Below are 228,515 nucleotides of genomic sequence, written 5' to 3'. Positions count from 1 at the left end.
GCCGCTCGACGCCGCGATGCGCGTAGCCGAGCCGTTCCTCGAGCCGCAGCACCTTCTCGCCGACGACCGAGAAACGGAAATGACCGGGCTCGATCACGCCCGCGTGAATCGGCCCGACCGCGATCTCGTGCACGCCTTCGCCCGCGACCGGCACGAACGGATAGTCGACCGTCGCGCTATCGAAGCGCTCCCGGCCCGTCACGTTCCTGCGCAGCGGATGGTAATCGCGCGGCCATGCCCCGTGATCGAGCCACGGCCGCGTATCGCCCGCGCCGCGCGCGCGCAGCCCGACGAGGTCGTGGACCGCACGCTGCATCCGCGTCGCGCTCGCGAAAAGCGTCGACAGATCCGGGTAGTCTCCCGCTTCGTCCGCCGCCGGCTCGACCGGCAGCCGCAGCCACAGCAGGCCGTCGTCCAGCTCGTACGCGGCGCACATCTCGAAGCGGCCCGCGACGGGCTCGCCGCCCCATAGCGTGACGAGCCGCCCGCCCGCTTCGCGGATCGTCTCGGCGGCGCGCGTCCACGCGTCGGCGTCGATCGACGCGAACACGACGTGCGGCTGCCCCGCCGCGCTCGCCAAGCGCGTCTGCCCAGGAATGTGGAACGATTCGATCCGCATCGCCTACCCCGCAATCATCGCCGCCGCCTGCCGATACCAGGTCGCGAGATACGGCGGCACGTAGAGCCCGAGCATCAAGCCGAGGCCGAGATGAACGAATACCGGCAACAGCGCCGGCGGATGCTCGAGCGCCGCGACGTTCGATTCGCCGAACACCATGCCCTGCACGCGCATGAAGATCGCCGCGAACGCCGCCGCGAGCGCGGCGAGCAGGAGCGGCGCGCTCCACGGCAGCTTCGCGATCGCCGTCGTCAGGATCAGGAATTCGCTCGCGAACACGCCGAACGGCGGCATGCCGAGGATCGCGAGCGCGCCCAACATCATCCCCCAGCCCACCGTCGGACTCACCTTCAAAAGCCCTTGTATGCCGTCGATCGCCTGCGTGCGCGCCTTCTGCGCCGCGTGCCCGACCGTGAAGAAGATCGCCGACTTCACGAGCGAATGAACCGTCATGTGCAGCAGCCCGGCGAACGTCGCGACCGGGCCGCCCAGGCCGAACGCGAACGTCATCAGCCCCATGTGCTCGATCGACGAATACGAAAACAGCCGCTTCACGTCCTTCTGCCTGAACAGCGAGAACGATGCGACGAGCACCGACACGAGCCCGAAGCCGACGAGCAGATGGCCGGGCAGGCCGTTGCCGAGCGCGCCGTCGGCAAGCACCTTGCAGCGCAGCACCGCATACAGCGCGACGTTCAGCAGCAGCCCGGACAGCACCGCCGAGATCGGCGTCGGGCCCTCGGCGTGCGCGTCGGGCAGCCAGCTGTGCATCGGCACGAGCCCGACCTTGGTCCCGTAGCCGACGAGCAGGAACACGAATGCGATCGACATGATCGTCGGATCGAGCTGCGCCTTGACGGCGTTCAGGCTCGTCCACAACAGCGCGTCGCCGTCGGCGAGCCGCCGGCCCGCCGCGAGATACAGGAGGATCGTGCCGAACAGCGCCTGCGCGATGCCGACGCCGCACAGGATGAAGTACTTCCACGCGGCTTCGAGGCTCGCCGCGGTCCGGTAGACGCTGACGAGCAGCACCGTCGCGAGCGTCGCCGCCTCCATCGCGACCCACAGCACGCCGACGTTGTTCGTCAGCAGTGCGAGCAGCATCGCGAAGATGAACAGCTGATACATGCAGTGATAGAGCCGCATCCGCCCGTCGCTCATCTTGCCGCGGTCCTGCTCGATGCGCATGTACGGATTCGAGAACAGCGACGTCGTCCAGCCGACGAACGCCGTCAGCGCGACGAGGAACACGTTGAACGGATCGACGAAGAACAGCCCGTCCAGCGCGAACATCGGCCCGTGCGCGACCGTGCGGGCGGCGAGCAGCAGCGCCGCCGCGCAGGTGAGGAAACTGAAGCCGACGTTCAGCGTGCGCGCGACGAGCTGCCGCCGCACGAACGCAAGGCAGCCGCCCGCGACGAGCGGAATGCCGAGCGACGCCAGCAGGACGTAGACGTCAATCATCTTTCAGTTTCTCGAGATGGTGGATGTCGAGGCTGTCGAACTGCTCGCGGATCTGGAACATGAACACGCCGAGGATCAGGATGCCGACGAGCACGTCGAGCCCGATCCCGAGCTCGACGATCATCGGCATTCCGTTCGTCGCCGCCGCGGCCGCGAAGAACAGACCGTTTTCCATCGACAGGAAGCCGATCACCTGCGGAATCGCCTTCGCGCGCGTGATCATCATCATGAACGACAGCAGCACGCACGCGAGCGCGATGCCGAGCGTGCCGCGCGCGGCCGATTCGGCGAGCCGGCTGATCGGCGCCGCGACGTTGAACGCGACGATCACGAGCGCGATGCCGGCGACGAGCGTCGTCGGGATGTTGAGAAGCGGCTCGACGTCGGCCTTCACGTTCAGCCGCTGCACGAGCCGGTACAGGATCCACGGGATCAGTCCGACCTTCAGCAGCAGCGTGAGCGCGGCGGACACGTACAGGTGCGTGTCCGCGGTCACGAAGCCCAGGATCAGGTTCGCCGACACGAGCGCGACGCCCTGCAGCGTATAGAGGTGGATCAGCGACAGGATCCGCCGCTGGCTCAGCATCGCGAACGACAGCAACAGCAGGATCGCCGCGAGGAAATTGATGAGCTGGGTCGCGTAGCCGTGCATCTACGCCCCCAGCAGGAAATGGACGAGCATGCCGATCACCGCGAGCAGGAACGCGGTCGCGAGGAATTCGGGCACGCGAAAAAGGCGCATCTTCGCGTTCGTCGTCTCGACGACGGCGAGCGCCGCGCCGCCGACCAGCAGCTTGACGAAGAGCGCCGGCAGCGCGAGCAGCAGCGCGAGCGGATTGCCCGCCTCGGCGATCCCCCACGGCATGAAGAGCGCGAGACCGATGCACGAATACGCGAAGAGCTTGAGGCTCGCCGCCCATTCCATCAGCGCGAGATGGCGGCCCGAATATTCGAGGATCAGCGCCTCGTGGATCATCGTCAGCTCGAGGTGCGTCGCCGGGTTGTCGACCGGCAGCCGCGCGTTCTCCGCGAGCGATACGAGCGTGAACGCGATCCCGGCGAACGCGAGGCTCGGATAGATCACGAGCTCGCGATGGCCGAGCGTCGCGACGATGCTCGTCAGAAGCGTCGATTGCGTGATCAGCGACGCCGAGAACAGCACCATCAGCAGCGCCGGCTCCGCGAGAAAGCCGATCAGCATCTCGCGGCGCGCGCCGAGCGTGCCGAACGCGGTGCCGATATCCATCGCCGCGAGCGACAGCGCGACGCGCGCGAGCGCGAACAGGCCGACGAGCGCGATCGCGTCGGCGGCGGGCGAGAACGGCAGTTCGGTCGATAGCGTCGGCACGATCGCGCACGCGAGCGTCATCGCCGCCCACACGACGTAAGGCGCGCCGCGAAACAGCGGGCTCGCGTGCTCCACGACGACCGATTCCTTGTTGAACAGCTTGTGCAGCATCCGGTACGGCTGCCAGATGCTCGGCGCGCGGCGGTTCTGCAGCCACGCGCGGCACTGGTTGACCCAGCCCGTCAACAGCGGCGCGGCCGCGAGCGCGACGAGAATCTCGAGCGTCTGCGACAGGATGCCGGATGCGGTCACCATCGTCTCACCACCGTCAGGAGAACGATCAGCACGACGAAGCTGTACGTCAGATAGATCGCGATGCGGCCCGTCTGCAGCAGCCCGACGAGCGCCGCGACACGGTTCACGAGCGCGGCGATCGGCTCGTAGAGCAGATGCCACGTGCGGTCCGCGACGCTCATCCGGTATTCCGGGCGCCCGTCGTACGGCGACGGCAGCCGCCGCTCGATCCGGAAGAACGGCGTGAAGATCTCGCGGATCGGCTGGCCGAAGCCTTCGGCCGTATCCTGCATCCGCGCGGTCACGAACGGATGGCCGCACGACCATGGCGCCGAGCGCCGCAGACGCCCGTGGTAGAAGCGTCGCACGAGCAGCCACGCGAGCGCGCAGCACGCGAGGAAGAACAGCATGAAGAGCGCCGGCATGTAGCTCGCGCGCGCGGTGGACACGGGCGCGAACAGCAGCCAGCCGTGGTTGACGCCGGCGATGCCCGCGCCGATCAGCGAGCGCGTCACCGCGTCGAGCACCTTCACGTACTGGACGGGCGCGAGGCCGAGCAGCACGCTCGCCGCCGCGAACCAGCAGAACGCGACGCGCTCCCACGGGCTCGCGTCGCGCGCGCGCTCGAGCTTCGCCTCGCGCGGCTGGCCGAGGAAGACGATGCCGAAGAACTTGACCATCGTGTAGCCCGCGAGCGCCGCGGTCAGCGCGACGAGCGCGGCGACGAGCGGCACTGTCATCCCGAGCACGGAATCGGGCAGGCCCGGCGTGAAGAGGAAGCTCTGCACGAGCAGCCACTCCGACACGAAGCCGCTCGACGGCGGCAGCCCCGCGCTCGCGGCGACGGCGGCGAGCATCGCCCAGGCGGTCCACGGCATGAAACGGATCAGGCCGCCGAGCCGCCCGAGATTGCGCTCGCCCGTCGCGTGCAGCACCGCGCCCGTACCGAGGAACAGCAGGCTCTTGAAGCACGCGTGCGCGACGATCTGATACAGCAGCGCCGTCAGCGACAGCGCGGCGAGCGCGGGCAGACGGTAGCCGAGGAACAGGATCGTGAGGCCGAGGCTCACGCACATCAGGCCGATGTTGTCGATCGACGAGTACGCGAGCAGCCGCTTCATGTCGGTCTGGATCGTGCTGAACACGACGCCGAGCAGCGCGCTGAAGAGGCCGAGCGCGAGCATCAGCACGCCCCACCATGCAACCTGCACGTGCAGCAGATCGAGGACCGTCCGCAGGATCCCGTACAGGCCGACCTTCAGCACGAAGCCGCTCAGCAGCGCGGACACGGGCGACGGCGCGGCCGGATGCGCGTCCGGCAGCCACACGTGCAGCGGGAAGATGCCCGCCTTCGCGCCAAAGCCGACGAGCGCGAGCACGAACGCGGCCGATGCGGCGAGCCCGTCGAGATGCTGGACGCGCATGTTCGCGAACGTATAGTCGCCCGTGCCCGCCTGCAGCAGCCCGAAGCACAGCAGGAGCGCGAGCGCGCCGACGTGCGAGATCAGGAAATACAGGAACGCGGCGCGGCGGATCTCGGCGATCCGGTGGTTCGTCATCACGAGGAAGGTTGCCGACAGCGTCAGCGTCTCCCACGCGACCATGAAGCAATAGGCGTCGTCCGCGACGAGCAAGAGCACCATGCTCGCAACGCAGACGTGGTATTCGAAGCAGATGAGGCCGGGCGCCGTGCCCTCGCCCTTGCGGAAATAGCCGGACGAGAATGCGCCGACGCCCGCCGTCACCACGCCGAGCACGAACAGGAAATAGGAAGACAGCGCGTCGACGCGCAGATGGAACGGCAGATCGGGCAGGCCGAGCGGCAGCACGACGGTGGCCGGCGCGGCGAACACGCCGGCGAAGCCGACGCCCGCCAGCGCGAGCCCGGCGAGCGCGCCGAGCGGAAAGAGCCCGTGTGCGATCACGCCGGTGCGGCGCAAGTTCGCGAGTCCGGCGCAGCCGAGCACGAGCCACGCGAGGGCGACGAGCAGCACGCATCGGAGAAGCAGGCCCTGTTCCATGTTGTCTGACTCGCGGATCGCCTAGCGTCGCGCCAACGGACGTTCGAACGAGTATGGCGAAGCGCCGCACGCCGTGCAAGCGGCGAAAAGCCGCGCGCATGCGGCGCCGCAGCGTGGACGACGCGCGCTCGGGCAGCGCGTCTTCTCTTTCTCCTCTTCGATTCGGTGCGTCGAGCCGGGCGTCATCTCAGGACCATTTCGTTACAAGAGTATGATAATGGCGTTATCATCCTAGCACCATTGCCGATCTGTCACCATACGCGTCGATACGCATCGCTCGCTCCCCGGTACGCGTCGCGTCGCGACTACTCGGCGCTCGAACACGCGGGTCCCCGGACATGCGAGCAGGACGCGCAGGACCATCCGCCGCCACGCCATGCCAGTCGCCTACTTTCGCAGTCTCGCCGGAAAGGATCGCAATCTCGACGCCAACCGGCACCTCGGCTTTTCCCTCGCGTTCGTCGCGGGCGCCGCGAACGCCGGCGGCTTCCTTGCCGTCAAGCAGTACACGTCGCACATGAGCGGGATCGTGTCGGCGATCGCCGATCAGGCGGCGCTCGGCAACATCGTGCTCGTGTTCGCCGGGGTCGCGTCGCTCGCGTCGTTCCTGCTCGGCGCCGCCTCGTCGGCCGTGCTCGTCAACTGGGGGCGGCGCAAGCGGCTGCACAGCCGCTACGCGTTCCCGCTGCTGCTCGAGGCGTTCCTGCTGCTGTGCTTCGGCCTGCTCGGCAGCCATCTCGCGCTCTGGCGGGCGTTCTTCGTGCCCGTCACCGTCGTCCTGCTGTGCTTCATCATGGGCCTGCAGAACGCGATCATCACGAAGCTCTCGAACGCCGAGATCCGTACGACGCACATGACAGGCATCGTCACCGATCTCGGCATCGAGCTCGGCAAGCTGTTCTACTGGAATTCGACGCAAGCCGGGCCCGGCGAGCCCGATGTGTACGCGAACCGGCAGAAGCTGCGCGTGCTCGGCGCGATGCTGGCGATGTTCTTCGCCGGCGGCCTCGCGGGCGCGCTCGGCTTCAAGCATGTCGGCTACTCGGTGACGATCCCGCTCGCCGGCCTCCTCGTCGTGCTGGCCGGCGTGCCGATGCTCGACGATCTGCGCGAATGGGCGAGCCGGCCGGGCGACGGGCGCGCGCATTGATGGCGCGCGGGCGCGCGGCGGCGCCCGCCGGCGTCGAATCGCACGCTCAGATGGGCGGCGGCTGCCGGCGCGGGCTCGGGCGGGGGCTGCCTGCCTGGCTCGGCGCTGCGCTGCGCGATCACCGCACGCCGCCTTGCACGCCCCGCCCGAACGACAGGTTCGCGATCCGGGTCCGGCGTCCCGGGCCCGAGAGCGAAAGCAATTTCAGGTTCCGAATACCGGCGCTCGCCGCCACCCGGCCGGCCATGAGCCAAAGCCGGCAACCGTGTCGCGCAAGCCGCGACGGCCAGTTGCACATTTATTCCGAAAGCCGTTCGTCAGGCGCCGGAGTGCGCGCCGCCCCCCCTTCTCGCACCTCGGCCGGCCTCGTTCGATGCACGCGCCCACTTTTCGAACATGCACATACCATGTTAATGTTATGTGCATATACATCCCTTGGCACGAAAATGATCGATCGCGCGCCGGCCCCGTTCGGCGATTGGCTCAACTGCACGCGCCGTCCGATGCGCGGCCCGTCCCGGAGGCACGCATGTTCGACATGCATGTAGCGCTCCTGGCGCACGACTACGCGCGTCGCGAGCCGCGGGACGTGATGGGCGCGCAGGGGCTCGTGATCGTCGGCGTCGGCCGGAGCGGCGAGCGCGGCTTCCAGATGCTGTACCGCTTCGCGGACGCCTGCGAGCGCCTCGAAGCGCTCGGCACGAACGTCATCTTCGTCTACCCGAAGGAATCGGCACGCCACGTGCTGGACCGCATCTCGGTCTCGAGCGCGCGGATCCGGCAGCGCCCGTGCCTCTTCCTCGACGACGACGGGCACTTCTTCCGCCGGCCGTGCCCGCCCCGGTCGCTCTTCCTCATGCATTTGAACCGCGACATGAAGCCGCTCGACACGGCGAAGATCGTCCTGCAGGATGACGCATGGGACGGCGAATTGCTCGCGTTCCTCGCCCGTGCGCAGGCCCGCTCCATGCACTGAGCAGGCACGCGCGAAAGCCGGACGGAACGGCCGGCGCGCGATGAATTACTTGAAGGAATCCTGGTGGCACAAGCATTGATCGAGATCGGCCCGAAATGGGGGCGCTACGACGCCGCGCTCGCCGGTCAAACGCTCGCCGGCGCGGCCGGCCGCTTTCAGAGCGACATCGTCGTCGTCGCGAACGGCCGGCGCGCGAACGCGAAGGACGTGATGTCCGTCGTCGCGCTGCGCGCGAAGTGCGGCACGCAGATGCAGATCCTGTCGAGCGGCCCCGACGAGGACGACGCGCTCGATTCGCTGGCTTCGTTGCTGACCGCGAGCCGATGAGCGGGAATCGGCCGATGCGACCACGCTTTCCCGGCATGTCCGCGAACGCGTCCGAGCCGCTGTCCGCCCCGCACCGCTGCGGGCGCGCAAACTCGCCGGTCGTGATCGAAACGCCGCACCTCGTGTCGCTGTGCTTCGACGACCGCGGCATGCAAAGCTGCATGTACGCCGACAGCCCCGACCTGCTCGCGCTCGGCTACACGCGCACGGTGATGGGCTTTCTGCTGCTGCGTCCCGAGCCGCGCCGGATCGCGATGATCGGCTTGGGCGGCGGCTCGCTCGCGAAGTATTGCCACCGGCATCTGCCCGATACGCAGATCACGTCGGTCGAAATCAATCCGGACGTGATCGCGCTGCGCGACCGGTTCCGGATTCCGCCCGACGACGCGCGCTTCGCGGTTCTGTGCGCCGACGGCGCCCGTTACGTCGCGTCGGGCGATGCGTGCGCCGACGTGCTGATCGTCGACGGCTTCGACGCCGCCGGCCTGCCGTACGAGCTCGGCAACCGGCAGTTCTATGCCGACTGCCATCGTCATCTCGCCGAAGGCGGCGTGCTCGTCGTGAATCTGCTGACCGACGATCCGCGCGTCGCCGACTGCCTCGCCGCGCTGCGCGACGTGTTCGGCGCGTCGGCGACGCTCGCGCCCGCCGAGGACAGCGCGCTCAATCTGATCGGCTTCGCGTGGAAAGGCGACGCGCCGCTGCCGTCGCTCGAGACGATGATCGAGCGCGCGAATGCGATTGCGGATCGGCACAGCGTCGATCTCGTCGAGGCGGCGGTGCGCATCGAACTGGGCGTGAGCTACGACTGGAGCCGGTTCGGCGAACCGGTCGAGGCTTGATCCACCGCGCGCGAAGCGGCGCCGGAAATGAGGGAACGGACGAAAAATCGTCCGGGAATCGGCATGTATTATAATCTGATTAACATACTCGCCACTGTGTCCCGCCATGGAAACGAAAAGCGCCCGTCTGACCGTCCTGATCGACCCCTTCAAGAAGAAGGCGTTCGAGCAGTTGTGCGCCGCGCAGGATCTGACGCCGTCGCAAGTCGTGCGTCAGATGATTCGCGACTATCTCGAGCAGCACGGCGTGAGCTACAAGACGCGCAGTCCGGTCGCCGTCCGCGGCGCCGCGAAACCGCAGCCGCGCCGCAAGACCGTCGCCTGATTCATGGGCGCGTGCGCGCCCGCGTCGTACGAAAGCAGCAATGATACCTTGCGATGTCTGTCAGCCGCTCCTCGCCGAGCGGCATCCCGCGAGCGGCGCGCCGCTCGTCGCCGTCGGCAAGCCGACCAGGCTGCGGCCGCTGCTGCGCAAGCCGGTCGAGATCGGCAAATACCGGTGCAGCGCCTGCGGCGCGAACTGGATTCGCGAAACCGACGCGTCCGCGCCCGGCCAGGTCCACTGGCTCTTCCTCGGCAACGCGTCGAGCATTCTCGAGCCGACCGCGCGCAAGCGGTGGTCGTCGAACGGCGAGCGTGCGCCGGCAGGCGAACCGCAAGCGCAGCCGGCCGACGCCGAGCGCGTGGCCTGATCGTTCAGCGCTTGACGCCGCCCGGAACCGGCACGCGCCGGATCTCGGACAGATAGAGGATGGTCAGCGACACCCAGACGATCCCGTACAGGAACATGAAGCACGTCGAGCGCACGCAGCACCGAGCCCGGCAGCGAGAACCCCGCCGCGGCGACGAGCGACATCCCGTAGCCACTCTTCGAATATTGCGGAATCCACAGCGACAGCGCGGTGAAGCCACCGAACGTGATCGAATCGTACTGGCGAAGCTTCCACACGCGCGGATCGCATCGCGGGCCCGTCCGGTGCGGCGTGCTTGGCCGTCGGCAGCGCGATCGGCCGGACGCCCCGGCTTCGACAACCGACATTCGACATTCGGCACCTCATGCGCCGCCGCTGCGCGGCGGGGATCCGCCGAACCGGCATCGAAGAAACGGTCATGAAAAGAACCGTGCGCAGTCGAATACGGCTAAAGGCATGGAAAACGCCAATGGAATGCGTCGCCGAATATCGGCGAATCGGACGGCGCACTTGTGACAACGGATGAAAAAGCGCAGTGCCGAGTGCTGCGCATTGACAGTTCGGCGCGCCGATGCCGCATCGCACGATGCGCCCCGCAGCGGGCATCCCTACGCCGCCGACGAGGCGCGAACATTGGCGCGGACGGCCGCGCCGGGCTCGAACGGATTGCCTGGCGGCGTAATATTTGAAAGAATCAGCCCCACAGCACCTCGGCGATGTCGCATTGCCGAAGATGGCAGGAATCACGCAAAATAACGGCATTCCAATTCCCGCCGCGCATCGAGCCCATCCGCTCGACGTTCCCCAACCAGCAACACCGGCATAACGAAGCATAGGTATGAATTCATGACCGCCAGCGGGATCAGCCCTGGCGCATCGAGCGATGCGTCCCGTACCGACCGGCGCGGCGCGCTCGTCGCCGTGATTGTCTCCGCGCTGGGATTCGCCGCATCGTACGGCGTCGCGCGGCTCGTGCTGCAGCAGGAGCGCGACGCCGCGCAAGCCCGCTTCGAGCGGCGCGCCGGGCACGTGACGACCACGCTGCGGCAAGAGCTGCTGACAGCCGCGACGGTGCTGCGCGGCGCGCGCGGCATGCTCGGCTCGAACGTTTCGCCCGCCGCCGTCGGCTGGCCGAACTATCAGGCGCAGCTCGATCTCGACCGCGCGCGCTCGCCGATCCGCTCGCTCGGCTTCGTCGACGCGAAGATCGTCATCGGCGCCACGCAGACGAACGTCGATCCGCAGACTCGCGACGCGCTGCTGCGCGCGGCGGATTCCGGCCTGGCCACGCTCGACGCGCACGCGACGCCGTCCGACCGCGCGTACGCGCCGGACAGCGGCGTCGGCGCGCTCTCGCTCTATCTGCCCGTCTACACGGAGAACGAAGCGCTGCTCGCCGCCGAGCGCCGCCGCGCCAGCACGTCGGGCTTCGTCGTCGCGACGCTCGATGCGCGGCGCCTCGTCGAGCTGTCGACCGCGAACGACCGCGACATCGACTTGCGCCTGACGGCGGGCGAGCCCGGCACGCTCGTCTACGCGACCGATCGCGAATACAACGGCGCCGACATGTCGCATCCGCCGCTCGCCCGCACCGAGCAGCTCAATTTCGGCGGCGCGCCGCTCACGCTCGCGTACACGACCGAGAACCGCTGGGCGGCGATCCGCTCGAACGCCGTCGCGACCACGGTGCTCGTCGCCGGCGCGGCGACGTCCGCGCTGCTCGCGGCGCTCGCGTATTTGCTCGTCAGCCGCCTCGGCGCGCGCGCCGCGAACGCCGACGACAGCCCGATCAACGAAGCGCGGATGATGGGCATCATCCGCTCGTCGATGGAAGCGATCATCACGATCGACGAGACGCAGACCGTCGTGATCTTCAATCCGGCCGCCGAGCGCGTGTTCGGCGTGTCCGCGATGGACGCGATCGGCTCGCCGCTCGCGCGCTTCATTCCCGAGCGCTTTCGCGCGGCGCACACGAGGCACGTCGAGCAGTTCGGCGTGACGGGCGTGTCCGACCGGCAGATGGGCAGCCAGCGCGTGCTGTTCGGGCTGCGCGAAAACGGCGAGGAGTTTCCGATCGAAGCGTCGATCTCGCAGATCCGCGACGGCTCCGGCAAGCTGTACACGGTGATGCTGCGCGACGTGACCGAGCGCGTGCGCGCCGAGACCGCGCTGCGGCAATCGCGCGAAGAGCTGCGCGAGCTGTCCGCGAATCTTCAGAACGTGCGCGAGGAAGAGAAGACGCGGATCGCGCGCGAGCTGCACGACGACCTCGGCCAGCAGCTCACCGCGCTCAAGATGGACGTATCGGCGATCGCGATCGCGCTCGCCCGCTATCGCGACGAGCAGCCCGACGCGCAGCCGGTCGTGGCCGTCGAGCAGCAATTGCACGGGATGCGCCGCCTGATCGATTCGACGGTTGCGTCGGTGCGGCGCATCGCGGCCGACCTGCGGCCCGTGATGCTCGACGATCTCGGCCTCGTGCCCGCGATCGAATGGCTCGCGAACGATTTCACGAACCGCTACGGGATCGACGTCGAGCGCCGGCTCGACACGGCCGACACGAGCTTCTCGAACGCCGGCGCGACGACGCTGTTCCGAATCGTCCAGGAGGCGCTGACGAACGTCGCGCGCCACGCGGACGCGACCCGCGTGACGCTGATGCTCGCGATCGACCAGGACCTCTGCGTGCTGCAGATCAAGGACGACGGCCGCGGCGTGCAGCCCGACGAGCGTCGCGACGCGCACGGCGACAAGTCGTTCGGCCTCATCGGCATCCGCGAACGCGCGCACATGCTGAGCGGCACCGTCACGACCGATTCCGCGCCCGGCCACGGCTTCTCGATCAAGGTCGCGCTGCCGCTCGCGGCGATCCGGCAACAGGACGCGTTTTCATGATCAAGGTCCTGATCGCGGACGATCACGCGCTCGTGCGCGACGGGCTGCGCCACATCCTCAGCAGCACGCCGGGCTTCGAAGTTGCCGGCGAGGCATGCGACGGCATCTCGACGATCGAGCTGATGCGCTCGGCCGACGCGCAGGTGCTCGTGCTCGACCTGTCGATGCCGGGCCGCAACGGCATCGATCTCATCAAGCAGATCAAGGAGGAGAAGCCGACGCTGCGGATCCTCGTGCTGACGATGCACGCGGAGCAGCAATACGCGTCGCGTGCGTTCCGCGCGGGCGCGTCCGGCTACATGACGAAGGAAAGCGCGAGCGCGGAGCTCGTCGGCGCGCTGACGAAGATCGCGGCGGGCGGCGTGTACGTGAGCCTCGCGATGGCCGAGCGGCTCGCGCAGAGCCTGAACGAGCCCACCGAATCGCTGCCGCACCAGCGCCTGTCGGACCGCGAGTTCGACGTGTTCCGCCGGATCGCCGCCGGCGAGACGATCACCGAGATCGCGCAGGCGCTCAACGTCAGCGCGAAGACGGTCAGCACCTACAAGGCGCGCATCCTCGAGAAGATGCAGATGCCGCACGACGCGGCGCTCGTCCGCTACGCGATGCGGCACAAGCTGTTCGACGACAGCGACGAGGTCTGATCGAGGTCCGGGCGGCGGCGCACCGGTGCCGAGCCGCCGCTGCGCGCACCGCACATTCCACCGCCCCGCCCCCGCCCAGGTTCGCCCGCGATCGGCCCGCCCATTTCTCCCCTCGACACTGCCCGCCAGCCCGCTCTTCCCACGTCTGTCCCTGACGTCGCACCGCCGCCGCCTCGCCATTTGTCCGCATCCGCTCAAACCCTCGTAGGGATATCCCTACAGCAACTGCGTCATCGCCTACCCCATTTTCACCCGGCGCTGATTTCGCGCCGCGATTAGGCAGACCATACTGCCGGTCATGGATGCACGCGAGTCAACTCCTCCGCTGAGAGTCTTTCTCGTCGACTACGCGGCCCCGGTCAGAGCGCGCCTTGCGTCGCTGCTCAAGACGATCCTCGGGGTCGAGGTGGTCGGCGAGGCCGAGGACGTCCCGGCTGCGATGACGGGCATTCTCGAATCAGGCGCCGACGTCGCCGTCATCGAGCTGAGATTGACGGGCGGCAGCGGACTGGAGTTGATTTCGGCGCTGACGCGCGCCGCGCCGCAGGTGGTCAAGATCGTGCTGACCAACCTGTCCGGAGCGGCATTTCGCGCGGCATGCAACGACGCAGGGGCGGATTTCTTCTTCGACAAGACCGCCGACGTGGACGCCGCATGCCGCGCCGTGAGAACCCTGGCCAGCGCGCGCCGAGCGAGCGCGGCCGAATGACAGGAGCAGATCATGTTGCAAGCGCAAACGCAGAACGCCTTCACGACCGCCGCCCGGCAGCGCGCGACGATGCCGCTGCGCGCGGTCGCGCGCGACGACGCGGCGAAGCGTCCGGCCACGCGCTGCTCGAGCTGCGCGATGCGCAGCGTCTGCATGCCCGCCGGCCTGACCGTCAACGAATTCGCCAAACTCGACGCGCTGATCTGCTCGACGCGCCAGATCAAGCGCGGCGACACGCTGTTTCGCACGCACGACACGTTCCAGAGCATCTATGCGGTGCGCACCGGCTCGTTCAAGACGGTCGTCATGCATCGCGACGGCCAGGAGCACGTGACGGGTTTTCAGATCGTCGGTGAAACGATGGGTCTCGACGGCGTGTGCAGCGGCCACCACAACAGCGACGCGATCGCGCTCGAGGACAGCACCGTCTGCATCATCCCGTTCGCGCAGCTCGAAGCGGTGTGCCGCGAAGTGAAGCCGATGCAGCACCACGTCCATCGGCTGATGAGCGGCGAAATCGTCCGAGAATCGAGCCAGATGATGCTGCTCGGCACGATGACGGCCGAGCAGCGCGTCGCCGCGTTCCTGCTCAACATGTCGGATCGCTTCCAGAAGCGCGGCTATTCGGCGGCCGAATTCAATCTGCGGATGACGCGCGAGGAGATCGGCGGCTATCTCGGGATGAAGCTCGAGACCGTCAGCCGGATGCTGTCGAAGTTCCAGCGTGACAAGCTGATCGCGCCGCGCGGCAAGCAGATTCGCATCATCGATCCGGTCGGGCTCGCGCGCGTGTGACGCGAGCGGGCCGCGCGGATCGCAGAACAATCGCTACGGGGAAAGAAAAAAGCTACGGGGATAGAAGAAGACCGGCAGGCCGAACACGACGGGGAAAAAGCTCGGCAAACCGGGCTGCGACGGGGCCGAACAATACGGGGAGCATACTGGCTGGCTGCTACGAGGAAAACGAGATCGAAGATCGACGAATTGTCACCCTGCCTCGAAAGAGGCGCTTCGGGACGGCGTAGCGATACGGCCGTCCATTTTTTTGCGACGCCCGGCCGCTTGCGCCGGGCGTCACGAGCGCACCGGCAGGACGAGCGTCGCCTGCCCGTTCGGATCGAACTGGAACGTCACACCGAATCGCTCGCCCGAATTGGCGGGCGGCTGATACGAAGGCGCGGTCAGCGGCCCGTTATCGCCGGGCTCTCGCGCGACACCGGCTGACTGAGCCATTCGACGCGCGCTCAAGGCAGGCGAGACGCGTGGCCAACCGCCCGATATGGCGGACGTCATCGTTTACCACGCGACGGGATTTTTGCGAGCCGAGCCGGAAAGCCCGTCCGGCACGCGGAATTTCGTTTGAAATCGACATACGCGCGCCCGCGAAGCAACCCCAGAAACGGATGGTCCTGTCGCAATAAGGATGATTGGGCGAGCAAAGGCAATATGATAAGCAATGGCCATCAGATCGAAAAAATAAGAAAAAAACCAAGACCCACAAAAACCAAACCTGACGCGTAGGCGCCATATTTCTCAGACAGCCGACCTGACAATGAAATCTTAGTAGCCAAATAAAGCACCGTCAAATCGGTAGAAATTTGCAGCGCCACAAAAATCAATCCCATAATCAATAACTGAACATAACTCGCATATCCGTTTGGCGTTACGAATTGAGGTAGAAGAGAAATAAAAAATAGCACCGCCTTGGGATTTAATATCTCCACCCAAAAACCTTGCAGAAAAGGTCCGCCTGACGATAATTCGGAATGACCTCCCCCATCCAAATCCTTCTTCTTGATATAATATGTTCGCCACAGCAATCTCAATCCAATCCAAAAAAAATACATCACACCGGTTATTTTTAAAAAAACCAATATTACGGGGAATCCCTTTATTAAAGTGGCCACCCCGAACGCCGTGAGAGTCGCTATTATTATTCCGCCGAATCCCATTCCAAGTATGTTCCAGGCCGCATCCATAATGCTCTGCTGCCGGGAAACAGCTATCACATATAAGAACGATGGCCCCGGAATTGCAAGAACCAGAACCGATGCCACAACAAATCCAATAAGTGACTCTAAATTCATAGCTTCGTCGCGTATGAGTTGACGATAGATTTCAACTTAGCTAGTGCGCCAGACACATGCCCTTCCAGATATGATAACGGCAATCTCACAAAAGGCTGTCGCTGATCGCGGTAGTTGCTTGAAGTGCAGAGGGTCAGCTCCCCACCATTCATCGAATAATCCGCAAACCTTTCCATATCGCATTAACCCGAATGACTCGATGACGTTTGTCGCCCCCACAAAGACAGAGAACCGTACCTCTAGGTTTCTTTTCAGCAATATCCTCAGACAACAAGGAGAGCATGCATGCCCCGGCCGCAATCATTACATTATCTCGAACGAAGGAGACATCATACTTCACCCACTTACCAGATATGATTGCGCCGGCCAATGAAAATAATCACATCCTCAAATCTTCCTCATCAAGAGATAACCAATCTCCAAAGCCGTTGAATCCACATGCGGTGATGTCGTTTCCTTTGCAAGAACCGAAAGACCCGCCTCATCAAAAATTTCGAGCCAAACCTCGTCCGAGACAAGGTGCTGCTCGGTAAAATAATGCAGCAAATAATATGGATTATAGTAAGCCAATGATAATCCGTGTTGCATTATTTTCTGCTCCTCTATTCGGTCTTCGACTTCGATGACTATAATTTTTACGCAAGGGAATCGATCAATAATTGCCCTCAAAAATCCGACCACCCCGGACCGCCCCGATTGACCAAGTATTTCGTGCAAGACGAACCCAAGAACCGTAAAATCCGGATTAAAATCGAAACCACTATTAATAAACTCAATGGCCCCCATATTAATTAATGACACCCTACTCTCAAGTTCATTTTTTTTAATAATAGCAAGTCCGGCCTCGTAGCCGCCGCGATCCGGCTCGACACCCAAGGCGTAAATTTCCGGTATCGCCCGGCAAAACTCTGCAAGGTACATGGCATTGCCACAGCCGAGATCCAGGAAATTTTTCTTGTTTCCTGGCGCCTTTGCCACAAGCGATCGAGTCAGGGGAATGGCATCGTAGTGACTGATTCCGCAACTTCCGATCCCCACCTTTGCCGCGTCTCGTGCTGCCCAATCCGCATCGACGGGCAGGCAACTGCCCATCTGCAAAAATGTTTTCCCGTACCCACCAATAAGCATCGTGTACCAACCACGAAACTTGTTGATCTCGATAGCGCGTTTTGAAACGAGATACTCCTTGTCTTTGCGAACCATCAAATCTTCGTTAACCAAATAGTCGAGAAACCCTTTTAGTTTCCTTTTATTCATTTTCATATCTTCTGCAATCGCATCCACCCGCGCCCATCCACTCCTCAACAGATAGTCGAAAACTTCGCTTTCGAAAAAATGAAAAATCATCGTGGCCTTAACGAAGCCTCGGATGGGATCAATTGCCGAGACCAACTCCTTCTCCACATTTGATTCAAAATCTGTTTTCATATATCTTCACCTGACCTCATGAAATTTAGTTGATTTATCCGGACAAGCGACGGCAAAATAACTATTAAAGGCGATAGCATTTAGCCACAAGGCATTCGGTCACCATGGCGAAATAGCGTGCCGCCCTGTGATCTGTCACTAGAGAAGCGGGCAGTGGAAGCACTGCTCACTGCAGCAAGCCCTATCTAGCGCCGGCTTGCATCAAGCGAAGCCGGATTTACGAAGAATGAAATTAAACTCTTATGCTTTTGTGAAATTAGCACAGTGACGGTTACCGTCAACCTGTCAACATAGACAGGTTTATAGCTTATCGATGATAATATCGCAGCACTCAAATATTATCTGACACCTGCTTATTTTAGCTAGCTGCGATGTATTCGTTTCACAAGAAATGCGGTTATCGGTTGCGCTCACGGAGCAAGGCGCAGATCTCGCGCATCAAGCAAGGCATCGGGCTGCGTCTGCTGACGCGTAAATCCAAATCGCAGGAACTCGAAGGCGTGGTCATCACCAATCTCGCGAACCTGTGGAACAGTTTCGGCAGCCCCATTTCCGTCAGGATTATATAGTTGCGTCCGCAACCAGATTGCGAGCCTATCCCTCCGAATACAGCTTGCCAGAATGACGATTTCATCGCTCATTCGGGTAGCCATACCATGGATTTCCAGATCAGCCGCCAAGATCGTCGCGACCTCGCCGGCCAGATTTGTCTGGCAACGGCGCGCGGCTGCCGTCGCCGCGCAAGCTCGCGCGCCAACTCGGCGTGTCGCGCAAGACGACGCTCGATGTGTTCGAGCGCCTGTCGAGCAAAGGGTATCTGCCGACGCGCACGGGCGTCGGCACGTTCGTCGCGTACGGCCCTGACGCGCGTTCCCAACGGACGTGATCAAGCGCGTCGCGACAACGGCATTCATACCGACGATTCCGTCGGCGACGCTGACAACGCGCTCGCCCGCGCGAACGAACGCGGGTCCGATATGCCGCCCGGGATGTCGATGCTGCCGTCGCGCGCGCCGGGCGTCACGAGCGCACCGGCAGGACGAGCGTCGCCTGCCTGTTCGGATCGAACTGGAACGTCACGCCGAATCGCTCGCCCGGATTGACGGGCGGCTGATAAAGGCTGTCGTACGTGTCGAGCACGATGCCGATGTGGTGGCCCGCCGGCACGTCGTACGCGGTCGCCGAGAACTCGATCGGAAAATCGACCGTCGCGCCCGGCGTCGCCCAGTGCACGGTCCGCGCGCCGTGCGTGATCAGCTTGCCGAAGCCGAGCGCGTCGACGTCGTACAGATATGCGACGACCTGCGCGCGCGCCTGCGACGGCGTCGCACGCAGGTTCAGCCTCGCGATTCCGCGCAAATGCAGCGGCGACGCGAGCGGCGCGCCTTCGTAGCGGACGCCCGTCGCGAGATTGACGGTCGCGAGCTGATTGACGACGGGCGCGCCGAGGCTCTCGCCGAACGTCGACAGCACCGGAATCGGGCCGCTCGTCGCGGTCGTGTCCGAGAAGTTCTGGATCAGATCGGCGCCCGCGGCGCGGTTCGGCGCGCTCTGCAGCGTGCCCGAGACGCCCTTCGTGCACAGGCACGACAGGTCCCAGCGCAGCGCGCCGCGGGGCCCGACGTACAGCGTCCGTGCCTGCACGTTGCTCGCGGGCCACGTGTCGAACGACTCGCGCGTGTTCGTGAACTTGATCTGCATCGACACCTTCGGCTCGGTATCGACGCCGTTCCGCACGCCCTTCAGCCAGCGGTCGAACCAGCGGTGCGCCTGGTCGTACGGGTCGTTCGGCGCGCCCAAGAGCGCGCCCGGAATCTCGGCCTGCGCGTGGATGCCCGGATTCAGCAGCAGCTTCTTCGGCACCGTCAGCTGCGAGAACAGCTTCATCGACGAGTTCGGCGTGAACATGTCGTCTTCGAAGTTCTTGCTGATGAAGACGGGCGCGCCGCGGCGGTTCAGCGCGTCGAGGTAGGTCGACGGCGAGCGCACCTGCGCCCACGCGACGATCTCGTCGACCTTCGCCTGCGTCGTGTTCGGATCGAGGAGCGCCTTCACGTACTGGCCGACGATCGGATCGAGCCGCCCCGTCACCTTGCCGGACAGGAACAGCACCGCGCTCCACGTCGCGTTCGGCGACTGCTCGCCGTACAGCTGATCGACGAGGTCGCCCCAGCCGGAGAGCGCCGCCGCCGTCTTCAGCCGCTTGTCCTGCGCGAGCGCGAGGAGCGACAGCCCCGCGCCGTACGAGATCCCGCTCACCGCGAGCTTGTCGGGATCGGCAGGCGTGTTCGCGGACACCCAGTCGACCGCCGACGACACGTCCTTCACGTCCTGCGGACTCGCGACCTCGACCTGCCCGCCCGACAGGTAGAAGCCGCGCGCGGTATACGCGAGCACGATGTAGCCGTCCTGCGCGAGCTTGCGCTGCTGGCCGAGATATTCGAAGAAGTCGGACGCGGCCCAGCTCGAGATCATCACGATCGCCGGAAATTTCTGGTCGGGGCTCGTGATCTTCGGCAGGAACACGTTCGCGGTGAGCCGCGTGCCGTCCGTCGCCGTCACGGTCTGGTTGGCGACCCAGCAGGTGCCGTCCTTCGGCGACGTCACGCCGGGAAACTGGAACGGCGTCGTGTAGACGGCCGCTTCGGCGGGCGTTGCGGGCCGGCAGGACACGCCCGCGTGGGCAAGCGACGCCGCGAGCGCGACGCCCGCGCCCGCGATGAAACGCGCAAGCTTCATGTATCTCCTCCAATTTTTCTTGGATCTTGTTTAGTCGAACGCGCCGTAAGCGACCCGCCATCGGCGGTTTTTTTGCGCGACGCTGGCTGATTGAGCCATTCGTCGTGCGCAGGGTCAAGGCAGGCAGGACTCGGCGACGGCCGCCCGACGCGGCGGGCGTCGGCGTTCAGCGTTTGAGCCACAAGGCGAAAGCCTTGCGACGCGAGCCGGCCGACTCACCCGGCGGGCCGGGGATCGTTTGAAACCCGCTTGTAGCGCGTTCGTAAAGTAAACCCTCGAAACAGCGCGAGCAGGATGAATCGAGCGAAGGAGCGCGCCGAAACGAACCGGTTGCGCGTGCGCCGCTCGCCGCGCACGGAGCCGGACGGCATGCATCGCCGGATGCGCGTCGCCGATGCCCGAACGAGCGTACGACGCGCTCGGCAAAAACCGCGGCCGCACTTCGCGGCGGCGGCGGCGGCTGTGGCGGCGGCCACGGCAGCGGTCCGCGCCGGCGCCGCGCTCGCGCGCGCGCTGCCGCACCTGCAGGAAACCGCGCTCGCGATGATGAACGTGCTGTGACGCGGGGCGCGCGCCGTCGGCCTTGCGCCGGATGCCGGCCCGCCGATCGGGCTCGCGGCGCGCGCTGCTTGCTGCGGCCGAGACGCGGCGGCGGCGTCTCGCCGCGGTTCGCATGCGTATCACATCGCGTCGCGCAACGCGAGCAATGCCGAACCCGTGCAGATCGTCGTGTTCGCGGCGATCGGCGCGCATCGCGCGCGGAAGACGCCGCTGCCGCGCTGATGCCTCTCCGCTTGCTCGCGGCGTCAACGAATCGCAGCAGGCCGCCGGCTCGGGCCGGCGCGCCGCTGTTGGTCTGGCGATGCGCGCCCGGTCTTGCGATGATCGTCGCGATTGCGTTGCGCGGCATCGCGCTGCCAACGCATGACTTTTGCTGCGGCAAATTCCGCCCTGTTGTCCGACCGAATGAGCGCGAGCTCGCCATACAGCCGCCTGAGCCGCGACCGCGTCACGATCACGTCCTGCGAGCGCGGGCCGACACCCACTTCGATCGCCACGCATTCGCGGGGTATGCGTCGATCACGCACGGCATCTTCAGCCCCCGACCATCGGTCAATTGGTCATGCGCGAAGTCGTCGCTGCAAACCGAATGGGGCTGCGTCGCGCGAGGTAGGCGAAAATCATTGCCTCGGCGATGTCGGCAAGGTCGCCGTCCGGAATGCAATTCGGTAATCGGCAAGAAGTTCTCATTCGAACTGCCACACCGTGTCGTATAAGACCACATCTCCTGTTTTCCGTATTTCCTGACGCCTACTTTTTTCTATTTTTGCCTCATATTGTTCTAGAAAGCTCACGAGAAAATCACCATTAGGCGACCGACGGACGTCATCGACATGCCGGGATAATTAATGGGATCGGACCGATAGCAAAATCGACGTTATGACGCCATGTCAGCATGCCATGTGCTTCAATGTGAGAAAAACGCAAAGCGTCAAATTTTTCAGTTATATCTCCGCGCATAATCGCCACATAAATAAAATAACCGTGCCTTAACTTCTCAAAATCAGATTCATTAAATTTACATTGCATTCCCTTTTTTAATAATGCACATGCATCACTAAATTTCATATTTGATCGCTTCCGGCCGTGCAGAAATATTATCCCTTCCGGCTTTCAGTTCTGGAGCATCGGCGTTCAATGATATTGCCATTTCAAAAGTGATATAGACTCCCGAGTTAGTCGGTTGCCGATGAAGCTGGCAGCCTGAGATACGGTTTGTTGCAGTTCATTTGAATTTGTGCACCATTTTTTCGAATTCCGATATATTGATAGACGCCGCCCCACTTCCCGATACGATTAATTAATCAAAATAATGAGAAAGATATAGCTGAAGTAATGGATGCACAGTTCCGCTGCCATTCCGGCCGGCACTCCAATTCCTTCTATTAACGTCCAATGGCCAAGTACGACGAGGTCGCATTTCTAGATGTGGCTCAGGTTTCCGCACAGTTGCGGCTGCGCCGCATTTCCCCGGTCGAGTTGACCCACACGATGCTCGCGCGCATCAAGGCGCTCGACCCCATCCTGAACGCCTATATCTGTGTAACCGAAGCCACGGCACTGGAAGAGGCGAATCGAGCCGAACGCGAGCTCGCAGACGGGAAGGATCGGGGGCCGTTGCATGGGGTCCCCATTGCCGTGAAGGACATATTCGACATGAAAGGCGTCCCGACGACGGCAGGCATGAGCATCCGCGGAGACACCATCGCGACGGAAGACGCCACGGTCATCCGCCGCCTGCGGGATGCCGGTGCGGTCATTCTTGGCAAGCTCGCGATGACCGAAGGCGCGTACGCCGAGCACCGTGCTCCGTTTCCCACGCCTCGCAATTCCTGGCACGCCGCGTATTGGCCGGGCGCTTCGTCGAGCGGCAGTGGCGTCGCGGTGTCCGCCGGTCTCTGCTATGCGGCGCTCGCGTCGGAGACTGGCGGATCCATTCGTCTTCCCGCCGCAGCCAACGGAGTGACGGCCATCAAGCCCACGTGGGGGCGGGTGTCCCGAAATCGGACATTCGAACTCGCCGCGACGCTGGACCACGTCGGCGTAATCGCGCGTTCGGCAGCCGACGCCGCGACTGTCCTGCAGATCATCGCCGGCCCGGACCCCGCCGATCCGACCACGTCGCCGCGCGCCGCTCCTCACGTCGCCACGGAATTGCGTTCCAACCTCAAGGGAGTCCGGCTTGGCGTTGACGAATCGTGGCTCGGGGCACACCTTGACGACGCAACCACGCGAGCGATGTCGGACGCCATCGCGGCATTGCGTGACCCCGGCGCACAAATCGTTGAAGTGGCGCTGCCCGATGTCAATGAGATGATCTGGGATTGGTTCCCTGTCTGTGCGGTTCAAACCGCGCTCGCGCACGAAGCCACCTATCCCTCCCGCAAGAACGAATACGGCCAGAGTCTCGCCATGTTGATTGAGCAAGGGCGCGCGCTGTCCGGCACCGAGTACCATCGGCTGCTGCAGCGTCGGCAAGCATTTCGGAGGGAAGTCCTGTCGGTGTTTGATTGCGTCAATTTCGTGGCACTGCCGGTGCTTCCCGCGGGCGTGCCGACGATCGAACGCATGTCGAAAATCGACGACGACCTGATTGCCGATATCCACCGCTTCACGTGTCCGTTCAATATGGCGAGCGTGCCGTCGGTGCTCTTGCCGTGCGGCGCTTCGGCAAACGGGCTTCCATTGGTTTTCCAACTGATCGGCGCCCCCTTCGACGAAGCCGCGCTCGTGAACGCTGCCGATGCATACCAACATGTGACCACATGGCACGCGAGACATCCGTTCCTGTCGAACACCGCAGAAAGCCGTTGAGCAAGCGCGATTGCATGCTTGACACGTCTGCGATGCGCCCTCCAGATACCGACGACCGCGTCGAGCATACGAGTGCAACTTCCGGAGAAGGTCAGCCCAGAGAGCGGATGCACATTCCCAATCGGTCGTATCCGCGGGATTTCAGCAAAGCCGTCATTTCGTTCCGGTTCGATGTCGACGCCCTGGAAATAAGGCCGAAACGCTCCTTCTGCATTGGTTTTCATCCGAACTGCAACGATGCCGCGGGTGTTGGTTTCGAGTCATACATCGGCATCCAGGTACGCGTGCATATCCAGGCCATTCTGGCCAGGTGAATTGTCCGGAATGCCCGTCAGCCTACCCGCCATCAACCGATGCCTGCGCTGGTCGGTTCCTCGTCCAAGCTCGTCGTGAGGTCAGCCCAAACCCGCGCGAGCGCCCGAAACGACGCGGGCCCGGCATCTCGCCGGGCCCGCCCACGCCGCCGTTCTCACGGCGGCCATCCCTTCGACAGGGAACTGCCTCGCTTACTTCGCCTTCTCGGCCGTGTCCGAGATCGCCTGGCCGCCCTTCGAAATGTCCTGGCCGACGCCGGCGATCGTGTTGCAGCCGGCAAGCGCGGCGGTCAGGATCAGCAGGGCAGCAGCAATCGCGCGATTCATTCTCACTCTCCTTGTCAATGCGGGCTCTTTGCGAGCGACCGACGTATCGGAATCCCTCCGCGCGCAGCGGCGCGGGGACCGATCCCGATTATACGGACGCGCCCATCGCACGGGACAAAGCAATTGTTAAACGTGGTTGGGCTCATGCGACGCTTTTTCATGCGCCGCCGCGCCATCCGTCAACCTGCCCGCATTTTCTGCTTGACTTCGGCCGCCGGCGATCTACCATACGCATCGCGTATATTTCAGAGAGCCCAGCCAACCGATGTCCGTTCCTCAGCAAGCGTTCCTGCGCGACGCGATGCGCCGCCTCAACATGACCCGCGAAGCATTCGCGAACCGCATCGGCGTCAGCCGACGCGCGCTCGACACGTGGCTTTTGCCCGACGATTCGCAAGAATCGCGCGGGATGCCTGAAATCGTCGAGCGCTTCGTCTCCGAGATCGTCACGCGTCCGGAGCCCGTCGAAGGATATACGCAACGCGTAGATTCGCCACCCCCGCTCGCAAACCAGTTCCTGTTCGAAGGCCGGCCGCAGCTGCTGTCGGTCGACCAGTTCTCGCGCGACTCGGTCGAGGCGCTCTTTCGCGTCGCCGACGTGATGCAGCCGATCGCGCGCCGCCGCAAGATCTCGCGCGTGCTCGAAGGCGCGGTGCTCGGCAATCTGTTCTTCGAGGCGAGCACGCGCACGCGCGTGTCGTTCGGCGCGGCGTTCTGCCGGCTCGGCGGCTCGGTGTGCGACACGACGGGCTTCACGTTCTCGTCGATGGCGAAGGGCGAATCCATCTACGACACGAGCCGCGTGATGGCGGGCTACGTCGACGCGCTCGTGATCCGCCACCCCGAGCAAGGCTCGGTCGCCGAGTTCGCGCGCGCGACGAACCTGCCCGTGATCAACGGCGGCGACGGCCCCGGCGAGCATCCGAGCCAGGCGCTTCTCGACCTCTACACGATCCAGCGCGAGTTCTCGCGGCTCGGCAAGATCGTCGACGGCGCGCATATCGCGCTCGTCGGCGACCTGAAGTACGGCCGCACCGTCCACTCGCTCGTCAAGCTGCTCGCGCTGTATCGCGGGCTGAAGTTCACGCTCGTGTCGCCGCCGACGCTCGAAATGCCGACGTACATCGTCGAGCAGATCTCGAAGAACGGCCACGTGGTCGAGGAAACGCACGACCTCGCGGCGGGCCTGAAAGGCGCGGACGTCGTCTACGCGACGCGGATCCAGAAGGAGCGCTTCACCGACGAGTCGTTTGAAGGCTACACGCCGGATTTCCAGATCAACCAGGCGCTCGTCGATACGGCGTGCGGCCGCGACACGCTGATCATGCACCCGCTGCCGCGCGACAGCCGGCCGGGCGCGAACGATTTGTCGACCGACCTGAACCGCGACCCGCGCCTCGCGATCTTCCGCCAGACGGACAACGGGATTCCGGTGCGGATGGCGATCTTCGCGGTACTGCTCGGCGTCGAGCATCTGGTGCAGCACTCGATGCGCGACGCGACATGGCGTCCGCCCGCGTATCTCGGGCCGGAGGATGCGGTGTTTCACGGGATCGACTGATTCCGGCGGAAACGCGGCGGACATGGCGGGCGGCGGGCCGGGCGTCCATCGCCCGTCCGCTCGACGCCCGGACGACGTTCGTTCCGAGCACCTTGCCTGCGGGCGTCGGCCGCATCGACGGCCGCCCGGCCTTCCTCGGACTTTTCCCGCGCGCCCTTTCCCCGCCCGCTCGATTCCCGCTTTCCCGCTTTCCCGCGATCCGACGTCTCGCACGTTCCATGCGCGCCGTCGGCCGCCCGCCGCATCGCCTCCGCCGTCGCGCTCGCGCGGATCGCCTCGGCGTCTGCCTCCGGGCGCACGCCGGTGGCCGTTGCCACGACACAAGACGCCGGCGACGTCGCTCGCGACCTCCCGATGAACCAGCCGCCCGCAGGCCGACGCCCACCGTTTTCCTCTTTCCATTCAAAGAGATAGCCCGATCCATCGCTCATTGTTCGAGAAAACGTAACAAGAACGCTTCTCATTTATAAACTTATTCACTAAAATGGCGTCCGAAAACAATTTGTAATATTCGGGCGGGATGGCGTCGCGCATGCGGTTGTCTCGCCCGATCGAGTCACACCTGGCGAGGAAATACCACCGATGAAGTCGCGCTCCGACGAGTTGAAGCTCGGAAAATTCACCACCCTTTGCAGCGTGCTCGCCGCGAGCCCGGCGTTCGCGCAGGACGCCGCGCCGCCCGCCGCGACCACCGATCACGACAAGGAGCTCGCACCGATCCAGATCAAGGGCGCCGCGGAGCACGGCTACAAGGCCGACTTCTCGTCGTCGGTGAAATTCACCGCCCCGCTCGTCGACACGCCGAAATCCGTCACCGTGATTCCGCAGGAGCTGATCCACAACAGCGGCGCGGCCACGCTCACCGAAGCGCTGCGCACCGTGCCCGGCATCACGTTCGGCGCGGGCGAAGGCGGCAACCCGCTCGGCGATCGCCCGTTCATCCGCGGCTACGACACGCAGGGCAGCATGTTCGTCGACGGGATGCGCGACACGGGCGCCACCACGCGCGAAATCTTCAACACCGAGCGCATCGAGATCACGAAGGGCTCGGACGGCGCGTACGGCGGCCGCGGCGGCGCGGGCGGCAGCATCAATCTCGTCACGAAGGCGCCGCATCTCGGCACGACGGCCGAAGCAAGCGCGGGGCTCGGCACCGACCGCTACCGCCGCTTCACCGCCGACGGCAACTGGCAGTTCGCCGATCACGCCGCATTCCGCCTGAACCTGATGAGCCACAACAACGACGTCGCCGGCCGCGACGCGGTGAACAACGAGCGCTGGGGCGTCGCGCCGTCGATCGCGTTCGGCCTCGGCACGGCGACGCGCGTGACCGCGAGCTACTATCACCTGTCGACCGACGATCTGCCCGACGGCGGCATTCCGTACTTCTACACGACGTCGAACAAGCCCGCGAACGTCGACACGATCTATCCGGCGAACGTCGACCGGCACAACTTCTATGGCCTCGTCAACCGCGACTTCCGCAAGACGACGTCGGACATCGGCACGATCCGCATCGAGCACGACATCACGCCGGGGCTGACGGTGCGCAACACCACGCGCTACACGGAGTCGTCGCAGGACTACATCTGGACGCAGCCCGACGACAGCCAGGGCAACGTGATCAACGGCCGCGTCTGGCGCCGCAACAACAACCGCTACAGCACGGTCAACAGCCTCGCGAACCAGACCGAGCTGTTCGGCGAATTCCGCACGGGCCCGTTCAAGCACAGCTTCACGACGGGCATCGAGCTGTCGCGCGAATGGGGCAAGCGCGACTCGTACGCAGTCGACACCGGCACCGGCAAGATCTGCCAGCAGGGAATCGGCGCGGCGTCGGGCTACAACTGCACGAGCCTCTGGTCGCCGAATCCGAACGATCCGTGGGCCGGCTCGATCTCGCGCAACAACGACTACGCGCGTGCGCGCACCATCACGAAGTCGATCTACGGCTTCGACACGATCGAGCTGACGCCGCGCTGGCAGGTCAATGCGGGGCTGCGTCTCGACGACTACTCCACACGCTTCACCGATACGGCCGCGAACGGCGGCAAGACCTACACGCGCGACGACACGCTGTTCAACTGGCAGTTCGGCCTCGTGTTCAAGCCCGCGCAGAACGGCAGCATCTATGCGTCGTACGCGACGTCGTCGACGCCTGCGGGCGCGCTGCTTGGCGAAGGCTCCGAGTCGCAGTCGCTGACGCCCGGCCGCGGCGGCGTCGGCTCGAACGCGGACCAGCTCGCGCCGGAGAAGAACCGCAGCATCGAGGTCGGCACGAAGTGGAACGTGCTGAACGACAAGCTCTCGCTCACCGCCGCGCTGTTCCAGATCGACACGACGAACGCGCGCGTCACGCTGCCGAACAACCAGTATGCGATGGTCGGCAGCAAGCGCGTGCAGGGCGTCGAACTCGGCGTCGCGGGCCAGATCACGAAGCAGTGGCAGGTGTTCGGCGGCTATACGTACATGAAGAGCGCGCTGCGCGACAACGGCAAGAACACCGCCGACAACGGCCACCAGTTCCCGAACACGCCGAAGCACAGCTTCACGCTGTGGTCGAACTACGACGTGACGCCGAAGTTCACGGTCGGCGGCGGCGCGTTCTACATGTCGAAGGTGTTCGGCGACACCGCGAACCTGCGCGCCGTGCCGTCGTACTGGCGTTTCGACGCGATGGCGCAGTACCGGATCAACAAGAAGCTCGACCTGCAACTGAACGTGAACAACCTGTTCAACCGCACGTACTTCGATCAGGCATATCCGGCGCACTACGCGTCGATCGCACCGGGCCGCTCGGCGTTCGTCACGCTGAACGCGCGCTACTGACGCGATGCGGCCGGTATCGTTGAAGGCGCTCTCGTCGGTGTCGCGCGAGGATCTCGACGAGATCCTCGCCGGCCCGCCCGAGCGCGCGGCCGCGTGGGTCGCGGCGGCCGCGGAGAACGGGATCGTCGAGGCGCAGGCCGTCTACGGGCAATGCCTGCTCGACGGCCGGGGCGTCGCGCGCGATCCCGCCGCCGCGCTCGAATGGTTCAAGCATGCGGCGCGCGCCGATCATCCGATGGCGATGAACATGGTCGGCCGCTGCTACGAGTTCGGCTGGGGAACGGCCGCGAGCGCGACCGTCGCCGCGTACTGGTATCGCGAAGCCGCGCGTGCGGGGCTCGACTGGGGCATGTACAACTACGCGACAATGCTCGCGCTCGGCAAAGGCATCGACGAGGACCGCGCGGCCGCGCTCGAGTGGTTCGAGAAGGCGGCCGCGCTCGGCCACGCGAAGTCGATCAACCTGATCGGCGGCTTCCACGAAGACGGCTGGATCGTCGCGGCCGACCGCGACGCGGCCTTCGATTGCTACCGGCGCGCCGCCGCCGCGGGCGACTTCCGCGGCCAGTTCAACTATGCGCGCCTGCTCGCCGAGCGCGGCCGCGTCGCGGAAGCGCTCGAGTGGCTCGCGCGCGTGCCGCGCACCGCGACGCCCGCGTTCGTCGCGAAGATGCGCGCCTATCTCGTGGCGTCGCCGATCGACGCGTTTCGCGCGATCGCGGCGCGACAGGAGTTCGCTGCATGATGCTTCACATTCCCGGCGTGCTGACGAAGGAGCAGGTCGCGCAATGCCGCGACGCGCTCGACCACGCCGACTGGACCGACGGCAACGCGACGTCCGGCGCGCAGTCGGCGCTCGCGAAGCGCAACCAGCAACTGCCGGAGAACTCGCCCGCCGCGCGCGCGGTCGGCGACGCGATCCAGGACGCGCTCGCGCGCAACGCGCTGTTCTTCTCGGCGGCGCTGCCGCTCAAGGTGTTTCCTCCGCTCTTCAATCGCTACGCGGGCGGCGATGCGTTCGGCACGCACGTCGACAACGCGATCCGCCTGTTGCGCGGCACCGATTTTCGGGTCCGCAGCGATCTGTCGGCGACGCTCTTTCTCGAGGAACCCGATGCGTACGACGGCGGCGAGCTGTGCGTCGAGGACACGTTCGGCGTCCATCGCGCGAAGCTGCCGGCGGGCGACATGGTGCTGTATCCGGCATCGAGCCTGCATCACGTGACGCCGGTGACGCGCGGCGCGCGGGTCGCGTCGTTCTTCTGGATCCAGAGCATGGTGCGCGACGATGCGGACCGCACGCTGCTGTTCCAGCTCGATACGCAGATCCAGCAGTTGACCGCGGAAAAAAGCGGGCGCGACGCGAGCGTGATCGCGCTCACCGGGATTTATCACAATCTGTTGCGGCGATGGGCGGATGCTTGAGCGGGCGTGATTTCGGGATGGACTCTGTGCAAAATATCTACTGATTGCCCGTTCGCGCGTTGATTTTTAGCCCTGGGAGATTTCGACGGGACATGCGTTCGAATCGAACCGAACCAATCGCTGTGCGGTACCCAACCGACGCGTCAAAATGAAGGGCTCGCCGGCGCCCTCGCCATTCCGTGGTTCGGTTGCGGCGTGGCGAACCGTCGGTCACGTCGACAACGACACGACGCCGGCGCAACCGAGAAATTCCGATGCAGGCCGCTCGCGGTGCCGCCCCCGATCCTGTCCCGAAAGACGCCGATGAAGATCAGTGCTCGCGCATCGCCAGCGCGACGATATCTGCAACAACCAGGATGCGCGCGTAATCCATCGCGAGATTGCTGAGCGACAGCGCGTGAACGTCCTCGGCGGACCAAAGCCGCCCCGTGAGATCGCGCTGGTCGAACGTGAAGCACGCATCGCCCGCGACGATCGTTTCGAACCCGAGATTTCCCGCCGAGCGCGCGGTCGACTCGACCGAATTGTTCGTGATCACGCCCGCGATCACGAGTTGCGCGATCGACCGCTCGTGCAGCCAGCGCGCGAGCCCGGTCGCCGCGAACGCATCGGGGACGTTCTCCTCGACCACGTGCTCGTGCGCGAACGGCGCGAACGCGTCCTGAAATTCCGCGCCGGGCCGCCCCGGCCAGAACACCGAATCCGGCGACCGGGAAATGTGCCGGACGTGCACGATCGGACGCCCGGTTCGCCGCCAGCAATCGAGCAGTTGCCCGGCGCGCATCTCCGCGTCCGGATGGTTGCGGCGGCCGAGCTTCGGATCGTGGATGCCTTTTTGCAGGTCGACGAGCACCAGCGCGGCGTGCGCGGATAGCGATGTGGAAGCGTTCATGTGGAAAGCGAATCCGTCGCGAATACGAAGCGGCGATTGTAACGACCGCGCAGCGGATCGGGATCGACGAAGTGTCGCGAGCCTTCGCAGGCTCGTTCAAAGGAAAGGGCTTCCCCGAACTTGCGCGCCGCGCACGCCGCACCGCACAATCGCAGCACCTTCGCCACCGGTTACCGCCATGACTCATGCGTCGCTCGCCACCGGCGTGCTGCTGGCCGCGGGCCTCGGTACCCGCTTCGACCCCGACGGCGTGCACAGCAAGCTGCTCGCGAAGCTGCCCGACGGCACGCCCGTCGCCGTCGCGGCCGCGCAACGGCTCGCCGCCGTGCTCCCCGACGTGATCGCGGTCGTACGTCCCGGCGCGGAAAAGCTCGCGCACCTGCTCAACGACGCCGGCTGCCGGGTCGTGTTCGCGCCCGACGCCGAGCGCGGGATGGGCGCGAGCCTCGCGGCCGGCGTCCGGGCGTGCGCGGACAGCCCCGGCTGGATCGTCGCGCTCGCGGACATGCCGTGGATCGCGCCGGCGACGATCGAGGCCGTCGCGCGCGCGCTCGACGCCGGGCTCGCGTCGACCGTTGCCCCCGTCTATCGCGGGCAGCGCGGCCATCCGGTCGGTTTCGCGAGCCGCCATTACGACGCGCTCGCCGCGCTCGACGGCGACACGGGCGCCCGCGCGCTGCTGGCGGCCGCCCCGCCCGCGCTCGTCGAGGTCGACGATTCCGCCGTGCTGCGCGACGTCGACACGCGCGCCGACCTGCTCGCCCCGCCGCCGCGCGGCTGACGCCGCGTCGTCCGGCAAACGCGCGTCCGATTGCCTATAACGGAAGACGAGACCCGGCGTGTGCCGCGCCGGTCCCTGCGTTTACCGAGAATTGCCGACTCCCATGACCGATCACACGACGCCGCTGCCGGAACCGCCCGCCGACCCCACCCGCGACCCTGAAGAAGACGCGCTCGCGCCGCCGTCGCCCGGCCACCACCATCACGAGAATCCGCAGAAGCCGGAAGAGCCGCCGAGCAAGGACCCGGTGTGACGCGCGAGCGGTAGGCCGATGCCGCGTGCGCGCCGCTTGCGTGCGCGCGAATGCCGTCGAAGCCCGTGCATCCGAATTCGTTCGGCTTCCGGGCGCGCCGCCCGGGAGTCGGCTGGGCTGCGCCTGACGATCCCGCGGGCCGAGATACGCGCGTTTCGCCCCGCTCCGTCGATTCGTCCGGGCCACCCTCCGCCACGGGTCAACTCCACCGTCAAGCCGCGCGTGTCGGCCGTGCTGCGGCCGATGCCGGCCTATTTATTCCTTTCGGCGGCGACACGCGCTGCCGACCGCCGCACCGTCGATCGTGCCGATTGCATCGTCCATTCGGCCGACGAATCGCCATCTGTCGCACGATCGCCGAACTGCCGCCGCGTTCCGTCGATGCGCGCGGCCATGCACCGCCCGACATCCGTCAAATTCCCCGCCGGACTTGCCCATCCTCGGCCCTCACCTAGGGAATACCCGCCTGCGCCCCTTTCCCGACACGCCGATAAACAGGCATCGCCCCCATGCATCAGCCTCCCTACGACTAAAGACCATGCGCTCTCTTTCCCTGAACCATAAGCTCACGTCGATGATCGTCATCCTCTGGGTCGGCCTGCTGTTGATCGGCGCGACCGGTGCATGGCAGAACCGCACGTCGATGGTCTCGGACCGGCGCGAGCAGCTCGCGAACCTGACCGCGCAGGCCTACAGCGTGAGCGAGCATTTCTACAAGCTGTCGCAGCAGAACGCGATGCCCGAAGCCGACGCGAAGCGCGCCGCGCTCGAAGCGATCGCCGCGATGCGTTACGGCACGGACGGCTATCTGTCGATCAACGACTCGAAGCCCGTCGTCGTGATGCACCCGATCAAGCCGGCGCTGAACGGCAAGGACGTGTCGGGCTTCACCGATCCGGGCGGCAAGCACCTGTTCGTCGAGATCGTGAAGGCGGGCAACGCGGAAGGCGGTCTCGGCTTCGTCGAATACATGTGGCCGAAGCCGGGCGCCGACAAGCCGATCGACAAGACGAGCGCCGTCCGCCATTTCGCGCCGTGGGACTGGTACATCGTGACCGGCATGTACATGGACGACCTGCAGGCCGCCGTGCTCGCGAGCACCGGCCGCTGGCTCGCGATGACGGCCGTGCTCGGCATCGCCGCGACGATCCTGATGGTGTTCGTGCTGCGCAGCGTGCGCGGCAGCCTCGGCGGCGATCTCGAGGCGGCCGTCGCGACCGCGCAGCGGATCGCGCAGGGCGACCTGACCGCGCACGTCGACATTCGCCGCGGCGATCGCGCCAGCCTCCTGCACGCGCTGCACTCGATGCAGGCGGCGCTCATCGACATGGTGTCGCGCGTGCGGCTCGGCACCGAGAACATCAACGTCGGCGCGTCGGAGATCGCGGCCGGCAACACCGATCTGTCGCAGCGCACCGAGCAGCAGGCGGCCGCCCTCGTGCAGACTGCGTCGAGCATGGACGAGATGACGTCGAACGTGAAGCACAACGCGGACAGCGCGTCGCAGGCGGCCGATCTCGCCGACCAGGCCGCGCAGGTCGCGACGCGCGGCAGCGCGGTCGTCGACGACGTCGTGCGGACGATGGACGAGATCACCGACGCATCGCGCAAGATCGGCGACATCATCGGCGTGATCGACGGCATCGCGTTCCAGACCAACATCCTCGCGCTCAACGCGGCGGTCGAGGCGGCGCGCGCGGGCGAACAGGGGCGCGGCTTCGCGGTGGTCGCGGGCGAGGTGCGCACGCTCGCGCAGCGCTCGGCGACGGCGGCGAAGGAGATCAAGTCGCTGATCGAGACGTCGAACACGACAGTCGAGCACGGCGCGTCGCTCGTCACGCGCGCGGGCGCGACGATGACGGAGATCGTGCAATCGGTGAAGCGCGTCAACGAGATCCTCGAGGAAATCAGCCACGCGTCGCGCGAACAGAGCGCGGGCATCGACCAGGTGAACCGCGCGGTCGGCGAGATGGACCAGGTCACGCAGCAGAACGCGGCGCTCGTCGAGCAGGCCGCGGCCGCCGCGCATTCGCTGAAGGATCAGGCGGACGCGCTGCGCTCGGCGGTCGCGCAGTTCGCGCTGCCGGCCTGATCCGGATGCGATGCGGCGACGACGGGGCGGCGCGGCCGCCCCGGATTCTCCCGTTCCGTTCGTCGCCCGGCCGCTTCGCGCTCGCTCCGTCGCTGTCCGCTTCCTGCCGTCGTTCGCACGCGTTCGTCGGCGTCTCGCCGATTTCCTCTCGCGATCCGCGCGTCGCCCGCCCGGCCGAGCGCCGCCTGCCCCTTTCCCGCTGACCGCCTCCCGCTTGCCGATGCCGGCGCGCCGCGCTCGGCGCTTCCGCGCCGCCTCGACCGCCGCGCTTCGTGCGCGCCTCGAGCATCCTTCGCCGCCTCCGCCCCATCCGCGCGCTTCTTGAATATTTGTCAGACTTTTCAACGATTTGGCGGCCGAAGCAGACGAAATCATTACTCATTCATTACAATTCAGCTTTCGGGACGCGATCCGCGATCCCGCCCAGCGATAGCCAGCCCATGCGCCTCAAGAAAAAACCGAAGTCGTCCGATCCTTACGTCGCCGTCGCGAAAAGTCCGATGCTGTCGTCGAACCTGCCGATGTGGCGCTCGAAGTTCATCGTGATCCTCGTGTTCATCGCGTTCGGCACGCTGATCGCCCGCGCATTCTGGGTGCAGGTCGCGAATCAGGATTTCTACGTGGGCCAGGGCCAGAAGCGCTATCAGCGCACGATAGAGCTCGGCGCGATGCGCGGCAGCATCGTCGACCGCAACGGCGCGCTCCTCGCCGTCAGCCTGACGACCTATGAAATCTGGGCGAATCCGAAACAGGTCGACGAAGTCGCGTACGCGCCGCTCGCGAAGCTGCTCGACATGCCGCTCGCCGAAGTGCGGCGGCGCCTGACGAGCGACCGCTCGTTCGTGCTGCTCAAGCGCCAGGTCGATCCCGAAACGGCCGCCCGCATCGAGAAGCTCGACGTCGACGGCATCACGCAGGTCGCCGATTCGAAGCGCTTCTATCCGGAAGGCGAATCGGCCGCGCACGTCGTCGGCTTCACGAACGTCGAGGACCAGGGGCAGGAAGGCGTCGAGCTCGCCGCGAACGGGCGGCTGTCCGGCACCGCGGGCCAGCGCCAGGTGATCCGCGACCGGCTCGGCCGGATCATCTCCGACACCAGCCCGCTCGTGCCCGCGCAGCACGGCGCGACGATCGAGCTGACGATCGATCGCCGGATCCAGCAGCTCGCGTACGCGCAGTTGAAGTCCGCGATCGTCGCGAACAACGCGCAGGCGGGCAGCGTCGTCGTGCTCGATGCGCAGAACGGCGAGATCCTCGCGCTCGCGAACTACCCGACGTTCGATCCGAACGACCGCACGCGCCTGACCGGCCAGCAATTGCGCAACCGCGCGGTGATCGACACGTTCGAGCCCGGCTCGACGATCAAGCCGCTCGTCGTCGCGCTGTCGATCGACGCGGGCAAGGTGCGGCCGCAGACGATCATCGACACGTCGCCGGGCTCGTACAGGATCGGCCCGAACGTGATCCACGACACGTCGAACCACGGCGCGATCACGGTCGCGCAGGCGCTGCAGATGTCGAGCAACATCGCGCTCGCGAAGCTCGCGCTCAACCTGCCCGCCGAGACGATCTGGAACAAGTACCAGGAATACGGCATCGGCCGCGCGCCGGATCTGACGTTCCCCGGCGTCGCGTCCGGGCGGCTGCGCCCGTACAAGCGCTGGCGGCCGATCGAGCAGGCGACGATGGCCTACGGCTATGGCCTCTCTGCGTCGCTGCTGCAGATCGCGCAGGTCTATACCGCCTACGCGGGCGACGGCACGCTGCATCCGGTGTCGCTGCTGAGGACGCACACCGATCCGCCCTCCGTCGACGCGCACCGCGGCCATCGCGTGACGACGCCCGCCACGGCGGCCGCGATCCGCTCGATGCTGGAAATGGCGGTCGGCCAGGGCGGCACCGGGCGCGCCGCGCGCGTCGACGGCTACCGGATCGGCGGCAAGACGGGCACCGCGCGCAAGCAGGTCGGCGCGTCGTACGCGAAGGGCAAGTACCGCGCGCTCTTCTCCGGGATGGCGCCGATGAGCAATCCGCGCCTCATCGTCGCCGTGATGATCGACGAGCCGGGTGCGAGAAGCTACTACGGCGGCACGGTCGCGGGGCCGGTGTTCTCGTCGGTGATGAGCGGCTCGCTGCAGTTGCTCGGCGTGCCGCCCGACGCACCCGTCACCGCCGAGAAGCCGGCGGGCGGCGCGAAGGCGCCGGTGCCGGCGAAAACGAAGGCGTAAGCAGCGCCGCCGCCACCGCGAGACGGGCGGCGCTTGCGCGCCCGTCGTGGTCCGTCCGGCGTCGCGATTGCCGCGGCTTCCGGCGTCGCCCGCTGTTCGTCGCCCGCTGTTCGTCGCCGCCCGCTCCCGTCCGCACGCCCGCCGCATTCTGATCCGCATCCGCACCGGTCCCATTCTTTAGGATCACCTCGCATTATTTGGAAGCCCGCTTACCCGCCGCCTACAATTTCCCGCACGACATGCATGCCGTCCGCGGCTCGCAAGGCCGCATCCATCAAAACGGAGCACGAAGGAGACGCTTATGGGATTGCGCTGGCCCCAAGCCGCCCTCGTCTGCGCGAGCGTCGCCGCCAGCCTGTCGGCGGCGGCTCCCGCGCATGCGGAAGGCACGGCCCCGGTAAAGATCGGCTTCGTCGTCAAGCAGCCCGACGACCCGTGGTTTCAGGACGAATGGCGCTTCGCCGAGCAGGCGGCGAAAGACAAGCACTTCACGCTCGTGAAGATCGCCGCGCCGAGCGGCGAGAAAGTGTCGACCGCGCTCGACAGCCTCGCCGCGCAAAAGGCGCAAGGCGTGATCATCTGCGCGCCCGACGTGAAGCTCGGCCCCGGCATCGCCGCGAAGGCCAAGCGCTACGGAATGAAGCTGATGTCGGTCGACGACCAGCTCGTCGACGGCCGTGGCGCGCCGCTTCCGAACGTGCCGCACATGGGCATCTCCGCGTACAAGATCGGCCGGCAGGTCGGCGAGGCGATCGCCGCCGAGGCAAAGCGGCGCGGCTGGAATCCGGCCGAGGTCGGCGTGCTGCGGCTCGCGTACGACCAGTTGCCGACCGCGCGCGAGCGCACGACGGGCGCCGTCGACGCGCTGAAGGAAGCCGGCTTCCCGGTCGCGAACGTCGTCGACGCGCCTGAAATGACGGCCGACACCGAAGGCGCGTTCAACGCGGCCAACATCGCGTTCACCAAGCATCGGAACTTCAAGCGCTGGGTCGCGTTCGGATCGAACGACGACACGACGGTCGGCGCGGTGCGCGCGGGCGAAGGTCGCGGAATCGGCGCCGACGACATGATCGCGGTCGGCATCAACGGCAGCCAGGTCGCGATGAACGAATTCGCGAAACCGAAGCCGACGGGCTTTTACGGCTCGATCCTGCTGAACCCGCGGCAGCACGGCTACGACACATCGGTCAACATGGCCGAGTGGATCACGCAGAACCGGACGCCGCCGCCGCTCGTGCTGACGTCCGGCACGCTGATCACGCGCGCGAACGAGAAGACGGCGCGCGCGCAGCTCGGGCTGTGAGCGGCGCCGCTCGGCGGGCGGCGGACGGCGCGGCATCGACAACCCGTTTCGAACCGAAGGAGAACGCATGACGACACGCACCACGCTGATCACGGGCGCCGCGGGCGGCATCGGACAGGCGCTCGTGCGCCGCTTTCTCGCCGCGGGCGACCGCGTGCTCGCGCTCGACCGCGACCGTGCGGCGCTCGCCGCATTCGCCGATACGCTCGGCGACGCGGCCGTCGCGCCCGTCGTCGACGATCTGACCGACGCCGAGCGCCTCGCGGCCGCGCTCGCGAACGAGCCCGTCGACGTGCTCGTCGCGAATGCGGGCACCGCCGCGTCGGCGACGCTGCGCACGACGACGAGCGCATCGTGGCGCGCGGATCTCGACGCGAACCTGACCGCGACCTACGTGAGCGTCGAGGCGGTGCTCGCCGGCATGCGCGCGCGCCGCCGCGGCGCGATCACGATCATAGGCTCGGTCAACGGCGTCGCCGCGCTCGGCCATCCGGCGTACAGCGCGGCGAAGGCGGGCCTCGTCAGCTATGCGAAATCGCTCGCGATCGAATACGGGCGCGACGCCGTGCGCGCGAACATCGTCTGCCCCGGCACCGTGAAGACGCCCGCGTGGGAAGCGCGCGTGCGGCAGAACCCGCAGGTGTTCGAGCAACTGAAGAAGTGGTATCCGCTCGAAGACTTCGCGACGCCCGACGACGTCGCGAACGCCGCGCTGTTCCTGTCGTCGGACGCGGCGCGCGCGATCACGGGCGTCATGCTCCCCGTCGACGGCGGGCTGCTCGCCGGCAATCGCGTGATGGCGCAGGAGCTGACGCTCGAGCCGTTCCATTGACCGTACGAAACACGTGATGCGCGCGATGCGACGGACCCCGCGCCGCACGACGCCGATTGGAATCCGCGCGTCGACGATCGGGACGCGGCGCGGCGCGTCTTCGATACATCGAGTTGACGATTCCGCCGCGATTGCGCCGGTCGGGCGATCCGGTTGAGCGATGCGCGCGCCGGAGCGAGACGTTCATGCCGCGAATGCCGCGAGCAAAACGCCGCGCCCGCCATCGCGCTTGCGCCAAACGCAAGCGCCCGCCTCCCGCCCCGGCCGCGTCTAGTGCGCAGCCGCCGAGCGCGCCCGCCCCGCATCCGCGCCCATGCGCGCGAGCACATGCTCGGTCATCCCGCGCGCGAGTTCTGTCTCGCCGACGAACACGTCGCCCATCCCTTCGTTCGCGAGCAGCGCCGCCTCGTCGTCGCTGTTCGTGCAGAGTGCAATCTCGATCGCCGGATTCAGCGTGCGCGCGATGTCGACGATCTGCCGCACGTCGAACACGTCGGGCAGCGTGACGACCAGCATCCCCGCGCGCGCGATATGCGCCTGCACGAGCACGATCGGCTCGATCGCGTCGCCGGATACCGCCGCGACGCCCTCCGCGCGCAGCTTCTCGACCGTCTCGCGATTCTGCTCGACGACGACGTACGCGATCCCGCGCGCGTCGAGCGCCTGCGCGATCCGCGTGCCGACGCGTCCGTAGCCGACGATCACGACCTGCCCCGTCAGATGCGTCTGCGGCGTCGACATCGGCAGCGCGGCGAGCGGATCGTCGCGCGACTCGAGCCGGCGCGCGAACGCCGAGTGCTTGCGGATCCACGCGAGCGCCGGATCGATCGCCGCGAACAGCAGCGTGTTGAGCGCGATCGACAGCAGCGCGACCGCGAGGATCAGGCTCTGCCCTTCGGCCGACAACAGCCCGAGCCCGCGCCCGAGGCTCGCGAGGATGAACGAGAACTCGCCGATCTGCGCGAGGCCCGCGCCGACCGTGAGCGCGGTGTTGAGCGGATAGCGGAACGCGAGCACGAGCGCGACGGCCGCGAGCGTCTTGCCGACGACGACGATCGCCGCGACTTCGAGCACGTGCAGCGGCTCGTCGATCAGCACGCGCGGGTCGAACAGCATGCCGACCGAGATGAAGAAAAGGACCGAGAACGCGTCGCGCAGCGGCAGCGTCTCGTCGGCCGCGCGGCGGCTGAACTCCGACTCGCGCATCATCATCCCGGCGAAGAACGCGCCGAGCGCGAACGACACGTCGAACAGCTTCGCCGCGCCGAACGCGACGCCGACCGCCGCCGCGATCATGCACAGCGTGAACAGCTCGCGCGAGCCGGTGCGCGCGACGAGCCACAGGATGCGCGGAAACACGCGCTTGCCGACGATGAGCATCAGCGCGATGAACGCGGCGACCTTCAGCAGCGTCACGCCGAGCGCGCTCCAGAGGCTGCCGCCCGCTTGCGCGGCGGCCGCGTCGCCGTGCGCGGGCGCGCCGCCGCCGAGGAGCCCGGCGAGCGGCGGCAGCAGCACGAGCACGAGCACCATCACGAGATCCTCGACGACGAGCCAGCCGACCGCGATCCGTCCGTTGACCGATTCGATGAGCCCGCGCCCTTCGAGCGCGCGCAGCAGCACGACCGTGCTCGCGACCGACAGCGCGAGGCCGAACACGAGCGCGCCGCCGACGTTCCAGCCCCATAGCAGTGCGAGCCCGCCGCCGAGCGCCGTCGCGACGGCGATCTGGACGATCGCGCCGGGCAGCGCGATCTTGCGCACCGCGAGCAGATCGCCGAGCGAGAAATGCAGGCCGACGCCGAACATCAGCAGCATCACGCCGATCTCGGCGAGCTGCTGCGCGAGCGCGAGATCGCCGACGAAGCCGGGCGTACCCGGCCCGATCACGATGCCGGCGAGCAGATAGCCGACGAGCGGCGGCATTTTCAGCAGCGACGCGAGGTAACCGAGGATCATCGCGAGACCGAAACCGGCCGCGAGCAGTGCAATCAGGCTGACGTCATGAGGCATCCGCACTCCATTTGATGGCTTGATGTAACGTTTTCGTAAACATTGAAGGATAAGGGATCGCGGCGACAAATGTGCGAACTGTCCAAAATTTGCCGGAGGGCGATCGCGTGAAAACGGCGGGGGATTCGCCGCGATCGGCCGAACCGGGCGATCGGCCGGACGGCGATGCGCTCGCCGATCGCTCGGCGAAACGCGCGCCTGCGGATCCAGGCACAAGTGTGCATGGCGTCAGGCACGCCGGCCGGATGTCCGGTCGCGCGTCGCTTTACCGCGCGGCGACGCGTGATTGCCGGCGCGCGGCCGGATCGACGCCGCCGCCCGCGACCGGCAAGGGGCGAACGCCGCGAGCGCCGCCGCGCGCGACAGGCAGGCGGGCAACGGTGCATCACTTCGTGGAAATCCCGCGGCGGATGACCGAACGGCGGAAACCGTGTCGCGCGAAAGGAGTGCCCGGCGGCAAGCGGCATGGACCGTCGCGGACGTTCGATCCGCCGTTCCGTCGAAACGCCGACTTTCGCTTGATTCCGGCCGGGTTCGCTCGATCGGGTCCATCGAGATCGAAACGGCGGCCGACGTCGGTGCGGCCCGGCCGAGATGACGGCTATTCGGCCGGCCACCGCCCTCGTCCCATCGACCGAATTCGAATCTCCGTTTAATTTTATTTCACCCGGCCGTCTTTGATTCAAATCAAGTTTTCATCGACCAATGCGGAATTAAAAGTCTTTCCATTGGAAATTATTTGGAGAATAGACTCCGCCGCCATTTCCGCGACCATCTGTCGCATCGCGCCTGACCCGTTCGAAATCGAACCGCACTTCTTCCGCAGAACGCCCTCCCCGTCTGACCTTCCGCCGATCGATCAAACGGCGCGCGACGCACGTCCATCACCGGCATTTTCAATGCGGAGATATTCGCATCGCCGCATCAGGGGAAATCCCCATTCGAAACGACTGGTGCTCGCCGAGCAAGCGATTATGATGATTACATCATCCAATGTAATGGTTGGCGATAAATTCCGGCGAGCCGCATGGCGGCGCGCCCGATGCGACCCGATGCGAGCGCCCGCGACGACGTCCCCGCTGTTCCCGTGCCGCGACGCGCTCCATGCCCGCGCACCGGCCGCCCGCGTTCGCATCGCGCGCCTCGACATCGCGCGCCTGCGAGCACGCCCGCAGGCGGCGCGCGCGGCAAACGCCTTCGGCAGCGCCGCGCGTCATTCGCGATCCCGCTTTCGCCAGCCACACGCGACACGGGACGGCCTCGCGCCGTCCGATGAACTCGAACCACAGGGAGGAACTCATGGCAATCGGCAACCACCATCAAATCAAGGCGCGCCACGTCAAATTCGACTTCGGCGAGACGCCGCTCCAATGGATCCCGGGCGATCCGGCGAGCACGCACATCATCGACACGCTGAACCTGCTGTTCCCCGAAGGCGAGCTCTGGTTCTGCCGCGTGTACAACAAGGCGCTGCCGCTCATCGGCGACCCGGCGCTGCGCGCGGACGCCGACGGCTTCCTGCGCCAGGAAGCGGTGCATTCGCGCTCGCACCACGCGGTCGCGAAGCAGTGCTACGCGCGGCACGGCGTCGACACGCAGCCGTATACGAAGCGCCTCACCTGGCTCTTCAGCAAGGTGCTCGGCGAGTCGCCGCTCGGCCTGAAGATCGGCGGCACGCGCTTCTGGCTGCGGCAGCAGCTCGGCATCATCGCCGCGCTCGAGCATTTCTTCGCCTATCTCGGCCGCTGGGTGCTGAACGCGCGTGCGCTCGACGAAGCGCAGGCCGATCCGGCGATGCTCGACCTGCTGCGCTGGCACGGCGCGGAGGAAGTCGAGCACGGCACCGTCGCGTTCGACCTGCACCGCTACATGGGCGGCGGTTATTTTGGGCGCGCATTCCACATGGTGCTCGCGATCTGCCTGCTGGTGCTGTTCGTGTCGATGGGCTCGAAGTTCATGTATACGCGCGATCCGAAGGCGGGCCGCTATCCGGGCTTCGTCCGCGCGTGGACGCGCGGCTCGCGGCGCGGCCATCTGCCGTCGTTCTGGAAGACGATCGGCGCCGCGCTGCGCTACTTCAATCCGGCGTACACGCCGCACGGCGAAGGCTCGACCGCGCTCGCGCTCGAATACCTCGCGCGCTCGCCCGCCGCGCAGGCGGCCGCGCACGGCGGCAGCTGGGGCGCGAAAAAGACCACCTGAACACGCGGCACGCGCACCGTCATTCCCGCAGCCGCATCCATCGATTTCGTTTGCCTACACCACATCACTCATGATCCACACTCCCTTGAAATGGGCGTCGTACCTGTTGCTGCTGAGCGCGCAGGCCGCGAGCCTGGGCGTCTCGGCGGGCACGCTGACGGGCACGGTCTCGTCGGACGGCAAGCCGCTGCCCGGCGCGATGGTCACCGTGTTCGACGCGGCGCAAACGCGTCGCGACACCGTCTATACCGACCGCAACGGCCATTACGGCATCGCCGTCGACTTCGCGGGCAGCGTGCACGTGCGTGCGCGCACGCCATACTTCAAGGACGCGGCGCAGGACCTCACGCTCGCGTCCGACGCGCGCAAGTCGCTCGACTTCGCGCTCGCGCGGCAGACGGTCGCCGAAGAGCTGTCCGCGAGCCTGCCCGCGTCCGCGCATCTGACCTCGCTGTCGTGGAGCAGCCAGGACTCGCGCACGACGTTCATCAGCCAGTGCAACTACTGCCACCAGGTCGGCAACGCGCTGACGCGCACGCCGCGCGACGAAGCCGCGTGGAGCGCGACGGTGCGCCGAATGGAGGGCTACGCGGCGCTCCTGACGAACAAGCAGGCGCGGGACATCAGCCACGCGCTTTACAAGGGAATGGACGGCCGCGCGGTCGCGGCGGTCGAGAAATACCTGTACGACGATGCGCTCGCGCCCGCGAAGATCAAGGAATGGGCGGCGGGCGACGGCCTCACGTTCATCCACGACGCCGACGTCGGCGTCGACGATCACCTGTACGGCGCCGACGAAGGCCACGACAAGATCTGGGAGCTCGACCGCAAGACCGGCCAGCTCAGCGAATGGAAAGAGCCCGACATCGATCTGCCGCAAGGCGGCGTGTTCTCCGGCGTGCAGTTGCCGATCGGCGTGTTCAGCGGCAAGCAGGGGCCGCACAGCCTCGCGCAGGCGGCCGACGGCCGGTTCTGGATCACGAACGCGCTGTCGTCGACGCTCGCGTCGTTCGATCCGGCGACGAAGCGCTTCAAGCTCTACCCGCTCGGCCACTCGCACCTGTATCCGCACACGATCCGCATCGACCGCGCGGGCATCGTCTGGTTCACGATCGTCGCATCGAACGAAGTCGCGCGCTTCGATCCGAAGACCGAGACGTTCACGATCGTCCATCTGCCCGACGGCGGCTTCTGGCGCGCCGTGTCGCACTATCTGTTTCCGCTCGTCGTGAAGATCGCCGCGTGGTTCCCGCAGCAGAACCTGCAGCTCGCGGTCACGCATCACAAGTGGGCGTTCCAGGGCCGCGACGCGTTCCCGTTCCCGTACGGGATCGACGTCGATCCGGTCGACGGCTCGATCTGGTACGCGAAGCTCTATGCGAACAAGATCGGCCGCATCGATCCGAAGACGCTCGACGTCACCGAATTCGACACGCCGCTCGGCGGCCCGCGCCGGCTGCGCTTCGATCCGCAGGGCAATCTGTGGATTCCGGCGTTCGACGACGGCGGGCTGATGAAATTCGATCCGCGCACGCATCGCTTCGAGACCTACAAGCTGCCGCTCCTCGCGCACAACGAATACGAAGTGCCATACGCGTTGAACGTGAATCCGAAGACGGGCGACGTGTGGATCACGTCGAACATGTCCGATCGGATCTTCCGCTTCGCGCCGGCCACGCAGACCTTCGTTGCGTATCCGCTGCCGACGCGCGTCACGTGGCTGCGCGACATGGTGTTCACGCAGGACGGCGCGGTGTGCTCGAGCTCGTCGAACCTGCCCGCCTACGGGATCGAAGGCGGGCGCGCGTCGTTCATCTGCCTGTATCCGGACGGCGAGCGCGGCGGCGCGGCGGCGGCATCCGCTGCGGCCGCGGGCATCGCGCCGCAGCGCGTGGCGGCGGGTCGGGGCGCGTCCGGCCTGGTCGCGCCAGGCCAGGCCGGATCAAGCCGGATCGGGTCAATCCAGACCGGGGCGATCCAGACCGGGGCGATCAAGCTCGTCGCCGCACACGGCGATCGTTCGAAACAATAAGCGGGAATCCGTCATGAACATGCAAACTTTCCTGATGTATCTGCTCATCACGGTGCTGATGACGCCGCTGCTGTTGGTCTACGGCCTGCCGTTCATCGTCGGCGCGCGCCTCTTCAGCCGCCTCGCGCGCGCGCACCTCGGCGCGCGCGTGCGCTACGCGGTCGCGTGCGGGATCGCCGCGCTCGGGATCGCGCCCTCGTACGACGCGTACCGCGCGCCGCTGCCGATCTATGCGCACCGTCTCGAAGGCGCCAGTGTGAGCACGGGCTTCATGCTCGCATCGTTCGCCGTCACGTGGATCGTCGTGATGATCGCCGCGCGACTGTGCACCCGTCGCCGGCAGGCGACGCGAGTCGCGTGAGCGCGCAACGCGCGCGTTCCATATCCGTTTGCCCGGCATCGCCGCGCAGCATCGCGGCGCCGCCGTTTCGGCAGGATCACGAATCAAGCGCGCGCCGGGCAAGCCGCTCGCATGTTTCGGATCGGGCCATCGCGGTCAAGGCCGGGCGTCGTTGAAGCAATCGGGCCGGCCCGTGCCGCTCAATGCGCGAAGCGTCGCCGGTACTTCCAGAGCCATAGCGCGAGCGGCGCAAGCAGCGTCGTCCAGATCCATTGCCAATTGGCGGCAAAGAAGCGCTTCACGCGCCCGAACGGCGTAACGGTGACCTGAATCGACTTGTCGAGCGTCGTCAGCACGATCGGCGTCGGCTGGCCGTCCACCGTCACCAAGGCTTTGAGCACGAGCTGCAGCGTGTGACGGCCCCAATGATTCGGCGTGATCGTCCACGACCACATGACGGGCGACACGGTGCCGACCGCCTGCTCCTGATCGCCTTTCGGATCGACGGCGAAATCGTCGGGGTCCGCGGTCAATTGGGCGCTCATCCGGTCGCTCACCTGGATCTGCGCGTTCTCGAAGTTGCCCGCATCCGGATTGTGCTCGACGATCAGCTTCTGCAAGTCCCGCAGGCCGCGCGTCGGGCTCAGCACCACGTCGATCCGGCACGGACAGGAGTCGTCGACGTCGACGGGCGTCGGCACGTTGAACACGACGTTGCCGTTGAGCATCTTCGCGCGCGCTTCGTCGACGGACGCGAACTCGGACGGCGGAGACGATGCGAACAGCGGCTGCGCGGCTTGCCCGGCGAGCGCCGGCACAGCCTCCTTACGATGCGCGAGAAGTCGTGGCGCGCCCGGTTCGGGCGCCGTCGTCGACGGCGCATGGAGCTTGGACGCCAGCGCCGGCACCGGTGTCTTCGCCGCATCGACGACGCCATTCATCGCGACCTGGGTCTGGGTTTCCGCACGGGCCGGCGCCGCCGCCCACGCCGATGCGGCTTTCGCCGCTTCGGCGTTCAAATCGTACCGCGCGTGCCCGGATGTGCGCGGCGTCGCGATGCTTGGCGGCGGCACCGACTGCGGCGCTCGCTCCTGCTTCGCGAGGTCCGGCGTGGGGCTTTTCGATGCAAGCGCGGCCGAGCCCTGTGCGGATGCGGCCGCCGCGGATTCATCCGGTGCCGACGCGGCCGCGTCCGGCGTGGATTCGGCCGCCGTGGATTCGGCCGGGGCTGACGCAAACGCCGCCACGGTGGTCCGCTGCGCATCCTGATGCCCGGCCTCCTTGCATCCGCCGAGCGCCACAGCGAACGCGACGAACGCCACACCATATTTTTTCATCATGGCAATGCCCCCGCTCCGCCGCTCCCCGTTGTGCTGACGGCGGGCGAAGCGTCGCGGCAAGCATCGGCATCCCGATCCGTTGCGCGGCCTCCTTTGCGCATCGACGCCGGCCGTGCGGCTCGGCCACGTACGATGCATGTCGCGTGCCCCCTGCGCCGAACGAAAACGCGCATGGAACGGCATGAGCGACGCCCCCAGTCAACATTTGAGGCAAGCATAGGATGGGGCCGCCGCAAGTCAAGCCGAACCGGCGCGGCGCCATGCGCCGCAGGGCCGAAGCGCGCGAGCGACGACGAAGTGAAGCATCCGCTTATTGAGGTCGGCTTTCGAAAGACGGGCACGCGGCACGCAACGCGCCGCACGCGCGCGATCGCCGATCGCCGATCGCCGCCGCGTTGGCGTGCGACGACGCCGTACGCGATTCGGCGAGGCAAGCGCGATGCGGCGCGGCCCGCCGCCGGCCGTGGCTTTGTTGCGCGCCGCACGCCGCCGCGTCGCGGCTCCGCGACCGCGGCCATCGCCGAACACGCGTTGAACGCCGCCATCGCCGACAGGCCGATCGCGATCCGCCGCACGGCCGGGTCCGCGAGGTCGGAAAGCGCCGGCGGGCGAAGAGCCAGCCGAGCGCGATTCCCGCGAGCGACGCGAAGACGGTCGCGACGCCGGCGACTTTCAGCGACAACGGCAACGGCGGCCAATCGACACGCTATAGGCGCTCCGACATTCGCGACACGATCCGCCATGACATGGACTACACGACCCCGGCTGCAAGATGCGAGCCATGTCGCATCGATTCGCGCGTGCGCGGCACGGAAGGATGCGATGTCGTCATTTCGTCGGGCCGGCTCGTCGTTTTGATCGGACTTCGGCGCAAACGCGGCATTTGCGCCGCTATCGACCGACATCCGCCTCTGCAACACTGTGATCGTCCCAATCCGTCAGGAGGTCAGATATGCCGTCCCATCTTCCCGCGACCGTCTATTTGAGCGCCGCCGACGTCATCCGCCTCGTGCAGCGTGTCGGCCTGCCGAAGTGCATCGCCGAGGTCGCGGTGCGCATCGAGCGGGATTTCCTGCGCTGGCGGGAATTCGACAAGAGCGCGCGGGTCGCGTGTCATTCGCGCGACGGCGTGATCGAGTTGATGCCGATCGCGGACACGCGCGAGTTCGCGTTCAAGTATGTGAACGGCCACCCGAAGAACACCCGCGACGGCCTGCCCACCGTCATGGCGTTCGGCATGCTGGCCGACGTCGCCACCGGCGCGCCGCGCCTGCTCTCCGAGCTGACGCTGACGACGGCGATCCGCACCGCCGCGATGTCGGCCGTCGCCGCGCGCGTGCTCGCGCGTCCGGACAGCCGGACCATGGCATTGATCGGCAACGGCGCGCAGAGCGAATTCCAGGCGCTCGCGTTCCGCGATCTCGTCGGCATCCGGACGCTGCGCGTCTACGACATCGACCCGGCCGCGACCGCGAAGCTCGTGGCGAACCTGCGCGACGAGGCGCTCGAGATCCGGGTTTGCCGCGACGCCGCCGAAGCGGCCGACGGCGCGGACATCGTGACGACCGTCACGGCCGACAAGGCCAACGCGACGATCGTCACGCCGGACATGATCGCGCCCGGCCTGCACGTCAACGCGGTGGGCGGCGACTGCCCCGGCAAGACCGAGCTGCACGCGGACGTGCTGACGCGCGGCAAGGTCTTCGTCGAATACGAACCGCAGACGCGCATCGAAGGCGACATCCAGCAGATGGCGCCGGACTTTCCGGCCGTCGAGCTGTGGCAGGTGCTCGCCGGGCGCGCGCGCGGCCGCGAGACGGCGGCCGACGTCACGATCTTCGATTCGGTCGGCTTCGCGCTCGAAGACTACTCGGCGCTGACGTTCGTGCGCGACGCCGCCGCGGCGCTCGGGATCGGCGACGTCGTGGAGCTGATTCCGGCCGCCGACGATCCGAAGAATCTGTTCGGCCTGCTGCGGCGACAGACATCCGGCGCGCGCGCGGCCCTCGCGCTGCCCTGAACCGACGGCAAGGCGGCCGACAGCGACGCGGCCGCCTTCGGCGGCTCGGCCAGCGCCCGTCGTCAGCGCGAACCGGCCCTAGCGATAGCTCTTGAGCAGGATGCTCGTTTCCGTATGCCTGATGCCCTTGATCAGGCGCACGCGCTCGAGCACCGTCGACAGTTCGGCGGGCGACCGCACGCTCAGTTCGGCGAGCAGATCCCAACGGCCGTTGGTGTCGTGGAGCGCGACGACGCAGGGATCGCCGAGCAGATTCGCGATGACTTCGCGCGTCCGGTTGCCCTCCACCTGAACGTCCATCCACGCGCGGATGTAGTCGAGCTCGATCCGCGGCCGGAGCTGAACCGTGTAGCCGACGATCACCTGCTCGTCTTCGAGACGGCGCAATCGATGCGCGACGGTCGTGCGGGCGACGCCGAGCTTCACGGCCAACGTCGCGACGCTCATCCGCGCGTCGGCTCGCAAGAGCGCAATCAATCGGTTGTCCGTATCGTCCATGAAGAATCGCCGTGCGCCGACGCTCGCCGCGACGCGGAAAGCCTGCATGCGTGGAGGCGCGGCATCAGCGCGATGCACCAGCCCCTCTGATCCGCGAAGAAAACGCCATGCTGCAAACGAGCCCGTTCATCGCCGCCTCCTCTGACTGCCCCTGCATCGCTCGCGAATCAAACTTCGAGCCGAACGTCGCGCCGCAGCACCTTGGTCAGCACGACGTAGTAGACGACGCCGGCGGCGAGCCAGCTCAGCCCCAGCATCCAGGTGTCGCGCCCCATCGAGTACAGCACGTACGCGAGAATCACGAATCCCACGGCCGGAAACACGAGATGCTCGAGATACTGCCTGGACTTGTTTCGAATCACGAAGTGATTGACGACGGACACGTGCAGCATCAGGAACCCGGTCAGTGCGCCGAAGTTCACGAAGCCGGTGATCCGGTCGAGCTGATCGATGAAAGCGAGCGACACCGCCAGCGACACGATCGCGACGAGACCGATGCTCACGTACGGCGCCCGGTATTTGTCCGATACGCGCGCGAGCGCGGCGGGCAGCTTCCGGTCGCGCGCCATCGAAAACAGCACGCGGGCGATGGACGCCGTCGACACGAACGAATTCGCGATGCCCCATGCAATCGCGGTCGACCAGGCCGTCAGCCGATTCAGCCATTTCCCGCCGGCGAGCTCGGCCGTTTCGTAAAACGCGGTATCCGGCGACTTGAACGTCGCACCGTGGGCGAGATCGCCGGCGATCCAGGTCTGCAGGACGAACAGCGCGCCGACGAGCAGCAGCGCCGTGAGCGTCGCGTTGCCCACGACTTTCTTGTCGCCGCCGGCGACCTCCTCCGACATCGTCGAGATCGCGTCGAATCCGAGGAACGACAGCGCGGCGACGGAAACCGCGGAGAAGATCACGCCGACGCTGAACCGCCCGGGCTGGAACAGCGGATCGAGCGTCAGATGGCCGGCCCCCACGCCGCGCCCGTAAAGCGCATGGAGGCCGCAGACGCAGAAGAGCGCGAGGACGATCAGTTGCGCGTACAGCATCAGCTTGCTCGCCTTCGCGGTCACTTCGACGCCGCACAGGTTCACGCCCGTGCCGCACGCCATGAAGATCACGACCCAGCCCCACTTCGGCAGCGCGGGAAAGAGCGGCGCGAGCGCCGCCGCGCTCGCGATGTAGAGCAGCGACGGAATCAGGATATAGTCGAGCAGGATCAGCCAGCCGGCGAGAAATCCCGCGTGTTCGCCGATGCCGCGCTGCGCATAGGTATAGACCGAGCCCGCGAGCGGAAAGTCGGCCGACATCGCCTTGTAGCTCATCGCGGTGAAGAACATCGCCGCCATGCCCACCGCATACGCCAGCGCCACCATGCCGTTCGCGGCCTCGGAAACGTATCCGTAGATGCCGAACGGCGCGATCGGGATCATCCACACGAGCCCGTAGACGACAAGGTCCTTGAAACCCAGCGCCCGCTTGAGCTCCTGCTTGTAGCCAAACTCTTCGATGGACATCATGCCCCCTGCCGACAATGAATCGATTGCTTCGCCACGGTCCTGATTGCACGCATTCTTCGTCATGCGAACTTCATGGGCCGCGCGACGAAAGCGTCTTGCCGTTCCCGTACTCCGACCGGGGATTCCGGGGGAGCCGGCAGTTGGTACCATGTCCGTCGAACTGCGTCGCTCGGTGGTCCTTGCGGCTCGACTTTCTCGAGCCATGGCGGCATCCTAAGCACAGGAAATAAAGTTTTCAATAGACGCCAATATTCATCGAATGAAAAAAATTCCTCAAACCCTGCTCTACCGGCTGCGCGCGGCGCTGCAGACGTTCAGCCCCGCCGAGAAGCGCGTCGCGATGACGCTGATCGCCGACTACCCGATCACGGGGCTCAAGACCCTCGTCGAGATCGCCAACGCCGCGGGCGTCAGTCCGGCCACCGTGTCCCGCTTCGCGGAGACGCTCGGCTTTACGGGGTTCCCGGATTTTCAGCGTGCGCTTCACGAGGATGTCGCGGCGCGCTTTTCGTCGCCCGGCCTGCAGTTCGACAAGACCCCGGAGCGCGGCGCCGACTCCGGCCGGCCGCACGCGAGCGCGAAAGCGCTCGGCAAGCTGGTGACGGAGACCGTCGCGTCGGTGGAGCGGCGCGAAGTCGAGCTGCTGATCGAGAAGCTGATCGACCCGAAGCGGACCGTCTATTTCCTCGGCGGCCGCCACAGCGGCTCGCTCGCCCGCTATTTCCAGCAGCAGTTGCATCATCTGAGAAGCCGCACGGTGCTCTTCGACGGCGTGAACGCGGACGCGATCGACGCATTGATCGAGTTCGATGCGCGCTCGGTGCTGATCGCGTTCGACTTCCGCCGCTACCAGCACGACACGACCCGTTTCGTCGCCGCGGCGAGCGCCCGCCGCGCGCATGTCGCGGTTTTCACCGATCCGTACATGTCGCCGGCCGTCAAGCACGCAAGCCAGGTCTTCCTCTGCCGGACCGCGACGACGTCACCGTTCGACAGCTATGCGAGCGGACTCGCGCTGATCGACTTCCTGACCCAGGAGCTCGCGACCGCGTTCGGCGCAGCGGGGCACGAGCGCGTGTCGAAGCTGGAAAGCGTGCGCGAGGAATTCGGCCTCGAGTACGTGCTGCGCAAGTAGCCGCCGGCCCGCGTTCGCGGTTTTTCTCCAGCACCCCGGACGACGCCCGGCCGGAGATGAAAAAAAATTCTCACATTTTTTATTTTTCATCCATCGTGGCGATTTATTATCATCGTCAGACGACCTGCCCGCCCCTTGCGCCGCAGGCCGGCGGGCAGGTGAATCGTCCCGTGCACCGGCCCCACCTGCCCGAATAGGCAGGAAGCGACGGGCCCCGTTACCGAGAGAAACGCGATATGTCCTCCAACGTCGCCGTGCGAGCCGGAAGCGAGCCGCTGTGCTTCTTCCTGACCAACGATTTTTCCGGTCTGAACCGCGGCCGCGGCTTCCCCGCGCAGGATCTCGCGCGCTATCTCGACAGCGGCTGCGGCTGGGTGCACGCGAACCAGGCGCTCACGCCGTTCGGCCCGATCGGCGACGGCCATCCGTTCGGCCCGATCGGCGATCTGCGCCTGCGCGCGGACCCGGCGACCGAGGTGCGCTACGGCTTCGACGACGGCGCGCAGCCGCTCCATTTCCTGCTCTGCGACATCGTCGACTACGCCGGCGCGCCTTGGGACTGCTGCCCGCGCTCGTTCCTGAAGGCGGCGATCGGCGACCTGCGGCGCGAGACCGGCCTGATCGTGCGCGCATCGTTCGAGCACGAATTCACGATCACGAATCTCGCCGAGATCGCGCCGCCGTTCTCGTACCGCGCCTATCGGCTCGCCGAGAAGCTGTGTGGCGAGATCGTCGCGGCAATGCGTGCGGCGGGCGCGGGCCCGGAAATGATCCTGCCGGAATACGGCGCGGGCCAGATGGAGATCACGATGGCGCCGGCCGACGCGTTGAAGGCGGCGGACAACGCGGTCGTCGTGCGCGAGCTGGTCAGGGAGCTCGGGCGGCGCAACGGCCTGCACGCGACGTTCGCGCCGAAGGTGTCGCCCACGGGCGTCGGCAACGGCGTTCACGTCCATTTCGGGCTGTCGCGGGAAGACGGCACGCCCGTCAACTACGATCGCAACGGCGCGGGCCTGCTGTCCGCGACGCTCGCCCAGTTCTGCGCGGGCGTTCTGCGGCACTTGCCCGCGCTGATCGCGCTGACCGCGCCCAGCGGCATTTCGAATCTGCGGCTGCAGCCGCATCACTGGAGCGCGGCCTTCACGTGCATCGGCTCGCAAAACCGCGAGGCCGCGCTGCGAATCTGTCCGGCGCCCCGGCAATCGTCCGCGCAAAGCGCGCATCACGTCGAATTCCGCGCGGCCGACGGCTGCGCGTCGCCGTATCTGGCGCTCGGCGCGCTGATTCGCGCGGGCCTCGACGGCATCCGGCGGCAAGCGCCGCTGCCGAAGCTGCTCGACGTCGACCCGTCGAGCCTTTCCGATGCGCAAAGGCGCGACGCCGACGTGCGCGCACTGCCCGGATCGGTGCCGGAGGCGCTCGCCGAGGTCGATGCGGATTCCGAAGTAAGAGGCTGGTTCAGCGACGACTTCTGGCGCTGCTACCGCGCGATGAAGCACGCGGAGCTGAACCTGCTCGCCGGCCTGTCGGCGGAAGAAATGTGCGAACGATACAGCCGAGTGTATTGATTCACCCGATTCCATTGCCATGAATGACCCTATCGAAACCAAGCAAGCCCGCACGGGCGACCAACGCCTCACGCGCATCCGGCCGTTCGACGCCAGGAAAACCGCGGTGCTGGTCGTCGACGTGCAGAACTCCGAAATCGTCCCCCGCTACGAGCGCGAGCGGCCCGAATACTGGCGCGCCGTTCATGGGCGCGCGCTGCCGAACCAGAAGCGCGTGATCGACGCCGCCCGCGCAGCCGGCGCCGAGATCGTCTACACCGTGATCGAGAGCCTGACCGCCGACGGCCGCGACCGCAGCCTGGACCACAAGCTGTCGGAGATCTTCGTGCCGAAGGGGTCGCCGCTCGCGCGGGTCATCCCGCTCGTCGAGCCGCGGGCCGACGACATCGTGCTGCCGAAGACATCGTCCGGCGTGTTCAACTCGACGAACCTCGACTACGTGCTGCGCAACATCGGCATCGAGTCGGTCGTCGTCGTCGGGTTCGTGACCGATCAATGCGTCGACATGGCGATCCGCGACGGCGCGGACCGGGGCTACTACATGGTCTGCATCGGCGACGCTTGCGCGGCCTATACCGACGATGCGCATCGGAACGCGCTGCGCGCATTCGGCGGTTATTGCCGGCACATGAACGCCGACGAATTCGTCGCGGCGATCGGCTGACCGGCGCCGCACCGATCGATTCCAAACCATCGCTTCGCCCTTTCGATCATGCAACATCACCGCATTCCGCTCGGCTTCGACACGCCGGGCTCCGCGCTGGCGCTCGACGCGTTCCGCTATGGCGCAGCGGGCGTCGGCCGACGGACCGTGTACATCCAGGCGGGCCTGCACGCGAACGAAGTGCCCGGCATGCTGGTCCTGCGTCATCTGCGCGCGCGCCTCGCCGCGCTCGAGGACGCCGGCCGGCTCGCCGGGGAGATCGTCGTGGTGCCGGCCGCCAATCCGCTGGGGCTCAGGCAGATCGCGCTCGGCATGCACCACGGGCGCTTCGAGCTCGCGAGCGGCGAGAACTTCAACCGCCGCTTCGCGCCGTTCGCCGACGCGGTAGGCGAGCGGATCGCCGCATCGGGCCTCGGTGGCGAAACGCACGCGGCGTCCGCCGTCAAGGCCGCGATCGGCGAGGCGCTCGCCGCGCTGAAGCCCGCGACGCAGCTCGAAGCGCTGCGTATCGCGCTGATGAGGCTCGCGGCGAGCGCCGACGTCGTGCTGGACCTGCACTGCGACCGCGAAGCGTGCCTGCACGTGTATGCGAACGACCGGCAGTTGACCGAAGCGGCGACGTTGAGCCGCCATCTCGGCGCCGAACTCGTCCTGCACGCGGCGGTCCAGGGCGGCGCTTCGTTCGACGACAATCTCGTCTGTGAATGGCAGCGCATCTACGAGCGCGCCGGCCTGCCCGTCGATTCGGTGCCCGTCTTCGCCGCGACCGTCGAATTGCGCGGGCGGACCGACGTCAGTCACGCGCTCGCCAGCGCCGACGCCGACCGGCTGATCGGCTATCTCGGATCGCTCGGCGTGATTGCAGGCGAAATGCGCCCGGCCGCGCCCGCCCAGCCGTTCGTCGCGCCCTTGGCCGGCGTCGAAACGCTGCGCGCGCCCTGCGCCGGTGTGCTGGTTTACCACCGGAACGTCGGTGAATGGATCGCGCGAGGCGACGTGGTCGCCGAGATCGTCGATCCGGTCGAAGGATCGACCATCGCGCTGAAAAGCGACGTCGACGGGCTGCTGTTCGCCCGCGATCACGAACGTTATGTGAGCGCCGGCCACAACGTGTCGTTCGTCGCAAGTCGCGAGCCGCTCGACAAGGCGTCGCTGCTGACGGCATGACACGCGCAGCGCCAGGCTTGTCAGGCATCGACTCGCGCCTTGCGGCGTTGGCCTCGCAGCCTCAATGCGCGGCGCGGGCGGCGCTCGCTTCCTGCCGCATCGCGTGATCGGCACTGTGCGGCCGATCGAGGTTTTTGCAGGATGTCGTCTTCGATGCTTCCCGTAGCGTCGAGCGATTCGTCGCGCCCGCCGCCTTCGCCAGCCGCGCCGCTCAGCCCCCAGGTCCGCGCACGTCACGCTTCCCGCCGCGATCTCCGGGACAGCTCGTCCCGTCTGCCGGCTTCCCGCGAGCGGGAAAGACGCGCAACCGGTCAGCCCATTCGTGACGCCAAGCTCGACGATTCGACGCGGCCCGGCCCCTCCGATGCCAACCGCAGCCCGGTCACGCGCCGCCGAAGCCGAGATGCGCCGCGAGCCGCGCGAGCGCTTCGCGCGCACGCTCCGGATCGTGCGCCGCGGGCTTCAGCAGCAGCCGATGCGGCCCGAGCAACGCGACCGGCCGCCGGATCCGCGACGCGCAGCGCGCCGGGCCCCGATCACCGCGTTCGCGACGATCGTCGCGGCGCTCGCATCCGGTGCGGACATCGGCGGCAGCTTGCCCGGCGAAAACTGCACGCCCATCAGCCGCGGGTACGCGCGCATCACCGCGCCGCCGTGCTCGACCGCGCAGCGGTCGTCGTCTTCGCAATGGAAGAAGCGTGCGATCGAAACGGAAAATCGTCGCGCCGCGCGCTCCGCCGCGACTTGCTCGACGACCGGGGCCAGGTCCGCCGAAGGCGCCGCCATCAGCCCGTAGCGCTCCCCCGGTCGCGAGCATCGGCGCATCGGCGCGTCGCCGCTCAGGCTCGCGAGCCGGTCGCGCTGAAACGACGACTCGTCGTTCGGCGGATTCCCGATGCACAACGCATGGACGTTCTCGTACCGCCGCGCGAATTGGCTGACGAGGACGCTTGCATTGCATTCGGCCCCCTTGACGTTCTCGGAAACGCCATCTCATCCATCTTCAATTCCATCGCGAGGCGGCATCGGGCATAAGGGCGTCTTCTATCGGACGAGGACGATTGCCATCATTCGCATGGATGCAGGTTTCAATCGATTTCCTGAGCGGCGCCCTATACCGATGCTCCGATTTACGATGGACGATTGGCGGAAAGTTAAAATCCCAGTGCCGAATCGGCGGCGATTCCCCAATGCGCCGACGCTCGTCTCTTTCCGCTCGCGCGCTCGCGGAAAATCGGCCGCGCGAAATCGCGTCTCGTCGAAATGCGACGCGCCGGTCGCCTTGGCCCGCGAACGCGTATCTTTGCGTTACCCGGCAGTGGTCACCGCGTCACCCCGGTCGTTCGATTCACTTCTGCACGGTCGATCGCACGACAAAAAGACGCACGGTGAATCGTTCGCCCCTAATCCGATCGGCATAACTCCTAAATGGCCTATATACACGCATCTGCAAATCTGTAAAATCGACCTCAATCAATTCTCTTACATTCATCATCATGAGCGTTCGCAGTCGAATACCCACCGACAATCCGATATTGCTGGAAATATGGAAGCGGTCCGTGCGGGAAACGCACACCTTTCTTCGTGAACAGGACATCGAAGCGCTCTACCCGCAAGTCAGGGACGCATATCTGCCGAATGTCACCGTGTGGGTCGACGAAGCCATCGACGGCCGCATTGCCGGTTTCGTCGGCGTAGACGGCGCGCAAGTCGAGATGTTGTTCGTGGAGCCGGAGCTGTTCGGCCAGGGCGTCGGCACCCGCCTCCTCGATCACGTCAGGGCGCGGCATGCCAACCTGACCGTCGACGTCAACGAGCAGAACCCGCAGGCGCACGGGTTCTATCGACGGTACGGATTCAAGGACGTCGGGCGCTCGCCGACCGATTCGGCCGGCAGGCCGTTTCCGCTCATTCACATGGCTTATTGAGCCGCTCGTTATCGGCAATTTCCGGTGGCGATGCGCTGACTGCTTCGAGATGGCCGAGCGTCGGCGAAGGAGTCGAGCGGAAGATAGACGCGCCATTTCGGCCGTCGTTGCCGCTCCATATGATGATCCGCGTTCGACGGCGGAATCGCCGTCGAACGCGGACATGCAGGAAATGCCCCAACGCGTATCGCATCAGGGTCGACGGCCGGCTCGTCTTCAACGGCGTCACGCCGGTGCTGCACGCGACGCTGGCGGGCTTCGGGCTCGCGTATCTCCGAAGGCCCCGCATCGCTGTCGCTGCGGGCTGGCTCGTCAGGTGCTGGCCGACAGGCGTCAGACGTTCGACGGGCATCACCTGTATTACCCGAAGTGACGACAGCAGCCGCCTGCGCTCAGCGTGCTTGCGGATGCGCGTCGTTACCGTGGGTGAAGTGCGGACGGCCGAAGAATGCTCCAGCAATCTTTCGAGGCGCACTTGCCGATTACACACCGATGATGCAGCAGTGTCTGCGCTCCATCCAACAAGGCTCCGGCGCGAAACTCAAGCCGCCTGCTATGCCGCTCGAGTTTCGACCATGCGGAACGCCCGCTTCCATCGTTCGCCCCGGCACCACCGTCGACGACGGCGTCCAACGCGCGGCGGCCAGTCTTTTCTTTTTCGAGTCGGCCGGCGAAGCGTCGGCCGGGGCGGTCATTCGTGATCCGCGTGCGTCGCGACGATGATCGCCCGCTATCGAATCCGATCGTTCGGCCGGATCCGGCGGAGCGCGGCGATCAGCGGCGGTTGAATCCGTTTCGAGGCGATCGCGCCGGCGCGCGTTCGTCCTTGTGCCGGAAGTTGATGCGCCCCTTCGTCAGATCGTAGACCGACAGTTCCAGCGTGACGCGGTCGCCCGCGAGAATGCGAATGTGATTCTTGCGCATGCGGCCCGATGCATATGCACCGACGACTGCACCGTTTTCCAACGTGACGCGGTACTTGCTGTCCGGCAGCACCTCGTCCACGACCCCGTCCAGTTCCAGCAGTTCTTCCTTTGCCAAATCCATTTCTCCAAACAAAATGATTGACCGCAGCCGCAACGGTATGTCGATGTCCGCTCCCTTGCGGGGCTTCGGCTTTACGCCCCGTAGTCGAACGCGACGTTCATACGAACGAGCGGCAACGTGACGTGCGCATCGTTTGCGGGCCGCGCGGCTGGCTCGGCTCGCGATTGCGTCTCGGGGAATTACTTCTTTTCGCGAGATTTGACGAGCGGAGTCTTGGGTGCCACCCAGTTCAAGACTGCGCCAGGAATCGGCTTGGCCTTGGCCTGCTTGGGCTTCTTCGGTTCCTTGTTGCTTCGCAACTGGCTTTTGGCCATGGTGTCCTCCTTGTGCATCGCTCGCGAGATCGCGATAAATGAATCGTCTGGCAGTGCGTTGCTGCGGCCGCGCCGTCTCCGCCTCTTTCCTGGCGGACGGACTTCGCGCATGAGGGTGCTGGACGTCTGGAAGCGAAACGGTCGCCGTCGTGAACGGACGGCGACCGCAACGGAGGCAGGTGCTGCGCGCGGGATCGCTGCAGCATGCCGGTCCCGCGAACGGGACCGTTGATGCTAACGCGAATTAAAGCGGCGTGATGTTCGACGCTTGCAGGCCCTTCGGGCCACGCTTCGTTTCGTAGCTGACTTTTTGATTTTCGGCGAGCGTCTTGAAACCATCGCCGCGAATCTCGGAAAAGTGCGCGAACAGGTCGTCGCCACCCTTGTCAGGCGTAATGAAACCAAAACCCTTGCTGTCGTTGAACCACTTGACGGTACCGGTATCCATGAAGATCCCTTTAAAAAAACGGTTTAATTTGAACGGTTGCTCCCCGATAGGGGCGCGGGAAAAAAGATTCAAGGAGGGAGAGGACAACGAATACCGCGGGCAGCGGTGACTGATGGGCAATCGAGCTTCTTGAAAACTTCAATGCGACACGCTACGCGACGTTTGCCGCCTCGTCAAGCTTTTTCGGCCCAAAGCGACCGGCTCCCCACGCCGCGGCGACGCCCGATGTGCATCCCTCGCCGTCGATCAAAGCGGCCTCCCGATCTGAAAGAACAACCCGCAAGCGGCCCTATCCGCCGACGAGGCGGCAGAACGCCGACGCTCGCGCGGCGACGGGATAGCGGGATAGCGGGATAGCGGGATAGCGGGATAGCGGGATAGCGGCAGAACGAACGTTCGTCGAAACCTGCCCGGCTTGCCGGGCCATTTTTCGGCGGACCGGCAAAGCGGAACTTCGATCGTTGTCGGCACGGCCATTGCCGCGCCAGGCGTGCCTCGCGGGAATCCCGCAGACCAGCCGACAACGCGGGAAGAATGAAACTACGCTCGGCTCGTCATGCCGATCGCGATCATCGGCATTGCTTGCTTCGTGAAGCGCGAACATTTTTCGACGTGGCATGGGCCGACCTTGCGTCGCTTGCGGCATGCCGGGGTCCGTGCCTGGAACCGGTCTCTGGCGCACGCCGTGCGGCGACCGGCCTGGCGGCCCCAAACCACCAGGCGCCAGACCTGTGCGCGCCGCGCCGACCGACGCCCTCGCCCGCCACGCGCCCGCGCCCCCGCCCGATCAGGCCAGCTCCGCCCGCAGCCACGCCACGAGGCATTCGACCTCGCTTCTTTCCGCCTGCCCGTGCCGGCGGTAGATCGACAGGGCATCGGGCAAGTGAACCGCCTCGTCGAACGGCGCGACGAGCGCGCCGCTGTCGAGCATCCGCTCCGACGTGCGTCGCCAGCCCATCGCGAGTCCGTGCCCCTCCACCGCGGCCTGAAGCATGAGCGAGTAGCTGTCGAACGACAGGCTTCGCGCCTTCGGCGGCAGACCGTGGCCCAACGCCGCGAGCCACGTGTCCCATTCCAGCTGGTAAGGCGGTGTGGCGTGGTGATGGAGCAAGGTATGACGCTCCAGCCGATCCAGCTCGATATGCGCTGCGCGGCCTTTCAGGTAGCGCGGACTGCACACCGGAAAGACGTCGTCCGAGGCCGTCAATAGCAGCGGGTGCAGTCCGTGATCCCGATTGCTGCTCTGTATGGCGATGTCGAAATAGCCGTCGAATTCGGTCAGCGGCCGGGTCGTGGTCGCCAGCTTCAGTTCGATGTCCGGATAACGCTGATGGAAATTCGACAGCCGAGGCATCAGCCAGTGGAAAGCCTCGCAAAGCTGACACAGCAGCACCACCTCGTTCTCGCCGGCCGCGCCGCGCAAGCGGTCCGCGCCGACCGCGACGCTACGCAATGCATGACTCAAAGTAAAGCTGAACTCCCGCCCTGCTTCGGTCAGGAACACCGCACGATTGCGGCGCTGGAACAGGCTCACGCCGAGATTCTCCTCCAATGCGCGAATCTGCCGGCTCACGGCGGCCTGCGTGAGATGGAGCTCGTCGGCCGCGCGGGAAAAGCTCCCGAGGCGCGCGGCCGCTTCAAAGGGCAGCAGGCTGGCCAGCGGCGGCAGCGATTTGCCGAGCTTATTCATAACTTCATGTAATGGATTCGGATCGAAACATCATTTGTAGCACAACGGGCGCCGCGGGCAAGATGAAGTCTGATGCAACGCGGTCGGGAAGCCGCGTGCCGCCACGAAGGAATCGCTCATGAACGCCATCGCCGACTATCGAACCTACCCCTTGATCAGCGCGCTGATTGCGGCTCGCCGCGCGCCGGGCCTCGTCGAGGTCGACTGGGCGGACGGTCGCGTCAGCCCCTTTCACAACCTGTGGCTGCGGGACAATTGCCCTTGCCCCGCGTGCGTTTACAGCGTGACCCGCGAGCAGGTGTTCGAAATCGCCGACATGCCTGAAGACCTCGAAGCGGCGACGGCCGAAATCGATGCGCAGGGGGCACTTGCCGTGCAATGGCAAGACGGGCACGTCAGCCGCTTCGATCCGGGCTGGCTACGCGCGCATGCGTACGACGATGCGTCGCGAGCCGAGCGGCATGCGTCACGGCCTCGCCGACGGCGCTGGTCGGCGGACCTGGCGCTGCCGGCCTTCGATTACCGGGCGGTCATGGAAGACCCACAGGCGCTGCTTGCCTGGCTGTCGGCCGTGCGCGACACAGGCTTGACCCAGGTTCGCGGCTTGCCTTGCGATCCCGGCACGCTGATCCGCATCGCCCGGCGGGTTTCGTTCATTCGCGAAACGAATTTCGGCATGCTGTTCGACGTGCAATCCAAGACGGACGCCGACAGCAACGCCTATACCGCCTTCAACCTTCCCCTTCACACCGACTTGCCGACGCGCGAGTTGCAGCCCGGCCTGCAGTTCCTGCACTGCCTGATCAACGACGCCCGCGGCGGCGACAGCACCTTCGTCGACGGCTTTGCGATAGCCGAAGCGTTGCGCGGCGAAGAACCGGATGCGTACCGGCTATTGTGCGACGTGCCGGTGGAGTTCCGAAACAAGGATCGTCATAGCGATTACCGCTGTCTCGCGCCGGTGATCGCGCTCGATCCCGCCGGCGAGGTGGCCGAGATCCGCATCGCGAACTTCCTGCGCGGGCCGTTCGACATCGAATCGCGGCTGATGCAGCGCTACTATCGCGCCTATCGCCGCTTCATCGAAATGACGCGCGACGAACGCTTCCGCTTTCGCCGCCGGCTGGAGGCCGGGCAGATGTGGTGTTTCGACAATCGCCGCGTTCTGCACGCCCGGGACGCCTTCGATCCGGCGAGCGGGGCCCGGCATTTCCAGGGCTGCTATATCGATCGGGACGAGTTGCTGTCGCGGATTCTCGTGCTGCAGCGCTGATCGTTTCGCCGAGCCGGCGTCTCGGCGCCGGCGGGCCGCGCTCGCCACGTCGTCGCGTGCGGCGGACAAAGCCTGCCAGCGTTCGTCGAGCGCTTGCCGTCTGCGCGCCAGTCACGCCGCCTCCTCGTCGGCGCGGTTTGCGACTTTCGTTCGAGAACGGCCGCCGGCGGCGGCTTCCATGCGATCCGCCGACCGGGCGCCGATACGCCCGACAGCCCAAGCCGCTTCCAGCATGCCGGATCGATGAACGACCGGCCGACCGGCGCCCTTCGTCGGCCGCACGCGCGCAACGCAACGCAACGACACACGATCGACGCGCGTCACCGATACTTCGCCGCCCCGATGAACTGCGAAAACCGCTCGCACCAGATGACGACGGTCGTGTAATCGCCGACATCGACGCCCTCCGCGAGCGGCACGACGAAGTCGCCGAATGTCTTCAGCTCGCCGACCCGCAGCGCGCGCGACTTCGCCGCGAGAAACGCCGGCTTCGACGCGACGAACTCCGGCGTCAGGTAGATCTTGTAGTCGGGCCCCGGCGCGACGCGCCCTTCGAATGCGAGCGCCGTGCGCGTGACGGATAGCTTGCCGTCCGTCCAGTGCAGCGGATCGCCGCCCGTCAGGCCGCGCTCGAAGCGCCCCGTGTAGAGCGCGCGGCCGGTGATCGGGCGCAGCTCGGTTTCGCTCGCCCCCGCGTCGGCCGTCAGGATCGGCAGCGCATACACGCCGAGCGCGAAACCCAACACGAACGCGATCACGTGCGAGCCGATCCAGATCCCTTCTTTCTTCATTGCTTCCGTCCTCCGTAGTCGAATCGATGTGCCGGACGCCCGCGGACGGGGCCGGCACGACTACAGTCGGCGCGGCGGCGGAAATATGACAGACGGACGGATGCGGTCGCCGTGCGGCGTACCGTCGCGGGCGATCGGGCGATCGGGCGATCGGGCGATCGGGCGATCGGGCGATCGGGCGATCGGACTATCGGGCGATCGGACTATCGGGTGATCGGACTATCGGGTGATCGGACTATCGGGTGATTGGACATCGCGCCAGCGGCCCGCGGCCCGCGGCCCGGCGAGCGGCGACGCCCGCCGCCCCGCTATTGCCGCACGATTTCCGCCGCCTGCGCGCCGACCGGATAGATCAGCCACGGATCGCCGTCGATATCGCGCCAGTACGCGCCCTGCGCTTCGAGCACCGTCGCGAGCCGCCGCCGCAACCGGTTCAACTGCGCGTTCGACGCCGTCTCGAAGAACGTCCCGCGCACCTCGCGCAGCGGAATGCCGGCGCGCTCCATCCGGTGCACGAGGTGAATGAACGTCGCGACCGCGTCGCTCGCACCGCCCCCGCCGCCGCACGCGGCGAGGTCGCAGACGACGAGGCTGTCGTCGACGAGCCGGTAGACGAGATCGAGATCGTTGATCCGCACGCGCCAGCCGATCCGGTAGCGGCTCTCGCCGAAATACGCGGGCTCCGGCTGCATGCCTTGCGCTTGCAGATAGCGGGTCGCCGCGTCGAGGGCTTCGGCCTGCATCGCGCGCCCCTCGTCAATACCGCACCGCGGCGGCGATCTGCCCTTGCAGCGTCACGAGATCGCGCAGCGCGTCGCGCATCTGCCGCGACGCATCGAGCGCGCGCTCGATCGTCGACGCGAGCGCCTTTTGCAGGCGCTCGGCGGACTGGCCCTCGAAATCGCCCTGCAACTGCGTCTGCTGCGCGTCGCGCGTGAGCGACGCGTTCGCGACGCCCGCGATCCCCTGCCCGGCCTTCGACAGCCCGTCGGTGGCCGACGCGCCGAGCTGGCTGCCCGACGCCGCGCCGATCGCGCTCACCGCGCCGCCGACGATCTGCGCGACCGCCGACGCCATCGCCGCATCGAAGTTCTGCATGATCGCCTGCTCCTTCGTCTCGAGCACGCCGACCTGCCGGTCGTACGCGATCCGCTGCATCGCCTCGTTGAACGCGCGCTCCAGATCGCGCATCTCGCTGAAGATCTTCTGCAGCTTCGCCTTCAATTGATCGATCGTCGCCATCGGTCCATCGCCCGCGCCGAACATGCCGGCCGTGTCGATGCCCAGCGTATCGGTGCGGACCGGCGCGCTGCCGGCTTGCGTCACAGTACTCATCACGCGTTCTCCTCGAATTTCAGACGGCGCCTATCCGCCGTGCGTTCAAACCATCGATGCGGCGATCTGCGCCTGCACCGCGGCGCTCTGCCTGAGCGCCTGACTGCCGTCCTCGACCGCCTGCCCCGCCTTCTCGACGAGCGCCTTCGCGTCCTTCGTCTGCGCTTCCTTCTGCTGCTTGTAGAATTCGAAGCACATTTGCAGCCACTGCTGGTCGAGAATCAGCTGGTCGATCTCCTTCTGCAGCTTCGCGCGCTCGACGCCGAGCACGCCCGACATCGTCTGGCTCGCGGCGCCGACCGTCGCGCGCGTCGTGTTCAAGAGCGGCGACAGCGACGCCTTCAGCGCGGCCGCCATCACGTCGCGCTTGACCTGTTTCGCGATCGCCTTCGTCAGTTCCTGCGCGGTCAGCTCGACGCCACGGTCGATCGCCTCGTTCGCGACCTTCTGCACCGCCTTCGTCACCATCTTCTCGATCGCCTCGCGCGAGAAGCTCTCGAGCATCCGGTTCACGCCGAGCTGCTGGACCGTCTTCTGCAGCGCTTCCTTGCCCGCCTGCTTCGACGCTTCGAGCGCGGTCTTGCCGAGCCCCTGCAGAATCTGTTCGGACACCTGCGAGGCGACTTCCTTGCCGACCGCCTGCGCGGTCTTCTCGACCGCCTGCTTGCTGCCCGACTTGATCGCCTGCTCGAGCGCCTCGCCCGCGCCCTTTTCGAGCACGGCGGCCGTCGCCTTCGGAATCGCCTTCGTGAGCAGCATGTTGCGCGCGGCGCTCGTCACGTCGACGACCGCGCCCGCGATCTCGAACGTCAGTTGCACCTTCGCGGCGACGTCGGCGACCTGCCGGTACTTGTCCGCGTTCTTCTCGTCGATCAGCGCGAGCGTGTTCATCGTCGCCTTCACGACGCCCGCGAAGCCCGCCATCAGATCCATCGCGCCGCCCGCGACCATCATCGCGTTGCCGGACAGCGCGCCGCCGATCATCTTCGCGACGCCGGACACGACCTCGACGGCCGCGACGATCCAGTCGAAGATCACGCCGAAGATGCCGGCCTTCTTCGCCTTCTGCTGCTGCTCGACCGCCTTGTCGATCTGCTCGCGATAATCCTTGATCTCTTGCTGCCGGACCTCGTCCTGCTTCGCGGACAGGATCTCGAGCGCCTTGCTCTTCAGCGCCGCGGTGTTGCCGAGCGCCTTCGTCGACAGCAGCGTCGTCGCGAGCAGCATCGTCTCCATCGACACGTTCTCGAACGCGCGCGGGCCGATCGGCGGCGCCGCGCCTTTGTCGCCGGACGCGCGGTCGAACTTCTCGAGCACGCGGCCGAGCGCGCCCGCCGCCTCCTTCATCGACACGAGCGCCTGCGCGGCGAGCGGCGCGCGCGCGTCGGCGGAAAGCCGTGCGCGCGCGTCGTCGACGACGATCGACGCGCCGCGCAGCAAGCCCGCCGCCGCGCGCGCGCGTTCGGCGCCGTCGGCCTGCCGGTCGGGCTTGATCGGCGCGAGCGCATTCCCCTGCGTTCCATGACCGTTGATCGCAACCGCCATTTCATTTCTCCCGTTCACATTGCGCGAGCTGCCGCATCGCGTCTGCCTTGATGTCGCGGTATGCGTCGCGCTCGCCGCACCAGTTCAGCGCCGCGCGAAACGCCTTCGCCGCGTAGTCGAGATTGCCGACGAGCCGGTAGCTGATGCCCGCGTGATACGACGCGCGCGGATCGTCGACGCCGATCATCCCGGCGCGGCTGAAGCAGAAGATCGCTTCGTCATGCTGGGCGAGCCGCTGATGGCAAAGGCCGAGCGCGAACCAGTAATCGAAGCGCCAGTGATCGACGCGCGCGAGCATCAGAAAGAAGTTGCGCGCCGCGTGCAGCTCGCCCGCGTCGAAGAGCTGCGTCGCGTACGAGTACAGCGTGTCGAGGTCGCGCCGCTCGACGTCGGCGAGCATGCGGATCGACCCGCCCGACGCGAAGAAGCGCTGCAGCACCGCGTGATCGTCGTCCGGCATCGTTTGATTGAGTGCGGCCATCGGATGGTCTCCCGTGCGGCGACCGGCGCGATCGAAGCCGCGCCGGCCGCGCGGCGCGTCAGCGGATCGCCGACGCGATGCCCTTCGTCGATTCGGCCAGCATGCTCTGCAGGCTGTTGATCATCTGCACCGCCGTGTTGTAGTTCTGCATCAACTGCTGCATCTTCAGCTGGCTCTGCTGAATGAAATCCGACGCGCGCCCCGACACCGATTCCAGCGACGACTTCACCGACATCAGATCCGCCTTGTCGAGCTTGCCGCCCTTGTCCTTCATGAAGTCGTCGATCGTCTTGCCGTTCACGAGAATGTTGTTGTCCTTCATGTACTTGAGCACGTCGGCGGGCAGCTCGGCCTTGTCTTCCGGCTTGATCAGCTTCGCGAGCGCGGCCTCGACCTTGTTCGCCATGTCCTGCGCGTCGCGCGAGATGTTCGACTTCTTCTGCATGTCGTCGAGCTTCGCGGTCGTCTGGCGGCTCAGCAGATCCATGATCACGAGCATCATCGCGATGCTGTCGCCGATCGGATGCGGATTGCTGACGTTGCGGTTCTCGCTGCCGCCGACCGGGTCGGCGTTGTACGTCACGTTATGGGTCGTCGGTTGAATGGTCGTCATGGCTCGATTTCTCCGTTTCGTTTCGCTACGTCCTGCTATGGTTCGCTTCGTATTGCTTCGTATTGCTTCGCTTCGTTGCGGGATCAGACAAATGCGCGATTGAACTGCTTCACTGCCCGGCTCTCTCGCGAAGCCGCGGCTTCCGGCGCGGCGCCGCCCGCGAGCTGCGCGATCTCGTCGCCGAGCGCCTTCAGGCAGCGTTCGGCCTTGCCCGCCTGCTCATTCATCCTGTCGGCCAAACCCTGCCCGCCGTGCCGCATTAGATCGTCGAGACGCTGCAGCTTGCGTCGCGCGTCCGGATCGTGCGCGGCCCGTGCGCGCAGCGCCGCGATTTCGTCCTGCAATGCGCCGAACGCCTGCATCTGCTCGCGCATCGCTTCCTTGCGCCGGCGCAGATCGGTCATCGCATCCTTCAGTTGCTCGAGTCCTTGCATCGCTCACCTCGTTCTTGACGGTTTCATCGTAATTTCGCCGTGTGCTTTCGCTTTACTGAAAACCTCGGCGGCTTTCGATTTCGGAATGGCGCTCGCGCGGCCGCCGCATTCGCTTTCGCGGCGGCCCACGCGGCCGGCCGCGCGACGCGCATCGCATGACACGTCAGCGGATCACTTCGGGCAGCGACCAGATGTAGTCGCACACGCGCTTGCCGTCGATCTCGATCCGTTGCATCCATCGTAGCGACGCGCTGCCGCAGGCTTTTTCGGAATCCGGCCGCGCATTCCGTTTTTTCGACAACGAACCGGCGATGCGCCGGATGCGGCACGCGGCCTCGCCGACCGACGGTTTCAGGTGATGACCTGAGACGATTTTTCAGCCAAATAGCCGATGATTCCGACCAAGCAGCAACAACAGCCATGGGGGCTTGATGCAAGTTGTACGTTTCATGTTCGGCCGCCTGAGCGGCCAGGTGAGGACGCGCGGACTGATCCACACGGTGCCGGGCGACTGTATCGCCGTCACCCGTGACGACGCCGCGTTGTGCGACGCCGGCGCCGGCACCGACATCCAGTCCGCCGATTTCTACGCAGCGGACTTCCGCACGCTGTATGCGGAAATCAACGCGCTGATCGAGCCGCCGCAGCCGACGCCGTTTCGCGGCGAGCCGCTGCGCGTCGTCGCGACGTCGCCCGAGGTGATCGGCATGCTGGAGCTGCTCGCGCCCGTGTCGCGCCCGGCGCTCCTCAGCTTTCTGTACGTGTATTGCCTCGGCTCGGACCGCGCGTACTTCTCGCGCCTGCTGCACGCGGCGATGGCGGGCGACACCGAGTTCGTCGACTTCGTCGACGCGCACGCGCTCAATCCGTGGAGCGTCGCGCGCTTCGCCGAGGAGTTCGGGCTGCCGCCGCGCAAGTTCAATCTGCTGTTCGTCGAGAAATACGGCGTGCCCGCGAAGCGCTGGCTCGTCGAGCGCCGTCTCGCGCATGCGCAGCATCTGCTCGCGTCGACGTCGATGCGCATTCTCGACATCGCGCACGAATGCGGTTTCTCGAATCACGCGCATTTCACCGACAGCTTCCGCCGGCGCTACTGCTGCAATCCGACGCAGTACCGGCTGCGCATGAAGCGGCCGACGGCCGCGGCGGCTTGACGGAGGCTGCGCCGATGGACATCGAAGCCGTCAATCAGCAGTTGTCGCGTCTCGTCGACAAGGTCGGCCACGACGTCGAATCGAAAATGTCCGCGTCCGATCTCAACGATCCGGCGAGCATGCTGCAGGCGCAGTTCGCGATCCAGCAGTACTCGGTGTTCGTCGGCTATCAGAGCGCGGTGCTCAAGGCCGTCAAGGACATGCTGTCCGGCATCATCCAGAAGATATGAAGGCGCTCGCTCGGGACGTGCGCCGCCTGCTCGTCGAGTGCGGGCTCGCGGCCGTCAACCACGGGCTCGCGCGGCACGCGTGGGCCATCTACGACGCGCTGCCGGCGCTCGTCGCGGATCCCGCCGACCGGCGGCTCGTCGAAGCGACGATGCTGATCGGGCTCGGCCGCGACGGCCCCGCCGCGCGCCTGCTCGCGTCGATGCCGGGGCCGGAGGCCGCGCTGCTGCGCGGGCTGCTCGCGCCCACGTCCGCATGCGTATCCGCGCACGCATCCACGCCGGTCGCAGCGGGCGCGCCCTCCCCGTTCCCATCCGAATTCGCAAGGAGCCTTCATGGACATCACCGCCGCGCAACGCGCGCTACAGATGCTGCAAGCGACGCCGCAAACGGACGCGACGCCGATCGACCCGGCACAGATTGATGCGTTCACGCGCACGCTGTTCGGCCAGGACGCGAGCACGCCCGAGGCGCGCGCGGCGAGCGGCTTCCAGCACCGCTCGCTCGACGTCGATCGCGCATTGAGCGCCGCGCGCGACCGCGGGGAAACGCTGATGCAGCCGCTCGACATGCTCGCGAACCAGTCGGCGATGCTGCGCGCGATCCTCGAAGTCGATCTGACCGCGAAGGCGGCGGGGGCTGTGTCTCAAGGGGTCAACAAGCTGGTGAACATGCAATGACCGCGCGCGCTTCACGCGTTGCGTGCGCGGCCGCGCTGGCGCTGTCGCTCGCGGCCTGCAAGTCGGACCTCTACACGAACCTGCCCGAAGCCGAGGCGAACCAGATGATCGCGCTGCTGATGCTGCGCGACATCGCCGTCGACAAGAAGCCGCTGAAGGACGGCAACGTGACGATTCGCGTCGAGTCCGACCAGTTCGTCAACGCGGTCGAGCTGATGCGGCAAAACGGCTTGCCGCGTCGCAAGCTCGCCGCGCTCGAGGATCTGTTTCCGCCCGGCCAGCTCGTCACGTCGCCCGCGCAGGAGCAGGCGAAGATCACGTTCCTCAAGGAGCAGCAGCTCGAGAAAATGCTGCGCGCGATGGATGGCGTCGTCGATGCACAGGTGTCGATCGCCGAAGCCGAGCCCCAGAATCGCCGCGATCCGCCGCAGCCGTCCGCGTCGGTGTTCGTCAAGTACAGTCCCGAGCGCAACTTCGGGGCGCGCGAAACCGAGATCCGCAGCCTCGTCGTCACCGGCACGCCGGGCTTGAGCCCGGACCACGTGAGCGTCGTGCTGCAGCCCGCCGATTATCGCTACGACATGCCCGCCGAAGACGAGCCGGCGGCGGCCCCGGGCCTGCTCGCGTGGCTGCGCGCGCACCGGCTCGCGCTCGGCATCGCGCTCGGCGCGCTCGGCATCGTCGCGAGCCTCGCGCTCGCCGTCGTCGCTTCGCGCAGCCGTTCGTCGGGCGAGCCGCGCGCGTGATGAGCGCGGCTCCGCTCACCCCCGAGCTGCAGCGCCTGCATCGGCTCGGCTGGCAGCCCGGCGCCGCGATGCACGACGGCTGGTGGCCGCACCTCGGGCTCGCCGCATGGCGCGACAGCTATCGGCGCCATCCGGCGTGCCGCGCCGCGATCGACCAGTTGATCGTCGCGCGGCGCGGCTATCCGCGCGCCGCGCTGCCCGCGCGGCTCGACGAGCGGCAACGCGCGCTGCTGTCCGTCGAGCCGCGGATCGGCGCGCTGATCGTCGCGCTCGGCGTGATCGCGCTCGATTGCGCGGATCATCTGCTCGTCAGGCAATACCGGGAGCGGCTCGCCGCGCGCATCGGCGAGCGCGGCTGCGCGCAGTTGCTCGCGCTGCATCGCGGATGGCGGTCGGCCGCGCGCGTCGCGGCGCCCGAGCGCATCGTCGATGCCGCGACGGCCGCCGGCGCGCGGTGGTGGCGGCGCGATGCGGCGTCGTGCGTCGTCGCGACGCTGCTCGCGTCGCGGCTGCCGCCGGTGGGCGATGCGTTCGACGTGCGCGTTGCGCGGAAGGCGCGGGATGCGATAGATGCGACGACTGCGCCCGACATGTCGATCATGCCGTTTGCGTCGGATACGTCGGATACGTCGAGCGCGCAGCAAGCCCCCGATCCAACAATCGAGCCGGACGCTTCGAACATCGCGAACGCGCGCGCGCTACCGGCCGCGCGAAACGCATTCGATGCGCGCCGCCCACCGCCCGCCGGCGCGGCCCCCGACAAGCTCCTGAAACTCGCCCGCTTCCTATGAACGGACTCGTTCCCCCGATCGTCTCGCTGCCCGGTCCCGCGCCGCTCGGCGTGCATCTGACGGCCGACGCGCTCGCGCGCTACTGCGACGCGGCGGCCGTCGTCGAGGCCGCGCGCAGCGAAGCGCGATCGCTCGTCGACGATGCGCGCCGCGAACTCGAAGCCGCACGGCGGGCGGCCGAGAGCGTGCGCGAAGACGCATACCGGCAGGGCCTCGCGCGCGCCGAAGCCGAGCTCGAACGCCGGCGCGCGGCGCTTGTCGACGACACCGTCCGCTGGCTGATCGACGCGCAAGCGGCCGAGGCGCACATCGCCGAGCGAATCGACGCGCGCGTGCGCGCGCTCGTCGCAAGCGTGATCGAACCGTACCTCGATACACAGGAGCCCGTCGAACGGCTGACGCAGCGCGTGCTCGCCCATCTTCGCACCGACGTGCGCGCGCGCGCGTTCCGCGTGTCCGTGTCGCCGGCGAACCTGCCGCGCGTGCGCGACGCGTTGCGGCACGATCCGCGCGTGCGGATCGACGCCGACGCCGCACTGCCCGACCACGACGCCCGACTCGAAACGCCGGACGCGATCGTCCGTTTCGATCTCGACCGGCATCTGCGCCTGCTGCTCGCGCGCCTGGCCGGCTCCACCGACGAGGCTCGCCCCGATGCTCAACCGTATTGATCCGGCTGCCGCGCAGGTGAACGCCGCGGCGACGTCGGCCGGCGCAGGAACCGCATCCGCGCAAGCGGTCCAGCAGGTCGTCCCGCCGCAGTCCGCGCACGAGCTCGCGCAACGCGAACTCGCCGACGCGCCGATCGATTTCGGCGGCGCGCCGCTCGAAGCGGCGGGCGTGTCGGGCGAGTCGTTCGCCGAGACGCTGGAGGACATCGGCTTCGCGGTCGGCGCGCGTTTTCGGGGGCCGCGCCGCGGCGCGGCGGACGGCCGCGCGGAGCGGCCGCGCACGCGCTCGATGCTGCAGCAGCTGATCAAGCAGATCGGCGCGGTGTCGGCGGCCGAGCTCGCCGAGCTGCGTCAGCGGATTCCGGGCGTCGACGAACTCGACGACCCGGCCGACGCGATGCGCGACGCCGGCTTCAACGCGGGCGAAATCGCGCTGCTGCTCGGCGCGATGCTCGAGGAAGGCAAGCTGTCCGGCATGCGGCGCAAGCGCGCCGAAGACGCGCTCGCCGCGATCCTCGACGGCGACGAATGGGCGCTGCAGCTGTTCGCGCGGCTCGAATTCGGCCAGGCCGGCCGCGCGGGGCTCGCCGAGCTGCGGCGGCTATATCAGCGTGCGGCCGATCGGCAAAAGCGCCTCACCGAGTGGTTCGACGCATTCCGCCGCCTGCGCGATCGCAGGCGCAAGCTGAAGACGCTGATCCGCGCGCTCGCGTTCGAGCTGTCCGCGCAGGGGCCGGCGATGGACGCGCACCTCGCGGCCGTCATCACCGACCTGAAACGCATCCTGCAATTTCTCGGCGTCGAAGATCATTGCGCGCGCGCGGCGCGCATGCTGGACACGCGCGACGTGGATGCCGACGCGCTGCTGCAATCGCTCGTCGAATGCGTCGAGCAGAGCTGGATCAGCGCCGGCTGGCTCGCGGAGCGCACCGACGCCGCGATCCGCGACGATGCGCTCCGCTACCGCTATGCGAAGGCGATGCTGGAACTCGTCAAGCTGCTGCCCGCCGATTGCTTCGACGACGCCGACCAGCGCGACGCGATCCTCGGCGCGTTCGCCGAGCATCTCGAAGCGCTGGCCGACGCCGGGCTGTAGCGCGGCCGGCGCACGTCACCACAGATTCGCGGACAACTGCTCGCGCGCGACCAAGAACGACTCGCGCCGCACGCTCGTCACTTCTTTTTCCCACAGCGGATTGAGCGGCACGTGGTAGCCCGCCTGCTTCGCGCTGCCGATCAATTCCGCGAGCTCGCGCTTGTCGTGGATGATGCAGATCTCGTCGAAGCGGCCGATCTTCTGCGGCAGCGCGAACGTCGCCGGATAGTTCGCGCCGGGATCGGCGACCGCGCTGGCCGAGTCGGGACTGTGGTGAACGACGGCCTCGCCGTCGCCGACGAGCGCCGCATTGATCGCCGGAATCATGTCGCGCATGCGGGACGACACGTTGCCGATCTCCGCATCCGCTTTCCGATAGAACTCGGCCGGCTGCTCGTACGGGCTTCGCAACGCGTCGGGCACACCGTTCTTGTAGCCGTCGAGCCGCGCCTTGAACACGTCGTGCGACACGTCCGGCACCGGCAGATTGTCCTGCGGACCGAGATCGTCGAAGCGCGGACCGATCAGGAACAGGTCGTAATCGGCGGTCAACGGCTTCGCGCCGTCCCTCGGCGGCGCGAGCACCTCGATCGGCTCGCCTCGATGCGCGATCGCGTACGTGTCTTCGCCGGCAACGTGCACATGGGTCGCCTCGAACGCGTAGACCGCTCCGCTCGGCGCTTTCGCTTCGAACGTCATCGACATGCCGTTGCCGTCGCGCTTGACCTCGTCGATCAAGCCCTCGTCCAGCAACTTGTCGAAGCGCGCTTTCGACAGCATCAGCGGCACACGCTTCGCGTGGCCTTCGGCGATGCAGGACTGTACCTGCCGGTCGAACTTCCCGATGCGTTCCGGCTTGTCCTCGAGCTTGCTGAACCGCTGATCGACGCAGATGAACGCGGCCTGCGGACCCCAGTTCGCGCTCTTGCCCTTGATATGAAAATCCTTCGTCGGGTGGCCGCTTTCGATCAGATCCGTCGCGGACCGGTCCACCGGCCGAATGCCGATCAAACAATCGTGCTCGCGCGCGACGCGCTGCAGCTCGATCAGATGCGCGGGCACGACCCCGGTCTCGCCGCGCACGCGCTCGACGAGCGTGGCGAGACCGGGGTCGGCCGCGCGCCCGGTCACGGACGGCCGCGTCGTATCCGTCGCGCCATGCAATTCCTGATGCATCGCTCCCGTCACGCCGGGATGCGTCGACAACTTGCCTATCATCGTTGAACTCCTTCGATCGATCTTCATGAATCCGTCGCCGCGATCGGCCATCCGACGTCCACGCCGATCCCGGTGCTTCGATTGTGTTCAACGTCGCTCGACGCCTCTTCCGCATTCCGGCGCGTGCTGTCGGTTTTCGAGCGCCGACGCTTGCCGTCGCCGCTCAGCGCCGTCGCGCCGGACTCGCCGTTTCGGGCGGCATGCCGTGATACCGCGCCCACAGCGTGTCGATCACGTCGCGCGCCGCGCTCGCCGCGAACCGGACGGCATCCGGATGATTTTCATGCGGCGCGGCCGCGCTCGCGAGCGTCGCGATCAATCGGTCGCGCGCTTCGCCCGTGTCGTCGGCGAAGAGCGTCTCTTCGAGAGAAGTCAGTCGTACCATCGAAGTTTCCTAGCGGGATGATCACACGTCGAGCGGCACCGACACGAGGCGCTGATCCTTGCGCAGGCTCATCGCGCGGCGCGTCAGGCGCACGATCGCATAGCCGTTCGGCAGCACGCCGCCCAGTTGCAGACGCATGCCGTTCGCGAGCACGACGTAGATCGCGCCCGCATGGCCGCCGACCGTCACGACGGGCGCGGGCAGGTACGCGCTCGCCGTCTGCAGCGACGGCACGTCCTGCCACGTCGCGACGAAGCCGTCGCGGCTCGATCGGTTGAATTCGGCGATCGCATCCGCCAGCGCCGGCGCGTGCGCCGGATCGGCCGCGCCGCTGACGATCAGCGTCTTGCCCGACATCACGATGTTCAGGCCGTCGAGCGGCACGCGGCCCGTCAACGTGCCGCACAGCCGGTCGAACCACAGCGCGCGGTCGTTGACCACGCGCCACGCGCGCAGGCCGCGCAGCATCTGAAGCTGCGCGACGACGCGCTGCCACGCCGCATCGGCGACGATCGGCCCGCGGATCTCGACGCTGTCGAGCGTCGCGTCGCTGCGTATGTCGACATCCCGATAGCCGTTCAGCGCGAGCACGTTGCGCACGTTCTCGCGCAGCGCGTCCGCGCAGAAGCTCTCGTCGCGCATCGCGACGCCATGCTCGCCCAGCCGCGCCCGCAGCCGCCCGACATCCTGCGACGACGCGCACAGTCCGCTCACGACGACCGAGCCGTCCGCCGCGCGCTGCGCGTGCAGCCCGCGCAGCGCCGGCGCTCGAAGCTGCTGCGCGAGCCACGCGTCGACATCGAAGCGCGCGGGCTGAGGCGGCCGCCACAGCAGCAACGCAAGCCCGGCGACGATCGCGGCGATCGAAAGCGCCGCGCCGCTCCAGCACGCGATCTCGCGCGTCGAGCGCCGCGCCGCGCGCCGCCGCTCGGGCACCGGCCGCGCGGGCAGCGCATCGCCGCTGCCGCCGAGCACGAACGCGACGCCCGCGACGTCGATCGCGCGATCGAACGGCAATGCATCGCCCGCGTCCCACGGCCCGCCGTCGACCCACACGCCCGCGTCGGCCGACACGCGCACGCCGTCTTCGCCGCTCGTCAGCACCGCGCGCGCATCGCCTTCGAGCGGCAGCGCGACGTCCGCGTCGTCGCCGCCGATTTGCGTCGCGCCCGCGGGCAAATCGAACTCGAGCCCGGCGAGCGGTCCGTTCAGCCATTTGAGCTTGTGCATCGGATCGTCATGTCTGCTGCCAGGGATCCGCCTTGATCAGGAACAGCCGGACCGTATGCCGCTGGCTCTGGCGCGTCGTCTTGAACAGGCGCCCGAGAAACGGGATGTCGCCGAGCAGCGGAATCTTGCGCTCGCCTTCGCTCAGCTCGTCCTGCACGAAGCCGCCGAGCAGCAGCGCCTCGCCTTCCTTCAGCAGCGAATGCGTCGCGATTTCGGAGCTGAGCGTCTGCGGCAGCGGCTCCTGCTGGCTGAGCGGGCTCGTCTGGCGGCCGTCCTGCACGACGAGCGTCAGCATGACCTCCTGCCGGCCCGCGTCGCCGATGATGCGCGGCGTCACGCGCAGCAGCGAGCCCGTCGAAATCGATTCGAGCTTCGCGACGCGCTCGGCGCTCACTTTCGTATAGAACGTGATGTTGCGATCGAGCACCGCCTGCATGTTGTCGAGCGTGACGATCGACGGGCGCGACAGGATGCGCGCCTTCGAGTTCTGCTGCAGCGCGGAGAGCTGCACCATGAAGCTGCCGGTGTTCGCGATCACCGTCGAGAAGCTGCCCGCGTCGGGCTGGCCGCCGCTGTTGAAGCTGACCGAGCCGCCGCCGATCCGCGCGGACGCCGACCAGTCGACGCCGAGCGCGCCGAGATCCTCCGCATTGATGTCGATGATCGCGACCGAGATCTCGACGAGCTTCGGCTTGCGATCGAGCTGCGCGATCAGATCGCCGTAGAGGTTCATGTTCGCGCGCTTGTCGCGGACGATCACCGCGTTCTGCCGCGCGTCGGCGGCGAACATCGGCAGCAGCCGGTCGCTCGCTGGCTGCTGCCCCCGGCTGTCCTTGAGCGGCAGCGCGCGGCCCTGCGCCAGCTCGCGCAGCACCGACACGACTCCCGGCACGATCACCTGCTGCGATCGATAGCTGTACGACGTATCGGTGGCCGTCGCGTACTTGAGCGGAAAGAAGCGCACCGATTCCTGGTTCTGCTCGCGATTGATCGCCTGCTGATCGAGGCGCTTCGCGAATTGCGCGATGCGCTCGAGGCAGACGGGCACGCCGTACGCTTCGATCGCGTTCGACTGCGGAATCGCCTGCACGCGGCATTGCTGCGGATCGAGCAGCCTCGCCGCGCGCAGCTGCTCGATCAGCGTCGCGGACGGCAGATAGTCGAGCGCGATCAGCCGGGTCGACACCTCCCGCGCGCGATACACGTAGAGCGTCTGCCCGTCGTAATACCACGCGAGCTGGTAGAGGCGCGCGAGACGATCGAGCGCGGCGTCGGGCGGGCCGCCGTCGAGCGTGCCGATGAACGCGCCGTCCACCTGCTCGCTGACGATGACGGGCACCCGGTAGTTCGCGCCGAGATCGCGCAGCACGTCGGCGAGCTTCGCGCCGCGCGTCGCGAGAAAGAACGGCGCCGCGCCGTGCGTCGGCATCGGCGCGGCCCACGCGGACGCGCTCGCGGCGAGCGTCGCGGCGGCAAGCGCGCGCGCGCCGTGAAGCGAGCGCTTCATTCGCCCGGTCCCGCGTGACGCATGCCGCGCGCGGCTTCGTGGTGCGCGCTCAGCCAGCGCGCGACGGCGCCCTGCTGCTCGATCCCCGCGCGCAAGGCGGCCGCGCCGACGTCGCTGTCGTAGCGGCGCACGAAATACAGCGTGCCGTCGTCGAGCCACAGCGCGTCGTCGGGCTGGCCGCGCAGCGACGCGAGCCACAGCGCCGCATGCGCGAGCCACGCGGCGTCGTGCGGCGCGCCGTCGACCGCGAACGCGACGCACATCCCGTACGCGCCGCCGCCGCACCAGCCGCTCAGTTCGTCCATCGTCAGCGACCAGCGGCCGCGCTGCGCGCCGCCGATCGAAACCGATCCGACGTGCCGGATGCACGCGGGAAGGTCAGTCAAGTATCCGTGCTTCATGGCATGACATTTTCAAGATAGACCTTGATAGAATCGATCCGGTCATCACCTGAACTTCGGACGCCTTGAGTAATTTTTCATCTTCGTCTGACACCCGTCCCATGGCTCTCACGCACACCGCCGCTCCCGCCGAGATACGCATCCTGGTCGTGGAGGACCATCCCCTGCTGCGGTTGGGCCTCAAGAACCTGCTGGACGCGTCGCCGCCGCTGTCCGTCGTCGACGAGGTCAGCAACGGCCTCGAAGTGTATGCGGCCTGCCAGCGGCTCGATCCCGACATCGTGCTGCTCGATCTCGGCCTGCCCGGCATGAACGGCCTCGACGTGATCCATCAGTTGCGGCGGCGCTGGCCGGACCTCGGCATTCTCGTCGTCACCGCCGAGACCACCGAGCATCGCGCGAGCGCGGCGCTCGCGGCCGGCGCGAACGGCTACCTGCTGAAGAACAGCTCGAAGCAGACGCTGCTCGACGCGATCTGGAAAGTGTGGCGCGGCCATACGGTGATCGACCCGGCGCTCAATGTCGATCAGGTCACGACGAAGGCCGTGCCCGACGGCGCGGTCGCGCTCACGCCGCGCGAACGCCAGGTGCTCAAGCTGATTTCGGAAGGCTGCCGCAATCGCGACATCGCGGAAAAGCTCACGATCACGATCAAGACCGTGGAGACCCATCGACTGAACCTGATGCGCAAGCTCGACGCGCACAATGCGGCGGAACTCGCCAACTGGGCGCATCGCCTCGGGCTGCACTGACGCCGCGCGGCCCGCCCGCGCCGGTCACGCAAACTGAATCGAGATCAGCTCCGCCAGGTCTCGCACGTCGTGACCGCTCATCCAGCCGCCCGAGCGCACCTGACGCTCCTGCTGCTCGGCCGCCTCGCGCACGAGATCGAGCCCGCCCTGTCCCGCGCAGCCCTTCAGCGCGTGCAGCACGTTCAGCATCGACGCGGCGTCCCTCGCGTGCCACGCGGCGTCGATCTGCCGGTGCAGATCGACGAGCGCCTGATGCAGCTTCTCGCGCATCGCCGCGTCGTTCAGGTCGAAGAGCGGCGAGCACGACTTCGCATTCGGCGTGAGCTCGACGCCGCGTGCGAGCTGCGTCGACGCGACCTGGTTGATCATGTCGGCGAGCTGTTCGAGCGAAACCGGCTTTGTCAGATAGCCGTTCATCCCCGCCGCCTTCGCGCGCTCATGCTCGGCGGGCGATGCGTTCGCCGTCAGCGCGACGATCGGCGTGTCCGGATCGAGCACGCCTTCGGCAACGTGCCGCCAGCGCTTCGCGGTCGCCATCCCGTCGAGCTCGGGCATGCGCACGTCCATCAGCACGAGGTCGAATACGTGCGAGCGTCCGAGCTTCAGCGCGAGCTGGCCCGACGCGGCCGCGCGCGTCCGATGCCCGAGCTCGCGCAGCATCTTGCCGACGATGTCGCGATTCACCGCGACGTCGTCGACGACGAGGATCTTCAGCGACCACGGGCAGATCGCCTTCGGCGCGACCTCCTCCTGCACGGCCTCGCCGCGCAGCGCGAGCACGACCTTGTCCCAGAGCTTGCCCGGCAGATAGCCCGATTCGGGCATCGGAAACAGCGCGTTGTCGCCCGTTTCGACCTGCAGGCCCCACACGCGCATCTGCATGTGCAGCGCGGCCGGCGCGACGAGCGTGCCGGCGAGCGGCGCGGGCGCCCTCTCGTCCGCCTGCAGCGGCAGCAGCACGGTGAAGCGCGTGCCCTTGCCGAGCCGGCTGTCGAGCAGGATCTCGCCGTTCATCAGGTTCGCGAGCCGCGACGCGATCGGCAGGCCGAGCCCGTTGCCGCTGTCGTGCGCGCGCACCTGCACGAACGGCTTGAAGATGTCCAGTTGATAGTCGTCCGGAATGCCCTTGCCGGTATCCTCGACGACGAATGCGAGCATGTCGGCGCGGCGCTCGACGGTCAGGTGGATGTGCCCGTGCTCGGTGAACTTCACCGCGTTGCCGAGCAGATTGATCAGGATCTGCCGCACGCGCAGCCCGTCGAGCCACACGCGCCGCGGCACGTCCGCCGCGACGAAGGTCCGCAGACTGAGGCTCTTCTCCTGCGCGCGGATGTGGATCGTCAGCATCGCCTGGTCGAGCAGCGCGAGCAGATCGCTCTCTTCGCTCGCGAGTTCGAGCTGGCCGGCTTCGATGCGCGAAAAATCGAGCACGTTGTTGACGATGCCGAGCAGATAGGACGACGACTGCTGCGCGACGCGCACGAGATCCCGCTGCTCCGCCTGCAGCGCGCTGCGGTTCAACAGCGCGAGCGCGCCGACGATCCCGTTGAGCGGCGTGCGCAGCTCGTGGCTGATGCTCGCGATGTGCTCGCTCTTGCGGTGGCTCGCCGATTCGGCGATCCGCTTCGCCTCCGCGAGCTCGCGCGTGCGCTCGCGCACCTTGCTCTCGAGCGTCTTGTAATACGCGTTGACCGTGCTGAGCAGCGAGTTGTACGCGCTCGCGATCCGGCCCAGCTCGTCGCGGCGCCCGGTCGGCAGACGGCGGCCGAGATCGCCTTCGCGCTGCGCGTCGATGATGTCGACGAAGTGCTGCAGCGGCTGGCCGAGCTGCCGCTGCAGCGTGACGTAGACGAACGCGATCAGCAGGAGCTGCACGACGAAGGTCCAGCGCGTCGTCAGCGGCAGCAGCGACATCGCCTTGTCGGTGACCGCGCTGACCGGGTAGATCGCCGCGACCTGCCAGTTCGGGCCGGATAGCGGCGTGCAGATCACGTAATAGTCGCCGCGGCGAATCCAGTGCGTGCGGTCGCATTTGGGCGGGAGCACGAACGCGGGCGGCGGCTTCGCGGACACGTCCGCGCCCATCCAGAACACATCGCCCGTCTGCGATTGCAGCGCGAAGCGCGGCGGCGCCTCGAGGCCCATGTCCTTCGCGATCGCCGGAAAATCGCCGACTCTCAAATTCTGGCCGGCGACGATGCCCGTGTTCGGATCGACGACGGCGGCCGCCGCGCGAATCATGCCGTTCGAATCCTTGATCGCCGCGCCCCAATGGACGACGGGCAGCTTCGGCAGCGTGCGCAGCGTCGACAACGCGGCGATCTTGCGCTGCATGTCGTCCCTCGACATCGTTTCCGGCTCGAACAGCACGATGCCTTCCGTCGGCAGCAGCAGGAACGTGTCCATCCGGTTGCGCGGATCCGCGTGTCCGTAGATCTCGACGATTTCGCGCGCGCGCTCGACGAGCTCGCGATTGCCCTTCGCATCCTTGAACGGCACGAAGATCGCGTGCTGCACCGATGCCTGCGCCTTCGGGCGCAGGATGATCCGCTCGTCGAGCACGCTCCACCACGACATCAGCATCCGCGCCTGGCGCTCCGCGTACTCGTAGCGGCGGCTTTCCTCCTGCGCGATCGATTCGAGCTGCCACGTCAGCTCGCTGCGCAGCTCTCGTTGCGCCTCGATGTATCGAAAATAAAAGCCGATCGACTCGGACAACAGCCAGAAGGCCGTCATCGCGCAGCTCAGGATCACCATGATCCGCGCGGTCAGCGACTTTTCCCACAATGCGCTCATTATTGATGTGTACCCCGCAACATCCGCGCCGCAATTATCGCATTTTGCCTTTTCGCGCGCCGGCCAATTCAGGTCTTTACCGTATGCCCCGCGCCGGTTCGATTCGGGAAGATGTGCCGACCTTGTCTCACGACTCGTCACGACGCATCTTCGGCGTACGAAGGAACCGCATGGATTTGCAAACGGAACGCCGACTCGAACAGTTGCTACGCTTCCTCGATTTGCCTTGTGCCCGCATCGGCGAGCGAATGGAATTCGCTCACGCGGGCACGCGTCTTTTCGTCGAAGTCGCCGACGGGCGGCTCACGCTGTCGCTCGCGAGCGCGGTCGACGCCGCGCGCCGCCGCGACGCGCTGATGCGCGTCATCGCGCGCTGCGACCCGCTGCGCATGCAGGGCCTCGTGCTGCGCGCGTTCGCGGCGGGCAGCCAGCTCGTCGTGAGCTGCGCGTTCCCGCGCGACACGAGCGTCGACGACTGGCTCGCGGGCCACCGGACGATGCGGCGCCTCCTCGACGCGCATGCCGGAGACGCCGCATGAAACGGCTCGCGCCGTGGCTCGCGCGCGCCGCGGGCCGTCAGGACATCGTGCTCGCGGTGATGCTGCTCGTCGCGGTGTTCATGATGATCGTGCCGCTGCCGACGAGCCTCGTCGACCTGATGATCGCGTTCAACCTGATGGTGTCGATCATCCTGCTGATGATGTCGCTGTACATCCGCGATCCGCTCGAGTTCTCGGTGTTCCCTTCGCTGCTGCTGATCACGACGCTGTACCGGCTCGCGCTGACGATCAGCACGACGCGGCTCATCCTGCTGCAGGCGGACGCGGGCGAGATCGTCTACACGTTCGGCAGCTTCGCGGTCGGCGGCAATCTCGGCGTCGGCCTGATCGTGTTCGTGATCATCACGATCGTCCAGTTCATCGTCATCACGAAGGGCTCCGAACGCGTCGCCGAGGTGAGCGCGCGTTTCTCGCTCGACGCCATGCCCGGCAAGCAGATGAGCATCGACGGCGACATGCGCGCCGGCACCATCGACGCGAACGAAGCGCGCCGGCTGCGCGGCCTCGTGCAGAAGGAGAGCCAGCTCTACGGCGCGATGGACGGCGCGATGAAGTTCGTCAAGGGCGACGCGATCGCCGGCATCATCATCATCCTCGTCAACATCCTGGGCGGCACCGCGGTCGGCGTGTTCATGCACGGGATGAGCGCGAGCGAGGCGATGTCGACGTACGCGATCCTGTCGATCGGCGACGGTCTCATCGGCCAGATTCCCGCGCTGCTGATCTCGATCACCGCGGGCATCATCGTCACGCGCGTGCCGGGCGACACGCGCCAGCCGCTCGCCGCCGATCTCACCGAGCAGATCGGCAAGCAGCCGCAGGCGCTCTGGCTCGCCGCGGCGGTGCTGCTCGTGTTCGCGCTGCTGCCCGGCTTTCCGGTCGTCTACTTCGTCGCGCTCGCCGCGTTCGTGTTCGGCTGCGCGTGGCATCTGCGCCGGCGCGCGAAGCGCGGCGCGGCCGCGCCGGGCATCGGCGCCGCGGCGCACGGCGGGGCCGCGCCGGCGGGCGCGCTCGCGGGCCACGCGGGCGGCCAGGCGGGCTTCGCGATGACGCCGGGCGCGATCCCGCTGATGATCCGCCACGGCGAATCGGCCGTGCGGCCGTCGAAGCTCGCCGAAGCGCTCGACGCGCTGCGCGCGCACAAGTTCGAGCAGCTCGGCCTGCCGCTGCCCGAGATCCACTTGCAGGCGGACGCGGGGCTCGCCGCCGACGCCGTGCAGATCCTGCTCTATCAGGAGCCCGTCGTCACGCTCGCGATGCCGGCGAACGAATGGCTCGCCGACGCGCGCGGCGCGAGCGTCGCGCAGCGCGTGCGCGTCGAGCCGCTGCCGTTCGCGCAGCTGCAGCTTCAATGGATCGACCCCGCGCACGCGGACGCGCTCGCCGCGCTCGGCGTGACCGTCCATCGCGACGAGGCGCGCGTCGCGCACTGCGTGTCGCTCGTCATCGACCGGCACGCCGCGCAGTTCATCGGCGTGCAGGAGACCCGCTTCCTGATGGACGCGATGGAATCGCGCTATGCGGAGCTCGTGAAGGAAGTGCAGCGGCAGATGCCGATCGGCCGGATCGCGGACGTGCTGCAGCGGCTCGTCGACGAACGCGTGTCGGTGCGCGATCTGCGCGGCATCTTCGAGGCGCTCGTCGAGTGGGCGCCGCGCGAGAAGGATCCCGTGATGCTCGCCGAATACGTGCGCGTCGCGCTGCGGCGGCACATCGCGACGCGCCATCGCGCCGGACAGCCGTGGATCAACTGCTGGATGATCGGCGACCGGATCGAGTCGATGGTCCGCGAATCGATCCGGCAGACGGCCGCGGGCTCGTATTCATCGCTCGCGCCCGAGCACACGCACGCGATCGTCGCGCGCCTGAAGAGCGCGCTCGCCGACGCCGACCTGCGGCGCACCGTGCTCGTCACCGCGATCGACGTGCGCCGCTTCGTTCGCAAGATGGTCGAGCGCGAGTTCGGCGAGCTGCCCGTGCTGTCGTTTCAGGAAATCGGCGACGAGGCGGAGCTGCGCGTGATCGGCACCGCCGACCTGATCGGGGAGCTCGCCGATGCGGCCGCTTGATCGTGCGCGCGTCGCCGCGCTCGTCGATGCACGGCTCGCGCCGCGCGGCGTCGCGCCCGATGCCGGCGTCCGCTTCGGCCGCGTCGTCGAAATCGGGCCGACGCTCGTGCGCGCGACGCTGCCGGGCGTCGGCTTCGGCGATCTGTGCCGGCTCGAGCCGAGCGGCATCGACGCCGAAGTCGTCGCGGTCGACGGCGACGCGGCGCTGCTGTCGCCGTTCGCCGAGCCGCGCGGCATCGCGGCGGGCAGCGCGGTGCGCGCGCTCGGGCGGCCGCACCGGATCGCGGTCGGCGATTTTCTGCTCGGGCGCGTCGTCGACGGCGTCGGCCGGCCGCTCGACGACGGCCCCGCGATTCCCGACGATGCGACGCGCATCGACCTCGATCGCGCGGCGCCCGATCCGCTCGCGCGCACCGTCATCGACACGCCGCTGCCGCTCGGCGTGCGCGCGATCGACGGCGTGCTCACGTGCGGGCGCGGCCAGCGGATCGGCATCTTCGCGGCGGCGGGCGGCGGCAAGAGCACGCTGCTCGGGATGATCTGCGACGGCAGCCTCGCCGACGTCACCGTGCTCGCGCTGATCGGCGAGCGCGGCCGCGAGGTGCGCGAGTTTCTCGAACGCACGCTGACGCCGCAGGCGCGCGCACGGGCGGTCGTCGTCGTGTCGACGTCCGATCGCCCCGCGCTCGAGCGGCTGAAGGCGGCGTACACGGCGACCGCGATCGCCGAGCACTTCCGCGACCAGGGCGGCGACGTGCTGCTGATGATGGATTCGCTGACGCGCTTCGCGCGCGCGGCGCGCGAGATCGGCCTCGCGGCCGGCGAAAAGCCCGCGGCCGGCAGCTATCCGCCGAGCTTCTTCGCGCGGCTGCCGCGCCTCCTCGAGCGCGCGGGGCCGGCGGCAACGGGCAGCATCACGGGGCTCTACACGGTGCTCGTCGAAGGCGACGACATGAACGAGCCCGTCGCCGACGAAGTCCGGTCGATCCTCGACGGCCACATCGTGCTGTCGCGCAAGCTCGCGCAGGCGAACCACTATCCGGCGATCGACGTCGGCGCGAGCGTGAGCCGCGTGATGGCCCAGATCGTCGATGCGCGCCACCTGGCGCTCGCCGCGCGGCTTCGGCGGCTCGACGCCGTCTATCGCGACATCGAGCTGCTCGTGCGGGTCGGCGAATATCAGCCCGGACGCGATCCGGAAGCCGACGACGCGCTCGCGCGCCGCGACGCGATCCGCCGCTTCCTGTGCCAGCCGGTGACGGAGAAGAACACTTTTGAACAGACGATCGATCAGTTATGGACAACGGTGGACGGTCAACGCTGACCACGCTCGTGACGATCAAGAAGCGTCGAGAGCGCAGCATACGCAGCGTGCTCGCGATGCTCGAGCAACAGGAGGCGACGCTCCTCTCGAGCAAGGCGAGCCTGCTCGAAGCGCGCCGCGCGCTGTGGCTCGACTGGCGCGAGCGCGCGGACACCGATGCGGTGCACGATTACGCGTCGCTGCAGGCGCTCAAGCGCGAGCTCGCGGGCTTTCATCAGCGCGACCAGACGCTCGCCGACCGGATCGAGGCAGTCGACGCGCAGTGGCAGGCGCTGCGGCTCGAACGCGACGGCCAGCTCGATCAGTTGCGCCGCGCGCTCGTCGATCAGGAAAAATTGAACGCGTTGCTGGAATGAAACGATGTCCGCTGTGAAAACGATGACGACCGGCGCGCGGCTCCGCGCATCGTGCGGATCGCACGAGTCGCTCGTGCCGGCCGGCGGCGACGCGGAAAGCGCGGCCGATGCGTTTTCCGCCTGGCTCGACGCGCAGCCGGGCGATGCGCCGCCGCACCGCGCACCCGCAGGCGACGCATCGGAAAGCGACGCGGCCGACGACCCGCGCGCGCGAACCCGGCGCGCGCGGCCGGCCGATGCAAGCGCGCCGCCCGGCAAAGCGCCCGCCGGACCGCGACCGTCGCCGTCCGACGTGCTGACGCTGCGCATCGCCAACGGTCCGCTCGCCGGGCTCACGCTGCACGCGCGCTTCGCGGGCGGCGCCCTCGTCGTCGCGCTCGATTCGGCGTTGGCCGACGCCGGCCGCCGCGCGCGCGCGCGACGAATGCGCGGCCCGCTCGAAGCGGCGCTCGCCGCGCAGTTCGCGCAACCCGTCACGCTGGAGTGGTCCGATGCGGCCGATACGGATTGATCGCGCGACGGGCGCGCTGCTGCGCGCGGTCGGCGCCGGCCGGCGGCTCGCGCTGGATACCGGCGCGCTCACGCTGCGCTTTCGCCGCGCGGGCGGCGACGGGCTGATCCTGTCGGCGCGCACGGGCGACGGCCCCGTGCGCCTGTGGGTCGACGCCGCGCGCTGGTGCCGCTGGATCGAGCCCGTGCTGAGCGTGCCGGATTGGGACGCGGTGCCCGTCGAGCTGCGCGGCGCGCTCGCCGCGTGGACGTGCGCGTGCATCGAGCCGGACCTCGCATCGTTCGGCATCGCGTGGCTGCACGCCGATGCGATCGAATGCGGCGCGTGCCCGGCCAAGCCCGCATGGTCGCTCGGCATCGAGCGCGAGCATGCGTCGCTCGACATGCGCGTCGTCGACGCGCCGCTTGCGTGGCTCGAACGCCTCGCGGACCGGCTCGATCCCTTGCAGCCGGATTCGCCGCGCGATTCGCTAGCCGGTTCGCCGCCCGACAGTCGCGCCGCGGCGCCCGCCGTCAGGCTCGCGCTCGCCGCCGGCTGGAGCAGCGTCGATACGGCGACGCTCGCGCGCGTGCGGCCCGGCGACGCGCTGCTGCTGCAACACGCGTACGCGGCCGCCGACGGCGAGCTCGTGCTGTTCGCCGATCGCCCGCTCGCGACCGTTCTCGGCTGCCGGAGCCGCCCTTACACGATTGGAACGACGATGGATACGTTCGATGACTGGCTCGACGTCGATGTCGACGTCGCCTCCTCTGTCGCGCTCGACACGCCCGATGCGCCCGATGCGCCCGATGCGCCCGATGCGCCCGATGCCCCCGATGCCCCCGACTCGCCCGATGCACGGCCGCTGCGGCTCGACGCGCACGTGCGCGTCGTCGCGCAGGTCGCGACGATCGACGTGCCGCTCGCGCGGCTCGCGAGCCTGCGCGCGGGCGACGTGCTCGACGGCCCCGCGCAGCCCGACGGCTTCGTCACGCTGCAAGTCGCCGGCAAGCCGTTCGCGCGCGGCACGCTGCTCGACGTCGGCGGACGCCTCGCGGTGCGCATCGAGCATCTGCTGCCGGCGTGACTTCAGGTGTCGGCCGGATGGGTCGGTGCGCGCCGCGTGCCGATAATGCGCAGCGTATCGGCTTTTCCGGAATCGTGGATGAACCTTTTCGACCAGCCCCTCCAGTTGATCGCCGTGCTGTTCGCGCTGTCGATCCTGCCGCTTCTCGTGGTGCTGGGCACGTCGTTCCTCAAGCTGTCGGTGGTGTTCGCGCTGCTGCGCAACGCGCTCGGCACGCAGCAGATCCCGCCGAACATCGCGCTGCACGGGCTCGCGCTCGTGCTGACGATGTTCGTCATGGCGCCCGTCGGGCTCGCGATCCAGGACAACCTTGCCGCGCATCCGGTCAGGATCGACGACAAGGACTTCACGCAGCAAGTCGAAAAGACGATCCTCGCGCCGTATCGCGCGTTTCTCGAGCGCAACACCGCGCCGGACCAGGTGCGCTTCTTCGCGGACGTCGGCCACCGGACCTGGCCCGAGCCGTACCGCAACCGGATTCCCGACGACTCGCTGATCGTGCTGCTGCCCGCGTTCACCGTCAGTCAGTTGATCGAAGCATTCAAGATCGGCCTGCTGCTGTTCCTGCCGTTCATCGCGATCGACCTGATCGTGTCGAACGTGCTGCTCGCGATGGGAATGATGATGGTGTCGCCGATGACGATCGCGCTGCCGCTCAAGCTGCTCGTCTTCGTGCTGATCCACGGCTGGGAGAAGCTGATCGGCCAGCTTCTGCTGTCGTTCTCATGACGCCGCGCGCGCTGCCGCGATGAGCGAAGCCGTCATCACCCAGCTCGCCGCGCAGATGATGTGGCTCGTGCTGCTGCTGTCGCTGCCCGTCGTCGTCGTCGCGTCGGTCGTCGGCATCCTGGTGAGTCTCGTGCAGGCGCTCACGCAGGTCCAGGACCAGACGATCCAGTTCCTGATCAAGCTGCTCGCGGTCGCCGTCACGCTCGCCGCGACCTATCACTGGATGGGCGACGTGCTCGTCAACTACACGCTGCAGAGCTTCGACCAGATCGGCCGGATGAGAGCGTAGAGACATCGGAATGCAAACGCTCGTCCATTGGCTGCCGATCGTCGCGATTGCGATGCTGCGCCCGTTCGGCGCGCTGATGATCGTGCCGGTCTTCACGCCGGGCACGCTCGGCGGCTCGCTCGTGCGCAACGCGCTCGTGCTGATGATCGCGCTGCCGGTGCTGCCGGTTCACGACGCATGGCCCGCGTTCTCGCCCGCGGCCGGCGGCGCGCCGCACTACCTGTGGCTCGCGCTCGGCGAGCTGTGCGTCGGCGCGCTGATCGGCTTTTGCGCGGCGATCCCGTTCTGGGCGCTCGACATGGCAGGATTCCTGATCGACACGGCGCGCGGCGCGTCGATGGCGAGCGTGCTCAATCCGCTGCTCGGCGCGCAGTCATCGCCGTTCGGGATGGTGTTCTCGCAAGTGTTCACGCTGCTCTTTCTCGTGTCGGGCGGCTTCAACACGCTGATCGAAACGATCTACGCGTCGTATGTGACGCTGCCGCCCGGCGCGCCGCTGCGCTTCGGTCCCGACGCGCTCGCGCTCCTCACGCAGCAGTGGCATCTGATGTACGAGCTGTGCCTGCGCTTCGCGATGCCGGCGCTCGCGGCGATCCTGCTCGTCGACATGGCGCTCGGTCTCGTCAACCGCTCCGCGCAGCAGCTGAACGTGTTCTTCCTGTCGATGCCGATCAAGAGCGCGTTCGCGCTGCTGCTGCTCGTCATGTGCGCACGCTTCGCGTTCCGGCTGCCGCTTGCCGAAATCGCGCGGCTGCCCGAGCGCATCGCGCGGCTCGCCGGCATGCTGCGATGAGCGAGAAGACCGAAAAGCCGACCGCGAAGAAACTCGCGGACGCACGCAAGAAAGGTCAGGTCGCGAAGAGCGTCGAGATCACGAGCGGCGTCCAGCTCGCGGTGCTGCTCGGCTATTTCCTGTTCGAGGGCGCGCATCTGTTGCAGGCGTTCGAAGCGCTCGTCGACGTGTCGATTGCCGTCGTCAACGACGATTTCGCCGCGGCGACCGCGCGCTGGACGAGCGCACTCGGCGCCGTGCTGATCCGCTTCACGCTCGGCATGGCGGTGCTCGTGATCGCGATGACGGTCGCCGCCGCGATCGCGCAGATCGGGCCGCTGCTCGCCGTCGAAGCGCTCAAGCCGTCGCTCGACAAGATCAATCCGCTCGCGAACCTGAAGCAGATGTTCTCGCTGAAGAGCCTGTTCGAGTTCGCGAAGTCGCTCTTCAAGGTCGGCGTGCTGTCCGCGATCTTCTTCTATCTGATCCGCCAGTACGCGCCGTCGCTGCAGTTCCTGCCGCTTTGCAGCGTCGAATGCGGGCTCGCGGTCAGCACGCAATTGCTGTACTGGATGTGGGCCGCGCTCGTCGGCTTCTACGTCGTGTTCGGCATCGCCGACTTCGCGTTCCAGCGCTACAACACGACGAAGCAGCTGATGATGTCGCTCGAAGACATCAAGCAGGAATTCAAGAATTCGGAAGGCAACCCGGAGATCAAGCACAAGCGCCGCGAAATCCATCGCGAAGTGCAAAGCGGCAGCCTTGCCGCGAACGTCGCGAAATCGACGGTCGTCGTGCGCAACCCGACGCACGTCGCGGTGTGCCTCTATTACCGGCGCGGCGAGACGCCGTTGCCCGAGGTGATCGAGATCGGCCGCGACAAGCTGGCGCTGCACATCGTCGCGCTCGCCGAGCGCGAGCGCGTGCCCGTCGTCGAGAACGTGCCGCTCGCGCATGCGCTCGCGAACCGGCTCGACGTCGGGCAGCGCATTCCGCCCGATCTGTTCGAGCCCGTCGCGCACCTCCTGCGCGTCGCGATGCAGTTGCGCTACGACGAAGACGACGTGCGAGACGGTCAGCGCGACCAGGACCACGATGACCGTTCGCGAGATGACCACGCACATCCTTCACGCGATGGCAACGGCCGTTGAGTTTCGTTCGCCGCGGCGGGCCGCATCGCGCGCGGCGTGGGCGGCGGTGTTCGCAATCGCCGGCCTGACGGCGACGCGCGGCGCGAACGCGCAGGAGCCGCCCGCGCCGCTCGTCTGGACGCCTTATGTCGACGAATCGGCGGCGGCCGGAAGGGATCGAGCGGATGCCGGATCGACGGCGCTCGCGGCATTCGCGCCGTCGTCCGTGACGGCAACGGCACCGCCTGCCGGGCGGGACGACGCGGACGCGCACACGTCCGTGCGCGCGGCTGCGTCCGACGACGAGACGGCGGATGCGGAGGCGGATGCAACGGCGGGAACTTCGACGCCGCCATCGGCTTCGGCTTCGGCTTCGGCATTGGCTTCCTCCAACCCACCATCGCCCGCGAACGTCGCCCCTGCCGCGACACGCGCCGCCGCATCGCCCGACACATCCGCCACGCCGCGATCGACGCGCTACGACACGCTCGTCGCCTCGGTCGCCCGCGAGTTCGACCTCGACGCAAAGTTGTTGCACGCGATGATCCGCGTCGAGTCCGGCTACGACGCGAACGCGGTGTCGCCGAAGGGCGCGACCGGTCTGATGCAGGTGATTCCGGCGACCGGCGCGCGCTTCGGCTTTCGCGACCTGCGCGATCCGCACGCGAATCTGCGCGCCGGCGCGACCTATCTGAAATGGCTGCTCGGCGAATTCGACGACGACCTGACGCTCGCGCTCGCCGCGTACAACGCCGGCGAAGGTGCTGTCCGCAAGCATCGCGACCAGATTCCGCCCTATCGGGAAACGCAGGCATACGTGCGCCAGGTGCTCGCGTGCTACCGGGGCGCATGCTTGCCGCCGGGCGACGCGCGACTCGACGGCGGCGCGCCGCACGCAGCCGCGCAAACGGCGTTTCGTGCGCCGACCACGTCTCGGGCGTCGTCCCGCCTCACCGCAGGCGCGCTGCTCGCGAAGCTCGGCGGATTGCTGTTGTCGACGCCCGAGCCTCGCCCGCGGTGACGCGACGCGACAGCGCCCGCCGCCCATGCTCCGCGCCCCAGCCCCCCCGCCCCACGGACTGACACAAATTGTGCACCGCAGCGCCAACCGTGAGCAAAAAGTATCGGCAGTCGGTTTCTTTTGACGTAGTGAACAGGCGCCGCGAATCACTACAGTTCCTCCTGCCGTCGGCCCTGCCTGCACGACGGACGACAAGCACGATCAAGGAGACACTGGTGAACAAGATGCGATTTCTGGCCGCGGGCGCGCTGATCGCCGCCTGCCTGCCGGCCGCCGTGGCGGCGCAGGTCTGCAAGGTGCCAACGCTCAGGGTGCTCGCGCAGAAGAGCCTCGGTCTGACGGTGATGGAGAAGTCGCTGCCCGATTACGAGAAGAAGAGCGGCACGAAGATCGAGATCAGCTACTTCGGCGAGAACGACCGCCGCGCGAAATCGCGGCTCGACGCGTCGACGGGCGCGGGCTCGTATCAGATCTACTACGTCGACGAGGCGAACGTCGCCGAATTCGCGTCGGCCGGCTGGATCGCACCGCTCCTCAAGTACTACCCGAAGGAATACGACTACGACGACTTCCTGCCCGGCCGCCGCGCGGTCGCGAACTACAAGGGCGTCGCGTACTTCGCGCCGCTCATCGGCGGCGGCGATTTCCTGTTCTACCGCCGCGATCTCCTCGACGCCGCGCACATCCCTGTGCCGAAAACGGTCGACGAGCTGGTCGCCGCGATCAAGAAGCTGAACGCGCCGCCCAAAGTGTACGGCTGGGTCGCGCGCGGCCAGCGCGGCTCGGGAATGAACGTGTGGCGCTGGGCGCCGTTCATGCTCGCGCAAGGCGGCGCGTGGACCGACAAGCGCGGGCAGCCGGCGTTCAATTCGCCCGCCGCCGTGCAGGCGACGCAGCGCTACCGCGATCTCTTCAAGTACGCGCCGCCCGGCGCCGCGACCTACGACTGGAGCAACGCGCTCGAAGCGTTCCGCTCGGGCAAGGTCGCGTTCATGATCGAATCGACGCCGTTCGCCGACTGGATGGAGGACCCGAGCAAATCGAGCGTCGCGGGCAAGGTCGGCTACGTGCGGCCGCCCGCGCCGCTGCCGTCGGCCGCGTACGGGCATGGGCTCGCGATCTCGTCGGTCGGCGCGAAGGACGACTGCACGCGGCAGGCGGCGGGCCGCTTCATCGCGTGGGCGACGAGCAAGGACCAGGAGCAGGCGCGGCTGCGCAACGGCGTGTTCAGCGACTACAACCGCACGAGCACGATCGGCAGCGACTACTTCAGGCAGCACGTGAAGCCGCAGATCCTGTCCGGCCTGAACGACACGAACCCGGTGACGAAGGCGACGATCTGGGCGACGCCGCAATGGCCCGACATCGGCGACAACCTCGGCATCGCGCTCGAGGAGGTCTTCACGGGCACGCAGACCGACGTGCAGGGCGCGCTAGACGACGCGGCCCAGTACGCGAAGGACGCGATGGAGCACGGGCCGCGCAAGTGACGGCCGCGCGGCGGCGCAGCAACGCCGCCGCCGCGCCGCCCCACATCGCCCTCTTCGCCGGAGTCCTTCATGTTCAATCGTGGCAAGACGAGCCTGCCCTGGCTCTTCCTCGGCCCGCCGCTCGCACTGATGGCGGTGCTCGGCCTCGTGCCGACGATCGCGGCCGTCAACCTCGCGCTGAAGAACCGCGTGCTGCGCTACACCGACAGCGATTACGTCGGACTGCGCAACTTCGCGCGGCTCGCGTCCGACCGGCGCTTCCTGAACGCGATCGAAGTGTCGGCGCTGTGGGAAGCCGTCACGGTCGCGGGCGCGGTCGCCGTCGGCATCGTGCTCGCGGTCTTCCTGTTCGAGCGCGTGCACGGCCGCTCGCGCAACCTCGCGGTGCTGATCCTGATCATGCCGGTGCTGCTGCCGCGCGTGTCGGCCGCGTTCATCTGGAAGTTCATGTACGCGCCGCTCACGGGCATCTCGAGCTGGCTGCTCGGCGCGCTCGGCGTATCGAACGCCGCGCTCCTCGCCGATCCGCATCTCGCGCTCTTCGCGGTCGCGCTCGTCGACGTCTGGCAATGGGGCCTCTTCTTCTCGGTCGTGGTCCTGAAGCTCCTGGAGACGCTGCCGCCCGAGCCGCTCGAAGCGGCGCGGCTCGACTACGCGTCGACGTGGCAGGTCCACGCGTACATCGCGCTGCCGATGCTGAAGGCGCCGATCATGAGCCTCGTGTTCATCAAGATGGTCGAATCGCTGCGCTCGTTCGACCTCATCTACGTGATGACGAAAGGCGGCCCCGGCATCGCGACCGAAACGCTCGACATGTACGCGTACGCGCAAGGGATCGGGCTGTCGGGCAAGGTCTCGTACGCGTCGAGCATGGCGGTGCTGATGATGGTCGCCACGACGCTCGTGTTCACGTTCATCTGGAAGCGGGTCAACAAATGGGACGACTGATTGCGCGCGGCGGCACCGTCGCGATCGGCGGCGCGATCGCGCTCATCGCCGTGTTTCCGCTGTTCTGGGCGTTTCTCAATTCGCTGAAGCACCTGCTCGACATCGTCACGCCGACGCCGCGCTTTATCTTCACGCCGACGCTCGACAACTACCGGCAGGTGCTGTCGAGCCCCGAGGTGCTGATCGGCCTCGGCAACAGCCTCGCGATCGTCGGCGCGGCCGTCGCGCTCGGCGCGCTGTTCGGCGTGCCGGCCGCATATGCGATCGCGCGCTATCCGGTGCGCGGCAAGCGCGACATCCAGTTCTTCCTGCTGTCGCTGCGCTTCCTGCCGCCCGTCGCGGTCGCGATTCCGCTGATCGCGATCTGGGTCGACCTCGGGCTCTACGACACGAAGCTGTCGATGATCGTCACGTACCTGATCGTCACGCTGTCGACGATCACGTGGCTGTCGATCCCGGTGTTCCGCCGGCTGCCGCGCGAGATCGAGGAAGCGGCCGAGCTCGACGGCTACGGCCCATACGCGGTGTTCTGGCGCGTCGCGCTGCCCGTCTGCGCGAGCACGCTCCTGGGCGGCATCGTGTTCAGCTTCGTGCTCGTCTGGAACGAGCTGATGATTGCGCTCGCGCTCACGTCGTCGAGGAGCGCGACGCTGCCCGTCGTCGCGTCCGCGTTCACGTCGCTCGGCCAGGAAGTGCCGTGGGGCGTGATCAACGCATCCACCGTGCTGCTCGCGCTGCCGCCCCTCGTCTTCGTCGGCATGCTGAGCCGGCTGCTGAACTCGATGCTCAAAGGCAAATAAGGAGAATCCGTTGAAAGCCCTCGTACTCGAACAGGCGCGCGAGCTCGCGCTGCGCGACATCGACCTGCCGCTCGACGTCGGCCCGGCCGACGTCAAGATCCGGGTCCATACCGTCGGCGTCTGCGGCAGCGACGTCCACTACTACACGCACGGCGGCATCGGCCCGTTCAGGGTCGACGCGCCGATGGTGCTCGGCCACGAAGCGTCGGGCACGGTCGTCGAGATCGGGCGCGACGTCACGAGCCTGCGCGTCGGCGATCGCGTCTGCATGGAGCCCGGCGTTCCGCGCCTCGATTCGAAGGCGACGCTGCACGGCCTCTACAACCTCGATCCGTCGGTGCGCTTCTGGGCGACGCCGCCCGTGCACGGCTGCCTCACGCCCTACGTCGTGCATCCGGCGCCGTTCACGTACCGGCTGCCGGAGAACGTGTCGTTCGCCGAAGGCGCGATCGTCGAGCCGCTGTCGATCGGGCTGCAGGCCGCGAAGAAGGCGGCGATGAAGCCGGGCGACATCGCGGTCGTGATCGGCGCGGGGACGATCGGCGCGATGACGGCGCTCGCCGCGCTCGCGGGCGGCGCCGCGCGCGTGTTCCTCGCCGACGTCGTCAAGGAGAAGCTGTCGCTGTTCGCGTCGAACCGCGCGGTGACGACGGTCGACGTGAGCACGCAGCCGCTCGCCGACGCGGTCATGCACGCGACCGACGGCTGGGGCGCGGACGTCGTGTTCGAAGCGAGCGGCAACGCGAAGGCCTATGCGGGCGTCATCGACCTGCTGTGCCCGAACGGCTGCCTCGTGCTGATCGGGATGCCGCTCGATCCGGTGCCGCTCGACGTCGTCGCGTTGCAGGCGAAGGAAGCGCGGATCGAGTCGGTGTTTCGCTATGCGAACGTCTTCCCGCGCGCGCTCGCGCTGATCGCGTCCGGCGCGATCGACGTGAAGCCGTTCATTTCGCGCACGTTCCCGTTCTCGGACAGCCTGCGCGCATTCGAGGAAGCGGCGAGCGGGCATCCGCACGACGTGAAGATTCAGATCGAAATGGATTGAGCCATGGCACAGATCGTCTGCAGAGGTTTGACGAAGCGCTACGACGGCGGCCCGCCCGTCCTGCATCCGCTCGATCTCGAGATCGGCGACGGCGAGTTCATCGTGCTGCTCGGCCCGTCGGGCTGCGGCAAATCGACGATGCTGCGGATGATCGCGGGCCTCGAGGCGATCACGGGCGGCGAGCTCGCGATCGGCCGGGCCGTCGTCAACGATCTGCCCGCGCGCGCGCGCAACGTCGCGATGGTGTTCCAGAACTACGCGCTGTACCCGCACATGACGGTGTACGACAACATCGCGTTCGGGCTGCGGCGCCTGAAGGTGCCCGCCGCCGAGATCGACCGGCGCGTGCGCGACGTCGCGCGCGTGCTGAGCCTCGACGCGCTCCTCGACCGCAAGCCGCGCGCGATGTCGGGCGGCCAGCAGCAGCGCGCGGCGATCGCGCGCGCGATGATCAAGACGCCCGACGTCTTCCTGTTCGACGAGCCGCTGTCGAACCTCGACGCGAAGCTGCGCGCGCAATTGCGCGGCGACATCAAGCGGCTCCATCAGCGCCTCAAGACGACGACGCTGTACGTGACGCACGACCAGCTCGAAGCGATGACGCTCGCGGACCGCGTCGTGCTGATGCGCGGCGGGCGCATCGAGCAGCTCGGCACGCCGGCCGAGCTGTACGGCTGCCCGCACACGGTGTTCGCGGCGGGCTTCGTCGGCACGCCGGCGATGAACTTCGCGGACGGCGCGATCGAGCGCGCTGGCGGCGGCGTCACGCTCGCGACGGGCGGCGTGCGCTGGCCGCTCGCGGAACGCCGCTTCGCCGGCCTTGCCGACGGCCGGCGCGTGAGGCTCGCGATCCGGCCGAACTACCTACGCATCGCGTCCGCGGAGCGCGCGGGCTCGCCGGGCATGCCGGGCTCGCTCGCGCTCGAAGGCCGCGTCGAACTCGTCGAGCTGCTCGGCGCGGAGGCGCTCGTCACGTTCGACTGGAACGGCGCGCCGTTCGCGGCGCTCGTGCCGGCGTCAGCCGCCCCCGCGCTCGGCGCCGTGGTAACGTTCACGTTCGACGAGCGCGACCTGCATCTGTTCGACGCGTCCACCGAGCGCAACGTGATGCTGCCCGACGCCGGCGCGCCGGCGGACGCCGCGCGGCCCGAGGCCGCGACGCGGCAATCGCCGGACGCGCCGCGCGACCTGTCGATGTCGCACTCTTAAACGAGGGCCGCCGGGCCGCGCCAGCAGGAGCGAGACATGAACCCAGACCTGGAGATCGTCCCCACCCGCCGCGACGAGTCGTTCCGCGCGTGGGTGCACGACTATCCGCACACGGTCGCGAAGTGGCATTTCCATCCGGAGTACGAAATCCATCTGATCCAGGCGTCGCACGGCAAGTGCTTCATCGGCGACTACATCGGCGATTTCGCGCCCGGCAATCTCGTCGTCACGGGGCCGAACCTGCCGCACAACTGGATCAGCGAGCTTGGCCCCGGCGAGCGCGTGCCGTCGCGCGACGTCGTGCTGCAGTTCTCGCGCGACGCGGTCGAGAAGATGGTCGCCGCGTTCGCCGAGCTGCAGCCGGTGCTCGACCTGATCGACGACGCGTCGCGCGGCGTGCAGTTTCCCGACGACGTCGGCGCCGCGGCCGCGCCGCTGATGATCGAGCTGGCGAGCGCGCACGGCTGCCGGCGCATCGAGGTGCTGATGGCGCTGTTCGACCGGCTGGCGTCGTGCGCCGAGCGCCGCACGCTCGCCGGCCCCGGCTACCGGATCGACGCGCAGCACTATATGTCGTCGACGATCAACCAGGTGCTCGCGTACCTGCGGCAGAACCTGCCGGGCGCGCTGCGCGAGACCGACGTCGCCGCGTTCGCCGGCATGAGCATCAGTACGTTCACGCGCTTCTTCCGCCGCCATACCGGCTCGACGTTCGTCCAGTACCTGAACCGGCTGCGGATCAACGAGGCGTGCGAGCTGCTGATGCTCTCCGCGTTGAGCGTCACCGACATCTGCTATCGCGTCGGCTTCAACAACCTGTCGAATTTCAACCGGCAGTTCCTCGCGATGAAAGGCATGCCGCCGTCCCGATTCCGCGCGCTGCACCGGCTGAACGAACCGCACGATCTCCCGGCCGCGCCCGCCGCGCCGCCGCCCGCCGCGCGCGCCGTCTCCCACTCGCACCGGAGCCTCCACCCGTGACCTTTCTCGGCATCGATCTCGGCACGTCCGAAGTCAAGGCGATCCTCACCGACGCCGATTCCGCGCCGCTCGCCGCCGGCAGCGCGCCGCTCGCCGTCGACCGCCCGCATCCGCACTGGTCCGAACAAAGCCCGCAGGCGTGGTGGCACGCGACGCTCGATGCGATCGCCGCCGTGCGCGCCGCGCATCCGCGCGGCTTCGCCGCGTTGCGCGGGATCGGCCTGTCCGGCCAGATGCACGGCGCGACGCTGCTCGATCGCACGGGGCAGGTGCTGCGCCCCGCGATCCTGTGGAACGACACGCGCGCCGCGGCCGAATGCGTCGAGCTCGAGGCGCTCGTCCCCGAATCGCGCGCGATCACCGGCAACATGGCGATGCCGGGCTTCACCGCGCCGAAGCTGCTGTGGCTCGCGAAATACGAGCCCGCGGTGTTCCGCGCCGCGCACAAGGTGCTGCTGCCGAAGGACTACGTCGCGTGGCGGCTGTCCGGCGAATTCGTGTCCGACCTGTCGGACGCGTCCGGCACGCTGTGGCTCGACGTCGGCCGGCGCGACTGGTCCGAGCGGATGCTCGCCGCGACCGAGCTGTCGCGCGAGCAGATGCCGCGCCTCGTCGAAGGCAGCGCGGCCGCCGGGCGATTGCGCGACACGCTGCGGCGCGACTGGGGCGTGGCCGGCCCCGTCGTGATCGCGGGCGGCGCGGGCGACAACGCGGCGAGCGCGATCGGCATGGGCATTGCGAACGCGGGCAGCGGCTTCCTGTCGCTCGGCACGTCGGGCGTGCTGTTCGCCGGCAACGACCGCTTCGCGCCGAATCCCGGCGACGGCGTGCACGCGTTCTGCCATTGCTTGCCCGCGCGCTGGCATCAGATGAGCGTGATCCTGTCGGCGGCGGCGAGCCTCGACTGGTTCGCGAAGATCCACGACGTCGCCGTCGACACGCTGCCCGCGCTCGCCGAGCGCGCGGACGCGGCGCGCGCGCCGCTCTTCCTGCCGTACCTGTGCGGCGAGCGCACGCCGCACAACGACGCGAACGCGCGCGGGGTGTTCTTCGGGCTCGCGAGCGAGCATCGCGCGGGCGATCTCGCGTATGCGGTGATGGAAGGCGTCGCGTTCGCGATGGCGGACGGCTATGCGGCGCTGCGCCACGCCGGCACGACGCTCGACGACGCGTCGTTCATCGGCGGCGGCTCGAAGAGCGCGTTCTGGGCGCGGCTCTGCGCGAATGCAACGGGACTCCCGATGCATCGGCACGCGAGCGGCGCGGTGGGTGCGGCGCTCGGCGCGGCGCGGCTCGCGCGGCTCGCGGCGACGCACGATGCGATCGACGACGTGTGCGTCGCGCCGGCGATCGCGCAGACGTATCGGCCCGATCCCGCGTCGGCGGATCTGCTCGGCGCGCGGCTCGAGCGGTATCGGCGGCTGTATCGGGCGTTGAAGGGCGAGTTCGTCGCTTAGCGACGCAAATCCGGCCCGGCGGCCGGGCATCGGGCCGGCCGCCGGGCTGGGCTGGGCGCGCGAACGCCTTCGCTCATCTCCGCCGCCGCATCGCCTGCCGGACAACCCCGCTACGCGCCTGTCAGCCCGGCGGCTCGGCCGGCCGTCCTTTCACGAGCGGCCGAATAGACCGACGTTCGAACGACGCCGCCTCGTCGCTTTCCTGCCTCTTCTGCAATGCAAGCTCGCACGGCTGTCTTCAAACGCGCCATAAGCGCTCATGCCGGCCGGCTCCATTTTGACAAAAAATAAAATAAACATCTTTCATCTTGATTGATATATATCGGCATTCATATTTCACCGCCATTTAAACCAATCCATATATTTTCACCACACATCTGAATACATCTATTCCCCAAATTCGACCTTCATTTCATTTCGACCCCGTCGATTCGTCATCGCGCCCTCGCCCGCTTCTCGTTCGCGCATGCCGCGGCTCACGCACCGCGCTCGACTGCCATTCGACCGCTCGACACTCGACATCCGATCTCCATTCATGCCGGCATCGGCCGAAAATCCTTTCAAACATTACGCCTTTGATCGAAATCAAAATCGCATTCATTCTTACATATTCATTCATATATTCACAATAAAACACATTTCATTCGACTGCCTCAAAGACGATCGAAATATAATGGATCTCGATTCTCAAAGCGCCGTCGACATCGATTCGACCGCGTCAATTCCGCCCCCGCCCGCAACCGGCAACCCGCTATCCGAAACCATCTCCATCATCCCGATCTTCCGATTCACACAATGACGAGCGAGCAACAATCGATCACCATCACGCACAAACCCGAAGCGCGTCTGTCGGCCATGCCTCGCCGCATCCTGGGCGCCATGCTGGTCGTCGCGACGTCCATCGCGGCGAACGGCGCTCAGGCAAGCCCCGCGCCGCAGATTCAGGCGGTCTCGTGGCTCGTCGTCGATGCCGACTCCGGCAAGACGCTCGCCGAGCACAATGTGAGCGCGCGCCGCGAGCCGGCGTCGCTGACCAAGCTGATGACCGCGTACCTCGCGCTCGATGCGCTGAAGCAAGGGACGCTGCGCTGGGACGAGAAGGTCGAGATCGCCGCCGACGACATCGCTTCCGTCGGCAACGACGAAGCGCGGATGTACCTGGCGCCGGGCCAGCGCGTTCAGGTGCGCGACCTCGTGCGCGGCTTGATCGTCGCGTCCGCCAACGATGCGGCGCTCGTGCTCGCGAAGCGGATCGGCGGCAGCCCCGCCGGCTTCGCGAAGCGGATGAACGACGCGGCGCAGCGGCTCGGCATGCGCGATTCGCACTTCGTGTCGCCGTCCGGGATCACCACGCCCGATCATTATTCGACCGCGCACGACCTGTCGATTCTCGCCCGGCATCTGAACCAGGATTTTCCGGAGTTCTACACGTTCTCGTCGCAGCAGCATTTCGAGTACGGAAAATTCGCGAAGACGAACAAGAATCGCCTGCTGCGCGCCGATCCGACCGTCGACGGCATGAAGACGGGCCATACGAATGCGGCCGGCTGGTGCATGGTCGTCACCGCGAAGCGCGGCGTCGCCGGCTCGCACGCGAAGCATCGCGTGATCGCCGTGCTGCTCGGCGAGCCGACGGAAAAGCAGCGGCTCGCCGACGCGAGGCGACTCCTCGACTGGGGCTTCGCGTCGCTCGGCGGCGAGCATCCGGCCGCGAACGTCGCGCGCCGAGCCGATCCGCAGGCGGGCGAGCGCCGCTCGGCGGAATCGGCGCGCATGCTCTGACGTTCGCGTAGCCGAACCCCGCGCCACACGCGTTTGCGCTGCGAAGGCGGCGCGCAATACGGCGCACGCCGGCATCGATAGCGCGCCGAAGCGGCGCGCGCCGCCCGGCCGATTCCCCTTTCCTTCATCTCTTGCCCGGCGTCGCGCCGCGCGTGACGGCGCGCTTCGTCGCGTCCCGTTTTCGTGCGCGCCCGTCCGCCGGCGACGAGCGCGCCGGCCACCGGCCAGGACGACGCTCCGACAACGCCGGCTTTCCGGCCGCGCAGGCTGCGCCCCGGCTGCCCTCCACCACGCTTTCGTCACCACGAGGACGACCCGACATCGATCCGATCATGCCCAGATCCACTGCATCGCTTCACCGCGGCCCGCGCGCCCTGCCCCGATGGCGCTCGCGCTGCGTCCTCGGACTCCTGTGCGCCGGCTTCGCCGCGCTCGCCGTGCGCGCACTCTGGGTCCAGGTCGTGCATAGCGATTTCTACATCCGGCAAGGCGTCAAACGCTTCGAGCACACGTTTGAAGCCTCGCCGGCGCGCGGGCGCATCCTCGACCGCAACGGCGGCGTGCTCGCGATCGACGAGCCCGTCGCCGACGTGTGGATCGAGCCCGAAGCGTTCCGCCGCGCGACGCGCGCGCAAATGCATGCGCTCGCGTCGCTGCTTCGGCTGCCGGGCGACGCGCTTGCCGCCAAGGCGATCAGCAGCCGCCAGTTCGTGTACGTGAAGCGATGGATCGAAGCGGACCTGGCCGCGCGCATCGAGCAGCTCGCCGTGCCCGGCGTGCATCTCGGCCGCGCGGCGCGGCGCTATTACCCGGGCGGCAGCGACTTCGCGCAGCTCGTCGGCTTCGTCGGCGCAAACGGACACGGGCTCGAAGGCGTCGAGCTCGCCGACGACGCCGCGCTGTCGGGCGTCGGCGCGAAGCGCGACATGATCGTCGACCGGATGGGCCGTCCCGTCGACGTCGGCGATGTCGAATCGGCGGGCAGGCCCGGCGCGGACATCCGGCTGTCGATCGACCGCCGGCTCCAGTATCTCGCGCGGCTCGCCGTCGAAGAGACCATCGCGCGCACCGCCGCGGCCGCCGGCTGCGCGATCGTCGTCGATGCGAAAACGGGCGAGATCCTCGCGCTCGTCAATCTGCCGTCCTTCGATCCGAACGGGCAGCCCGCCGCGTACGACGACCGCTTTCGCGATCGCGCGCTGACCGACGTCTTCGAGCCGGCGTCGACGCTCAAGCCGGTGACCGTCGCGCTCGCGCTGAGCGAAGGCGTCGTCACGCCGGACACGCGCTTCGACACGTCGCCCGGCGTGCTGCGAATCGACGGCGCGACGATTCACGATACCGGCAATTTCGGCGAACTCACCGTCACGCAGATCATCGCGAAATCGAGCAACGTCGGCATGGCGAAGATCGCCGAGCGGCTGCGCGCGCAGGACATGTGGCAGACGTTCGAGCGCGCGGGCATCGGCGAGCGCCCGCTCGCCGGGATGCCGGCGATCGCGCGCGGCATGCTGAGGCCGGCGCGCAGCTGGAAGCCGATCGAGCGATTGACGATGTCGTACGGCTACGGGCTGTCGATGTCGCTCGCGCAGCTCGCCGATATCTACACCGCGTTTGCCGGCGACGGCCGCCGGATACCGCTGTCGCTGACGCACGCGAGCGCGCCGCCGGATCGCGTGCGCGTCGTGCCGGCAGCGGTCGCGCGGCAGATCCGCGCGATGCTCGAGACGGACGGCGCCGAAGGCACCGCGCGCGTCGCCCGCCTGCCCGACTACCGGATCGGCGCGAAGACGGGCACCGCCCGCAAGCTGTCGGGCAAGCGCTATGCGCGCGGCAAGTATCGCGCGCTGTTCGTCGGCATGGCGCCGATGAGCGATCCCCGCCTGATCGTCGCCGTGATGATCGACGAGCCGTCGCGCGGCTCGTACTACGGCGGCCCCGCGGCCGGCCCCGCGTGGGCCGAGATCACGGAGAACGCGCTGCATCTGCTCGGCGTGCCGCCCGATCGAGCGCCGGCGCGGCATGCGTGACGCATGCCCCGGCCGCCTCGCCCGCCCTCATCGCGCGCCGGTCGAGTCGCCGCAATCCGTCCGGCGCGCGAGCCATCCGTTCGGAATCCCGACATGTTGAAACTCAAGCATCGCTTCTTCCGCCGCGCATCGCGCGCGGCATCCGAAACCCCGAGCGAAGCCGGGTGCGACGCTCCCGACGGCGATCGCCGACGCGAGCCGAGCGCCGCGACGCGCGCGCGGACCGGCACGATCCGCCGTCTGCTGCGCGGAAGCGGGATCGTGTCCGCGGCGATCGCATCGGCCGCGCTGCTCGCCGCCTATGCCGCGATCGTGATGTACCCGCAATTGCCGACGATCGCCGCGCTGACGGATTTTCAGCCGACGGTGCCGCTCAGGGTCTACACGGCGGACGACGTGCTGATCGCGCAGTACGGCGTCGAACGCCGGGTGCCGCTGACGTTCGACGAGATCCCGGACGTCGCGAAGCACGCGGTGCTCGCCGCGGAAGACGCCCGCTTCTACGAGCACCACGGCATCGACGTCGTCGGTCTCGTCCGCGCGGCGCTCGCGGACTTTGTCCACGACAGCAAGCGACAGGGCGCGAGCACGATCACGATGCAGCTCGCCCGCAACTTCTTCCTGTCCCGCGACAAGACCTATCTGCGGAAAATCTACGAGATCCTGCTCGCGATGCGCATCGAATCGCAGCTGTCGAAGCCGCAGATCCTGCAGCTCTACATGAACCAGATCTACCTCGGCGAGCGCTCGTACGGCTTCGGCGCGGCGGCGCGGACTTATTTCGGCAAGGATCTCGCCGACCTGTCGATCGCGCAGGCCGCCATGCTCGCCGGATTGCCAAAAGCGCCGTCGACCTTCAATCCGGTCGGGAATCCCGAGCGCGCGCGCACGCGCCAGCACTACGTGCTGCGGCGGATGTACGAGCTCGGCTACATCGACGACGCGCAATATCGCGCGGCGCTCGCGGAGCCGCCGTACACGCGGCCCGTGGCGAGCGCCGGCGCGGTCCGCGCCGACTATGTCGGCGAAATGGTGCGGCAGACGATGGTCGCGCAATACGGCGAAGCCGCATACGAACGCGGCTTCCGGGTATGGACGACCGTGCGCGCGGCCGATCAGAACGGCGCGTACGCGGCCGTGCGCCGGGGCGTCGCCGCCTACGATCGCCGGCATCGCTATGAAGGGCCGGAAGCCGTGCTGCCGATGCCGTCCGCCGCACTCGACGCGCCCGCGCGCCGCCGCGCCCTGATGCGCGCGCTGCTGGACCGGCCGGCCGTCCCGGGCCTGACGGCCGCCGTCGTCGTGTCGGCCGGCGCGCGCGACGTGACCGTCGTCACGCTCGACGGCCGCACGGTGACGCTCGGCGGGCCGGCGCTCGATTTCGCCCGCTCGCGCACGCCGTCGCGCTCGCTGGCGGCGGCCGGACTGCGGCCCGGCGCGGTCGTGCGAATCGGCACGGACGCAGACGATCGGCCGATGATCGACGAGCTGCCTTCGGTCGAGGCCGCGCTCGTCTCGGTGGATCCGGAGAGCGGCGCGATCCGCGCGCTCGTCGGCGGCGTCGACGAAGCGCGCAATCCGTTCAACCACGTGACGCAGGCGTGGCGCCAGCCCGGCTCGTCATTCAAGCCGTTCGTCTACTCCGCCGCGCTCGAAAAAGGCTTCGCGCCGGCGACGACGGTCGACGATGCGCCGTTCGAAGCGGCCGCGAGCGGCGACGCGCCTCCATGGCGGCCGAAGGAGGTCGGTCCGCTGCTCGGTCCGATCTCGCTGCGTGAAGCGCTGACGAAGTCGAAGAACCTGGCCGCGGTCCGGATACTCGACGCGATCGGCCCCGACTACGCGAGGACGTACGCGATCGACCGCTTCGGCTTCAGCGCCGACAAGCTCGTCGCCAACCTGCCGATGGCGCTCGGCGCGGGCTCGGTCACGCCGCTGCAGATGGCCGCGGCTTACGCGGTCTTCGCAAACGGCGGCTATCGCGTGCAGCCGTACCTCGTCGCGAGGATCGTCGACGGACGCGGCCGCACCGTGTTCGACGCGCACCCGCCGACGGCGGACGACGGCGCGCCGCGCGTGATTCCCGCCGCGAACAGCTACATCATGACGAGCCTGCTCGAGTCCGTCGCGCAGCACGGCACCGCGTCCGCGCTCGGCGCGCTGCGCCGCCCCGACATCGCGGCGAAGACGGGATCGACGAACGGCTATCGCGACGGCTGGCTCGCCGGCTATCAGCATTCGCTCGTCGCCGTCGCGTGGATGGGATTCGACACGTCGCGCACGCTCGGCGCGGGCGAATGGGGGTCGCATACCGCGCTGCCGATCTGGCTCGACTACATGCGCGGCGCGATGCGGCACGTGCCCGTCTACGAAGCGGCGGCGCCCGGCGACGTCGCGGTCGTCGACGGCGAGTTGTACGAAGCCGCGCACGCGCCGGGCAACGGCTTCGTGGCGACCGTGGGCGACGATCGCAGCAAGGACGCGAGCGCCCGGGCGATGGGCGCATCGGCGAGCGCGAGCGCGAGCACGAGCACGAGCGCGAATGCGAGCGCGACCGTGCCGGCATCCGACGCACCGCACGCCTGAGCGGAAAAAGGGGCTTGCCGAGGCGATCGCCGGCACGCGCGCCGCCTGCCGCGATCCGGCCTCGCGCGCGCCGGCGCGCGATCGAAATGCGATCGAAGCGCCATCGAAGCGCCATCGAAGCGCCATCGAAGCGCCATCGAAGCGCGATCGAAGCGCCATCGCGCCCGCGAACGGGCGCTCGACTCAGGAGGCGGCGTCGGCCGGCGTCTTGCCCGCGCAACGGCCCGTTCCGGCCGACGGCCTGCCGCGCGCCGCCCACGGGACGCGCCGGCCGCGCCTGCGCGACCGCATCTGCCGCCACCGCCCGTACATCTGCTTCGGTCCGCGATAGGCGGTGTCCCGCGAGTCGAGCGCCGCCTCCGCTTCAATAAACGTCTCGCGCATAACGCTTGTCCTTTGCGAGCCGTGCGACGTAGTCCGCCGCCTGCTCGTCCGTCATCCCCCCATGCCGCGCGACGATCGTCTTCAACGCCGCGTCGACGTCCTTCGCCATGCGCGCCGCGTCGCCGCACACGTAGAAATGCGCGCCCTCCGCGAGCCACGCCCACAGCGCCGCGCCCTGCTCGAGCATCCGGTCCTGCACGTAGATCTTCTCCGTCTGGTCGCGCGAGAACGCGAGATCGAGCTGCGTCAGGAAACCGTCCGCCTGCATCCGCATGAGCTCGTCGCGGTAATAGAAATCCGTGTCCGCATGCTGCTCGCCGAAGAACAGCCAGTTGCGCCCCTTCGCGCCGCGCGCGCGGCGTTCGTGCAGAAAGCCGCGAAACGGCGCGATGCCCGTGCCCGGCCCGACCATCACGATCGGCGTGTCGCCGCTCGCGGGCGGCCGGAAATGCGCGGACTTCTGCACGAACACCGGCACGCCCGCGTCGGCCGCGCGATCCGCGAGGAACGTCGACGCGACGCCCTTGCGCTGCCGCCGCCCGTTGTTGTAACGGACCGCCGACACGGTCAGATGAATCTCGCCGCGGTGCGCGTTCGGGCTCGACGCGATCGAATAGAGCCGCGGCTGCAGGCGCTTGAGCATCCCGACGAGCTCGGCCGCCGACAGCTCGACCGGAAACTCGTGCAGCACGTCGGCGAGCTGCTGCCCCCACAGCCAGTTTTTCAGGTCCGCCTTGCGATCGTCGCCGAGCAGGCGCTTCAGCGCGCCGCCCGCGCGGCTGCGCGATGCGATGAACGCGAGCGCGTCCGGATGCGGCCGCGTGATGTCGAGGTGCTTGGCGAGCGCGTCGGCGACGCGCAGCTCGCCGACGCCCGCGACCGTCACCGGCGTGTCCGCCTTCAGGCACGCGAGCGTCAGCAGCTCGTCGACGAGTTCCGGGCAGTTCGTCGGCCACACGCCGAGCGCGTCGCCCGTTTCGTACTCGATCGCCGCGCCGTCCGTCGACAGCGACACGTAGCGCGTATCCTTCGCCGCGCCCGGCTCGTTGAGCCGCAGGTTCGCGACGAGCCGCGACGCGGCCGGGCGCGTCTTCGTCGGGATCGCGCCGGACGGAATCATCCCGTCCGCCGGCACCGCGTGCAGCGCCGCGTCCTCTTCCTTGATCCGCGCGATCACGCGGTCGAGCCACGCGTCGGCGGCCGGCTGATATTCGGCGTCGCAGTCGACGCGCTCGACGAGGCGCGCCGCGCCGAGCTCCGCGAGCCGCGCGTCGAGCCGGCGGCCGTGGCCGCAGAACTGGTCGTAGTTGCGGTCGCCGAACGCGAGCACCGCGTAGCGCACGCCGTCGACGCGCGCCGCGTTTGCCGCGCCGAGCGCCGTCCAGAACTCGTGGCCGTTGTCGGGCGCGTCGCCGTCGCCGAACGTGCTCGTCATCAGCAGCGCGTACTGCGCTTTCGCGAGCGCGGCGGCCGGATAGTCGGCCATGCACGCGACGCGGATCTCGAAGCCCGAATCCATCAGCTGCGTCGCGTAGCGCTCGGTCAGCGATTCGACGTTGCCCGTCTGCGACGCCCACAGCAGCACGACCTTCGGCCGCGTGCGCACGATCCGCACGCCGCTCGGCGCGGGCGACGCGTCGGCCGCCGCGGGCGGCGCGGACGTCGCCGTGGCCGTGAGCGCATGAGCCGATGCCGAAGTCCCGCCCGACACGCGGCTGAACAGCCCGGCGAGCAGCCCGTCGACCCAGAGACGCGCATCGCCGGCCAGCGGCGCGCTCGCCGGCAGCACCGGCACGCCGCCCGCCCGCCGGCCTTCGGCGGCGCGCAGCCCGCTGACGAAGCCCGCGACGTAGACGCGCTCCGCGTCGGTGAGCTGCGGCGCGCTCGCCGCGGCCGGAACGCCCAGCAGCGCGGCGAAGGTGTCGATATCGGACATGTTCAATTCCTCGGGCGCGGCGTCGGCGGCTTCGAGCGACGCCACGGACACCACGCTGGCTTGCGCATTGCGCGATTCGGCGAGCGGCGCGCGGTCGTCATCGCCCGCCGCGACGCCCGCGTCGTCGCGCGCGTCGACGTGCGCGAGCGCGACCGCGCAGAATTTGAGTTCGGGTTGCAGCGACACCGGATCGACCGCGTCGTTCGTGACCGCGTTCACGCACAGGTCGTCGCCGTACACGTCGTTCCAGTGCATCGGCGCGAAGCACGCGCCCGGCTGCACGCGATCGGTGACGACGGCGGGCAGCACCGCGCGGCCGCGCGCCGAGCGGATCTCGACCGCGTCCTTCGCCGCGATCGACAGCGCGGCCGCGTCGTCCGGATGGATCTCGACGAACGGGCGCGGATTCAGCTTGTTCAGCATCGCGACCTTGCCCGTCTTCGTCATCGTGTGCCATTGATGCTGCAGGCGGCCCGTGTTCAGCACGATCGGGAATTCGGGCGTCGGCGTCTCGGCCGGCGCGACGTGCGGACGCGCGAAGAAGCGCGCCCTGCCGGTCGGCGTCGGGAACGCGAGCGCCGGCGCGCGACCGTCGGGCAGCGTCCCGTGCGCCTGGCTCGCGCCGTCGTTCAGATAGCGGATCGGATGGCGGTCCTGCCAGCCGTCCGGCGGGCAAGGCCATTGCAGCGGCGTATCGCGCAGCGCCGCGTGGCTCGCGCCGCGCAGGTCGTAGCCCGTCTTCGGATTCGCGAAGCGCCTGATCTCGTCGAACACGTCGGAGGCCGAACGATAGTCGAACGCGTCGCCGTAGCCCATCTCGCGCGCGACCGCCGCGACGATCCGCCAATCCGGCCAAGCGTCGCCGGGCGGCTCGACCGCCTGCCGCATCAGCGTCAGGTTGCGCTCCGAGTTGATCATCACGCCTTCGGCTTCCGCCCACAGCGCGCCCGGCAGCAGGATGTCCGCGTAGCGGTTGGTCTCGGTGTCGAGGAACGCGTCCTGCACGATCACGACGTCCGCCGCCTGCAAGCCCGCGATCACGTTCTTGCGATTCGCGACGGTCGCCGCCGGATTCGTGCAGATGATCCAGCACGCCTTGACGTCGCCCGCGGCCATCTTCGCGAACAGGTCGACGGTGCCGCCGCCCGCGTCCTTGCCGAGCGTGCCGGCCGGCAGGCTCCACGCGTCCTCGACGAAGCGGCGGTCCTCGTCGTCGAGCGCCGAGCGCTGGCCGGGCAGCCCCGGCCCCATGTAGCCCATCTCGCGGCCGCCCATCGCGTTCGGCTGCCCCGTCAGCGAGAACGGGCCGCTGCCCGGCCGGCAGATCCTGCCCGTCGCGAGATGCAGGTTGCAGATCGCATTCGTGTTCCACGTGCCGTGCGTGCTCTGGTTGAGCCCCATCGTCCAGCAGCTCGTCCATTCGCGCGCGTCGCCGATCCATTGCGCGGCGAGCCGGATGTCGGCTTCGGCGATGCCGGTGATCGCGGCGACCTTCTCCGGCGTGTATGCGTCGAGAAAGCCGGGCATCGCGTCCCAGCCTTCGGTGTGCGCGGCGATGAAGTCCGCGTCGGTCTTGCCGTTCGCGTGCAGCAGATAGAGCAGGCCGTTCATCAGCGCGAGGTCGGCGCCCGGCCTGATCCGCAGGAACAGATCCGCCTTGTCCGCGGTCGCGGTGCGGCGCGGATCGACGACGATCAGCTTCGCGCCCGCCTTCACGCGGTCCATCATTCGCAGGAACAGGATCGGATGACAGTCGGCCATGTTCGAACCGATCACGAAGAACAGATCCGCGCGATCGAAATCCTGATACGAGCCGGGCGGGCCGTCCGCGCCGAGCGACAGCTTGTAGCCGCTTCCCGCGCTCGCCATGCAGAGCCGCGAGTTCGACTCGATGTGCGGCGTGCGCACGTAGCCTTTCGCGAGCTTGTTGACGAGATACTGCGCTTCGAGCGACATCTGGCCCGACACGTAGAACGCGAGCGCGTCGGGGCCGTGCGCGTCGAGCGCCGCGCGCAGCCGGCGCGCGGTCTCGGCGATCGCGTCGGCGATCGGCACGGGCGCCGGATCGCGGTCGCGCGCGTCGCGCACGAACGCGCTTTCCAGGCGGCCCGCGTTGCGCAGCGCGACGTGCGCGGACGAGCCCTTCGTGCACAGCCGGCCGAAGTTGGCCGGATGCTCGGTGTCGCCGGACACCTTGACCACCTCGCCGTCCTCGACGTGCAGCACCATCCCGCAGCCGACGCCGCAGTACGGGCACACCGTCTTCACGCTCGCGCTCGCCATCCCGATCGCCTCGCCGTCAGTCCGCGCGCGTCACGCGGCGACCCACACGTAGCCGTCCTCGATGCGCGACGGATATGCGTTCACCGACTTGTCCGGCGCTTCGAGACACTCGCCCGTGCGCAGGTCGAAGTGATGCTTGTAGAGCGGCGACGCGACGACGATCCGCTCGCCGAGGCTGCCGATCAGCCCGCGCGACAGCACGGCGGCCTGCGAATTCGGATCGACGTTGCCGATCGCGAACGCGCGGCCGCGGCCGCGGCCGTCGTCGACGTGGAACACGGCGACCTGCTCGCCGTTGACGAGCGCGCACACGCCCGTGTTCGGCACGATGTCGTCGAGCGCGCAGACGGGCGTCCACGCGGAAGCGTCTCGATGGCTGCTCATGGCGATCTCCTTGCTGTGACTGGCGATAACAGGACGTTCAAGCCGTTTCGGTTGCGATTTCCGCTTCGGCCTCGCGCAGGCGGCTCGCGTCGGCCGCGCGCGCGCCGCGTTCGTCCGGCGTCGCCGGGCGGATCTGGCCGCGCGCCTCGACGAACGCGATCGTCGAATCGGACGCGTCGCTGTTGACGAAATGGCGGAAGCGGCGGCGCGTCGCCGGATCGGTGACGGCCTTCTTCCATTCGCATTCGTACGTGTCGACGACGTGCCGCATCTCGGCCTCGAGCTCCGCCGCGAGCCCGAGCTTGTCGTGGACGACGACGTCGATCAGGTAGTCGAGCCCGCCTTCGAGGTTGTCGCGCCACACGCTCGTGCGCTGCAGCCGGTCGGCGGTGCGGACGTAGAACATCAGGAAGCGGTCGATGTAGCGAACGAGCGTGTCGCGGTCGAGGTCGGCGGCGAGCAGTTCCGCGTGGCGCGGCTTCATCCCGCCGTTGCCGCACACGTACAGGTTCCAGCCCTTCTCGGTCGCGATCACGCCGATATCCTTGCCCTGCGCCTCCGCGCATTCGCGCGTGCAGCCGGATACGCCGAACTTCAGCTTGTGCGGCGCGCGCAGCCCCTTGTAGCGGTTCTCGAGCGCGATCGCGAGGCCGACCGAATCGCCGACGCCGTAGCGGCACCACGTCGAGCCGACGCACGACTTCACCGTGCGCACCGACTTGCCGTACGCGTGGCCCGATTCGAAGCCGGCCGCGATCAGCTCTTCCCAGATGAGCGGCAGCTGCTCGACGCGCGCGCCGAACAGGTCGACGCGCTGGCCGCCCGTGATCTTCGTGTAGAGGCCGTATTTCTTCGCGACCTGGCCGACCGCGATCAGCCCTTCCGGCGTGACCTCGCCGCCCGGCATCCGCGGCACGACCGAATACGTGCCGTCGCGCTGGATGTTCGCGAGGAAGTAGTCGTTCGAATCCTGCAGGCCCGCGTGCTCCTTCTTCAGTACGAATTCGTTCCAGCACGACGCGAGGATGCCGGCGACGGCCGGCTTGCAGACGTCGCAGCCGAGGCCGCGGCCATGCCTGTTCAGCAGCGCGCCGAACGTCTTGATCCGCTCGACGCGCACCAGGTGATAAAGCTCCTGCCGCGAATACGGAAAGTGCTCGCACAGGTGGTTATCGACGTCGAGGCCCTGATTCTTCATCTCGGCCTTCATCACCTGCGTGACGAGCGGCACGCAGCCGCCGCACGACGTGCCCGCGCCGGTGCAGCGCTTCAGCGCGCCGATGCTCGCCGCGCCGCCCGCGACCGCTTCGCGGAGCTGCGCCTTCGTCACGTTGTTGCACGAACAGATCTGCGCGGCGTCCGGCAGCGCGTCGACGCCGAGCGCCGGCTTCGCGCTGCCGTCCGCCTGCGGGAGGATCAGGAATTCCGGCGCGTCCGGCAGCTCGATCCGGTTCAGCATCATCTGCAGCAGCGTGCCGTATTCGGCCGCGTCGCCGACCATCACCGCGCCGAGCAGCGCCTTGCCGCATTCGGACACGACGAGCTTCTTGTAGACCGCTTTGCGCTCGTCGGCGAACTGGTACGTGCGGCAGCCGGGCGTCTTGCCGTGCGCGTCGCCGATGCTCGCGACGTCGACGCCCATCAGCTTGAGCTTCGTGCTCATGTCCGCGCCGGTGAACGCGCCGTCGCCGCCCGCGAGCAGCCGCGCGACGACGCGCGCCATGTCGTAGCCGGGCGCGACGAGGCCGAAGGTCTGGCCGTTCCACGCCGCGCATTCGCCGATCGCGTAGATGTCCGCGTCGCTCGTCCGGCAGTTGCTGTCGATCGCGACGCCGCCGCGCGGGCCGATCTCGAGCCCGCACCGCCGCGCGATCTCGTCGCGCGGCCGGATGCCCGCGGAGAACACGATCATGTCGGCGTCGAGATGCGTGCCGTCGGCGAATTCCATCCGGTGCGCGCCCGTCTCGCCGTCGACGATCGCGAGCGTGTTCTTGCCCGCGTGCACCTGCACGCCGAGCGCCTCGATCTTGCCGCGCAGCATCCGGCCGCCGCCTTCGTCGATCTGCACCGCCATCAGCCGCGGCGCGAACTCGACGACGTGCGTCGCGAGCCCCATGTCGCGCAGCGCCTTCGCGCATTCGAGACCGAGGAGGCCCCCGCCGACGACGACACCCGATTTCGCGCGCGCGCCGCACGCCCGCATCGCTTCGAGATCCTCGATCGTTCGGTACACGAAGCAATCGGCGCGCTCGCGGCCCGGCACGGGCGGCACGAACGGCGTCGAGCCGGTCGCGAGCACGAACTTGTCGTACGCGAGCGTCTCGCCCGTCGACAGCGTGACCGTGCGCGCGCCGCGATCGATCGCGACCGCCTTCGTGTCGAGCAGCAGACGGAAGTTCGGATGGCGCTCGAAGAAGCCCGGCTCGACGAGCGACAGATCGTCGGCCGACTTGCCCGCGAAGAATTCGGACAGATGGACACGGTCGTACGCGGGACGCGGCTCCTCGCAGATCACCGCGACCTGCGGCGCGGCGGGCGCGTCCTGCGCGCCGGCCGCGATGCATTCGAGCAGCTTGTGACCGACCATCCCGTGACCGATGACGACGATTTTCATGATGGATGCCCTCTGTTCTCTGTCAATTCGTGAAGCCGTTCGCGGCGAGCGCGCGCTCGCGCAGCGCCGCCTCGCGAGCCTGGTGCTCGGCGCTGAACCGTACCGCAAGCGCGCAGAACGCGGAAACGGTGACGAATAGGCCTAGCAGCGTGAGCGTTTGTTGGATATCGCCGACGCCCTTCATCAGGAAGCCGGCCGCGACCGCGCCGACGTTGCCGCCCGCGCCGACGATCCCCGCGACGCCGCCGAGCGCGCGGCGATCGATGAACGGCACGAGCGCGTACGTCGCGCCGCACGCCATGTGCGTGAAGAGACCGAACGCGGCCATCGCGGCGACGGCGATCGCGGCGCTGCCCGCATGCGCGAACCACAGGAGGCCGAGCCCCTCGCCGACGATCAGCGCGAACAGCAGCGTCGCGCGCACGTCGAGCCCGCGACGCGCGGCGACGCGATCCGACAGCCAGCCGCCCAGCGCGCGCGCGAACAGCGCGAGAAGGCCGAAGATGCCGGCGGCGAGGCCCGCGTCCTTCAGCGACAGCTGGAAGTGATTGACGTAATAGAGCGCGGCGATGTTGTGCATGAACACCTCGACGCCGAAGCACGCGCCATAGGTGACGAACAGCATCCACACGCGGTAGTTCGCGAACGCGGCGGAAAAGCTCGCGAAGCCGCCCTTCTTGCCGCTGTCGATCGTCACGCCGCGCGCGCGCAGCGCGACGAAATCGCCCTGCGGGCAGTCCTGCGTATAGCGCCAGTAGACGACGGCCATCGCGAGCATCGCGACGCCCGGCGCCGCGAGCGCGACGCGCCATGCGGACGCGTCGCCGAAGCCGAGCATCAGCGCGGCGGCGAGCAGGAGCGGCATCATCGCCTGCGCGGCGCCCGCGCCCGCGTTGCCCCAGCCGGCGGCCGTCGCGTTCGCGGTGCCGACGACGTTCGGCGCGAACATCACCGACGTGTGGTACTGCGTGATCACGAAGCTCGCGCCGATCGCGCCGATGCCGAGGCGGCACAGCAGGAACGTCAGGTAGTCGTGCGAGAACGACACCGCGAACACCGGCATCGCGCCGAGCGCGAGGAGGCCCGCATAGACGCGGCGCGGGCCGAAGCGGTCGCACAGCGGGCCGACGACGAGCCGCACGGCGATCGTCGCCGCGACAGCCGCGATGTTGACGTTTGCGACCTGATCGGCGCTCAGCCTGAATTCGCGTGCGATGAGCGGCATCAGCGGCGCGCACGCGAACCACGCGAAGAAACACACGAAGAACGCGATCCACGTCAGGTGGAACGCGCGCATCGGCGCGATGCGCCAGTCGAGAAGGTCGATGCGGGTGGCTTTGTCGGACATCTTGTCTCACCAAACGAAAACGGCGTCCTGCGAACCCGGTCGAGTGACCGGATGCGTAGGACGCCGTTGCCCAGGAAGCCCGTTGCCGGGCGGATCGGTATTCGGTGCTGCGAAGCGAATCGTCGTTGATTCGCCGAAGATCGCTAGGCAAGTGCCGTGCCAGAAAGCCGAAAACGAGACGCGGCGCGGCATTGCGCCGACATGCACGGATTTGGCGCCGCGCGCCGACGATACGCGGTGAGGCAGCGAAGCACAGATGTGGTGCGATGCAGCACTGTCCGCGTGCGACAGATCGGCGCGGGGCCGGGTGCGGCGGCGGGTCTTTTGGCCGCGCGGCGCGCGTCGGCGGCAAGGCCGCGCGATCGTGCCCGTGCCCGTCGCGTAGCGCGCGTCGCCAAGGCTCGCGGCACGCGCTTTGCCCGCGCCGGCGAGGCGGCACGCGCACGCCGACGCCGGTCCATCGCCCGCGCGTCGCGCGCGACGCCCGCTCGCTTGCGACGCGCGCGCCATCGGTCGCGCCGTCTTCGCGCCGGTTCGGCGCGTGCGCGGCCGCCGTTGGCCCGGATATTGCTGGATGTGACGCGTCATCGGCAACGACGCCGGTGCAGCATCGCGAAACTTCTCCGGATCGTCCGCCGACGGACGGTCCACTTGGACAACGGTGTCCCACGCATCCGGCCGCTTCGGCGGCCGGGTGCGCAGGACGCCGTTCTTTTTTTGGCGAAGCGCATTCGCCTCGGACGCGCCGCCCGGGCGGCATGGGGATACGAAGATGAACACGATGGGCAAAGTCACGCTGCTCGGCGCCGGCCCCGGCGATCTGGACCTGCTGACGCTCAAGGCCGCGAAGGCGCTCGCGGCCGCCGACGTGCTGCTGCTCGACGATCTCGTCAATCCGGACATCGTCGCGCTCGCGCCGCACGCGCGCGTGATCCGCGTCGGCAAGCGCGGCGGCTGCCGGTCGACGCCGCAGGCGTTCATCGAGCGGCTGATGTGCCGCTACGCGCTGCGCGGCGCGCATGTCGTGCGCGTCAAGGGCGGCGACGTGCTGCTGTTCGGCCGCGCCGGCGAAGAGATCGCCGCGTTGCGCGCGGCGGGCGTGCGGCTCGAGATCGTCAACGGGATCTCGTCGGGCTTCGCGGCCGCGGCGAGCCTCGGCGTGTCGCTCACGCATCGCGATCACTGCCAGGGCGTGACGTTCGTCACCGCGCACCTGCAGGACCACGGCGAGCCCGACTGGGCGAGCCTCGCCGCGGCCGGCACGACGCTCGCGATCTACATGGGAATGAGCCGCATCGACCGGATCGCGGCGGGGCTGCTGTCGACGCTCGACGAAAAGACGCCCGCGGCCGTCGTCCAGTGGGCGGGCACGCCGGCCGAGCGGCGCTGGACCGGCACGCTCGGGCACCTTGCATCCGGCGCCGCCGAAGCGGGGCTCGGCAGCCCGGCCGTGATCTTCGTCGGCCGCGCGATCGGCGAGGCGCTCGCGGCGCCGCATGCGAATGCGCGCGCGCTTCCGGACGATGCGCACGCCGCCTTGCACGCGGCCGAGCGCCGCCGAATCTCGCACGCGGCCTGATCGGCGCGGGCTGGCGCGGCGCGCCGCGTCCGCGCGCGTATGGTAGAAACAATGGCATGGGCGAGCGCCGCTGCGACGCGCCCGCCTCTTCCGTCTGACACATGGGATCGACCGACCAACCCTCCAAGCTGCGCGTGCTGCTCGTCACCGACACCGACAAGCCGATCGGCGAGCTGCGCGACACGCTCGCGCGCCTCGGCTACGAGATGCTCGACGAGGTCGCGACGCCCGCGCGGCTGCCCGCGGCCGTCGAGGAGCAGCGGCCGGACGTCGTGATCATCGACACCGAATCGCCGTCGCGCGACACGCTCGAGCAGCTCGCGGTGATGAACGCGACCGCGCCGCGCCCCGTGCTGATGTTCAGCCACGACGCCGACCAGCAGTTGATCCGCGCGGCGGTCGGCGCGGGCGTGAGCGCGTATCTGATCGAGGGGCTGTCCGCCGAGCGGCTCGCGCCGATCCTCGAAGTCGCGCTCGCGCGCTTCTCGCACGACGAGCAGTTGCGCCAGCGGCTCGCCGAAGTCGAGAGCGAGCTCGCCGACCGCAAGCTGATCGACCGCGCGAAGCGCATGCTGATGGACCGCCGCAAGCTGTCCGAACAGGACGCGTACGCGACGCTGCGCCGCAGCGCGATGGATCAGGGCATCCGGATCGTCGAGGCCGCCCGCCGGCTGCTCACGGCGCACACGCAATCTTGATCGAAGGTGCAATACGCATGAACACAGCACGCATGAACACAGCGACTCTCGACGCACCGGAACGCCGCCATCTGCGCATCGGCTTCGTCGCGCTGAGCGACGCCGCGCCGCTCGTCGCCGCGCAGCGGCTCGGGCTCGGCGCACGCTACGGCTTGACGCTCGAGCTGTGCCGGCAGCCGTCGTGGGCGAGCATCCGCGACAAGCTGCTGTCGGGCGAGCTCGACGCCGCGCACGCGCTGTACGGGCTCGTCTACGGCGTGCAGCTCGGCATCGGCGGGCCGCGCGCCGACATGGCGGTGCCGATGGTGCTGAACCGCAACGGCCAGGCGATCACGTTCTCGAACCGGCTCGCCGACGCCTACCGCGCGTCGGGCGACCTGAAGGCCGCGCTCGCGACGCTCGGCCGGCGCCCCGTGTTCGCGCAGACGTTCCCGACCGGCACGCACGCGATGTGGCTGTATCACTGGCTCGCATCGCGCGGCGTCGATCCGCTGCGCGACATCCGCAGCGTCGTGATTCCGCCGCCGGAGATGGTCGGCGCGCTCGCGGCGGGCGAGCTCGACGGGCTGTGCGTCGGCGAGCCGTGGAACGCCGCCGCCGAGGCGTGCGGCGCGGGCAGGACGGTCGCGGCGACGAGCGAAGTCTGGCCCGACCATCCGGAAAAGGCGCTCGCGTGCCGGCGCGAGTTCGTCGCGCTGTATCCGAATACGGCGCGCCTGCTGGTGCGCACGCTGCTCGATGCGTGCGAATGGCTCGACGACGCGGACCACCGAATGAAGGCGGCCGCATGGCTGGCGGAGCCGGACGCGATCGGCGTGCCGGTCGGGCAGATCGCGCCGCGGCTGCTCGGCGACTACGGCGCGGGGCCGTTTGCGCAGCCGCCCGCGCCGATCAAGTTCTACGAGCACGGAACGGTGAATCGGCCGGCCGCGAGCGATGGGATGTGGTTCCTGTCGCAATATCGGCGCTGGGGGATGTTGAGCGGGGACGCCGACGATGCGGCGGTGGCGCGCGGTGTCGCGCAGACGGCGATCTATGACGAGGCGGCGGCGCTGGCGGGGGCGAGGCGCGACGATTGACGCGCGGCTTCTGTCACGCGGCCGATCGCCGATCACGCGACGTTGCCCGGCGCGCGCGAGCCGATCGCCATGTCGACGATGCGCTCGCGCGCGCCTCGATGCGCGCCGCGAAGGGCCCGGGCCCCTCGCGACGGCTCAGCCGATCAGCTGCACGACAGCGCCGCGACCCCGGCGATCGCGCCGGCCGTCGGCGCCTGCACGGTATAGGCAACGAGCAGATACGGCTTCGCGGCATCCGCGCCGCCGAACTGGCTCATCACCTGGTACTGGTTGACGCGGCTCATCCCCAGACCGACCGGCAGCGCGGCGAGCGTCACGTTCCGCGGCGTGTCGCTGCCGATCGAATACTGGAACGTCAGGTCGTAGACGACCGACGTCGGCATCGCGGGGTTCGGATAGACCTTCGCGCTCGCGCCCGTCAGCGCGCCGGGCGCCGTGTTGCCGTCGACCGCGAACGGACGCGTGGCGGCGGCGAGCGAGCACGTGAGCGACTGGTTCGCCGCGAGCGCCACGCTGACCGGCGTGCCGAGCGCCCACAGGCGGCCCTGGTTCGCGTTGTACGTGTTGCCGCGCGAGTCGTTGCCGTTCGTCCAGCGGCCGATCGCGAACTGGCCGTTGCCCGCGAGATCGGTCACGGTGCCGGCGACGAGCGTGGCCATTTCGGAGAACTTCGTGTAGACGCCGGGCGCGTCCTGCTTGAGCGACGCCTCTTCGATCCGGCCGTAGACGGAATCGCCGACGAGCGAGCCGTAGTTCGACGATGCGACGGGCGGAAACACGATCTGCAGATAACCGTTCGCGGCGAGCACCGACTGCGACTGACCTTCGATCTTGACCCGTGACTGCGCGGGCGCGGGCACGGCGGCGGTGCCGCCCGCCGACGCGTTGCTCGACGCGCCGCCGCCGTCATCGCCGCCGCCGCACGCGCTCAGGCCGATCGCAGCAAACAGCATCGCGGCCAGCGTCTTCGTCAGGCTCGCGCCTTTACCCCGTACAACGTATTGCATTCCTTTTTTCCTCTTTCTTGTTGAAGTGAATCGGGCCGGAATCTCTCTATCCCGGCCGGTACGACGACAGGCCGGCACGACGTGCCGGCCTGGAACTGCAAAGCGGTAAGGCGCTCATTGAAGCTGCCCGGCTTGGACGGTGCGTTGCCCGACGACGAGTCATGCTCGATCGGGCGCGCCGTCCCGCCGACGCACGGCGGGTCGCCGGCTGCGGTGCGCGCATCGCGCTGCGGCGCCGGCTGCGCAATCGGAACGCGGGTCTAGTCGAACGGCGGATGCGCCGGATCGGGCGCGGCGATTTCCCCGGAGGTCGCCGTCAAAGCAGCAACGTCAGGACGCCGATCGAGGTTTTTCGCTGCGCGGGCGCGCTGCGGCAATCGTCGCATCCGCGGACGACGCGCGATCTCGGACGGGATGCGTTGCGCGCACGCGGAAACCGCTCGTCAACGTCGACATCGACGCGGCCGACGGCTCTCTCTTCATCGTTCGCGTCGTGATACAGGCCAGTCGCGCGGAAATCTAACCGAAAAAATCGTAGGCGTAATGTCAGATCAACGGGAGCGTGCGTTTTGTACAACATTCTGCTGATTCGGACATTCCATCCTGTCGTCCCGTGATAACCGGACTGTGATTTCTGGCTCGTGACATGCGAGCCAATCGTTCCATTGCTTCGGCGCCCGCGCGGCGCGAGCGCGGACGGCCAACCGGCGGCCTTGCCGGGCGCAGGCGGAGCCTTCCCGTTAAAATCCCGCACTTTCCACCTGGACCGGCCCTTCCGCCATGCAACCCGCCCCTCTCGCCCAACCCGCTTCCCGCGGCGCCGACGACGCCGAATCCGCGCAAGACCTCGTCTACGGCCCCGACGACCGGCCCGCCCCGGCGGTCGCCTTCATCGCCGCCCTGCAACATCTGCTGGCCATCCTGGTGCCCATCGTCACGCCCGGCCTGCTGATCTGCCAGGCCCTGGGCGTGCCCAGCCGCGATACGACGCTGATCGTGTCGATGTCGCTGGTGATCTCGGGCATCGCGACCTTCGTCCAGTGCAGACGCGTCGGCCCGCTGGGCGCCGGCCTGCTCATCGTCCAGGGCACGAGCTTCAACTTCGTCGGCCCGCTCATCGCCGGCGGCAGCCTGATGGTCAAGCAAGGCGCGCCGGTCGAAACCGTGATGGCCGCGATCTTCGGCGTCGTCATCGCCGGTTCCTTCGTCGAGATGGGCGTTTCCCGCATCCTGCCCTTCGTCAAGCGCCTCATCACCCCGCTGGTCACCGGCATCGTGGTCCTGCTGATCGGCCTCACCCTCATCAAGGTCGGCCTCGTCAGCATGGGCGGCGGCTACGGCGCGATGGCCAAGGGCAGCTTCGCCAGCGCCGAAAACCTGACCCTCTCCGGCCTCGTCCTGGGCACCATCATCCTGCTCAACCGGGTGCCCGTCGTCTGGGTGCGCAGCACCGCGCTCGTCATCGCGCTGGCGATCGGCTATCTCGCGGCCGCCGCCATGGGCCGTCTGGACTTCACCGGCGCGCGCGAAGCCGCGCTGTTCCAGATCCCCGCGCCGCTGCACTTCGGCATCGGTTTCTCGTGGTCGCTCTTCGTGCCCATGCTGATCATCTACCTGGTCACCTCGCTCGAAGCCATCGGCGACGTCACGGCCACCAGCAAGATCTCGAAGCAGCCCGTCGAAGGTCCATTGTGGATGCGGCGCATCAAGGGCGGCGTGCTCGTCAACGGCGCCAACTCGCTGCTGGCCGGCGTCTTCAACACCTTCCCCAGCTCCGTCTTCGCCCAGAACAACGGCGTGATCCAGCTCACCGGCATCGCCAGCCGCCATGTGGGCATCTGGATCGCGGGCATGCTCGTCCTGCTGGGCCTGTTCCCTCCCGTCGCGGGCGTGCTGCAAGCCGTGCCCGAGCCCGTGCTGGGCGGCGCCGCGATGGTGATGTTCGGCGCGGTGGCCGCTTCCGGCATCAACATCCTCGCGGGCATCCGGCTGGACCGCCGCGCGCTGCTGATCATCGCCGTCTCCCTGGCGCTGGGCCTCGGCGTGTCCCAGGTGCCGGAGATCCTGACCAGCCTGCCGCACGCGCTCAAGAACGTGCTGGAATCGGGCGTCGCCACGGGCGGCATCTGCGCGCTCGTGATGAACTGGTTCCTGCCGGAGAAGAAATGAAGCGCCGACGGGGCCGCCCGGCCAAAAAAGACCTGGCCGCCCTGTCGCATCGAACGGTCCGGATAAGCGAACGCCTGGCCCATCTCGCTCGTCACGACGGGCGCCTGACGCCTGTACGCGACGGATAGCCGGACGAGCGGCCGGATGGCAAATCGCATCGCAAGAATGCAGCAGGCGATTGATATATCGATACTCGTCAAAGGCAATCAGAGCAGTACGCCATCCTCACGGAAACATCCTTTCGCGAATCGAGCGCGAACGACCCGATCGATTATTGAATCAGGATTATCAATTCAATTATTTTTAGAATCATTAACGATAATTCGTATCGGCAACGCTCATGGCGATCCGCATTCCCGCCCCAATCATGTGACGATTGGTTTAGCATGCAATCGTGCTGACGTCCCACGCCTACGTGTGGAAGCGAGCGCGCGGCACGCGACGTAGCCGAAGTCCGAATGTTTGCGCCGAGGCGCGATAGGCTCGCGTCGCCCTCGGACGGCTCGACGCGCATCGACGCGCCGCGCCCCATCCGCATCCCGCCCGGCTCGCGATCGGCGGCCGCAGCATCGGCTCCGCCGGCCCGAGCGGCTCCGGCTACGCGCGCCACGCGCGCACGGCAACCGCACGTTGCTGCGTCCGCCCGCATTCCGCATCCCGCGCGACAGAGCGAATCCGGCCGTCTCGCACAAGGCATCCCGTTTCAAGCGTCATTCAGCCGTGCTTTCGCGTGTCCGGCGACGTCTCGTCATCGGACATATCGACACAATTTCACTTGCCCACGAGCAAATGGAGGAGATATGCAGACGCGTCTCGATACGAGGAAGGTCTTCACCTATTTGTTTGCATTTTTCATTGCCTTTCTCGCGAGCTGTTCCGATCACGACGACATTTCGGGCGGCGGCGATCCGCCCGCGTCCGCGCTCGCGTTCAGGCTCGATCGCGGCGGGCAGATCAACGCGTTCTATCGGCAGGACAAGATCGCCGCGCATCTGCTGATGCGCTCGTCGACGAAGCCGCGCCTCCTCGTCGTCTTTCCGGCGGGCAACAGCGGCACGGGCCTCTGGTTCGGCGACACGCCGCAGCCCGTCAACTGGAGCCAGGACACGCCGATCGCGCCCGTCACGACGCAGGACGCGGCGGGCCGGCCGCTGTACGGGATCGGTGTCGACGTGTCGGCCGACGTGAGCAGCCTGTCGATCAAGCAGGCGCTGCTGAGCTCCGTGCGCTTCCTGCGCGACTACAACGGCGGCGCGACCGTGCCTTCCGACATCGTCGCGCAGCCGTCCGTGTCGGACAACGTCGCGACGTGGCAGCGCAATCGCGTCGACGGCGCGCCGGGCTACGCGTTGCGCGTCACGGTGCTCGACGGCGGCGCGGTGGCCGCCGACGGCACCGGCAGGCTCATGCTGCAATCGCCGTCCGGCGCGCCGACGCTGCGCCTGCGCGTCGAAGCGTTCAGCGGCGAGACGCCGCTGCAGCCGATCACGCGCGCGAATCTGTTCACGTCGGCGGTGAACCCCGATCCGCTGAGCCAGGATGTGTTCGAATTCCTGAGCTTCCACGACAAGCTGCTCGCCGGCTCCTGGCAGTACGACACCTACTTCGGCCGCGACACGCTGATCTCGGTGCGCATGCTGATGCCCGTGCTGCAGCCGGACGTGATCGAAGCCGGCCTCGGCTCGGTGCTCGACCGCCTGTCGCCGGACGGCAAGGTCGCGCACGAGGAAGGCATCGGCGAATTCGCGCTGATCGACAACCTCAAGCACGGCCGCCCGAACGATCCGACGCCGACCTACGACTACAAGATGATCGACGGCGACTACCTGCTCGCGCCGATCATGGAAGACTGGCTGATCGAGGATCCGCGCGGTCAGGCGCGCGCCGCCGCGTACCTCGCGCAGGCCGGCGGCGACGGCGTCGCGAACGGCCGCCGCTTCGTCAGCAATCTGGTGCGCGTCGTCCAGACCGCGCAGCCGTTCGCGCAGCAGGCGCTCGCGGCGAACCTGATCCGGCTGCGTCCCGGCGAGATCGTCGGCAACTGGCGCGACAGCACCGACGGCATCGGCGGCGGCGTTTATCCGTACGACGTCAACGTCGCGCTCGTGCCGGCCGCGTTGCGCGCGACGAGCAACTTTCTCGCGCGCGGTCTGCTGGATCCGTACCTGAGCGCCGATCAACGCGCCGTCCTCGCGAACGCGGGCGCGGCGGCGGCCGTCTGGGAGCGCGCCGCGCCGCCGTACTTCCAGGTCGCCGTCACGCCGAACGACGCGCGCGCGAAGCTTGCCGCATACGCGCCGCAGGCGGGCGTGCCGGCCGGCACGGTGCCGAACGCCGCGCTGCAGTTCGACGCGATCGCGCTCGACGCGCGCGGCTACCCGATCCCGATCATGCATTCGGACGGCGGCTTCGTGTTGCTGTTCGGCAATCCGCCGCCGGACCTGCTCGCGCGCATCGTCACCGACGTGATGCGGCCGTTCCCGGTCGGGCTCGTGACCGACGTCGGCATGCTGATCGCGAATCCGGCCTACGCGGACCCGACGCTGTGGCCGCGCTTCACGAACTCCGCGTATCACGGCACGGTGATCTGGTCGTGGCAGCAGGCGATGTGGGTCGCGGGCCTCGACCGGCAGCTCGCGCGCACCGATTTGCCGGGCGACGTGCGCACGCTGCTCACGCAGGCGCGGCAGCAGATCTGGCAGGTGATCGCAAACGCGAAGGACATGCGCTTGACCGAGATGTGGTCGTGGTCGTATGCGAACGGGCAATACCAGACCGAAGCGTTCGGCACGCGCAGCACCGACGTGACCGAGGCGAACGCCGCGCAATTGTGGAGTACGACGTATCTGGCGATCCAGGATCCGAAGCTGCGGGCGGGCAAGTACTGGTGGGAAGCCCGCGCGGCCGACGGCGTGACGCCGCGCAACGGCGCGACGGAAGCGGCGGCTTCCAGCCGGACGAGCGGCGCGCGCGGCGCGGCTTCGTGATCGTTCGAAGCCCTGAATAGCGGATTGCTCGAAGGCGAGCTGCGCGCGGCGACGCATGATGCGGGATCGACTCGCCGCGCCGGTTCGATCGGACCGGCGCGGCGTCGATCCCGATGTCGGCCGGTTCGGCATTCGCCGGGGTGCGCGCCGGTGCGCGCATGGCCGTCGCGCGCCGCGCACCGCGCGCTTCATGTCACACGCCTGCATTGTCACGTTCGCCGAGACGGCTGATCACCATCACCGACTGATCCGCCTCCGGCGCTCACATAAACACAAAAACGCTCCAACCCGAATAAATAAACATTCGAGCAATCCGCATTTTAATCCGGATCACCCAAATACCGACGCTTCACGTCGAATATAGATATTCGAATTTATCAGCTTCTCACTAGATAAAAAAATTCCCGCCATTGGATCGGATGACATTTACTTCGGTATAATAATTGCAACCGTTTCCATGGCATTGGCAATTACTAAGCTTTCCCGTCGTTTATCACACTCCCGCGACTCAAATCCCGGGAGAAGGCGCGGTCGTCCTACGAATTTCACACGACAGGTGAAATATGAAGCTACGAGTGATGCTTAAAAACAAGAAAGGAACAACGCGAATCTCATTTTCATGGCTTGACGGCCTCTTCCTTTCCCTCTGCGCGTTCGCGCGCAAGCAGCCGCCCGCCGGCGGCTCTGCCCGGAAGCGTACACGCCGCGGCCATATCGGATACGCGCTGATCCCGCTTGTAATCGGTTGGTCCGCCTTCGCGTGCGCCGCCAGTTCGCCGGGCCCGGAAGGCGAGCTATATCTTCCGGAAGCGCATCTCAATCAAATCGCCGTCATCGATACCAGGACGGCCAAAGTCAGCCGGCGTATTCCAATCAACGACATTCCGGTTCTGCCGCTCGGCAGCCGGCCAACGGTGCTGATCGCGACGCCGGATGGGAACAAGATCTATAGCGACAATTTCGGTCTCATTCCACCGACGGTCACGGCCATCGACAGAAAAACCGGCAAAATCAAATCGATCAAGCTGACGAGCGTGCCGCTCGGCGCCTCCATCTCGATCGACGGCAAGGAAATCTATCTGCCTCAAGGCACTTACAGTGTGGAAGTCGTCGACACCAGTAGCGACGAGGTCGTCCGGCGTCTTACGTTCGACGATGTTCCGGTGGCGGCAATCGAAGGGCCGGACCGGAATTTATACGTCGGCTTCGCGAACGGCTCGCTCGGCGCCTTCGATCCCCAAACCGGCAAGGCCGTACGCAAGCCCATCGAAACGAGCGGCACGCTACCTGCCTGGTTCACCTTCACGCGCGACGGCAAGAAGCTGTACGTGGACGCGGTGAACGCGATCGACGTGATCGATCTGCCGAACTGGAAGCTCGTCAAGTCGATCCCGACAGGCGACGAAACATCGCAACGCTCGGCCGATCCGTGGCCATTCACGTCGACGCTCACGCCGAACGGCAAGAAACTCTATGTCACGCTGCTCGGCGGCTCCGGAGTCCTGGCTATCGACGTCGCCACGGACACGATAATCGCGAGGATCAGGACCGCCGGCTCGACCACAGGCGTCGCCTTCAGCGACGACGGAACGCGAGGCTACATTTCCGACATGGGGCCATCGTTGTCGTTCCTGAAATCGCCGGTCGGCGGCGCGTTGCTCGGAAACGCCTGGATCGGCTTCGGCATGCTGGGCTCCGGACAAGTCGTCGTCTTCGACCCGAGAACGGACGAAATACTCGGCGATCCCATCCCGACCACGCCGGGCCCAGGCATCCCGGTCTGGCTTCCGTTGCACCGCTAGCGCCTAGTCGCCGGAGCGCGTAGGCCCGCTCGAGCCGCATCACGCCGTTCAAAACCGGCTCGTCGACGGCGTTTCTACGTGCTCCGCGATGCGGCACCCGCCCACTCATTCAATCGACTTCCATCATGCCAGCATCCAAACACGAACATGCGGTAGTGATCGGCGGCAGCATCGCGGGCTGTCTGACCGCCGAAATATTGTCACGCCACTTCACGACGGTGACGATCGTGGAAAAGGGTGACTTCGACGACAAGACCAGCGATCGCCAGGGCGTGCCACAGGAAAAGCACACGCACGTTCTGCTGCTCGAAGGCCAGCGCCTGATGGAAGAGATCTTTCCCGGTTTGACGAATGATCTGGTTCAAGCGGGCGCGGTTGGCGCCGATCTCATCAACGACGTCCAATGGTTCCAATACGGTCTTTGGAAACAATGTTACGCCAGCAAGCTGCATTCGCTGTTCTTCAGCAGGCGCTTCCTCGACAATTACCTGCGCGGCCGGATACGCCGGAATCCGAAGATCGTCGTTCGATCGGAAACCGCCGTCACGGATCTGCTCGTATCGAGCGCGAACGGTCGCCCTGCCGTCGCAGGCGTGAAGATCTCGACGCCAGCCGGCGTCGACACGCTGTGCGGAAACTTGGTCATCGATGCGAGCGGCAGAGGATCGCGCACGGCGAACTGGCTCGCGGCCGCCGGTCTCGACGAAACACCGCGCATGCTGATCGAGACGCATCTGGGATACGCGTCCAGAATCTATCGACGCAGCCCCGCACACAAGGACTGGCGGGCCGTGGTGATTTGGCCGACGCCGCCGGAACAGAAGCGCATCGGGCTGATGCTGCCCATCGAAGGCGATCGATGGATGGTGTCCGCCGGCGGATGGTTCGACGCCTTTCCAAAGCCGAATCCCGACGAATTCGTCGAATTCATGCGCACCTTGCCCGTTCCGGACATATACGATCGCCTCGGTCAGGCTGAACCGGTGTCCGAAGTATCGGGGTTCAAGGTTCCCGGCAGTCAGTGGCGTCGCTATGACCAATTCGACGGTTTTCCGGACGGGCTGCTCGTCGTCGGCGACGCGCTGTGCAGCATCAATCCCTTCTTCGGCCAGGGCATGACGCTATGCGCGATGCAGGCGCACTGCCTCACGCGCCATCTTCCTCGATGGCTCGACGGCCGCTGCTCGACGCATGAGATTCAATCGCAATTCGTTCCCATCGTCCGCGCGTCGTGGGACATGGCGACGGCAGAGGACATGCGCTTTCCCCAAACCGCGGGCGAGCGGACGTTGTCGACTCGCATCATGCATTGGTACGGCGCCGGGCTGGCCCGCGCGTCCGCGTCGAGTCGTCTCGCCAGACAGGCTCAGCTCGAAGTCATTCACTTGACGAAATCGCCCAATCGTCTACTCCACCCGGGCATTTTCGCCAGGGTTCTCGTCGACAGCCTGCCTACTCCGAGCATTTTCAGGAGGCACGCGTTCGCCCGCGATACGTGATGTGGTCACCACCGACAGCCAGAAAGCGATCATGCGCCAGCCGATCGAAGCGCGTCTGCGCGATCGTCGCCGATGGCCGGCTTGGTATCGCTCAAATAACTTGGACACACACCTGGCAAATCGTCCGCTCATCATTCTTCAGTGCGAACTACGAGGATCGACATGAAATTCATTGCGCCCCACCTTCACGCCCTTGTGACGCCCCCAGCGTCGGCAATGTCGATGCAAGTGCGAAGCGAGGCCCGGGTTGACGCATCACCTTTTTTTTCGCATAGGTTGCTCGCCGGGTCACGCGTCGTCGCGGCCTCGGCGTGATCCGTTTCACCGAACGTCGCGAACGAACATAAGCCGGTCCCGGCCAACGCCGAGGCTTCGTCGAATCCGCGCGATCGCATGCGCCGCAACGTGACGGCACCGTCCATGCGCTATGGCGACGCCGGGTCTGCGTGCACGGCCAACCGCTTTCGCATTCCATCGGCGGAATCATTCCATGTCCACTTGCTGGGAGAACGTCATGAACGCGGACATCGCCAAGACGGCCGATTACGGCCCCACAGCGGACGACTTCCCAGTCGAGCCGCCGAGCGCACGCTCACTCGATATCGACGGTTGGACCAAAGCGGCCATCCGGCAAACGGAAACGGCGCTCGATCGTCTATTGCCGCCCGACGATGCGCCGCCTTCCGATTTGCATGCGGCCATGCGATATGCCGTCTTCGGCGGCGGGAAACGTCTACGCCCGTTGCTTTGCCACGCAGCCGGCGAACTGGTCGACGCTTCGCGCGACGTCCTTGCGCCAGTTTCCGCCGCAATCGAGATGATCCACGTATTCTCGCTGATCCAGGACGACTTGCCTGCGATGGACAACGACGACACGCGGCATGGCAAGCCGTCGCTGCACACCAAGTACGACGTCGCGACGGCACTGCTGGCCTGCGACGGCCTCATTTCACAGGCATTTCTCACACTGAGCGAAATTCCGCTGCCGACGGATGGTCGTGTCGCGCTCGCGCACGAACTGGCGTCCTCGATAGGATCGTCGGGATTGACGGGAGGTCAGTACATCGACTTGACGAGCGTCGGCACGCATCTGAATCGCGAAGAACTGGAGCGCATGCACCGAATGAAGACCGGCGCATTGATTCGGGCGTCCGTGAGAATGGGCGTATTGTGCGGCTCAGGCTGCCGCACCGAGTCGAGCGCGGCATGGAACGCGATGGGCGAATACGGCAATCTGCTCGGCCTCGCCTACCAGGTGGTCGACGACATTCTCGACTCGACCTCCGATCTCTCCACGCTCGGCAAGACGGCGGGAAAGGATGCGCAGGTCAACAAACCGACTTACGTCACCATGCTGGGACTCGATGCGTCACGCGCGTGGGCGCACTGGCTGGCCGACGAAGCGCTCGCGGCGCTCGCGCCGTTCAATGCCAAAGCGGATTTTCTGAGAGAGATGATCGGGCGCGTCGTGCGTCGCCTGTCCTGATCCGAGGTCACGGACCGTTCGGAGCCCGCCGTGCCTCGCCGGCCGAGCGCGGCTCCCGGCGCGACTTCCTATCCCATCTCCACGACGCACGCTTTCGAACGGGAAGAGAAATCCTATGGCCCCGCCCATGAATCAAATCGCGCCGTCAATACTGTGTCCGTTTCCGTTGAAGGAGCTTCAACCGGTCGACGACTACGTCGATCGAACGGCGGGCTGGCTGATTCAGCGAGGTCTCGTCGACTGCGACGGGCACGCGCGCGCGCTGGCCGGTGTAGGCGCCCATTACATGAAGTGCTGCTATCCGGGCATCCAGCCCGATCAAATGCAGGACTTCTCCGATTTCGCCGCATGGAACTGCCTGTTGGACGATTTCGTCGAGAAAGGTCCGTTGAGCGCCGATCTTCCTAGGCTCACGCACTTTTTAAAATCGATCGGATACCTATGCGAAGCGTCGAATTACATTCGTCCGTCTGATTTCGGATTTGACGGAGGCTATCGCATTGCCGAGTCACTCATCGACGTGAAAGTCAGAATCAACGCATGGACATCCCCCGCACAGATCGACCGCCTGATGCGTGCCACCAGTCACTTCATGTCAGGCCTCGCGTGGGAGGCCGCCTTCACGAAGATCGGGGACGCGCCCGATCTCAACGTCTACTGTGCCATCAGGACCGCAAACGTCGGCATGCACATGGCCAACGCATTGGCGGAATGCGTCAACGACGTCGCAATGACGCCTGCCGAGCGGGCGAACCCGGTCATCCAGGTGTTGACGCAATGCATCTTGTTCGTGCTCGTCATAGATAATGACATTTACTCGCACCACAAGGAAAAAAACGATGGCGCCGCCTATCCAAGCATCATCGACGTCCTCGCGCAGTCGCGCGACGATCGCGATCCTGACAAGGCCCGGTCGGACGCGCTCGATCTGCGAAACCAGTGCCTACTCTGCTATCTAGCGTTGAAAAAAAAATGCCAACGGTCTGTCGGCGCCCGGCTCGACATGTATTTCAAGGGACTCGAAGACATCATCAGTGGCAATCTGGTGTTCGGCAGCACCTGCCCCCGCTATACCGCCCCCGGCAGTCCCCAATTCCTCGGAAATACGAACGTGCGGCACGTAAGATCCGACAGCGTTCAGATCGAGGTCGTCGATACCCTGGACTGCCCCATATCGCCGCCGAGGCATATTCCTTCGATCGGCTGGTGGTGGTCGCTGCTGGAGTAGACCGTCTGCCGCCGCTGTGTACGGTCCGCTCCGCACCATCGACGATCCCGCTAGCTCGCGCCGGCTTGATCGTTCCGATCTCGATCAATTAGCGTGCGCGCTTTGCGCTTTCGCGCTGGATAGCATGTCTCGAACCGGCGGCTATCTGTCGTGGAGGCATTGCCACGTTCGCGGGCTGGCCAGCTAAGATGACGTGATGAAGAAAACGAAATCGCTGTATCGTGATCACCGGTTTCCGGCGCCGATCATCAACCTCTCGGTGCGCGGGCATTCCCGCTTTCAACTCAGCCTTCGCGACGTCGGGGAGTCGCTGTTCGAGTGCGGCGTGACCGTCAGCCACGAATCGATCCGTCGGTGAACGGACAAACTCGGCGCCAACGTCGCGCATCGAGTCAAAGCGGCTCGCGCCAACGTCGCGTCATGCGAGCAGTAACGTGTCAACGCACACACGCCGATGATCGACGCCCGACGCGCTCGCCACATCACAACTCGCCGTTCATTCGTCTATGACCGAACGATCTCGCCGACGCGCCCCGCGCAAGCGCGGCGCAAAAAGAGAAAAGCCGCGCGAGCGACCGCGCGGCAAAATCCGCCTGCATCCAAGGGCCACCACCAGATGGCGGGCGGCGCACTAGCATCAGCCACTAGTGCCGAACCAACGAAACCGAACCGACGTCAGGGCGACGGCTGCGCCGCCCGGGCGTCCCGGCGGGCGCGATCAGCGCGCCGCCTGATAACGCCGAAAAAACGCCGCTGCGTTCTGCGCGAGCGTGTCGAGGTGATAGCCGCCCTCCTGCACGATCAGCGTCGGCAATCGCAACGCGCCGACGAGCGCGCCGAGCCGGCCGAAGCCCGCCGTCGTCACCGCGACCTTCGACTGCGGATCGTCCCGGTACACGTCGAAGCCGAGCGCGAACACGAGCACGTCGGGCGCGAAACGCTCGACGATCGCCTTCGCGCGCTCGAGCTGCGCGAAGAACACCGATTCGTCCGAGCCGTGCGGCATCGGCAGATTCACGTTGCAGCCCTCGCCCCGCCCGGCGCCGCGCTCCTCCTCGTAGCCGACGACGGCCGGATAGAAGTTCGTCGGATCGCCGTGAATCGACACGTACAGCACGTCGTCGCGGTCGTAGAACAGCTCCTGGATGCCCTGACCGTGATGCATGTCGGTATCGAGGATCGCCACTCGCGCGTAGCGGGCGCGCAGCGCCTGCGCGGCGATCGCCGCGTTGTTCAGATAGCAGAAGCCGCCCGCGGCCTCGTGGCGCGCGTGATGGCCGGGCGGACGGCAGAGCGCGTACACGTCGCGCACGCCGTCGCCGAGCGCGGCCGCGCCGGCCAGCGCGTCCTGCGCGGACCAGTACGCGGCCCGATACGTGTGCTCGCCGATCGGGCAGCTGCCGTCCGCGAGATAGCGCGCCGCCTGCGCAAGCACGCCGCGCAGCGGATTCGGCTCGCGCACGTAGATGTTCGAGATCACCTCGGGCCCCCAGTCCTCCGGGATGCGCAGCCACTCGCGATGCGCGTCGGCGAGAAAGCGCAGATATCGCTCGCCGTGCACCGCCGCGAGCGGCGCCGCGCCGAAGTCCGCGGGCGGGCGCACGTCGAAGCCGAGCGACTTCGCCGCATCGACGAGCCGCGCGGCCCGTTCGGGCACTTCGTGCGGCGTGCGCATCTTGCCCCGCGACAGGTAGCTGAGCGGACTGTGCTTCAACTGGTCCGGATGAAAATAAGTCAGCATGCGAGCTCGGCTCTCCGATCGACCGTCAATACGGCTGCGGCAAGGTTTCTGCGGCGTGGGCGTGCGCCGGGTGCTCGTGCACGCCGGCGCGCGCGAGCACCGCGCCGAGCAGCACGTTCGCGCCCGCCGCGACATGCTCGGGCAGCGCGCGCTCGGCCGCGTTGTGCGACAGCCCGTCGATGCACGGGATGAACACCATCGCGGTCGGCACGCAGCGGGCGAGGTGGATCGCGTCATGCCCCGCGCCGCTCACGATCCGCTCGTGCGCATAGCCGCAGCGCTGCGCGGCCGTCTCGACGAGCGCGACGCACGCGGGATCGAACGGCGTCGCGGGGCTCGACCAATGCGCGCCGACGTCGACCGTCACGCCGCGGCGCGCGGCGGTTTGCGCGCATGCGTCGCGCAGCTCGCGCTCGATCGCGTCGAGCCGCGCATCGTCAGGATGACGAAGATCGACGCTGAACACGACACGCTCCGCGATCGTGTTGCGCGACGCGTTCTCGATCGTGCTCTGCCCGATCGTCGCGAGCGCATCCGGCGCGTGGCGCGCGACGAGCGCTTCGAGCGCGAGCGCGATCTCGGCGCTCGCGAACAGCGCGTCCTTCCGATACGGCATCGGCGTCGTGCCCGCGTGCGCGGCGACGCCCGTCACGGTCGCGTCGAGCCAGCGGATCGCCTGCCCGCCCGTCACGACGCCGATCGTCTTGCCGCGCCGCTCGAGCACCGGACCCTGCTCGATGTGCGCTTCGAAGTACGCGTCGACGCGCTCGCGCAGCATCGCGCGCACCTGCTCCGGATCGCACGACGCATGCTGGCCGCGCGCCCAGGCCGCGCGCAGCGGATCGCGATATCCGCACGCATCGAGCGCGTCGGCGAGCGCGACGCCGTCGGCATCGCGCGCCGCGAGCGCCGCATCCAGCGACATCGCGCCCGAAAACACCGCCGAGCCGAGCATCGCCGGCGTGAAGCGCGCTCCCTCCTCGTTGGTCCATGACACGATCTCGAGCGGCTTGCCGGTGACGATCCCGCGGTCGTTCAGCGTGCGCACGAGCTCGAGCGCGGCGAGCACGCCGTACGCGCCGTCGAAGCGCCCGCCCTCGGGCTGCGTGTCGAGATGGCTGCCGATCAGCACGGCCGGATGCGCGTCATCCGCACCGGCACGCCGCGCGAAAAGATTGCCGATCGCATCGACGCGCACCGTCATCCCGGCGTCGCTGCACCACTGCGCGAAGCGCTCGCGGCCGCGCCGATCGGCGTCGGTCAGCGCGAGCCGGCGCACGCCGCCCCGCGCGGTGCCGCCGATTTGCGCGAGTTCCATCAAACTGTCCCATAGTCGCGTACCGTCGATTTGCCACACTGAAGTCTTCCTCCTTCGCGAATCAGCGCGTGAGCACGGCGTCGGCGACGTCGGCCCGCTGATGCCTGCGCGCGTCGAGCGCGATCACGCCGAGCAGCGACAACGCCGCCAGGCACGTATAGAACACCGCAAGCGGCCACCATTGCCCGACGAACCGATGCGCGAGCCACGTGCCGGCGAGCGGCGTCAGGCCGCCCGCGATCGCGCCGCACATCTGGTACGAGATCGAGATCGCCGAATAGCGCACGCGCGTCGGAAACGCGCCGCTCACGAAACCCGCGATCACCGAATAGAAGCCGGCGAGGAACACGGTCGCGAGCGCGATGCCGGTCACCATCGGCACGAGGCGACCCGTCTGCACGAGCATGAACATCGGATACGGCGACGCCATCGCGAAGAGCGCGGCGAGCTTGAGGAAGCGCGCGTCGCCGAGCTTGCCGCCGAGCCACGCGGCGATCGGCTGCGTCACGAACTGGATGATCGCGACGATGAACAGGCAATCGAGGATCAGCGATTTCGTCACGCCGACGTGCTGCGTCGTGAACGCGATCATGAACGTGTTCGTGAAATACAGCCCGGCGATGCCGATCGTGTTTGCGCAGAGGCAGAACAGCACCATCGCGCGCGACGAGCGCAGCACCTCGGCGATCGGCCGCGCGACGGTGCGCGCCATCGTCTTTTCGCGAACGAACTCGGGCGACTCGTCGACCTTCATCCGAACGAACACGCCGACCGCGAGCAGCACGATGCTGGCGAGAAACGGCAGACGCCAGCCCCACGACATGAACGCTTCGTGCTCCATCGAGGTGACCGCGCGAAACGCGACGAGCGACAGGATGAGCCCCGCGGGGCTGCCGAGCTGCGCGAACGACGCGAAGAACGTGCGCCGCCCGTGCGGCGCGTGCTCGCCCGCCATCAGCACCGCGCCGCCCCACTCGCCGCCGACCGCGACGCCCTGCACGATCCGCAGCAGCACGAGCAGCGCGGGCGCGAGCATGCCGACGCGCTCGTAGCTCGGCAGCAGCCCGACGCAGACGGTCGCGACGCCCATCATCGCGAGCGTCGTCATCAGCGCCTTCTTGCGCCCGATCCGATCGCCGAGATGGCCGAAGAGCAGTCCGCCGAACGGCCGCGCGAAGAAGCCGACCGCGAACGTCGCGAACGACGCCATCGTGCTCGAGAACGGATCGTGCGACGGGAAATACAGCTCGCCGAATACCAGCGCGGCCGCGTTCGCATAAATGTAGAAGTCGTACCACTCGATCATCGTGCCGACGAATGCGGCGCCGGCCGCGCGGCGCGGCTGGCGCGCCGGCAGGTTCGGTGGGATGCCCCGGTCCAATGCGATCTCCTCGCTGAAATGTCCGCCTCGGCCGAACGAATCGGGTTCGGCAAGTGGGCGATTTATCGCGCACCGGGATTAATCGGTCAAATTCTAAGTTATTATCTTAAGAATAAATCCCGTTAATCTAGTTTTACGATGCAAAATCGTTTCCCGGGAGTAAAAATAAGTGTCGAATATTCGAACCCATGTCGCGCGCGTGCTGATGGATCGCCTCGATTGGAATCTGTTGCGGACGTATCTGGCGATCATGCAGGAGCGCAGCATCAGCCGTGCGGCCGCGCGGCTGCACCTGACGCAGCCGGCGGTGAGCCAGGCGCTCAAGCGGCTCGAGGATTCGCTCGGCCGCACGCTGATCCAGCGGCGCGGCGCGCAGTTCCTGCCGACGCGCGCGGGCGAAGAGGTGTACCGGATCGCAACCGACATCTACGGCCACATGTCGCGGCTCGACAACGAGCTCGACGACCGCGGCGGCGAGCTGACCGGATCGGTGCGCCTGCTGTGCGTGAGTCGCGTCGAATCGCCCGTCTACGACGAGTTTCTCGCTGAATTCCGCCGCACCTATCCGCGCATCGATCTGCATATCGAAGTCATGCGTTCGGCGGATATTCTTTCTTCTTTATTGCAAAAAACCGCGACTTGCGGACTCGCATTATGTCGGACGCCGGTCGATAAAATCGAATTACGCAGTTTTTTGCGACAACGCTACGCAATGTTTTGCGGACGTCACCACCGCCTGTTCGGCCGGCAGGCGTTGAAAATCGAAGATCTGCTCGCCGAGAATTTCGTTTCGTTCACCAGCGACCAGATCGGCGACGCGCTCGCGCCGCTCACCGTGTTTCGCGATCAGCGCGGCTTCACCGGGCGCATCGTCGCGACGTCGGCGAGTCTCGACGAAATCCGCCGCCTCGTGTTCGCGGGCTATGGAATCGGCTGCCTGCCCGAGCACATCGTGCGCGACGACCTCGCGCGGCAGCGGCTCTGGCGGCTGCCGCCGGAGGAAGGCCTGCTCGACGTCGAGATCTTTCTGATGTGGAACCGCGAGCGCCGGATGAACGGGGCCGAGAACGTGTTCATCGAGGCGTTTCAGTGCTATGTGCAGCGGCATCCGATGGCGGAGCGGCTGGGGATGCTGCATTGAGCGGCTCGGCCGATCGGGCCCCGTTCCCATCCGAGGAGGACGGATCGCATCGTGCAGGAAAACGCGGCGCGACATGATTGGACACCGGCGCGGCCTGTCGCCGCCCGGCGCGTCGTTGCACCCGCGTCGCGCAGCGCCGCTTCGAGATTCCCAGCTCACCCCGCCGATCAATCCAATCGTTTTCGTCGTGTGTCCCGCGGTATTGGCGATATGAACGATGAATCTAGCGAGACTGCGGCCGACGCGACGGAGACAATTCCGCCGTTTCGGACTAAGCCGGCGACGGTGCGGGCGCGTGCGGAGACGTATCGCCTTTCTGCTCGACGGCGCGCGCGAGCACGTCTGCGCAACGGCCGGCGATCACCGCATGCGCGCGCTGCCGCGCGAAACGACGCGCGGCAGCCGACCCGATTCCCGTGCCGCCGCCGCTGGCTACGACTATCCGATTCTTATGCGTGCTCCGGCGTGAACGTGATGCATGCGCCGACGCGCGCCCGCTACCACTCGGCAGGCGACGAGCCGAGCGCGCTCGCCGGATGCGGCCAGCGCACCGGGGCGCCGTCGACCGCCACGGGCGCGCGCACGCGCTGCGCCGGCCCCCAGCTCGTCTCCTCGATCCACTCGGCCAGATCGTCGGGCGTTTCGGGCGCGATCGGCGGCCGGCCCTGCTCCTGCAGCCCGCCCGACGCGAGCAGCACCGCCGTTCTCGCGAGCGACGCGCGCGTTCTCGCCCCGACGCCCGTCGCGAGCCGGCGCGCGAGGCCGCGAATCGCGGCGGTCGCGAGGAAATAGCCGGCGCCGTGATCGAGCGCCTGGACGGGCAGCGGCACGGGACGCTCGTCGCGCGTTTCGCGCATGCCCGTCTCCACGATGCCGGCGCTCGTCTGCACGAGGCTGTCGAAGCCTCGGCGTCCGCGCCACGGCCCGCTCCAGCCATACGCATCGAGCGACACGTCGACGAGGCCCGGATTGATCCGGCGCCGCTCGTCGGCGTCGAAGCCGAGCCGCTCGAGCGCGTCGGGCCGGTAGCCGTGGACCATCACGTCGGCCTCGCCGATCAAGCGCCGCAGCAGCGCACGCCCTTCGCCCGACTTCAGGTCGATACGCGCGCAGCGCTTGCCGAGCACGACTTCCGGCACCGTGTTCGGCTCGTCCCAGCCGATCGGATCGATGCGCAGCACCTGCGCGCCGAAGCCCGCAAGAAAGCGCGTGGCGACGGGGCCCGCGAGGATGCGCGTCAGGTCGAGCACGCGCACGCCGTGCAGCGGCCGTTCGGCGGGCGCCGACCACGCCGGGCGCTTGCCCTCGACCGCGACGTCGTCGTGAATCAGCAGCGGCTCCGCGCGCACCGCGAGCCCTTGTGGATGACGCGCCCATTCGTCCTGCGTGTGCATCGCGGCCGCGCAACCGCCCTGCGCGACGACGGCGGACTCGAGCGCGTCGCCGCGCCACTGCTCGACCGCACGCGCGACGGCCGCCTTGTCGAGCGGCGCGCCGAGCACCGCGAGCACGGCGTCGCGATGATGCGGCGCGTTCGTGTGCAGCCTGATCCAGCCGTCGGCGGTGCGATAATCGCCCGCGATCACATCCCACGGCGGCGGCACATGCCAGCCGCGCGGACGCAGCGACGTGCCGAACCACAGCGACGCATAGCGGCGATCCACGTGAACGCCGGGCAGCTTGCCGGTCGCGCGATGCACGAGCTCGGCGATCGCGGCGCTCGCCGCGCCGATCGCGGCCGACGCGAAATCGGTGACCGGAAAGACCGATGGCAGGACGCCCGCGCCGCTGAAGCGCAATGCGCGCAGATAGTCGGGATCGCCGTTCGCGGCCCGCCAGATTTCGTGCAGATATGTGGCGGTGCGAGCGCGGCCGGATTGCTCGGATTGCTCGGATTGCTCGGATTGCTCGGATTGCGATAAAGAAGAGAGATCGGGCATGGATATTCTCGATTTGTCGATATCGCAACAAGATTATTGTCGGCCAACTTCGGCTGTCAACGTTGATTCCGGCAATCAAGTTATTTTTTATTTTATCCGGCCGTATGCTTTTGCAAGCCGATTCGAATGAACGTTGCCCGGCGGATCGGATCGCGCGCGCTCATTCAAATGGCTTTCGATTTTCGGTCCGGCATCCGGGTTCCTGTCGCGACGAAGCCCGGCTGGTCGCTGGCCGCGGCGAAGCACGCATCCGCAACGCTGACGATTCGATGCATCGCGTATTTTCAGCCGCGCGAGATCGGAACACGCTCCGAATCCCGATTCGCTCCATTAGCCGGCATTTTCGAAATATCGAGAAATTCGATGTTGATTTAAAGAATCAAGTTTCGAATGCCAATCAGTCGGTTTTATTATTGCCGTTGGGCTCGCGGACATCTCGCGGCCATTTCGGCGCACCCACGAACGCCTCCTTGCTTTGACGACCAGTCACGGTCGGCAGGCAGACGACGAATCGGTGCGGCGACGCGCGGCGACGGCGCGCCGCGCCGCGCCGCATCGTATGAAAAAAGCGCGTCAGGCTCGTGCGACGACGTCGACGCGCAGCGCTTCGCCGCCGGCCGCGATCGCGAGCAGGCGATCGACGTTCGGATGCGCGCCCGGACGGTTGCGCGCGTCGGCGGTGTGCTCGGCGAACACCGCGAGACCGTGCTCGGCGGCCTTGGCGTCGAGCGTGCCGAACGCCTGGCGCAGATAGTGATACACCGCCAGCGATCCCTGCTTGCCCGGCATGTTCTCGATGCTCGCCACCACGGCGCCGCGGCCGTCGACCAGATCGATGCGCTCGACACCGTCGATGGCGGGCAGTTGGGCGAGGTTGTCCTTGAATACGTGGGTCGGCTGAATCACTGATGACGCTCCGTCTGGTCGGGAATGAGTTTGGCGGAGCGTATCTTAGCCGATCGAGGGCCGGGCATCGCGTCGAGAGGAACGGCACCCGACCGCCTTTGCACGAAGCCGGCGCCCGGGGTCGCCCCCGGGCGGGCCTTCATCGTTTCAATCGCCGGTTCGCCGGATAAACGGCGCAGGCGCAACGGGACAAGCCCGCCCCCGGATCACCGCAAGCCGCCGCTCGCAACCAGGTGCTCGCCCGTCAGCCATCGCGCGTCGTCCGATGCAAGAAAGACGGCGATCGACGCGATGTCGTCCGGTTGGCCCAAACGGCCGAGCGGCGTCTGGCCGACCGCGGACGCTTCGAGGTCCGACCCGATGATGCCCGCGCTGTGCGTGCCTTCGGTGACCACCATGCCCGGATTGATGGCGTTCACGCGGATCTTCCGCGGCCCCAGTTCGCGCGCGAGCACGCCGGTGATCGCGTCCACCGCGCCTTTCGTCCCGCTGTACACCGCGCTTGCCGGCGGCGTGATGCGGGTCACGACCGAACTGACGTTGATGATGCTCGCGCCCTCGCCGAGGTGCTTCACGGCCGCCTGCGTGGTGAGCAGCAGGCCGAACACGTTCGTGTCGAACTGTCTGCGGAAATGTGCTTCGGTGATCTCTTCGATCGGCGCGAACTCGTATACGCCGGAATTGTTGACGAGAATGTCGAGGCGGCCATACGTCTCGACGGCTGTGTCGATGATGCGTTGCGCGTCGGCCGCTTTCGACACGTCGCCCCCGACCGCAACCGCCTTGCCGTTCGCCGCGGCGATCTCGGCCACGACGGCATCGGCGCCCGCCTTGCTGCTCGCATAGTTGACGACGACGGAAGCCCCCTCCGCCGCGAGCGCCTTGGCGATCGCGGCCCCGATACCCTTGGATCCGCCCGTGACGACAGCCACCTTACCCGTAAGCTTGCTCATGATCTTTCCCTTGGCAAAAGTTCGTACATTTCGGAGAACCGGCGATTTTTCCCGACGCTTTCGACCGGCGACGAAAGGAATGTAGTCGACCCGCGCGGGTCGATAAAGCGGCGCGACGCGAATTGAGTTGCGTGATGGACCGAACAATCGACGGGCCGATTCGGGGCCGGCTTCGCAGCGAGTCGAATCGACAATGATCGACGGCATCGTGCGCATCGACGATCGGCGTCGCCGAGGCCCGCGGCCTCTTCGGACACGCCGGCAAGCGCTCGGCGACGCGACGCTGCGCCGACGGAGGCGATGGCTGCTTCGGCCGATTTCCCGCCCCATCCGGCCCGCATCCGCCCTTGCTCGCGCGAGAACTGCCGGCCCTCCCCCCGCCAACGTGTAAACTGCTGCCTTTTTTTGACACTGACACTCGCGGCATGGTGCAAGTCCCGCAACGTAGAGCGCTCGGCGGCCCGACGCTGATCCGCTTGCTTGCTCGCCTGGCGGACGCCGACGTTCCGGTATCCAGGCAATCGCTGTCGGACCGGCTGAGCCGATGGCTCGCCTGGACCGACGCGATCGCGCTGTCCTCGGCGCTGAGCATGAGTCCGCCCGCCGTGGCGGCCGGCGCGCGCGCCGTCGGCGACGACGCGGACAGCCTCGGCGTGCGCGTGCGCGCGTCGCTCGCCAAAGCGATCGCCCGCACCGGCGCGTTCTCCGCCGGACGCGACAGCGCCGCGCCGGCCGCCGCCCGGGATGCGTCCTCGGACGCGCCGGTCGATTTCACGCTCTTTCGTCACGACTACCTGTCGATGCAGCAGGCGATGGAGATGGATATCGGCGACTTGCGCGGCCGTCTGCGGCAGATGATGGCCGCCCGGACGCCCGCGCTCGCCCGGCTCGCGGTGCTCGACGCGACGATGGAGCGCGCGCTGGCCGCGCGCGAGCGGAATCTGCTGGCATCCGTGCCCAAGCTGCTCGGCGCGTACTTCGAGCGCTTGCGCCAGGCCGAGCTGCAGCGGCTGGCCGACGCCGACGCCAACGCCGACGTCAACACTGAAGCAGAGGCCCAGGAAACCGCCGCGACAGTCGCATCGAGCGCGTGGCTCGACGCGTTCCGCAAGGATATGCAGAGCGTGCTGCTCGCCGAGCTGGAAGTTCGTTTTCAACCGGTCGAAGGGCTGCTCGCCGCCCTTCGCGCCCGCTAACCGGGACCCCATGTCCAGATATCACGTCAATCTCGCTGTCTTTTTCGCCGGTCTCGCGGCCGTCTGCTGGATCGGCGCCGGCTATGCCGTGACGAACCCGCTGGCGCTCGCCGTCACGATGGTGATCGCCGCCTGCTATCTCGCCGGCGCATTCGAGCTGCGTCGCTATCAGCAGGCGACCTCCACGCTCGTGCGCGCGGTCGCGGGCCTGTCCGAACCGCCGTCCGGATTGGACGCCTGGCTCGATCGACTGGATCCGAGCCTGCGCAACGCCGTGCGCTTGCGCATCGAAGGCGGGCGCGTCGCGCTGCCGGGGCCCGCGCTGACGCCGTATCTGGTCGGCCTGCTCGTGCTGCTCGGCATGCTGGGCACCCTCCTCGGCATGGTCATGACGCTCAGGGGCACGGGCGCGGCGCTGGAAAGCGCGACGGACCTGCAGGCGATCCGCGCATCGCTGGCGGCGCCGGTCAAGGGGCTCGGATTTGCGTTCGGCACGTCGATCGCGGGCGTGTCCACGTCCGCGATGCTGGGCCTCCTGTCCGCGCTCTGCAGACGCGAGCGGCTCCGCGCCGCGCAGGCGCTCGACGCGAAGATCGCGACGACGCTGCGCATCCACTCGCACGCCCATCAGCGCGAGGAAACCTTCAAGCTCCTGCAGCGGCAGGCCGAAGCGATACCCACGCTGGTCGATCGGCTGCAGACGATGATGACGACGCTCGAGCGGCACGGCATCGCGTCGACCGATCGGCAGATCGCCGGCCAGCAAGCGTTCCTCGGCAAGGCGGAGGAGACGTACGCGCGGCTTGCTTCGTCGGTCGGTCAGTCGTTGAAGGACAGCGTCGCCGAAAGCGCGCGCGTCGCGGGCGCGGCGCTGCAACCGGTCATGGAAACCACGATGGCGGGTCTCGCGCGTGAGACGGCCGCGCTGCACGACGCCGTCTCGCATGCGGTGCAGCGGCAACTGGATGGCCTGTCGGCCGGCTTCCAGGCGACGGCCGCGAACGTCGCCGATGTCTGGAGCAAGGCGCTGGCCGAGCATCAGCGCTCGAGCGACGCGCTCGCGCAACGCCTGCACGGCTCGGTGGATCGGTTCGTCGAATCGTTCGAACAGCGCTCGACGGCCCTGCTGGACGGCGTCTCGGCGCGTCTGGATGCGACGGCGGGCAGCGTGTCGGCGGCGTGGAACGACGCGCTGTCGCGGCAGGAACACGCCAACGAGAAGCTGGCCGAGCGCAATCGGCATGCGCTGGAGGCGGCCGCCGCGACTTTCGAGCAGCATTCGGCGGCGCTGCTGCGCACGGTGGATCAGTCGCATGCGGATTTGCAGACGGGGCTCGCGTCGCGCGACGAGCAGCGGCTGGCCGCCTGGACCGATGCGCTCGCGTCGATGGCTACCAAGCTCGGCAACGAATGGGAGCAGACAAGCGCACATGCTTCCGGCCGCCAGCAGGAAATCTGCGACGCACTCGCGCAAACCTCGCGAGACATCTCGACCCAAGCCGCAACCTTCGAACAGCACTCAGCCTCGCTGCTGCGTATGATGAGCCAGTCTCATTCGGATTTGCAAACGGAACTCGCGTCGCGCGACGAGCAGCGCTTGACCGCCTGGACCGATGCGCTCGCGTCGATGGCTACCAAGCTCGGCACGGAGTGGGAACAAGCGAGCGTACACGCAGCGAATCGACAACAGGAAATCTGCGACGCGCTCGCGCAAACCTCGCGAGACATCTCGACCCAAGCCGCAACCTTCGAACAACACTCGGCCTCGCTGCTGCGTGTGATGAGCCAGTCTCATTCGGATTTGCAGACGGAACTCGCGTCGCGCGATCAACAGCGCTTGACCGCCTGGACCGACGCGCTCGCGTCGATGGCCGCCAAGCTCGGCAACGAATGGGAGCAGACGAGCGCACACGCCGCCGGCCGCCAACAGGAAATCTGCGACGCGCTCGCGCAAACCTCGCGAGACATCTCGACCCAAGCCGCAACCTTCGAACAGCACTCCACCTCGCTGCTGCGTGTGATGAGCCAGTCTCATTCGGATTTGCAGACGGAACTCGCGTCGCGCGACGAGCAGCGCTTGACCGCCTGGACCGACGCGCTCGCGTCGATGGCCGCCAAGCTCGGCACGGAGTGGGAACAAACGAGCGCACACGCAGCGAATCGACAACAGGAAATCTGCGACGCGCTCGCGCAGACCGCACGCGACATCTCCGCCAAAACGCAAGCGCACGCGAGCGACACGATTGCCGAGATCTCCCGGCTCGTGCAGGCCGCGTCGGAAGCGCCCAAGGCCGCGGCCGAGGTCGTCGCCGAGCTGCGCCAGAAGCTCTCCGACAGCATGGTCCGCGACACCGCGATGCTCGAAGAGCGCAGCCGCCTGCTCGCGACACTCGAAACGCTCCTCGATGCGGTCGACCACGCGTCGACCAAGCAGCGCACGGCCGTCGACGCGCTCGTCGCGACGTCCGCGGATCTGCTGCAACGCGTCGGCACGCAGTTCACCGACAAGGTCGACGCCGAGACCGGCAAGCTCGGCGCCGTCGCCGCGCAAGTCACCGGCAGCGCCGTCGAGGTCGCGAGCCTCGGCGAAGCGTTCGGCACGGCCGTCCAGTCGTTCGGCGAGTCGAACGACAAGCTCGTCGCGCACCTGCAGCGCATCGAAGCCGCGCTCGACAAGTCGCTCGCCCGCAGCGACGAGCAGCTCGCCTATTACGTCGCGCAGGCGCGCGAAGTCATCGACCTGAGCATGATGTCGCAGAAGCAGATCATCGAAGACCTGCAGCGCGTCGCCGGTCAGCGTGCGTCCGCCGGAGCCGAAGCAGCATGAGCGACGAAATCGACGGCGGCATCGAGCAGACCGCGCCGATCTGGGCCGCATTCGGCGACCTGATGTCGGTGCTGCTGGGCGCGTTCGTGCTGATCCTGGTCGGCGTGATCGGCGTGCAGCTCGAACTCTCGTCGAGGCTCGACGCCGAGGTCAAGCAGCGGCAGATGGAAACGCAGCGCCGCAAGACGCTCGAGCAGGCGCTGGCGGGACCGCTCGCGGCGGGACGCGTGACGCTCGTCAATGGGCGCATCGGCATCAGCGGCAGCGTGCTGTTCGCGCTGAACTCCGACGAGTTGCAGCCCGCGGGCCGCGATCTGCTGAAGAGCCTGGCGGGGCCGCTCGCCGCTTATCTCAAGGCCAATCGCGAAATCCTGATGGTGAGCGGCTTCGCGGACGACCAGCAAGTGCGCGCGGGCAACCACCGCTTCGCGGACAACTGGGAGCTGTCGGCGAAGCGTGCGCTGACGGTGACGCGCGCATTCATCGCCGAAGGCGTGCCGGCGTCGTCGGTGTTTGCGGCCGCGTTCGGCTCCGAGCAGCCGGTGAGCCCGAACTCGGATGACGAAGGACGCGCGAAGAACCGGCGCGTGGAAATCGCGCCGGTCCCGCGGCCGACGGCCGGCGACGGTGAGCACCGTGAATGACGCCGCGTCGCGCGCGCAGGCGACGCTCGACGCATGGCGCGAGCGCGGCGCCGATCGGCTGGATCCCGCGCGCTTCCGCTTCATCGACGCGCTGCGGCGGCGGGCGGCCGGCCACGCCGGCGACGCGCGCCGGATTCTGGACGCGCGGCTGTCGGCGCTGATCGACGCATACGCCGACGATCTCCGGCGCGCCGAATCGCCCGCCGACGCGGTCGAAGGCGCGATGTCGGCTTCGGCTTCGACGTCGATGCCAGCTCCAGCCGAGCCGGCGCGCGGACCGCTCGCCGCGCTGCTCCACTACATCGACAGCCAGGCGCGGCCGAACGCGGGCGGCCCGTCCTCCGACGCCGGCGGCACGGCGAACCGCGGCCGCCTCACCCTTCGCGCGGAACCGGAAATGCTCGACTACTTCCGGGAAACCTGGTCGAAGGTCAGCACGGACAGCCAACTGCTCGCATCGCTGGAACAAGTGCCGAAGAACGCCGGCCCGCTCAATTCGAACAGCCTCGTGCATCGATCGCTGTCGCTGATGCGCGAGCTGTCCCCCGAATATCTGCGGCAGTTCCTGTCTTATGTCGATGCGTTGTCTTGGCTCGAGCAGATGAATCAGATGAACGGCGACGAGGCCGCGGCGAGCGACGACACGGCGCGCGGCGGAGGCGCCGGCGCGAAGAAGAACATGCGGAAGAAGTCGCGATAGCGTCGTGGATGGGATTCAGGCGCCGTGACGACCCGACATCGACAGCGCGCCGCCCGCTTTCCGCACGCCGCGGTTCGACCTGCCGGCACCCGAGCGCGCACCCTGCGTTGCGACCCGTCCTGGCAGGCGGATCGACGAGTGCGACTGGTCGGCCAATCAATCGATGCATCGGAGACGCGCGGATACCGCCGCGACCGCCCCGCCGAAAGCGCCGGCGCCTTCGCATGCCGATGGCATTTCGGCGTCGCCCGCATGGCGACATGCCTGCTCCGATACGCGCCGCGTAGAATCCTGTTGTTTCATCGGCGATCGACGCGGGCGCCAAGCAGGCAAGCCGCTCCCGTCGGCACACCGGCCGGCCGACGCGACCGGAGGCCGGGAACCGTTTTACGCCGTTGAATACAATGCATTTTTCGCAATGCCGCCCATGACCTACACGCTCGCCGCCCGCTACACGCGCGAACTCGAAATCCGCAAGAGCCGCTTCATCGCTTACGCAATCCCGGTCGAAGACCGCGACGCGGCGATGGCCGAATTGCAACGCCTGCGCGCCGAGCATCCGAGCGCAACGCACGTCTGCTGGGCGCTGCTCGCGGGCGGCCAGTCCGGGATGTCGGACGACGGCGAGCCGTCCGGCACCGCCGGCCGGCCGATTCTCGAGGTGCTGCGCCATCACGATCTCGACGGCGTGCTCGGGGCGGTCGTCCGCTACTTCGGCGGCGTGAAGCTCGGCGCGGGCGGCCTCGTGCGCGCGTACACCGACGCGATCGCCGCCACGCTCCTCGATGCGGAACGCGTCGAGCGGATCGCCTATGCGCGGCTCGCGATCGAAGTCGGCTATCCGGACGAAGCGCGCGTGCGCCGCTGGATCGAGCACGAAGGGCGCGATCTCGTCGACAGCGCGTACGGGATGACGGTCAAGCTCGTGATCCGGCTGCCCGCGACCGCGGTCGATGCGGCGCGCGACACGCTGTTCGATCTGACGCAGGGGCGCGCCGGGTTTCCTTCGGCGGATTGACGAGCGCGAAGCGGCGCGCGCGGCGCCGGGCGGCGCGACGGATTCGGACGATGCGCCCGGAATTCGGCGTGGTATTTTTCTGTCGCAACATGTCTGCCCCCGAGCCCTCCTCGACGATCGAGCGCGCGGTCGAGCGTTTCCCAGCAGGCATCCGGCAGCGGCCGCCGCCACGTCGATCCGCATCTCCGCCTCCGCCTCCTTTGATTCGCCGATCCACCGATCCACCGATCCACCGATCTACCGACTCACCGATTCGCCAATCCACCGACCCACAGTCCACCAGCCCTCCGACTCCCCCCATCCGTCAATCCGCCTTCGAATCGATCCGCCAAGCCGCCCGCCACAAAACGGATGGCCGCCGCCCCCGGTTTGCGCTATCGTGGCGTCACTTTTCCACGTCGACCCGCGCCCACCACGCGACGCCCCCATGTCCGCACGCATGCACGCGGCTTTCACCGCCCTCCTCGCCGCCGCGCTGTTCGGCGCCACCACGCCGCTCGCGAAGACGCTGCTCGGCTCGCTCACGCCGTTCATGGTCGCCGGCCTCTTCTATCTCGGCAGCGGCGTCGGCCTCGCCGCGTTCATGCTGATTCGCCGGCTCGCGCGCGGCGCAAGCGCATCGCAGGCCGGGCAGTCGCGGCTGCCGCTCGCCGAGCTCCCGTGGCTCGCGGGCGCGGTCGCGGCAGGCGGCGTCGCGGGCCCCGCGCTGCTGATGCTCGGCCTCGCGACGACGCCCGCCGCGACGAGCGCGCTGCTGCTGAATCTCGAAGGCGTGTTCACCGCGGTGATCGCGTGGGTCGTGTTCCGCGAGAACGTCGATGCGCAGATCTTCGCCGGCATGGTCGCGATCGTCGCGGGCGGCGTGCTGCTGTCGTGGCATCCGGGCGCGGCGGGCGTGCCGCTCGGCGCGCTGCTCGTCGCGGCCGCATGCGCGTGCTGGGCGATCGACAACAACCTGACGCGCAAGGTCTCGACCCACGACGCCGCGACGATCGCCTGCATCAAGGGGCTCGTCGCGGGCTCGGTCAATCTCGGGATCGCGCTTGCGCTCGGCGCGAAGCCGCCCGCCGTCTCCGTAACCGCCGCCGCGATGCTGACGGGCTTCGCCGGCTACGGCGTGAGCCTCGTGCTGTTCGTCGTCGCGCTGCGCAACCTCGGCACCGCGCGCACCGGCGCGTATTTCTCGGTCGCGCCGCTGTTCGGCGTCGGGCTGTCGCTCGCGCTGTGGCCCGAATGGCCGCCGCTGTCGTTCTGGGCGGCCGCGGCGCTGATGGCGATCGGCATCTGGCTGCATCTGCGCGAACGGCACGAACATCCGCACACGCACGACACGCTCGAGCACAACCACCGGCATCGTCACGACGAGCATCATCGGCACACGCACGACTTCGACTGGGACGGCACCGAGCCGCACACGCATCCGCATCGGCACGCACCGATCACGCATACGCACGCGCACTTCCCGGATATACATCACCGGCACTCGCACTGAGCGCCGGCGCGTGGCCGGCATTGGGGCTTTGAGCTTTGATGAAGAAGAAACGCACGGTAGCGTCGCCCGCGCGCCGGCATCACGACATCACGACAACACGCCCGACGCCGCGCCGACGATCCCCGCGACGCTCACCGCCGCCGCCACCGACGCGATCCACAGATAAGCGCCGCGCGGCCGAACGTCTGCTCGGCCCATTGCGCAGCGTCGGCGTCGTCGAATTCGGCGAACGCCGCATACCGATTCGGATCGAGCGCGCGAATCCGTGCGAGCAGCGCGGCGCGCGAGCGGCCGACGCGCAGACTGTCGCGCCAGCCGAGCAGGCCGCTTGCGGGAATCGTCCACGGGCGGCGCGCATGCACGCGATACAGCCGCCGCCGGTGCTCGAACGCGGCCCACGGCGACGTCTTCACGAGACGGGCGGCGAGCCCCGTTTCGCCGAAGAGCGGCATCAGATGCCGATAGCCGGACGACGCAAACTGCGCGCCGCATTCGATCACGTGCCCGTGGAACGGCACGCTGCGAATCCGGCCGCCGGCGCGCTCGGCGGCCTCGACGACTGTGACGTCGCAACCGCGCCGTTTCAACTGCGAGCCCGGCGATTCCTGCTCCGACGACGAGTACATGCATGGCGGCCGCGACGAGGACTGTTGAACGAGGCCCTGCAATAGCCGCCACGATCGCACCATACAAAGCCTGTACGTTTTCATGGCAAGAACGACACGAACGGATTGGATCGCGGCGGGCCTCGCCGCGCTCGACGACGAAGGCGCGCGAGGCATCTCGGCCGACCGGCTCGCGCGCCGCCTGGGTGTGACGCGCGGCGCGTTCTACCATCACTTCGGCAGCCGCAAGGCGTTCGTTCAGGCGCTGCTCGCCGAATGGGAGACGACCTACACGACGCAGGCGATCGCGCTGCTGCAACGCGACGGGCCACCCGAGCGCGCGCTCGACCGCTATCTCGCCGCGGCGTCGCAGATGAACCCGCGCCGCGAGGCGGCGATCCGGACGTGGTCGCTGCACGAGCCGCTCGTCGCCGAATTCCAGCGCCGCGCCGACCGTGCCCGGCTCGCCGCCGCGCACGCGTTCTGCCGGCAGACGCTGCGCAGCGAAGAAGATGCCGCGCTGTTCGCGCAGGTGTCCTACCTGTGCTTCGTCGGCGCGCAGCAAAGCGCGCTGCCGATGGGCCCGGACGATTTCACGACGCTGTTCCGCGCGCTGCTCGCGCTCGGCAGGCGGCTGCCCGCCGCCGGCGAAGACGAAAGCGATGCGAAGACCGGCGCCGCCCCCGCGCCGGCACGCCGGGCGAAGCGGCGTGAAGCGCGCCGGCCAGGCAACGAACGTCAGCCGAGAAACAGTCGATAAGCGGGATTGCCGGTTTCCTCGCGAAACGGATAGCCGAGCGTCGCGAGAAAGCGATCGAACGCCGCGCCGTCCGCGTGCGGCACTTGCAGGCCGACGAGGATCGAGCTCGCGTCGCCGCCCTGATGGCGGTAATGGAACAGGCTGATGTTCCAGTCCGGCGCCATCGCGGCCAGGAACTTCATCAGCGCGCCCGGCCGCTCGGGGAATTCGAAGCGGAACAGCCGCTCGTCGCGCGCGAGCGGCGACCGGCCGCCGACCATGTGCCTCACGTGCTGCTTCGCGAGCTCGTCGCCGCTCAGATCGACGGTGTCGAAGCCGTGCGCGGCGAAGCTCGCCGCGATCGCGGCCGACTCGCCGCGGTGCTTGATCTGCACGCCGACGAAGATGTGCGCCGTGCGCGCGTCGGCGATCCGGTAGTTGAACTCGGTCACGCTGCGTTCGCCGAGCAGCGCGCAGAATTTGCGGAAACTGCCGCGCGCTTCGGGCAGCGTCACCGCGAACACCGCCTCGCGCGCCTCGCCCACCTCCGCGCGCTCGGCGACGAAGCGCATCCGGTCGAAGTTCATGTTCGCGCCGGACGTGACCGCGACGAGCGTCTCGCCGTCGATCCCCTCGCGCGCCGCATACAGCTTCGCGCCCGCGACCGCGAGCGCGCCCGCCGGCTCGAGCACGCTGCGGGTGTCCTGGAACACGTCCTTGATCGCCGCGCAGAGCGCGTCGGTGTCGACCGTCACGACGTCGTCGAGATACGCGGTGCAGAGCCGGAACGTCTCCATGCCGACGAGCTTCACCGCGGTGCCGTCGGAGAAGAGGCCCACCTCGGGCAGCTCGACGCGCGCGCCCGCTTCGAGCGAGCGCTTCATCGCGCACGAATCGTCGGTCTGCACGCCGATCACCTTGATCTCCGGCCGCACCGCCTTCACGTATGCCGCAACGCCCGCGGCCAGGCTGCCGCCGCCGATCGGCACGAAGATCGCATGGATCGGCCCCGAATGCCGATGCAGCACTTCCTTCGCGACCGTGCCCTGCCCGGCGATCACGTACGGATCGTCGAACGCCGGAATGAACGCGAGCCCGTCGCGCTGCCGCAGGCGCAGCGCGTGCGCATACGCGTCGCTGTACGACTCGCCCGCCTGCACGACTTCGACGAACGCGCCGCCGTGCGCGCGCACCGCATCGACCTTCACCTGCGGCGCCGTCTGCGGCACGACGATCGTCGCCTTCACGCCGAGCCGCGCCGCCGCGAGCGCGACGCCCTGCGCGTGATTGCCCGCCGATGCGGTGATCACGCCGCGCGCGAGCGCGTCGGCGGATAGATGCGCCATCTTGTTGTACGCGCCGCGAATCTTGAACGAGAACACCGGCTGCGTGTCCTCGCGCTTGAGCCAGACGGTGTTGCGCACGCGCGCCGACAGGTTCCGCGCGCACTCGAGCGCCGTCTCGCGCGCGACGTCGTAGACGCGCGCGTTCAGAATCAGCTTCAGGTAATCGTCGAGTGCGCCCGCGTGGACCGCGATCGTCGCGGCTGCGTCGGGCGTGCGGGCTTCGGGGGTTTCCGTAACAGCGTCGGCTGACTGCATGACAGGCTCTCCTGGGGATGGACGCCCGGGAGACGGAAACAAAAAACCCGCCTCACGGGGCGGGTTGCTGTGATTGCTCTCGGACGCGCGCTAACCCACCATTCGATGAATGGTGCGAATAATGTGCGCAATGCGGAAGCAACGGGAATTCATGTGCGCAAGCTTGAGTCAGCGCGCGCGGTTTGTCAATCCTTCGCCGACAGGCCCGCGCGCCATCCCGCTGCGGCGAACGCCGGTTGCCCGGCCGCAGCCTCAGTAAATCTCCGGAACAATCATATCCGCCGGCACCGGACGCCGGATGTAGTCGTCGTGATGCTCTCGCTGCGGCAGATGCACCGGATCGCGCTCGATCTCGTAGTACGGCACGAGGCTCAGCAGATGGTGCATGCAGTTGAGCCGCGCGCGCTTCTTGTCGACCGCCTGCACGACCCACCACGGCGCCTCGGGAATGTGCGTGCGCATCAGCATCTCCTCCTTCGCCGCCGTATACGCCTCCCAGCGGCGCCGGCTCTCGAGATCCATCGGGCTCAGCTTCCATTGCTTGAGCGGATCGTCGATGCGGTTCTGGAAGCGCATCTCCTGCTCGTCGTCGGTGATCGAGAACCAGTACTTGACGATCTGGATCCCGCTGCGCGCGAGCATCTTCTCGAATTCCGGCACCGACCGGTAGAACTCTTCGTGCTCATCGTCGGTGCAGAAGTTCATCACGCGCTCGACGCCCGCGCGGTTGTACCAGCTCCGGTCGAACAGCACGATCTCGCCGCCCGCGGGCAGGTGCGCGACGTAGCGCTGGAAATACCATTGCGTGCGCTCGCGGTTGCTCGGCGCCGGCAGCGCGGCGACCCGGCACACGCGCGGATTCAGCCGCTGCGTGATGCGCTTGATCACGCCGCCCTTGCCCGCCGCGTCGCGCCCCTCGAAGATCACGACGAGCCGGTGCCCGGTGCTCACGACCCAGTCCTGCAGCTTCACGAGCTCGCCCTGCATGCGGAACAGCTCGCGGAAATAGTGCTTGCGCGCCTCGCGGCGCTCGGCGGAAAAAAGCGACTCGTCGTCGAAGCGACGGTCGTCGAGCTCCATCTCGAGCTCTTCGTCGTACGCGTCGACGAGATCCTCCTCGAAGCGGCGCTGCCGCTCATGCAACGGCGCCGTGTCGCGCCGCGTGTCCTTCTCGCTCATGTCGGCCTCCTTGCTGCGTCTGCGGACATTATCGCAGGCTCCGGTGTCGCGGGAATGACCGCGCGCCGTTGTTCGTGGAGCCGACGGCCGCGAGCGGTGCCGGACGACCGGTTGCGGACGGCCGGTGCGGAGGGTCGGTTGCGGTGGGTCGGTTGCGGTGAGTCGGTTGCGGTGGGTCAGGTGCGGTGGGCCGGTTACGAAGCGCCGGTTGCGGACGGCCGGCAGAACAGGCTGGCCGACGCCGCACAGACACGCCGCATCGCTTCAGAACCGGTAATTGAGCAGCATCGTGCAAAGCAGGACGTTCGCGGAAAGCGTCGTCGTGTCCGACGCGAGTATCCGCTTCGTATCGTTGATGTTGAGCGTGATCGCCGCCTTGAGCGGAATGTACGAGAGCGCCGTCGACAGCGACAACTGGCGCGTCAGCTGATAGTTCGCGCCGACGACGAAAACGGGCGTCCATGTGCTCTTCACGCTCGCCGTCGCCCGGACGCCATTCGGCAGGACCAGATTCGCGCCCGCCTGCAGCAGACGATCGAGCGCGCCCGGATCGGTGAGCAGCGATTGCAGCTCGCCGAGCGAGATGCCCGCCGACAGCAGGCCGCCGAGCGACACGAGCTTGTTGGCGAACACGGGGTTCAGGTTCGAGTTCGTGAAGCGCGTGTAGCTGATGCCGAGGCCGACGTATGGCCGGAACCGGTCTTCGCGCTTGCCGAGGTAATACTTGAACACGGTCGACGCGAGCCACGCGCGCGTCGTGCCGAGCGGATTGCTCTGCGTGTTGCCGAGATCGACGAGCGGCAGCCGGCCCGGCACGCCCGGGAAAATCTTGTCGAACGGCAGGCCGATGCTGCCGTGGCCGCGCATCGTCAGCTCGGGCGGGATCCCGCCGACGATCTCGGCCGCGACGTGCTCGCCGAAGAAATGCGTGAACGTGAACGCAAACGTGTTCGCGTTGCTGATCGACACGGCGGAGCCCGGATTCACGAAGCTGCCGATCCCGAGCGCCGCCGTCGACGTCGTCACGGGCGTCGAGCGTCCCGTCGACAGCACGTAGTGCCAGCCGACCCCGATCATGTTGCTGTCGTCGCCCTGCAACTGCTCGAGGAGCGTCTGGCCCTGCGCCTCCGGCAGATCGGGCAGCATCTCCGGGTCGATCGGATGCAGCTCGTACGGCATTCGGTCGTAGCGCACGCCGGCGATGAAGCGCGGCGACGCGTCGGCGGGCGGGCGCTGCGGCGCGCCGCTGTCCGGCGCGCACAGGCCGTCGCCGCACGCGGCCGTCGCCGACGCGCCGTCCGCCGACGAACCGCCCGGCGCGTCGGCGAAGCCGATGCCGTCGTCGCCTTCGGCGCGCGCGCGCAGTGCGCCCGGCGGCGGCGCGGCGCGCTGGCCGAGCGTGATCTTTTCTTCGGTGAGCTTGCGCGGACGCGGCTCATTCGGGTCCGCGGCGAATGCGGCCGATGGGGCCGATGCGGCTGCCCCATCGGCCGCCGCGCCGCTCGCCGCGGCCGGCGACGCGGCGCCGGCCGCCTCCCGCCGCGCGCCGCCCGGCACCGCCCCCCACGCGCTCGCGTCGAAGCCCGGCGCGTCGCCGCCCGGAAAGAAGCCGATGCCGTCCGCGCCGTCGCGCCATCTCGCCGCGCCGCTGTCCTGCGCGTGCGCGGACCACGCGCACGCGAGCAGCGTCGCGCCGAGCCAGCAGGACACCGGGGCGCGCCAGCCACGGCGCGCTCGTTGACGGCGATGCTTGTCACCCATCCGCATCGAACGTCACGCGGGCGTACCGAACATCCGCTGCCGGATTCGATACAGCGGTTCGAACAGCCATTCGAGCAAGCTGCGCTTCTCGAGCACGATGTCCGCCCGCAGCGTCATCCCGGCCTTCAGCGCGAGCGGCGAGCCTTCGAACGCCGGCTTGCGGTCGGCGAGGTCGACCCAGCTCTTGAAGTAGGTCTGCGGCGAGCCCGCGTCGGCGGGCAGGTTCAGTTCCTTCGCGGTGAACGCGACGGGCGACACCGACACCAGCTTGCCGCGATAGGTGCCGAACTTCTCGACCGGATAGCTGCCGTAGGCGAGCTTCACTTCCTGGCCGGGCTTGATGAACCCCGCCTTCGACGACGGGATGTACAGCTCGGCGATCATTCCGTCCGCCTTCGCGGGCAGGATCTCGACGACGCGCGTGCCGGGCGGATCGATCACGCTGCCCTGCACGACGTCGAGCCGCACGATCTGCCCGTCGGCAGGCGCGTACAGCACCTGGTTGACGCTCTCGTCGATGTTGTATTCCTTCGAGTTCAGCTCTTCCTGCTTGATCTTCAGCTCGGCGTTCGAGCCGTCGTACTTGCTCTGCACCGTTTCGAGATCGCCGCGCAGCTTCATCGCGTTCTTCACGAGATCGGCCTTGCGCAGCATCAGGTCCTGATACGCCTGGCCCGCCTGCAGGTACTGCGTGTTCACCTGGTTGTACTGCTCGAGCGTGACGACCTGTTCGTTCAGCAGCTGCTTCACGCGGTCGCGCCGTTCCTGGTATTCGGACACGATCCGCTTCTGGTCCTGGATCTGCTTGTCGATGAGCGCGCGGCTCTCCGACAGCGCGGCGATCTGCTGCTTGATCTGCTCGATGGTCGACTGGTATTCGAGCTTCGCCGCGTCCATTTGCTGATCGACCTCGACGCGCTGCCGCTTGATCGACTCGCGCATCCCCTGCACGTTGTTCGCCTGCGACACGAAGCTCGTGTCGCGCGTGACGCTCAGGAGCTTCTGCCCGGCTTTCACGTGCTGGTCCTTCGCGACGTACAACTCGCGCACCGCCCATCCGGGCGGCGCGCCGACGCCGATCAAGCCCGTGCGCGGCGTCAGCATGCCCATCACGCTCTCGGTGTTCGCATACGTCAGACGGACGAGCGCGACGACGAACATCGCGAACATCGCGATCGACAGATAGCAGAAGAAGCGCATCGACACCGGCACGTCGACGACGCCGTTGATCACGGTGCCGAACGTCGTGCCGCGCGTCAGCTTGCGCGGCGTCTTCTGCTCTCTCAGGGCGGTCATCCAGGTAGGCATGGGCGAAACTCGTCAGGCGCTGCGCAGCGTCCGCGCGGCGGCGCGCGCGTTCTGCTCGAGCAGCGGGGATGGCATCAGGTAAGGCGAAAAGTGCTCCCAGAAGTGCCACTGTTCGGGCTGCTTCACGAGCGCGTCCTCGAGCTTGTCGGCGATCCGCTGATGGGTCGCGGCGACGCGCGACGTCTCGTCGGCGACGCCTAGCATCCGCGACGCGGGCCGCGCGTCGAGCTCGACGAAATGCATCTTGCATGTATCGCGGAACGGCACGCCGGTCGCGTACGACACGAGCATCGGAATGTCGTGCTCGACCGCGAGCTTCACGCCGCCGCCCGCGAGCCGCACCCAGCGGCCGCCGAGCCGGCACGCGTTGGTCTTGCCGAAGCGGCCGTGCAGGTCGGAGAACAGCAGGAACACGGGCGCTTCCTTGCGCAGCCCCGTGACGAGCCGGCGCAGATGCACGCGCTGCTCGATGTCGATCAGCTCGATCTTGCCCGCGCCGTATTCCTCGACGAGGCGCAGCGCATCGTCGAAGAACGCGCCCGGTGCGTCCTTGTGCATCACGATCATCATCTTGCGGTCTTCGGGAATCATCAGCCGCAGCTTCGTGACGAACAGCATCAGATTGCCGAAGTGCAGGCCCGCGAGCATCAGCGGGCCGCCGCGCGCGAGCGCCTCGCGCAGCGCGGGCTCGCCTTCGCATTCCATCCGGTCGAGCATCGCCTTCATCGACGCGATGCTGTGCGAGCGCAGCATCAGCCCCGCGACCTCGGCCTCGAACAGCTCGCGGACGATGTCGTCCGCGACGCCGCGAATGCGCGCCGGATCGTCGTTCAGATGCGCGCTCAGCATGTGCCGGACCGACATCTCGATCGAACCGCGGATCGACGGGAAGACGCGCAGGCAGGCGCCCGCGCACCAGCGCATCATGCCGAGCCCGCGCTCGGGCGAGCGGCCGAGCGCGATCCGCTTGACGATCCGCCGCACGAAGAAGCAATACGAGAACGCGTTGAACAGAAAGAGCCGCATCAACGTCATCTTGGCACCTCCAGTTCCGGTTGCCGATCCGGCGTGATCTCGGCGAGGCGGCCGTCGCGCATCTCATAGATGCGGTCGACCATCGACAGGATCGACGCGTCGTGCGTGACGAGCACGATCGTGCACGGCAGCGTCAGCACGTTGCGGCAGATCTCGTGCGTCGTCGCCTGATCGAGATTCGACGAGAACTCGTCGAGGATCAGGAGCCGCGGCTCGCAGTACAGCGCGCGCGCGATCAACAGGCGCTGCATCTGCCCGGCCGACAGGAACTTCTGCGTGTCGCCGAGCGGCGTGTCGTAGCGATTGTCGAGCACGTCGATGTCGCGGTCGATGCACGCGAGGCGCGCCGCCTCGTGCATCGCGCCCAGGCGCGGCGCGGGCGCGAAGTTCGTGATGTTGTCGCGAATCGTGCCGCGGAACAGCTGGTCCGACTGCGTGACGGCCGCGACGTGCTTGCGGTAGAGCCTCAGGTTCACCTCGGACAAATCGACGCCGCCGACGAACAGCATGCCCGGCGTCGACTGATACAGCCCGCAGATCAGGTTCAAGAGCGTCGTCTTGCCGCTGCCGGTGCGGCCGACGATCGCGACCTTCGCGCCGGCCGGCACGTCGAGATCGATGTTCTCGAGGATCGCACGCCGGCCGCCCTTCGGTGTGTACGTCAGCGCACGGATCGACAGCGAGCCGTCGAAATGCTCGATCGAGCGCACCGGCGCGTCGGGCGCGGGCTCTTCGGTCTCGGTCTGCAGCACGTCGGCGACGCGGTCCATGTGGACCTGCAGCACCTTGCGCCGCACGTAGAGCTGGATCGAATCGATGAACTTGTCGGCGAACAGGTTCTTGTATTGGATGAACGCGTAGATGACCCCGATCGTGCTCTGCCCGTGCATCACGAGCCACGCGCCGTACGTGACGATGACCAGCTGCTCGATGTGGACGATGCCCTTCGAGATCGCGTCGAACAGCAGCTGCAGCCGCTCCTGCTGGCGGACCGCCTGCAGCTTCTGCGTGAACGCGTTCACCCACAGGCTGCTGCGCGACGTCTCCGACGACAGCAGCTTGATCGAATGCGCGGAGCGGATGTTCTCGATCAGGAGCGCGTCGGCCTCGGCGCCGCGCGTCAGGATCTGCGACATCGCATCCTGCAATTGCGGCTGGATCGCGAGCCGCGACAGCGCGAACAGCACCATCCCCGCGAGGCTGATGCCGGCCAGCACCGGGCTGTAGTACAGCATCAGCACGAGCGTGACGACGCACGTGAAGATATTGAGCAGCCCGCCGATCAGCCCGTCGACGAGAAAGCGGCCGATCTCGGACACCGACGCGACGCGCGAGATCGAATCGCCCGTGTTGTGGAACAGGTAATAGCCGATCGGCAGCCGCGCGAGATGCCCGACCATGTTCGCCGACAGCTGCTGCGACACGATGTTGCGCAGGTAGCTCTTGATGTTGCCGACGAGGTTCGCGTACAGCGTGTCGAACAGGAACACGATGCCGAACAGGATCGTCAGCAGGTACAGGATGTCGACGTCGGTCTTCTTCAGCGCCTCGTCGATCGTCAGTTGCACGTACGACGGCCCGAGCAGCAGCAGCAACTGCGCGGCGATGCCGCCCGCGACGCCGAGCAGGATGCTCTTGCGGATGCCCGTCAGGCCGACCAGATAGTCGCGCAGATGGATCTTGTCGGTCGTGCCGGCGTGCTTGAAGCCGATGTCCGGATTGAGCTCGAGCGCGTAGCCCGTGATCTGCGCGAGCGCCTGCGCGAGCGGCAGCTTCGTCTCGCCGAGCGCCGGATCGACGATGTGCACGCTGCCGTAGCACACCTTCGTCAGCACGACGTAGTGGTTCATTCCCCAGTGCAGGATGCAGGGCAGCTTCAGCGCATCGATCTCGTTCGCCTCGAACTGGAGCCCGCGCGCGCGCATCCCGAGGTCGTTCGCGATCTCCATCAGGTCGAAGAACGACAGGCCGGAATCGATCTTGACCGGATAGCGGTTGCGCAGCGTGCGCAACGTCGTGTCGCGGCCGTGCCAGGTCGCGATCATCGCAAGGCACGCGAGACCGCACTCGGTCACCTCGTCCTGAAGAATGGGCCTGACTTTATTGGTGTTGAACCACATAGCTTGCGAATCGCTGGACACGACAATACCGGCCCGCGCGCGGCGCGGCTTGGCTCGAAGCCATCGCGCGAGCGCGGCGTGAACGCCGCGTCCGGCCTCAGCCGAACGCGGCTCTGGCGATATCCGGGATCGGGCTTAGCTGCCGGATCCCAGCGCCATCTTGAATTGGTTGACGGCCTGGGTCTGGTATTGGGTCAAGAGCCCGTTGACGACGGGACCGATCGATTGATTCGCAAGGGAGACCGTGTAGGCGGCCGAATTGGCGTAGGCGGAACCTCCGCCGCGGATCGCACGGGCTTGCTGCTCTGATATGGCTTGCATCGGGGTGGCCTTTACTCTTTTAGCGATGTCATCGACCCGAATCCGCATCCGCCAAAGCGGACGACCCCATCCGGAGCTGCCTCGACACCACTGTCTCCTAATCATTTCCTCCGATTGCCAACCAAGACGAATGAATAATGTTTTTATATCTCGATTGACGACGGATTACCGTTTTGCAGCTTGAACTTGAGACCATTTTACGCGGGGGGCGCCTCCCCGCGCAAATGCAACGACGCGTGCTTACTTGCCGTTGCTATTGTAGTTCTTCGGGTTCTGCAGATAGCCGCCGAGCGTCGGCATGAACTGGCCGAGCGCCGTGAACAGCGGACCGGACGCTGCTGCCAGCGTGCCCAGCGAGCTGATCGGACCGCCACCGTGAACCGCCTTGGCCTGCTCCATCGTCATGACCTTCATAACTATCTCCTCGTAAAGAATAAAGACGGCGTCAAGACTTCTCTAATAATGCCAATGGCCGTGAATAACCGAACGACGTTTATTTTTTATCGCTGCGATTACAAGCCGGAATCAGGCTATCATGCGCTCAAGGCGGAAACAAGATGGCCGGCCGCGTCTTATAAAAGTTTTTGACGTTCCGGAATTCACCAAAAAGATGCATGCGTTTCAACTCATTATTTAAAACGTTTAATTTGCAGCGTCGGCAGCTTGACGCAAGGCAGGAGATGGAGACGGAGATGTTTGAAACAGCGGATTTGGGTGCCTCGTCTAAATTTTGGCATGCGGGTTTTCACTTAACAACCCAACCCTTTCGAATTCACGCCCGTGCGGCTTACGTCACCGTTTGCGCGGCAATCGTCGCGCTCGGCACCGGTTCCGAATCGGCAAGCGCATTCTGTCTCGACGAGGCTTATCAGCACGCCGTCTCGAACGATCCGAAATTCCTGCAGGCACAGGCCGAATACGACGCCGCGCGGCAAAAGTACCCGCAGGCCCGCGCGCAGATGCTGCCGCAGGCGAGCGCACAGCTCGAATGGGGCCGCTACGGCACGCACGCGAACCTGTTCGGCATCGACGTGAGCGGCAACAGCAACGCGGCGTACGGCTCCGCGCAGGTCACGCAGGCGCTCTTCAACATGCCGTACCTGTACGACATGAGCCGTGCGAAGGAATTCGAGGAGTCCGCGCGGCAGCAGTTCGAAGTCGCGAAGCAGGAACTCATCATGCGCGTCGCGAACGCGTGCTTCGACCTGCTGTCCGCGCGCGAGAAGCTGCAGCTCGCCGACGACGAAGTCGACGCGCTCACGCGCCTCGAAAGCGATACGCGCAGGATGGCGCAGCTCGGGATGAAGACGATCGGCGACACCGCCGAGATCGAGGCGCGCAGGAGCCTCGCGCAATCGGACGAAGCGCTCGCGCGCACCGAAGTCGAGGCGCGCCGCGCCCGCTACGAGACGCTGCTCGGCTCCGCGATCGACTTCGCGCGCTGGCCGCGCCTCGCGATGCACGGCACGTCGCCGCGCATTCCGACGGGCGACTACCAGCCGCAGGACAATCCGTCGTACCGGCAGGCGTACCGCGACCTGCGCGTCGCGCGGCTCGCCGCGAAGCGCATCGGCGCCGAGCATCTGCCGACCGTCGACCTGTTCGCGTCATATTCGCGCGGGCTCAATCCGAACCTGCGCGGCCTCACCGACAAATCCGACTTCCATCAGAGCGCGGTCGGCGTGCAGGTGACGATTCCGATCTTCTCGGGCGGCAGCGTGCACTACCGGCAGGTCGAGGCCGAGCACGTCGCGACGCAGTACCAGAACCGGCTGCGCGAAGTCGAGCAGCAGCTCAGCACCGACCATCGCGAAACGCTCGCGGGACTGCAGTCGATCGGCGCGCGGATCCGCGCGCTGCAGCAGTCGCTGCAGGCCGCGCGGCTCGCGTACGACTCGTCGATGAAGGCCCACCAGGTCGGCTACAGCACGACGTACGAGACGCTGAACCTGCGCACCGACATCTCGAACATCCGCCAGAAGCTGTTCGAAAGCTATCTCGACGCGCTGAAGCTGCAACTGAAGCTGAAAGGGATTCTCGGCACGCTGGACGAGCAGTCGCTCGCGGCGGTCGACAGCTTCCTGACGAGCAACGCACTTTCGTCGGACCGGAAGAGCGAATGAGCGTGGGAGCGCGGGAGCGTGGCCGGTGCGGGCCGGCCGCGAACATCGCGCGCGTCCGGCGGAATGCGAGGTTCCGCTTCCGTCACACGACGGTCATGTCAGTCGTGACTCTCATGACGATCATGTGACGAACAGCGGAACGTTTTCGCTCGGCGCCGAACGCGCCGCGGCGGGCGGCGCGATCGCCATGATGACGCGATAACGATACAAAAGCGGCATGAACGCAGCGAAAGCCGAACGCGCCGCCGACCGGCGCGCCCGCGCCTTCGCCGCCGCGGCCGTCCATGCCGCGCGCTACACGCTCACTGAATCACGCGCGACACGCCGCGGCCGCGCGGATCGGACACGGCCTCGGGCGTCTTGCCGTCGATCTGGATCGCCTGGATGTCGCCGCTGAAATCCTGGCCCTTCAGCGTGTAGCCCTTCGCTTCAATGCCCTTCGCGAGCTCGCCGTCGATCGGGTGGTACGGCTCCCAGAAGATCGTGTTCGGCGGCAGCAGCTGGTGGTGGAAGCGCATCGCGCCCACCGCGTCCTTCAGCGGCATCTTGAAGTCGTACAGGTTCGTGACGACCTGGAAGATCGACGTGAAGATCCGCGAGCCGCCCGGCGTGCCGATCACGAGCGCGACCTTGCCGTCCTTCGTCAGGATCGTCGGCGACATCGACGACAGCGGCCGCTTCTTCGGCTCGATCGCGTTCGCGTCGCTGCCGACGACGCCGAACATGTTCGCGACGCCCGGCTTCGCGGAGAAGTCGTCCATCTCGTCGTTCAGCACGATGCCCGTGCCTTCGGCGACGACGCCCGAGCCGAAGTAGCCGTTGATCGTGTACGTGTTCGACACCGCGTTGCCCCACTTGTCGACGACCGAGAAGTGCGTCGTCTCCGCCTTCTCCGGCATCGTCGTGCCGAGGCCCGGCTGCACGCTCTTCGTGTCGGAGGGCTTCTGCGGATCGACTTCGGCCGCGCGCTTCGCGATGTACGCGTCGTCGGTCAATTGCGCGACGGGCACCTTGTAGAAGTCCGGGTCGCCGAGGTACTGCGCGCGATCGGCGAACACGCGCTTCTCGATCTCGGCGATCAGGTGCACGTATTGCGGCGAATTCAGCGTGACGCCGTCGAAGTCGGCCTTGCGGTCCGCCTTCATCTTCAGCAGCTGGACGAGGCCGATGCCGCCCGAGCTCGGCGGCGGCGCGGTGATCACGCGATAGCCGTTCCAGCTCGCCTGGATCGGCTGGCGCCAGACCGCCTTGTATTGCACGAGGTCCTGCTTCGTGATCAGGCCGCCGTCCTTCTTCATCGACGCGGCGATCAGGTCGGCCGTCTTGCCGTCGTAGAAGTCCTTCGCGCCGTCGTTCGCGATGCGCGTCAGCACCGCCGCGAGATCCGGCTGCTTGAAGTTCGCGCCCGCCTTCAGGCCGCTGAAGTGCTGATCGAAGTTCGTCTTGCCGCCGAACTCCTTCGACGCGTCGACGCCGCGCTGCGCGAGCTGCTCGTCGACGATGAAGCCGCTGCGCGCGTAGCGGATCGCGGGCGCGAGCACCTGCTTCCACTTCAGCTTGCCGAAGCGCTTCTGCGCCTCCCACATCCCGGCCACCGTGCCCGGCACGCCGACCGCGCGATCGCCGTACAGGCTCATGCCCTTGACGACGTTGCCGTCCTTGTCAAGGTACATGTCCTTCGTCGCGGCGAGCGGCGCGCGCTCGCGATAATCGAGGAAGTACGGCTTGCCGTCCATGTAGACGGTCATGAAGCCGCCGCCGCCGATGTTGCCCGCCTCCGGATAGGTGACGGCGAGCGTGAACGCGATCGCGACCGCGGCGTCGATAGCGTTGCCGCCTTCCTTGAAGATCTGCTCGGCGGCGTCGGCGCTGTACTTGTCGGCGACGGCGACGGCCGAGCCGTCCAGCACGACGCGCTGCGGACCTTTCGCGCAGGCGGGCGCGCTCGGCAGGAAGCCGACCGCGGCCGCGCTCACGAGCGTGGCGAGCACCGTCGACTTGAAGCGATTCGTTGCGTTCATTGCATGTCTCCCATTTTGATCTCCTTGCTAATTGGGGCACGAAAACCGGATGAATAGGCTTATAGCACGGCCGCGTGCGTTTACAAAAATGACGTTTCGTAGGTGCGCCTGCCGACGGGCTCAAGCGGGCGGCGCGGAAACGACCTCGCATCGCATGACGGTCGATTCGCATCGGACGACAGGCGACGCAGGCGGCGGATCCGCGCCCGCGCATCGACGGGCAGGCGAATCTCGCGAAGCCGCGGTTGCATGGACACGTGGACGCATGGGCGCCGTCCGCGCATCGACACAACGACTGCGTTCGCATCTTCGTCGCGCCGACAGCATCATCAATCCGACAGCACCATCAATGCTAGGGCGTTGCGTCGGGAAATTCGACGGCATCCGCATCTCGGCGACGACCGCACGCCGGCCGCCCTTGCCATGCCGGCATCGCCGGGCGACATCCGCGACATCCACGGCAGCCGTCGCCTCGCGCGCGCATCGCGACGCTTGCAACTTCACGTCCGCATCGTCCGATTCGCGCCGAAAACTTTTCTTCTCCGCTCCCGCGCGCCGCGCGCGAAATCTGCGAAGATAGCGCCCCTTTTCGATATCGCAGCGCGTCAACGCAACACCGGCATGGCATCACACGCAGCACATCATGCAAGCGGCTGGGCCGCGGGGCTCGTCGCCGCGGCGCTCGTCGCGCAGGCGGGCGCGGCGGGACCGTGGCATCTCCACAGCCTCGCCGCGTTCGCGGCGGGCGTCGCGGGCGGCACCGCGCCCGACTGGCTCGAAGTCGCTTGGTGGAGCCGCTCGCGGCGGCTCTGGATCACGCACCGCACCGTCACGCACTGGGGCGTCGCGTGGGTCGCGATGCTCGTCTTCGCCTACCGGTCGCTCGGCCATCGCCACCTATGGGCCGCGCCGCTCTTCGGCTTCGCGTGCGGCGGCCTCGTCCATCTGATCGCCGACTGGCCGAATCCGCTCGGCGTGCCGTGGCTCTGGAAGCGCCATTCGCTCAACTGGTGGAACAGCGGGCACTGCGACCTGATCGTCGTCGCGACCGCGTGGGCGGGCGCGCTGTGGCTCGCGCAGGCGGCGTGGGGGCACGCGGCGCCGCTCGCGCACTGGCTCGGCTGGCTGCGCAGCGTCTGAGCCGGCCGCCCGGCTGACGAGCGACCGGTCAACGGGCGATCGACCGTCCGACGACCATTCGTTCGACCGCCACCCAACGATGAATCACCAGTCGATAAACGGCCGCCCGAGCGACGGCCGCCCGAGCGACGATTGCCGGATCGAAGACCGCTCGACCGGCGACCGCTCGACGGACGGCCGTGCAGCAGCCGGTCGGGCGCGCCCGACCGCGTCGAGGCTGCCGGTAGAATGACGGGCGCGGCCCTGCCGCATCCCTCGACGATCAGGCCGGATCGTTCATATAACAACGCTCGAGAACATGACCGACGACATCACGACGACTTCGTCCGCCGCGCGCCCGCTGCCGGGCTTCGGCCCGCTTCGCTGGATCGTCCGGCACTGGCGCGGCGACTATTCGCTCGCCGTCAGCTTCTGGTTGAATCAAGCACCGATCTATGCGCTCCGGATGATCTGCAGCGAAGTGCTGTTGAACCGGGCGTTTTCGGCACTGGACCAGGCGCAGGCGCCGGGCGACAACGAAGCGATCGCGCATGCGTTGGCGAGCATCCCGGTGGCCGTCTTCGCCGACGCCGCGCTGTCTCTCCTCAACATCTGGTGGATCGTCGGTGTCTGGCGCGCGGCTGCGCGACACATCGATCGCACCGGCCGGCGCTTCTGGGCGCGCGCGGCGCAGGTCGTGATGGTGCTCGCCGCGATGAGAATCGTCTACGGGATCGCAAGCATTCCGCGCACGATCGAGACGTTCCAGTTGCTGATCCTCAATCCGATGAGCCTGTTGACGAACCCGATCGACGTACTGACGCGACTGCTGCTCTGACGGCGATCGGCGCGGGCGCGCGATTGCCGTGACGTGGTGAATGTGCGCGCCGATGCCGATGCCGATGCCGATACGCAACCGGCAACGCGAAGCAGCACGCGCATCGCATCATCGCAACCAATTGATCCAGCGTATTCCTTCCCGCCTTCGTCACGCCGTGACCAGCGCCATGGCCAGCGCCGTGTCGACCACCGCCCGCGCCCACGGCGAAGCGCGATCCGGCGGTTAGTCGCATCCCGCTGCCGCGCCCCGCTTCCCGCCGTCGACGCGCGCGCCGCCTCGCGCCGCGCCGCCGTCTGCAGACCGCCCGCGCGTCTGGCACACTATGTCGCCGGGCCGGGCCTTGCGACGCCCGCGCCCGCCCCCACTTACGGTTGCGATGGACGTCACCACCCCCCGCCCCGCCGCCGGCGCGCTCGACGCGTTCCACCCCGTCGTCGCCGCCTGGTTCTCCGACACGTTCGCCGCGCCGACGGGCGCGCAGGCGCTTGCGTGGCCGCACATCAAGGCCGGCCGCTCGACGCTCGTCGCCGCGCCGACGGGCTCCGGCAAGACGCTCACCGCCTTCCTGTCCGCGCTCGACGATCTGGTGCGCGATGCGCTCGCGCACGACGGCGCGCTGCCGGACGAGACGCTCGTCGTCTACGTGTCGCCGCTGAAGGCGCTGTCGAACGACATCCACGTGAATCTCGAGGCGCCGCTCGCCGGCATCGCCGCCGAAATCGCAAGGCGCGGGCTGCCGGTGCCGCAGATCCGCACCGCGGTCCGCACGGGCGACACGACGCAGGCCGAGCGCGTCGCGCACCGCAAGCACGCGCCGCACATTCTCGTCACGACCCCGGAATCGCTGTACGTGCTGCTGTCGTCCGAATCGGGCCGGCGCATGCTCGCGAACACGCGCACCGTGATCGTCGACGAAATCCATGCGCTCGCGAACAACAAGCGCGGCAGCCATCTCGCGCTGTCGCTCGAGCGGCTCGACGCGCTCGTCGGCCGCAAGCCGCCGAGGATCGGGCTGTCCGCGACGCAAAAGCCGGTCGAGGCAGTCGCGCGCTTTCTCGTCGGCGGCCGCGACGACGCGCCGCTCGACTGTGCGATCGTCGACACTGGCCATGCGCGCACGCGCGACCTCGCGCTCGAACTGCCGCCCGTGCCGCTCGGCCCGGTGATGGCGAACGACGTGTGGGAGCGCCTCTACGACCGGATCGCCGAGCTCGCGGCCGCGCACCGGACGACGCTCGTGTTCGTCAACACACGCCGGATGGCCGAGCGCGCCGCGCGCCATCTCGCCGACCGCCTGGGCGCGGACGCGATCGCCGCGCATCACGGCAGCCTCGCGAAAGAGCATCGCTTCGACGCCGAGCAGCGCTTGAAGCACGGCAAGCTCAAGCTGCTCGTCGCGACCGCGTCGCTCGAACTGGGGATCGACATCGGCGACGTCGATCTCGTCTGCCAGCTCGGCTCGCCGCGCGGGATCGCGCCGTTCCTGCAGCGCGTCGGCCGCTCCGGGCATCGGGTCGGCGGCGTGCCGAAGGGGCGGCTCTTTCCGCTGTCGCGCGACGAGCTCGTCGAATGCGCGGCGCTCCTCGATTGCGTGCGGCGCGGCGAGCTCGACAGGCTGCGGATTCCGCACGCGCCGCTCGACGTGCTCGCGCAGCAGCTCGTCGCCGAGGTCGCGTGCCGCGAGTGGGACGAGGACGCGCTCTATCGCTGCATGACGCAGGCCGCGCCGTACGCGGCGCTTTCGCGCGAGCAGTTCGACGACGTGCTGAAGATGCTCGCCGAAGGCTTCACGAGCCGGCGCGGCGCGCGCGCCGCGTACCTGCATCGCGACGTCGTCGCGCACGCGGTGCGCGGGCGGCGCGGCGCGCGGCTCGCGGCCGTCACGTCGGGCGGCACGATTCCCGACAACGCCGACTACGCGGTGCTGCTCGAGCCGCAGGGCGTGAACATCGGCACCGTCAACGAGGATTTCGCGGTCGAGAGCCTCGCGGGCGACGTGTTTCAGCTCGGCAACCAGTCGTACCGGATCGTCCGGGTCGAGACGGGGCGCGTGCGCGTCGAGGATGCGCACGGGCAGGCGCCGAACATCCCGTTCTGGCTCGGCGAGGCGCCCGCGCGCAGCGACGAGCTGTCGGCGGGCGTCGCGCGGCTGCGCGCGCATGTCGACGCGCTGCTGGCGCGTGGGGATGCGCGTGGGGATGCGCGCGGCGCGGACGATGGCGCGGATGTGGTCGATGTCGATGCGCAGAACGTCGGTGCGGCGGTCGCGATCGGCCGCGTTTCGCGCACGGGCGATGACGCGCGGCATGCTCGGCCGAACGCGCCGTCAGCCTCGCGCGTGACGGCGAGCGCGCGCCGCGATGCGCCGCTCGCGCGTGCCGATACGCCGGCGTCTCTAACCCGAACGCGGCCGCGCGCGGAAACCGGCTCGCCGCCGCCCGGCAAAGCCGCCGCTACCGGCGCGTGCGCCGCGCCGCCCGCCGACGCACGTACGCCGCCTGCCCGCGACGGCGAGGCCGCCCCTTTCGCGCAAGACGGCAGGCCAGTCGCCGCCGCGGACACCACCGGCCACGACGCGTCGCTCGGTCGCGACGCCGCCCCGCGCCCCGCGCCGGCTGCTGCGTCGCTGCCCGCCGCCGCATCCGCCGAAACCGCGCCGTCCGAAACCGCCCCCGAACCGCGCCGACTCGCGCCCGTGCTCGCGTGGCTGACGGGCGAGCTCGGCCTCGACGCCGAAGCCGCACGGCAGATCGCCGACTACCTCGCGCGCGCCCGCGCGGCGCTCGGCGCGCTGCCGACGCAGGACACGCTCGTGATGGAGCGCTTCTTCGACGAATCGGGCGGCATGCAGCTCGTGATCCACTCGCCGTTTGGCAGCCGGATCAACCGCGCGTGGGGCCTCGCGCTGCGCAAGCGCTTCTGCCGCACGTTCAACTTCGAGCTGCAGGCGGCCGCGACCGACGATGCGCTGATCCTGTCGCTGTCGCTCGCGCACAGCTTCGCGCTCGACGAAGTGTGGCGCTACCTGCGCTCGGCGAGCGCCGAACACGTGCTGATCCAGGCGCTCCTCGACGCGCCGCTCTTCAATGCGCGCTGGCGCTGGAACGCGACGACGTCGCTCGCGCTGCCGCGCTTCGCGGGCGGCCGCAAGGTCGCGCCGCAGTTGCAGCGGATGAAGAGCGACGATCTGCTCGCGACCGTGTTCCCCGATCAGGTCGCGTGCGCGGAGAACATCGTCCGCGAGCGCGAAGTGCCGAAGCACCCGCTCGTCGACCAGACGCTCGACGACTGCCTGCACGAAGCGATGGACACCGACGGCTGGCTCGCGCTGCTGCGGCGGATCGAGTCGGGCGGCGTCGCGCTCGTCGCGCGCGATTTGCCCGCGCCGTCGCCGCTCGCGGCCGAGATCCTCAACGCGAAGCCTTACGCGTTCCTCGACGACGCGCCGCTCGAAGAGCGCCGCACGCAGGCCGTGCTCGCGCGGCGCTGGACCGATCCGGAAGCGGCCGACGATCTCGGCGCGCTCGACGCGGGCGCGATCGATGCGGTGCGCGACGAAGCCTGGCCGCTCGTGCGCGACGACGACGAGATGCACGACGCGCTCGTCGGCCTCGCGTGCGTGTCCGACGGCGAAATCGACGCGAACGACGGCTGGCGCGCATGCGCCGAGCGGCTCGCGGCCCGCAAGCGCGCCGCGCGGCTCGCGCTCGCGGACGGCCGCGGACTGTGGCTACCGGCCGAGCGCGTCGCGTGCATGCGCGCGCTGTACGGCGGCGACGCGGCGCTCGAGCCGCCGCCCGGCTTCGACGCGCCGTGGGCGCCCGACGCGGCGCTCGTCGACGTGATCCGCGCGCGGCTCACGGGCTTCGGGCCGCTGACGGCCGACGCGCTCGCGGCGCCGCTCGCGCTGCCCGCGTCGTCGGTCGCGATCGCGCTCGCCGCGCTCGAGCGCGAAGGCTATGCGATGCGCGGCCGCTTCACGCCGGGCGCGCGCGACGACGAATGGTGCGAGCGGCACCTGCTCGCGCGCATTCACCGCTATACGGTCAAGCGCCTGCGGCGCGAGATCGAGCCCGTCGAGCTCGCGGACTTCATGCGCTTCCTGTTCCACTGGCAGCGCGTCGCGCCCGACACGCGCGGAATGGGCGTCGACGCGCTCGCGTCGGTCGTCCATCAGCTCGAGGGCTTCGAGGCGGCCGCGAGCGCATGGGAGGACGAGCTGCTGCCCGCGCGGCTCGCCGACTACGTGACGGGCGGCCTCGACGAGCCGTGCCGCGCGGGCAAGCTCACGTGGGCGCGGCTCGGCGCGCCGGCGAAGGCCGCGAGCGTGCCCGTGAAGACGACGCCCGTCGTGCTGCTGCCGCGCCGCGAGCTCGCCGTCTGGCAGGCGCTGCGCGATCCGGCCGCCCAGCCGGCGCTGTCCGCGCGCGCGGAGCGCGTGCGCGCGACGCTCGCCGCGTACGGCGCGATGTTCTTCGACGAGCTCGTCGCGCACGCGCGCCTGTTGCCCGTCGAGCTCGAACGCACGCTCGGCGAGCTCGTCGCGGCGGGCCTCGTCAACGCGGACAGCTTCGCGGGCCTGCGCGCGCTGATCAAGCCGGCCGCGCAGCGCAGCGCGCACCGGTCGTCGCGCGCGCGGCGCGGCGGCGCGCTGATCGGCGGGATGGACGACGCGGGCCGCTGGGCGCTCGTCCAGCGGCTGCCGCTGACGCGCGCCGATTTCGGCGACGACGAAGACGCGCTCGAAGACGTCGAGAACGGCGGCGGCATCGGCGTCGCTCGCCGTCTCGACGATCCGGACGCCGTCGCGCTCGGCGACGCGCGCGTGGCGCGCGCGATGCGCGCCGCACCGCCGCCGTCGGGCCGACATGCGATCGCGCCGGCCGCGCTCGAGCACGTCGCGCGAACGCTCTTGCGCCGCTACGGCGTCGTGTTCTGGCGGATCCTCGCGTGCGAAGCCGAATGGATGCCGAGCTGGCGCGAGCTGCTGCCCGTCTATCGGCGGCTCGAGGCGCGCGGCGAGATCCGCGGCGGCCGCTTCGTCGCGGGCCTCGCGGGCGAGCAGTTCGCGCTGCCCGACGCGATCCCGATCCTGCGCGAGCTCCGCCGCCGGCCGGCCGAGGGGCTGATGCTGTGCGTGAGCGGCGCCGATCCGCTCAATCTGACGGGCACGCTGCTGCCGGGCGACCGCGTGCCCGCGCTCGCGGGCAACCGGATTCTGTTCCGCGACGGCGTGCCGATCGCGTCGCTCGTCGGCGGACAGTTCGTCTATGCGCGCGAGCTCGACGCCGCCGAGCAGGACGACGCGCGCGCGAGGCTCGCGCGGCATCGATGACGCACGTGGCTTCCTCGGCGACGCGACGCGCATGAGCCGCGACGTTCGGCCCCGGCGCTGACGCGCGCCCCGCCATCGGCACGGCCGCCCCTTCGCCGCGCAAGCAACGTCGACGCCGCTTGCGGATCAGGTCGACCCGACGCCGTATGTCGCCGACGGCCTCGACACGCTGATGATCGTCGGCGTCAACTGGGGCGGCCCGGCGACGTTCAGGGGAATCGTCGTCGCCGATCAGCGCAGCTTTCGCGCGGCCGCGCGCACGCTCGGCGTGTCGCCGTCCGCGCTGAGCCACGCGATGCGCAATCTCGAGGCGCGCCTCGACGTACGGCTGTTCAACCGGACGACCCGCTCGGTCGCGCTGACCGAAGCGGGCGAGCAGTTCCTGCGCCGCGTCCGGCCGGCGATCGCCGATCTCGAGGATGCGGTGAACGAAGCGGCGGCGGCGCACAACCGTCCGTCCGGCTCGATCCGGATCAGCGCGTCGGAGAACGCGGCGCGGCCGCTGATCCGCCACGTGCTGCCGGGCTTCGTCGCCGCGTATCCGGACATCCATGTCGAATTCGTCGTCGATACACGGCTCGTCGACATCGTCGCGAACGGCTTCGACGCCGGCATCCGCGTGCTCGAAGACGTGCCGCGCGACATGATCGCGATCCGCTTCGGGCCGGACATGCGGTTCGCCGCGGTCGCGTCGCCCGCCTATCTCGCGCACCACGCGCCGCCGCAGGCGCCGCACGATCTGATGCGGCACCGCTGCATCCGCTTCCGTTTCGAAAGCGGCACGCTCTATCGCTGGGATCTCGAGCATCGCGGCAAGACCGCGAGCATCGACGTCGACGGACCGCTCACGCTCGGCAATTTGAATCTGATGGTCGACGCCGCGCTCGAAGGGATCGGGATCGCGTGGGTGCCGGAGCATCTCGCCGCCGAGCATCTGGCGCTGGGCCGGCTGGTTCACCTGCTGCCGGAGTGGAGCCCTTCGTTTCCGGGCTTGTGCCTCTACTATCCGGCCAACCGCCATCCGCCGACGGCGCTGCGGCTGTTCGCGCAGGCGGTTCGCGATTGGGGCGCGCGGAAATAGGCGGCTCGATCCGCGAGAGAATCGGCGTCGCTCGGCTTCGATTCGAATCGCCGGCGTGCGCCGCCCGCCGCTCGCGACAGGCGGCGCGTCCGCCGAGCCGCTTCCTCGCCGGTCCGATAAAGAGTAATCTGACGCCGCTTCGATCAACGACACCCGCGATGAGCAAAACCAGAAAATTCGCACTATTCGCCCTGGCTTTCACGGTCGTGGGTTCCTATCACCTGTTCACGTTTTTCCACAACAACCAGACCGGCTGCATCCCGTTCCGGGCGCATCTGACATGCCGCTATCAGAACGTGGAGAATTTTCAGAACCTGCAGAATCTCGAATTGTTCTTCGCGTGCGCGTGGCTCGCGGCTGCAGTGCTTTGCTGGATGACCGCGGCGCAGGCGCGCAAGGAGCGCGCATAGCGGGACGTCCGCGCCGGACGTGATGAACGCCGGCGGCAATTCGGTTCACCGCCTTCGACGAGGGCCGCTGGCGGCGTCTGCCGGGTCTTCTTTTCGCCGGCATCCTGGATGCGCTCGCGCGGCGCGTGCAGCGATACGCGCGTCATCGCAACAGGGCGCTCCGACGCGCGCGCATTGCCCGGCGGGCCGCCGGCTCGTGCACGGCGGCGTGAATCCTCCGAAGAAAGCGATCGACGAGGCGCTCGCCGAACGAGCTTCGGTCGCGTGGATGCTCGACGCATGGGGCGAGCGATTCGCCAATCGTCGAAATGCAAGTGGCCGACTCCGCGCAAGCGAATCACGACAGCACGACGCATGGCGCGCGGCTCGCGCTCGCACCGGCGCTGCGCGGACGGTCTCGCGCGCAACGCGGTCGCTAACCGCGATCCGCCGTCGTCGGCGAACGCGAGACGGCCTGATCCGGTCCGACGCCTGACGCCTGACGCCTGACGCCTGACGCCTGACGCCTGACGCCTGACGCCTGACGCCTGACGCCTGACGCCCGACGCCCGACGCTCAACGCCTGACGCAGGCGAAGCGTCAGCGCGCGCCCTTCGCGCGCTCGTCGATCTCCGTCCGCAGGCGCGCCTCCTGCTCCCGCAGCTCGGGCGTCAGCTCCACACCGAAGTCCTCCATCTCGAACAACGGCCGGATCTCGATCACCGACTCGCCTTCCATCGGATTCGGGCACCGCCTGACCCACTCGACGGCCTCGTCCATCGACGCGACCTTCCACAGCCAGAACCCGGCGATGAGTTCCTTGGTTTCCGCGAACGGCCCGTCGATCACGGTGCGCGCGCTGCCCGAGAAACGCACCCGCTTGCCCTTGGCGCTTGGATGCAGACCTTCGCCCGCGAGCATCACGCCCGCCTTCACGAGCGCCTCGTTGAACTTGCCCATCGCTTCGAGCAGTTCCGTGCCGGGCATCTTGCCCGCTTCCGATTCGTTCGTCGCCTTTATGATCACCATCACACGCATCGTCTTCCCTCCTCGAGTGGAATGTTCGAGCCGCGCCGCCGCCGAATCCGGCCCGGTTTCATCCTGCGGCCCTCGACACAACGACGAACCAGCGCCGCCGATTTCGACACCCGCGCGCAAAAATATTCAGCGCGGGCGTCGCCGCCCGCCGCCGGCTCCGGCCGACGCGGCGCGATCGTTTGCCGCAACGCAGCGCGAACGCGTCCGCCCGCCGCCCCGGCCGCGGCGCGGATGCCATAATCGTGGCTCATTTCGCAGAATCGGGACCCCACCATGAAAAATATCGACAATCCCCAGCACGACCGGGAAGCGGGCTTCGCCGACGCGACGCAGGACACGACGCGCATCGACGACGTCCGCATCGGCGCGGTGCGCCCGCTCATCTCCCCGGCGCTGCTGCAGGACGAGCTGCCCGTGCCGCCCGCCGTCCAGACGCTCGTCGAGAAGCGCCGCCAGGCGATCGGCGACGTGCTGCACGGCCGCGACGACCGCCTCGTGACGGTCGTCGGCCCGTGCTCGATCCACGATCACGATCAGGCGCTCGACTACGCGCGCCGGCTCAAGGTGGCCGCCGACGCGCTGCAGGACGACCTGCTGATTGTGATGCGCGTGTATTTCGAGAAGCCGCGGACGACGATCGGCTGGAAGGGCTACATCAACGATCCCCGGCTCGACGGCAGCTTCCGCATCAACGAAGGGCTGCGCGCCGCGCGCCAGCTTCTGCTCGACATCAACGCGCTCGGCCTGCCCGCGGGCACGGAATTCCTCGATCTGCTGAGCCCGCAGTACATCGCGGACCTGATCGCGTGGGGCGCGATCGGCGCGCGCACGACCGAGAGCCAGAGCCATCGCCAGCTCGCGTCGGGCCTGAGCTGCCCGATCGGCTTCAAGAACGGCACCGACGGCGGCGTGCAGATCGCGGCCGACGCGATCGTCGCGGCGCGCGCGAGCCACGCGTTCATGGGCATGACGAAGATGGGGATGGCGGCGATCTTCGAGACGCGCGGCAACGACGACGCGCACGTGATCCTGCGCGGCGGCAAGAAGGGCCCGAACTACGACAGCGCGAGCATCGAGGACAACTGCGCGGTGCTGCGCAAGGCGGGCCTGCGCGAACAGGTGATGGTCGACTGCTCGCACGCGAATTCGAACAAGTCGCACTTGCGGCAGATCGACGTCGCCGAGGATCTCGCGCGGCAGTTGTCGCAAGGCGAGCGGCGCATCACCGGCGTGATGATCGAGAGCAATCTCGAGGCCGGCCGTCAGGATCTGAAGCCGGGCGTGCCGCTGCAATACGGCGTGTCGGTCACCGATGCGTGCCTGAGCTGGGCGCAGACCGAGCCGGTGCTCGACACGCTCGCGCAGGCGGTGCGGCGGCGGCGCGCGGCCTGACGGCGGGCGCGCCCGTCCGCGGCTCCGGAACGGCGCGACGCGGCACGATGCCGCCGCGTCGCGCCGCCTGCCGTGCCGACCACGCCGATTACGCGGACACGACCGTCAACGCGAACCCATCCCAGCCTTTCGAGCCGACCGTCTGCAGCGCGGTCGTCGTCAGGCGCGGATCGGCGGCGATCGGGCGGAAGTATTCGCGCACGCCGATCGCATCCGGATCGAGGTTCTGCCGATCCGCGACGCGCCCCTGCCGCACGACGTTGTCCGCGACGATGACGGTCCCCGCGCGGGCCAGTTCGACCGTCAGCGGCAGATAGGCCGGATAGTTTTCCTTGTCGGCATCGAGAAAGATCAGGTCGAACGGCTCGGTCCGCTCGGCGATCAGCCGCTCGAGGCTGTCTTTCGCGCGGCCGACGACGACCGACACGACGTCCGCCAATCCCGCGCGCGCGACGTTCTCCCGCGCGAGCGCCGCATGGTCCGGATTCGCTTCGAGCGTCAGCAGCGCGCCGCCCGGCGGCAGCGCCCTCGCGAGCCAGATCGTGCTGTAGCCGCCGAGCGTGCCGAGCTCGAGAATCCGGCGCGCGCCGCGGATCGTCGCGAGCAGGTTCAGGAACTTGCCCTGATTCGCGGTGACGTTGATGGCCGGCAGGCCGGCCGCCTTGCTCGAAGCCAATGCCGCATCCAGCGCCGGGTCGGACGGCGCGAGCCGGCGGCAGAAAAAAACGTCCACCGCGCTCCATTGTCGTTCGCTCATCGCGCGCCTTTCGCTGTCGGGGGAAGGCCATTCTATGCTCGGCGGCGCGCCGTCGCCTTGCGATCACCGGCTGGATTTGCCTGACCGGTCGTCAGGACGAAATCGAAGTCGGAACGCGCGGCGAGCATCGCCGCACGGCCGCGTCGCCGCCGGTCAAGCCGTTTGAGCCGTTCGAGTCGTTCGAGCCGTTCGAGCCGTTCGAGCCGTTCGAGCCATTCGAGCCGTTCGAGCCGTTCGAGCCGTTCGAGCCGTTCAAGCCGTTCAAGCCGTTCAAGCCGTTCAAGCCGTTCAAGCCGTTCAAGCCGCTCGCGCGACTTGAGTCGCTCGGGCCGCTCGAGCGGAGCAAGCGGCCCAAGCGGATCGAAGCCCCGGAGCGCCGGAGAAAACCGCTCGAAGCCGCCGCGCCCGAGCGCCCCGAAGCCGCCCGCCGCATCAGCCGAGCCCGACGTCGGCCACGCGATTCCGTCCGCCCGCCTTCGCCTGATAGAGCGCCTGATCGGCCGCCTCGACGACGGCCGCGACGTGCGGCGCGGGCGTGCCGTCCGGCTGCCACACCGCGACGCCGACGCTGACCGTCACGAACCCGACTTCCGATCCTTCGTGCTCGATCCCGAGCATCCGCACGCCCATCCGCACGCGCTCGGCGACGACGAGCGCGCCGCCGCGCGGCGTGTCCGGCAGCACGACGACGAACTCCTCGCCGCCGTATCGCGCGACGACGTCGCCGAGCCGCGCCGCCTGCTGCGCGATGCAACGCGATACGGTCGCGAGCACGTCGTCGCCGACCTGATGTCCGTACGTGTCGTTGTAGCGCTTGAAGTGATCGATGTCGACGAACAGGATCGCGAGCGGCCGCTCGCCGCACACCGCGCGCCGCCATTCGCGCTCGAGCGTCTCGTCGAGCGCGCGCCGGTTGTGCAGGCCCGTGAGGCTGTCGGTGCCCGCGAGCCGCGCGAGCGCCGCTTCGGCCGTCGACTTGCGCCACAGCGAATGCGCGAGATACGCGCTCATCACGACGAAGATCAGCGCGAACACGCCCGTCAGCACGCCGAAGCGCCACGCGCGGACCCGCCATGCCGCATAAATGTCCTCGTCGGCGATCGCGACCTGCACGATCAGCGGAATCTCGTCGAGCCGGCGATACAGGTGGAAGCGCTTCACGTGATCGATCGGCGTGACGTCGAAAAACTCGCCCGAGCGCCCGAACTGCATGCGCATGTACGGGCTCGTCCCGCTCAGGTCGAGGCCGATGGTCTTCTCGTCGAACGGAATCCGCGTCACGATGCGCCCGTCCGTGCGAATCAGCGCCAGCGCGCCGTGCGGGCCGACGTCGGCCGCCGCCAGCAGTTGCTGGAAATACGACAGGCGCACCGCGAGCACGACGACGCCCGCGAACGAGCCGTCCGCGCGCTCGATGCGGCGCGACAGCGCGACGCTCGGCTCGCCGCCTCGCGCCGGAATCCGATACGGACCGCTCAGGAATGTTCCGAGCTTCGGATCGTCGCGTTGCGCGGCGAAGAAGTCGTACGACGCGAAACGCCCCGGCGGCAACGGGCCGTCCACCGATGCGAGCCGCACGCGCCCGCGCGCGTCGAGCACGTAGATCGCGCCGGCCGAGTTGGCGGCCACGGCGGCGTCGAACAGGATCTCGCGGCGCAGATCGGCGGACAACATGGCGATCCGTCGTCGGTCGCCGAGCTGCGCGGCGATGCGGCGCAGCGTCAGGTCGTACAGGCGAAAGCCTCGCGTGACATCGTGCTCGATCATCCGCAACGTGTTGCGCGCGGCGTCCTGCGCGTGCTCGAACGCGTCGTCGCGGCTGTCGCGCAGGATCGCCGCGCAAATGGACATCATGACGATCGCGATCGCCACCGCGCCGGCGATCACCATGTAGCCGAGCGGCATCCGGTGCGACAGCCCTCGCCGTCCGCGCAAGCCGGCATGTATCGATTTCATGCTTGTCTAGATGAGCGCGACGCGCTTCGTCACGAAAAAGTTCGCCGGCCATTATCCGTGATGCGAGCCGCGCGACGCGCATCGGAAACGACGCGCGATCGCGCGCCGCCGTGCCGAACCGGATCGGAATATTCCGACCGCGAAGTGCATCGACATGCCGAATCGGCGACGCGAGGCAATCGATCGGAAAGCGTTTCGAATCGACGTCGCGGAATGCGACGAGCGGCTATTTTATCGAACGTTCGACGCCGTGTTGACCCAGTGCACGTCGATTCGACACAGGTCGCGGGAAAGCGCTCAAGAACGCCGAATCGACGCCGATAACAACCCGCATGCGCGTGATCGCTCAGCCGTTTCCGTCTCGCTTGCGCAATCGAACGAACCGCATCGCCGCCGTTCGGCGATGCAATCGCGCTTGCGCACGCGAGCCCGGCCGTCATACTTTTTCGTCACGCGTGATTGCATGTCGCGAGAAACGCGCGCTCGAAAGCATCGAGCGTTTCAGGCAGCGAAACGCAGAAGCCGCCCCTATTCGAACGGCAAACGCCGTAGCAGGACTTCCAATCCACTCGCTCTTCATTTTCGCCATGGCAACCGCTAAATCGTCCTCGTCCATTCCCACCGAATTCCTCTACATCGGCGCGGCCGGCGAGCACTACATCATGTCCGAGTGCTTCCGCCACAACATGGAGGCGTTCAAGCTGCCGATCGACAAGGGCTTCGATCTGGTCGTCACGCGCGCGTACCGGCATCTGTCGCGGCTCGACGATGCGCCGAGGCCGGTCGACCGCAGCGTGCCGGAAACGCCGGTCTACGTGCAGGTCAAGAGCCGCCAGGCCACACCGATCGCGCCGCCGAAGGAAAAAGGAGAGCGGCCGAGCTGGGAAGGCTATTTCTCGATCAAGCCGTCCGATCTCGAGCTCATCTGCGCGACGCCCAATTCGGCGCTCGCGTGCGTGCTGTTCGTCGACACGCACGGCGAACTGATGCGCAGCCGGACCGCCTATGCATGGTGGATGTCGAGCGCGTACGTGAATCTGATGCGCGACAGCGGGCATTTCATCGAGATGCCGAACAAGGACACGCTCGAGCTGTGGGTGCGCTACGTCGAGCCGGCGCCGGACAGCGGCTACAAGCAGAACACGTATATCTCGTTCTTCAAGCAATGCCAGATCAAGGGCTCGGAGCCGGGCAAGAAATCGAGCGGCTTCCTGCTGCCCGAAGAGCGGTTCGACTTCGGCAAGCTCGGCGCGGAATGAGCGGGCGGGCGTCGTTCGCCGTTCATCGTTCGCTGTTCATCGTTCGCTGTTCATCGTTCATCGTTCGTCGCTCGTCGTTCGCCGTGCGATGCAATGCGCTGCAATGCAATGCGCTGCGTTGGCGACGGGGCAAGCGCGCAGCGGATGTCGGATCGCGTGGACGTCGGCATCGCGGCGGGCCGCCGCGTCGCACACGACATTATCCGGGGGATGCGCAGCCGACGGGCAATCACGTCGAAGCGCGTGCGTGATCGATGACGATGAGGCGAATCGCCGGCTCGGTTGAGGCAGTCGATGCGCTTTGGGTGACCGCTTCGGTCGATACAGTCGATGCAGTCGAATCGACCGATGCGATCCAAACGCTCGAAACGACCGAATTGGCAAAAGCGATCAAGCACGCCAAGGCGATCGACAAGCGCGCCGACTGACCACCGACCTCCGACCGAGCGCATCCGACGTCAGGACTTGTGCCCGCGCCCGCCCCCGCCGCGCGCTTTCTTCGCGACGCCCTGCTCCCCGCGCCGTCGCCCGCCCGCCGCACCGAGACGCCGCCGCGCGACCGCGCGCACCGCTTCGATCAGCGAGCGCGCGACGGGCGACGGCTGCGCATCGGTGCGCAGGATCAAGCCGACCGGCTCGTCCGCGCCGTCGACGGGCAACGCGAGCCGCACGAGCGTGCCGGCCGCGAGATCGTATTCGGCCGCATAGCGCGGCACGAACCAGATCGCGTCGTTCTCGAGCGCGAGCGCGCGCGCGACCGACACCGACAGCACCTCGACGAACGAGTCGAGCGGCGGCGCGCCGCACGCGCTCAGCAACTGCTCGGCCGCCTGGCGGATCAGCGTGCCGTACGGCGGCAGCACGACCGGATAGTGCGCGAGCTGCGAGGCGGGCGCGGCGCTCGCCGCGAGCGGGTGGCCCGCGCGCACGACGGCGACGAGCGGCTCGTTGTACAAATGCTCGAACGACAGCCCGACCATCCGCTCCGGCTCGGACAGCCGCCCGATCGCGCATTCGATCGCGCCGGACTTCAGCCGCTCGAGCAGTTCGGCGTTCGCGACGGTCGTGACCCGCACGACCGCGCGCGGCCATTCGTTCGCGAGCGCCTTCAGCACGGCGGGCGCGAGCGACGCGGCGACGGTCGGCAACATGCCGATTTCGAGCGTCGCGGCCGCGCCGCCGCTCTCGCGCGCGAGGAGCCCGACGCCCTGCCGCAGCGCGAGCACGCACGCGCTCGCATGCGGAATGAACAACTGCCCCTCGCGCGTCGGCCGCGCGCCCTGCCGGCCGCGCTCGAACAGCTTCACGCCGAGGATCGACTCGAGCTCGGCGATCGTCTTCGACACGGCCGGCTGCGTGATCGACAGGCTTTGCGCGGCCTTCTGCACGCTGCCGAACTGCGCGACGGCGAGAAAGCACTGCAGGTGCCGGAATTTGACCCGGCCGTCGGCGATCCGATGTTGCATAACGTCTGGTTATACGATCAGCGATAAAACATCATTTTGCATAACTTTCCGGATTAGCTAAAGTCCTTCCATCCCGCTTTGACAACCATCAATTGACAACCATCAATCTGGAGACGACTCGATGGATTCCTCGACGCTCGCGCCGCGCGACTGGCCGTCGCATCCCGCGTACATTCATCCGCCGTACCGTTCGTCGGTGAAGCGCGGCCCGACGCAGCCGCTGATTCCGCTGAAGGACAAGCTGCGCAACCAGCACGCGCCCGTCTACGGCGCCGACGACCTCGGCCCGCTCGACCACGACCTGACGAAGAACGCGGTGAGGAACGGCGAGCCGCTCGGCGAGCGGATCATCGTCACGGGCCGCGTGCTCGACGAAGGCGGCAAGCCGGTGCGTAATACGCTCGTCGAAGTGTGGCAGGCGAACGCCGCGGGCCGCTACGTGCACAAGGTCGACCAGCACGACGCGCCGCTCGACCCGAACTTCCTCGGCGCGGGCCGCTGCCTGACCGACGAGCACGGCCGCTATCGCTTCCTGACGATCAAGCCGGGCGCATATCCGTGGGGCAACCATCCGAACGCATGGCGGCCGAACCACATCCACTTCTCGCTGTTCGGCGACTACTTCGGCGCGCGGCTCGTCACGCAGATGTATTTCCCGGGCGATCCGCTGCTCGCGCTCGACCCGATCTTCCAGGGCACGCCCGAGGACGCGCGCGATCGCCTGATCTCGCGTTTCTCGATCGACACGACCGAAGAAGGTTTTGCGCTCGGCTACGAATTCGACATCGTGCTGCGCGGCCGCGACGCCACCCCGATGGAGCGCTGAGCATGACGACGCTGAAACAGACCCCTTCGCAAACCGTCGGCCCGTACTTCGCGTACGGCCTCTGCCCGCAGCAGTACAACTACGACCTGAAGAGCCTCTTTTCACCGGTGATCGCGACGCCCGAGGCGGCGGGCGAGCACATCGCGCTCGTCGGCCGCGTGTTCGACGGCGACGGCAACGTCGTCGGCGACGCGGTGCTCGAGTTCACGCAGGTCGACGGCGCGGGCCGCTATCCGGCGTCGCGCGAAGAAGCCGCTGCGAGCGGCTTTCGCGGCTTCGCGCGCGTCGGCACGGGCACGGATGCGCAGAACCGCTTCGTCGTCCATACGGTGAAGCCGGGGCGCACGTCGGAGACGGGCGCCCCGCACGTCGACGTGACGGTGATGATGCGCGGGATCCTCACGCATGCGTTCACGCGGATCTATTTCGACGACGAAGCGGCCGCGAACGAAACCGACGCGGTGCTCGAAAGCGTGCCGGCCGAGCGCCGCGCGACGCTGATCGCGAAGCGCGACGCGCAGGCGAACGGCGTGACGATCTATCGCTTCGACATCCGCATGCAGGGCGAACAGGAAACGGTGTTCTTCGACGTCTGAACGCGAAACGCCGCGGGCCGCGGGAACGCGCGGCCCGCGTCACGGCCCGGACGCATCGCATTCGCCCGGCGTGCGCGAATGCCTCGGCCGGCCCCTCCGCCGGCTTCCCTTCCCGTTCCCTTCCTCGTGCCACGACAACGGCAATCGCCGTTCGCCGTCCCTCGCCGCACTCGCTTCGTTCCGCCCGCCGTTCCCGGCCTCGACGGCCGCGACGCCGCGCGGAATCGATCGAAGCTGTCGCGACACGCTCGCCGCGAGACGCGACGCGATCGCCGCACATCGACGGCACCGCCCTCGCCCGGCCGGCCAACGCTCGACCGCCTCGCCTCAGGCCTTGCCGCCGCTTCATCTTTCGCATGCGGTCCGTCGGGACGGCGCGCGGGACGGACATTTCCGTCCGAAATAAAAATCAAGCCAATCAACCGAATTGAAACAACGATCCTTTTTAATTTTCAAAAAAAGTAATTTACATATTCCAAAAATTCAAATCGTCATCAACTTGACATACTTCCATCACGGCCTAGACTCCGTTAATACATTTACGCCGTATTTAAAACGTCCCCATTATCGTCAAATTACAAAATGTCCATTCATTACAAACGCCCGACAAATTCGGATCGCGTGTCCTTATTCAGGAACCAGATACGGAATAAGAAATGCCTCAGAATCATCGAGTCATTCAGTCCGCTGAGCGCGCTGATCGTCGAATCGCTCCGCAGCGGCGATGACGACGCGGAAGTCCGCTATGACGGCTTCTGGTCGAGTTCGCTCACCGATTCGACCTTGCGAGGCAAACCCGACATCGAATTGCTCGACATACGCAGCCGCCTTTCGAACATTTCCGAAATCTTCGAAAACACCAATCTCCCGTTGATCATGGACGGAGATACCGGCGGTCAGCCCGAGCATCTCGCAATCAACGTGCCGTTGATCGAGGCGGCCGGCGTATCGGCCGTGATCTTCGAGGACAAGATCGGACTGAAGCGCAATTCGCTGTTGGGCAACGACGTGTTTCAGGAACAGGCGTCTGTCGACGATTTTTGCGAGAAAATCGGAATCGCCATGCGCGCGAAGCTTCACGAAGACTTCATGGTGATCGCGCGCATCGAAAGCCTGATACTCGACAAAGGCATCGACGACGCGCTCCTGCGCGCATGCCGATACACCGAAGCGGGCGTGGACGGCGTCATGATCCACAGCCGCCGGACCTCGCCCGCCGAGGTGTTCGAATTCGCGCGCCGCTATCGGCGCGCGTTCCCGTCGACGCCGCTCGTGTGCGTGCCGACGAGCTACAACGACGTGCATTTCAACGAGCTGGCGGAAGTCGGGTTCAACGTCGTGATCTACGCGAATCATCTGCTGCGCGCCGCGTATCCCGCGATGCGGCAGGCCGCGCAAGGCATCCTCGAGCACGGCAGATCGCTGGAAATCGAATCCATGCTGCTGCCGATCAAGGACGTCCTGTCGCTCATCCCGGGTCCGAGCCCCGGTTGATTCACAGCATCGCGCAAACCGCCTTCAGCGCGTTGGCCGCGTACAGGCGCAATCGAGGCGGAATCTGATGCGGTTGAATGTCGGGGCCGAGAATGCCGACGCCGACGGGCTTCATGAATTCCAGCTGCAAATCGACGAGAGCGCGAATCACGGCCTGCGCCATCACGAGCCCGTGCTGCGTTTCGCCCTTCTCGATGATTCCGAGGACGACGGCCGCGTCGACGTTGTCGTCCAGCAGCGCACGCTTGGCGGCAAGCGGCTTTTCCATGGAGCCCGGCACGCCTTTCTCGTAGACGATCTCGACGCCCGCCGCACGCGCCTCGACGCGCACCGCCTCGCGCATCTGCGCGACTTCGTTTTCGTGATACGTACCGTAAATGACTGCGATTCTTTTCACGTTGCCCTCGTTATATGCCATACCGTCTTCGACAACGACGGTCATTCGCCGTCATTGGCGGCGACTCTCGATTGATTCATTCTCGCATAACTCTTTTTGAGGAGTGGTCGAATGAAACTCGATACGCACGTTCATCTTCTTCCCAGCAAGAGCGCGTCGCCGGACTGGGACGAGATCCGCTTCACGCTCGACGCCGCGCGCCGTGACGGACTCGACGCGGTATGCATCTGCGAGCACCTGGACGCGACGCATTACCACGCGCTGCTCGCCGACCTGTTCGAGCGCAACGTGCTCGGCGGCGCGCCGCTTTCGGAAGGCGTGCTGCGCCTGCCCAACGGCCTGACCGTCAGCGCCGGCGCCGAGGTGTCGCTGCGCGGCGGCGGCGACGCGGGCGTTCACGCGTCGCCGTCGACGCTGCGCGCGCTCGATCCTCAAAAGGGCGTCTACTCGCTGCCCGCGCTCCTCGACGCGCTCGAAGCCGCGGGCGAGCCTTACGCGATCGTCGCGCACCACGTGTACTTCAATCACAAGTGGATCGACGAGCTGCCGTCCGCCGGCCGGCGCCTCGACGCGATCGAGCTGCCCGCCAAGGATCTCGGCGCATCGGACCGCTACCGCAGCCTCGCGTCGCAGCTCGAATTGCCGCTCGTGGGCGGCGGAGACGGGCACACGTGGCTGCAGGTCGGCGCCTGCTACACGTTCTTTCCCGACGACGCGTGGTCGAGCGGCGCCGACTTCTCGGTGCAACGATTCAAGGATGCGCTGAAGGCCCGTCACGCCGAGCCCGTCCCGATTCCGGGCGCGGACCGGTTCATCAGGATGTCCCGCCTCTATCGCGACCGCATCAATCGCGCGACGCCGCAATGACGGCCCGCGGCACCGCCCACCGTTTCAGAGGACACGACATGACAAAGCGAAAAACCATCCTGACCTGCGCCGTGACGGGCAGCCAGACCCGCCAGGACCAGAATCCCAATTTGCCGATCACCCCTCGGCAGATCGCCGAATCGTCGCTCGAAGCGGCCGACGCCGGCGCGGCGGTCGTCCATCTGCACGTGCGCGACCCGCACACGGGCAAGGCGTCGATGGACCTCGCGCATTACCGCGAGGTCGTCGAGCGCATTCGCGAGAAGAACCCGGCGCTGATCCTCAACATCACGACCGGGCCGGGCGGGCGCTTTCAGCCGGGCGAACCCGATCCGCTCGTTCCCGGCCCGCGCACGAACCTGCTGCCGCCGCAGCGGCGCGTCGCGCATCTCGGCGCGCTGCGCCCCGACATCGCGACCGTCGATCTGGACACGATGTTCTTCGGCGGCGAAGTCGTCATCAATACGCCGGCGAGCATCCGGACCATCGCGCGCGCGATCTACGAGACGGGCGCGATCCCCGAGCTGGAGCTCTTCGACACCGGCAACCTGCATCTCGCGCGCGACCTGTTCGACGACGGCACGTTCCGGCATCCGGCGATCGCGAGCCTCATCGTCGGCATCAAGTACGGCATGCCGGCGACGCCGGAAGCGCTCGTCTTCGCGAAGTCGCTCCTGCCGCCCGGCGTCGAATGGACCGGGTTCTCGATCGGCCGGCACGCGTTCCCGATGCTCGCGCAGTCGTTCATCCTCGGCGGACACGTCCGCATCGGCATGGAGGACACGATCTACATCGACAAGGGCAAGCTCGCGTCCGGCAACGCCGAACTGGTCGACAAGGCGAAGTGGATCGTCGAGCGCCTCGGCGGCGAGCTCGCGTCCGCCGACGAAGCGCGCGCGCAGCTCGGGCTCGAGGCACAGCCCGCCTGAACGATCCGCTCCGGCCGCATCGCATCGCATCGCATCGCGCCGCGCCGCATCGCGCGGCCGGTCCGCCAACCCCTCACGGGAGTTCCCTTGCCTTTCTCCGTCATTCTGATCGTCCTGTTCGCCGCATTGCTGCACGCGACATGGAACGCGCTGATTCGCAGCAGCGGAAGCCGGCTCTGGTCGTCGACCGTCCTGTGCATCGCGATGGGCCTCTTCGCACTGTGCTTCGTTCCGTTTCGGCCGGTCCCGCCGCGCGACAGCTGGATCTACATCGTCGCGTCCGCCGCGCTGCACGTCGTGTACAACCTGATGCTCGTGCGCTCGTATCAGCGAGGCGAATTGAGCGTCGCCTACCCGATCGCGCGCGGCACGTCGCCCGTGCTCGTCACGACGGGCGCCGCGCTGTTCGCGGGCGAACGCATCGGCGCGCCGACGCTGTTCGGCCTGCTGCTGATCTCCGGCGGCATCTTCGCCGTGGGCCTCGACCGGCGCGCGCTCGGCGACGGCGCATGGACGCGCACGCTGCCCGACGCGCTCGGCACCGGCGCGTCGATCGCCGCGTACAGCGTCGTGGACGGCATCGGCGCGCGCGCGGCCGGCGACAGCATCGGCTACGCGGCGTGGATGTTCGTGCTCACCGCACTGATGATGCTGCCGACCTACTGGCTGCTCGAAAAACGCCTGACGCTCGGCGGCAGCAAGCGGGAGCTGCTCAAGGCGGGCTTCGGCGGCATGTCGGCCGCGCTCGCGTACGGCATCGTCATCTGGGCGATGAAGCAAGGCGCGATGGGGCCCGTGTCGTCGTTGCGGGAAACGAGCGTCGTGTTCGCGGCGCTGATCGGACGTCTCTTTCTGTCCGAGCCAGCTTCGGCCAGAAAGGTGCTGGGCTGCTCGATCATCACGACGGGCACCGTGTTGATCGGCTTTTCCGGCGCGTTGGCGAAGTAGACGGACCTTGCGCGAACGCCGGCGCGCGAACGCCGGCGCACTCGGCAAGGTTCGGCATCCCCCTCAACCTCAATGGAGCATCGCCATGCATGAAATCATCCTGGAGGACACGACGCTGCGGGACGGCGAGCAATCGCCCGGAATCGCGTTTTCGAGGCAGCGCAAGAAAGCGATCTTCGACGCGCTCGTCGACGCGGGCGTCCGATGGCTCGAAATCGGCATTCCGGCGATGGGCGGCGAGGAACTGCTCACCATCCGGGAGCTGCTCGAGCGCAAGCACGAAGCGCACCTCGTCGGCTGGAACCGCGGCGTGCGCAAGGACGTCGAGCAGTCGCTCGACCTCGGGTTCGACGCGATCCACATCGGCCTGCCGACGTCGACGATCCACCTGAACGACAGCGTGAAGAAGGATCGCCGATGGCTGCTCGACAGCTCCGCCGATCTCGTGAAGCTCGCGAAGGATCGCGGCGCGTTCGTGTCGATCAGCGCGGAGGACGTCGGCCGCTCGGACATCGCGTTCGTCGAAGCGTACGCCGCGCACGTCGCGCGCGCGGGCGCGGACCGCATCCGGCTGTCGGACACGATCGGCATCCTGACTCCCGAGCAGTACGGGGACATCGTCGCGCGCGTGAAGCGCGCGTCGGGGATCGCGGTGCAATGCCACGCGCACAACGATTTCGGATTCGCGACCGCCAACACGATCGCCGGGCTGCTCGCCGGCGCGACGTTCTTCCACGTCACCGTCAACGGCATCGGCGAGCGCGCGGGCATGCCCGACCTCGCGCAGACGGTGATGGCGCTGCAGCGGCTCTATCACGCGAATCTCGGCATCGACACGACGAAGCTCATCGGGCTCAGCCGGCTCGTCAGCGAGGCGTCGCACGTGCCGTGTCCGCCGTGGCAGCCGGTCGTCGGCGGCAACGTGTTCGCGCACGAGTCCGGCATCCACGCGAACGGCACGCTGCACAACAGCAGCGCGTTCGAGCCGTTTCCGCCGGAAATCGTCGGCGGCGAGCGGCGGATCGTGATCGGCAAGCATTCCGGCCGCGCATCGATCGCGCATGCGCTCGAACAGCGGGGCATTCGCGCGGAGGACGCGGAACTCGGCGCCTGCCTCGATGAAGTGCGCACGCAGTCGATGCATCGCGAGCGGGCGCTCGACGTGGATGAGCTGCTCGGCATCTACGCGTCGGTCCATGCGGAATTCGAGCAAGCGAGCGCGCAGCCGCTCGGGCGCTAGCGGCGGGTCGCATGCGTTTCGGCCGCCGCCGCCGCGCGCGGCGCGCGGCATGCGCGGAACGCGCCGCTCAGCGCAGCATGAACGACATCGCCGACAGACAATTCAACGTCCGCACGACGTGCTCGATCGACGGCGCGGAGAACCGCAGCGTGACCGCGTCGACGCGCTCGAGCGACGGCCATTGGCAGAACAGGTCGGCGGCCGCGACGGTCTGCGTCTGGAGTTCGCAGGTCGCCGCGCGCGGCGCGCGCGGGCGCGCCACGTGCGCGACCTCGCGCGCCTGCTCGACCGCCTGCCGCGCCGCGACGCCGAGCGCCGCGCACGCGGCGGCGGGCGTCATCGACGCGCCGCTCGCGAACCCCGTCGCCTCCTTCACGGTCACGAAGCGCGCCGCCGGAAACAGCGGCCGCGTCTCGTCGACGAACACGTCGTCGCCGGACAGCAGCACGACATGCGCGCCATGCTCGTGCGCGAGCGCGCCATAGAGGCCCGCTTCGCCGATTTCGTGTCCGTCGAGCAGCACGCGCGCGAACGCAAAGCTGTTGATCGTGTGCGCGAGCAAGCCGCGCGTCTGCGCCTTCGCGTGATAGCCGATCATGAACACGAGATTCGGCCCGCCTTCGAGGCCCGCCATCATCCCGAGCGTGCGCGGCTTGCCGAGCACGACGCGCGCGCGGGCGTCGAGGCCGTCCGGCAGCAGGTTGCGAAAGCCGCCGTGCGAATCGTTGACCCACACGCGCGTCGCGCCGCCCGCGAACGCGCCTTCGACGGCCGCGTTCGCCTCCGCCGTCATCCAGCGGCGCGCGCGTTCGTATTCGGGATTGCCCGCGCGCGTCTGCTCGACGCTCACGACGCCCGCAATCCCTTCGATATCGGTCGAAATCAGGACTTTCATCGGTCTCCCGCGCGCGATTCGCGCAGCCATCGTTCGAGTTCCGGCGCCGCGTCGCGCAGCGCGCGGCGCGTGTGGCCGTCGCGGCCCGCGACGCTCGCCGCCTGCCACAGCGCGTCGACGATCGCCTGCTCGACGCTGTCGGCCGCGGCGGCGAACAGCGGATCGAGCGCCGCATCGGCGACGAGCGGCGGCAGCGCGACGCGCTCGGCGTCGTGCGGCACCGTGTACGCGGTCGACCACGCGAGCGCGATGTCGCCGCTGCCGTGGCCGTACACCGAGCCCGTCCGCGCGAGGCCCGCGGCCGCGCGACGCGCGACGCGCTTCAGCTGCCGCGACGACAGCGGCGCGTCGGTCGCGACGAGCATGATGATCGAGCCTTGCTCGGGCGGCGGCGCGTCCGGATGCGAAGCGGCGGCATCGAGCGCGCTGCGTCGCGCGCCCTCGCCGCCCTCGCCGCCCTCGCCGCCCTCGCCGCCCTCGCCGCCCATGCCGCCCATGCCGCCCTTGCCGCCCGCGTCCCGCTCGGCGATCATCCGGCCGACCGGCACGCCCGCGATCGTCAGCATCGGCAGGCGTCCGAAGTTCGCGAGCACGAGCGCGCCGACCGTCCACGCATCGCCCGCCGCCCGCACGACGCGCGACGCCGAGCCGATCCCGCCTTTCAGGTCGAAGCACGACATCCCGCGCCCCGCGCCGACCGCGCCGCGCGCGAACGCGGGCCGCGCATCGGCGAGCGCCTGCGCGTAATGCGCGGGCGTCACCGCGAACGCGTGCAGATCGTTCAGATAGCCGTCGTTGCACTCGAACACGAGCGGATTGACGGTCGGCCATTCGCGGCCGATCCGCGGATGCGCGCCGATCGCCGCACGGATCTGCGCGTGCGCGACCGCGGCGACGCCGAACGTGTTCGTCAGCGCGAGCGGCGTCTCGAGCACGCCGAGTTCGTCGACCTGCACGAGCCCGACGCTCTTGCCGAAGCCGTTGATCACCGCGGCGGCCGCGGGCGCCTTGTCGCAGTAGACGTCGCCCGCGTGCGGCCGCACGACGGTCACGCCGGTCTGCACGCCGTCGGCGTCGAGCGTCGCGTGGCCGACCGTCACGCCCGCGACGTCGGCGAGGCTGCCGAGCGGCCCCGCGGGCAGCGCGCCGACGTGCGGCGCCGCCGAGGCCGGCGCGCGTTCGGAAGATGCGCGCGTCACTGCCGCTCCAGCTTCGGATCGAGCGCGTCGCGCAGCCCGTCGCCGAGCAGGTTGAACGCGAGCACGGTCAGGAAGATCGCGATGCTCGGAATCAGCGCGACGTGCGGCGCGTTGACCATGTCGGCGCGCGCCTCGTTGAGCATCGCGCCCCACTCGGGCGTCGGCGGCTGCGCGCCGAGGCCGAGGAACGACAGGCTCGCCGCCGTGATGATCGACGTGCCGATCCGCATCGTGAAGTAGACGACGACCGACGACACCGTGCCCGGCAGGATGTGCCGCATGATGATCGTCCGGTCGGACGCGCCGATGCTGCGCGCGGCCTCGACGTAGGTCATCTGCTTGAGCGCGAGCGTGTTGCCGCGCACGAGCCGCGCGAACGCGGGCACGCTGAACACGGCGACCGCGCAGATCACGTTGATCATCCCGTTGCCGAGGATCGCGACGACGCCGATCGCGAGCAGGATCCCCGGAAACGCGAACAGCACGTCGGCGACGCGCATCGTCGCGCGGTCCCACCAGCCTTCGTAGTAGCCGGCGAGCAGGCCGAAGAACGTGCCGATCACGGCGCCGAGCGCGACCGAGAAGAAGCCCGCGGCGAGCGAGATCCGCGCGCCCGCGACGATCCGGCTGAAGATGTCGCGTCCGAGCGAATCGACGCCGAACCAGTGCGCGGCCGACGGCCCCGCGTTCAGTGCGTCGTAGTCGAAATAGTTCTCCGGATCGTACGGCACGAAATGCGGGCCGACGATCGCGACGACGACGAGCAGCAGCACGAACGCGCCCGCCGCGAGCGCGACGTGCTGCTTCTTGAACTTGCGCCAGAACTCGCTCCACGGCGTGCGGATCGCGATCGACGCGGCGGTCTCGGCGGGGGCGGGTGTGGTGGGAACAGTCGCGTTCATGCGCGCCTCACTTGAAACGGATCGTCGGGTTGATGACCGCGTACAGCACGTCGACGGTCAGATTGATCAGGATGAACTCGAGCGAGAACAGCAGCACGATCGCCTGGATCACCGGGTAGTCGCGCATCGTCACCGCATCGACGAGCAGCCGCCCGAGCCCCGGCCAGTTGAACACCGCCTCGACGACGATCGAGCCGCCGAGCAGGAAGCCGAACTGCAGCCCCATCATCGTGACGACCGGAATCATCGCGTTGCGCAGGCAGTGCTTGAGCACGACCATCGGCTCGCGCACGCCTTTCGCGCGCGCGGTGCGCACGAAATCCTCGTGCAGCACCTCGACGAACGACGCGCGCGTGAAGCGCGCCATCACCGCGGCGACCGCCGCGCCGAGCGTCAGCGACGGCAGCACGTAGCTCCGCCACGAGCCGTCCGGCACGACGGGCAGCCAGCCGAGCTTCACCGAGAAGACTTCCATCAGCAGCATCCCGAGCGCGAACGCCGGAAACGAGATGCCCGACACCGCGAGCGTCATCCCGATGCGGTCCGGCCAGCGGTTGCGCCACACGGCCGATGCAATGCCGATCGCCATCCCGAAGAGGGTCGCCCAGGCCATGCTGACGACGGTCAGCGACAGCGTCGGCATGAAGCGCTCGCCGATCTCGGTCGACACCGGCCGCTTGCTGCGCGTCGACGTGCCGAAGTCGAAATGCGCGATCCGCACGAAGAAGTTCGCGAACTGCGTCGGCAGCGGCTTGTCGAGGCCGAGGTCGGCGCGCACGAGCGCGACCGTCGCGTCGTCGGCCTCGGGCCCGGCCGCGAGCCGCGCGGGATCGCCCGGCAGCAGGTGGACGAACAGGAACACGAGCACCGCGACGCTCACGAGCGTCGGCAGGAGCCCGAACAATCGTTTGACAAGAAAATTCAGCATGCGCTTGCACCTCGATGCGGCGCGCGGCCGGACCGCGCGCCGCCTATGCCCGAAGCGACCGGACCGTTCGGATCATACGAACCGCCCGGGCCGTTTCGCGTCACTTGATCGCGATCTCGTCGAAATTGAACGAGCCGTCCGGCATCACGTACGCGCCCTGCAACCGCTTGCTGCGCGCGTAGACGACCTTCTCCTGCACGAGCGGAATCCACGGCGCGTCGGCCCAGATGCGTTTTTGCGCATCGCCGTAGAGCGCCGCCTTCTTCGCGCGATCGGTGGTTTGCAACGCCTTCGCGAGATCGTCGTCGACCGCGTCGTTCCTGTAGTAAGCGGTGTTCATGAGCTTCGGCGGAATCGACGACGACGCGAGCAGCGGCGAGATCGCCCAGTCGGATTCGCCCGTCGACGAGGACCAGCCGGTGTAGTACATCCGCACGGGCGCCTTCGCCGGGTCCTGCGCGCTCTCGACCTTCGCGACCCGCTCGCCCGCCTCGAGCGCCTGCACCTGCGCCTTCACGCCCACTTGCGCGAGCTGCTGCTGGACGAACTGGATCGCCTTCTGCGACGTCGAGTTGTTGTACGCGGACCAGAGCGTCGTCTCGAAGCCGTTCGGGTAGCCCGCCTCCTTCAAGAGCGCGCGCGCCTTCGCCGGATCGTACGGCCACGGGCCGAGCTTCATCGCGTAATCGACGCCCTGCGGAACGACGCCCGTCGCGGGCGTCGCGTTGCCGGCGAACGCGACCTTCGCGAGCGCGTCCTTGTTGACCGCGTAGTTGAGCGCCTGGCGGACCTTCGGGTTGTCGAACGGCTTCTGCATCACGTTCAGGCTGACGTAGCGCTGAATGATCGACGCGCGCTCGATCACGTCGACCTTCGGGTTCGCCTTCAGGTCGGCCGTCTGCTCGAACGGGATGCGGAACGCGAAGTCGGCCTCGCCCGTCTTCATCAGCGCGGCGCGCGTGTTGTTGTCGACGACGGGCTTCCAGTCGATCGCGTCGATCTTCGGATAGCCCGGCTTCCAGTAGCCGGCGAATTTCTTCACCTTCAGGTCGTCGGTCTGCTTCCATTCGACGAACTCGAACGGACCGGTGCCGACCGGATGCAGCGCGATGTCGCGCCCGTACTTCTTCAGCGCGGTGGGCGAGATCATCACGGCGGACGGGTGCGCGAGCACGTTGATGAACGCCGAGAACGGCTCGGTCAGCGTGACCTTCACCGTGTACGGATCGACGACCTCGGTCTTCGCGATCCGGCGGAACAGGTTGTAGCGCTTCAGCTTGTTCGCCGGGTCGGTCACGCGGTCGAAGTTCGCCTTCACCGCGGCCGCGGTGAAATCGGTGCCGTCCTGGAACTTCACGCCCTGGCGCAGCTTGATCGTGTAAACCTTCGCGTCGGGGCTCGCGTCGTAGCCGGTCGCGAGCACGTTCACGAGCTTCATGTCCTTGTCGAAACCGAACAAGCCCTGATAGAACGACTTCGACACCGCCTGCGACAGCGTGTCGTTCGAGTCGTAAGGATCGAGCGTCGTGAACGTCGAGTCGACGGCCATCACCGCGGTCTGATCGGCGAACGCGAGCGATGCGGACGACATCGCGAACACGCCTGCGCAGGCGGCGATCAGCGCGCGCGGCGAGAACGGCAAGAACGAATGCGGCGTAGTCATGTGTGGGCTCCTTTGCGATGCTTCGGTAGTGCGTGGATCTGGGTTCGTGTGGTCCTGCCGCCGTGCGTTCCGCGAATCCGGAATCCTGATGTTCCGGAATCCTGCGCGGCGGGCTTCCTGCGGTCTTTCTTTCTTCTCTTCCTGATTCGATGCTGCCTGCGTGCTGCGTTTGCCTGTTGCTGCCGCGTTTGCGCAACCGCCGCGCCGCGCCGTCGGCGCTTCGTGTGTCTGCGTGTCTGCAAGCCTCAATACGCGCCGCCGACCCGATGCTCGGCGACGAAGTGCTCCGGCCCGACCGCGACGAGCGGCGCGACGACGGGCTCGTCGCCGATCGCGCGGATCGGGCTCGGCAGTTCGTCGGCGGGCAGCGTGCGCGGCGCGTGGCGGCGCGCGGGATCGGCGACCGGCACCGCGCTCATCAGCTTCTTCGTGTACGGATGGCGCGGCGTCTCGAACACCGCGCGGCGCGGTCCGATCTCGACGATCTGTCCGAGATACATCACCGCGACGCGATGGCTGACCCGCTCGACGACCGCCATGTCGTGTGAGATGAACAGATACGCGACGCCGAGCTCGCGCTGCAGGTCGAGCATCAGATTGACGATTTGCGCCTGCACCGACACGTCGAGCGCCGACACCGACTCGTCGGCGATCACGACCTTCGGGTTCAGCGCGAGCGCGCGCGCGATCGCGATCCGCTGCCGCTGGCCGCCGGAGAACTCGTGCGGATAGCGGCGCGCGGCGTCGGCGGGCAGGCCGACGCGCTCGAGCAGCCAGTCGACGCGCGCCTGCGCCGCCTTGCCGCTCGCGACGCCGTGCACGAGAAGCGGCTCCATGATCGAGAAACCGACCGTCAAGCGCGGGTTCAGCGACGCGAACGGATCCTGGAAGATGAACTGGATGTTCCGGCGCAGCGCCTGCAGCGCGCGGCCCTTCAGTGCGCGGATCTCGCGGCCTTCGAATTCGATCGAGCCGCTCAGGCTGTCGACGAGGCGCAGCAGCGAGCGGCCCGTCGTCGACTTGCCGCAGCCCGACTCGCCGACGAGCGCGAGCGTCTCGCCGGCGCGCAGGTCGAAGCTCACGCGCTCGACCGCATGCACGTATTGCGACACGCGGCTGAACGCGCCGCTCTTGACGGGGAAGCGCGTGACGAGATCGCGCACGCGCAGGAGCGGCGCGGACGAAGGATCGACCGCCGGTTGCGCGGAAGGCGGCGCGGCGGGCGCCTCCGACGCCGGCGGGGCGAACGGGGCAAGCGTCGTCGTGGATGTCGCGGGTGTCGCGGGCGTCGCGGGCGTCGTGCGCGTCACAGGCGCGGCGTCGCCGCTCGCGACCAGCACCGCGTCGCCCGCCACCGGATCGAAGCGCAGCAGCGGAAACTTCGCCGGCACGTCGGTGCCCTGCATCGACCCGAGCCGCGGCACCGCCGCGAGCAGCGCCTTCGTATACGGATGCGACGGCGCGGCGAAGATCGCATCGGACGCGCCTTCCTCGACCTTCTCGCCGCGATACATGACGAGCACGCGATCGGCGACTTCCGCGACGACGCCCATGTCGTGCGTGATGAAGATCACGCCCATGTCCATTTCGTTCTGCAGCCCCCGAATCAACTGGAGGATCTGCGCCTGGATCGTCACGTCGAGCGCGGTCGTCGGCTCGTCGGCGATCAGCAGCGCGGGCCGGCACGACAGTGCCATCGCGATCATCACGCGCTGCCGCATCCCGCCCGACAACTGATGCGGATGGCGCGCGAACACGCGGCGCGCCTCCGGAATCCGCACGAGGTCGAGAAGACGCAGCGCCTCCGCGCGCGCTTCGCTCGCGCGCTTGTTCTGATGCAGCGCGATCGCCTCGCTGATCTGGTCGCCGACCGTGAAGACCGGATTGAGCGACGTCATCGGCTCCTGGAAGATCATCGCGACGTCCGCGCCGCGCACCGTGCGCAGCGTCGACGGCGACGCGCGCACGAGATCGAGCGCCGCGCCGTTGCGCCGGCGCAGCACGATCTCGCCGCCCGCGATCGCGCCGCCGCCGTGCTCGACGAGGCGCATCAGCGCGAGCGACGTCACCGACTTGCCGGAGCCCGATTCGCCGACGATCGCGAGCGTCTCGCCGCGATCGACGTGGAACGACAGCCCGCGCACCGCTTCGAACGCGGCGCCTTCGCGGCGGAACGTGACGGACAGCCCGTCGACTTCGAGCACGCGCTGCTCGGGCAGGCTCGGGGCGGATCGGCTCGCGCTCATCTGGATCTCCTGTTGCTGCGGTCGGACGGCCGCGCCGTCACGCCGCCTCTTCGCGGTAGATCGCGGTCACGGGCGTCTCGCCGACGCGCGCGTAGCCGCGATACATCCCTTCGGTGTTGAACGGCATCGCGAGATTGCCGCGCGCATCGATCGCGATGATCCCGCCGCGGCCGGCGATCCGCGGCAGCTTGTTCATCACGACGTCGTACGCGGCCGACGCGAGCGTCGCGCCGCGGTATTCGATCTGCGCGGACACGTCGTACGCGGTCGCGAGCCGGATGAACATCTCGCCCGTGCCCGTCGACGACACCGCGCACGTCGCGTCGTTCGCATAGCAGCCCGCGCCGATGATCGGCGTGTCGCCGACGCGCCCCGGCTGCTTGTTCGTGATTCCGCCCGTCGACGTCGCCGCGGCGAGATGGCCGTGCAGATCGCGCGCGACCGCGCCGACCGTGCCGTGCTTGCGGTCCGGATCGAGCGGCTCCGGCGCGAACGCAGCGCCATTGCCGCTGCCGCCGCCGTTGCCGTTGCCGAACGCGAGCGTCGCCGCGTCGTGATCGAGCAGCACGCCCGACGACTGTCGCGCCTTCAGCCACTGCGCGCGGCGGAACTCGGTGTCGAAGTAGCCCGGCTCGGCGAGTTCGAGCCCCTGCGCGGCCGCGAACGCATCGGCGCCCGCGCCCGCGAACATCACGTGCTCGCTCGCTTCGAGCACGCGCCGCGCGGCGAGCACCGGGTTGCGCACGCGCGTCGCGCAGCAGATCGCGCCCGCCTTCAGCGTCGCGCCGTCCATGATCGCGGCGTCGAGCTCGTGCGTGCCGTCGGCCGTGTAGACGGCGCCGCGCCCCGCGTTGAAGAGCGGGCAGTCCTCGAGCATCCGCACCGCGACGCTGACCGCGTCGAGCGCGCTGCCGCCGTCGGCGAGCACGGCCTGCGCGGCGGAGAGGATCGCGTTCAGCTCGGCGCGGTACCGCGCTTCGGCGTCGGCCGTCATCGCGTTGCGCAGGATCGTGCCTGCGCCGCCGTGAATTGCAACGATTGCGGGTGAAGTCATCAGTCGGTTTTCCTGGAACGGCGCGGCGGGCGAAGCGGCGCGGCAGTCGCGCCCCGCGCCTCGAGCCACGGCAGCATGAATTCGGTCACTTCGGCGGCGGCGCGCGCCGAGCGCTGCGAACGATGCGCGACCGCGTCGATCAGCGCTTCGACGAGCGCGAGCACCGCGGCCTCGGATGTCGCCGCGAGCCGCCGCTCGGCATTCACGTAGAGCGCGCGCGTCGCGAACGACGCGACCGGCGACTCCGGCCCGTCGGTGATCGCGAGCACCGGCGCGCCCCGCTCGGCCGCGCGGCGCGCAAGCTCGATCGTGTCGTACACGTAGCGCGGAAATGCGATCGCGACGACGAGATCGTCGCCGCGCGCGCTGAACAGGCGCCGCGCGGCGTCGGTCGGGCCGCCGAGCAGCGCGAGCGACTGCACGTTGTCGCGATACACGGACAGCCCGTGCTCCATCAATCCGGCGAGAAACGCGCTTGCGCCCATCCCGACGATGAAGATCCGGCGCGCGGCGAGCAGCGAGTCGACGGCCGCCTCGACGTTCGCGCGGTCGAGCCGCGCTCGCGTGCGCTCGAGGTTCGCGACCGCCTGCTCGAAGCTCGCGTCGATCAGTTCTCCGCCGCGCGCGCCCGCTTCGCGCTCCTGCGCGGACCGCAACCGCTCGACGGGCGCGAGTGTCGCCTCGAAGCCGCGCACGAGCGCCGCGCGCAGCGCCGGATAGCCGTCGAAGCCGAGTGCGCGCGCGAAGCGGTTCGCGGTCGCGATCGACGCATCGACCGCGTTCGCGAGCTCGTCGATCCGCATCGTCGCCGCACGAAACGGATTCGCCAGCACGTACTCGCCCATCCGCCGATGAATCGGCGTGAGCGACGGCAGCGCGGCGGCGAGGCGAGCGGAGATCGACGGTTCGGCGTCGAGCGGCGTGGCGGTCGAACTGGAGCTGGGCATGCGGCGGATACGGTGCGGCGGATACGGTGCGGCGGATACGGTGCGGCGGATGTCGATGAAAGTAAATTTACACAATTGGCGAGATGGAAAAAATAAATTTTCATCCGGGTTTGCACTGCCTCCGTGCGATCGCCGGAAACCCGCGCCATACGGTGCGCCCGCGGCAATCCGTCCTCCGCTTTTTCGGGCAACTTCGCCGAATAGCTTACAATCCGTCAGTTTCAGCCTGCATCCTCGCCGCCCCGTTTTTTCACCCTGCGCTTCGCACGCGTTGCCGCAGCCGCAACCGCAGCCGGACCGTCCGCGCCGTCCCGACACCGGCCTCGGCTGACGCGCACGCCCTCGCGACGCCGCTTTTTCCGGAAATCCGCCTATGCCCTCATCCCGACCTACGCCGCGCACGACGCTCAAGCCGCAAGTCGTCGTGCCGTCACTCGCCGTGATCGGCGCGCTCCTCGCCGTCTGCGCGCTGCGGCCGAACGAAGCGGGCGCGCTCTTCGGCGCCGGCCAGCAATGGATCATCGAGCGTTTCGACTGGTTCTACGTGCTCGCGATCACGACCTTCCTGATCTTCCTCGTGCTGATCGCGGCAAGCCGCTTCGGCAACATCAAGCTCGGGCCCGACGACGCCGAGCCCGAATTCAGCTTCGTGTCGTGGACCGCGATGCTGTTCGCGGCCGGCATGGGCATCGGCCTCATGTACTTCGGCGTCGGCGAGCCGATCCAGCACTACCTGTCGCCGCCGACGGCCGCAGGCGGCACGCCCGCCGCCGCTCAGGAGGCGATGCTGATGTCGTTCTTCCACTGGGGGCTGCACGCGTGGGCGACCTACGGCGTGATGGGGCTCGTGCTCGCGTACTTCGGCTTTCGCTACAACCTGCCGCTCACGCTGCGCTCGGGCCTCTATCCGGTGCTGCGCGAAGGCGTGAACGGCTGGATCGGCCACACGGTCGACGCGTTCGCGCTCGTCGGCACGGTCGCCGGGATCGCGGTGACGCTCGGCTACGGCGTGCTGCAGCTGAGCGCGGGCCTGCATACGGTCGCCGGCTGGAACACCGACAGCGACACGTTCCGCGTCGGCCTCGTCGCGGTCGTCGTCGCGCTGGCCGGGCTGTCGGCCGCGAGCGGGCTCGACAAGGGCGTGCGCCGGCTGTCCGAGCTGAACCTGATGCTCGCGTTCGCGCTGCTCGCGTTCGTCGTCATCGCGGGACCGACGTCGTTCCTGCTGCGCGCGATGGGCGACAACATCGGCGAGTATCTGTCGAAGCTCGTGTCGCTGTCGTTTCGCACGTACGCGTACGAAACGCCAAACGAAAAAGGCTGGTTCGGCGGCTGGACGCTGCTCTACTGGGCGTGGTGGGTGTCGTGGTCGCCGTTCGTCGGGATGTTCATCGCGCGCATCTCGCGCGGCCGCACGATCCGCGAGTTCGTGATCGGCGTGCTGCTCGTGCCGACCGCGTTCAATCTCGTCTGGATGACCGCGTTCGGCAACAGCGCGATCTGGATCGACACGCACGCGGCCGCGGGCGCGCTCGCGCAGACCGCGACCAACGTCGACGCGCTGCTGTTCCGCTTCTTCGATTACCTGCCGCTCACGCAGTTGCTGTCGCTCGCGGCGATCGTGCTGATCGCGGTGTTCTTCGTGACGTCGGCCGATTCGGGCGCGTTCGTGATCGACGCGATCGCGACGCGCGGCGCCGCGCATTCGCCCGTCTGGCAGCGGCTCTTCTGGGCGGCCGTGCTCGGCGTGACGGCGTCGGTGCTGCTCGTCGCGGGCGGGCTGAAGGCGCTACAGGCGCTGACGCTCGTCGCCGCGCTGCCCGTCGCGCTCGTGATGCTCGCGCTCTGCTACGGGCTCTGGCGCGGCCTGAAGGCCGACCACGCGCACTACTCGCAGGACATGGCGCCCGCGACGAACTTCTGGACCGGCCAGCACTGGCGCCACCGCCTGTCGCAGATCCTGCGGCAGACGACCGACGCCGAAGCCCGGCAGTTCGTCGCGGAGACGGTCGAGCCCGCGCTGCGCAAGGTCGCGGACGAATTGAAGGCGAGCGGCGTCGACGCGCACGTCGCGCGCGACGACGACGATGCGGTGCGCCTCACGGTGCCCGCGCCCGCGCAGCGCGACTTCGTGTACGGCGCGCGGGTGTCGCGCAAGTCCGCGCCCGCGTTCCGGATTCGCGAGGCGGCCGAGCCCGAGGCGCAGCGCGAGCACGTGTACGAAGTGCTGACGTTCTTCGCCGACGGGCGGCTCGGCTACGACATCGAGTATCTGCGCGGCGACGAGATCATCGCCGACGTGCTGCGGCAGTACGAGCGCTACGTGTCGCTCGCGGCGGATACGCGCACGCATCTGCTGAACCGCGCGCCCGAGCATGCGGGGCCGGACGGGCAGGCGCAGTAGCCGGTGGCCGCGTCGCGCGCGGGGCGCGCACGTCACGGGATGGCGACGTCATCGCCGGCATTCTCGGCGGCTGAAATTGTCGCGGGACGAAGCGCCTTTCGCTCGGCCCGATCGGCGTCGATGCCGCGCGCCGGCCGCACGCGCGCGCGCATCGGCTCGGCCGCGAGAAAGAAGCGATCGGCGATGTCGCGCGTCTTGGGCGTCTTGGGCGTCTTGGGCGTCTTGGGCGTCTTGGGCGTCTTGGGCGTCTTGGGCGTCTTGCGTGTCGGTGCGCAGGGCAGGCCCGCGCACGACGCGTGCGATCGCGCCCCGCCGGATCCCCGCTCGGCGCGCGTCCGTCGCCGCACCGTCACGCGACGCCCGGCGCGACGCCGCGCGACGTCTTCCTCGCGCCGCGCAAACGCCGCACCGGCCCGCCTGTCACGCGCGATAAACCGCGTCGCGGACCTCGACCGTCAACGGCCCCGACATCCCTTCATACGCGGTGTTCGTCATCAGCAGCACGGTCAGGCCGCGCGCCGCGTCGACGAACCACGAATGCCCGTAGACGCCGCCCCATTGCATCGTGCCCGCGCTTTGCGGCGACTGCGCAAGCGCCGGATCGGACAGCACCGCGCCGCCGTAGCCGAAGCCCCAGCCGGGCCCGCACGTCTCGGCGGCGGGCCCGGTGTGATCGGTGCGCATCGCCGCGACGAGCGCCGCCGGCAGGAATCCGTCGCCGCCCGTGCGAATCGTCTCGAGCAGGCGCAGCACGTCGTCGGCGCTGCCGTACATGCCCGCGCCGCCCGACGGAAACGCCGACGCGTCGAACACGCGCGACGGCGCGAAGCGCACCGCGACGCCGTGCCCCTCGGGCAGCGGCACGTCGAGGTTGTCGGTGATCCGCGCGGGCTCCGGCGCGGCGTTCGCATACGCCGCCGCGAAGCGGGCGGGATCGGACGCGACGAAGCCCGTATCGCGCATCCCGAGCGGCGACGTGACGAGCTGCGCGACCGCGTCGGGCAGCGCGAGCCCCGTCACGCGCTCGATCGCCGCGCCGAGCACGTCGAGCGAGAGCGAATAGCGCCACGCGCTGCCGGGCTCGAACGCGAGCGGCGCGGCCGCGATGCGCCGCAGGTTCTCCGCGAGATCGAAGTCGACGAGATCGATCCCGTCCGAGATGCCGAGCGTGTGATAGATCGAGCCCGGCTCTTCGAGCAGCCAGTAGCTCAGTCCCGCCGTGTGCGTCAGCAATCGATGCACGGTGAGCGCGGGTGCGCGGCCGTCGGGCAGCTTCGGCGCGAACGCGGGCAGCCAGCGCGTGATCGGCGCGTCGAGCGCGATCCGGCCGTCGGCGACGAGGCGCAGCACCGCGGCGGTCACGATCGGCTTCGTGATCGACGACAGGCGGAACAGCGTTTCCTCGCGCATCGGCCGCCGCGTTTCACGCTCCGCGAAGCCGTGCGCGCGCCGGTAGACGACTTCGCCGTGCCGCGCGACGAGCGCGACCGCGCCGACGACGCGCCGCTCGGCCAGCGCCGTCGCGAGCACGCGATCGAGCCGCTCGGCGAGCGCGGCATCGTCCGTTGCGGCGGATGCCGAGGATGCGGGTGCTTCGAACTCCGATTTCATCGTGCTGTACCTCGTGGGTCGGAAAACGTCGATTCTAGACAGTCCGTGCGAATTGCGCTGGCGCAGCCCCGCTTCGGACAGGGACGACGTGCGCAACCTGTGCGCGTTCGGCGCGATTCGTTAAGATAGCCGGCCGTTTCCGACTTTTCCGACACGAAGAGGTGCCGATTCGATGACCGCCCCCGCCACGCTCGCCGCCGCCGGCGCGACGCCTTTCGCCGACTGGATCGGACTCGGCACGCTGGCGGCGCTGTATCTGTTCGGCCTCGGCTGGGCGCTGTACGCCGCGTTCAGGCACGCGCGCGGGCGAGGGTATTGGCTCGCGTGCGCCGCGCTGATCGTCGCGGGCACCGCGTGCGCGCTGCTCGCGCCGCCGTACCCGCCCGACTCCGGCGAGATGCCGCCCGGCTTCTGGTTCGGCGTGTGCGTCGTGGAGCTCGGCATCGCGGGCACGACGGCCGGCTGCGCGTGGCAGGCGCTCGCGCGGCTGCGGCGCAAGCGTCGGTAGGCGCGCGCCCCCGCTGCGACATGACGACCGGATTCAGCCGGGAACCGCACGATGTCCGCTCGTTCACGAGCGGCGCGGACCTCGTCGTGATCGTCACTGCGATCGCGGCGGTCGTGGGCGGCGTCGTCGCGACGCAGCAGCACTTCAAGGCGGGCTTGCTGTCGTGGGCCGCGGTGATCGGCGGCAGGCGGCGATCACCGCGTACGCGTGCGCGATCGGACGCTTCGGCGCGATGCAGCGCGTCGAGATCGATCGGACGGCGGGCACGATACGGCTCGCGAACGTCGACACGCGCCAGCGCCAGCGCCGCTTCGCGCTGCGCGAGGTCGAATCGATCCGGCGGCTGCGCGGTTATCGCCAGAACGGTCTGTCGATGACGCTCGCGCCCGCCGCCGATCGGCGCTGGAATTTCGTCGAGTTTCGGAACACGAAGATCACCGACGCCGAGGATTCGGCGCTGTTCGTCGCGCTGATCGACGCGGTGCGTTCGGCGCGGCCGGACGTGAATATCGAGGGTTTTTGACGGCCGGCGCTCCGGCGGCCGGCGCTTCGGCGGCCGGCGAACGCTGAAGACGACGCTCGCCGCTGCAACGCGGACGCCGCGCCGCCGGATCGAGCGCCCGCGCCAGGCTCCCGCACCCACCCGCGGCAACGCGCACGCAAGCCGCGCCGCCCGCCCCGCGCCTTGTTTTTCCCGAAATATCGGATATACCTAATCCATATTTCCGCTCGGCAGCACCACGGAAGCACAAGGGATGCACAACAAGCGGCGCGACACGCGCCGCCCCGGATCGACGCCCGGACGTCGACCGCCGCGCGGTGCACGGGGCCCGTCGCCCGCGTCCGGCAGCACGCTTCCGCGACGCCGTTTGCGCATAAGAAGGAGAAGATCGTGGCGAAGATCCTTGAAAACGTCGGGCACGTCGTCGTCGTGATGTTCGAGAACCGCTCGTTCGACACGATGCTCGGCTGGCTCTATCCGCCCGGCACGCAACCCGCGCACGTGCTGCCCGCGCGCAGCTCGCCGCAGTTCGACGGCCTGAAGCCCGAGATGTCGAATCCGTCGAAGGCCGGCAAGGCGATCCCCGTCACGCGGGAAGCCGCGAACAGCGTGATCCCCGATCCGCAGGAGACCTTCGTCAACGTGACGAGCCAGATCCTCGGCCCGAACGACGCGAACGCGCCGTGGCCGCCGATGCAAGGCTTCGTCGTCAATTACGAAACGACGCAGACGACCGATCCGAGCCACGTGATGCAATGCCACAGCACCGCGCAGCTGCCGACGCTGACGGCGCTCGCGCGCGCGTACGCGGTGTCCGACGCGTGGTTCGCGCCGGTGCCGAGCCAGACCTGGCCGAACCGCGCGTTCGCGCACGCGGGCACGTCGAACGGACACGTGAACAACGGCGCGATGCCCGATCCGCTCGAATGGAACGTGCCGACGATCTTCGACGTGCTGACGTCGATCGGCGCGAGCTGGGCGGTGTACAGCGACACGATCGTCACGCCGTCGCTGACGCACACGATGTTTCCGACGCTGTGGGCCGACGCGATGGCCGATCATTTCAAGCATTTCGCGGACTTCGTCGCCGCGTGCAGGCACGACGCGCTGCCGCAATACGCGTTCATCGAGCCGAGCTTCCTGTTCGAGCCGAACGACCAGCATCCGCCGCACGACGTGCGCGCGGGCGACAAGTTCCTGCACGACATCTGGACGGCGGTCAGCGCGTCGCCCGGCTGGCCCCGCACGCTGCTCATCGTGACCTACGACGAGCACGGCGGCTGCTTCGATCATGCCCTGCCGCCCGCGAACGCGACGCCGCCCGACGCCGCGAGCAACCCCGGCGACGAGACATTCGGCTTCTACCGCTTCGGCGTGCGCGTGCCGGCCGTCGTCGTGTCGCCGTACATCGAGGCGGGCACCGTGTTCCGCTCGCCGACCGCGGTCCCGTACGACCATACGTCGATCCTCGCGACGCTGCGCGACTGGCTCGACATCCCGCCCGACAAGATGCTGAAGAGCGCGCGGATCGCGAACGCGCCGACGCTCGCGCAGCTCTTCACGCGCGACACGCCGCGCACCGATCTGCCTGCGATCGGCGCGCCCGCCCTGGACTTCGTTCATCCGCCGCCCACCGCTCCCCTCAACGATCTCCAGAAAAGCCTCGTGACGGGCACGTCGCGGCGCGACGGGCGCGATCCGGCCGCGAGCCTCGCGCCGATGACGACGCGCCAGCACGCGCTCGATTTCTTCGCGCGCCGGGCATCGGGCAAGCCTGCGTAGCGGCCCGCGCCGAACGTCCGCCGGACGCCGGCGCGCCGAACGAACGTTGCGCTCGAAGCCGGCGAAATCCGGCATGATAGGCGCGTGCAATCAAACGGATGCGATCCGCGCGCCGACCGCGCCCCGGTCAATCCAACGGACCACATCGCCGCCATGAAAATACGCCCCGGTCTTCTCGCCGAATTGACGGTGAACCTGCTGCTGCCCTGGGCCGCGTATCGCGCCGCGGTGCCGTATTGGGGCGAGACGGGCGGCCTGATCGCGTCCGCCGTGCCGCCGCTCGTCTGGAGCGCGCTCGAGCTCGCGCGCTTCAGGCGGGTCGACGCGCTGTCCGCGCTCGTGCTGCTCGGCATCGTGCTGTCGATCGCCGCCGCGCTCGCGGGCGGCAGCCCGCGGATGCTGCTGATGCGCGAATCGCTCGCGTCCGGCGCGATCGGCGTCGCGTTCCTCGTGTCGCTCGCGCTGCAAAAGCCGCTCGTGTTCCATCTCGCGCGGGCGACGGTCGCGCGCGAGGCGCACGACGGCGGCGCTCGGCTCGATCAGCTCTGGGCGGAACGGCCGGCGTTCGTGTCGTCGATGCGGCTGATGACGCTCGTGTGGGGCGGCGGCCTCGTCGCCGAGAACCTGCTGCGCGCGTGGATCATCTGGAATTGGCCGGTCGAGCGCGCGCTCGTGGTCGCGCCGTTCGTCGGTTACGGCATCTACGGCGCGCTGATGATGTGGACGCTGTGGTATAGGAAGGTGATGCGCGCGCATGCGCTCGCCGGCTTGCCGCCGGGCGGCGCGCTCGGCTGAGCGGCCGGCGCGCCGCGCGCGTCGGCGCACGCCTCGCGCCTGTTCACGCCAATGGCAGGTCCTAGCGGCGCCGGCGGAAGAACGCGATCGGGTTCGCCGCCGCGCGTGCGCCCCAGCAGGCCCGCGCGCGCGTCGCGAAATCGAGCGCGTCGTTCGACGCGGCCTCCGCGTGCCCTTCGTGCCAGATGCCGGCAAAACGGCTGCCGATCCGATACGGATTCGACCGGCCCGCGAGATAGTCGGCGAAGCCCTGCTGATACGCGCCGTACAGCGTGAGCGGCGGCGCCTGATCGCGCGGCGCGGCGTCGGCCGCGGCGCGCGTCTCCGACGTCACCTCGGTGATCAGCGCCGCGCCGTCGATTTCGTTCGACTCCGCGACGCTCACGCGCCGGCGCTCGATCTCGACGAATTCCATCTGAAGCTCCCTGAATCCGGTTCCTTCCCATTCGGGAGCAATAAGAGTGCCAGCCGGACAACGCGCCGCCGATGCCGGCGCGGCAAGCCCGCACCGGCGCGGCGCCGCGCGGCGCGCGCCGACGTTACGGAACATGTAACGTGACGCCGGCCGCGCGGGCCGGGCCGCGCATCGGCGCGTTCCGTCTCATCGGTGAAACGTCGCGTCGCCGCCGTCTTCGTCGCTCGCGAGCCGCGCGCGCAGGAATTCGAGAAACAGCTGCACGACCTTCGGCAGCGTGCGCCCGACGAGCGTCTGCAGTTCGACCGCGCGCGCGTCCATCCCGCGATCGGCGATCGGCCGCACCGCGAGCTCGCCGCGCGCCTGCCGCGAGCGCACCGTCACCTCGCCGGAGATCGAGACCGCATCCGACGCGATCGCGAAGTTGTGCAGCGCGACGATGTTGTTGCTGACCATCACCGGCTCGATCGTCAGGTTCTGGCGGCTCGACACGACGTCGAACAACTGCCGGATCGTCGTGCTCGGGTCGGGCAGCGCGAGCGGATACGCGCACATCTGCGACACCGACACCCGCTCGAAGCGCGCGAGCGGATGATCGCCGCGCATCACCGCCATCACCGGCGCGCTCTGCCGGTGCTCGACCTTGATGTCGCTTTCGGGCGTCCGGCTGAAGGTCACGCCGACGTCCGCCTCGCCCTTCTTCACGCGGCGCGTGACGTCGGCGGGCGCGCACACGGCCGCCTGGAACACGATGCCCGGATACGTGCGGCGAAAATCGGCGATCGCGTGCGGCACGAACTCGATCGCGAAGCCCTCCGACATCGCGATGCGCACCTGGCCGCGCCGCAGCCCCTGCAGCGCGTCGATGTCCTGCACGAGCCGATCGGCTTCGAGCTCGGTCCGGAACGCATATGCGGCGAGCATCTCGCCCGCCGCGCTCGCGACCATCCCGCGCGAGCGGCGCTCGAAGAGCGGCGTGCCGAGCACCTGCTCGAGATGCGCGATCTGGCGGCTGATCGCCGAGCCGGCGACGCTCAGCCGCGCGGACGCCTCGCTGATCGACCCGGCGCGCACGACCTCAAGAAAGTAGCGCAACGCGGTTTCCTGCAGCTGATGGTGCTTCATCCCGTCTCCTCGCGATCGCGGACGCTGCGATGCCGTTTCGGCAATGCAGACTTATTTTTTCGATAATAGCCGCAACAAAATTCGCTGTTTACGCTTGGCCCTGAGCGTGGCTCGCCCGCGCCCGCCGCTGCCGTGGCGCACTGCCCGCAGCCTCTTCCGGATCTCCAGGAGCCTTGCGATGAATCGTCGGTTCGCCGTCCGTCCCGCCCTCCGCTTTCCCGCCTGCACGGCCGTCGCGCTGCTGCTGTCGCTGTCGCCCGCCGCGCACGCCGGCCGGGCGAACGACACGCTCGTCTACGCGTCCGACAGCGAGCCGGAAAACATCTCGCCGTATCACAACAACCTGCGCGAAGGCGTGATCATCGCGCACATGGCGTGGGACACGCTGATCTACCGTGATCCGAAGACGGGCGCGTACAAGCCGGCGCTCGCGACCGCGTGGAAGTGGGAGTCGCCGACGTCGCTCATCGTCGACCTGCGCCGCGACGTGACCTTCCACAACGGCGACAAGTTCACCGCCGACGATGTCGTGTTCACGTTCAACTATGTCGTCGCGCCGGATTCGAAGGTCGTCACGCGGCAGAACACCGACTGGATCCAGAGCGCCGAGAAGACGGGCGACTACCAGGTCCGGATCCGGCTGAAGGCGCCGTTCCCGGCCGCGCTCGAATACCTGTCGGGCCCGACGCCGATCTATCCGACCGCGTACTTCAAGAAGGTCGGGCTGCAGGGCTTCGGCAAGGCGCCCGTCGGCACCGGGCCGTACAAGATCACCGCCGTGACGCCGGGCGTCGGCGTGACGATGGTCAAGAACCCGAACTACTTCAAGGACAGCCCGCTCGGCCAGCCGAAGATCGGCACGGTCAGGTTCGTCGTGATCCCCGATCCGGAGACGCGCGCGGCGCAGCTGATGACGGGCGCCGTCGACTGGATCTGGCGCGTGCCCGCCGACCAGGCCGATTCGCTGAAGGCGATGCCTAACCTGACCGTTCAGAGCGGCGAGACGATGCGGGTCGGCTACCTGTCGATGGACGCGGCGGGCGCGTCCGCGCCGAACTCGCCGTTCAAGGACGCGCGCGTGCGGCAGGCGGTCAACTACGCGATCAACCGCGGCGCGCTCGCGAAGAACCTGGTGCGCGGCGGCAGCCAGCCCGTCTACGCGCCGTGCTTTCGCACGCAGTTCGGCTGCGACACGTCGGGCGTCGTCAAGTACGACTACAACCCGGCGAAGGCGCGCGAGCTCCTGAAGGCGGCCGGCTATCCGAACGGCTTCGACACCGACCTGTATGCGTACCGCGAGCGCGAATACGCGGAGGCGATGATCGGCGACCTGCGCAAGGTCGGCATCAACGCGCGGCTGCATTACCTGCAGTACGCGGCGCTGCGCACCGCGCAGCGCTCGGGCAAGACGCCGCTCACGTTCCAGGCGTGGGGCTCGTTCTCGGTCAACGACGCGTCCGCGTTCGTCGGCGTCTACTTCAAGGGCGGCCCCGACGACAGCGCGAAGGACGCGACCGTCGAGAAATGGCTCGACGCGGCCGACACGTCGAACGATCCGGCCGTGCGCAAGGCGAATTACGCGAAGGCGCTCACGCGAATCAGCGAGCAGGCGTACTGGGCGCCGCTCTTCTCGTATTCGACGAACTACGCGTACACGTCGGCGCTGAACTTCAAAGCGTATCCGGACGAGTTGCCGCGCTTTTACGAGGCGAGCTGGAAGTAGGCCGGCGCGAGCCGGGTTGCGCAAGCCGCTCGCGCCGTCGGATCAAGCCGTCCACCCGATCCTTCGCCGCCCGAGCACCGAGCACCGAGCACCGAGCACCGGGCACCGAATACCGAACACCGGGCCCGAACCTTCCGCAGCCGCCGATCGACGCCTCCCCCGCCGCATCCGGCTGCGCCCTTTACCGATACGATCCGTTCCTCGCGCCATGTCAGCCTATCTGCTCCGCCGTCTGAGCCTCGCGATCGCCGTCGCGCTCACCGTGTCGATCGTCAGTTTCGCGCTGCTCCATCTGTCCGGCGATCTCGCGACCGCGATCGCCGGCCCCGAGGCGACCGCCGCGCAAGTCGAAGCGCTGCGCATCCAGTACGGGCTCGACCGGCCCGTCACCGCGCAGTACGTCGACTGGCTGTGGCGCGCCGCGCATCTCGACTTCGGCCGCTCGTACTTCTTCCAGTCGTCGGTCGCCGATCTGATCGCCGAGCACCTGCCGATCACGCTGAAGCTGGGCGGCGTCGCGCTCGGGCTCGCGGTCGCGGTCGCGATTCCGCTCGGCGTCGTCGCCGCGCTGTACCGCGACACCTGGATCGATCGCGCGGCGCTCCTCGTCGCGGTGATCGGCCAGGCGATGCCGAGCTTCTGGTTCGGCCTCACGCTGATCCTCGTGTTCGCGGTCGGGCTCAAGTGGCTGCCCGTCGCCGGCAACGACGACTGGCGCAACTTCGTGCTGCCCGCCGTCGCGCTCGGCTACTACGCGACGCCCGCGATGATGCGGCTCACGCGCGCCGGCATGCTCGACGTGCTCGGCGCCGACTACATCCGCACCGCGCGCGCGAAGGGCCTGAGCCCCGCGCGCGTCGTCTGCAAGCACGCGCTGCGCAACGCGCTGATTCCGGTCGTCGCGCTCGCGGCGGTCGAGCTCGGCTTCATGCTCGGCGGCTCGGTCGTCATCGAATCGGTGTTCTCGCTGCAAGGCCTGGGCCAGCTCGCGTGGGACGCGATCGCGCGCAACGACTTCCCGGTCGTGCAGGCCGTCGTTCTCATCATCGCGATGTTCTACGTCGCGCTGACCTTTTTCGCCGACGTCGCGAACGCGGCGCTCGATCCCCGCATTCGCACCCGATAGATTCACATCCGACAGGAGCGGCCCATGTCCTCGCGCCCGCACTCTCTTCCGGCCCCGCGCATCGACGCGCCCGCGCGCCCCGCATGGCGGCGCGCGACGCGCCGGCTGCTCGGCCACCGCGGCCTCGCGATCGGCGCGGCGCTCGTCGCGCTCGTCGTGCTCGCCGCGTGGTTCGCGCCGTGGCTCGCGCCGCACGATCCGTACGGCCAGGACCTGACGCGCCGGCTGCTGCCGCCCGTGTGGGACAGCGCGCGCGGCAGCTGGCTCCACCCGCTCGGCACCGACAAGCTCGGCCGCGACTACCTGAGCCGCCTCCTGTTCGGCGCGCGCGTGTCGCTCGTGATCGGCGTCGCGTCGGCCGCGCTGTCCGGCGTCATCGGCACCGCGCTCGGCGTGCTCGCCGGCTACTTCGGCGGCAAGGTCGACGCGGCGATCAGCTATCTGATCACGACGCGGCTCGCGATGCCCGTCGTGCTCGTCGCGCTCGCGATGTCGTCGCTGCTCGGCGGATCGCTGAAAACCGTGATCGTGCTGCTCGGCCTGCTGCTGTGGGACCGCTTCGCGGTCGTGTCGCGCTCGGTCGCGCAGCAGCTGCGCGACGCCGAATTCATCGCGGCCGCGAAGGCGGTCGGCGCGTCGACGCCCTACATCCTGCTGCGCGAGCTGCTGCCGAACATCGCGGGCGCGCTGATCGTCGTCGCGACGCTCGAGATGGCGCACGCGATCCTGCTCGAGGCGACGCTGTCGTTCCTCGGCCTCGGCGTGCCGGCGCCGATGCCGTCGTGGGGGCTGATGATCGCCGAAGGCAAGGCGTACATGTTCTTCCAGCCGTGGGTGATCCTGATTCCGGGCGTCGCGCTCGCGATCACGGTGCTCGCGATCAATCTCGTCGGCGACGGCATCCGCGACCTGACCGCGCCGGAAGGCCGCTGACCGACCGACGAAAGGAGAAGCCCGATGGCTGCATTGCTCGAAGTCGACAACCTGCGGGTCGACCTGCCGACCCCGAACGGCGTGCTGCATGCGGTGCGCGGCATCGACCTGCGCCTCGAGCGCGGCGAGCTGCTGTGCGTGGTCGGCGAATCCGGCTGCGGCAAGTCGATGACGTCGCTCGCGCTGATGGACCTGCTGCCGCGCCACGCGCGGCGCCGCGCGGATCGGCTCGCGTTCGACGGCATCGATCTGCTGTCGCTCGATCGCCGCGCGATGAGCGGGCTGCGCGGCAACCGGATCGCGATGATCTTCCAGGATCCGATGACGTCGCTCAATCCCGCGTACACGCTCGGCAACCAGCTGTGCGAGGCGCTGCGCCAGCATCGCGGCGTGTCGCTCGCGCAGGCGCGCGAGCGCGCCGTGCATCTGCTCGAGCGCGCGGGCGTCGCGCACGCGGCGGAGCGGCTGCGCCAGTATCCGCATCAGTTGTCGGGCGGGCTGCGGCAGCGCGTGATGATCGCGATGGCGCTGATGTGCGAGCCCGATCTCATCATCGCCGACGAGCCGACGACCGCGCTCGACGTGACGATCCAGGCCGAGATCCTGCGGATGCTGCGCGAGCTGCAGCGCGAGTTCGGCACCGCGGTGCTGTTCATCACGCACGATCTCGGCGTCGTGTCGCGAATCGCCGATCGCGTCGCGGTGATGTATGCGGGCGAAGTCGTCGAAACCGCGAGCGCCGCGCAGCTGTTCGCGCACCCGACGCATCCGTACACGCGCGGGCTCCTGAACAGCATCCCGGTGCGCGGCAAGACGCGGCCCGGCTCGCGGCTCGACGCGATTCCGGGCGTCGTGCCGTCGCTCGTCGGCAACATCGACGGCTGTGCGTTCCGCAATCGCTGCGCGCTCGCGCGCGACGCGTGCGCACGGAGTCCGGCGTTCGTCGACGTCGGCGACGGCCATCGCGTGCGCTGCGTGCTCGTCGAACCGGCTTGCGAGGAGATGTCCCGATGAGCGCCACACCTTTTTCGAAGTCCGCCGATGTCGATGCCGACGCCGCCTCGCGCGACGCCGACATCGCGCTCGAGCTGTGCGCGCTCAGCCGCACGTTCCTGCTGAAGCGCGGCCCGTTCCGCGCGCCGACGCCGCTGCGCGCGGTCGACGACGTGTCGCTCCGGCTGCATCGCGGCGAGACGCTCGCGCTCGTCGGCGAATCCGGCTGCGGCAAGAGCACGCTCGCGAGGATGCTGCTCGGCCTGCTGCCGCCGACGTCGGGCAGCGTGCTGATCGACGGCGGGCAGGTCGACCCGCGCGACGCGCGACGGACCGCGCAGCGCATCCAGCCGATCTTCCAGGACCCGTATTCGTCGCTGAATCCGCGCAAGACAGTCGCGCAGATCGTCGGGCTGCCGCTGCGCGTGCACCGGCGCGGCGCGCGCGACGAGCAGGACGCCGAAGTCCGCCGGATGCTCGACCTCGTCGGGATGCCGCAGCGCACGCACGGCCAGTATCCGGGCCAGCTGTCGGGCGGCCAGCGGCAGCGCGTCGCGATCGCGCGCGCGCTGATCCTGCGCCCGGGCATCCTCGTCTGCGACGAGCCGACGTCCGCGCTCGACGTGTCCGTGCAGGCGCAGATCCTGAACCTGCTGCTCGACCTGAAAGCCGAGTTCGGGCTGAGCTACCTGTTCATCAGCCACGATCTCGGCGTCGTCGAGCATCTCGCGGATCGCGTCGCGGTGATGGAGCGCGGCCGCATCGTCGAGCAGGACACCGCCGAGCGGATCTTCGCGCATCCGAACCACCCTTACACACAAAAGCTGCTCGCGTCGGTGCTGACGCCGGAGCCGGGGCTCGGCCTGCCCGATCCGCCCGCCGCCGGCGCGCGGCACGCCGCCCGAACCCTCAACGTGGAGAGATAGACATGATGAGTCGCAGTCGAGCCATCGACATGGCCGCGTCGTACTTCGACGACGGCCGCTTCCTGCACGAGCTGAACGCGCGCGTCGCGGTGCGCACCGAAAGCCAGCTCGCATCGTCGCAGCCGCAGCTCTATGCGTACCTGACCGACCACATCGCGCCTTCGCTCGCCGCGCTCGGCTTCGCGTCGACGATCGTCGACAGCCCGCTCGAAGGCGGCAGCCCGTTCCTGATCGCCGAGCGGATCGAGGATCCCGACGCGCTGACCGTGCTCACGTACGGCCACGGCGACGTCGTGCCCGGCCATGACGCGCAGTGGCGCGCGGGGCTCGAGCCGTGGCGGATCGTCGTCGACGGCGACCGCTGGTACGGCCGCGGCACCGCCGACAACAAGGGCCAGCACACGATCAACCTCGCCGCGCTCGCGCAGGTGATCGACGCGCGCGGCGGCCGGCTCGGCTACAACGTGAAGGCGATCATCGAGATGGGCGAGGAAACCGGCTCGCCGGGGCTCGCGCAGATCTGCGCCGCGCATCGCGACGCGCTCGCGGCCGACCTGTTCATCGCGTCGGACGGGCCGCGCGTCGCGGCGTCGCGGCCGACGATGTTCCTCGGCTCGCGCGGCAACCTGAACTTCACGCTGTCGATCAGGCTGCGCGACGGCGCGCATCATTCGGGCAACTGGGGCGGCCTCCTGCGCAGCCCCGGCATCCGGCTCGCGAACGCGCTCGCGACGATGGTCGACGCGCGCGGCAAGATCCTCGTCGACGGCTGGCGGCCGGACGGCGTGCCGCAGCCGGTGCGCGACGCGCTGCGCACGCTCGACGTCGGCGGCGGCCCGAACGATCCGGCGGTCGACCGCGACTGGGGCGAGCCGGGCCTGACGCCGATCGAACGAGTGCTCGGCTGGAACGCGCTCGAAATCCTCGCGTTCAGGACCGGCAATCCGGATTCGCCCGTCAACGCGATCCCCGGCCATGCGGTCGCGCATTGCCAGTTGCGCTACGTGGTCGGCAGCGACGGGCCGAATCTGCTGAACCGGCTGCGCGCGCATCTCGATGCGCACGGCTTCACCGACATCGAGATCGCCGAGCGCGGCACGCGGATGGAAGCGACGCGGCTCGACCCGGACGACCCGTGGGTGCGCTGGAGCCTCGCGTCGATCGAGGCGACGACGGGCGATGCGCCCGCGCTGCTGCCGAACCTCGGCGGCTCGCTGCCGAACGACGTGTTCGCCGATCTGCTCGGGCTGCCGACGCTGTGGATTCCGCATTCGTATGCGGCGTGCTCGCAGCACGCGCCGAACGAGCATCTGCTCGGCAGCGTCGCGCGGCAGTCGCTGCAGATCATGGCGGGGCTGTTCTGGGATCTCGCCGAAGAGGGGCAGGCGGTGCGGGAAGCGAGGCGCGCACGCGCCGCTTGAGGCGGGCGGCGGGCGGTGCGAAGCGGGAGCCGGTGGCGGTTGGCGGCGGTCGCTGTCGATTGCTGTCGATCGCCGTCAGTCGCCGTCAGTCGCTGTCGATCGCTGTCGATCGCTGTCGATCGCTGTCGATCGCTGCCGGTCCCGGCCGGCGCGTGACCGACGCGAGCACGCGCCGACCGCGAAACCAGCGCAAGCGAACTCAGCCGCACGCGCGTCCGCGCGGGCCCCGTCATTCGCGCACGCCCGCATGCGCACGGCACGCGTCGCTAGTACGCGAGAAGTCGCCGCGACAGCGCCTGACGGCAGCGCTCGCAAAGCGGATCGTCGCCGGCGCGCGCGCCCACCGTCGACTCGTGCCGCCAGCAGCGCTCGCAGCGTGCAAGACGCGTGCGCGTCACCGCGACCGCGATCTCGCCGCCCTCCTCCAGCGTCACGCCCGCGACGATGAAGACCGCAGCCAGCTCGCCGCGCAGCGGCGACAGCGCGTCGAGCGTGCCGCGCGGCGCGCGCACGACGACGTCGGCTTCGCTCGATCGTCCGATGAGCCCCGCGCCGCGCGCCTCTTCGAGCGCCTTCGTCAGATGCGGACGCAACGACCGCACGTGCTCCCAGCGCGCGAGCACCGCGCGATCGTCGAGCGGCGGCGGCGCATGCTCGTCCCACGTATGCAGGAACACGCTGTCGCGCTCGCTGCCGATCGACACCGCCCATGCCTCTTCGGCCGTGAAGCTCAGTATCGGCGCGATCGATATCAGCAGGTTCGTCAGCACGATCCGCAGCGCCGTTTGCGCGGAGCGCCGCTCGACGCTGTCGCCGACGCTCGCGTACAGGCGGTCCTTCAGCGCGTCGAGATAGAAGCCGCCGAGCTCGTCCGCGCAATAGCCGTGCGCGAGCCGCGTCACCGACATGAAGTCGTACCGCGCATACGCGCCTCGGCACTGCTCGACGAAATCGCGACACCGCGCGAGCGCATATCGATCGACGTCGAACAGACGGTCCGCGGGAATCGCGTCGTCGGCCGGATCGAAGTCCGCGACGTTCTGCAACAGGAAGCGCACGGTGTTGCGGATGCGCCGGTACGTCTCCGCGACGCGGTCGAGAATCTCGTCGGAGATCGACATTTCGGCCGCATAGTCGGTGCTGGCGATCCATAGCCGCAGAATGTCCGCGCCGCGCGTGCCCGCGATTTGCTGCGGACTCACCGTGTTGCCGAGCGACTTGCTCATCTTGCGCCCCGAGCCGTCGACGACGAAGCCGTGCGTCAGGATCGCCTTGAACGGCGCCCGGCCGTCGGCCGCGCATCCCGTCATCAGCGACGAGCCGAACCAGCCGCGGTGCTGGTCCGCGCCCTCCAGATACAGATCCGCCGGATAGCCGCGCACGTTCAGGCGCTTCGAGTCGCGATAGACAGTCGCGTGAATCGAGCCGGAATCGAACCAGACGTCGAGCGTGTCCGACAGCTTCTCGTATTCGGCCTCGTCGACGCCGAGCTCGCCCGGCCGCAGGCGCGACCATGCGGCGATGCCTTCGCGCTCGACGCGCGCGGCCACCTCGTCGACGAGCCGCGCGGTATCCGGATGCAGCGACCGGTCGCCGCGCCGGACGAAGTACGGCAGCGGCACGCCCCAGGTCCGTTGTCGCGACACGCACCAGTCGGGCCGGCCGTCGATCATCGCTGCCATGCGCTGGCGCGCGGACGGCGGATAGAACGGCACGTCGGCGATCGCGTCGCGCGCGGTCTCGCGCAGCGTCTTGCCGGGCCCGCCGTCCATCGCGATGAACCATTGCGGCGTCGACCGGAACAGGATCGGCGTCTTGTGGCGCCAGCAATGCGGATACGCGTGCTCGAATTTCGCTTCGCGCAGCAGCGCGCCGTCCGCGCGCAGTCTCGCGACGATGCGCGCGACGCCCTCGTCGAGCGGCAGCCCGCCGATGCCGGGCAGATCCGCGACGAACCGGCCCGCGCCATCGACGACATTCTCGCCTCCGATGCCGAGGCGGCGGCACAGCTCGGCGTCCTCGGCGCCGTGCGCGGGCGCGAGATGGACGATGCCCGTGCCGGCGTCGAGCGTGACGAAATCGGCCGCGACGACGGGCACGTCGCGCTCGCCGAAAAACGGCTGCTCGAGCGCGAGGCCGACGAGGTCCCGGCCCGGCGCCTGCGCGCACAGCTCGTGATCGATGCCGAACGACGCGAGCAGTTCGTCGCCGAGCGCATGCGCGACGACAAGCAGCGCATCGGGCGTGTCGTACAGCCCGTACAGCGCGTCGGCGCGCACGCCGGCTGCCGCGTTGCCGGGAATCGTCCACGGCGTCGTCGTCCAGATCACGAGCGATGCGGGCTTGTCGACGACGGGATGGCAGCGAAAGCGCGACGCGAGATCGACGGGGCTGCGCACGCGCAGCCCGGCGTGAATCGCAATCGACGTCTTCTGCGCGTATTCGAGCTCGGCTTCCGCGAGCGCCGACTGGCAATCGACGCACCAGTTCACCGGCTTCTGTCCGCGATAAAGCAGGCCGCGCCGGCGAATCCGTTCGAGAAAGCGCAGCTCGTTCGCTTCGGTCTCGAAATCCATCGTGCGGAACGCGTGCGGCCAATCGCCGAGCAGGCCGAGCCGCAGGAAATCGCGCTTCTGCCGCTCCGTCTGCTCGAATGCGTATTCGCGGCACAGCCGCTGCACCGTCTCCGCCGACAAGCCGCGGCCGTTCTGCTGTTCGATCCGGTGCTCGATCGGCATCCCGTGGCAATCCCAGCCGGGAACCCACTGCGCGTCGTAGCCCGCATGGAAGCGGCTCTTCAGCACGATGTCCTTCAGCACCTTGTTGACCGCGTGTCCGATGTGGATGTCGCCGTTCGCGTACGGCGGCCCGTCATGCAGCACGAACGGCGGCCGGCCGGCGGCCGCCGCCCGCATCCGCTCGTAGACGCGCTGCGCCGCCCAGCGCTCGACGAACGCGGGCTCGCGGCGCGGCAAGTCGCCCTTCATCGGAAAAGGCGTTTGCAGCAGGTTCAGCGTTTCCTTGTATTCGGACATCGGCCCCTCCGAGGCGCGCGAGCAGGCGGATATTCGGCCGCATCCGCCGTGAAGGAAGCCCGGCCGTCGCGACCCGCCCGCGTCACAGCGAGCGCGCCTTCGGGGCGGAGCGAACGCCCGAGGCCGAGCGCGTCGCGACGAAAAAACCGAGCAGGATCAGCGTGATGCCGGCCAGATGGTACGCATGGACCGGCTCGCCGAGCGTGATCGCCGCGAGCACCGCGGTGAACAGCGCGACGAGATGGAACGACACGCCGGTGACCGTCGCGCCGAGCACCTGCACGCAGTGCCCCCACAGAATGAACGCGATCAGCGACGCGAACACGCCGATGTAGAGCACCGCGCCGATCGCCTCCGGATCGAACGGAATCCGCGCGCCGCCCGCGAGCTCGAGCACCCAGAACGGCAGCAGCACGGCGAGCCCCGTCGCCATCGTCGCGGTCAGGAACGCGAGCGGGCTGATCGTCGCGGGCTTGCGGCGCAGCAGCACCGAATAGATCGCGTAGTTGGCCGTCGCGAGTATGACGATGAGCTCGCCATGATCGAAGCGCAGCGCGACGAGATCCTCCCAATGGCCGCGCGCGACGATCCATGCGACGCCGCAGAACGACACGACGATCCCGACGATCGCGCGCGACGTGATCCGCTCGACGCCGAGCAGCGCGGCGGCGAGCGGCACCATCAGCGGCAGCGTCGAATTCAGGAACGCGACGCTCGCCGCCGGCACGGTGCGCAGCGCGACGTACGCGAGCGCGTTGTAGCCGGCGATCCCGAGCGCGCCGCATGCCCAGATGAGCTTCCAGTGCCGAAGCAGCTGCTGCCGCTCGCGCAGCACGTCGCGCCAGACGAACGGCGCGAGCGCGATCAGCGCGACGAGCCACCGGCCGACCGCGAGCGACACCGGCGGAAAGCTCGTGCTGAACGCGCGGCCGAGCACGACGTTGCCGGCCCAGAACGCGGGCGGCACCCACAGCAGCCACACCGGCCGACGCCACGCCGCGGCGAGCAGGCGCTGCGTCATTGCGATTCCAGCCCGATCCGCACGCGGCGGTTCGAGCGGCCCTTGTTTTCGATCTTCAGGATCCGGACCGGGCGCGATTCGCCCGTCGACGCGAGATGCGTGCCGCCGCACGCCTGGCAGTCGAGCCCGTCGATCTCGACGATCCGCACGAGGCCGTCCGGCGTCGGCGGCGGCGCGACCGAGCGCGAGCGCAGCAGACCGCTTTCCTGCTGCGCCTCCGCGAGCGGCACGTAGCGCGTGCGAACCGGCAGATCGCGGCGCACGATGTCGTTCAGTTCGGCCTCCAGCGCGCGCAGGCGATCGTTGTCGGCGTCGGGCAGATCGAAGTCGATGCGCGCGGTGCGATCGGCGTTCATCTGCACGCCGGTCACGAGCGCGCCGTCGAAATCGCGGTAGACGAGCGCGTTGAGCACGTGCAGATCGGTGTGCAGCTCGCGCATCGCGCGGCGAAACGCGGCGTCGACGCTCGACTGCACGTCGCCGACGATCTCGACGCGATCGGCGAACTCGATCCAGAGGCCGCGCTCGTCCTCGCGGAAACCGGTGACGGTCTCGACGCCGCCCTCCCATCGAACCGCGCCCAGATCGGGCAACTGGCCGCCTCCTCCCGGATAGAACGGATGCTGCGACAGGCGCACCGCGCCCGGCCGCGCCTCGAGTACCGTGCCGGACAGCAGCAGCGTGTCGGCGTCGTCTTGACAGAACAATCGATTCATAAGCTCCACCTGACTGATGAATGAAAGATGTCAGAAGTCGCAGCGGGCTTATTGGCGAAAATTTGGGGGCGAGCGCCGGCCGCTCATCGCCTCGTGCCGCGTGCCTCGTGCCGGCGCGCAGACGGTCGATCGCGGAGGCGCGGTTGCGGACGGGCTGTCGCGGGCAGGCGATTACGCACGGCTGCTCGCGAGCGGTCGTTCGCGAACAGTCGGTCGCGCACGGCCGATCCCGAACGGCCGGTAAGCGGACGCGCGAGCCGCGGGCGACGGGTCGCGCACCGCGCGGCGCGCGCCGGTCGGAGCGTCGCGGCGCACCTGGCGCAGCGCCGATCCGGCGACCGGCCCGCCGGGTCGGGCCGCGTGCGGCCGGGTCGGCCGGGCGTCCCGCCCGCGCGCTGTCCAGGATTCAGTCGAACGGCGGATAGCGGTCGTGACGCAGGACTTTGCCCGGATTCATGATGCCCCTCGGATCCAGCGCCCGCTTGACGGCCGCCATCAGTCGCAGCGACGTCGGATGCTCGCGCTCGAGATAGCCGATCTTTCCGTAGCCGATGCCGTGCTCGCCCGTGCAGGTGCCGCCGAGCGCGATCGCGCGCAGCGCGAGCCGCCGGTTCAGCTCCGTCGCTCGCATCAGCTCTTCCGCGTCGGTCGGGTCGATCACGATGCACACGTGGAAATTCCCGTCGCCGACGTGTCCGCAGATCGTCGCGACGAGGCTGAGCGCGTCGACGTCCGCTCGCGCGGCGAGCACCGCTTCCGTCAGCCGCGACACGGGCACGCACGAATCGGTCGGCATTCCTTCGCAGCCGGGCCGCAGCGCGAGCGACGCCCACCAGACGTCGTGCCGCGCCGCCCACAGCGCGCTGCGCTCCTCCGGCCGCGACGCCCAGCGGAATTCGCCGCCGCCGTGGTCCGCGCAGATCTCCTCGACCCAGCCGACTTGCTCGTCGACGGCGACGCCGAATCCGGAGAATTCGAAAAAGAGCGTCGGCCGCTCTGGCAGGCTCAGCTTCGAATAGCGGTTGCACGCGACGATCTGCATCGCGTCGAGCAGCTCGACGCGCGCGACCGGGATGCCGCTCTGGACGATCCCGATCACCGAATCGACCGCGGCCTTCAGGTCCGGAAAGCCGCACACCGCGGCGGACACCTTGTCCGGCCGCGGATGCAGCCGCAGCGTGACGCCCGTGATCGTGCCGAGCGTCCCCTCCGCGCCGACGAACAGGCGCGCGAGATCGTAGCCCGCCGCCGACTTGCGCGCACGCGAGCCGACCGACGTAATGTCGCCGTTCGGCAGCACGACCTCGAGCGCGAGCACGCTCTCGCGCATCGTGCCGTAGCGCACCGCGTTCGTGCCGGACGCGCGCGTCGAGCACATGCCGCCGATCGACGCGTCCGCGCCCGGATCGATCGGGAAGAACAGCCCCGTGTCGTGCAGATGCGCATTGAGCTGCTTGCGCGTCACCCCGGCCTCGACCGTGCAGTCGAGATCCTCCGCGCTCACGCGCAGAATCCGGTTCATGCCGGACAGATCGATGCATACGCCGCCGTGCAGCGCGGCAATGTGGCCTTCGCACGACGTGCCGGCGCCGAACGGAATCAGCGGCACGCGCAGCCGATGGCATGCGCGCGTGATCGCGGCGACTTCGGCCGTCGACTGAACGAACGCGACCGCGTCGGGCGGCGCGCCAGGATGGAACGAGACGTCCTTGCCATGCTGCTCGCGCACCGCCCGCCCGACGACGAGCCGCTCGCCGACGATCGCGCGCAACGCCTCGACGCAGCGCCCGACCGTCTCCGGCGTCGCGAACGCGGCAGGCGCGCCGTCGCCAGACGGCGCGCCCCCGGGAAACGCCGCCCATCCGCCCAACTGCGGCTCGTCGTCGGTCACCTCGCGCATGCGCCGCCTCCGTTCGTCGATCGCGCCCGCCCCCCGCGGCGGACGGCCCGCGGGCGCGCCCGGCCGTCCCCATCCCCGTCCCGCCATGCACGCGCCGCGCGCGCCTCGCCCGCCGTCCGGGCCACGTTCGCGCCGGCCGTCATTTCTGCTCGAAGCCGCCGACGATCATCAACTGCATGTCGGCCGCGCCTTCGCGCAGCGACTTCGCATGCTGGTAATCGGCCGAATGATAGAAGCGCGCCGCCGCCTCCACGTCCGCGAACTCGACGAGCACGATGCGACGTTCGTCGGCGGGCCCCTCGAGCGTCAGCTTGTCGCCGCCGCGCGTCAGGAACCGCCCGCCGAACCGCGCGATGATGTCGGGCGTCAGCGCCTTGTAGCGCGCGTACTTCGACTGATCGCTGATCGCCATCCTGCCCAGCAGATATGCCGCCATGGTTTCCTCGCCCCGCAAGAACGTCGGGAGACGGCGCCGCGCGGCGCCGTGCGCTCGCGCGCTTCTCCGTCACGCCGCCTTCTTCACATACCCGGACTGCAGCAGCGACGCGTCGAGCAGATCCCAGACGCTCGCGAGCGCGTTCAGGAACTCCTCCGCCCCTTCGATCACGCGCGCCGCGTGCTCGGAATCGAGCGCCGGCCGCACCGCGTTGCGCGCGTTTTCCTCGTGCTGCTGCTCGGCGCCCACCTCGCCCCAATGCTCGAGCAGGTAGTGCATCTCGGGCGCCTCCAGCGACGCGCCGTACAGCCCGCTGTCGACGAGGCAGTGCTTCTCGCCCGGAATGAGCTGGCGGTTCGAGATCATTTCGAGCGCGAGCGCGGTGCCGAGATTGCGGTACGTCGATTCGATGTCGACGAGCTTGCGGCGCTCGAACACGTTCATCGCGCGGCGCACCTGCGTCGTGAGGCCGGTCGCGTCGTCATAGCCGGGCAGCGAGCCCAGCAGTTCGTCCGAATAGCGCTTGAGCGCGCCCTCGACGGCCGCCTGATCGTGGAGATCCGGAATCACCGCTTCGCCCGCCGCGCGGTTGACGATGTAGCCCGCCATCGTCGCGAGCTCGGGACCGTGCCCCGACTCGCTCTCGACGATCTCGGTCATCAGCTCGCTTTGCTTCTGCAGCCCGTGATCGGCGAGCGCCTGCGGGAAATTCCAGCCCGGCCGCGTGGACGCGCAGAAATGCTGGATCTGATGGAACAGCGCCCCGACGACTCGCGGCTCGGGATCGACTTTCGCCCAGTTCAGGAACACCGGGTGGGTATAGCAGCGATGGCTTTTGACTTTCTGAACCAGTTCATCAACGGTGATCGACATGACACACTCCTCGAAAATGACTACATCGGCCCAAGACAACGAAGAACAGCTCCCCTATGCGCTCCCCAGAATCATCCGGCCACCGGGATGGCCGAGCGTTTGCACGACGACGTTTCCGAAACCGGCCTTCTCGAATTTCCGCTGCCATTGCGCTTCGCTCAGCAGTCTTCGCGACATGAAGCTCCGGTGCAGATGATTGAAGGCCGCCGCAAACGAGCGCTCCCACTTGTCCGGCGCGAACGGCACCGCGTCGACGATCACGACGGTGCCGCTCGATGCGTGCTCGCGGCATGTCTCGAGGAGCGCATCGAGCGTGCGTTCCTCGGCCGGCAGCAGGTCGTGCATCACGAAGCCCGCGTGCACGACGTCCGCGCCTTTCAGCGGCGTCGGATCGTCGATCAGCGACTGGATCGGCCGATGCAGGAATTCGAGCCGCTCGGCAAAGCCGTTCGCCTCCGCCGCCTGCTTCGCCTGCGCGGTCGCCGTCTCGCTGAGATCGACGCCGACGCCGCGCGCGCCGTCGAGCTGGTGCAGCATCCGGATCAGGAAGCCGCCTGAACCCGATCCCAGGTCGACGATCTTCTTCGGCCGCAGCTTCAGGATCGCGCGCTCGGGCTGCGGATAAAACGACAGTTCGCCCATCCACTGCGACGTGCGCGCGACGAGCCCGCCGTCGCGCGGATGGCGATCCTGCGCGAGCGCATTGTCGACGGCGAATTCGCGCGCGTTGAGGAGCAGCGGCGCGCAGGCGAGGAGCGCCCACGACAGGTAGCCGACGTCGTTCACGACGTCGGGAAAATCGTCGGCCGGCCGGTAGATGTCGCGCTCCCCCGCTTTCACGAGACTCACGAGCCCGGCTTCGCGCATCGCATCGACATAATCGGCGATCACCGACCGGTCGATTCCGCTGCGCTCGGCGAGCGCGGACACATCGAAACCCTTCGAATGTCTGATGAAATCGACGACTCCGTAGGCGGAGCCGATTTCCAGCAAAATAGCAGCACCTGCGAGCGAAGAACCAGTCGGACGATCGACGTTTTGCATGGCGACCTCTTTTTGAGTTTTAAATGCAGGACCCTCGGCGCCAAAACTATGGCGGCCTTAATTATCTGTATTGGATAAAATTGCAGGACGACGATTTCGTCGATAAAGAATGGCGACGCATGCGTGCGCGCCGCGCAAAGCGCCGTTCCGCCCTGCTCCGACTCACGGCCGCCGCGCCGGTGGAACACGAATTCCGCGACACAAATCGGCCATGCGAATCGGGAATGACCGCCGCGCTTATGTGAATCGACTTATGAATCGAAAATGATTCCATAGACACAAGCCGACCATTCCTAAATAGGCCGCCAAATTACCACTGACGATTATTCTTGATCGCGCCACCGCCTTTAATCATCGATCCATATTCGCGCATTGCAATTATCAATTCGCACTGGTTTTGTGCCTCGTCGTCGAAACGTGTTTTTATGGTGCATCGCTTTGCACTGGAAAATATCGCATGCGAGAAGATCGGTTTTCGCGGCGAAGCGGCCGTTCGACGTGCGCCGGCGAAATGCGCAGTGCGATGTCGCGCGCGCGGTTTCGCATCGCCGCGGCGATTGCCTCTAAAATGTCGCCGTCGATGGCGCGTGCGACGTCGACGGCGCCCGGCGCGCCGGTATGGAACTTGCGTGCCGCACGAGGCGCCCATGACGCGTACGCACGCGTCGTCAACATCGGAAGACCTGCCGGCGTCCACGACGGAAAGCGGCCCGTTCGAAGCGGCACCGTCCGTCGCCGGCTGTTTCGTTTCATCGGAATCGGGGTTCGACCGTGGCCAAACTAGACCGTCGCAACCAGTCGCGATACTGGCACTCTCCCGGCATTTCCGGAGTCGACCTGCTGCTCGCCGACTTCACCACGCACGACTACGCACCGCACGTGCACGACTCGCTCGTGATCGCCGTCACCGAAGTCGGCGGCTCGGTGTTCAAGAGCCGCGGGCAGACGCGGCTCGCCGAGCCGAGCGCCGTCCTCGTGTTCAATCCGTGCGAGCCGCACTCGGGGCGCATGGGCGGCAGCAGCCGCTGGCGCTATCGATCGTTCTACCTGGCGGAAGCCGGCCTCGCCCGGGTGCTGTCGCTGCTCGGCATGGAGCACGCGCGCTTCTTCACGTCGAACGTGCTGGGCGATCCGCAGCTCGTCGGCCAGTTTCTGACCCTGCACCGTGCGATGGACGAACAGGACGATCTTCTGCTGCAGCAGGAACTGCTCGTCAGCAGCTTCGGCACGCTGTTCTCGCGCCACGGCCTGCAGACGGGGCTCGGCTTCGGCGCGAAGGCGAACCTGCCGATCCTGAAGCCCGCGCTCGACCTGATGAACGAATGCTTCGATCATGCGCTGAGCCTCGAGCAGATCGCCGCGGCGGCGAACCTGACGTCGTTCCAGCTGATCACCGCGTTCAACCGCGTGATCGGGCTGACGCCGCACGCATATCTGAACCAGCTGCGGCTGCGCGCGGCGCTGCGGGAGTTGCAGGCCGGCCGCTCGCTCGCCGACGCCGCGCTGACGTCGGGCTTCTACGATCAAAGCGCGCTCTGCAATCACTTCAAGCGCACGTTCGGCATGACGCCGATGCAATACACGCGCGCGCTCGCGCCAGGCAGGCGAGCGGCCGCGCCGACCGGAATTTGACGGCGGCAATCGGAGCGCGGCGGCCGAGAGCCGCAGACCACGACGGACGCGCCGAGCCGCTTCGATCGCCGATGGCGCGCACCTCTTGACGCACGTTTGTCGACGGGCCATAGCCCATCGAGCCCGTCGATGCGATGCTCGCCGCACCCGCTCCGACGCGCCGAATTCCACGCCGCACAGCGCGCATCCGTCAATACTCGGCGTCGATCCGCAATCGCATCGCCGAGCGCAGCAGCGTGAGCGCCGCGTCGGCCGCGCGCCGCAGTTCGGTCTCGTCGCACGTCAACGGACAATGACGCACGACGAACGTCTGATGTCCGTGCACGCCGCCGACCCAGTCGAGCGATGCCGGCTGCTGCGACCACAGCAGCAGCCGCACGTCGCGCGACAGCCTGCCGAGCGCGCGCTCGACCTGCGCGGCTTCCGCTGGCATGCGCGACGCCGCGCGCGATCGCGCATCGAGCCACAGCGCGTGCAGCCGCGCCGGTTCGGCGCAGCTCAGCAGCGCGACCTGCGGCACGCCGGCAAGCCGATTCGCGAGCGCGCCGCAGCACGCGGCGGGCAGCGTGTCGTCGCCGACGATGCACACGAGCGTCGGCGACGACGGCGGCTGCCACCAGCGCGCCGCCGTTTCGTCGCACGAAGGCATCGCTGCGTCCACCGACGTGAACACGTGCGCCGGACCGAGGCGACGACCCGGCGCGCCGGATCAGCCGTCGCGGAACAGGAAGCTGTACGCGTTCAGCGCGGGCACGCCGCCGAGATGCGCGTACAGCACCTTCGAGCCGGCCGGGAATTCGCCGAGCTTCACCTTCTCGATCATCCCGTGCATCGACTTGCCTTCGTAGACGGGGTCGGTCAGCATGCCTTCGAGCTTCGCGCACAGACGGATCGCATCGAGCGTGCCTGCGTTCGGCAGCCCATACTCCGGGCCGCCGAAGCGCTCGTCGAGCACGACGTCGTCGCGCGTGATGTCGCGGCCGAGCTCGACGCGATCGGCGGTATTCTTCGCAATCCGAAGGATCTGCTCGCGCGTCTGCGCGGGCTTCGCCGACGCGTCGATGCCGATCACGCGATCCGCGCGCCCGTCGGCCGCGAAGCCGACGACCATCCCCGCCTGCGTGCTGCCCGTCACCGAGCACACGACGATGTAGTCGAACTTGAAGCCGAGCTCGGCCTCCTGCGCGCGCACCTCCTCCGCGAAGCCGACGAAGCCGAGGCCGCCGAGCGGATGATCGGAGCAGCCGGCCGGTATCGCGTACGGCTTGCCGCCGTTCGCGCGAACGTCGGCGAGCGCGTCCTCCCAGCTCTTGCGAAAGCCGATGTCGAAGCCGTCCGGCACGAGGCGCACGTCGGCGCCCATCATCCGCGACATCTGAATGTTGCCGACGCGATCGTAGACGGCATCGTGGTAATTGACCCAGTTCTCCTGCACGAGCACGCACTTCATGCCGAGATGCGCGGCGACCGCCGCGACCTGGCGCGTCTGGTTCGACTGGATGCCGCCGATCGACACGAGCGTGTCGCAGCCTTGCGCGAGCGCTTCCGGGATCAGGTATTCGAGCTTGCGCGTCTTGTTGCCGCCGAATGCGAGGCCGCTGTTGCAATCCTCGCGCTTCGCGTACAGATCGACCTTGCCGCCGAGATGCGCGGCGAGCCGCTTGAGCGGCTGGATCGGCGTCGGGCCGAAAGTCAGCGGGTGACGCGGGAATTTCTGAAGATTCATCGATCGCTCCTGTCATCGAAGATACGGGCGCGCGAACGCATCGGACGACGCGCCGCGACGTCCGATCGCGATCCGCCGCGACGTCCCATGTTAAGAACGATCGGAAAAAACAGGGTTGCGAATATATTGCCAGCAACCTATTTTTATGAATATGTATAAGCATTTCGATTAATTAAATTAGGAATCAAATTCCATGTGCGCAACAAAAAAATCCACGCCGAAGGCCGTCGCCCGTCCGGACGGCGCGGACATCGACCGTGTCGATCGCGCGATCCTTCGCGCGCTGCAGCGCGATGCGTCGATCTCGAACGTCGCGCTCGCCGCGAAGGTGAACCTGAGCGCGCCCGCGTGCCTGCGCCGCGTCGAGCGCCTGAAGGAAATGGGCCTGATCCGCGGGATCGTCGCGCTGCTCGCGCCGAAGGCGCTGAACGCGGGGATGCTCGTGATGATCGGCGTCGTGCTCGACCGCTCGACGCCCGATTCGTTCGACGCGTTCGAGCAGGCCGCGCAGAAGGTGTCCGGCTGCATGGAGTGCCATGTCGTGACGGGCGAATTCGACTACATCATGCTGATCCGCACGCGCGACAGCGACACGTTCAACCGGCTGCACGCCGAGCAGCTGCTGTACCTGCCCGGCGTGCGGCAAATCCGGACGTTCGTCGTGCTGAAGGAGATTCTGTCGACGACGAGCTTTCCGATTTGAGCGGCGAAACGTCCGTTGCGGCCCCACCATCCGCCCCTGAGCGCGCCCCTCGCCACACGCCGATTTCCGCTCCCCCGCGCCGACCCGCTATCATGTTCGCCATTCGCGATCGCAAGATCGCCCCGACACTCAGTTGGAGACCTCATGGCCTTACCCCAGGACAGCGTCAACATGGCGCTCTTTTGCGACTTCGAGAACATCGCGCTCGGCGTGCGCGACACGAAGTTCGAGAAATTCGACATCAAGCCCGTGCTCGAGAAGCTGCTGCTGAAGGGCAGCATCGTCGTCAAGAAGGCGTACTGCGATTGGGATCGCTACAAGACGTTCAAGGCGGCGATGCACGAAGCGAGCTTCGAGCTGATCGAAATCCCGCACGTGCGGCAGTCCGGCAAGAATTCGGCGGACATCCGGCTCGTCGTCGACGCGCTCGACCTCTGCTACACGAAGGCGCACGTCGACACGTTCGTCATCATCAGCGGCGACTCTGACTTCTCGCCGCTCGTGTCGAAGCTGCGCGAGAACGCGAAGCGCGTGATCGGCGTCGGCGTGAAGAACTCGACGTCGGACCTGCTCGTCGCGAACTGCGACGAATTCATCTTCTACGACGACCTCGCGCGCGAGCAGCAGCGCGCGCTCGCGAAGCGCGACGCGCGCACGGCGGGCACCGCGGGCACGGGCTCGAAGCGCGCGGCCGACGACGACAAGCAGCGCAAGCACGACGGCGACGCGCGCAAGGCCGAGGCGATCTCGCTCGCCGTCGAGACGTTCGACGCGCTCGCGTCGGAGCGCGGCGAGAGCGGCAAGATCTGGGCGTCGGTGCTCAAGAGCGCGATCAAGCGCCGCAAGCCGGACTTCAACGAGTCGTACTACGGCTTCCGCGCGTTCGGCAACCTGCTCGACGAAGCGCAGGCGCGCGGGCTGCTCGAGATCGGCCGCGACGACAAGTCGGGCACGTTCGTGTTCCGGTCGATCCAGTCGATGGCCGTCGAGGCGGCGAAGCCGGTCGAGGCGGCCGCTGTCGAAGAAAACCACGCCGACGCGAAACCGTCGAGCAAGAAGGCACACGGCAAGGGCCGCGGCGCGAAGAAGCGCGTGCCAGAGCAGATGCCGCTGATCGTCGAGACGGCCGCGGGCGCGGAAAGCCATGGCGAAGCCGGCGCCGACATCGCCGACGCGGACTTCGTCGAGACGCGCGAAGCCCGTCGAGCGCGCGCGGCGGACGAAACGCGCGAAGCGCATGCGGTCCGCGAAGCGCACGACGCACACCATGCGCACGCGGCGCGCGAACCGGCTCGCGCGAGCGAGACGGGTGAAGCACAGGAAGCCGAAGCAACGAAGCCCGCGCGTTCGCGTGCACGCAAGACTGCGGCGAAGAAGAGCAAGCCGCGAGCGGCCGACGCGGCGGAGCGGCAGCACACGGCAGCCGAAGCGGCGCCGGCCGGCGAAGCCGAGGCAGGCGAAGCCGAGGCAGGCGCTGCCGGCGAACCGGCAGCCGAAGCGGCGCCGGCGAAGGCTTCGCGCAAATCGCCCGCCCGCACGCGCCGCCCGCGCAAGACTGCGGCGGCAAGCGACTCCTGAGCGGTGCGACGCGGGCCGCAGTTCGCGACGGCAGTCTGCCGTCGCCGGGACACGCACGCGGCCCGAGCCCCCGCCCGAGCGTCGGACGCACGCATGAAGCGCCCCGTCGTCTCCTCGCCCGACGCGTCCGCGCCGCATCGCGTCGACGGCATGACGACGGCATGACGGACGACGTCGGCGCATCTACAACGCCAGCAACGCCTCCGGCCGCTCGAGCAACGGCAACCGGCAATGCGCCTGCAGCGCATCCGGCGCGGTGTACCCCCAAGCGACGCCGTTGAACGCGATCCCCGCCTTGTCCGCGGCCTCGGCGTCACGCACTTCGTCGCCGACGTACAGCACGTCGGCGCGCGCGAACCCGCTTGCGCGCACGAGCGCCTGCAAGCGCCTCGCCTTGCCGAACAGCGAGATTCCGCAGCTGAAATGCCGGATGTGCGCGCACGTCGCGGGGCCCGCGATCGCGCGCACGACGGCCTCCGAATTCGACGTCGCGACGGCGACGTGCGTCCCGCGCCGCGCCAGCGAACGCAGCGTCGCGTCGATGCCCGGAAAGAGCTGCACGTCGGCCGCGCGTGCGTGCATCCGCCGCCGCATGTCGGCGGCGACGCGCGGCACCTTCCACGGCGGCACGCCGAGCAGCTTGACGATCTCGCGCGCGGACATCCCGCGGACTTGCGGCAGCAGCGCGTCGTCGATCGCGCGAAAGCCGTGCTGCCGCGCGGATTCGGACAGCGCGCGAAGAAAGCACGCGAGCGAATCCGCGAGCGTGCCGTCGAAATCGAAGGCGATGAGCTTGTAGGCCAAGTTTTCCTCGTTGCGCTTGTCGTGGCCGAAAGGAAACCGTCAGATCGACAGTGGCCGCGATTGTGTCACGAAACGCGCCGCCGACGAGATCGCGGCGGACGAACCGGACGATTCGAACCACTCGCTCGGCGGCACGTGAACCCCGCGTGCAAAACGAACCGGGCGGCGCGCTCGCGCAACGCCGCCCGGACAAGCTCCATTCATCACGACGCGCCCCTGAAATCGCCGGAGGCGCCGCCGCCGCGCCGTGCGGCGCTCGCTCACGCCGTCACACCCGCCCGCGGCCGCCGGCCGGCCATCGACGCGGCGGCCAGCATGCCGACGCCGAGCGTCGCGAGGCACACGACGGGCACGAGCATCGGCGCGCCCGCGTTGCCCGCGACCTTGCCGACATACGGCATCAGGTTTTGCGCGAAGAAGCCGCCGAGATTGCCGATCGAGTTGATCGCGGCGATGCTCGCGGCGGCGCGCGCACCGGAGAAGAAGCGCGGCGGCAGCGACCAGAAGCACGGATACAGGAGCGGGATGCACGCGCCGCCCAGCACGAGGGCGGCGAAGCGCAGCGGCAGGCCCGGCAGCGCGAGGCTCAGCGCGAAGCCGGCGACGCCGACGCCCGCGACGGCCGCCATCGCCTTCAGCACGATCCGCTCGCGCTTGAGCCGCGCGGGCAGCCACATCAGCAGCAGCGCCGCGATCGCCCACGGAATCATGTTCAGCAGCCCGTTCGCCGTCGACGACACGCCGCTGCTCTTCAGCAGCGTCGGCAGCCAGTACGTGACGCCGTAGAGCGACGTCGACATCAGCATGTACGCGAGCGCGAACATCAGCACGCGCGGATCGATCAGCGCGCGCCACGGCGATTCGGACACCGCTTCGGGCGACGCCTCGCGCTTGAGCGCGGCGAGCACGAGGCGCTTCTCGTCGTCCGACAGGAACGTCGCGCGCTCGACCGACTCGGGCAAGAAGCGCAGCGCGACGAGCGCGACGGCGATCGCCGGCAGCCCCGTCGCGACGAACACCCATTGCCATCCGGCGAGCCCGAGCCGGCCGTCGAGCGACAGCAGCAGCCCGCCCGCGAGCGAGCCGAGCATGTTCGCGAGCGCGCTGCCGAGCGTGAAGAGCCCGAGCACGCGCGTGCGATGGCTCTGCGGGAACCACAGCGTCAGGTAATAGATGACGCCCGGATAGAAACCCGCCTCCGCGACGCCGAGCATGAAGCGGAACACATAGAAGACGCTCGTCGAATGGGTGAAGCCGAGCAGGACCGTGATCACGCCCCACGTCATCATGATGCGCGCGAGCCAGAGGCGCGCGCCGAACCGATGCAGCGCGAGCGTGCTCGGCACTTCGAACAGCAGGTAGCCGATGAAGAACAGCGACGCGCCGAGCCCGTACGACGCCTCGGTCATCCCGAGCGCGTGCACCATCTGCAGCTTTGCGAAACCGACGTTCTGCCGGTCGATGAACGCGATCAGGAACATGATGACGAGCAGCGGCATCAGCCGCCGCGCGATTTTCGTCATGACCGCCCGTTCGCGGATTGAGGACTCGTCCACCTGCCGTCTCCTTGCTCATCAATTCAAATTCATATAGATGATTGGTTGAATAGTTGAGTGCGGCAATGCGTAGTTACCCGCGCAGCACGCGGATACACGGCAACTGCTATCGGGTTTCCACCGATTCGCGCCGTCCCAAGTCATGCAAACATATAGATGAATTTGGAGAAACCATGCACGCCACCGACGAACGACTTCCCCGCTATCAGCGTCTGCGCGACGAGCTGGCCGCGCTCATCGCCGCCCGGCATTGGCGGCCGGGCGAAGCGATCCCGACCGAGCAGGCGCTCGCGAAGCGCTACGACGTCGCGGTCGGCACCG

206 protein-coding genes and 4 pseudogenes (2 of these 210 only partly in view) are annotated in these 228,515 nt (G+C 67.9%); 117 read left to right on the top strand and 93 right to left on the bottom strand.

The window, feature by feature from the left end; genetic code table 11:
• The 5 genes in view from BG90_RS26455 to hyfB are tightly spaced (at most 3 nt apart) and all read right to left on the bottom strand, a layout consistent with a single transcriptional unit that may run on beyond the window.
• Positions 1-619 carry the 5' end (the start) of a hydrogenase large subunit gene (locus BG90_RS26455; protein ID WP_010118843.1) on the bottom strand. It extends 1,022 nt beyond the left edge of the window, so the window shows 619 of its 1,641 coding nt (coding positions 1-619); the start codon lies at positions 617-619; its stop codon lies beyond the left edge, outside the window.
• A 3-nt stretch (positions 620-622) separates the two neighbouring features.
• Entirely contained in the window at positions 623-2,083 is a 1,461-nt protein-coding gene (locus BG90_RS26450) for a hydrogenase 4 subunit F (RefSeq protein WP_010118845.1), read from the bottom strand.
• Entirely contained in the window at positions 2,076-2,735 is a 660-nt protein-coding gene (locus tag BG90_RS26445; RefSeq protein WP_010118847.1) for a formate hydrogenlyase, read from the bottom strand. The genes BG90_RS26450 and BG90_RS26445 overlap by 8 nt, the downstream gene beginning before the upstream one ends.
• The gene (locus tag BG90_RS26440) at positions 2,736-3,686 is read right to left on the bottom strand and encodes a respiratory chain complex I subunit 1 family protein (RefSeq protein WP_010118850.1); all 951 of its coding nucleotides are present in this window, start codon (positions 3,684-3,686) and stop codon (positions 2,736-2,738) included.
• A complete protein-coding gene (gene hyfB, locus BG90_RS26435; RefSeq protein WP_010109020.1) occupies positions 3,680-5,686 on the bottom strand; it encodes a hydrogenase 4 subunit B in 2,007 nt (668 codons plus the stop codon). Before hyfB ends, BG90_RS26440 begins: the two co-directional genes overlap by 7 nt.
• A 376-nt stretch (positions 5,687-6,062) precedes the next feature.
• Between hyfB and BG90_RS26430 the strand changes: the two genes are divergently transcribed.
• From BG90_RS26430 to BG90_RS26405, 6 genes are all read left to right on the top strand, one after another.
• Complete coding sequence (locus BG90_RS26430; protein ID WP_010118851.1) at positions 6,063-6,836, top strand: YoaK family protein; 774 nt, start codon at positions 6,063-6,065, stop codon at positions 6,834-6,836.
• 529 nt (positions 6,837-7,365) lie between these two features.
• The gene (locus BG90_RS26425; RefSeq protein ID WP_010109023.1) at positions 7,366-7,812 is read left to right on the top strand and encodes a hypothetical protein; all 447 of its coding nucleotides are present in this window, start codon (positions 7,366-7,368) and stop codon (positions 7,810-7,812) included.
• A 63-nt stretch (positions 7,813-7,875) separates the two neighbouring features.
• Positions 7,876-8,139, top strand: a complete 264-nt coding sequence (locus BG90_RS26420; RefSeq protein WP_025990234.1) for an HPr family phosphocarrier protein — start codon at positions 7,876-7,878, stop codon at positions 8,137-8,139.
• 35 nt (positions 8,140-8,174) lie between these two features.
• Positions 8,175-8,981, top strand: coding sequence for a fused MFS/spermidine synthase (locus BG90_RS26415; protein ID WP_010118853.1), 807 nt, complete (start codon positions 8,175-8,177; stop codon positions 8,979-8,981).
• Positions 8,982-9,087: 106 nt separating this feature from the next.
• Entirely contained in the window at positions 9,088-9,306 is a 219-nt protein-coding gene (locus tag BG90_RS26410) for a ribbon-helix-helix protein, CopG family (protein WP_010109026.1), read from the top strand.
• Positions 9,307-9,346: 40 nt separating this feature from the next.
• A complete protein-coding gene (locus tag BG90_RS26405; RefSeq protein ID WP_010118854.1) occupies positions 9,347-9,673 on the top strand; it encodes a hypothetical protein in 327 nt (108 codons plus the stop codon).
• A 107-nt stretch (positions 9,674-9,780) separates the two neighbouring features.
• On the opposite strand, the pseudogene BG90_RS38120 reads toward BG90_RS26405, so the two are convergent.
• Positions 9,781-9,939: pseudogene (locus BG90_RS38120) on the bottom strand (MFS transporter); the annotation flags it as partial.
• A gap of 580 nt (positions 9,940-10,519) precedes the next feature.
• Here BG90_RS38120 and BG90_RS26400 point away from each other — a divergent pair.
• From BG90_RS26400 to BG90_RS26385, 4 genes are all read left to right on the top strand, one after another.
• Positions 10,520-12,568 carry a PAS domain S-box protein gene (locus tag BG90_RS26400; RefSeq protein WP_010118856.1) on the top strand — a complete coding sequence of 683 codons (2,049 nt, stop codon included), beginning with the start codon at positions 10,520-10,522 and terminating at the stop codon, positions 12,566-12,568.
• On the top strand, positions 12,565-13,212 hold the full coding sequence (locus tag BG90_RS26395) for a response regulator (protein WP_010109031.1): 648 nt from the start codon (positions 12,565-12,567) through the stop codon (positions 13,210-13,212). The genes BG90_RS26400 and BG90_RS26395 overlap by 4 nt, the downstream gene beginning before the upstream one ends.
• A gap of 298 nt (positions 13,213-13,510) precedes the next feature.
• Positions 13,511-13,921 (top strand): response regulator, encoded by a 411-nt coding sequence (locus BG90_RS26390; RefSeq protein ID WP_010109033.1) that lies wholly within the window; start codon positions 13,511-13,513, stop codon positions 13,919-13,921.
• 12 nt (positions 13,922-13,933) lie between these two features.
• The gene (locus tag BG90_RS26385) at positions 13,934-14,716 is read left to right on the top strand and encodes a helix-turn-helix domain-containing protein (RefSeq protein WP_010109034.1); all 783 of its coding nucleotides are present in this window, start codon (positions 13,934-13,936) and stop codon (positions 14,714-14,716) included.
• A gap of 279 nt (positions 14,717-14,995) precedes the next feature.
• Here the strand turns inward: BG90_RS26385 and BG90_RS36295 are convergent, their stop codons facing one another.
• The 4 genes from BG90_RS36295 to BG90_RS36290 all read right to left on the bottom strand — a co-directional run bounded on the left by BG90_RS36295 (position 14,996) and on the right by BG90_RS36290 (position 18,077).
• On the bottom strand, positions 14,996-15,154 hold the full coding sequence (locus tag BG90_RS36295) for a hypothetical protein (protein WP_157135652.1): 159 nt from the start codon (positions 15,152-15,154) through the stop codon (positions 14,996-14,998).
• Positions 15,155-15,384: 230 nt separating this feature from the next.
• Positions 15,385-15,978 (bottom strand): LysE family translocator, encoded by a 594-nt coding sequence (locus BG90_RS34005; protein WP_158335918.1) that lies wholly within the window; start codon positions 15,976-15,978, stop codon positions 15,385-15,387.
• Positions 15,979-16,395: 417 nt separating this feature from the next.
• Positions 16,396-17,436 (bottom strand): 2-ketoarginine methyltransferase, encoded by a 1,041-nt coding sequence (locus tag BG90_RS26380; RefSeq protein ID WP_025990235.1) that lies wholly within the window; start codon positions 17,434-17,436, stop codon positions 16,396-16,398.
• A 410-nt stretch (positions 17,437-17,846) separates the two neighbouring features.
• Positions 17,847-18,077 (bottom strand): hypothetical protein, encoded by a 231-nt coding sequence (locus tag BG90_RS36290; RefSeq protein ID WP_157135654.1) that lies wholly within the window; start codon positions 18,075-18,077, stop codon positions 17,847-17,849.
• 65 nt (positions 18,078-18,142) lie between these two features.
• Between BG90_RS36290 and BG90_RS37580 the strand changes: the two genes are divergently transcribed.
• Positions 18,143-18,322 carry a GntR family transcriptional regulator gene (locus tag BG90_RS37580; RefSeq protein ID WP_010109036.1) on the top strand — a complete coding sequence of 60 codons (180 nt, stop codon included), beginning with the start codon at positions 18,143-18,145 and terminating at the stop codon, positions 18,320-18,322.
• A 134-nt stretch (positions 18,323-18,456) separates the two neighbouring features.
• Here BG90_RS37580 and BG90_RS26365 read toward each other — a convergent pair whose 3' ends face one another.
• Complete coding sequence (locus tag BG90_RS26365; protein WP_010118859.1) at positions 18,457-20,175, bottom strand: CocE/NonD family hydrolase; 1,719 nt, start codon at positions 20,173-20,175, stop codon at positions 18,457-18,459.
• Positions 20,176-20,556: 381 nt separating this feature from the next.
• Between BG90_RS26365 and BG90_RS26360 the strand changes: the two genes are divergently transcribed.
• Positions 20,557-20,736, top strand: a complete 180-nt coding sequence (locus tag BG90_RS26360; protein WP_124072341.1) for a hypothetical protein — start codon at positions 20,557-20,559, stop codon at positions 20,734-20,736.
• A 341-nt stretch (positions 20,737-21,077) separates the two neighbouring features.
• Here the strand turns inward: BG90_RS26360 and BG90_RS37575 are convergent.
• Positions 21,078-21,388 (bottom strand): annotated as a pseudogene (locus BG90_RS37575) (IS3-like element ISBcen23 family transposase); the annotation flags it as partial.
• Positions 21,389-21,561: 173 nt separating this feature from the next.
• Positions 21,562-21,804 (bottom strand): hypothetical protein, encoded by a 243-nt coding sequence (locus BG90_RS35735; RefSeq protein ID WP_124072342.1) that lies wholly within the window; start codon positions 21,802-21,804, stop codon positions 21,562-21,564.
• 327 nt (positions 21,805-22,131) lie between these two features.
• On the opposite strand from BG90_RS35735, the gene BG90_RS26350 reads away from it, so the two are divergent.
• Positions 22,132-23,550 carry an amidase gene (locus BG90_RS26350; protein ID WP_010118877.1) on the top strand — a complete coding sequence of 473 codons (1,419 nt, stop codon included), beginning with the start codon at positions 22,132-22,134 and terminating at the stop codon, positions 23,548-23,550.
• A complete protein-coding gene (locus BG90_RS26345) occupies positions 23,547-23,864 on the top strand; it encodes a hypothetical protein (protein ID WP_124072343.1) in 318 nt (105 codons plus the stop codon). The genes BG90_RS26350 and BG90_RS26345 overlap by 4 nt, the downstream gene beginning before the upstream one ends.
• A gap of 192 nt (positions 23,865-24,056) precedes the next feature.
• On the opposite strand, the gene BG90_RS26340 is transcribed toward BG90_RS26345, so the two are convergent.
• A complete protein-coding gene (locus tag BG90_RS26340; protein WP_010109044.1) occupies positions 24,057-24,191 on the bottom strand; it encodes an entericidin A/B family lipoprotein in 135 nt (44 codons plus the stop codon).
• 265 nt (positions 24,192-24,456) lie between these two features.
• Here BG90_RS26340 and BG90_RS26335 point away from each other — a divergent pair, with 265 nt between their 5' ends.
• The 4 genes from BG90_RS26335 to BG90_RS26320 all read left to right on the top strand — a co-directional run bounded on the left by BG90_RS26335 (position 24,457) and on the right by BG90_RS26320 (position 30,006).
• Positions 24,457-25,752, top strand: coding sequence for an aspartate carbamoyltransferase (locus tag BG90_RS26335; protein WP_010118881.1), 1,296 nt, complete (start codon positions 24,457-24,459; stop codon positions 25,750-25,752).
• Positions 25,753-26,334: 582 nt separating this feature from the next.
• On the top strand, positions 26,335-28,581 hold the full coding sequence (locus tag BG90_RS26330) for a TonB-dependent receptor (protein WP_010118883.1): 2,247 nt from the start codon (positions 26,335-26,337) through the stop codon (positions 28,579-28,581).
• Positions 28,582-28,585: 4 nt separating this feature from the next.
• Positions 28,586-29,326 carry a tetratricopeptide repeat protein gene (locus BG90_RS26325; protein ID WP_010118885.1) on the top strand — a complete coding sequence of 247 codons (741 nt, stop codon included), beginning with the start codon at positions 28,586-28,588 and terminating at the stop codon, positions 29,324-29,326.
• Positions 29,323-30,006 carry a Fe2+-dependent dioxygenase gene (locus BG90_RS26320; RefSeq protein ID WP_010118886.1) on the top strand — a complete coding sequence of 228 codons (684 nt, stop codon included), beginning with the start codon at positions 29,323-29,325 and terminating at the stop codon, positions 30,004-30,006. Before BG90_RS26325 ends, BG90_RS26320 begins: the two co-directional genes overlap by 4 nt.
• 310 nt (positions 30,007-30,316) lie before the next feature.
• Here the strand turns inward: BG90_RS26320 and BG90_RS26315 are convergent, their stop codons facing one another.
• Positions 30,317-30,898, bottom strand: a complete 582-nt coding sequence (locus BG90_RS26315) for a cysteine hydrolase family protein (RefSeq protein WP_010118889.1) — start codon at positions 30,896-30,898, stop codon at positions 30,317-30,319.
• Positions 30,895-31,065 (bottom strand): hypothetical protein, encoded by a 171-nt coding sequence (locus tag BG90_RS36285; protein WP_157135655.1) that lies wholly within the window; start codon positions 31,063-31,065, stop codon positions 30,895-30,897. Before BG90_RS36285 ends, BG90_RS26315 begins: the two co-directional genes overlap by 4 nt.
• A gap of 11 nt (positions 31,066-31,076) precedes the next feature.
• Here BG90_RS36285 and BG90_RS26310 point away from each other — a divergent pair, with 11 nt between their 5' ends.
• From BG90_RS26310 to BG90_RS26290, 6 genes are all read left to right on the top strand, one after another.
• Complete coding sequence (locus BG90_RS26310) at positions 31,077-31,679, top strand: nucleotidyltransferase family protein (protein ID WP_010118891.1); 603 nt, start codon at positions 31,077-31,079, stop codon at positions 31,677-31,679.
• A 103-nt stretch (positions 31,680-31,782) separates the two neighbouring features.
• Positions 31,783-31,932: a hypothetical protein gene (locus BG90_RS36875; RefSeq protein WP_010109053.1), complete on the top strand. Its 150-nt coding sequence runs from the start codon at positions 31,783-31,785 to the stop codon at positions 31,930-31,932.
• 538 nt (positions 31,933-32,470) lie between these two features.
• Positions 32,471-34,024: a methyl-accepting chemotaxis protein gene (locus BG90_RS26305; RefSeq protein WP_025990236.1), complete on the top strand. Its 1,554-nt coding sequence runs from the start codon at positions 32,471-32,473 to the stop codon at positions 34,022-34,024.
• 440 nt (positions 34,025-34,464) lie between these two features.
• Complete coding sequence (locus BG90_RS26300) at positions 34,465-36,252, top strand: peptidoglycan D,D-transpeptidase FtsI family protein (protein ID WP_010118895.1); 1,788 nt, start codon at positions 34,465-34,467, stop codon at positions 36,250-36,252.
• Positions 36,253-36,553: 301 nt separating this feature from the next.
• Positions 36,554-37,555, top strand: coding sequence for an arabinose ABC transporter substrate-binding protein (locus BG90_RS26295; protein WP_010118897.1), 1,002 nt, complete (start codon positions 36,554-36,556; stop codon positions 37,553-37,555).
• A gap of 67 nt (positions 37,556-37,622) precedes the next feature.
• The gene (locus tag BG90_RS26290) at positions 37,623-38,387 is read left to right on the top strand and encodes an SDR family oxidoreductase (protein ID WP_010109060.1); all 765 of its coding nucleotides are present in this window, start codon (positions 37,623-37,625) and stop codon (positions 38,385-38,387) included.
• Positions 38,388-38,657: 270 nt separating this feature from the next.
• Here BG90_RS26290 and BG90_RS26285 read toward each other — a convergent pair whose 3' ends face one another.
• Positions 38,658-40,400, bottom strand: a complete 1,743-nt coding sequence (locus BG90_RS26285) for a cation:proton antiporter domain-containing protein (RefSeq protein ID WP_010118899.1) — start codon at positions 40,398-40,400, stop codon at positions 38,658-38,660.
• Between the two features lie 986 nt (positions 40,401-41,386).
• Complete coding sequence (locus tag BG90_RS26280) at positions 41,387-41,701, bottom strand: hypothetical protein (RefSeq protein ID WP_144411707.1); 315 nt, start codon at positions 41,699-41,701, stop codon at positions 41,387-41,389.
• Between BG90_RS26280 and BG90_RS26275 the strand changes: the two genes are divergently transcribed.
• The 3 genes from BG90_RS26275 to BG90_RS26265 all read left to right on the top strand — a co-directional run bounded on the left by BG90_RS26275 (position 41,700) and on the right by BG90_RS26265 (position 44,995).
• On the top strand, positions 41,700-42,602 hold the full coding sequence (locus BG90_RS26275) for a metal-dependent hydrolase (protein WP_010118901.1): 903 nt from the start codon (positions 41,700-41,702) through the stop codon (positions 42,600-42,602). The two genes, BG90_RS26280 and BG90_RS26275, sit on opposite strands and share 2 nt — an antisense overlap.
• A 70-nt stretch (positions 42,603-42,672) precedes the next feature.
• On the top strand, positions 42,673-44,634 hold the full coding sequence (locus BG90_RS26270) for a carboxypeptidase regulatory-like domain-containing protein (RefSeq protein ID WP_045568458.1): 1,962 nt from the start codon (positions 42,673-42,675) through the stop codon (positions 44,632-44,634).
• A 13-nt stretch (positions 44,635-44,647) separates the two neighbouring features.
• On the top strand, positions 44,648-44,995 hold the full coding sequence (locus BG90_RS26265) for a hypothetical protein (protein WP_010109067.1): 348 nt from the start codon (positions 44,648-44,650) through the stop codon (positions 44,993-44,995).
• Between the two features lie 179 nt (positions 44,996-45,174).
• Here BG90_RS26265 and BG90_RS26260 read toward each other — a convergent pair whose 3' ends face one another.
• On the bottom strand, positions 45,175-46,497 hold the full coding sequence (locus BG90_RS26260) for an ornithine cyclodeaminase (protein WP_235363857.1): 1,323 nt from the start codon (positions 46,495-46,497) through the stop codon (positions 45,175-45,177).
• A 769-nt stretch (positions 46,498-47,266) separates the two neighbouring features.
• On the opposite strand from BG90_RS26260, the gene BG90_RS26250 reads away from it, so the two are divergent.
• Positions 47,267-48,334 carry an ornithine cyclodeaminase gene (locus BG90_RS26250; protein WP_010121520.1) on the top strand — a complete coding sequence of 356 codons (1,068 nt, stop codon included), beginning with the start codon at positions 47,267-47,269 and terminating at the stop codon, positions 48,332-48,334.
• 78 nt (positions 48,335-48,412) lie between these two features.
• On the opposite strand, the gene BG90_RS26245 is transcribed toward BG90_RS26250, so the two are convergent.
• Entirely contained in the window at positions 48,413-48,832 is a 420-nt protein-coding gene (locus tag BG90_RS26245; protein ID WP_025990478.1) for an Lrp/AsnC family transcriptional regulator, read from the bottom strand.
• 167 nt (positions 48,833-48,999) lie between these two features.
• Complete coding sequence (locus BG90_RS26240) at positions 49,000-50,346, bottom strand: APC family permease (protein WP_010121516.1); 1,347 nt, start codon at positions 50,344-50,346, stop codon at positions 49,000-49,002.
• A gap of 259 nt (positions 50,347-50,605) precedes the next feature.
• Between BG90_RS26240 and BG90_RS26235 the strand changes: the two genes are divergently transcribed.
• The 4 genes from BG90_RS26235 (at position 50,606) to BG90_RS26220 (ending at position 54,880) form a co-directional block, all read left to right on the top strand.
• On the top strand, positions 50,606-51,481 hold the full coding sequence (locus BG90_RS26235) for a MurR/RpiR family transcriptional regulator (protein ID WP_010121513.1): 876 nt from the start codon (positions 50,606-50,608) through the stop codon (positions 51,479-51,481).
• Between the two features lie 236 nt (positions 51,482-51,717).
• Positions 51,718-53,049: a glutamine synthetase family protein gene (locus BG90_RS26230; protein WP_010121511.1), complete on the top strand. Its 1,332-nt coding sequence runs from the start codon at positions 51,718-51,720 to the stop codon at positions 53,047-53,049.
• A gap of 19 nt (positions 53,050-53,068) precedes the next feature.
• Positions 53,069-53,713, top strand: a complete 645-nt coding sequence (locus BG90_RS26225; protein ID WP_010121508.1) for a cysteine hydrolase family protein — start codon at positions 53,069-53,071, stop codon at positions 53,711-53,713.
• A gap of 48 nt (positions 53,714-53,761) precedes the next feature.
• The gene (locus tag BG90_RS26220; RefSeq protein WP_010121506.1) at positions 53,762-54,880 is read left to right on the top strand and encodes a succinylglutamate desuccinylase/aspartoacylase family protein; all 1,119 of its coding nucleotides are present in this window, start codon (positions 53,762-53,764) and stop codon (positions 54,878-54,880) included.
• A 462-nt stretch (positions 54,881-55,342) separates the two neighbouring features.
• Here the strand turns inward: BG90_RS26220 and BG90_RS26215 are convergent, their stop codons facing one another.
• A complete protein-coding gene (locus BG90_RS26215) occupies positions 55,343-55,783 on the bottom strand; it encodes a hypothetical protein (protein WP_010121502.1) in 441 nt (146 codons plus the stop codon).
• A gap of 593 nt (positions 55,784-56,376) precedes the next feature.
• Here BG90_RS26215 and BG90_RS26210 point away from each other — a divergent pair.
• A complete protein-coding gene (locus BG90_RS26210) occupies positions 56,377-56,808 on the top strand; it encodes an acetyltransferase (protein ID WP_025990474.1) in 432 nt (143 codons plus the stop codon).
• A 492-nt stretch (positions 56,809-57,300) separates the two neighbouring features.
• Entirely contained in the window at positions 57,301-57,531 is a 231-nt protein-coding gene (locus BG90_RS35730; RefSeq protein WP_107950958.1) for a hypothetical protein, read from the top strand.
• 51 nt (positions 57,532-57,582) lie between these two features.
• On the opposite strand, the gene infA is transcribed toward BG90_RS35730, so the two are convergent.
• From infA to BG90_RS26195, 4 genes are all read right to left on the bottom strand, one after another.
• Positions 57,583-57,849 carry a translation initiation factor IF-1 gene (gene infA / locus BG90_RS26205; protein ID WP_025990473.1) on the bottom strand — a complete coding sequence of 89 codons (267 nt, stop codon included), beginning with the start codon at positions 57,847-57,849 and terminating at the stop codon, positions 57,583-57,585.
• Positions 57,850-58,034: 185 nt separating this feature from the next.
• Positions 58,035-58,169 (bottom strand): hypothetical protein, encoded by a 135-nt coding sequence (locus BG90_RS37765; protein WP_257791827.1) that lies wholly within the window; start codon positions 58,167-58,169, stop codon positions 58,035-58,037.
• A gap of 244 nt (positions 58,170-58,413) precedes the next feature.
• A complete protein-coding gene (locus BG90_RS26200) occupies positions 58,414-58,617 on the bottom strand; it encodes a cold-shock protein (protein ID WP_010109085.1) in 204 nt (67 codons plus the stop codon).
• 787 nt (positions 58,618-59,404) lie between these two features.
• Positions 59,405-60,307, bottom strand: coding sequence for a LysR substrate-binding domain-containing protein (locus BG90_RS26195; protein ID WP_010109087.1), 903 nt, complete (start codon positions 60,305-60,307; stop codon positions 59,405-59,407).
• A gap of 118 nt (positions 60,308-60,425) precedes the next feature.
• On the opposite strand from BG90_RS26195, the gene BG90_RS26190 reads away from it, so the two are divergent.
• Positions 60,426-61,580 carry a gamma-butyrobetaine dioxygenase gene (locus BG90_RS26190; RefSeq protein ID WP_010109088.1) on the top strand — a complete coding sequence of 385 codons (1,155 nt, stop codon included), beginning with the start codon at positions 60,426-60,428 and terminating at the stop codon, positions 61,578-61,580.
• A 320-nt stretch (positions 61,581-61,900) separates the two neighbouring features.
• Here BG90_RS26190 and BG90_RS26185 read toward each other — a convergent pair whose 3' ends face one another.
• From BG90_RS26185 to BG90_RS36280, 8 genes are all read right to left on the bottom strand, one after another.
• On the bottom strand, positions 61,901-62,371 hold the full coding sequence (locus tag BG90_RS26185; protein ID WP_010109089.1) for a DM13 domain-containing protein: 471 nt from the start codon (positions 62,369-62,371) through the stop codon (positions 61,901-61,903).
• 308 nt (positions 62,372-62,679) lie between these two features.
• On the bottom strand, positions 62,680-63,114 hold the full coding sequence (sseE, locus tag BG90_RS26180) for a type III secretion system effector protein SseE (protein WP_010109090.1): 435 nt from the start codon (positions 63,112-63,114) through the stop codon (positions 62,680-62,682).
• Positions 63,115-63,127: 13 nt separating this feature from the next.
• Positions 63,128-63,706, bottom strand: coding sequence for a type III secretion system translocon protein SseD (gene sseD, locus BG90_RS26175; protein WP_045568456.1), 579 nt, complete (start codon positions 63,704-63,706; stop codon positions 63,128-63,130).
• Between the two features lie 45 nt (positions 63,707-63,751).
• Positions 63,752-65,251, bottom strand: a complete 1,500-nt coding sequence (gene sctE / locus BG90_RS26170) for a type III secretion system translocon subunit SseC family protein (protein WP_010121498.1) — start codon at positions 65,249-65,251, stop codon at positions 63,752-63,754.
• Between the two features lies 1 nt (position 65,252).
• Complete coding sequence (locus tag BG90_RS26165) at positions 65,253-65,732, bottom strand: SycD/LcrH family type III secretion system chaperone (protein ID WP_010121496.1); 480 nt, start codon at positions 65,730-65,732, stop codon at positions 65,253-65,255.
• A 58-nt stretch (positions 65,733-65,790) separates the two neighbouring features.
• Positions 65,791-66,345, bottom strand: a complete 555-nt coding sequence (gene sseB / locus BG90_RS26160; protein ID WP_010109094.1) for a type III secretion system translocon protein SseB — start codon at positions 66,343-66,345, stop codon at positions 65,791-65,793.
• An 83-nt stretch (positions 66,346-66,428) separates the two neighbouring features.
• Entirely contained in the window at positions 66,429-66,779 is a 351-nt protein-coding gene (locus BG90_RS26155; RefSeq protein WP_010109096.1) for a hypothetical protein, read from the bottom strand.
• Between the two features lie 163 nt (positions 66,780-66,942).
• Positions 66,943-67,080 (bottom strand): hypothetical protein, encoded by a 138-nt coding sequence (locus tag BG90_RS36280; protein ID WP_157759758.1) that lies wholly within the window; start codon positions 67,078-67,080, stop codon positions 66,943-66,945.
• A 130-nt stretch (positions 67,081-67,210) separates the two neighbouring features.
• On the opposite strand from BG90_RS36280, the gene BG90_RS26150 reads away from it, so the two are divergent.
• Genes BG90_RS26150 through sctW form a run of 8 tightly spaced genes read left to right on the top strand, consistent with a single transcriptional unit; the run spans position 67,211 to position 72,145 of the window.
• The gene (locus BG90_RS26150) at positions 67,211-67,933 is read left to right on the top strand and encodes a helix-turn-helix transcriptional regulator (RefSeq protein WP_232239128.1); all 723 of its coding nucleotides are present in this window, start codon (positions 67,211-67,213) and stop codon (positions 67,931-67,933) included.
• A 14-nt stretch (positions 67,934-67,947) separates the two neighbouring features.
• Entirely contained in the window at positions 67,948-68,163 is a 216-nt protein-coding gene (gene sctF / locus BG90_RS26145; protein WP_010109100.1) for a type III secretion system needle filament subunit SctF, read from the top strand.
• A complete protein-coding gene (locus tag BG90_RS33985) occupies positions 68,160-68,585 on the top strand; it encodes an EscG/YscG/SsaH family type III secretion system needle protein co-chaperone (RefSeq protein ID WP_010121493.1) in 426 nt (141 codons plus the stop codon). The genes sctF and BG90_RS33985 overlap by 4 nt, the downstream gene beginning before the upstream one ends.
• The gene (sctI, locus tag BG90_RS26135; RefSeq protein WP_010121491.1) at positions 68,530-68,841 is read left to right on the top strand and encodes a type III secretion system inner rod subunit SctI; all 312 of its coding nucleotides are present in this window, start codon (positions 68,530-68,532) and stop codon (positions 68,839-68,841) included. The genes BG90_RS33985 and sctI overlap by 56 nt, the downstream gene beginning before the upstream one ends.
• Positions 68,838-69,587 carry a type III secretion system inner membrane ring lipoprotein SctJ gene (gene sctJ / locus BG90_RS26130; protein WP_010121489.1) on the top strand — a complete coding sequence of 250 codons (750 nt, stop codon included), beginning with the start codon at positions 68,838-68,840 and terminating at the stop codon, positions 69,585-69,587. The genes sctI and sctJ overlap by 4 nt, the downstream gene beginning before the upstream one ends.
• Positions 69,587-70,378, top strand: coding sequence for a type III secretion system domain-containing protein (locus BG90_RS26125; protein WP_010121487.1), 792 nt, complete (start codon positions 69,587-69,589; stop codon positions 70,376-70,378). The genes sctJ and BG90_RS26125 overlap by 1 nt, the downstream gene beginning before the upstream one ends.
• Complete coding sequence (locus BG90_RS26120; RefSeq protein WP_010121485.1) at positions 70,375-71,049, top strand: hypothetical protein; 675 nt, start codon at positions 70,375-70,377, stop codon at positions 71,047-71,049. Before BG90_RS26125 ends, BG90_RS26120 begins: the two co-directional genes overlap by 4 nt.
• On the top strand, positions 71,033-72,145 hold the full coding sequence (gene sctW, locus BG90_RS26115) for a type III secretion system gatekeeper subunit SctW (RefSeq protein ID WP_010121483.1): 1,113 nt from the start codon (positions 71,033-71,035) through the stop codon (positions 72,143-72,145). Before BG90_RS26120 ends, sctW begins: the two co-directional genes overlap by 17 nt.
• A 15-nt stretch (positions 72,146-72,160) precedes the next feature.
• Here the strand turns inward: sctW and BG90_RS26110 are convergent, their stop codons facing one another.
• The 5 genes from BG90_RS26110 to BG90_RS26090 all read right to left on the bottom strand — a co-directional run bounded on the left by BG90_RS26110 (position 72,161) and on the right by BG90_RS26090 (position 76,871).
• Positions 72,161-73,363 (bottom strand): CyaA/EF/ExoY family adenylyl cyclase toxin, encoded by a 1,203-nt coding sequence (locus BG90_RS26110; protein WP_232288986.1) that lies wholly within the window; start codon positions 73,361-73,363, stop codon positions 72,161-72,163.
• Positions 73,364-73,526: 163 nt separating this feature from the next.
• Complete coding sequence (locus tag BG90_RS26105) at positions 73,527-73,748, bottom strand: hypothetical protein (protein ID WP_010121480.1); 222 nt, start codon at positions 73,746-73,748, stop codon at positions 73,527-73,529.
• Between the two features lie 21 nt (positions 73,749-73,769).
• Complete coding sequence (gene sctD, locus BG90_RS26100; RefSeq protein ID WP_010121478.1) at positions 73,770-74,978, bottom strand: type III secretion system inner membrane ring subunit SctD; 1,209 nt, start codon at positions 74,976-74,978, stop codon at positions 73,770-73,772.
• A gap of 7 nt (positions 74,979-74,985) precedes the next feature.
• Positions 74,986-76,485, bottom strand: coding sequence for an EscC/YscC/HrcC family type III secretion system outer membrane ring protein (locus BG90_RS26095; RefSeq protein ID WP_045568455.1), 1,500 nt, complete (start codon positions 76,483-76,485; stop codon positions 74,986-74,988).
• Positions 76,482-76,871, bottom strand: coding sequence for a hypothetical protein (locus BG90_RS26090; protein ID WP_232355223.1), 390 nt, complete (start codon positions 76,869-76,871; stop codon positions 76,482-76,484). Before BG90_RS26090 ends, BG90_RS26095 begins: the two co-directional genes overlap by 4 nt.
• Positions 76,872-76,987: 116 nt before the next feature.
• Between BG90_RS26090 and BG90_RS26085 the strand changes: the two genes are divergently transcribed.
• On the top strand, positions 76,988-77,638 hold the full coding sequence (locus BG90_RS26085) for a two component system response regulator (RefSeq protein WP_025990427.1): 651 nt from the start codon (positions 76,988-76,990) through the stop codon (positions 77,636-77,638).
• A gap of 24 nt (positions 77,639-77,662) precedes the next feature.
• Here the strand turns inward: BG90_RS26085 and BG90_RS26080 are convergent, their stop codons facing one another.
• A complete protein-coding gene (locus BG90_RS26080; RefSeq protein ID WP_038802126.1) occupies positions 77,663-80,434 on the bottom strand; it encodes a two component system sensor kinase in 2,772 nt (923 codons plus the stop codon).
• 248 nt (positions 80,435-80,682) lie between these two features.
• Here BG90_RS26080 and BG90_RS26075 point away from each other — a divergent pair, with 248 nt between their 5' ends.
• The 21 genes from BG90_RS26075 to BG90_RS25975 all read left to right on the top strand — a co-directional run bounded on the left by BG90_RS26075 (position 80,683) and on the right by BG90_RS25975 (position 104,589).
• On the top strand, positions 80,683-80,973 hold the full coding sequence (locus BG90_RS26075) for a secretion protein (protein WP_010121059.1): 291 nt from the start codon (positions 80,683-80,685) through the stop codon (positions 80,971-80,973).
• A complete protein-coding gene (locus BG90_RS26070; protein ID WP_045568454.1) occupies positions 80,970-83,063 on the top strand; it encodes an EscV/YscV/HrcV family type III secretion system export apparatus protein in 2,094 nt (697 codons plus the stop codon). The genes BG90_RS26075 and BG90_RS26070 overlap by 4 nt, the downstream gene beginning before the upstream one ends.
• Complete coding sequence (locus tag BG90_RS26065; RefSeq protein ID WP_045568453.1) at positions 83,050-84,387, top strand: EscN/YscN/HrcN family type III secretion system ATPase; 1,338 nt, start codon at positions 83,050-83,052, stop codon at positions 84,385-84,387. The genes BG90_RS26070 and BG90_RS26065 overlap by 14 nt, the downstream gene beginning before the upstream one ends.
• Positions 84,360-84,743, top strand: a complete 384-nt coding sequence (locus BG90_RS26060) for a hypothetical protein (RefSeq protein ID WP_010112273.1) — start codon at positions 84,360-84,362, stop codon at positions 84,741-84,743. The genes BG90_RS26065 and BG90_RS26060 overlap by 28 nt, the downstream gene beginning before the upstream one ends.
• A gap of 4 nt (positions 84,744-84,747) precedes the next feature.
• Entirely contained in the window at positions 84,748-85,254 is a 507-nt protein-coding gene (locus BG90_RS31250; protein ID WP_052712379.1) for a hypothetical protein, read from the top strand.
• The gene (sctQ, locus tag BG90_RS26050) at positions 85,235-86,320 is read left to right on the top strand and encodes a type III secretion system cytoplasmic ring protein SctQ (RefSeq protein ID WP_010118916.1); all 1,086 of its coding nucleotides are present in this window, start codon (positions 85,235-85,237) and stop codon (positions 86,318-86,320) included. Before BG90_RS31250 ends, sctQ begins: the two co-directional genes overlap by 20 nt.
• Positions 86,321-86,398: 78 nt before the next feature.
• The gene (gene sctR / locus BG90_RS26045) at positions 86,399-87,049 is read left to right on the top strand and encodes a type III secretion system export apparatus subunit SctR (protein WP_010118918.1); all 651 of its coding nucleotides are present in this window, start codon (positions 86,399-86,401) and stop codon (positions 87,047-87,049) included.
• 19 nt (positions 87,050-87,068) lie between these two features.
• Positions 87,069-87,338 (top strand): EscS/YscS/HrcS family type III secretion system export apparatus protein, encoded by a 270-nt coding sequence (locus tag BG90_RS26040; RefSeq protein WP_010112810.1) that lies wholly within the window; start codon positions 87,069-87,071, stop codon positions 87,336-87,338.
• Positions 87,339-87,348: 10 nt separating this feature from the next.
• Entirely contained in the window at positions 87,349-88,131 is a 783-nt protein-coding gene (gene sctT, locus BG90_RS26035) for a type III secretion system export apparatus subunit SctT (protein WP_010118920.1), read from the top strand.
• A complete protein-coding gene (locus BG90_RS26030; protein WP_010118922.1) occupies positions 88,128-89,261 on the top strand; it encodes an EscU/YscU/HrcU family type III secretion system export apparatus switch protein in 1,134 nt (377 codons plus the stop codon). Before sctT ends, BG90_RS26030 begins: the two co-directional genes overlap by 4 nt.
• 46 nt (positions 89,262-89,307) lie before the next feature.
• A complete protein-coding gene (locus tag BG90_RS26025) occupies positions 89,308-90,261 on the top strand; it encodes a lytic transglycosylase domain-containing protein (protein ID WP_234419685.1) in 954 nt (317 codons plus the stop codon).
• Positions 90,262-90,485: 224 nt separating this feature from the next.
• Positions 90,486-91,751 (top strand): ABC transporter substrate-binding protein, encoded by a 1,266-nt coding sequence (locus BG90_RS26020; RefSeq protein ID WP_232355278.1) that lies wholly within the window; start codon positions 90,486-90,488, stop codon positions 91,749-91,751.
• 69 nt (positions 91,752-91,820) lie between these two features.
• On the top strand, positions 91,821-92,699 hold the full coding sequence (locus tag BG90_RS26015) for a carbohydrate ABC transporter permease (protein ID WP_010112009.1): 879 nt from the start codon (positions 91,821-91,823) through the stop codon (positions 92,697-92,699).
• Positions 92,687-93,499 carry a carbohydrate ABC transporter permease gene (locus BG90_RS26010; protein ID WP_010112010.1) on the top strand — a complete coding sequence of 271 codons (813 nt, stop codon included), beginning with the start codon at positions 92,687-92,689 and terminating at the stop codon, positions 93,497-93,499. The genes BG90_RS26015 and BG90_RS26010 overlap by 13 nt, the downstream gene beginning before the upstream one ends.
• 10 nt (positions 93,500-93,509) lie before the next feature.
• The gene (locus BG90_RS26005; protein WP_010112011.1) at positions 93,510-94,544 is read left to right on the top strand and encodes an NAD(P)-dependent alcohol dehydrogenase; all 1,035 of its coding nucleotides are present in this window, start codon (positions 93,510-93,512) and stop codon (positions 94,542-94,544) included.
• A gap of 3 nt (positions 94,545-94,547) precedes the next feature.
• On the top strand, positions 94,548-95,753 hold the full coding sequence (locus BG90_RS26000; RefSeq protein ID WP_010118928.1) for an ABC transporter ATP-binding protein: 1,206 nt from the start codon (positions 94,548-94,550) through the stop codon (positions 95,751-95,753).
• 36 nt (positions 95,754-95,789) lie between these two features.
• Positions 95,790-96,734 carry an AraC family transcriptional regulator gene (locus tag BG90_RS25995; RefSeq protein ID WP_045568452.1) on the top strand — a complete coding sequence of 315 codons (945 nt, stop codon included), beginning with the start codon at positions 95,790-95,792 and terminating at the stop codon, positions 96,732-96,734.
• Positions 96,731-98,191, top strand: coding sequence for a xylulokinase (xylB, locus tag BG90_RS25990; protein WP_010118934.1), 1,461 nt, complete (start codon positions 96,731-96,733; stop codon positions 98,189-98,191). The genes BG90_RS25995 and xylB overlap by 4 nt, the downstream gene beginning before the upstream one ends.
• Before the next feature lie 795 nt (positions 98,192-98,986).
• Positions 98,987-99,973, top strand: coding sequence for a D-alanyl-D-alanine carboxypeptidase family protein (locus BG90_RS25985; protein ID WP_010118935.1), 987 nt, complete (start codon positions 98,987-98,989; stop codon positions 99,971-99,973).
• 332 nt (positions 99,974-100,305) lie between these two features.
• The gene (locus BG90_RS25980) at positions 100,306-102,003 is read left to right on the top strand and encodes a peptidoglycan D,D-transpeptidase FtsI family protein (RefSeq protein ID WP_010118936.1); all 1,698 of its coding nucleotides are present in this window, start codon (positions 100,306-100,308) and stop codon (positions 102,001-102,003) included.
• 93 nt (positions 102,004-102,096) lie between these two features.
• Positions 102,097-104,589, top strand: a complete 2,493-nt coding sequence (locus tag BG90_RS25975; RefSeq protein WP_010118938.1) for a penicillin-binding protein 1A — start codon at positions 102,097-102,099, stop codon at positions 104,587-104,589.
• A gap of 364 nt (positions 104,590-104,953) precedes the next feature.
• On the opposite strand, the gene BG90_RS25965 is transcribed toward BG90_RS25975, so the two are convergent.
• The 5 genes from BG90_RS25965 to BG90_RS25945 are packed head-to-tail and all read right to left on the bottom strand — an operon-like array spanning position 104,954 to position 114,333.
• Positions 104,954-109,192 (bottom strand): bifunctional nitrate reductase/sulfite reductase flavoprotein subunit alpha, encoded by a 4,239-nt coding sequence (locus BG90_RS25965; protein WP_010118942.1) that lies wholly within the window; start codon positions 109,190-109,192, stop codon positions 104,954-104,956.
• A gap of 30 nt (positions 109,193-109,222) precedes the next feature.
• A complete protein-coding gene (nirD, locus tag BG90_RS25960) occupies positions 109,223-109,576 on the bottom strand; it encodes a nitrite reductase small subunit NirD (RefSeq protein WP_010109104.1) in 354 nt (117 codons plus the stop codon).
• A 37-nt stretch (positions 109,577-109,613) separates the two neighbouring features.
• On the bottom strand, positions 109,614-112,190 hold the full coding sequence (gene nirB / locus BG90_RS25955; protein ID WP_010118945.1) for a nitrite reductase large subunit NirB: 2,577 nt from the start codon (positions 112,188-112,190) through the stop codon (positions 109,614-109,616).
• A gap of 22 nt (positions 112,191-112,212) precedes the next feature.
• Positions 112,213-113,538: an MFS transporter gene (locus tag BG90_RS25950; RefSeq protein ID WP_010118947.1), complete on the bottom strand. Its 1,326-nt coding sequence runs from the start codon at positions 113,536-113,538 to the stop codon at positions 112,213-112,215.
• 6 nt (positions 113,539-113,544) lie between these two features.
• A complete protein-coding gene (locus BG90_RS25945; RefSeq protein WP_232355224.1) occupies positions 113,545-114,333 on the bottom strand; it encodes a hypothetical protein in 789 nt (262 codons plus the stop codon).
• Between BG90_RS25945 and cobA the strand changes: the two genes are divergently transcribed.
• From cobA to BG90_RS25930, 3 genes are all read left to right on the top strand, one after another.
• The gene (gene cobA, locus BG90_RS25940) at positions 114,311-115,117 is read left to right on the top strand and encodes a uroporphyrinogen-III C-methyltransferase (RefSeq protein ID WP_025990238.1); all 807 of its coding nucleotides are present in this window, start codon (positions 114,311-114,313) and stop codon (positions 115,115-115,117) included. The genes BG90_RS25945 and cobA overlap by 23 nt on opposite strands.
• A 101-nt stretch (positions 115,118-115,218) precedes the next feature.
• Positions 115,219-115,815 carry an ANTAR domain-containing response regulator gene (locus BG90_RS25935; RefSeq protein ID WP_010118953.1) on the top strand — a complete coding sequence of 199 codons (597 nt, stop codon included), beginning with the start codon at positions 115,219-115,221 and terminating at the stop codon, positions 115,813-115,815.
• Positions 115,816-115,832: 17 nt separating this feature from the next.
• Positions 115,833-116,894 (top strand): CmpA/NrtA family ABC transporter substrate-binding protein, encoded by a 1,062-nt coding sequence (locus BG90_RS25930; RefSeq protein ID WP_010118955.1) that lies wholly within the window; start codon positions 115,833-115,835, stop codon positions 116,892-116,894.
• Positions 116,895-117,037: 143 nt separating this feature from the next.
• Here BG90_RS25930 and BG90_RS25925 read toward each other — a convergent pair whose 3' ends face one another.
• Positions 117,038-117,901, bottom strand: coding sequence for a hypothetical protein (locus BG90_RS25925; RefSeq protein ID WP_025990239.1), 864 nt, complete (start codon positions 117,899-117,901; stop codon positions 117,038-117,040).
• A 780-nt stretch (positions 117,902-118,681) separates the two neighbouring features.
• Between BG90_RS25925 and BG90_RS25915 the strand changes: the two genes are divergently transcribed.
• The 7 genes and pseudogenes from BG90_RS25915 to BG90_RS33975 all read left to right on the top strand — a co-directional run.
• Positions 118,682-120,070 (top strand): uracil-xanthine permease family protein, encoded by a 1,389-nt coding sequence (locus tag BG90_RS25915; RefSeq protein ID WP_010118960.1) that lies wholly within the window; start codon positions 118,682-118,684, stop codon positions 120,068-120,070.
• Positions 120,071-120,870: 800 nt separating this feature from the next.
• Positions 120,871-123,057, top strand: a complete 2,187-nt coding sequence (locus tag BG90_RS25910; RefSeq protein WP_010118962.1) for a glucosidase family protein — start codon at positions 120,871-120,873, stop codon at positions 123,055-123,057.
• 578 nt (positions 123,058-123,635) lie between these two features.
• A complete protein-coding gene (locus tag BG90_RS37565; protein ID WP_232355225.1) occupies positions 123,636-124,859 on the top strand; it encodes a YncE family protein in 1,224 nt (407 codons plus the stop codon).
• A gap of 125 nt (positions 124,860-124,984) precedes the next feature.
• A complete protein-coding gene (locus BG90_RS25900; RefSeq protein ID WP_045568451.1) occupies positions 124,985-126,358 on the top strand; it encodes an NAD(P)/FAD-dependent oxidoreductase in 1,374 nt (457 codons plus the stop codon).
• A gap of 514 nt (positions 126,359-126,872) precedes the next feature.
• A complete protein-coding gene (locus tag BG90_RS25895; RefSeq protein ID WP_025990241.1) occupies positions 126,873-127,844 on the top strand; it encodes a polyprenyl synthetase family protein in 972 nt (323 codons plus the stop codon).
• Between the two features lie 127 nt (positions 127,845-127,971).
• Positions 127,972-129,072, top strand: coding sequence for a terpene synthase family protein (locus BG90_RS25890; RefSeq protein WP_045568571.1), 1,101 nt, complete (start codon positions 127,972-127,974; stop codon positions 129,070-129,072).
• Between the two features lie 196 nt (positions 129,073-129,268).
• Positions 129,269-129,493 (top strand): annotated as a pseudogene (locus BG90_RS33975) (IS6 family transposase); the annotation flags it as partial.
• 297 nt (positions 129,494-129,790) lie between these two features.
• On the opposite strand, the gene BG90_RS25885 reads toward BG90_RS33975, so the two are convergent.
• Genes BG90_RS25885 through BG90_RS25875 form a run of 3 tightly spaced genes read right to left on the bottom strand, consistent with a single transcriptional unit; the run spans position 129,791 to position 133,512 of the window.
• Positions 129,791-130,813, bottom strand: coding sequence for a histone deacetylase family protein (locus BG90_RS25885; protein WP_010118971.1), 1,023 nt, complete (start codon positions 130,811-130,813; stop codon positions 129,791-129,793).
• A gap of 25 nt (positions 130,814-130,838) precedes the next feature.
• Positions 130,839-132,170: a Zn-dependent hydrolase gene (locus BG90_RS25880; protein ID WP_025990242.1), complete on the bottom strand. Its 1,332-nt coding sequence runs from the start codon at positions 132,168-132,170 to the stop codon at positions 130,839-130,841.
• A 22-nt stretch (positions 132,171-132,192) separates the two neighbouring features.
• The gene (locus BG90_RS25875) at positions 132,193-133,512 is read right to left on the bottom strand and encodes an MFS transporter (protein WP_010109127.1); all 1,320 of its coding nucleotides are present in this window, start codon (positions 133,510-133,512) and stop codon (positions 132,193-132,195) included.
• 205 nt (positions 133,513-133,717) lie between these two features.
• Here BG90_RS25875 and BG90_RS25870 point away from each other — a divergent pair, with 205 nt between their 5' ends.
• Positions 133,718-134,653: a LysR family transcriptional regulator gene (locus tag BG90_RS25870; RefSeq protein WP_010109128.1), complete on the top strand. Its 936-nt coding sequence runs from the start codon at positions 133,718-133,720 to the stop codon at positions 134,651-134,653.
• A gap of 497 nt (positions 134,654-135,150) precedes the next feature.
• Here BG90_RS25870 and BG90_RS25865 read toward each other — a convergent pair whose 3' ends face one another.
• Positions 135,151-136,593 (bottom strand): CoA transferase, encoded by a 1,443-nt coding sequence (locus BG90_RS25865; RefSeq protein WP_010118973.1) that lies wholly within the window; start codon positions 136,591-136,593, stop codon positions 135,151-135,153.
• A 62-nt stretch (positions 136,594-136,655) separates the two neighbouring features.
• Between BG90_RS25865 and BG90_RS35725 the strand changes: the two genes are divergently transcribed.
• Positions 136,656-137,072, top strand: coding sequence for a hypothetical protein (locus tag BG90_RS35725; protein ID WP_124072346.1), 417 nt, complete (start codon positions 136,656-136,658; stop codon positions 137,070-137,072).
• Positions 137,073-137,166: 94 nt separating this feature from the next.
• Here the strand turns inward: BG90_RS35725 and BG90_RS25860 are convergent, their stop codons facing one another.
• Complete coding sequence (locus BG90_RS25860; protein WP_010118975.1) at positions 137,167-137,499, bottom strand: DUF2322 family protein; 333 nt, start codon at positions 137,497-137,499, stop codon at positions 137,167-137,169.
• A 206-nt stretch (positions 137,500-137,705) separates the two neighbouring features.
• Entirely contained in the window at positions 137,706-138,452 is a 747-nt protein-coding gene (locus BG90_RS25855; protein WP_010118976.1) for a glucose 1-dehydrogenase, read from the bottom strand.
• 425 nt (positions 138,453-138,877) lie between these two features.
• Between BG90_RS25855 and BG90_RS25850 the strand changes: the two genes are divergently transcribed.
• From BG90_RS25850 to BG90_RS25825, 6 genes are all read left to right on the top strand, one after another.
• Positions 138,878-139,648 (top strand): DUF3348 domain-containing protein, encoded by a 771-nt coding sequence (locus BG90_RS25850; protein WP_010118978.1) that lies wholly within the window; start codon positions 138,878-138,880, stop codon positions 139,646-139,648.
• Positions 139,649-139,658: 10 nt separating this feature from the next.
• A complete protein-coding gene (locus BG90_RS25845; protein WP_010118980.1) occupies positions 139,659-142,475 on the top strand; it encodes a DUF802 domain-containing protein in 2,817 nt (938 codons plus the stop codon).
• Positions 142,472-143,119: an OmpA family protein gene (locus BG90_RS25840; protein ID WP_010118982.1), complete on the top strand. Its 648-nt coding sequence runs from the start codon at positions 142,472-142,474 to the stop codon at positions 143,117-143,119. Before BG90_RS25845 ends, BG90_RS25840 begins: the two co-directional genes overlap by 4 nt.
• Complete coding sequence (locus BG90_RS25835; RefSeq protein ID WP_025990244.1) at positions 143,112-143,819, top strand: DUF2894 domain-containing protein; 708 nt, start codon at positions 143,112-143,114, stop codon at positions 143,817-143,819. Before BG90_RS25840 ends, BG90_RS25835 begins: the two co-directional genes overlap by 8 nt.
• Before the next feature lie 427 nt (positions 143,820-144,246).
• On the top strand, positions 144,247-144,837 hold the full coding sequence (locus BG90_RS25830; RefSeq protein ID WP_010109140.1) for an IMPACT family protein: 591 nt from the start codon (positions 144,247-144,249) through the stop codon (positions 144,835-144,837).
• A 427-nt stretch (positions 144,838-145,264) separates the two neighbouring features.
• The gene (locus BG90_RS25825) at positions 145,265-146,329 is read left to right on the top strand and encodes a DMT family transporter (RefSeq protein ID WP_041282148.1); all 1,065 of its coding nucleotides are present in this window, start codon (positions 145,265-145,267) and stop codon (positions 146,327-146,329) included.
• A 164-nt stretch (positions 146,330-146,493) separates the two neighbouring features.
• Here BG90_RS25825 and BG90_RS25820 read toward each other — a convergent pair.
• A pseudogene (locus BG90_RS25820) lies at positions 146,494-146,959 on the bottom strand (FAD-dependent oxidoreductase); the annotation flags it as partial.
• 78 nt (positions 146,960-147,037) lie between these two features.
• On the opposite strand from BG90_RS25820, the gene BG90_RS25815 reads away from it, so the two are divergent.
• Positions 147,038-147,694: a TetR/AcrR family transcriptional regulator gene (locus BG90_RS25815; protein ID WP_010119024.1), complete on the top strand. Its 657-nt coding sequence runs from the start codon at positions 147,038-147,040 to the stop codon at positions 147,692-147,694.
• Here the strand turns inward: BG90_RS25815 and ilvA are convergent.
• The 8 genes from ilvA to BG90_RS36870 form a co-directional block, all read right to left on the bottom strand.
• Positions 147,673-149,274, bottom strand: a complete 1,602-nt coding sequence (ilvA, locus tag BG90_RS25810; protein ID WP_082094642.1) for a threonine ammonia-lyase, biosynthetic — start codon at positions 149,272-149,274, stop codon at positions 147,673-147,675. The genes BG90_RS25815 and ilvA overlap by 22 nt on opposite strands.
• A gap of 252 nt (positions 149,275-149,526) precedes the next feature.
• Complete coding sequence (ppk2, locus tag BG90_RS25805) at positions 149,527-150,453, bottom strand: polyphosphate kinase 2 (RefSeq protein ID WP_010109171.1); 927 nt, start codon at positions 150,451-150,453, stop codon at positions 149,527-149,529.
• 264 nt (positions 150,454-150,717) lie between these two features.
• On the bottom strand, positions 150,718-152,214 hold the full coding sequence (locus BG90_RS35720) for an OmpW/AlkL family protein (RefSeq protein ID WP_045568450.1): 1,497 nt from the start codon (positions 152,212-152,214) through the stop codon (positions 150,718-150,720).
• A gap of 12 nt (positions 152,215-152,226) precedes the next feature.
• A complete protein-coding gene (locus tag BG90_RS25795) occupies positions 152,227-153,522 on the bottom strand; it encodes an HlyD family secretion protein (RefSeq protein ID WP_010119044.1) in 1,296 nt (431 codons plus the stop codon).
• Positions 153,523-153,534: 12 nt separating this feature from the next.
• Positions 153,535-154,557, bottom strand: coding sequence for a lysophospholipid acyltransferase family protein (locus BG90_RS25790; protein ID WP_010109176.1), 1,023 nt, complete (start codon positions 154,555-154,557; stop codon positions 153,535-153,537).
• Positions 154,554-156,677, bottom strand: coding sequence for a peptidase domain-containing ABC transporter (locus BG90_RS25785; protein ID WP_010119045.1), 2,124 nt, complete (start codon positions 156,675-156,677; stop codon positions 154,554-154,556). Before BG90_RS25785 ends, BG90_RS25790 begins: the two co-directional genes overlap by 4 nt.
• Before the next feature lie 135 nt (positions 156,678-156,812).
• On the bottom strand, positions 156,813-156,998 hold the full coding sequence (locus BG90_RS25780) for a hypothetical protein (RefSeq protein ID WP_025990246.1): 186 nt from the start codon (positions 156,996-156,998) through the stop codon (positions 156,813-156,815).
• A gap of 240 nt (positions 156,999-157,238) precedes the next feature.
• Positions 157,239-157,412 carry a hypothetical protein gene (locus tag BG90_RS36870; RefSeq protein ID WP_010109180.1) on the bottom strand — a complete coding sequence of 58 codons (174 nt, stop codon included), beginning with the start codon at positions 157,410-157,412 and terminating at the stop codon, positions 157,239-157,241.
• A 278-nt stretch (positions 157,413-157,690) separates the two neighbouring features.
• On the opposite strand from BG90_RS36870, the gene BG90_RS25775 reads away from it, so the two are divergent.
• Positions 157,691-159,121 (top strand): TolC family protein, encoded by a 1,431-nt coding sequence (locus BG90_RS25775; RefSeq protein WP_081469941.1) that lies wholly within the window; start codon positions 157,691-157,693, stop codon positions 159,119-159,121.
• Between the two features lie 82 nt (positions 159,122-159,203).
• Here the strand turns inward: BG90_RS25775 and BG90_RS35715 are convergent, their stop codons facing one another.
• Positions 159,204-159,407: a hypothetical protein gene (locus BG90_RS35715; RefSeq protein WP_124072347.1), complete on the bottom strand. Its 204-nt coding sequence runs from the start codon at positions 159,405-159,407 to the stop codon at positions 159,204-159,206.
• A 16-nt stretch (positions 159,408-159,423) separates the two neighbouring features.
• Positions 159,424-161,142: a gamma-glutamyltransferase gene (ggt, locus tag BG90_RS25770; protein ID WP_010119051.1), complete on the bottom strand. Its 1,719-nt coding sequence runs from the start codon at positions 161,140-161,142 to the stop codon at positions 159,424-159,426.
• 621 nt (positions 161,143-161,763) lie between these two features.
• Here ggt and BG90_RS25765 point away from each other — a divergent pair.
• From BG90_RS25765 to BG90_RS37560, 5 genes are all read left to right on the top strand, one after another.
• Positions 161,764-162,282 carry a metal-dependent hydrolase gene (locus tag BG90_RS25765; protein ID WP_025990248.1) on the top strand — a complete coding sequence of 173 codons (519 nt, stop codon included), beginning with the start codon at positions 161,764-161,766 and terminating at the stop codon, positions 162,280-162,282.
• A gap of 298 nt (positions 162,283-162,580) precedes the next feature.
• The gene (locus BG90_RS25760) at positions 162,581-163,099 is read left to right on the top strand and encodes a hypothetical protein (protein ID WP_010119055.1); all 519 of its coding nucleotides are present in this window, start codon (positions 162,581-162,583) and stop codon (positions 163,097-163,099) included.
• A gap of 379 nt (positions 163,100-163,478) precedes the next feature.
• Complete coding sequence (locus BG90_RS25755) at positions 163,479-168,437, top strand: DEAD/DEAH box helicase (protein WP_045568449.1); 4,959 nt, start codon at positions 163,479-163,481, stop codon at positions 168,435-168,437.
• A 172-nt stretch (positions 168,438-168,609) separates the two neighbouring features.
• A complete protein-coding gene (locus BG90_RS25750; RefSeq protein WP_010119081.1) occupies positions 168,610-169,518 on the top strand; it encodes a LysR family transcriptional regulator in 909 nt (302 codons plus the stop codon).
• Positions 169,500-169,928: a hypothetical protein gene (locus tag BG90_RS37560; RefSeq protein WP_235363859.1), complete on the top strand. Its 429-nt coding sequence runs from the start codon at positions 169,500-169,502 to the stop codon at positions 169,926-169,928. The genes BG90_RS25750 and BG90_RS37560 overlap by 19 nt, the downstream gene beginning before the upstream one ends.
• A 579-nt stretch (positions 169,929-170,507) precedes the next feature.
• On the opposite strand, the gene BG90_RS25740 is transcribed toward BG90_RS37560, so the two are convergent.
• Both BG90_RS25740 and BG90_RS35710 read right to left on the bottom strand, forming a co-directional pair.
• Complete coding sequence (locus BG90_RS25740; RefSeq protein ID WP_010119084.1) at positions 170,508-170,945, bottom strand: YciI family protein; 438 nt, start codon at positions 170,943-170,945, stop codon at positions 170,508-170,510.
• On the bottom strand, positions 170,936-171,196 hold the full coding sequence (locus BG90_RS35710) for a hypothetical protein (protein ID WP_144411706.1): 261 nt from the start codon (positions 171,194-171,196) through the stop codon (positions 170,936-170,938). Before BG90_RS35710 ends, BG90_RS25740 begins: the two co-directional genes overlap by 10 nt.
• 22 nt (positions 171,197-171,218) lie before the next feature.
• Here BG90_RS35710 and BG90_RS25735 point away from each other — a divergent pair, with 22 nt between their 5' ends.
• Positions 171,219-172,337 (top strand): 3-deoxy-7-phosphoheptulonate synthase, encoded by a 1,119-nt coding sequence (locus tag BG90_RS25735; protein ID WP_010109202.1) that lies wholly within the window; start codon positions 171,219-171,221, stop codon positions 172,335-172,337.
• An 88-nt stretch (positions 172,338-172,425) separates the two neighbouring features.
• Here the strand turns inward: BG90_RS25735 and BG90_RS25730 are convergent, their stop codons facing one another.
• Both BG90_RS25730 and BG90_RS25720 read right to left on the bottom strand, forming a co-directional pair.
• Entirely contained in the window at positions 172,426-173,094 is a 669-nt protein-coding gene (locus BG90_RS25730) for an O-methyltransferase (RefSeq protein WP_010119085.1), read from the bottom strand.
• A gap of 432 nt (positions 173,095-173,526) precedes the next feature.
• Positions 173,527-174,999: a GGDEF domain-containing protein gene (locus BG90_RS25720; protein WP_010119089.1), complete on the bottom strand. Its 1,473-nt coding sequence runs from the start codon at positions 174,997-174,999 to the stop codon at positions 173,527-173,529.
• A 3-nt stretch (positions 175,000-175,002) separates the two neighbouring features.
• Here BG90_RS25720 and BG90_RS37920 point away from each other — a divergent pair, with 3 nt between their 5' ends.
• The 3 genes from BG90_RS37920 (at position 175,003) to BG90_RS36525 (ending at position 176,737) form a co-directional block, all read left to right on the top strand.
• Positions 175,003-175,374, top strand: a complete 372-nt coding sequence (locus BG90_RS37920) for a hypothetical protein (protein ID WP_010119090.1) — start codon at positions 175,003-175,005, stop codon at positions 175,372-175,374.
• A 263-nt stretch (positions 175,375-175,637) separates the two neighbouring features.
• The gene (locus BG90_RS25715; RefSeq protein ID WP_010109209.1) at positions 175,638-176,309 is read left to right on the top strand and encodes a hypothetical protein; all 672 of its coding nucleotides are present in this window, start codon (positions 175,638-175,640) and stop codon (positions 176,307-176,309) included.
• Positions 176,310-176,569: 260 nt separating this feature from the next.
• Positions 176,570-176,737 carry a hypothetical protein gene (locus BG90_RS36525; protein ID WP_162474156.1) on the top strand — a complete coding sequence of 56 codons (168 nt, stop codon included), beginning with the start codon at positions 176,570-176,572 and terminating at the stop codon, positions 176,735-176,737.
• Positions 176,738-176,767: 30 nt separating this feature from the next.
• Here the strand turns inward: BG90_RS36525 and pcaQ are convergent, their stop codons facing one another.
• Entirely contained in the window at positions 176,768-177,775 is a 1,008-nt protein-coding gene (pcaQ, locus tag BG90_RS25705; RefSeq protein WP_010109213.1) for a pca operon transcription factor PcaQ, read from the bottom strand.
• Between the two features lie 121 nt (positions 177,776-177,896).
• On the opposite strand from pcaQ, the gene pcaH reads away from it, so the two are divergent.
• The 3 genes from pcaH to aepX all read left to right on the top strand — a co-directional run bounded on the left by pcaH (position 177,897) and on the right by aepX (position 180,691).
• On the top strand, positions 177,897-178,601 hold the full coding sequence (pcaH, locus tag BG90_RS25700) for a protocatechuate 3,4-dioxygenase subunit beta (protein ID WP_010119092.1): 705 nt from the start codon (positions 177,897-177,899) through the stop codon (positions 178,599-178,601).
• Positions 178,602-178,603: 2 nt separating this feature from the next.
• Complete coding sequence (pcaG, locus tag BG90_RS25695; protein WP_010119093.1) at positions 178,604-179,197, top strand: protocatechuate 3,4-dioxygenase subunit alpha; 594 nt, start codon at positions 178,604-178,606, stop codon at positions 179,195-179,197.
• 582 nt (positions 179,198-179,779) lie between these two features.
• The gene (gene aepX, locus BG90_RS25690; RefSeq protein ID WP_025990250.1) at positions 179,780-180,691 is read left to right on the top strand and encodes a phosphoenolpyruvate mutase; all 912 of its coding nucleotides are present in this window, start codon (positions 179,780-179,782) and stop codon (positions 180,689-180,691) included.
• 1 nt (position 180,692) lies between these two features.
• On the opposite strand, the gene BG90_RS25685 is transcribed toward aepX, so the two are convergent.
• Positions 180,693-181,088 carry a 6,7-dimethyl-8-ribityllumazine synthase gene (locus BG90_RS25685; protein ID WP_232288946.1) on the bottom strand — a complete coding sequence of 132 codons (396 nt, stop codon included), beginning with the start codon at positions 181,086-181,088 and terminating at the stop codon, positions 180,693-180,695.
• Positions 181,089-181,199: 111 nt separating this feature from the next.
• Between BG90_RS25685 and BG90_RS25680 the strand changes: the two genes are divergently transcribed.
• The 4 genes from BG90_RS25680 to BG90_RS25665 all read left to right on the top strand — a co-directional run bounded on the left by BG90_RS25680 (position 181,200) and on the right by BG90_RS25665 (position 185,072).
• The gene (locus tag BG90_RS25680; protein WP_010119098.1) at positions 181,200-181,955 is read left to right on the top strand and encodes a PHP-associated domain-containing protein; all 756 of its coding nucleotides are present in this window, start codon (positions 181,200-181,202) and stop codon (positions 181,953-181,955) included.
• Between the two features lie 38 nt (positions 181,956-181,993).
• Positions 181,994-182,884: a beta-keto acid cleavage family enzyme gene (locus BG90_RS25675; RefSeq protein WP_025990251.1), complete on the top strand. Its 891-nt coding sequence runs from the start codon at positions 181,994-181,996 to the stop codon at positions 182,882-182,884.
• 87 nt (positions 182,885-182,971) lie between these two features.
• On the top strand, positions 182,972-183,832 hold the full coding sequence (locus tag BG90_RS25670; RefSeq protein ID WP_010109221.1) for a DMT family transporter: 861 nt from the start codon (positions 182,972-182,974) through the stop codon (positions 183,830-183,832).
• An 85-nt stretch (positions 183,833-183,917) separates the two neighbouring features.
• Entirely contained in the window at positions 183,918-185,072 is a 1,155-nt protein-coding gene (locus BG90_RS25665) for a homocitrate synthase/isopropylmalate synthase family protein (protein ID WP_010109222.1), read from the top strand.
• Positions 185,073-185,139: 67 nt separating this feature from the next.
• On the opposite strand, the gene BG90_RS25660 is transcribed toward BG90_RS25665, so the two are convergent.
• The 8 genes from BG90_RS25660 to BG90_RS25625 all read right to left on the bottom strand — a co-directional run bounded on the left by BG90_RS25660 (position 185,140) and on the right by BG90_RS25625 (position 194,906).
• Positions 185,140-185,967: a M55 family metallopeptidase gene (locus BG90_RS25660; RefSeq protein WP_041282154.1), complete on the bottom strand. Its 828-nt coding sequence runs from the start codon at positions 185,965-185,967 to the stop codon at positions 185,140-185,142.
• Positions 185,964-187,166, bottom strand: coding sequence for a DmpA family aminopeptidase (locus BG90_RS25655; protein ID WP_045568448.1), 1,203 nt, complete (start codon positions 187,164-187,166; stop codon positions 185,964-185,966). The genes BG90_RS25660 and BG90_RS25655 overlap by 4 nt, the downstream gene beginning before the upstream one ends.
• Positions 187,163-188,068, bottom strand: a complete 906-nt coding sequence (gene gsiD, locus BG90_RS25650) for a glutathione ABC transporter permease GsiD (protein ID WP_010119108.1) — start codon at positions 188,066-188,068, stop codon at positions 187,163-187,165. Before gsiD ends, BG90_RS25655 begins: the two co-directional genes overlap by 4 nt.
• A 7-nt stretch (positions 188,069-188,075) precedes the next feature.
• A complete protein-coding gene (gsiC, locus tag BG90_RS25645; protein WP_010109227.1) occupies positions 188,076-188,996 on the bottom strand; it encodes a glutathione ABC transporter permease GsiC in 921 nt (306 codons plus the stop codon).
• 100 nt (positions 188,997-189,096) lie between these two features.
• A complete protein-coding gene (gene gsiB, locus BG90_RS25640; protein WP_010119111.1) occupies positions 189,097-190,659 on the bottom strand; it encodes a glutathione ABC transporter substrate-binding protein GsiB in 1,563 nt (520 codons plus the stop codon).
• 245 nt (positions 190,660-190,904) lie between these two features.
• A complete protein-coding gene (locus BG90_RS25635) occupies positions 190,905-192,905 on the bottom strand; it encodes a dipeptide ABC transporter ATP-binding protein (RefSeq protein WP_010119112.1) in 2,001 nt (666 codons plus the stop codon).
• Positions 192,906-192,942: 37 nt separating this feature from the next.
• Positions 192,943-193,959, bottom strand: coding sequence for an isoaspartyl peptidase/L-asparaginase family protein (locus BG90_RS25630; RefSeq protein ID WP_010119114.1), 1,017 nt, complete (start codon positions 193,957-193,959; stop codon positions 192,943-192,945).
• A complete protein-coding gene (locus BG90_RS25625; RefSeq protein WP_010109231.1) occupies positions 193,959-194,906 on the bottom strand; it encodes a MurR/RpiR family transcriptional regulator in 948 nt (315 codons plus the stop codon). Before BG90_RS25625 ends, BG90_RS25630 begins: the two co-directional genes overlap by 1 nt.
• 373 nt (positions 194,907-195,279) lie before the next feature.
• Here BG90_RS25625 and BG90_RS25620 point away from each other — a divergent pair, with 373 nt between their 5' ends.
• On the top strand, positions 195,280-197,310 hold the full coding sequence (locus BG90_RS25620) for a BCCT family transporter (protein ID WP_010119117.1): 2,031 nt from the start codon (positions 195,280-195,282) through the stop codon (positions 197,308-197,310).
• 32 nt (positions 197,311-197,342) lie between these two features.
• Here BG90_RS25620 and BG90_RS25615 read toward each other — a convergent pair whose 3' ends face one another.
• Both BG90_RS25615 and BG90_RS25610 read right to left on the bottom strand, forming a co-directional pair.
• The gene (locus BG90_RS25615) at positions 197,343-197,663 is read right to left on the bottom strand and encodes a hypothetical protein (RefSeq protein ID WP_045568447.1); all 321 of its coding nucleotides are present in this window, start codon (positions 197,661-197,663) and stop codon (positions 197,343-197,345) included.
• Between the two features lie 67 nt (positions 197,664-197,730).
• A complete protein-coding gene (locus BG90_RS25610) occupies positions 197,731-198,921 on the bottom strand; it encodes a serine hydrolase domain-containing protein (protein ID WP_010119120.1) in 1,191 nt (396 codons plus the stop codon).
• 172 nt (positions 198,922-199,093) lie between these two features.
• Here BG90_RS25610 and BG90_RS25605 point away from each other — a divergent pair, with 172 nt between their 5' ends.
• The 4 genes from BG90_RS25605 to BG90_RS25590 all read left to right on the top strand — a co-directional run bounded on the left by BG90_RS25605 (position 199,094) and on the right by BG90_RS25590 (position 202,508).
• Entirely contained in the window at positions 199,094-199,429 is a 336-nt protein-coding gene (locus tag BG90_RS25605; RefSeq protein ID WP_010119124.1) for a hypothetical protein, read from the top strand.
• Positions 199,430-199,592: 163 nt separating this feature from the next.
• Positions 199,593-199,952 (top strand): hypothetical protein, encoded by a 360-nt coding sequence (locus BG90_RS25600; RefSeq protein ID WP_010119126.1) that lies wholly within the window; start codon positions 199,593-199,595, stop codon positions 199,950-199,952.
• 369 nt (positions 199,953-200,321) lie between these two features.
• Positions 200,322-201,713 carry an alkaline phosphatase family protein gene (locus BG90_RS25595; RefSeq protein WP_010119128.1) on the top strand — a complete coding sequence of 464 codons (1,392 nt, stop codon included), beginning with the start codon at positions 200,322-200,324 and terminating at the stop codon, positions 201,711-201,713.
• A gap of 153 nt (positions 201,714-201,866) precedes the next feature.
• Entirely contained in the window at positions 201,867-202,508 is a 642-nt protein-coding gene (locus BG90_RS25590; protein WP_045568446.1) for a VC0807 family protein, read from the top strand.
• Between the two features lie 61 nt (positions 202,509-202,569).
• Here BG90_RS25590 and BG90_RS25585 read toward each other — a convergent pair whose 3' ends face one another.
• Together BG90_RS25585 and BG90_RS25580 are read right to left on the bottom strand one after the other, a co-directional pair.
• On the bottom strand, positions 202,570-202,923 hold the full coding sequence (locus BG90_RS25585; protein WP_010111397.1) for a hypothetical protein: 354 nt from the start codon (positions 202,921-202,923) through the stop codon (positions 202,570-202,572).
• Between the two features lie 186 nt (positions 202,924-203,109).
• Complete coding sequence (locus tag BG90_RS25580) at positions 203,110-204,048, bottom strand: LysR family transcriptional regulator (protein WP_010111399.1); 939 nt, start codon at positions 204,046-204,048, stop codon at positions 203,110-203,112.
• A gap of 178 nt (positions 204,049-204,226) precedes the next feature.
• On the opposite strand from BG90_RS25580, the gene BG90_RS25575 reads away from it, so the two are divergent.
• The 6 genes from BG90_RS25575 (at position 204,227) to BG90_RS25550 (ending at position 211,170) form a co-directional block, all read left to right on the top strand.
• Positions 204,227-205,771: an ABC transporter substrate-binding protein gene (locus tag BG90_RS25575; RefSeq protein ID WP_010121883.1), complete on the top strand. Its 1,545-nt coding sequence runs from the start codon at positions 204,227-204,229 to the stop codon at positions 205,769-205,771.
• A 208-nt stretch (positions 205,772-205,979) separates the two neighbouring features.
• Positions 205,980-206,897: an ABC transporter permease gene (locus tag BG90_RS25570; RefSeq protein ID WP_010121881.1), complete on the top strand. Its 918-nt coding sequence runs from the start codon at positions 205,980-205,982 to the stop codon at positions 206,895-206,897.
• Between the two features lie 24 nt (positions 206,898-206,921).
• Positions 206,922-207,830 (top strand): ABC transporter permease, encoded by a 909-nt coding sequence (locus BG90_RS25565; protein WP_010121879.1) that lies wholly within the window; start codon positions 206,922-206,924, stop codon positions 207,828-207,830.
• A 24-nt stretch (positions 207,831-207,854) separates the two neighbouring features.
• Complete coding sequence (locus tag BG90_RS25560) at positions 207,855-208,844, top strand: ABC transporter ATP-binding protein (protein WP_010121877.1); 990 nt, start codon at positions 207,855-207,857, stop codon at positions 208,842-208,844.
• Positions 208,841-209,749 (top strand): ATP-binding cassette domain-containing protein, encoded by a 909-nt coding sequence (locus BG90_RS25555; RefSeq protein ID WP_010121875.1) that lies wholly within the window; start codon positions 208,841-208,843, stop codon positions 209,747-209,749. Before BG90_RS25560 ends, BG90_RS25555 begins: the two co-directional genes overlap by 4 nt.
• Before the next feature lie 5 nt (positions 209,750-209,754).
• On the top strand, positions 209,755-211,170 hold the full coding sequence (locus BG90_RS25550; protein WP_025990499.1) for a M20 family metallopeptidase: 1,416 nt from the start codon (positions 209,755-209,757) through the stop codon (positions 211,168-211,170).
• 266 nt (positions 211,171-211,436) lie between these two features.
• Here the strand turns inward: BG90_RS25550 and ileS are convergent, their stop codons facing one another.
• From ileS to BG90_RS25515, 7 genes are all read right to left on the bottom strand, one after another.
• Positions 211,437-214,205 (bottom strand): isoleucine--tRNA ligase, encoded by a 2,769-nt coding sequence (gene ileS / locus BG90_RS25545; RefSeq protein ID WP_010121873.1) that lies wholly within the window; start codon positions 214,203-214,205, stop codon positions 211,437-211,439.
• A gap of 82 nt (positions 214,206-214,287) precedes the next feature.
• Positions 214,288-215,226: a DMT family transporter gene (locus BG90_RS25540; protein ID WP_010121871.1), complete on the bottom strand. Its 939-nt coding sequence runs from the start codon at positions 215,224-215,226 to the stop codon at positions 214,288-214,290.
• Complete coding sequence (locus tag BG90_RS25535; RefSeq protein ID WP_010109246.1) at positions 215,223-215,942, bottom strand: alanyl-tRNA editing protein; 720 nt, start codon at positions 215,940-215,942, stop codon at positions 215,223-215,225. Before BG90_RS25535 ends, BG90_RS25540 begins: the two co-directional genes overlap by 4 nt.
• 406 nt (positions 215,943-216,348) lie before the next feature.
• Positions 216,349-217,842, bottom strand: a complete 1,494-nt coding sequence (locus BG90_RS25530) for an FAD-linked oxidase C-terminal domain-containing protein (RefSeq protein WP_045568445.1) — start codon at positions 217,840-217,842, stop codon at positions 216,349-216,351.
• Between the two features lie 139 nt (positions 217,843-217,981).
• Complete coding sequence (locus tag BG90_RS25525; protein WP_010109247.1) at positions 217,982-218,278, bottom strand: DUF1330 domain-containing protein; 297 nt, start codon at positions 218,276-218,278, stop codon at positions 217,982-217,984.
• Between the two features lie 69 nt (positions 218,279-218,347).
• Positions 218,348-219,151 (bottom strand): hypothetical protein, encoded by an 804-nt coding sequence (locus BG90_RS25520; protein WP_010109249.1) that lies wholly within the window; start codon positions 219,149-219,151, stop codon positions 218,348-218,350.
• 54 nt (positions 219,152-219,205) lie between these two features.
• Positions 219,206-220,195, bottom strand: a complete 990-nt coding sequence (locus BG90_RS25515; protein ID WP_010119143.1) for a methyltransferase — start codon at positions 220,193-220,195, stop codon at positions 219,206-219,208.
• A 23-nt stretch (positions 220,196-220,218) separates the two neighbouring features.
• Between BG90_RS25515 and BG90_RS35705 the strand changes: the two genes are divergently transcribed.
• A complete protein-coding gene (locus tag BG90_RS35705) occupies positions 220,219-220,440 on the top strand; it encodes a hypothetical protein (protein ID WP_124072349.1) in 222 nt (73 codons plus the stop codon).
• 178 nt (positions 220,441-220,618) lie between these two features.
• Here the strand turns inward: BG90_RS35705 and BG90_RS25510 are convergent, their stop codons facing one another.
• Positions 220,619-220,948 (bottom strand): hypothetical protein, encoded by a 330-nt coding sequence (locus BG90_RS25510; RefSeq protein ID WP_124072350.1) that lies wholly within the window; start codon positions 220,946-220,948, stop codon positions 220,619-220,621.
• 18 nt (positions 220,949-220,966) lie between these two features.
• Here BG90_RS25510 and BG90_RS25505 point away from each other — a divergent pair, with 18 nt between their 5' ends.
• Positions 220,967-221,827 (top strand): AraC family transcriptional regulator, encoded by an 861-nt coding sequence (locus tag BG90_RS25505; protein WP_025990254.1) that lies wholly within the window; start codon positions 220,967-220,969, stop codon positions 221,825-221,827.
• A gap of 190 nt (positions 221,828-222,017) precedes the next feature.
• Here BG90_RS25505 and BG90_RS25500 read toward each other — a convergent pair whose 3' ends face one another.
• Both BG90_RS25500 and BG90_RS25495 read right to left on the bottom strand, forming a co-directional pair.
• A complete protein-coding gene (locus BG90_RS25500) occupies positions 222,018-222,476 on the bottom strand; it encodes a 1-aminocyclopropane-1-carboxylate deaminase (protein WP_107950953.1) in 459 nt (152 codons plus the stop codon).
• A 60-nt stretch (positions 222,477-222,536) separates the two neighbouring features.
• Complete coding sequence (locus tag BG90_RS25495; RefSeq protein WP_010119147.1) at positions 222,537-223,553, bottom strand: 1-aminocyclopropane-1-carboxylate deaminase; 1,017 nt, start codon at positions 223,551-223,553, stop codon at positions 222,537-222,539.
• 193 nt (positions 223,554-223,746) lie between these two features.
• On the opposite strand from BG90_RS25495, the gene BG90_RS25490 reads away from it, so the two are divergent.
• The gene (locus BG90_RS25490; RefSeq protein WP_010109256.1) at positions 223,747-224,256 is read left to right on the top strand and encodes an Lrp/AsnC family transcriptional regulator; all 510 of its coding nucleotides are present in this window, start codon (positions 223,747-223,749) and stop codon (positions 224,254-224,256) included.
• Between the two features lie 144 nt (positions 224,257-224,400).
• Positions 224,401-225,834 (top strand): NYN domain-containing protein, encoded by a 1,434-nt coding sequence (locus BG90_RS25485; RefSeq protein WP_081469943.1) that lies wholly within the window; start codon positions 224,401-224,403, stop codon positions 225,832-225,834.
• A 183-nt stretch (positions 225,835-226,017) separates the two neighbouring features.
• On the opposite strand, the gene BG90_RS25480 is transcribed toward BG90_RS25485, so the two are convergent.
• Both BG90_RS25480 and BG90_RS25475 read right to left on the bottom strand, forming a co-directional pair.
• On the bottom strand, positions 226,018-226,638 hold the full coding sequence (locus BG90_RS25480; RefSeq protein WP_045568444.1) for an HAD hydrolase-like protein: 621 nt from the start codon (positions 226,636-226,638) through the stop codon (positions 226,018-226,020).
• A 260-nt stretch (positions 226,639-226,898) separates the two neighbouring features.
• A complete protein-coding gene (locus tag BG90_RS25475; protein ID WP_010109262.1) occupies positions 226,899-228,161 on the bottom strand; it encodes an MFS transporter in 1,263 nt (420 codons plus the stop codon).
• Positions 228,162-228,367: 206 nt separating this feature from the next.
• On the opposite strand from BG90_RS25475, the gene BG90_RS25470 reads away from it, so the two are divergent.
• Positions 228,368-228,515, top strand: the start of a protein-coding gene (locus BG90_RS25470; RefSeq protein WP_010119163.1) for a GntR family transcriptional regulator. It continues 578 nt past the right edge of the window; the window shows 148 of its 726 coding nt (coding positions 1-148); it begins with the start codon at positions 228,368-228,370; the stop codon falls past the right edge of the window.

Origin of the sequence: Burkholderia oklahomensis C6786 (assembly GCF_000959365.1) — a bacterium.
GTDB classification, from domain to species: domain Bacteria; phylum Pseudomonadota; class Gammaproteobacteria; order Burkholderiales; family Burkholderiaceae; genus Burkholderia; species Burkholderia oklahomensis.
This window is presented reverse-complemented; position numbering and strand designations above follow the sequence as displayed.

Coding starts and splice junctions, on each gene's coding strand:
- BG90_RS26450 (WP_010118845.1), bottom strand. CDS start 2,083: ATGATTGACGTCTACGTCCTGCTGGCGTCGCTCGGCATTCCGCTCGTC.
- BG90_RS26445 (WP_010118847.1), bottom strand. CDS start 2,735: ATGCACGGCTACGCGACCCAGCTCATCAATTTCCTCGCGGCGATCCTG.
- BG90_RS26440 (WP_010118850.1), bottom strand. CDS start 3,686: ATGGTGACCGCATCCGGCATCCTGTCGCAGACGCTCGAGATTCTCGTC.
- hyfB (WP_010109020.1), bottom strand. CDS start 5,686: ATGGAACAGGGCCTGCTTCTCCGATGCGTGCTGCTCGTCGCCCTCGCG.
- BG90_RS26430 (WP_010118851.1), top strand. CDS start 6,063: ATGCCAGTCGCCTACTTTCGCAGTCTCGCCGGAAAGGATCGCAATCTC.
- BG90_RS26425 (WP_010109023.1), top strand. CDS start 7,366: ATGTTCGACATGCATGTAGCGCTCCTGGCGCACGACTACGCGCGTCGC.
- BG90_RS26415 (WP_010118853.1), top strand. CDS start 8,175: ATGTCCGCGAACGCGTCCGAGCCGCTGTCCGCCCCGCACCGCTGCGGG.
- BG90_RS26410 (WP_010109026.1), top strand. CDS start 9,088: ATGGAAACGAAAAGCGCCCGTCTGACCGTCCTGATCGACCCCTTCAAG.
- BG90_RS26405 (WP_010118854.1), top strand. CDS start 9,347: ATGATACCTTGCGATGTCTGTCAGCCGCTCCTCGCCGAGCGGCATCCC.
- BG90_RS26400 (WP_010118856.1), top strand. CDS start 10,520: ATGACCGCCAGCGGGATCAGCCCTGGCGCATCGAGCGATGCGTCCCGT.
- BG90_RS26395 (WP_010109031.1), top strand. CDS start 12,565: ATGATCAAGGTCCTGATCGCGGACGATCACGCGCTCGTGCGCGACGGG.
- BG90_RS26390 (WP_010109033.1), top strand. CDS start 13,511: ATGGATGCACGCGAGTCAACTCCTCCGCTGAGAGTCTTTCTCGTCGAC.
- BG90_RS26385 (WP_010109034.1), top strand. CDS start 13,934: ATGTTGCAAGCGCAAACGCAGAACGCCTTCACGACCGCCGCCCGGCAG.
- BG90_RS36295 (WP_157135652.1), bottom strand. CDS start 15,154: ATGGCTCAGTCAGCCGGTGTCGCGCGAGAGCCCGGCGATAACGGGCCG.
- BG90_RS26380 (WP_025990235.1), bottom strand. CDS start 17,436: ATGAAAACAGATTTTGAATCAAATGTGGAGAAGGAGTTGGTCTCGGCA.
- BG90_RS36290 (WP_157135654.1), bottom strand. CDS start 18,077: ATGAGCGATGAAATCGTCATTCTGGCAAGCTGTATTCGGAGGGATAGG.
- BG90_RS26365 (WP_010118859.1), bottom strand. CDS start 20,175: ATGAAGCTTGCGCGTTTCATCGCGGGCGCGGGCGTCGCGCTCGCGGCG.
- BG90_RS26360 (WP_124072341.1), top strand. CDS start 20,557: ATGCGCGTCGCCGATGCCCGAACGAGCGTACGACGCGCTCGGCAAAAA.
- BG90_RS35735 (WP_124072342.1), bottom strand. CDS start 21,804: ATGAAATTTAGTGATGCATGTGCATTATTAAAAAAGGGAATGCAATGT.
- BG90_RS26350 (WP_010118877.1), top strand. CDS start 22,132: ATGGCCAAGTACGACGAGGTCGCATTTCTAGATGTGGCTCAGGTTTCC.
- BG90_RS26340 (WP_010109044.1), bottom strand. CDS start 24,191: ATGAATCGCGCGATTGCTGCTGCCCTGCTGATCCTGACCGCCGCGCTT.
- BG90_RS26335 (WP_010118881.1), top strand. CDS start 24,457: ATGTCCGTTCCTCAGCAAGCGTTCCTGCGCGACGCGATGCGCCGCCTC.
- BG90_RS26330 (WP_010118883.1), top strand. CDS start 26,335: ATGAAGTCGCGCTCCGACGAGTTGAAGCTCGGAAAATTCACCACCCTT.
- BG90_RS26325 (WP_010118885.1), top strand. CDS start 28,586: ATGCGGCCGGTATCGTTGAAGGCGCTCTCGTCGGTGTCGCGCGAGGAT.
- BG90_RS26320 (WP_010118886.1), top strand. CDS start 29,323: ATGATGCTTCACATTCCCGGCGTGCTGACGAAGGAGCAGGTCGCGCAA.
- BG90_RS26315 (WP_010118889.1), bottom strand. CDS start 30,898: ATGAACGCTTCCACATCGCTATCCGCGCACGCCGCGCTGGTGCTCGTC.
- BG90_RS26310 (WP_010118891.1), top strand. CDS start 31,077: ATGACTCATGCGTCGCTCGCCACCGGCGTGCTGCTGGCCGCGGGCCTC.
- BG90_RS36875 (WP_010109053.1), top strand. CDS start 31,783: ATGACCGATCACACGACGCCGCTGCCGGAACCGCCCGCCGACCCCACC.
- BG90_RS26305 (WP_025990236.1), top strand. CDS start 32,471: ATGCGCTCTCTTTCCCTGAACCATAAGCTCACGTCGATGATCGTCATC.
- BG90_RS26300 (WP_010118895.1), top strand. CDS start 34,465: ATGCGCCTCAAGAAAAAACCGAAGTCGTCCGATCCTTACGTCGCCGTC.
- BG90_RS26295 (WP_010118897.1), top strand. CDS start 36,554: ATGGGATTGCGCTGGCCCCAAGCCGCCCTCGTCTGCGCGAGCGTCGCC.
- BG90_RS26290 (WP_010109060.1), top strand. CDS start 37,623: ATGACGACACGCACCACGCTGATCACGGGCGCCGCGGGCGGCATCGGA.
- BG90_RS26285 (WP_010118899.1), bottom strand. CDS start 40,400: ATGCCTCATGACGTCAGCCTGATTGCACTGCTCGCGGCCGGTTTCGGT.
- BG90_RS26275 (WP_010118901.1), top strand. CDS start 41,700: ATGGCAATCGGCAACCACCATCAAATCAAGGCGCGCCACGTCAAATTC.
- BG90_RS26280 (WP_144411707.1), bottom strand. CDS start 41,701: ATGAGTTCCTCCCTGTGGTTCGAGTTCATCGGACGGCGCGAGGCCGTC.
- BG90_RS26270 (WP_045568458.1), top strand. CDS start 42,673: ATGATCCACACTCCCTTGAAATGGGCGTCGTACCTGTTGCTGCTGAGC.
- BG90_RS26265 (WP_010109067.1), top strand. CDS start 44,648: ATGAACATGCAAACTTTCCTGATGTATCTGCTCATCACGGTGCTGATG.
- BG90_RS26260 (WP_235363857.1), bottom strand. CDS start 46,497: ATGCCGTTCCATGCGCGTTTTCGTTCGGCGCAGGGGGCACGCGACATG.
- BG90_RS26250 (WP_010121520.1), top strand. CDS start 47,267: ATGCCGTCCCATCTTCCCGCGACCGTCTATTTGAGCGCCGCCGACGTC.
- BG90_RS26245 (WP_025990478.1), bottom strand. CDS start 48,832: ATGGACGATACGGACAACCGATTGATTGCGCTCTTGCGAGCCGACGCG.
- BG90_RS26240 (WP_010121516.1), bottom strand. CDS start 50,346: ATGATGTCCATCGAAGAGTTTGGCTACAAGCAGGAGCTCAAGCGGGCG.
- BG90_RS26235 (WP_010121513.1), top strand. CDS start 50,606: ATGAAAAAAATTCCTCAAACCCTGCTCTACCGGCTGCGCGCGGCGCTG.
- BG90_RS26230 (WP_010121511.1), top strand. CDS start 51,718: ATGTCCTCCAACGTCGCCGTGCGAGCCGGAAGCGAGCCGCTGTGCTTC.
- BG90_RS26225 (WP_010121508.1), top strand. CDS start 53,069: ATGAATGACCCTATCGAAACCAAGCAAGCCCGCACGGGCGACCAACGC.
- BG90_RS26220 (WP_010121506.1), top strand. CDS start 53,762: ATGCAACATCACCGCATTCCGCTCGGCTTCGACACGCCGGGCTCCGCG.
- BG90_RS26210 (WP_025990474.1), top strand. CDS start 56,377: ATGAGCGTTCGCAGTCGAATACCCACCGACAATCCGATATTGCTGGAA.
- BG90_RS35730 (WP_107950958.1), top strand. CDS start 57,301: ATGATGCAGCAGTGTCTGCGCTCCATCCAACAAGGCTCCGGCGCGAAA.
- BG90_RS37765 (WP_257791827.1), bottom strand. CDS start 58,169: ATGGCCAAAAGCCAGTTGCGAAGCAACAAGGAACCGAAGAAGCCCAAG.
- BG90_RS26200 (WP_010109085.1), bottom strand. CDS start 58,617: ATGGATACCGGTACCGTCAAGTGGTTCAACGACAGCAAGGGTTTTGGT.
- BG90_RS26195 (WP_010109087.1), bottom strand. CDS start 60,307: ATGAATAAGCTCGGCAAATCGCTGCCGCCGCTGGCCAGCCTGCTGCCC.
- BG90_RS26190 (WP_010109088.1), top strand. CDS start 60,426: ATGAACGCCATCGCCGACTATCGAACCTACCCCTTGATCAGCGCGCTG.
- BG90_RS26185 (WP_010109089.1), bottom strand. CDS start 62,371: ATGAAGAAAGAAGGGATCTGGATCGGCTCGCACGTGATCGCGTTCGTG.
- sseE (WP_010109090.1), bottom strand. CDS start 63,114: ATGCAGGCCGAAGCCCTCGACGCGGCGACCCGCTATCTGCAAGCGCAA.
- sseD (WP_045568456.1), bottom strand. CDS start 63,706: ATGAGTACTGTGACGCAAGCCGGCAGCGCGCCGGTCCGCACCGATACG.
- sctE (WP_010121498.1), bottom strand. CDS start 65,251: ATGGCGGTTGCGATCAACGGTCATGGAACGCAGGGGAATGCGCTCGCG.
- BG90_RS26165 (WP_010121496.1), bottom strand. CDS start 65,732: ATGGCCGCACTCAATCAAACGATGCCGGACGACGATCACGCGGTGCTG.
- sseB (WP_010109094.1), bottom strand. CDS start 66,345: ATGACGACCATTCAACCGACGACCCATAACGTGACGTACAACGCCGAC.
- BG90_RS26155 (WP_010109096.1), bottom strand. CDS start 66,779: ATGCAAGGACTCGAGCAACTGAAGGATGCGATGACCGATCTGCGCCGG.
- BG90_RS26150 (WP_232239128.1), top strand. CDS start 67,211: ATGCAAGTTGTACGTTTCATGTTCGGCCGCCTGAGCGGCCAGGTGAGG.
- sctF (WP_010109100.1), top strand. CDS start 67,948: ATGGACATCGAAGCCGTCAATCAGCAGTTGTCGCGTCTCGTCGACAAG.
- BG90_RS33985 (WP_010121493.1), top strand. CDS start 68,160: ATGAAGGCGCTCGCTCGGGACGTGCGCCGCCTGCTCGTCGAGTGCGGG.
- sctI (WP_010121491.1), top strand. CDS start 68,530: ATGCTGCAAGCGACGCCGCAAACGGACGCGACGCCGATCGACCCGGCA.
- sctJ (WP_010121489.1), top strand. CDS start 68,838: ATGACCGCGCGCGCTTCACGCGTTGCGTGCGCGGCCGCGCTGGCGCTG.
- BG90_RS26125 (WP_010121487.1), top strand. CDS start 69,587: ATGAGCGCGGCTCCGCTCACCCCCGAGCTGCAGCGCCTGCATCGGCTC.
- BG90_RS26120 (WP_010121485.1), top strand. CDS start 70,375: ATGAACGGACTCGTTCCCCCGATCGTCTCGCTGCCCGGTCCCGCGCCG.
- sctW (WP_010121483.1), top strand. CDS start 71,033: ATGCTCAACCGTATTGATCCGGCTGCCGCGCAGGTGAACGCCGCGGCG.
- BG90_RS26110 (WP_232288986.1), bottom strand. CDS start 73,363: ATGATAGGCAAGTTGTCGACGCATCCCGGCGTGACGGGAGCGATGCAT.
- BG90_RS26105 (WP_010121480.1), bottom strand. CDS start 73,748: ATGGTACGACTGACTTCTCTCGAAGAGACGCTCTTCGCCGACGACACG.
- sctD (WP_010121478.1), bottom strand. CDS start 74,978: ATGCACAAGCTCAAATGGCTGAACGGACCGCTCGCCGGGCTCGAGTTC.
- BG90_RS26095 (WP_045568455.1), bottom strand. CDS start 76,485: ATGAAGCGCTCGCTTCACGGCGCGCGCGCGCTTGCCGCCGCGACGCTC.
- BG90_RS26085 (WP_025990427.1), top strand. CDS start 76,988: ATGGCTCTCACGCACACCGCCGCTCCCGCCGAGATACGCATCCTGGTC.
- BG90_RS26080 (WP_038802126.1), bottom strand. CDS start 80,434: ATGAGCGCATTGTGGGAAAAGTCGCTGACCGCGCGGATCATGGTGATC.
- BG90_RS26075 (WP_010121059.1), top strand. CDS start 80,683: ATGGAATTCGCTCACGCGGGCACGCGTCTTTTCGTCGAAGTCGCCGAC.
- BG90_RS26070 (WP_045568454.1), top strand. CDS start 80,970: ATGAAACGGCTCGCGCCGTGGCTCGCGCGCGCCGCGGGCCGTCAGGAC.
- BG90_RS26065 (WP_045568453.1), top strand. CDS start 83,050: ATGCGGCCGCTTGATCGTGCGCGCGTCGCCGCGCTCGTCGATGCACGG.
- BG90_RS26060 (WP_010112273.1), top strand. CDS start 84,360: ATGGACAACGGTGGACGGTCAACGCTGACCACGCTCGTGACGATCAAG.
- BG90_RS31250 (WP_052712379.1), top strand. CDS start 84,748: ATGTCCGCTGTGAAAACGATGACGACCGGCGCGCGGCTCCGCGCATCG.
- sctQ (WP_010118916.1), top strand. CDS start 85,235: ATGCGGCCGATACGGATTGATCGCGCGACGGGCGCGCTGCTGCGCGCG.
- sctR (WP_010118918.1), top strand. CDS start 86,399: ATGAACCTTTTCGACCAGCCCCTCCAGTTGATCGCCGTGCTGTTCGCG.
- BG90_RS26040 (WP_010112810.1), top strand. CDS start 87,069: ATGAGCGAAGCCGTCATCACCCAGCTCGCCGCGCAGATGATGTGGCTC.
- sctT (WP_010118920.1), top strand. CDS start 87,349: ATGCAAACGCTCGTCCATTGGCTGCCGATCGTCGCGATTGCGATGCTG.
- BG90_RS26030 (WP_010118922.1), top strand. CDS start 88,128: ATGAGCGAGAAGACCGAAAAGCCGACCGCGAAGAAACTCGCGGACGCA.
- BG90_RS26020 (WP_232355278.1), top strand. CDS start 90,486: ATGCGATTTCTGGCCGCGGGCGCGCTGATCGCCGCCTGCCTGCCGGCC.
- BG90_RS26015 (WP_010112009.1), top strand. CDS start 91,821: ATGTTCAATCGTGGCAAGACGAGCCTGCCCTGGCTCTTCCTCGGCCCG.
- BG90_RS26010 (WP_010112010.1), top strand. CDS start 92,687: ATGGGACGACTGATTGCGCGCGGCGGCACCGTCGCGATCGGCGGCGCG.
- BG90_RS26000 (WP_010118928.1), top strand. CDS start 94,548: ATGGCACAGATCGTCTGCAGAGGTTTGACGAAGCGCTACGACGGCGGC.
- BG90_RS25995 (WP_045568452.1), top strand. CDS start 95,790: ATGAACCCAGACCTGGAGATCGTCCCCACCCGCCGCGACGAGTCGTTC.
- BG90_RS25985 (WP_010118935.1), top strand. CDS start 98,987: ATGACGAGCGAGCAACAATCGATCACCATCACGCACAAACCCGAAGCG.
- BG90_RS25980 (WP_010118936.1), top strand. CDS start 100,306: ATGCCCAGATCCACTGCATCGCTTCACCGCGGCCCGCGCGCCCTGCCC.
- BG90_RS25975 (WP_010118938.1), top strand. CDS start 102,097: ATGTTGAAACTCAAGCATCGCTTCTTCCGCCGCGCATCGCGCGCGGCA.
- BG90_RS25965 (WP_010118942.1), bottom strand. CDS start 109,192: ATGGCGAGCGCGAGCGTGAAGACGGTGTGCCCGTACTGCGGCGTCGGC.
- nirD (WP_010109104.1), bottom strand. CDS start 109,576: ATGAGCAGCCATCGAGACGCTTCCGCGTGGACGCCCGTCTGCGCGCTC.
- nirB (WP_010118945.1), bottom strand. CDS start 112,190: ATGAAAATCGTCGTCATCGGTCACGGGATGGTCGGTCACAAGCTGCTC.
- BG90_RS25950 (WP_010118947.1), bottom strand. CDS start 113,538: ATGTCCGACAAAGCCACCCGCATCGACCTTCTCGACTGGCGCATCGCG.
- cobA (WP_025990238.1), top strand. CDS start 114,311: ATGAACACGATGGGCAAAGTCACGCTGCTCGGCGCCGGCCCCGGCGAT.
- BG90_RS25935 (WP_010118953.1), top strand. CDS start 115,219: ATGGGATCGACCGACCAACCCTCCAAGCTGCGCGTGCTGCTCGTCACC.
- BG90_RS25930 (WP_010118955.1), top strand. CDS start 115,833: ATGAACACAGCACGCATGAACACAGCGACTCTCGACGCACCGGAACGC.
- BG90_RS25925 (WP_025990239.1), bottom strand. CDS start 117,901: ATGCAATACGTTGTACGGGGTAAAGGCGCGAGCCTGACGAAGACGCTG.
- BG90_RS25915 (WP_010118960.1), top strand. CDS start 118,682: ATGCAACCCGCCCCTCTCGCCCAACCCGCTTCCCGCGGCGCCGACGAC.
- BG90_RS25910 (WP_010118962.1), top strand. CDS start 120,871: ATGCAGACGCGTCTCGATACGAGGAAGGTCTTCACCTATTTGTTTGCA.
- BG90_RS37565 (WP_232355225.1), top strand. CDS start 123,636: ATGCTTAAAAACAAGAAAGGAACAACGCGAATCTCATTTTCATGGCTT.
- BG90_RS25900 (WP_045568451.1), top strand. CDS start 124,985: ATGCCAGCATCCAAACACGAACATGCGGTAGTGATCGGCGGCAGCATC.
- BG90_RS25895 (WP_025990241.1), top strand. CDS start 126,873: ATGAACGCGGACATCGCCAAGACGGCCGATTACGGCCCCACAGCGGAC.
- BG90_RS25890 (WP_045568571.1), top strand. CDS start 127,972: ATGAATCAAATCGCGCCGTCAATACTGTGTCCGTTTCCGTTGAAGGAG.
- BG90_RS25885 (WP_010118971.1), bottom strand. CDS start 130,813: ATGCTGACTTATTTTCATCCGGACCAGTTGAAGCACAGTCCGCTCAGC.
- BG90_RS25870 (WP_010109128.1), top strand. CDS start 133,718: ATGGATCGCCTCGATTGGAATCTGTTGCGGACGTATCTGGCGATCATG.
- BG90_RS25865 (WP_010118973.1), bottom strand. CDS start 136,593: ATGCCCGATCTCTCTTCTTTATCGCAATCCGAGCAATCCGAGCAATCC.
- BG90_RS25855 (WP_010118976.1), bottom strand. CDS start 138,452: ATGAGCAAGCTTACGGGTAAGGTGGCTGTCGTCACGGGCGGATCCAAG.
- BG90_RS25850 (WP_010118978.1), top strand. CDS start 138,878: ATGGTGCAAGTCCCGCAACGTAGAGCGCTCGGCGGCCCGACGCTGATC.
- BG90_RS25845 (WP_010118980.1), top strand. CDS start 139,659: ATGTCCAGATATCACGTCAATCTCGCTGTCTTTTTCGCCGGTCTCGCG.
- BG90_RS25840 (WP_010118982.1), top strand. CDS start 142,472: ATGAGCGACGAAATCGACGGCGGCATCGAGCAGACCGCGCCGATCTGG.
- BG90_RS25830 (WP_010109140.1), top strand. CDS start 144,247: ATGACCTACACGCTCGCCGCCCGCTACACGCGCGAACTCGAAATCCGC.
- BG90_RS25825 (WP_041282148.1), top strand. CDS start 145,265: ATGTCCGCACGCATGCACGCGGCTTTCACCGCCCTCCTCGCCGCCGCG.
- BG90_RS25815 (WP_010119024.1), top strand. CDS start 147,038: ATGGCAAGAACGACACGAACGGATTGGATCGCGGCGGGCCTCGCCGCG.
- ilvA (WP_082094642.1), bottom strand. CDS start 149,274: ATGCAGTCAGCCGACGCTGTTACGGAAACCCCCGAAGCCCGCACGCCC.
- ppk2 (WP_010109171.1), bottom strand. CDS start 150,453: ATGAGCGAGAAGGACACGCGGCGCGACACGGCGCCGTTGCATGAGCGG.
- BG90_RS35720 (WP_045568450.1), bottom strand. CDS start 152,214: ATGGGTGACAAGCATCGCCGTCAACGAGCGCGCCGTGGCTGGCGCGCC.
- BG90_RS25795 (WP_010119044.1), bottom strand. CDS start 153,522: ATGCCTACCTGGATGACCGCCCTGAGAGAGCAGAAGACGCCGCGCAAG.
- BG90_RS25790 (WP_010109176.1), bottom strand. CDS start 154,557: ATGACGTTGATGCGGCTCTTTCTGTTCAACGCGTTCTCGTATTGCTTC.
- BG90_RS25785 (WP_010119045.1), bottom strand. CDS start 156,677: ATGTGGTTCAACACCAATAAAGTCAGGCCCATTCTTCAGGACGAGGTG.
- BG90_RS25780 (WP_025990246.1), bottom strand. CDS start 156,998: ATGCAAGCCATATCAGAGCAGCAAGCCCGTGCGATCCGCGGCGGAGGT.
- BG90_RS36870 (WP_010109180.1), bottom strand. CDS start 157,412: ATGAAGGTCATGACGATGGAGCAGGCCAAGGCGGTTCACGGTGGCGGT.
- BG90_RS25775 (WP_081469941.1), top strand. CDS start 157,691: ATGTTTGAAACAGCGGATTTGGGTGCCTCGTCTAAATTTTGGCATGCG.
- BG90_RS35715 (WP_124072347.1), bottom strand. CDS start 159,407: ATGGACGGCCGCGGCGGCGAAGGCGCGGGCGCGCCGGTCGGCGGCGCG.
- ggt (WP_010119051.1), bottom strand. CDS start 161,142: ATGAACGCAACGAATCGCTTCAAGTCGACGGTGCTCGCCACGCTCGTG.
- BG90_RS25765 (WP_025990248.1), top strand. CDS start 161,764: ATGGCATCACACGCAGCACATCATGCAAGCGGCTGGGCCGCGGGGCTC.
- BG90_RS25760 (WP_010119055.1), top strand. CDS start 162,581: ATGACCGACGACATCACGACGACTTCGTCCGCCGCGCGCCCGCTGCCG.
- BG90_RS25755 (WP_045568449.1), top strand. CDS start 163,479: ATGGACGTCACCACCCCCCGCCCCGCCGCCGGCGCGCTCGACGCGTTC.
- BG90_RS25750 (WP_010119081.1), top strand. CDS start 168,610: ATGATCGTCGGCGTCAACTGGGGCGGCCCGGCGACGTTCAGGGGAATC.
- BG90_RS25740 (WP_010119084.1), bottom strand. CDS start 170,945: ATGCGTGTGATGGTGATCATAAAGGCGACGAACGAATCGGAAGCGGGC.
- BG90_RS35710 (WP_144411706.1), bottom strand. CDS start 171,196: ATGAGCCACGATTATGGCATCCGCGCCGCGGCCGGGGCGGCGGGCGGA.
- BG90_RS25735 (WP_010109202.1), top strand. CDS start 171,219: ATGAAAAATATCGACAATCCCCAGCACGACCGGGAAGCGGGCTTCGCC.
- BG90_RS25730 (WP_010119085.1), bottom strand. CDS start 173,094: ATGAGCGAACGACAATGGAGCGCGGTGGACGTTTTTTTCTGCCGCCGG.
- BG90_RS25720 (WP_010119089.1), bottom strand. CDS start 174,999: ATGCCGCTCGGCTACATGGTGATCGCCGGCGCGGTGGCGATCGCGATC.
- BG90_RS25715 (WP_010109209.1), top strand. CDS start 175,638: ATGGCAACCGCTAAATCGTCCTCGTCCATTCCCACCGAATTCCTCTAC.
- BG90_RS36525 (WP_162474156.1), top strand. CDS start 176,570: ATGAGGCGAATCGCCGGCTCGGTTGAGGCAGTCGATGCGCTTTGGGTG.
- pcaQ (WP_010109213.1), bottom strand. CDS start 177,775: ATGCAACATCGGATCGCCGACGGCCGGGTCAAATTCCGGCACCTGCAG.
- pcaH (WP_010119092.1), top strand. CDS start 177,897: ATGGATTCCTCGACGCTCGCGCCGCGCGACTGGCCGTCGCATCCCGCG.
- pcaG (WP_010119093.1), top strand. CDS start 178,604: ATGACGACGCTGAAACAGACCCCTTCGCAAACCGTCGGCCCGTACTTC.
- aepX (WP_025990250.1), top strand. CDS start 179,780: ATGTCCATTCATTACAAACGCCCGACAAATTCGGATCGCGTGTCCTTA.
- BG90_RS25680 (WP_010119098.1), top strand. CDS start 181,200: ATGAAACTCGATACGCACGTTCATCTTCTTCCCAGCAAGAGCGCGTCG.
- BG90_RS25675 (WP_025990251.1), top strand. CDS start 181,994: ATGACAAAGCGAAAAACCATCCTGACCTGCGCCGTGACGGGCAGCCAG.
- BG90_RS25665 (WP_010109222.1), top strand. CDS start 183,918: ATGCATGAAATCATCCTGGAGGACACGACGCTGCGGGACGGCGAGCAA.
- BG90_RS25660 (WP_041282154.1), bottom strand. CDS start 185,967: ATGAAAGTCCTGATTTCGACCGATATCGAAGGGATTGCGGGCGTCGTG.
- gsiD (WP_010119108.1), bottom strand. CDS start 188,068: ATGAACGCGACTGTTCCCACCACACCCGCCCCCGCCGAGACCGCCGCG.
- gsiC (WP_010109227.1), bottom strand. CDS start 188,996: ATGCTGAATTTTCTTGTCAAACGATTGTTCGGGCTCCTGCCGACGCTC.
- gsiB (WP_010119111.1), bottom strand. CDS start 190,659: ATGACTACGCCGCATTCGTTCTTGCCGTTCTCGCCGCGCGCGCTGATC.
- BG90_RS25635 (WP_010119112.1), bottom strand. CDS start 192,905: ATGAGCGCGAGCCGATCCGCCCCGAGCCTGCCCGAGCAGCGCGTGCTC.
- BG90_RS25630 (WP_010119114.1), bottom strand. CDS start 193,959: ATGACTTCACCCGCAATCGTTGCAATTCACGGCGGCGCAGGCACGATC.
- BG90_RS25625 (WP_010109231.1), bottom strand. CDS start 194,906: ATGCCCAGCTCCAGTTCGACCGCCACGCCGCTCGACGCCGAACCGTCG.
- BG90_RS25620 (WP_010119117.1), top strand. CDS start 195,280: ATGCCCTCATCCCGACCTACGCCGCGCACGACGCTCAAGCCGCAAGTC.
- BG90_RS25610 (WP_010119120.1), bottom strand. CDS start 198,921: ATGAAATCGGAGTTCGAAGCACCCGCATCCTCGGCATCCGCCGCAACG.
- BG90_RS25605 (WP_010119124.1), top strand. CDS start 199,094: ATGACCGCCCCCGCCACGCTCGCCGCCGCCGGCGCGACGCCTTTCGCC.
- BG90_RS25590 (WP_045568446.1), top strand. CDS start 201,867: ATGAAAATACGCCCCGGTCTTCTCGCCGAATTGACGGTGAACCTGCTG.
- BG90_RS25585 (WP_010111397.1), bottom strand. CDS start 202,923: ATGGAATTCGTCGAGATCGAGCGCCGGCGCGTGAGCGTCGCGGAGTCG.
- BG90_RS25580 (WP_010111399.1), bottom strand. CDS start 204,048: ATGAAGCACCATCAGCTGCAGGAAACCGCGTTGCGCTACTTTCTTGAG.
- BG90_RS25575 (WP_010121883.1), top strand. CDS start 204,227: ATGAATCGTCGGTTCGCCGTCCGTCCCGCCCTCCGCTTTCCCGCCTGC.
- BG90_RS25570 (WP_010121881.1), top strand. CDS start 205,980: ATGTCAGCCTATCTGCTCCGCCGTCTGAGCCTCGCGATCGCCGTCGCG.
- BG90_RS25565 (WP_010121879.1), top strand. CDS start 206,922: ATGTCCTCGCGCCCGCACTCTCTTCCGGCCCCGCGCATCGACGCGCCC.
- BG90_RS25560 (WP_010121877.1), top strand. CDS start 207,855: ATGGCTGCATTGCTCGAAGTCGACAACCTGCGGGTCGACCTGCCGACC.
- BG90_RS25555 (WP_010121875.1), top strand. CDS start 208,841: ATGAGCGCCACACCTTTTTCGAAGTCCGCCGATGTCGATGCCGACGCC.
- BG90_RS25550 (WP_025990499.1), top strand. CDS start 209,755: ATGAGTCGCAGTCGAGCCATCGACATGGCCGCGTCGTACTTCGACGAC.
- ileS (WP_010121873.1), bottom strand. CDS start 214,205: ATGTCCGAATACAAGGAAACGCTGAACCTGCTGCAAACGCCTTTTCCG.
- BG90_RS25540 (WP_010121871.1), bottom strand. CDS start 215,226: ATGACGCAGCGCCTGCTCGCCGCGGCGTGGCGTCGGCCGGTGTGGCTG.
- BG90_RS25535 (WP_010109246.1), bottom strand. CDS start 215,942: ATGAATCGATTGTTCTGTCAAGACGACGCCGACACGCTGCTGCTGTCC.
- BG90_RS25530 (WP_045568445.1), bottom strand. CDS start 217,842: ATGCGCGAGGTGACCGACGACGAGCCGCAGTTGGGCGGATGGGCGGCG.
- BG90_RS25525 (WP_010109247.1), bottom strand. CDS start 218,278: ATGGCGGCATATCTGCTGGGCAGGATGGCGATCAGCGATCAGTCGAAG.
- BG90_RS25520 (WP_010109249.1), bottom strand. CDS start 219,151: ATGTCGATCACCGTTGATGAACTGGTTCAGAAAGTCAAAAGCCATCGC.
- BG90_RS25515 (WP_010119143.1), bottom strand. CDS start 220,195: ATGCAAAACGTCGATCGTCCGACTGGTTCTTCGCTCGCAGGTGCTGCT.
- BG90_RS35705 (WP_124072349.1), top strand. CDS start 220,219: ATGCAGGACCCTCGGCGCCAAAACTATGGCGGCCTTAATTATCTGTAT.
- BG90_RS25510 (WP_124072350.1), bottom strand. CDS start 220,948: ATGAAACGAAACAGCCGGCGACGGACGGTGCCGCTTCGAACGGGCCGC.
- BG90_RS25500 (WP_107950953.1), bottom strand. CDS start 222,476: ATGCCTTCGTGCGACGAAACGGCGGCGCGCTGGTGGCAGCCGCCGTCG.
- BG90_RS25495 (WP_010119147.1), bottom strand. CDS start 223,553: ATGAATCTTCAGAAATTCCCGCGTCACCCGCTGACTTTCGGCCCGACG.
- BG90_RS25490 (WP_010109256.1), top strand. CDS start 223,747: ATGTGCGCAACAAAAAAATCCACGCCGAAGGCCGTCGCCCGTCCGGAC.
- BG90_RS25485 (WP_081469943.1), top strand. CDS start 224,401: ATGGCCTTACCCCAGGACAGCGTCAACATGGCGCTCTTTTGCGACTTC.
- BG90_RS25475 (WP_010109262.1), bottom strand. CDS start 228,161: ATGACGAAAATCGCGCGGCGGCTGATGCCGCTGCTCGTCATCATGTTC.